Source organism: Rhizobium sp. RAF56 (genome assembly GCF_052113965.1).
Classification (GTDB): domain Bacteria; phylum Pseudomonadota; class Alphaproteobacteria; order Rhizobiales; family Rhizobiaceae; genus Rhizobium.
Genome location: NZ_JBFRDU010000007.1, coordinates 1 through 211,430, shown reverse-complemented (window position 1 = coordinate 211,430; position 211,430 = coordinate 1). Strand labels below are relative to the sequence as shown.

At 62.4% G+C, this 211,430-nt stretch carries 195 protein-coding genes, 2 pseudogenes and 1 riboswitch; of the genes and pseudogenes, 110 read left to right on the top strand and 87 right to left on the bottom strand.

All coding sequences use genetic code 11. From position 1 onward, the window contains the following. On the bottom strand, positions 1-2,912 hold a 2,912-nt coding region (locus tag AB4048_RS08430; RefSeq protein WP_442201479.1), incomplete at its 3' end, for a calcium-binding protein. Positions 2,913-3,238: 326 nt separating this feature from the next. Between AB4048_RS08430 and AB4048_RS08425 the strand changes: the two genes are divergently transcribed. Further along, positions 3,239-3,673: a DUF4174 domain-containing protein gene (locus tag AB4048_RS08425; RefSeq protein WP_442201478.1), complete on the top strand. Its 435-nt coding sequence runs from the start codon at positions 3,239-3,241 to the stop codon at positions 3,671-3,673. 105 nt (positions 3,674-3,778) lie between these two features. Beyond that, complete coding sequence (locus tag AB4048_RS08420) at positions 3,779-3,934, top strand: hypothetical protein (RefSeq protein ID WP_442201477.1); 156 nt, start codon at positions 3,779-3,781, stop codon at positions 3,932-3,934. A 54-nt stretch (positions 3,935-3,988) separates the two neighbouring features. On the opposite strand, the gene AB4048_RS08415 is transcribed toward AB4048_RS08420, so the two are convergent. Then, positions 3,989-4,870, bottom strand: coding sequence for a LysR family transcriptional regulator (locus AB4048_RS08415; protein WP_442201476.1), 882 nt, complete (start codon positions 4,868-4,870; stop codon positions 3,989-3,991). Between the two features lie 115 nt (positions 4,871-4,985). On the opposite strand from AB4048_RS08415, the gene AB4048_RS08410 reads away from it, so the two are divergent. From AB4048_RS08410 to rirA, 5 genes are all read left to right on the top strand, one after another. Then, positions 4,986-6,482, top strand: a complete 1,497-nt coding sequence (locus AB4048_RS08410) for a CoA-acylating methylmalonate-semialdehyde dehydrogenase (RefSeq protein WP_442201475.1) — start codon at positions 4,986-4,988, stop codon at positions 6,480-6,482. A 142-nt stretch (positions 6,483-6,624) separates the two neighbouring features. Continuing rightward, positions 6,625-6,972: a VOC family protein gene (locus tag AB4048_RS08405; protein ID WP_442201474.1), complete on the top strand. Its 348-nt coding sequence runs from the start codon at positions 6,625-6,627 to the stop codon at positions 6,970-6,972. A gap of 169 nt (positions 6,973-7,141) precedes the next feature. Further along, the gene (locus tag AB4048_RS08400; RefSeq protein WP_442201473.1) at positions 7,142-8,209 is read left to right on the top strand and encodes a YjgN family protein; all 1,068 of its coding nucleotides are present in this window, start codon (positions 7,142-7,144) and stop codon (positions 8,207-8,209) included. After that, positions 8,181-9,278 (top strand): M48 family metallopeptidase, encoded by a 1,098-nt coding sequence (locus tag AB4048_RS08395; protein ID WP_442201472.1) that lies wholly within the window; start codon positions 8,181-8,183, stop codon positions 9,276-9,278. The genes AB4048_RS08400 and AB4048_RS08395 overlap by 29 nt, the downstream gene beginning before the upstream one ends. A gap of 123 nt (positions 9,279-9,401) precedes the next feature. Continuing rightward, positions 9,402-9,890 carry an iron-responsive transcriptional regulator RirA gene (gene rirA, locus AB4048_RS08390; protein ID WP_442201471.1) on the top strand — a complete coding sequence of 163 codons (489 nt, stop codon included), beginning with the start codon at positions 9,402-9,404 and terminating at the stop codon, positions 9,888-9,890. Here rirA and AB4048_RS08385 read toward each other — a convergent pair. Beyond that, the gene (locus tag AB4048_RS08385) at positions 9,887-10,141 is read right to left on the bottom strand and encodes a hypothetical protein (RefSeq protein ID WP_442201470.1); all 255 of its coding nucleotides are present in this window, start codon (positions 10,139-10,141) and stop codon (positions 9,887-9,889) included. The genes rirA and AB4048_RS08385 overlap by 4 nt on opposite strands. Before the next feature lie 78 nt (positions 10,142-10,219). Between AB4048_RS08385 and AB4048_RS08380 the strand changes: the two genes are divergently transcribed. From AB4048_RS08380 to AB4048_RS08355, 6 genes are all read left to right on the top strand, one after another. Beyond that, entirely contained in the window at positions 10,220-11,815 is a 1,596-nt protein-coding gene (locus AB4048_RS08380; RefSeq protein WP_442201469.1) for an ABC transporter substrate-binding protein, read from the top strand. 90 nt (positions 11,816-11,905) lie between these two features. Next, positions 11,906-12,910, top strand: a complete 1,005-nt coding sequence (locus AB4048_RS08375) for an ABC transporter permease subunit (protein WP_442201468.1) — start codon at positions 11,906-11,908, stop codon at positions 12,908-12,910. A gap of 8 nt (positions 12,911-12,918) precedes the next feature. Beyond that, positions 12,919-13,809, top strand: coding sequence for an ABC transporter permease subunit (locus AB4048_RS08370; RefSeq protein ID WP_442201467.1), 891 nt, complete (start codon positions 12,919-12,921; stop codon positions 13,807-13,809). After that, positions 13,809-14,825, top strand: coding sequence for an ABC transporter ATP-binding protein (locus tag AB4048_RS08365; protein WP_442201466.1), 1,017 nt, complete (start codon positions 13,809-13,811; stop codon positions 14,823-14,825). The genes AB4048_RS08370 and AB4048_RS08365 overlap by 1 nt, the downstream gene beginning before the upstream one ends. Then, positions 14,822-15,781 carry a peptide ABC transporter ATP-binding protein gene (locus tag AB4048_RS08360; protein WP_442201465.1) on the top strand — a complete coding sequence of 320 codons (960 nt, stop codon included), beginning with the start codon at positions 14,822-14,824 and terminating at the stop codon, positions 15,779-15,781. Before AB4048_RS08365 ends, AB4048_RS08360 begins: the two co-directional genes overlap by 4 nt. Positions 15,782-15,884: 103 nt before the next feature. Further along, entirely contained in the window at positions 15,885-16,415 is a 531-nt protein-coding gene (locus AB4048_RS08355) for a gluconokinase (RefSeq protein ID WP_442201464.1), read from the top strand. A 37-nt stretch (positions 16,416-16,452) separates the two neighbouring features. On the opposite strand, the gene AB4048_RS08350 is transcribed toward AB4048_RS08355, so the two are convergent. The 3 genes from AB4048_RS08350 to AB4048_RS08340 form a co-directional block, all read right to left on the bottom strand. Further along, a complete protein-coding gene (locus tag AB4048_RS08350; RefSeq protein ID WP_442201463.1) occupies positions 16,453-17,700 on the bottom strand; it encodes an NAD(P)/FAD-dependent oxidoreductase in 1,248 nt (415 codons plus the stop codon). Between the two features lie 93 nt (positions 17,701-17,793). Further along, complete coding sequence (locus AB4048_RS08345; RefSeq protein ID WP_442201488.1) at positions 17,794-18,282, bottom strand: isoprenylcysteine carboxyl methyltransferase family protein; 489 nt, start codon at positions 18,280-18,282, stop codon at positions 17,794-17,796. Next, on the bottom strand, positions 18,282-19,337 hold the full coding sequence (locus AB4048_RS08340) for a type III polyketide synthase (protein WP_442201462.1): 1,056 nt from the start codon (positions 19,335-19,337) through the stop codon (positions 18,282-18,284). Before AB4048_RS08340 ends, AB4048_RS08345 begins: the two co-directional genes overlap by 1 nt. Positions 19,338-19,617: 280 nt before the next feature. Between AB4048_RS08340 and AB4048_RS08335 the strand changes: the two genes are divergently transcribed. The 6 genes from AB4048_RS08335 (at position 19,618) to AB4048_RS08310 (ending at position 24,569) form a co-directional block, all read left to right on the top strand. After that, on the top strand, positions 19,618-20,157 hold the full coding sequence (locus AB4048_RS08335; protein ID WP_442201461.1) for a tetratricopeptide repeat protein: 540 nt from the start codon (positions 19,618-19,620) through the stop codon (positions 20,155-20,157). Positions 20,158-20,226: 69 nt separating this feature from the next. Beyond that, the gene (locus AB4048_RS08330) at positions 20,227-20,856 is read left to right on the top strand and encodes an RNA polymerase sigma factor (protein WP_442201460.1); all 630 of its coding nucleotides are present in this window, start codon (positions 20,227-20,229) and stop codon (positions 20,854-20,856) included. Next, complete coding sequence (locus tag AB4048_RS08325; RefSeq protein ID WP_442201459.1) at positions 20,853-21,644, top strand: anti-sigma factor family protein; 792 nt, start codon at positions 20,853-20,855, stop codon at positions 21,642-21,644. Before AB4048_RS08330 ends, AB4048_RS08325 begins: the two co-directional genes overlap by 4 nt. Before the next feature lie 135 nt (positions 21,645-21,779). Next, positions 21,780-23,393, top strand: coding sequence for a Ppx/GppA phosphatase family protein (locus AB4048_RS08320; RefSeq protein WP_442201458.1), 1,614 nt, complete (start codon positions 21,780-21,782; stop codon positions 23,391-23,393). Positions 23,394-23,408: 15 nt separating this feature from the next. Beyond that, a complete protein-coding gene (locus AB4048_RS08315; RefSeq protein ID WP_442201457.1) occupies positions 23,409-24,128 on the top strand; it encodes an RlmE family RNA methyltransferase in 720 nt (239 codons plus the stop codon). Positions 24,129-24,185: 57 nt separating this feature from the next. Continuing rightward, positions 24,186-24,569: a VOC family protein gene (locus AB4048_RS08310; protein ID WP_442201456.1), complete on the top strand. Its 384-nt coding sequence runs from the start codon at positions 24,186-24,188 to the stop codon at positions 24,567-24,569. A gap of 7 nt (positions 24,570-24,576) precedes the next feature. Here the strand turns inward: AB4048_RS08310 and AB4048_RS08305 are convergent, their stop codons facing one another. After that, a complete protein-coding gene (locus tag AB4048_RS08305) occupies positions 24,577-26,001 on the bottom strand; it encodes an MFS transporter (RefSeq protein ID WP_442201455.1) in 1,425 nt (474 codons plus the stop codon). Positions 26,002-26,250: 249 nt separating this feature from the next. On the opposite strand from AB4048_RS08305, the gene AB4048_RS08300 reads away from it, so the two are divergent. Both AB4048_RS08300 and AB4048_RS08295 read left to right on the top strand, forming a co-directional pair. Further along, the gene (locus AB4048_RS08300; protein ID WP_442201454.1) at positions 26,251-27,183 is read left to right on the top strand and encodes an MBL fold metallo-hydrolase; all 933 of its coding nucleotides are present in this window, start codon (positions 26,251-26,253) and stop codon (positions 27,181-27,183) included. 90 nt (positions 27,184-27,273) lie between these two features. Continuing rightward, on the top strand, positions 27,274-28,374 hold the full coding sequence (locus tag AB4048_RS08295; protein ID WP_442201453.1) for a heparin lyase I family protein: 1,101 nt from the start codon (positions 27,274-27,276) through the stop codon (positions 28,372-28,374). 27 nt (positions 28,375-28,401) lie between these two features. Here AB4048_RS08295 and AB4048_RS08290 read toward each other — a convergent pair whose 3' ends face one another. Next, positions 28,402-28,830 carry an OsmC family protein gene (locus AB4048_RS08290; protein ID WP_442201452.1) on the bottom strand — a complete coding sequence of 143 codons (429 nt, stop codon included), beginning with the start codon at positions 28,828-28,830 and terminating at the stop codon, positions 28,402-28,404. Between the two features lie 188 nt (positions 28,831-29,018). Here AB4048_RS08290 and guaB point away from each other — a divergent pair, with 188 nt between their 5' ends. The 4 genes from guaB to AB4048_RS08270 all read left to right on the top strand — a co-directional run bounded on the left by guaB (position 29,019) and on the right by AB4048_RS08270 (position 32,520). After that, the gene (gene guaB / locus AB4048_RS08285) at positions 29,019-30,515 is read left to right on the top strand and encodes an IMP dehydrogenase (protein ID WP_442201451.1); all 1,497 of its coding nucleotides are present in this window, start codon (positions 29,019-29,021) and stop codon (positions 30,513-30,515) included. Further along, entirely contained in the window at positions 30,515-31,090 is a 576-nt protein-coding gene (locus AB4048_RS08280) for a hypothetical protein (protein WP_442201450.1), read from the top strand. Before guaB ends, AB4048_RS08280 begins: the two co-directional genes overlap by 1 nt. A 43-nt stretch (positions 31,091-31,133) precedes the next feature. Then, a complete protein-coding gene (locus AB4048_RS08275; RefSeq protein ID WP_442201449.1) occupies positions 31,134-31,550 on the top strand; it encodes an MAPEG family protein in 417 nt (138 codons plus the stop codon). A 94-nt stretch (positions 31,551-31,644) separates the two neighbouring features. Beyond that, positions 31,645-32,520, top strand: a complete 876-nt coding sequence (locus tag AB4048_RS08270; RefSeq protein ID WP_442201448.1) for a dienelactone hydrolase family protein — start codon at positions 31,645-31,647, stop codon at positions 32,518-32,520. Positions 32,521-32,538: 18 nt separating this feature from the next. On the opposite strand, the gene AB4048_RS08265 is transcribed toward AB4048_RS08270, so the two are convergent. Together AB4048_RS08265 and AB4048_RS08260 are read right to left on the bottom strand one after the other, a co-directional pair. Then, positions 32,539-33,438 (bottom strand): LysR substrate-binding domain-containing protein, encoded by a 900-nt coding sequence (locus tag AB4048_RS08265; RefSeq protein ID WP_442201447.1) that lies wholly within the window; start codon positions 33,436-33,438, stop codon positions 32,539-32,541. 71 nt (positions 33,439-33,509) lie between these two features. Then, positions 33,510-34,460: a LysR substrate-binding domain-containing protein gene (locus tag AB4048_RS08260; RefSeq protein WP_442201446.1), complete on the bottom strand. Its 951-nt coding sequence runs from the start codon at positions 34,458-34,460 to the stop codon at positions 33,510-33,512. 253 nt (positions 34,461-34,713) lie between these two features. Here AB4048_RS08260 and AB4048_RS08255 point away from each other — a divergent pair, with 253 nt between their 5' ends. After that, entirely contained in the window at positions 34,714-35,001 is a 288-nt protein-coding gene (locus tag AB4048_RS08255; protein WP_442201445.1) for a DUF1127 domain-containing protein, read from the top strand. Positions 35,002-35,109: 108 nt separating this feature from the next. Here the strand turns inward: AB4048_RS08255 and AB4048_RS08250 are convergent, their stop codons facing one another. From AB4048_RS08250 to AB4048_RS08230, 5 genes are all read right to left on the bottom strand, one after another. Further along, positions 35,110-35,982 (bottom strand): DUF937 domain-containing protein, encoded by an 873-nt coding sequence (locus tag AB4048_RS08250; protein WP_442201444.1) that lies wholly within the window; start codon positions 35,980-35,982, stop codon positions 35,110-35,112. Between the two features lie 119 nt (positions 35,983-36,101). Then, positions 36,102-37,475, bottom strand: a complete 1,374-nt coding sequence (locus AB4048_RS08245; protein WP_442201443.1) for a glutamate--cysteine ligase — start codon at positions 37,473-37,475, stop codon at positions 36,102-36,104. Between the two features lie 146 nt (positions 37,476-37,621). After that, a complete protein-coding gene (locus AB4048_RS08240; protein WP_442201442.1) occupies positions 37,622-38,359 on the bottom strand; it encodes a 16S rRNA (uracil(1498)-N(3))-methyltransferase in 738 nt (245 codons plus the stop codon). Positions 38,360-38,369: 10 nt separating this feature from the next. After that, the gene (locus AB4048_RS08235; protein WP_442201441.1) at positions 38,370-39,875 is read right to left on the bottom strand and encodes an inorganic phosphate transporter; all 1,506 of its coding nucleotides are present in this window, start codon (positions 39,873-39,875) and stop codon (positions 38,370-38,372) included. 192 nt (positions 39,876-40,067) lie between these two features. Continuing rightward, the gene (locus AB4048_RS08230) at positions 40,068-40,580 is read right to left on the bottom strand and encodes an NUDIX hydrolase (RefSeq protein ID WP_442201440.1); all 513 of its coding nucleotides are present in this window, start codon (positions 40,578-40,580) and stop codon (positions 40,068-40,070) included. Between the two features lie 310 nt (positions 40,581-40,890). On the opposite strand from AB4048_RS08230, the gene AB4048_RS08225 reads away from it, so the two are divergent. After that, a complete protein-coding gene (locus AB4048_RS08225; RefSeq protein WP_442201439.1) occupies positions 40,891-42,162 on the top strand; it encodes a DUF3422 family protein in 1,272 nt (423 codons plus the stop codon). Positions 42,163-42,271: 109 nt separating this feature from the next. On the opposite strand, the gene AB4048_RS08220 is transcribed toward AB4048_RS08225, so the two are convergent. After that, positions 42,272-43,168, bottom strand: coding sequence for a LysR family transcriptional regulator (locus AB4048_RS08220; protein ID WP_442201438.1), 897 nt, complete (start codon positions 43,166-43,168; stop codon positions 42,272-42,274). Between the two features lie 119 nt (positions 43,169-43,287). Between AB4048_RS08220 and AB4048_RS08215 the strand changes: the two genes are divergently transcribed. The 3 genes from AB4048_RS08215 (at position 43,288) to glcF (ending at position 47,428) form a co-directional block, all read left to right on the top strand. Further along, entirely contained in the window at positions 43,288-44,727 is a 1,440-nt protein-coding gene (locus tag AB4048_RS08215) for an FAD-linked oxidase C-terminal domain-containing protein (RefSeq protein ID WP_442201437.1), read from the top strand. Beyond that, positions 44,724-45,926: an FAD-binding protein gene (locus AB4048_RS08210; RefSeq protein WP_442201436.1), complete on the top strand. Its 1,203-nt coding sequence runs from the start codon at positions 44,724-44,726 to the stop codon at positions 45,924-45,926. Before AB4048_RS08215 ends, AB4048_RS08210 begins: the two co-directional genes overlap by 4 nt. A gap of 164 nt (positions 45,927-46,090) precedes the next feature. Continuing rightward, positions 46,091-47,428, top strand: a complete 1,338-nt coding sequence (glcF, locus tag AB4048_RS08205) for a glycolate oxidase subunit GlcF (protein ID WP_442201435.1) — start codon at positions 46,091-46,093, stop codon at positions 47,426-47,428. Between the two features lie 59 nt (positions 47,429-47,487). On the opposite strand, the gene AB4048_RS08200 is transcribed toward glcF, so the two are convergent. The 3 genes from AB4048_RS08200 to AB4048_RS08190 form a co-directional block, all read right to left on the bottom strand. Further along, positions 47,488-48,162, bottom strand: coding sequence for an outer membrane protein (locus tag AB4048_RS08200; RefSeq protein WP_442201434.1), 675 nt, complete (start codon positions 48,160-48,162; stop codon positions 47,488-47,490). A 207-nt stretch (positions 48,163-48,369) separates the two neighbouring features. Continuing rightward, positions 48,370-49,059 (bottom strand): L,D-transpeptidase, encoded by a 690-nt coding sequence (locus AB4048_RS08195; RefSeq protein ID WP_442201433.1) that lies wholly within the window; start codon positions 49,057-49,059, stop codon positions 48,370-48,372. Between the two features lie 140 nt (positions 49,060-49,199). Beyond that, the gene (locus AB4048_RS08190) at positions 49,200-49,925 is read right to left on the bottom strand and encodes a L,D-transpeptidase (RefSeq protein ID WP_442201487.1); all 726 of its coding nucleotides are present in this window, start codon (positions 49,923-49,925) and stop codon (positions 49,200-49,202) included. Positions 49,926-50,140: 215 nt separating this feature from the next. On the opposite strand from AB4048_RS08190, the gene AB4048_RS08185 reads away from it, so the two are divergent. Together AB4048_RS08185 and AB4048_RS08180 are read left to right on the top strand one after the other, a co-directional pair. Next, the gene (locus AB4048_RS08185) at positions 50,141-50,770 is read left to right on the top strand and encodes a DNA-3-methyladenine glycosylase I (protein ID WP_442201432.1); all 630 of its coding nucleotides are present in this window, start codon (positions 50,141-50,143) and stop codon (positions 50,768-50,770) included. A gap of 23 nt (positions 50,771-50,793) precedes the next feature. Beyond that, entirely contained in the window at positions 50,794-51,294 is a 501-nt protein-coding gene (locus AB4048_RS08180) for a hypothetical protein (protein WP_442201486.1), read from the top strand. A 42-nt stretch (positions 51,295-51,336) separates the two neighbouring features. On the opposite strand, the gene AB4048_RS08175 is transcribed toward AB4048_RS08180, so the two are convergent. Further along, the gene (locus AB4048_RS08175) at positions 51,337-52,041 is read right to left on the bottom strand and encodes an HAD family hydrolase (protein ID WP_442201431.1); all 705 of its coding nucleotides are present in this window, start codon (positions 52,039-52,041) and stop codon (positions 51,337-51,339) included. A gap of 211 nt (positions 52,042-52,252) precedes the next feature. Between AB4048_RS08175 and AB4048_RS08170 the strand changes: the two genes are divergently transcribed. Continuing rightward, positions 52,253-53,302, top strand: coding sequence for an aldo/keto reductase (locus tag AB4048_RS08170; RefSeq protein ID WP_442201430.1), 1,050 nt, complete (start codon positions 52,253-52,255; stop codon positions 53,300-53,302). A 96-nt stretch (positions 53,303-53,398) separates the two neighbouring features. On the opposite strand, the gene copM is transcribed toward AB4048_RS08170, so the two are convergent. Both copM and AB4048_RS08160 read right to left on the bottom strand, forming a co-directional pair. Continuing rightward, entirely contained in the window at positions 53,399-53,764 is a 366-nt protein-coding gene (gene copM, locus AB4048_RS08165) for a CopM family metallochaperone (RefSeq protein ID WP_442201429.1), read from the bottom strand. Positions 53,765-53,819: 55 nt separating this feature from the next. Beyond that, the gene (locus AB4048_RS08160) at positions 53,820-54,131 is read right to left on the bottom strand and encodes a BrnA antitoxin family protein (RefSeq protein ID WP_442201428.1); all 312 of its coding nucleotides are present in this window, start codon (positions 54,129-54,131) and stop codon (positions 53,820-53,822) included. A 126-nt stretch (positions 54,132-54,257) separates the two neighbouring features. Between AB4048_RS08160 and hisS the strand changes: the two genes are divergently transcribed. From hisS to hisG, 3 genes are all read left to right on the top strand, one after another. Further along, positions 54,258-55,778 (top strand): histidine--tRNA ligase, encoded by a 1,521-nt coding sequence (hisS, locus tag AB4048_RS08155; protein ID WP_442201427.1) that lies wholly within the window; start codon positions 54,258-54,260, stop codon positions 55,776-55,778. Positions 55,779-55,847: 69 nt separating this feature from the next. Further along, positions 55,848-56,966 carry an ATP phosphoribosyltransferase regulatory subunit gene (locus AB4048_RS08150; protein WP_442201485.1) on the top strand — a complete coding sequence of 373 codons (1,119 nt, stop codon included), beginning with the start codon at positions 55,848-55,850 and terminating at the stop codon, positions 56,964-56,966. Continuing rightward, positions 56,963-57,658 carry an ATP phosphoribosyltransferase gene (gene hisG / locus AB4048_RS08145; protein ID WP_442201426.1) on the top strand — a complete coding sequence of 232 codons (696 nt, stop codon included), beginning with the start codon at positions 56,963-56,965 and terminating at the stop codon, positions 57,656-57,658. Before AB4048_RS08150 ends, hisG begins: the two co-directional genes overlap by 4 nt. Positions 57,659-57,745: 87 nt before the next feature. On the opposite strand, the gene AB4048_RS08140 is transcribed toward hisG, so the two are convergent. Then, a complete protein-coding gene (locus AB4048_RS08140; RefSeq protein WP_442201425.1) occupies positions 57,746-58,159 on the bottom strand; it encodes a DoxX family protein in 414 nt (137 codons plus the stop codon). Between the two features lie 283 nt (positions 58,160-58,442). Between AB4048_RS08140 and AB4048_RS08135 the strand changes: the two genes are divergently transcribed. Then, the gene (locus AB4048_RS08135; RefSeq protein WP_442201424.1) at positions 58,443-59,150 is read left to right on the top strand and encodes a glutathione binding-like protein; all 708 of its coding nucleotides are present in this window, start codon (positions 58,443-58,445) and stop codon (positions 59,148-59,150) included. An 85-nt stretch (positions 59,151-59,235) separates the two neighbouring features. On the opposite strand, the gene AB4048_RS08130 is transcribed toward AB4048_RS08135, so the two are convergent. The 3 genes from AB4048_RS08130 to groES all read right to left on the bottom strand — a co-directional run bounded on the left by AB4048_RS08130 (position 59,236) and on the right by groES (position 62,247). Next, the gene (locus AB4048_RS08130) at positions 59,236-59,676 is read right to left on the bottom strand and encodes a hypothetical protein (RefSeq protein WP_442201423.1); all 441 of its coding nucleotides are present in this window, start codon (positions 59,674-59,676) and stop codon (positions 59,236-59,238) included. Positions 59,677-60,242: 566 nt separating this feature from the next. Continuing rightward, entirely contained in the window at positions 60,243-61,883 is a 1,641-nt protein-coding gene (gene groL, locus AB4048_RS08125; protein WP_442201422.1) for a chaperonin GroEL, read from the bottom strand. A gap of 67 nt (positions 61,884-61,950) precedes the next feature. Then, positions 61,951-62,247: a co-chaperone GroES gene (gene groES / locus AB4048_RS08120; protein ID WP_442201421.1), complete on the bottom strand. Its 297-nt coding sequence runs from the start codon at positions 62,245-62,247 to the stop codon at positions 61,951-61,953. 180 nt (positions 62,248-62,427) lie between these two features. Here groES and chrA point away from each other — a divergent pair, with 180 nt between their 5' ends. The 6 genes from chrA to mctP all read left to right on the top strand — a co-directional run bounded on the left by chrA (position 62,428) and on the right by mctP (position 68,520). Next, on the top strand, positions 62,428-63,837 hold the full coding sequence (gene chrA / locus AB4048_RS08115) for a chromate efflux transporter (RefSeq protein ID WP_442201420.1): 1,410 nt from the start codon (positions 62,428-62,430) through the stop codon (positions 63,835-63,837). 89 nt (positions 63,838-63,926) lie between these two features. Further along, positions 63,927-64,667, top strand: coding sequence for a histidine phosphatase family protein (locus AB4048_RS08110; RefSeq protein ID WP_442201419.1), 741 nt, complete (start codon positions 63,927-63,929; stop codon positions 64,665-64,667). A 179-nt stretch (positions 64,668-64,846) separates the two neighbouring features. Next, a complete protein-coding gene (locus AB4048_RS08105; protein WP_442201418.1) occupies positions 64,847-65,695 on the top strand; it encodes a TIGR01459 family HAD-type hydrolase in 849 nt (282 codons plus the stop codon). Between the two features lie 15 nt (positions 65,696-65,710). Then, the gene (locus AB4048_RS08100) at positions 65,711-66,697 is read left to right on the top strand and encodes a bifunctional riboflavin kinase/FAD synthetase (protein WP_442201417.1); all 987 of its coding nucleotides are present in this window, start codon (positions 65,711-65,713) and stop codon (positions 66,695-66,697) included. A gap of 160 nt (positions 66,698-66,857) precedes the next feature. Then, positions 66,858-67,055: a DUF3311 domain-containing protein gene (locus tag AB4048_RS08095; protein ID WP_442201416.1), complete on the top strand. Its 198-nt coding sequence runs from the start codon at positions 66,858-66,860 to the stop codon at positions 67,053-67,055. After that, complete coding sequence (gene mctP / locus AB4048_RS08090) at positions 67,045-68,520, top strand: monocarboxylate uptake permease MctP (RefSeq protein WP_442201415.1); 1,476 nt, start codon at positions 67,045-67,047, stop codon at positions 68,518-68,520. The genes AB4048_RS08095 and mctP overlap by 11 nt, the downstream gene beginning before the upstream one ends. A gap of 54 nt (positions 68,521-68,574) precedes the next feature. Here the strand turns inward: mctP and AB4048_RS08085 are convergent, their stop codons facing one another. After that, positions 68,575-69,033 carry a type II toxin-antitoxin system VapC family toxin gene (locus AB4048_RS08085; protein WP_442201414.1) on the bottom strand — a complete coding sequence of 153 codons (459 nt, stop codon included), beginning with the start codon at positions 69,031-69,033 and terminating at the stop codon, positions 68,575-68,577. Next, positions 69,030-69,320, bottom strand: coding sequence for a type II toxin-antitoxin system Phd/YefM family antitoxin (locus tag AB4048_RS08080; protein WP_442201413.1), 291 nt, complete (start codon positions 69,318-69,320; stop codon positions 69,030-69,032). The genes AB4048_RS08085 and AB4048_RS08080 overlap by 4 nt, the downstream gene beginning before the upstream one ends. Before the next feature lie 324 nt (positions 69,321-69,644). On the opposite strand from AB4048_RS08080, the gene ileS reads away from it, so the two are divergent. Together ileS and AB4048_RS08070 are read left to right on the top strand one after the other, a co-directional pair. After that, positions 69,645-72,569 (top strand): isoleucine--tRNA ligase, encoded by a 2,925-nt coding sequence (ileS, locus tag AB4048_RS08075; protein ID WP_442201412.1) that lies wholly within the window; start codon positions 69,645-69,647, stop codon positions 72,567-72,569. Between the two features lie 170 nt (positions 72,570-72,739). Next, positions 72,740-73,369, top strand: coding sequence for a hypothetical protein (locus AB4048_RS08070; RefSeq protein ID WP_442201484.1), 630 nt, complete (start codon positions 72,740-72,742; stop codon positions 73,367-73,369). A gap of 15 nt (positions 73,370-73,384) precedes the next feature. Here the strand turns inward: AB4048_RS08070 and AB4048_RS08065 are convergent, their stop codons facing one another. Next, complete coding sequence (locus AB4048_RS08065) at positions 73,385-73,843, bottom strand: nucleoside deaminase (RefSeq protein WP_442201411.1); 459 nt, start codon at positions 73,841-73,843, stop codon at positions 73,385-73,387. A gap of 72 nt (positions 73,844-73,915) precedes the next feature. On the opposite strand from AB4048_RS08065, the pseudogene AB4048_RS08060 reads away from it, so the two are divergent. From AB4048_RS08060 to AB4048_RS08050, 3 genes and pseudogenes are all read left to right on the top strand, one after another. Continuing rightward, positions 73,916-75,852: pseudogene (locus tag AB4048_RS08060) on the top strand (pseudouridine synthase). After that, complete coding sequence (rsmD, locus tag AB4048_RS08055) at positions 75,833-76,393, top strand: 16S rRNA (guanine(966)-N(2))-methyltransferase RsmD (protein WP_442201410.1); 561 nt, start codon at positions 75,833-75,835, stop codon at positions 76,391-76,393. Before AB4048_RS08060 ends, rsmD begins: the two are co-directional and overlap by 20 nt. Positions 76,394-76,419: 26 nt before the next feature. Then, the gene (locus AB4048_RS08050; RefSeq protein ID WP_442201409.1) at positions 76,420-77,283 is read left to right on the top strand and encodes a patatin-like phospholipase family protein; all 864 of its coding nucleotides are present in this window, start codon (positions 76,420-76,422) and stop codon (positions 77,281-77,283) included. 19 nt (positions 77,284-77,302) lie between these two features. Here the strand turns inward: AB4048_RS08050 and AB4048_RS08045 are convergent, their stop codons facing one another. Next, entirely contained in the window at positions 77,303-79,114 is a 1,812-nt protein-coding gene (locus AB4048_RS08045) for a monovalent cation:proton antiporter-2 (CPA2) family protein (RefSeq protein WP_442201408.1), read from the bottom strand. A gap of 113 nt (positions 79,115-79,227) precedes the next feature. Here AB4048_RS08045 and AB4048_RS08040 point away from each other — a divergent pair, with 113 nt between their 5' ends. The 6 genes from AB4048_RS08040 (at position 79,228) to lpxK (ending at position 85,202) form a co-directional block, all read left to right on the top strand. Beyond that, complete coding sequence (locus tag AB4048_RS08040) at positions 79,228-80,574, top strand: TldD/PmbA family protein (protein ID WP_442201407.1); 1,347 nt, start codon at positions 79,228-79,230, stop codon at positions 80,572-80,574. A gap of 20 nt (positions 80,575-80,594) precedes the next feature. After that, complete coding sequence (locus tag AB4048_RS08035) at positions 80,595-81,404, top strand: 3'(2'),5'-bisphosphate nucleotidase CysQ (protein WP_442201406.1); 810 nt, start codon at positions 80,595-80,597, stop codon at positions 81,402-81,404. Between the two features lie 61 nt (positions 81,405-81,465). Further along, positions 81,466-81,717, top strand: coding sequence for a DUF4170 domain-containing protein (locus tag AB4048_RS08030; protein WP_442201405.1), 252 nt, complete (start codon positions 81,466-81,468; stop codon positions 81,715-81,717). 266 nt (positions 81,718-81,983) lie between these two features. Next, a complete protein-coding gene (gene waaA, locus AB4048_RS08025) occupies positions 81,984-83,300 on the top strand; it encodes a lipid IV(A) 3-deoxy-D-manno-octulosonic acid transferase (protein ID WP_442201404.1) in 1,317 nt (438 codons plus the stop codon). A gap of 10 nt (positions 83,301-83,310) precedes the next feature. Next, positions 83,311-84,039: an HAD family hydrolase gene (locus AB4048_RS08020; RefSeq protein WP_442201403.1), complete on the top strand. Its 729-nt coding sequence runs from the start codon at positions 83,311-83,313 to the stop codon at positions 84,037-84,039. Positions 84,040-84,158: 119 nt separating this feature from the next. Then, the gene (gene lpxK, locus AB4048_RS08015) at positions 84,159-85,202 is read left to right on the top strand and encodes a tetraacyldisaccharide 4'-kinase (RefSeq protein ID WP_442201402.1); all 1,044 of its coding nucleotides are present in this window, start codon (positions 84,159-84,161) and stop codon (positions 85,200-85,202) included. Between the two features lie 260 nt (positions 85,203-85,462). Here the strand turns inward: lpxK and AB4048_RS08010 are convergent, their stop codons facing one another. Both AB4048_RS08010 and mutL read right to left on the bottom strand, forming a co-directional pair. Then, positions 85,463-85,693: a DUF2093 domain-containing protein gene (locus tag AB4048_RS08010; protein ID WP_442201401.1), complete on the bottom strand. Its 231-nt coding sequence runs from the start codon at positions 85,691-85,693 to the stop codon at positions 85,463-85,465. Positions 85,694-85,757: 64 nt separating this feature from the next. Then, positions 85,758-87,581 carry a DNA mismatch repair endonuclease MutL gene (gene mutL, locus AB4048_RS08005; protein ID WP_442201400.1) on the bottom strand — a complete coding sequence of 608 codons (1,824 nt, stop codon included), beginning with the start codon at positions 87,579-87,581 and terminating at the stop codon, positions 85,758-85,760. A 300-nt stretch (positions 87,582-87,881) separates the two neighbouring features. Between mutL and AB4048_RS08000 the strand changes: the two genes are divergently transcribed. The 3 genes from AB4048_RS08000 to AB4048_RS07990 all read left to right on the top strand — a co-directional run bounded on the left by AB4048_RS08000 (position 87,882) and on the right by AB4048_RS07990 (position 93,286). After that, a complete protein-coding gene (locus AB4048_RS08000; RefSeq protein ID WP_442201399.1) occupies positions 87,882-89,600 on the top strand; it encodes a response regulator in 1,719 nt (572 codons plus the stop codon). A gap of 122 nt (positions 89,601-89,722) precedes the next feature. Further along, positions 89,723-91,078, top strand: coding sequence for a putative bifunctional diguanylate cyclase/phosphodiesterase (locus AB4048_RS07995; protein WP_442201398.1), 1,356 nt, complete (start codon positions 89,723-89,725; stop codon positions 91,076-91,078). 162 nt (positions 91,079-91,240) lie between these two features. Continuing rightward, positions 91,241-93,286, top strand: coding sequence for an oxidoreductase (locus AB4048_RS07990; protein ID WP_442201397.1), 2,046 nt, complete (start codon positions 91,241-91,243; stop codon positions 93,284-93,286). A 119-nt stretch (positions 93,287-93,405) separates the two neighbouring features. Here the strand turns inward: AB4048_RS07990 and AB4048_RS07985 are convergent, their stop codons facing one another. The 5 genes from AB4048_RS07985 to AB4048_RS07965 all read right to left on the bottom strand — a co-directional run bounded on the left by AB4048_RS07985 (position 93,406) and on the right by AB4048_RS07965 (position 97,531). Then, on the bottom strand, positions 93,406-94,023 hold the full coding sequence (locus AB4048_RS07985; protein WP_442201396.1) for a PRC-barrel domain-containing protein: 618 nt from the start codon (positions 94,021-94,023) through the stop codon (positions 93,406-93,408). 280 nt (positions 94,024-94,303) lie between these two features. Then, positions 94,304-95,191 carry an SMP-30/gluconolactonase/LRE family protein gene (locus AB4048_RS07980; RefSeq protein ID WP_442201395.1) on the bottom strand — a complete coding sequence of 296 codons (888 nt, stop codon included), beginning with the start codon at positions 95,189-95,191 and terminating at the stop codon, positions 94,304-94,306. Between the two features lie 5 nt (positions 95,192-95,196). Continuing rightward, positions 95,197-95,829 carry a 2-dehydro-3-deoxy-6-phosphogalactonate aldolase gene (locus AB4048_RS07975; RefSeq protein ID WP_442201394.1) on the bottom strand — a complete coding sequence of 211 codons (633 nt, stop codon included), beginning with the start codon at positions 95,827-95,829 and terminating at the stop codon, positions 95,197-95,199. Continuing rightward, complete coding sequence (locus AB4048_RS07970) at positions 95,826-96,761, bottom strand: 2-dehydro-3-deoxygalactonokinase (protein ID WP_442201393.1); 936 nt, start codon at positions 96,759-96,761, stop codon at positions 95,826-95,828. Before AB4048_RS07970 ends, AB4048_RS07975 begins: the two co-directional genes overlap by 4 nt. Further along, positions 96,761-97,531, bottom strand: a complete 771-nt coding sequence (locus AB4048_RS07965) for an SDR family NAD(P)-dependent oxidoreductase (protein WP_442201392.1) — start codon at positions 97,529-97,531, stop codon at positions 96,761-96,763. The genes AB4048_RS07970 and AB4048_RS07965 overlap by 1 nt, the downstream gene beginning before the upstream one ends. Before the next feature lie 98 nt (positions 97,532-97,629). Between AB4048_RS07965 and AB4048_RS07960 the strand changes: the two genes are divergently transcribed. The 11 genes from AB4048_RS07960 to AB4048_RS07910 all read left to right on the top strand — a co-directional run bounded on the left by AB4048_RS07960 (position 97,630) and on the right by AB4048_RS07910 (position 108,880). Then, positions 97,630-98,433 carry an IclR family transcriptional regulator gene (locus AB4048_RS07960; protein ID WP_442201391.1) on the top strand — a complete coding sequence of 268 codons (804 nt, stop codon included), beginning with the start codon at positions 97,630-97,632 and terminating at the stop codon, positions 98,431-98,433. A gap of 202 nt (positions 98,434-98,635) precedes the next feature. Further along, positions 98,636-99,361 carry a helix-turn-helix transcriptional regulator gene (locus tag AB4048_RS07955; protein ID WP_442201390.1) on the top strand — a complete coding sequence of 242 codons (726 nt, stop codon included), beginning with the start codon at positions 98,636-98,638 and terminating at the stop codon, positions 99,359-99,361. A 727-nt stretch (positions 99,362-100,088) separates the two neighbouring features. Beyond that, on the top strand, positions 100,089-101,228 hold the full coding sequence (gene apbC / locus AB4048_RS07950; RefSeq protein WP_442201389.1) for an iron-sulfur cluster carrier protein ApbC: 1,140 nt from the start codon (positions 100,089-100,091) through the stop codon (positions 101,226-101,228). Positions 101,229-101,669: 441 nt separating this feature from the next. Beyond that, positions 101,670-102,647 carry a magnesium transporter CorA family protein gene (locus tag AB4048_RS07945; protein WP_442201388.1) on the top strand — a complete coding sequence of 326 codons (978 nt, stop codon included), beginning with the start codon at positions 101,670-101,672 and terminating at the stop codon, positions 102,645-102,647. A gap of 53 nt (positions 102,648-102,700) precedes the next feature. Next, positions 102,701-104,566 (top strand): potassium transporter Kup, encoded by a 1,866-nt coding sequence (locus AB4048_RS07940; RefSeq protein ID WP_442201387.1) that lies wholly within the window; start codon positions 102,701-102,703, stop codon positions 104,564-104,566. A gap of 158 nt (positions 104,567-104,724) precedes the next feature. Beyond that, positions 104,725-105,897 carry a cell wall hydrolase gene (locus AB4048_RS07935; RefSeq protein WP_442201386.1) on the top strand — a complete coding sequence of 391 codons (1,173 nt, stop codon included), beginning with the start codon at positions 104,725-104,727 and terminating at the stop codon, positions 105,895-105,897. Positions 105,898-106,202: 305 nt separating this feature from the next. Continuing rightward, complete coding sequence (locus tag AB4048_RS07930) at positions 106,203-106,547, top strand: AtpZ/AtpI family protein (RefSeq protein WP_442201385.1); 345 nt, start codon at positions 106,203-106,205, stop codon at positions 106,545-106,547. Positions 106,548-106,627: 80 nt separating this feature from the next. Next, entirely contained in the window at positions 106,628-107,380 is a 753-nt protein-coding gene (locus tag AB4048_RS07925) for a F0F1 ATP synthase subunit A (protein WP_442201384.1), read from the top strand. A 71-nt stretch (positions 107,381-107,451) separates the two neighbouring features. Beyond that, positions 107,452-107,679, top strand: coding sequence for a F0F1 ATP synthase subunit C (locus tag AB4048_RS07920; RefSeq protein WP_046796018.1), 228 nt, complete (start codon positions 107,452-107,454; stop codon positions 107,677-107,679). Between the two features lie 79 nt (positions 107,680-107,758). Beyond that, entirely contained in the window at positions 107,759-108,385 is a 627-nt protein-coding gene (locus AB4048_RS07915) for a F0F1 ATP synthase subunit B (RefSeq protein ID WP_442201383.1), read from the top strand. Between the two features lie 3 nt (positions 108,386-108,388). Further along, complete coding sequence (locus AB4048_RS07910) at positions 108,389-108,880, top strand: F0F1 ATP synthase subunit B (protein ID WP_442201382.1); 492 nt, start codon at positions 108,389-108,391, stop codon at positions 108,878-108,880. Between the two features lie 143 nt (positions 108,881-109,023). Here AB4048_RS07910 and AB4048_RS07905 read toward each other — a convergent pair whose 3' ends face one another. Together AB4048_RS07905 and AB4048_RS07900 are read right to left on the bottom strand one after the other, a co-directional pair. Further along, positions 109,024-109,710, bottom strand: a complete 687-nt coding sequence (locus AB4048_RS07905; RefSeq protein WP_442201381.1) for a ribonuclease HII — start codon at positions 109,708-109,710, stop codon at positions 109,024-109,026. 164 nt (positions 109,711-109,874) lie between these two features. Next, a complete protein-coding gene (locus tag AB4048_RS07900; protein WP_442201380.1) occupies positions 109,875-111,032 on the bottom strand; it encodes a PA0069 family radical SAM protein in 1,158 nt (385 codons plus the stop codon). Between the two features lie 229 nt (positions 111,033-111,261). On the opposite strand from AB4048_RS07900, the gene AB4048_RS07895 reads away from it, so the two are divergent. Next, positions 111,262-111,780: a glycosyl transferase gene (locus tag AB4048_RS07895; protein WP_442201379.1), complete on the top strand. Its 519-nt coding sequence runs from the start codon at positions 111,262-111,264 to the stop codon at positions 111,778-111,780. Positions 111,781-111,783: 3 nt separating this feature from the next. Here AB4048_RS07895 and moaB read toward each other — a convergent pair whose 3' ends face one another. The 4 genes from moaB to AB4048_RS07875 all read right to left on the bottom strand — a co-directional run bounded on the left by moaB (position 111,784) and on the right by AB4048_RS07875 (position 116,234). Then, positions 111,784-112,329, bottom strand: coding sequence for a molybdenum cofactor biosynthesis protein B (gene moaB, locus AB4048_RS07890; RefSeq protein ID WP_442201378.1), 546 nt, complete (start codon positions 112,327-112,329; stop codon positions 111,784-111,786). Next, entirely contained in the window at positions 112,329-113,246 is a 918-nt protein-coding gene (locus tag AB4048_RS07885) for a 4-(cytidine 5'-diphospho)-2-C-methyl-D-erythritol kinase (RefSeq protein ID WP_442201377.1), read from the bottom strand. The genes moaB and AB4048_RS07885 overlap by 1 nt, the downstream gene beginning before the upstream one ends. Before the next feature lie 6 nt (positions 113,247-113,252). Next, positions 113,253-115,097: a tetratricopeptide repeat protein gene (locus AB4048_RS07880; RefSeq protein ID WP_442201376.1), complete on the bottom strand. Its 1,845-nt coding sequence runs from the start codon at positions 115,095-115,097 to the stop codon at positions 113,253-113,255. A 120-nt stretch (positions 115,098-115,217) separates the two neighbouring features. Further along, positions 115,218-116,234 (bottom strand): polyprenyl synthetase family protein, encoded by a 1,017-nt coding sequence (locus tag AB4048_RS07875; RefSeq protein WP_442201375.1) that lies wholly within the window; start codon positions 116,232-116,234, stop codon positions 115,218-115,220. Between the two features lie 109 nt (positions 116,235-116,343). Between AB4048_RS07875 and AB4048_RS07870 the strand changes: the two genes are divergently transcribed. Together AB4048_RS07870 and AB4048_RS07865 are read left to right on the top strand one after the other, a co-directional pair. Then, entirely contained in the window at positions 116,344-116,574 is a 231-nt protein-coding gene (locus AB4048_RS07870) for a putative signal transducing protein (RefSeq protein WP_442201374.1), read from the top strand. Positions 116,575-116,582: 8 nt separating this feature from the next. Then, positions 116,583-117,356, top strand: a complete 774-nt coding sequence (locus tag AB4048_RS07865; RefSeq protein ID WP_442201373.1) for a tRNA1(Val) (adenine(37)-N6)-methyltransferase — start codon at positions 116,583-116,585, stop codon at positions 117,354-117,356. On the opposite strand, the gene AB4048_RS07860 is transcribed toward AB4048_RS07865, so the two are convergent. From AB4048_RS07860 to AB4048_RS07845, 4 genes are all read right to left on the bottom strand, one after another. Next, positions 117,322-118,260, bottom strand: a complete 939-nt coding sequence (locus tag AB4048_RS07860) for a DMT family transporter (RefSeq protein ID WP_442201372.1) — start codon at positions 118,258-118,260, stop codon at positions 117,322-117,324. The two genes, AB4048_RS07865 and AB4048_RS07860, sit on opposite strands and share 35 nt — an antisense overlap. 125 nt (positions 118,261-118,385) lie before the next feature. Next, positions 118,386-120,179, bottom strand: coding sequence for an adenylate/guanylate cyclase domain-containing protein (locus AB4048_RS07855; protein WP_442201371.1), 1,794 nt, complete (start codon positions 120,177-120,179; stop codon positions 118,386-118,388). Between the two features lie 126 nt (positions 120,180-120,305). Next, positions 120,306-121,646: an Nramp family divalent metal transporter gene (locus tag AB4048_RS07850; protein ID WP_442201370.1), complete on the bottom strand. Its 1,341-nt coding sequence runs from the start codon at positions 121,644-121,646 to the stop codon at positions 120,306-120,308. A gap of 268 nt (positions 121,647-121,914) precedes the next feature. After that, positions 121,915-122,664, bottom strand: coding sequence for an SDR family NAD(P)-dependent oxidoreductase (locus tag AB4048_RS07845; protein WP_442201369.1), 750 nt, complete (start codon positions 122,662-122,664; stop codon positions 121,915-121,917). Between the two features lie 58 nt (positions 122,665-122,722). Here AB4048_RS07845 and AB4048_RS07840 point away from each other — a divergent pair, with 58 nt between their 5' ends. Next, entirely contained in the window at positions 122,723-123,655 is a 933-nt protein-coding gene (locus AB4048_RS07840) for a LysR family transcriptional regulator (RefSeq protein ID WP_442201368.1), read from the top strand. 93 nt (positions 123,656-123,748) lie between these two features. Here the strand turns inward: AB4048_RS07840 and AB4048_RS07835 are convergent, their stop codons facing one another. From AB4048_RS07835 to AB4048_RS07805, 7 genes are all read right to left on the bottom strand, one after another. Continuing rightward, entirely contained in the window at positions 123,749-124,444 is a 696-nt protein-coding gene (locus tag AB4048_RS07835; RefSeq protein WP_442201367.1) for a response regulator transcription factor, read from the bottom strand. A 1-nt stretch (position 124,445) separates the two neighbouring features. Continuing rightward, positions 124,446-124,823, bottom strand: coding sequence for a response regulator (locus AB4048_RS07830; RefSeq protein WP_442201366.1), 378 nt, complete (start codon positions 124,821-124,823; stop codon positions 124,446-124,448). Between the two features lie 2 nt (positions 124,824-124,825). After that, the gene (locus AB4048_RS07825) at positions 124,826-125,467 is read right to left on the bottom strand and encodes a response regulator transcription factor (RefSeq protein ID WP_442201365.1); all 642 of its coding nucleotides are present in this window, start codon (positions 125,465-125,467) and stop codon (positions 124,826-124,828) included. After that, the gene (locus tag AB4048_RS07820) at positions 125,464-129,459 is read right to left on the bottom strand and encodes a PAS domain-containing protein (RefSeq protein WP_442201364.1); all 3,996 of its coding nucleotides are present in this window, start codon (positions 129,457-129,459) and stop codon (positions 125,464-125,466) included. The genes AB4048_RS07825 and AB4048_RS07820 overlap by 4 nt, the downstream gene beginning before the upstream one ends. Positions 129,460-129,813: 354 nt before the next feature. Then, on the bottom strand, positions 129,814-130,797 hold the full coding sequence (locus tag AB4048_RS07815; RefSeq protein WP_442201363.1) for an alpha/beta fold hydrolase: 984 nt from the start codon (positions 130,795-130,797) through the stop codon (positions 129,814-129,816). Positions 130,798-131,217: 420 nt separating this feature from the next. Beyond that, entirely contained in the window at positions 131,218-131,871 is a 654-nt protein-coding gene (locus AB4048_RS07810; protein ID WP_442201362.1) for a hypothetical protein, read from the bottom strand. A gap of 176 nt (positions 131,872-132,047) precedes the next feature. Beyond that, a complete protein-coding gene (locus tag AB4048_RS07805) occupies positions 132,048-132,803 on the bottom strand; it encodes an SDR family oxidoreductase (protein ID WP_442201361.1) in 756 nt (251 codons plus the stop codon). A gap of 313 nt (positions 132,804-133,116) precedes the next feature. Between AB4048_RS07805 and AB4048_RS07800 the strand changes: the two genes are divergently transcribed. From AB4048_RS07800 to AB4048_RS07770, 7 genes are all read left to right on the top strand, one after another. Next, complete coding sequence (locus AB4048_RS07800) at positions 133,117-133,572, top strand: carboxymuconolactone decarboxylase family protein (RefSeq protein ID WP_442201360.1); 456 nt, start codon at positions 133,117-133,119, stop codon at positions 133,570-133,572. Positions 133,573-133,868: 296 nt separating this feature from the next. After that, positions 133,869-134,822 (top strand): MBL fold metallo-hydrolase, encoded by a 954-nt coding sequence (locus tag AB4048_RS07795; protein ID WP_442201359.1) that lies wholly within the window; start codon positions 133,869-133,871, stop codon positions 134,820-134,822. Between the two features lie 81 nt (positions 134,823-134,903). Further along, positions 134,904-135,569: a nitroreductase gene (locus tag AB4048_RS07790; protein WP_442201358.1), complete on the top strand. Its 666-nt coding sequence runs from the start codon at positions 134,904-134,906 to the stop codon at positions 135,567-135,569. 91 nt (positions 135,570-135,660) lie between these two features. Next, positions 135,661-136,065: a cupin domain-containing protein gene (locus tag AB4048_RS07785; protein WP_442201357.1), complete on the top strand. Its 405-nt coding sequence runs from the start codon at positions 135,661-135,663 to the stop codon at positions 136,063-136,065. A 146-nt stretch (positions 136,066-136,211) separates the two neighbouring features. After that, positions 136,212-136,964, top strand: a complete 753-nt coding sequence (locus AB4048_RS07780) for an SDR family oxidoreductase (RefSeq protein ID WP_442201356.1) — start codon at positions 136,212-136,214, stop codon at positions 136,962-136,964. Positions 136,965-137,250: 286 nt separating this feature from the next. Then, the gene (locus AB4048_RS07775; RefSeq protein ID WP_442201355.1) at positions 137,251-138,741 is read left to right on the top strand and encodes a cyclic nucleotide-binding domain-containing protein; all 1,491 of its coding nucleotides are present in this window, start codon (positions 137,251-137,253) and stop codon (positions 138,739-138,741) included. Between the two features lie 191 nt (positions 138,742-138,932). Beyond that, positions 138,933-139,319 carry a hypothetical protein gene (locus tag AB4048_RS07770; protein ID WP_442201354.1) on the top strand — a complete coding sequence of 129 codons (387 nt, stop codon included), beginning with the start codon at positions 138,933-138,935 and terminating at the stop codon, positions 139,317-139,319. A 507-nt stretch (positions 139,320-139,826) separates the two neighbouring features. Here the strand turns inward: AB4048_RS07770 and AB4048_RS07765 are convergent. Continuing rightward, positions 139,827-140,273 (bottom strand): PRC-barrel domain-containing protein, encoded by a 447-nt coding sequence (locus AB4048_RS07765; protein ID WP_442201353.1) that lies wholly within the window; start codon positions 140,271-140,273, stop codon positions 139,827-139,829. 160 nt (positions 140,274-140,433) lie between these two features. Then, positions 140,434-141,243 (bottom strand): annotated as a pseudogene (locus AB4048_RS07760) (zinc-binding metallopeptidase family protein); the annotation flags it as partial. Between the two features lie 165 nt (positions 141,244-141,408). Between AB4048_RS07760 and AB4048_RS07755 the strand changes: the two are divergent. Continuing rightward, complete coding sequence (locus AB4048_RS07755) at positions 141,409-141,858, top strand: hypothetical protein (protein WP_442201352.1); 450 nt, start codon at positions 141,409-141,411, stop codon at positions 141,856-141,858. Between the two features lie 66 nt (positions 141,859-141,924). After that, positions 141,925-142,179, top strand: coding sequence for a hypothetical protein (locus AB4048_RS07750; RefSeq protein ID WP_442201351.1), 255 nt, complete (start codon positions 141,925-141,927; stop codon positions 142,177-142,179). A 13-nt stretch (positions 142,180-142,192) separates the two neighbouring features. Here the strand turns inward: AB4048_RS07750 and AB4048_RS07745 are convergent, their stop codons facing one another. Then, positions 142,193-142,897, bottom strand: a complete 705-nt coding sequence (locus tag AB4048_RS07745; protein ID WP_442201350.1) for a DUF899 family protein — start codon at positions 142,895-142,897, stop codon at positions 142,193-142,195. Between the two features lie 449 nt (positions 142,898-143,346). Here AB4048_RS07745 and AB4048_RS07740 point away from each other — a divergent pair, with 449 nt between their 5' ends. The 4 genes from AB4048_RS07740 (at position 143,347) to AB4048_RS07725 (ending at position 146,370) form a co-directional block, all read left to right on the top strand. Then, on the top strand, positions 143,347-144,678 hold the full coding sequence (locus AB4048_RS07740) for a TrkA C-terminal domain-containing protein (protein ID WP_442201349.1): 1,332 nt from the start codon (positions 143,347-143,349) through the stop codon (positions 144,676-144,678). Continuing rightward, positions 144,679-145,029, top strand: coding sequence for a hypothetical protein (locus AB4048_RS07735; protein ID WP_442201483.1), 351 nt, complete (start codon positions 144,679-144,681; stop codon positions 145,027-145,029). Between the two features lie 275 nt (positions 145,030-145,304). Then, complete coding sequence (locus AB4048_RS07730; RefSeq protein ID WP_442201348.1) at positions 145,305-146,162, top strand: S49 family peptidase; 858 nt, start codon at positions 145,305-145,307, stop codon at positions 146,160-146,162. Between the two features lie 16 nt (positions 146,163-146,178). After that, positions 146,179-146,370, top strand: coding sequence for a hypothetical protein (locus AB4048_RS07725; RefSeq protein ID WP_442201347.1), 192 nt, complete (start codon positions 146,179-146,181; stop codon positions 146,368-146,370). A gap of 356 nt (positions 146,371-146,726) precedes the next feature. Here AB4048_RS07725 and AB4048_RS07720 read toward each other — a convergent pair whose 3' ends face one another. Then, positions 146,727-147,002: a ribbon-helix-helix domain-containing protein gene (locus AB4048_RS07720; protein ID WP_442201346.1), complete on the bottom strand. Its 276-nt coding sequence runs from the start codon at positions 147,000-147,002 to the stop codon at positions 146,727-146,729. 199 nt (positions 147,003-147,201) lie between these two features. On the opposite strand from AB4048_RS07720, the gene AB4048_RS07715 reads away from it, so the two are divergent. From AB4048_RS07715 to glyS, 6 genes are all read left to right on the top strand, one after another. Continuing rightward, the gene (locus AB4048_RS07715; RefSeq protein WP_442201345.1) at positions 147,202-147,369 is read left to right on the top strand and encodes a hypothetical protein; all 168 of its coding nucleotides are present in this window, start codon (positions 147,202-147,204) and stop codon (positions 147,367-147,369) included. A gap of 120 nt (positions 147,370-147,489) precedes the next feature. After that, a complete protein-coding gene (locus AB4048_RS07710) occupies positions 147,490-148,452 on the top strand; it encodes a glycine--tRNA ligase subunit alpha (RefSeq protein WP_442201344.1) in 963 nt (320 codons plus the stop codon). Positions 148,453-148,545: 93 nt separating this feature from the next. Further along, a complete protein-coding gene (locus tag AB4048_RS07705) occupies positions 148,546-149,097 on the top strand; it encodes a LemA family protein (RefSeq protein ID WP_442201343.1) in 552 nt (183 codons plus the stop codon). Positions 149,098-149,183: 86 nt separating this feature from the next. Continuing rightward, the gene (locus AB4048_RS07700; protein ID WP_442201342.1) at positions 149,184-150,449 is read left to right on the top strand and encodes a 3-phosphoshikimate 1-carboxyvinyltransferase; all 1,266 of its coding nucleotides are present in this window, start codon (positions 149,184-149,186) and stop codon (positions 150,447-150,449) included. Positions 150,450-150,521: 72 nt separating this feature from the next. Next, positions 150,522-152,444, top strand: coding sequence for a DUF2207 domain-containing protein (locus tag AB4048_RS07695; RefSeq protein WP_442201341.1), 1,923 nt, complete (start codon positions 150,522-150,524; stop codon positions 152,442-152,444). A gap of 162 nt (positions 152,445-152,606) precedes the next feature. Next, positions 152,607-154,721 carry a glycine--tRNA ligase subunit beta gene (glyS, locus tag AB4048_RS07690; RefSeq protein ID WP_442201340.1) on the top strand — a complete coding sequence of 705 codons (2,115 nt, stop codon included), beginning with the start codon at positions 152,607-152,609 and terminating at the stop codon, positions 154,719-154,721. A gap of 91 nt (positions 154,722-154,812) precedes the next feature. Here the strand turns inward: glyS and AB4048_RS07685 are convergent, their stop codons facing one another. After that, on the bottom strand, positions 154,813-155,250 hold the full coding sequence (locus AB4048_RS07685; protein WP_442201339.1) for a plant virulence effector HPE1-like domain-containing protein: 438 nt from the start codon (positions 155,248-155,250) through the stop codon (positions 154,813-154,815). A 112-nt stretch (positions 155,251-155,362) separates the two neighbouring features. Then, positions 155,363-156,634 carry a phosphoribosylamine--glycine ligase gene (gene purD / locus AB4048_RS07680; RefSeq protein WP_442201338.1) on the bottom strand — a complete coding sequence of 424 codons (1,272 nt, stop codon included), beginning with the start codon at positions 156,632-156,634 and terminating at the stop codon, positions 155,363-155,365. A gap of 177 nt (positions 156,635-156,811) precedes the next feature. Here purD and AB4048_RS07675 point away from each other — a divergent pair, with 177 nt between their 5' ends. From AB4048_RS07675 to ubiA, 4 genes are all read left to right on the top strand, one after another. After that, on the top strand, positions 156,812-159,121 hold the full coding sequence (locus AB4048_RS07675; protein ID WP_442201337.1) for a Tex family protein: 2,310 nt from the start codon (positions 156,812-156,814) through the stop codon (positions 159,119-159,121). A gap of 132 nt (positions 159,122-159,253) precedes the next feature. Continuing rightward, positions 159,254-160,513: a class I SAM-dependent methyltransferase gene (locus AB4048_RS07670; protein WP_442201336.1), complete on the top strand. Its 1,260-nt coding sequence runs from the start codon at positions 159,254-159,256 to the stop codon at positions 160,511-160,513. A gap of 222 nt (positions 160,514-160,735) precedes the next feature. After that, positions 160,736-161,545 (top strand): MipA/OmpV family protein, encoded by an 810-nt coding sequence (locus tag AB4048_RS07665; RefSeq protein WP_442201335.1) that lies wholly within the window; start codon positions 160,736-160,738, stop codon positions 161,543-161,545. Between the two features lie 74 nt (positions 161,546-161,619). After that, the gene (ubiA, locus tag AB4048_RS07660) at positions 161,620-162,573 is read left to right on the top strand and encodes a 4-hydroxybenzoate octaprenyltransferase (protein WP_442201334.1); all 954 of its coding nucleotides are present in this window, start codon (positions 161,620-161,622) and stop codon (positions 162,571-162,573) included. Between the two features lie 71 nt (positions 162,574-162,644). Here the strand turns inward: ubiA and AB4048_RS07655 are convergent, their stop codons facing one another. Next, the gene (locus tag AB4048_RS07655) at positions 162,645-163,211 is read right to left on the bottom strand and encodes a DUF6101 family protein (RefSeq protein WP_442201333.1); all 567 of its coding nucleotides are present in this window, start codon (positions 163,209-163,211) and stop codon (positions 162,645-162,647) included. Between the two features lie 234 nt (positions 163,212-163,445). Between AB4048_RS07655 and AB4048_RS07650 the strand changes: the two genes are divergently transcribed. The 3 genes from AB4048_RS07650 to AB4048_RS07640 all read left to right on the top strand — a co-directional run bounded on the left by AB4048_RS07650 (position 163,446) and on the right by AB4048_RS07640 (position 173,125). Beyond that, entirely contained in the window at positions 163,446-167,672 is a 4,227-nt protein-coding gene (locus AB4048_RS07650; protein ID WP_442201332.1) for a DUF1217 domain-containing protein, read from the top strand. A gap of 189 nt (positions 167,673-167,861) precedes the next feature. Next, a complete protein-coding gene (locus tag AB4048_RS07645) occupies positions 167,862-170,087 on the top strand; it encodes a DUF1217 domain-containing protein (protein ID WP_442201331.1) in 2,226 nt (741 codons plus the stop codon). A 269-nt stretch (positions 170,088-170,356) separates the two neighbouring features. Continuing rightward, positions 170,357-173,125 carry a DNA translocase FtsK gene (locus AB4048_RS07640; RefSeq protein ID WP_442201330.1) on the top strand — a complete coding sequence of 923 codons (2,769 nt, stop codon included), beginning with the start codon at positions 170,357-170,359 and terminating at the stop codon, positions 173,123-173,125. A 68-nt stretch (positions 173,126-173,193) separates the two neighbouring features. Here AB4048_RS07640 and AB4048_RS07635 read toward each other — a convergent pair whose 3' ends face one another. From AB4048_RS07635 to AB4048_RS07605, 7 genes are all read right to left on the bottom strand, one after another. Then, entirely contained in the window at positions 173,194-173,898 is a 705-nt protein-coding gene (locus AB4048_RS07635; RefSeq protein ID WP_442201482.1) for an LssY C-terminal domain-containing protein, read from the bottom strand. Positions 173,899-174,017: 119 nt separating this feature from the next. After that, positions 174,018-175,445 carry an FAD-binding oxidoreductase gene (locus AB4048_RS07630; RefSeq protein ID WP_442201329.1) on the bottom strand — a complete coding sequence of 476 codons (1,428 nt, stop codon included), beginning with the start codon at positions 175,443-175,445 and terminating at the stop codon, positions 174,018-174,020. Positions 175,446-175,865: 420 nt separating this feature from the next. Continuing rightward, positions 175,866-176,513 carry a glutathione S-transferase family protein gene (locus AB4048_RS07625; RefSeq protein WP_442201328.1) on the bottom strand — a complete coding sequence of 216 codons (648 nt, stop codon included), beginning with the start codon at positions 176,511-176,513 and terminating at the stop codon, positions 175,866-175,868. A 35-nt stretch (positions 176,514-176,548) separates the two neighbouring features. Next, positions 176,549-176,968: an SRPBCC family protein gene (locus AB4048_RS07620; protein WP_442201327.1), complete on the bottom strand. Its 420-nt coding sequence runs from the start codon at positions 176,966-176,968 to the stop codon at positions 176,549-176,551. Further along, positions 176,965-177,327, bottom strand: coding sequence for an ArsR/SmtB family transcription factor (locus tag AB4048_RS07615; RefSeq protein WP_442201326.1), 363 nt, complete (start codon positions 177,325-177,327; stop codon positions 176,965-176,967). Before AB4048_RS07615 ends, AB4048_RS07620 begins: the two co-directional genes overlap by 4 nt. Positions 177,328-177,455: 128 nt before the next feature. Next, positions 177,456-178,430 carry an L-threonylcarbamoyladenylate synthase gene (locus AB4048_RS07610; RefSeq protein WP_442201325.1) on the bottom strand — a complete coding sequence of 325 codons (975 nt, stop codon included), beginning with the start codon at positions 178,428-178,430 and terminating at the stop codon, positions 177,456-177,458. A 94-nt stretch (positions 178,431-178,524) separates the two neighbouring features. Further along, entirely contained in the window at positions 178,525-179,136 is a 612-nt protein-coding gene (locus AB4048_RS07605) for a DUF6656 family protein (RefSeq protein ID WP_442201324.1), read from the bottom strand. Positions 179,137-179,445: 309 nt separating this feature from the next. Beyond that, positions 179,446-179,645, top strand: a riboswitch (cobalamin riboswitch). A 97-nt stretch (positions 179,646-179,742) separates the two neighbouring features. Here AB4048_RS07605 and AB4048_RS07600 point away from each other — a divergent pair. Both AB4048_RS07600 and AB4048_RS07595 read left to right on the top strand, forming a co-directional pair. Beyond that, positions 179,743-180,987 carry an aromatic ring-hydroxylating oxygenase subunit alpha gene (locus tag AB4048_RS07600; protein WP_442201323.1) on the top strand — a complete coding sequence of 415 codons (1,245 nt, stop codon included), beginning with the start codon at positions 179,743-179,745 and terminating at the stop codon, positions 180,985-180,987. A gap of 8 nt (positions 180,988-180,995) precedes the next feature. Beyond that, the gene (locus AB4048_RS07595; RefSeq protein ID WP_442201481.1) at positions 180,996-182,075 is read left to right on the top strand and encodes a 2Fe-2S iron-sulfur cluster-binding protein; all 1,080 of its coding nucleotides are present in this window, start codon (positions 180,996-180,998) and stop codon (positions 182,073-182,075) included. Between the two features lie 8 nt (positions 182,076-182,083). Here the strand turns inward: AB4048_RS07595 and AB4048_RS07590 are convergent, their stop codons facing one another. Together AB4048_RS07590 and AB4048_RS07585 are read right to left on the bottom strand one after the other, a co-directional pair. Then, entirely contained in the window at positions 182,084-182,386 is a 303-nt protein-coding gene (locus AB4048_RS07590; protein WP_442201322.1) for a helix-turn-helix domain-containing protein, read from the bottom strand. A gap of 82 nt (positions 182,387-182,468) precedes the next feature. Continuing rightward, positions 182,469-183,473, bottom strand: coding sequence for a glycoside hydrolase family 25 protein (locus AB4048_RS07585; RefSeq protein WP_442201321.1), 1,005 nt, complete (start codon positions 183,471-183,473; stop codon positions 182,469-182,471). 158 nt (positions 183,474-183,631) lie between these two features. Between AB4048_RS07585 and AB4048_RS07580 the strand changes: the two genes are divergently transcribed. Beyond that, the gene (locus tag AB4048_RS07580) at positions 183,632-184,192 is read left to right on the top strand and encodes a BA14K family protein (RefSeq protein WP_442201320.1); all 561 of its coding nucleotides are present in this window, start codon (positions 183,632-183,634) and stop codon (positions 184,190-184,192) included. Positions 184,193-184,256: 64 nt separating this feature from the next. Here the strand turns inward: AB4048_RS07580 and AB4048_RS07575 are convergent, their stop codons facing one another. Further along, positions 184,257-185,255, bottom strand: a complete 999-nt coding sequence (locus AB4048_RS07575; protein ID WP_442201319.1) for a transporter — start codon at positions 185,253-185,255, stop codon at positions 184,257-184,259. 224 nt (positions 185,256-185,479) lie between these two features. Between AB4048_RS07575 and AB4048_RS07570 the strand changes: the two genes are divergently transcribed. The 3 genes from AB4048_RS07570 to mcpU all read left to right on the top strand — a co-directional run bounded on the left by AB4048_RS07570 (position 185,480) and on the right by mcpU (position 190,391). Further along, entirely contained in the window at positions 185,480-187,258 is a 1,779-nt protein-coding gene (locus tag AB4048_RS07570; protein WP_442201318.1) for an acyl-CoA dehydrogenase, read from the top strand. A 10-nt stretch (positions 187,259-187,268) separates the two neighbouring features. Beyond that, entirely contained in the window at positions 187,269-188,021 is a 753-nt protein-coding gene (locus AB4048_RS07565) for a crotonase/enoyl-CoA hydratase family protein (RefSeq protein ID WP_442201317.1), read from the top strand. Positions 188,022-188,309: 288 nt separating this feature from the next. Then, positions 188,310-190,391: a methyl-accepting chemotaxis protein McpU gene (gene mcpU, locus AB4048_RS07560; RefSeq protein WP_442201316.1), complete on the top strand. Its 2,082-nt coding sequence runs from the start codon at positions 188,310-188,312 to the stop codon at positions 190,389-190,391. Positions 190,392-190,458: 67 nt separating this feature from the next. On the opposite strand, the gene AB4048_RS07555 is transcribed toward mcpU, so the two are convergent. The 6 genes from AB4048_RS07555 to AB4048_RS07530 form a co-directional block, all read right to left on the bottom strand. Continuing rightward, positions 190,459-191,709, bottom strand: coding sequence for a class I SAM-dependent RNA methyltransferase (locus AB4048_RS07555; protein ID WP_442201315.1), 1,251 nt, complete (start codon positions 191,707-191,709; stop codon positions 190,459-190,461). Further along, complete coding sequence (locus AB4048_RS07550; RefSeq protein ID WP_442201314.1) at positions 191,706-192,455, bottom strand: TlyA family RNA methyltransferase; 750 nt, start codon at positions 192,453-192,455, stop codon at positions 191,706-191,708. The genes AB4048_RS07555 and AB4048_RS07550 overlap by 4 nt, the downstream gene beginning before the upstream one ends. A 104-nt stretch (positions 192,456-192,559) precedes the next feature. Continuing rightward, positions 192,560-194,479 (bottom strand): 1-deoxy-D-xylulose-5-phosphate synthase, encoded by a 1,920-nt coding sequence (dxs, locus tag AB4048_RS07545; protein WP_442201313.1) that lies wholly within the window; start codon positions 194,477-194,479, stop codon positions 192,560-192,562. Positions 194,480-194,593: 114 nt separating this feature from the next. Beyond that, on the bottom strand, positions 194,594-195,517 hold the full coding sequence (locus tag AB4048_RS07540; RefSeq protein WP_442201312.1) for a pirin family protein: 924 nt from the start codon (positions 195,515-195,517) through the stop codon (positions 194,594-194,596). A 192-nt stretch (positions 195,518-195,709) separates the two neighbouring features. Beyond that, a complete protein-coding gene (locus AB4048_RS07535) occupies positions 195,710-195,961 on the bottom strand; it encodes an exodeoxyribonuclease VII small subunit (protein ID WP_442201311.1) in 252 nt (83 codons plus the stop codon). 2 nt (positions 195,962-195,963) lie between these two features. Further along, positions 195,964-196,899 (bottom strand): histone deacetylase family protein, encoded by a 936-nt coding sequence (locus tag AB4048_RS07530; protein ID WP_442201310.1) that lies wholly within the window; start codon positions 196,897-196,899, stop codon positions 195,964-195,966. 220 nt (positions 196,900-197,119) lie between these two features. Between AB4048_RS07530 and AB4048_RS07525 the strand changes: the two genes are divergently transcribed. Next, the gene (locus tag AB4048_RS07525) at positions 197,120-197,521 is read left to right on the top strand and encodes an acyl-CoA thioesterase (protein ID WP_442201309.1); all 402 of its coding nucleotides are present in this window, start codon (positions 197,120-197,122) and stop codon (positions 197,519-197,521) included. Positions 197,522-197,530: 9 nt separating this feature from the next. Here the strand turns inward: AB4048_RS07525 and AB4048_RS07520 are convergent, their stop codons facing one another. The 3 genes from AB4048_RS07520 to AB4048_RS07510 all read right to left on the bottom strand — a co-directional run bounded on the left by AB4048_RS07520 (position 197,531) and on the right by AB4048_RS07510 (position 199,594). Next, positions 197,531-198,094: a biotin transporter BioY gene (locus AB4048_RS07520; protein ID WP_442201308.1), complete on the bottom strand. Its 564-nt coding sequence runs from the start codon at positions 198,092-198,094 to the stop codon at positions 197,531-197,533. 196 nt (positions 198,095-198,290) lie between these two features. After that, on the bottom strand, positions 198,291-198,893 hold the full coding sequence (locus AB4048_RS07515; protein WP_442201307.1) for an energy-coupling factor transporter transmembrane component T family protein: 603 nt from the start codon (positions 198,891-198,893) through the stop codon (positions 198,291-198,293). Beyond that, complete coding sequence (locus AB4048_RS07510) at positions 198,893-199,594, bottom strand: energy-coupling factor ABC transporter ATP-binding protein (protein ID WP_442201306.1); 702 nt, start codon at positions 199,592-199,594, stop codon at positions 198,893-198,895. Before AB4048_RS07510 ends, AB4048_RS07515 begins: the two co-directional genes overlap by 1 nt. A 96-nt stretch (positions 199,595-199,690) precedes the next feature. On the opposite strand from AB4048_RS07510, the gene AB4048_RS07505 reads away from it, so the two are divergent. Next, positions 199,691-200,881 carry a winged helix-turn-helix domain-containing protein gene (locus tag AB4048_RS07505; RefSeq protein ID WP_442201305.1) on the top strand — a complete coding sequence of 397 codons (1,191 nt, stop codon included), beginning with the start codon at positions 199,691-199,693 and terminating at the stop codon, positions 200,879-200,881. A gap of 65 nt (positions 200,882-200,946) precedes the next feature. After that, the gene (locus AB4048_RS07500) at positions 200,947-201,297 is read left to right on the top strand and encodes a hypothetical protein (protein WP_442201304.1); all 351 of its coding nucleotides are present in this window, start codon (positions 200,947-200,949) and stop codon (positions 201,295-201,297) included. A 170-nt stretch (positions 201,298-201,467) separates the two neighbouring features. On the opposite strand, the gene ribB is transcribed toward AB4048_RS07500, so the two are convergent. Both ribB and aroC read right to left on the bottom strand, forming a co-directional pair. After that, positions 201,468-202,568, bottom strand: a complete 1,101-nt coding sequence (ribB, locus tag AB4048_RS07495) for a 3,4-dihydroxy-2-butanone-4-phosphate synthase (RefSeq protein ID WP_442201303.1) — start codon at positions 202,566-202,568, stop codon at positions 201,468-201,470. A gap of 11 nt (positions 202,569-202,579) precedes the next feature. Next, positions 202,580-203,677, bottom strand: coding sequence for a chorismate synthase (gene aroC / locus AB4048_RS07490; RefSeq protein ID WP_442201302.1), 1,098 nt, complete (start codon positions 203,675-203,677; stop codon positions 202,580-202,582). A 372-nt stretch (positions 203,678-204,049) separates the two neighbouring features. Between aroC and AB4048_RS07485 the strand changes: the two genes are divergently transcribed. Further along, positions 204,050-204,310 (top strand): DUF1344 domain-containing protein, encoded by a 261-nt coding sequence (locus AB4048_RS07485; protein ID WP_442201301.1) that lies wholly within the window; start codon positions 204,050-204,052, stop codon positions 204,308-204,310. Between the two features lie 9 nt (positions 204,311-204,319). Here the strand turns inward: AB4048_RS07485 and AB4048_RS07480 are convergent, their stop codons facing one another. The 4 genes from AB4048_RS07480 to AB4048_RS07465 form a co-directional block, all read right to left on the bottom strand. Continuing rightward, on the bottom strand, positions 204,320-204,913 hold the full coding sequence (locus AB4048_RS07480; RefSeq protein ID WP_442201300.1) for a histidine phosphatase family protein: 594 nt from the start codon (positions 204,911-204,913) through the stop codon (positions 204,320-204,322). Between the two features lie 76 nt (positions 204,914-204,989). Then, entirely contained in the window at positions 204,990-205,808 is an 819-nt protein-coding gene (gene fabI, locus AB4048_RS07475) for an enoyl-ACP reductase FabI (protein WP_442201299.1), read from the bottom strand. A 122-nt stretch (positions 205,809-205,930) separates the two neighbouring features. Beyond that, the gene (locus AB4048_RS07470; RefSeq protein WP_442201298.1) at positions 205,931-207,166 is read right to left on the bottom strand and encodes a DnaJ C-terminal domain-containing protein; all 1,236 of its coding nucleotides are present in this window, start codon (positions 207,164-207,166) and stop codon (positions 205,931-205,933) included. Between the two features lie 258 nt (positions 207,167-207,424). Continuing rightward, positions 207,425-207,874: an RT0821/Lpp0805 family surface protein gene (locus AB4048_RS07465; RefSeq protein ID WP_442201297.1), complete on the bottom strand. Its 450-nt coding sequence runs from the start codon at positions 207,872-207,874 to the stop codon at positions 207,425-207,427. Positions 207,875-207,934: 60 nt separating this feature from the next. Between AB4048_RS07465 and pdxH the strand changes: the two genes are divergently transcribed. After that, a complete protein-coding gene (gene pdxH / locus AB4048_RS07460) occupies positions 207,935-208,555 on the top strand; it encodes a pyridoxamine 5'-phosphate oxidase (protein WP_442201296.1) in 621 nt (206 codons plus the stop codon). A 9-nt stretch (positions 208,556-208,564) separates the two neighbouring features. Here the strand turns inward: pdxH and AB4048_RS07455 are convergent, their stop codons facing one another. Further along, complete coding sequence (locus AB4048_RS07455) at positions 208,565-209,614, bottom strand: polysaccharide deacetylase family protein (protein ID WP_442201480.1); 1,050 nt, start codon at positions 209,612-209,614, stop codon at positions 208,565-208,567. A 297-nt stretch (positions 209,615-209,911) separates the two neighbouring features. On the opposite strand from AB4048_RS07455, the gene AB4048_RS07450 reads away from it, so the two are divergent. Continuing rightward, the gene (locus tag AB4048_RS07450) at positions 209,912-211,168 is read left to right on the top strand and encodes a serine hydrolase (RefSeq protein WP_442201295.1); all 1,257 of its coding nucleotides are present in this window, start codon (positions 209,912-209,914) and stop codon (positions 211,166-211,168) included. Positions 211,169-211,430 lie beyond the last annotated feature (262 nt).

Here is a 211,430-nt window from a genome sequence, read left to right as displayed (position 1 = left end):
CCGTTGATGATGTCGTTGGTGTCGCCGCCGGTGAGTGGGTCGCCATCGGGCGTGCCTTCGATCGTACCACCGATCGGCGGTGCCAGGGCGGCGAGCGAGATGGTCTCGGTCGAGCCGTCGGGGTGAACGATCTGGATGTTCTCGACGCCCGTCAGGGTGTCGGTGCCGCCATCGGCCGTGGTGACCGTCACCGAGCCGTCCGGATTGCGGGTGGCCTTGATGTCGTCAGGACCGGTGCCGTTGTAGACCGCGGTATCGTTGCCGGCGCCGCCGGCGATGCTGTCGTTGCCAGCCCCGCCTTCGATGATGTCGTTGCCTTCGCCGCCATCGATGCTGTCGTTTCCGCCGCCGCCTGCGATGATGTCGTCACCGACGCCGCCGTTGATGGTGTCGTTGCCGTCGCCGTCGCCACCGTAGATGATGTCGTTGTCGGCTCCACCGTCGAGGCTGTCGTCGCCGGCGCCGCCGTCGAGCAAGTCGTCGCCGCCGCCGCCCGAGAGCGTGTCGTTGCCGTCGCCGTCGCCGCCGTAGATGATGTCGCTGCCGGTTCCACCGTCGAGGCTGTCGTCGCCGGCACCGCCGTCGAGGAAGTCGTCGCCGTCGCCGCCGTCAAGCGTGTCGTTGCCCGCACCGCCGGCAATTAAGTCGTCGCCGGCACCGCCGGCAAGCATATTGTCGCCGCTGTTGCCGCTGAGGATGTTGTCGGCATCGTTGCCGGTGGCATTGGTGTTTGCCGTGCCGATCAATACGATGTTCTCGACGTTATCAGGTGCTGTGTAGTCGATCGACGACTCCACCGTGTCGGTGCCTTCGCCCGGATTTTCGGTGACGATGTCGTCGGGGCTGTCGACCACATAGAAGTCGTTGCCGTCGCCGCCGGCCATCGTGTCGTTGCCGGTGCCGCCGTCGAGGAAGTCGTCGCCGACACCGCCATCGATGATGTCGTTGCCGACACCGCCATCGATGATGTCGTTGCCGTCGCCGCCGTTGATGGTGTCGCTGCCGGCACCGCCGTCAAGGAAGTCGTCGCCGATGCCGCCGTCGAGTGTGTCGTTGCCGTCGCCGCCGAGGATGCTGTCGTCGCCGGTACCGCCGTTGACGCTGTCGTTGCCGGTGCCGCCGTCGAGGAAGTCGTCGCCGACACCGCCATCGATGATGTCGTTGCCGTCGCCGCCGTCGACGCTGTCGTTGCCGGTGCCGCCGTTGATGGTGTCGTTGCCGTCGCCGGCGCCGCCGTAGATGATGTCGTTGCCGGCTCCACCGTCGAGGCTATCGTCGCCAATGCCACCGTCAAGCGTATTGTCGCCGCTGTTGCCGGTGAGCGTGTTGTCGGCATCGTTGCCTGTGGCATCGGTGTTTGCCGTGCCGGTCAATACGACGTTCTCGACGTTATCAGGTGCTGTGTAGTCGATCGACGACTGCACCGTGTCGATGCCTTCGCCCGGATTTTCCGTGACGATGTCGTCGGGGCTGTCGACCACATAGGTGTCGTTGCCGGTGCCGCCGGCCATCGTGTCGTTGCCGGTGCCGCCGTCGAGGAGATCGTCGCCGCCATTGCCGTTGATGGTGTCGTTGCCAGCTTCGCCGTAGAGCAGGTCGTTGCCTTCGCCGCCGTTCAGCGTGTCGTCGCCGTTGCCACCGTTGACGGTGTCATTACCCGTGCCGCCGGCCAACGTGTCGTTGCCCGCACCGCCATCGAGGAGATCGTCGCCGGCATTGCCGTTGACGGTATCGTTGCCGTCGCCGCCGGCCAGCATGTCATTACCGTCGCCGCCGTTGATCGTGTCGTTGCCCGTGCCGCCGTCGATGGTGTCGTTGCCGGCCCCGCCGTCGATGCTGTCGTCGCCGGCATTGCCGTTGACGGTGTCGTTGCCGTCGCCGCCGTTGAGCGTGTCATTGCCGTCGCCGCCGTTGATGGTGTCGTTGCCCGTGCCGCCGTCGATGGTGTCGTTGCCGGCCCCGCCGTCGATGCTGTCGTCGCCGGCATTGCCGTTGACGGTGTCGTTGCCGTCGCCGCCGGCAAGCGTGTCATTGCCGGCCCCGCCGTTGAGCGTGTCGTCGCCGGTGCCGCCGTCGACGATGTCGTTACCGGTAGCGCCGTCGATGATATCGTTGCCGGCTCCGCCGTTGACGGTGTCGTCGCCACCTTGGCCGTCAAGCGCGTCGTTGCCGTCGCCGCCGTTGATAAGGTCGTTGCCGTCGCCGCCCACGACGTTGTCGTTGCCGCCGATGCCGGAGATGGCGTCATCTCCAACGGTGCCGATCAACGTGTCGTCGCCGTCGGTGCCGACTATGTCGCCCAACGCACCGCGGCCGCCACGACCGCTTCCGGCGCCCGTGCGAAATGCGTCCGGCTCGGCGTCCAGAAGGCGCGTATCGGCCAGGAGGTCAGTCACAAACGCCGTCGGCGGCAGAAGCGAGCTGTCGAGCGCACCGGCAAAGCCCAGATCGTCGCTGAAATTGCCGCCGGCGCCCAAGGGCGAGACCGAATAGGTGCCATCCGGACCCGCGGCGACGTTGATATGATTTTCCTCGAGCGCGGCGATGACCGCCTGACGCGAAAGGGCAATGTCGCCGATCAGGAAGGTCGGTATATGCAGGGCGCCATCGACGATGACGATTTCCGTTCCGTCCGCCTGGACGAGAACCAGGTTCGAACCCTCGACGCGGATGTCGACGATCGAGGTGTTGGCGGCGAGATGCGCGACGTTGTTTTCATCGGGAACGACGTTGACGACGTGCGCCGCGGTCTCCGATCCGTCTGCGGGTTGCTGATTGCCAGTGGCCTGCGCTAGCTCCGTCGGGGGCGCTTCCGAAGCACGCGCATCAGCCTCTTCCTGGATCGGGGAAAGAAAGTTGCTGGAAGCATCTTCGTTGTCGACGGTCGAAATACGCAGATCATCGTTATTCATAGCAATCACCTTTTTGAAATAAGTATTACGTGTTTTAAGCAGTGCTACTTTTGGGAATAGTAATGCATTTTACAATAGTAATACTTTTTGAAACAATATATGACGCTATCAACGATGACTGCCGGTGTAATGCAATAGGGTGTTAACGGGCGTGATATAGCCGGTTATGCATCCGCCCAAAAATGTTCGACGCAGAGTTAATGCTTCGAAGTTTTTCCGCTAAAATTTTAGCGATTTACAGGGGTTTTCCCCAGGCATTGCGCAGATTGTTTGCCGGCGCGGAACCCGGTCGCCAGCTGTTCGTTCCCCTTCTAGGAGGGCAGTCGATGGCAAAGCCACTGATCTACGGTGCGACAAAGGTAGACGATAGCAATCCCGGTTACGCGGCAGTGGAAAGCCTGGAGCAGTTCCAGTGGAAAAGCCGCGTGCTGGTTATTTTTTCCGACAGCGGCAACGCCAAGGCATCGCGGCAGGAAAATATGTTGCTGGAAGCGCGAGACGGTCTGGCGGAGCGCGATCTGGTGATCTTGCGGCTGCATGCTGGCAAGGTCGCGCCGCTTTTCGGCTCCGGTGAACGCCTGAGCGCGGCGGCGATCGCAAAGGACGTGGAAGGCCCCAAGGCCGGAGAATTCGCCGCGGTTCTGGTCGGCAAGGACGGGACGGTGAAGCTGCGTGTCGCCGAGCCGATCTCGGCGGATGAGCTTTTCGCCATTCTCGACAGCATGCCGATGAGAGCGGCGCAGCCGGGGCCGCAGGACTGATTGTAGGCGTGAACAGCCGGGCCGGCGCTCTACTCATTATATATATGGTGCCAGGAAGGCCGACTTCTCGCTTTCCTGGATTGTTTTGCAGAAAGGTAAGATCGCGTGTCACAGCCGCATGAGCCTATCCCCGATCCGCCCCTTCCGCCACCGGGTTGGAAGCCGGTGCCGCCGATCAAGGAGCCGGAGCCGGATCGGCTGCCGGATGAGACGCCGCTGCCCAATCCAGACGAAAACGACGCGCCGCCTCAGCACGCCTAGCAGTTCCAGAAAAAGTGGGACCGGCTTTCCGTCCGGCACTGCGTAAAAACGAAGTCATAGAAACATCCGGCGTTCGGCGCTCACCAGTTCCTGCAGGAAGTCGACGACGGTACGCACGCGGACGAGGTCGCGGGCGCTTTCGTGATAGGTCGTCCAATAGGCGCGACGGATCGCGACATCAGGCAGAATGCGCAGGAGTTCCGGATATTGTCGGGCGATATAGTCGTGCAGGATGCCGATGCCGGCGCCGGAACGCACCGCCTCCGTCTGGCCGGTTGCGGTGGATATTTCGAAGGACGCGTCCCAGTTGCGCATGATCTCTCCCGTAAAGTCGAGCGAGGGGGTGAAGATCAGGTCTTCCACATAGCCGATGCGTGGATGGTCTCGAAGCGCCTCGACGGTTTCGGGTGCGCCGGCTGCCGCCATATAGGCTTTCGACGCGTAGAGGCCGAGCGTATACTCGGTGAGTTTCGAGGAGACCAGGCGGCCTTGCTCGGGCCGCTCCAGGGTGATGGCGATGTCGGCCTCGCGCTGAGAGAGCGAAAAGGAGCGTGGCACCGGCACGAGCTGGATGCGCAATTCCGGATGGCGGGCGATGAGACGGCCGAGGCGCGGCGCGAGGAAGGAGACGCCGAAGCCATCAGGGGCGCCGATACGCACGGTGCCGGCGATGGTGCTGTCGAGATGCCCGACGCTTTGCTGGGCGCGCAGCATCTCGGTTTCCATCCGCTCTGCCGCGTGCAGGAAGATTTCGCCTTCGGCCGTGAGATCGCAGCCGTTGGTGCGCCGCACGAGCAGCCGCGCCTTCAGCCGCTCTTCCAGCGTGGTGACGCGGCGGCTGAGCGTGGCGTGATTGACGCCGAGCCGCTTCGAGGCCCCGAGAATCTGGCCGGTGCGCGCAACGGCAAGGAACATGCGAACGTCGTCCCAATCCATGAAAGGCCTCGAACTATAATTTTTGCACAACGGTTGCTTAAATCAGTTCATTGATTTGTGCAAATTCAAGTGCGATGCTCTCAACAGTGAAAAAACCTTGAGGAGGAGATGATCCATGCGTGAGATCGGTCACTTTATTGGCGGTAAACATGTGGCAGGCACGAGCGGGCGCTCGAGCAACGTCTACAACCCCGCAACCGGCGAAGTGCAGGCGGCGCTGGCTCTGGCGAGCGTCGAGGAACTCCGCGCCGCCGTCGAGAACGCCAAGGCTGCCCAGCCGAAGTGGGCGGCGACCAACCCGCAGCGGCGCGCGCGCGTTTTCTTCAAGTTCGTAGAGCTTTTGAACAGCCACATGGACGAGCTTGCCGAGCTGCTTTCGAAGGAGCATGGCAAGACGATCGATGACGCCAAGGGCGATATCGTGCGCGGCCTCGAGGTCTGCGAGTTCGTCTGCGGCATCCCGCATCTGCAGAAGGGTGAGTTTACCGAAGGGGCAGGCCCCGCGATCGACATGTACTCGATGCGCCAGCCGGTCGGCATCGGCGCCGGCATCACGCCCTTCAACTTCCCCGCGATGATCCCGATGTGGATGTTCGCGCCTGCGATCGCCTGTGGCAACGCCTTCATCCTGAAGCCTTCGGAGCGCGACCCGTCCGTACCGCTGCGCCTTGCCGAACTGATGATCGAAGCCGGCCTGCCTGCCGGCATCCTCAACGTCGTCAACGGCGACAAGACCGCGGTCGATGCAATTCTCACCGACCCGGACATCGCCGCCGTCTCCTTTGTCGGCTCGACGCCGATTGCCCGTTATGTCTACGGGACCGCGGCGATGAACGGCAAGCGCGCCCAGTGCTTCGGCGGCGCGAAGAACCACATGATCATCATGCCGGACGCCGACATGGATCAGGCCGTCAACGCGCTGATGGGCGCGGGCTACGGCTCCGCCGGCGAGCGCTGCATGGCGGTTTCCGTGGCGGTGCCGGTCGGCGAGGATACGGCAAACCGTCTCGTTGCGGCGCTGGCACCCAAGGTGGAATCGCTGCGTATTGGCCCCTATACGGACGACAAGGCCGATCTTGGCCCGGTCGTCACAAAGGAGGCGCAGGCGCGCATCCGCGGCCTGATCGACAGCGGCGTGGAGCAGGGCGCCAAACTCGTCGTCGACGGCCGCGACTTCAAGCTCCAGGGCTATGAGGACGGCTATTTCGTCGGCGGTTGCCTCTTCGACCACGTGACGCCTGACATGGACATCTACAAGACCGAGATCTTCGGACCGGTGCTTTCGGTCGTTCGTGCCAACAACTACGAGGATGCGCTGGCGCTGCCGATGAAGCATGAATACGGCAACGGGGTCGCGATATACACCCGCGACGGTGACGCGGCGCGCGACTTCGCCAGCCGCATCAACATCGGCATGATCGGTATCAACGTTCCGATCCCGGTTCCGCTGGCCTACCATTCCTTCGGCGGCTGGAAGGCCTCGAGCTTCGGCGACCTCAATCAGCACGGCTCGGATTCGATCAGGTTCTGGACGCGCACCAAGACGGTTACGTCCCGCTGGCCGTCCGGCATCAAGGCCGGCGCTGAATTCGTCATGCCCACGATGAAGTAACTCTTAGGGCTTCCGAGGCTCTGCGCATTCCGCCCGCTCCTGCGGGCGGAATTTTCGTTTTTGGACTGGTCTTCGCAATTCGCGCTTGTCTCGGCGGGATGGGCGATGTAGAACAAAAAGAGAACGACGACAGGAGGAAGATATGCCGGCGACCTATCAGATCGACTATCTCGAATTCCCCTCGACCGACGGGTTGAAGACGAGGCGCTTCTTCGAGGAGGCGTTCGAATGGAGTTTCATCAGCTACGGCCCGAACTATCATGCCATCGAAGCCGCGGGGATAGACGCAGGCATTCAAGGCGATGCAGACGCCGCGACAGCCGCGCCGCTCGCCGTCATCCGCACCACCGATCTCGAAGCCGCGCAGCGCGCCGTCGAGCTCGCCGGCGGCGTCGTCGTGCGTCCACCCTTCGATTTTCCCGGCGGACGGCGCTTTCATTTTCGCGAGCCGGGCGGCAACGAGATGGCGGTCTGGGTCTCGGCGCCCTGAGTGCGCCAATTCGTGTTATCCCTGCAACGGTTGATCCCGGAGGCGAAACTCCCACCCTGTGAATTTATAAATTCAAGATTGAAAAAATGTCGTAGATGTTATCTGCTCAGTAGCTCTCGCCTGACCTGAACCGGTCAAGCGAAGAAGACCGTTTTGCTGGGGGGCAGATATGGTGGTTGCTGAAGTCACGCACGCCGATGGCGGCGCCAAACGTTTTGAGCGCGCTTCGTTTACCGGTAGTGCCAGAGAGTATTTCGGGATCTGGATCGTTAACGTCCTGCTGTCGATCCTAACGCTTGGTATATATTCGGCTTGGGCAAAGGTTAGGCGCAAGCGGTATTTCTATGGCAATACGATACTTCTTGATCATTCGTTCGAATATCATGCAAGGCCGATGAAAATATTGATCGGCAGGCTGATTGTATTAATTTTCGTTGCGCTGACGCAGATGGTGGCAAATGTCTTTCCGCCGGCGGCTCCGTTTATGTCGCTTGCCATCTTGCTTCTCCTTCCCTTTTTGCTCGTTAGGGGGTTGCGCTTTAATGCGCGTGTAACGAGTTATCGAAATGTGCGATTTGATTTCGTCGGCACTGTCGGCGGAGCGTTTGCGTGTTTTTGCTTTGGCGGCCTCATGGTCGTTTGTTCTCTAGGTCTGTTACTGCCTTATTCTACCCGTTGGTACCACCGCTATCTCTTTGATAATTTGCGCTACGGCGACAGAAAACTATCGACCAGGCCGCCGGTGGCGGATCTCTATGGGGCATACGGCATCGTTGTGGTATTTCTTATAGTGAGTTTTATGCTTGTATTTGCTGCTCTTCGCGGTGGTTATCTGTATTTGCCCGTACCTGGAACGCCGGGAGTTGATCCCGGAGGGGTATTGCTGATCGCTTTCGCTGTTCCTCTCGTTCTCTATCTCATTGGAGCGCAATATTATCGCGCGGCGGTGCGCAATATCGTCTGGTCGTCGGCTTCGGTTGATGGAAGGCACGATCTGAGGAGTGATTTGGATCGCATTCGATTCACATGGATCTTTATTTCAAATATTGTCGTTACACTGTGCACGCTTGGGCTTTTGCGACCCTGGGCGGCAGTCCGTCAGGCTCGCTACGTGATCGAGCATACCGCGATCCGTCTTGATGGCGATCCTGGAGTGGTGTTCGATCGGATTGGAGCCAGCGGGAGCGCGATTAGCGCAGAATATCTCGATGTCGATGGCTTCGACTTTGGCTTCTGATGCGGTAAAAATTGCGAGCGGCATCTGGCTCCCGCCTCATTCCAACCGAACGGTGGCAGCGCGGCTGGTGGTCGTTGATGACGCACTGGTGGCGCTAACCGAGGAAAATGACGAGGTCGGCGCCCGCCTTGTATGGGGTGTTAGGTCGGATGTCCGGATCAGCCCGCGCGTCGGCGCGGTTCCGCGACGCGTCGTCTTTGGCAACGGTTCTGTTTTCGAGACCCACGACAACGATGCTATCGACGCATATCTGAGCGACCGTGGCGAAGCCCGTGTCAGTCTCGCGCATCGATTGGAAGTTGTTCGCCCAAGGATGATTGCCTTTGCGATCGCCGCAATCGTGTTGGCCTCGACTGTCTATCGGTATGCGCTGCCGTTCCTCGTAGAGGTAGCAGTATGGGCGACGCCGCCGATGGTTCCCGAGATGATAGGAACCGGCACGCTTCAGGCGCTTGACGGGGCCGTTCTGAAGCCGAGCCAATTGTCAGCGGATATGCGGGCGCGGCTTGAGCAGAGCTTCGCAAGGATCAGCGCATATGCCGAGGGTGGCGCGGATCGCTACAAGCTGAATTTCCGCGACGGCGGCGCGATTGGCCCCAACGCTTTTGCGCTTCCTGACGGAAACCTTATTCTTACAGATCAGTTGGTGGCCCTTGTCGGCGACGATACGGAAATGATTGTCGCCGTCTTGGCACACGAGATCGGCCATGTGGAACACAAGCACAGTCTGCGGCAGCTCTATCGCGCCGCTGGCATGGCCGGTCTCGTCCTGGTGATCGCCGGCGATGTCGGGTCCGGGGTTGAGGATGTCATCACGCAAGGTGGTGGGCTTCTTGCGCTCTCCTATTCGCGGTCGGCTGAGGCCCAGGCGGACCGGCGCTCGGTCGAGTTGATGAGAGCGGCAGGCATGGACGAGACCGCGCTTTCCCGCTTCTTCGCCCTTCTTGAAACCCGGTTGAACGATCGGTCCGAGACCAGCATGCTGTCCACCCATCCCGGAACGCCGGAGCGAGAGCGGGCGATCCTCGACTATGCGAGGGAGCTCAGGGAAAAAGCGCGTTCGCAATAATCTGTGCACGCAACAGTGATTCTGGTTTATGAGAGCATCATGATGAATTTCCTCTTTTGGAATTGTTCAAAACTAGGAAAGCCCTTATATAGCTCATCATCGGCATGACTCACGGAGATCGGCATGCGCCTCACCAAGCAGACAAACTATGCAGTGCGCATGTTGATGTACTGTGCCGCGAATGACGGTCACTTGAGCCGCATCCCGGAAATCGCCAGGGCTTATGGCGTCTCTGAATTGTTTCTCTTCAAGATTTTGCAGCCGCTGACGAGGGCGGGTCTCGTCGAGACCACGCGTGGTAGAAACGGTGGCATTCGTCTCGGCAAGCCGGCCGAGAAGATCACCCTCTTCGACGTGGTCAAGGTCACCGAGGACAGTTTCGCCATGGCGGAGTGCTTCGAGGACGGCGTGGCCGAATGCCCGCTCATCGACAGCTGCGGCCTGAATTCGGCGCTGCGCAAGGCCCTCAACGCCTTTTTCGACGTGCTTGCGGAATATTCGATCGACGATCTGGTCAAGGCTCGCCCGGAGATCAATTTCCTGCTCGGCCTGACATTGGACGATCATCGCGCCGTGACGCGCAAGCAGACGGTGACAGCGCCGGCTGCCTAAGGCGATGCGACGCTGAAATTGCAGACGATGGCGACCGTTACTGACGGTCGCCATTTTTGTTTCCGGCGGATCGCGGCATCGGTCGACAGTGCCCGGATCGCTTCGCAAGCGGCAATAATTGTTTCGATTACGTCGAAATTGGCGCATTTTCGGTTCAAATATTTCCAAAAAGCCGCGAAGTTTGTCAGAAAATTTCCAAACTTTAACGATTGTGAAAATTTCCGGGCTTGCTTGTTGCTTTCATACTTCAAATATCGTTCCATCTGCCCACGATCCGGGCCGAACGTCCGTATCCGCTTCAAAAGAAGAACAAACCTGGGAAACTCATCATGAAAAAGTTCTCTGTCTTGCTGGCAGCGACCGCTGTGGCTTCGGTCATGGCGACGTCCGCGTGGTCCAAAACGCTGGTCTATTGCTCGGAAGGGTCGCCGGAAGGCTTTGACCCTGCAATCTATACTGCCGGGACGACGTTCGACGCCTCCTCGCGCACGGTCTACAGCCGCCTGGTCGAATTCAAGCACGGCAGCACCGAGGTTGAACCCGGTCTCGCCGAGAGCTGGACCGTATCTCCTGATGGCAAGGAATATACCTTCAAGCTGCGTCCCGGCGTGAAGTTCCAGACCACCGACTTCTTCACCCCGACCCGCGAGCTGAACGCCGACGACGTCGTCTTCTCCTTCGACCGTCAGTTGCGCCAGGATACGCCCTGGGCCAAGTACGTCGCGGGCGCTGCCTACGAATATGCCGCCGGCATGGGTTTCCCTGATCTCATCAAGTCCGTCGAGAAGGTCGACGACCTGACGGTCAAGTTCACGCTCAACAAGCCTGAAGCGCCGTTCATCGCCGACCTCGCCATGGACTTCGCTTCCGTCGTCTCGAAGGAATATGCAGATTCGCTGCAAAAGGCCGGCAAGATGGACCAGCTGAACCAGGCGCCGCTCGGCACCGGTCCATTCACCTTCGTTGCCTACCAGCCTGACGCCGTCATCCGCTACAAGGCCAACGAGACCTACTTCAAGGGCAAGGAAAAGATCGACGATCTCGTCTTCGCGATCACCAAGGACGCTTCTGTCCGCTCGCAGAAGCTCAAGGCCGGCGAATGCCACGTCATGCCTTATCCGAACGCCGCCGACATCAAGGACCTGAAGGCCGACAGCAACCTCAAGGTTCTCGAGCAGCCGGGCCTGAACGTCGCTTACCTCGCTTACAACACGCTGGTAGCGCCGTTCGACAAGCCGGAAGTGCGCCGCGCGCTGAACATGGCGATCAACAAGCAGGCGATCGTCGACGCCGTCTTCCAGGGTGCGGCAAGCGTTGCCAAGAACCCGATCCCGCCGACGATGTGGTCCTATAACGACGCCGTCGCTGACGACAAGTACGACGCCGACGCCGCCAAGAAGGCGCTGGCCGATGCCGGCGTCAAGGATCTGAAGATGAAGATCTGGGCGATGCCGGTTTCGCGCCCGTACATGCTGAACGCGCGCCGCGCCGCCGAGCTGATGCAGGCCGACCTTGCCAAGATTGGCGTTTCGGCTGAGATCGTCACGCACGAGTGGGCGGAATACCTCAAGCTGTCGAAGGAAAAGGATCGTGACGGCGCCGTCATCCTCGGCTGGACCGGCGACAACGGCGATCCGGACAACTTCCTCGACACGCTGCTCGGCTGCGATGCCGTCGGCGGCAACAACCGCGCTCAGTGGTGCAACGAGGAATTCAACGCCCTCGTGAAGAAGGCCAAGCAGACGGCTGACGTCGGGGAGCGCACCAAGCTCTACGAACAGGCTCAGGTCGTCTTCAAGCGCGAAGCCCCCTGGGCGACGATCGACCACTCGACCGAATTCGTTCCGATGAGCTCCAAGGTTTCCGGCTTCGTGCAGGATCCGGTCGGCGTTCACCGTTTCGACGGCGTCGATATCGCTGAATAACGAAAACTATGCAAAGATGCCCGGGTGACCGGGCTTAAGCCGGCGGTCAGGTGACGAACCTGACCGCCGGAAACTATTGGACATCCTGCCATGTTGCGATTTTTTCTCGGGCGCGTTGCCGTCCTGATCCCAACGTTCCTCGGCGTCTCGCTCATAGCCTTCTCCTTCATCCGTTTGCTTCCCGGCGATCCGGTGATGCTGATGTCGGGCGAACGCGTCATGGCGCCGGAACGGCATGCCGCGATCATGCATGATCTCGGCTTCGACCGCCCGGTCGCGGTGCAGTATCTGAGCTATCTCGGCAATGTGCTCAAGGGCGACCTCGGTACCTCGATCGTCACCAAGCGGCCGGTGCTGCAGGAGTTCGGGGCACTCTTCCCGGCAACGCTGGAACTCTCCATCTGCGCGATCATTCTCGCAGTCTGTCTTGGCGTGCCTGCCGGGGTGTTCGCGGCGGTCAAGCGCGGCACATGGTTCGACCAGTCGATCATGGGCGTCGCCCTCGTCGGGTATTCGATGCCGATCTTCTGGTGGGGCCTGCTCCTCATCATCTTCTTTTCCGGCTATCTGCACTGGACGCCCGTTTCCGGCCGCATATCGCTGATGTATTTCTTCAAGCCGGTGACCGGCTTCATGCTGATCGACAGCCTTTTGTCTGGCCAGAAGGGCGCGTTCGCCTCCGCCTTGAACTCGCTTATCTTGCCGACGATCGTGCTCGGCACGATCCCGCTGGCCGTCATCGCGCGCCAGACCCGCTCGGCGATGCTCGAGGTGCTGGGCGAGGACTACGTGCGCACCGCCCGCTCCAAGGGTCTGACGCCCTTCCGCATCATCGGCGTGCATGCGCTGCGAAACGCGTTGATCCCTGTCGTCACCACCATCGGCCTGCAGATCGGCGTGCTGATGGCGGGCGCCATTCTGACGGAAACCATTTTCTCATGGCCGGGCATCGGCAAGTGGATGGTGGATGCCGTCTTCAAGCGCGACTACACGGTCGTGCAGGGTGGCCTGCTTTTGATTTCGGCCATCATCATGTTCGTCAACCTGGTCGTCGATTTGATGTACGGCCTCGTCAACCCTCGTATTCGTCACTAGGAGCGGCCATGAGCTCGGCAACCGTAAAATCGGGCCAACCCTCCGCTCTCGCGGAGTTCTGGTACTATTTCTCGCGCAACAAGGGCGCCGTCATCGGTCTTGCGGTCTTCGTGATCGTGCTCTTGATGGCGATCTTCGCAAACATCATCTCTCCCCACGACCCCAACCTGCCTTACAGCACCATGCAGAAGGCGCCGCCATTCTGGATGGAGGGCGGCTCGGGGAGCTTCCCGCTCGGAACCGACGCCGTCGGCCGCGATATGCTCTCGCGCCTGATCTTCGGCACGCGCTTCTCGCTGTTCATCGGCCTCGTCGTCGTCACCCAGTCGGTCATTTCGGGCGTGCTGATCGGCCTTGTCGCCGGTTATGTGCGCGGCCGCACCGATACCGTCATCATGCGCTTTATGGACATCATCCTGGCGTTTCCGTCGCTGCTTCTGGCCCTCGTGCTGGTCGCCGTGCTCGGACCGGGGCTCACCAATGCGATGATCGCGATTTCCATCGTCAACCTGCCGCATTTCGTGCGCCTGACGCGCGCCTCGGTCATGACCGAGCGTGAGAAGGAATATGTGATCGCGTCGCGCGTCTCCGGTGCCGGCAATCTGCGTCTGATGTTCAAGACGATCCTGCCGAACTGTCTTGGGCCGCTGATCGTCCAGGCGACGCTTGCCTTCTCGGCGGCGATCCTCGACGCCGCCGCCCTCGGGTTCCTGGGCATGGGTGCTCAGCCACCAACGCCGGAATGGGGCACGATGCTTGCCGATTCCCGCGAATTCCTGCAGGCCGCTCCCTGGCTCGTGACATTCCCCGGTCTGTGCATCCTGATCACCGTTCTCGCCATCAATCTGATGGGCGATGGGCTTCGTGATGCGCTCGACCCGAAATTGAAGAGGTCGTGATGCCACTTCTCGATATTCAAAACCTCACCGTCGAGTTCCAGACCTCTTCCGGTCTCTTCCGGGCCGTCGATGGTGTTTCGCTCGCATGCGACAAGGGCGAAATCCTGTCGATCGTCGGGGAGTCCGGCTCCGGCAAGTCGGTGTCTATGCTTGCGCTGATGGGACTATTGCCCTGGACGGCGAAGATCACCGCCGATCGCATGCTGTTCGACGGCAAGGACCTCGCCGGCATCTCCGCACGTCAGCGCCGCAAGATCATCGGCAAGGATATGGCGATGATCTTCCAGGAGCCGATGTCGAGCCTCAACCCGTGCTTCACGGTCGGCTTCCAGCTCGGCGAAACGCTGCGCGTCCATATGGGCCTCGACCGCAAGCAGCGCCGCGCGCGCTCGATCGAGCTCTTGCAGCTGGTCGGCATTCCGGCGCCGGAGGATCGTCTCTCCAACTATCCGCACCAGATGTCGGGCGGCATGAGCCAGCGCGTGATGATCGCCATGGCGCTTGCCTGCAACCCCAAGCTGCTGATCGCCGACGAACCGACGACGGCGCTCGACGTGACCATCCAGGCGCAGATCCTCGATCTGCTCGCACGCCTGCAGAAGGAGCACGGGATGGCGTTGGTGCTCATCACCCACGACATGGGTGTGGTGGCCGAGACCGCAGAGCGCGTGCAGGTGCAGTATGCCGGCCAGAAGGTGGAAGAGCAGCCGGTCAAGGAGCTCTTCCGCGACCCGCATCATCCCTATACGGCGGCCCTCCTTTCGGCATTGCCCGAGCGGGCCGAGGTCGGCCAACGGCTGCCGTCGATCGCGGGCGTCGTGCCCGGCCAGCACGACCGCCCGACGGGCTGTCTGTTTGCGCCGCGCTGTTCCTTCGCAACGCCCGAATGCGATCGCGGCGTCAAGCGTCAGGGCGCCGATCTTGGGCTTGCGCTCTGTAACTATCCATTGAAGAGCGGCAAGCCTCTCGGCCATCCGGGCCTTGCCGTCGCCGCATCCGCAGGAGGCCTGGCATGACGGGCGCTGTTCTCGAAGGGCGCGATCTCGCCCGCTTCTACGCCGTCAAGCGCGGCATGTTCAAACCGGAGGCGACCGTCAAGGCGCTGAACGGCGTGAGCTTCAGCCTTTACTCCGGCAAGACGCTTGCAGTCGTCGGCGAATCCGGTTGTGGCAAGTCGACGCTCGCCCGTCTCGTCACCATGATCGAGGATCCGACCGCCGGCGAGCTTTTGATCGACGGCAAGCCGGCGCGCATCGGCGACCGGTCGCTACGCAGCAAGGTGCAGATCGTCTTCCAGAACCCCTACGGCTCGCTCAACCCGCGCCAGAAGGTCGGCTCCATCCTCGAAGAGCCGCTGAAGATCAACACCGACGACGATGCCCCGACCCGCCGCCGCAAGGCGGAGGAGATGATGGCGCGCGTCGGCTTGCGGCCCGAACACTACGGCCGCTACCCGCACATGTTCTCCGGCGGCCAGCGCCAGCGTATCGCGATCGCCCGCGCGCTGATGCTGAAGCCGAAGGTGCTGGTGCTTGACGAGCCGGTCTCCGCGCTCGACCTGTCGATCCAGGCGCAGGTGCTGAACCTGTTGATGGACCTGCAGAAGGAGATGGGTCTTGCCTACCTCTTCATCTCGCACGGCCTGTCCGTCGTCCATCACATCGCCGACGAGGTGATGGTGATGTATCTCGGCCGTCCGGTCGAAGCCGGGCCGGCGGCGGAAGTCTTTGCCAACCCGCGCCATCCGTACACCGCCGCCCTGCTGTCGGCCACGCCGATCGCGGATCCGGAACGCGAAAAGAACCGCATCCGCCTGCAAGGCGAACTGCCGTCGCCGTTGAAGCCGCCGACAGGCTGCCATTTCAATCCGCGCTGCTGGAAGGCGCAGGAGCATTGCCGCACGGTGACGCCCGAGCTCAGCGGCGAGGGCACGCATAAATACGCCTGCCACTACCCGCTGGACCGAGCGTAGCGGCGCTTGGCGTCGCGTCGGATTGCGCGCGGCGCCAGCAAGGCATCAAGCAGCCGTCCTCCGCGCGTGGCGCGCGCCGAGCGATGCGCACGGAGGCAGAGCCATGCCGCAGACCGGCGAGAAAGCCCATGCGATCATCGTCATGGGAGTAAGCGGCAGCGGCAAGACTACGGTCGGCGAGAAGGTGGCGGCAGCTCTTGGCCTGCCGTTCGTCGAGGGCGACAGGCTTCACCCCGCGTCGAATGTCGAGAAGATATCAAAGGGCATTCCGCTGACCGATGAGGATCGGATGCCCTGGCTGGATCTGATCGGGGAGACGATGAGGTCCTCGCTTGCGCGCCAGGAGGGCGTCGTCATCTCCTGCTCGGCGCTCAAGCGCGCTTATCGCGAGCGCCTGCGGCGTGCCGCCGGCGGAAATCTGTTCTTCATTTATTTGCAGGGATCCAAAGAGCTGCTCGCCAAACGCATAGGCGAGCGCAAGGGTCATTTTGCGCCGGCCTCGCTGCTCGAAAGCCAGCTCGCGACGGTCGAAGACCCGGTCGGAGAACCTGGTGTGGTGACGGTCGATATCGACGATACCGCCGAAGCGATTGCTGCAGCCGCGATCCTCGGGTTGTCGTCGCTAAGCCGCTAAGTTGTTGCACGCCGAGTGGTAGCCGTCCGCCCCCGCGTCAGGGATTGAACCGCTCAGGCCCATAGGCCGAGATATCGATCAGCGGCGTTTCGCCGGTCATGAGTTCGGCGAGCACGCGACCCGTGACGGGACCGAGCGTCAGGCCGTGATGGGCGTGGCCGAAGGCAAACCACAGGCCTTTGTGGCGCGGCGCCTTGCCGATGATGGGCATCATGTCGGGAGTGCAGGGGCGTGCGCCCATCCAGGGCTCGGGGTCGAGCCGCTCGCCGAGCGGGAAGGTCTCGCGGGCGACGGCTTCGGCGCGGTCGAGTTGCACCGGCGTCTTCGGTGCGTCGCGGGCTGCAAATTCGGCGCCCGTCGTCAAGCGGATGCCGCGCTTCATCGGCGCCAGGAAATAGCCGCGTTCGGCGTCGAGGGTCCAGTTGTTGAGGATAGCGTTGCCGGCAGGCGCGTAGTGCATGTGATAGCCGCGCTTGACGCCGAGCGGGAAGGCATAGCCGAGGCGGCGCGTTGCCTCCGAAGCCCATGGGCCAAGCGCGAGCACTGCCTCGTCCGCTTGCAGCGGGCCGTCGTCCGTCATCATCCGCCAGCCGGAACCGGCTTGCCCGAGCGTTGCCGCGTCGCCGGTCGCGAACCGCCCGCCAAGGCTCTCGAAGTAGCGGCGATAGGCGCTGGTCAGTCCGTGCGGATCGAGCACCGACCAGGGATCACGCCAGCGTAAGCCCCCTGAAAACGAGCCCTTGATGTGCGGCTCGAGCCGCGCGAGGTCGGCCGAGTTCAGCGCATCGAACGTCAGGCCGAATTCTCGCTTCAGGCGTTCGGCCTCGGCAAATTCCGCATCGCGCTTGGCGTTCGAGCGGAAGATTTCCATCCAGCCGTTCTTGCGGATCAGCTCCTCGGCGCCGGAAGCCTGGACGAGATCGTTATGTTCACTGATCGAATGTTGGATCAGTGGCGCATAGGCGCGCGCGATGATCTCATGCCGTTTGGTGTTGGAGTGCCACCAGTAGCGCGCGAGGAATGCGAGCTGTCCCGGCAGCGCGCGCAGGTGGTAGTGCGCATCGATGCGATTGTTGAAGGCGTAGCGGACAAGCACGCCGATCTGTTGCGGGAAGCCGTAGGGTACGACGCCCTCGCGCTGGATCAGGCCGGCATTGCCGAAGGAGGTTTCCTCACCGGGCAGTTTGCGGTCGACGAGGGTGACCTGGCGACCGCGCCGTTGAAGATGAATGGCCGTCGAGACGCCGACGATGCCGGCGCCGAGGACGATGACGTCTTTGGACATGCTTCTGCCTGGTGTGCACTTTTCGAAGGCCGGAAAATGCCCTTCAAATCTCTGGAATGCAAACGGGAAATGACTTTGTTCAGGCTTAAAGGACTATCGCGTCAAGGCGGCGTTCTCGGCACGGATGCGAACGTAAAGCACGATGGCGTTAAGCAGCGAAAAGGCGAGGGCGTAGAGCGGCAGCCCGAATGCTAACGGCAGGACGGCGATCTCGCCGATGACAATCGCATAGTTCGGGTGGCGCATGAAACGATAGGGGCCGGATAGGACGAGCGGCGCGCCGGGCAGGACGATGATGCGGGTCGTCCAGCGGCGCTTCAGCGTCGCCAGTACCCAGACGCGCAGGAGCTGCAACGCGACGAAGATGAGGCACCAGCCGAGGCTCACCGGCCGGCCGGGCGCCAACAGCCAGAGGCCCGCAAGCCAGATCGCGTGCAGCCCGACGACATACGGATAGTGGCTTGCGCCGGTCTCGTAAGCGCCGCGCGCCAGCAATGCCCGCGTATTGCGGCGCGCAAGCAACAATTCGCCGATCCGCTGCACCGTCACGAAAACAAGTACGGCAACGGCCGGGTCGAACATCATGCGGCCTTCTTCAGCGTAACGCAGCTCGCCGAGAAGCCCGGGCCGAGCGCGATCATCGCCGAGCGTGGGGGAAGGCCGGCCTGGATTGCGCGCTCCAGCACGAAAAGCACCGTCGGGGAGGACATGTTGCCATAGTCGGCGAGCACGCCTCGCTCGATGTCGAAGAAACCGGGCGCGAGCTCGAAGGCCGCCTCGAAGGCGGCAAGCACCTTCAATCCGCCGGGATGGCAGATGAAGCGATCGATATCGGTTATCCCAAGCCCGGCACGGTTGAGGATGGCGGTGATTGCCGGCTTGATGTTTTCCTGCGCGAAGGGCGGCAGGGACTGCTCGAGGATGATGCCGAAGCCGGTGTCGTCGATCTTCCATCCCATGATGCCGAGCGTATTTGGAAACAGGTGTTCGCCGGTCGATTCCACTTCCGCCAGGCCCTCGGCCCGGGTGCTGAGCACGCAGGCGCCAGCGCCGTCGCCGAAAAGCGCGGTGGCGATGATGTTCGGACGCGTCAGTTCGTCGAGCCGGAAGGCGAGCGAGCAAAGCTCGATCGACACGAAGAGCACGTTCGCTCCCGGGCGGCCGCGCGCCATGCGCGTGGCGATGCCGAAACCGGAAACGCCGGCAGCACAGCCTAGTCCGAAGACGGGCACGCGCTCGATGTCGGCGCGAAATCCCATGCGTTCGGCAAGGCGGGCATCGAGGCTCGGCGTCGTGATGCCGGTCGAGGAGACGGTGACGATGCAGTCGACGTCTCGGCCGGTCAGTCCGGCGCGGTCGAGCGCTGCCGATGCCGCCTCGACAAAAAGCGCGCTGGATACCTCGGCGTAGGCCTCCATGCGGTCCTGCCAACCGTGCGGTTCGGTGAACCAGGCAAGCGGACGGGCGGCATGGCGCTTGGTGATGCCGGCGTTCGCGAAGACGGACGCCAGATGCTTGAACTCGCGGTAGCGATGGGCAAAGAGCTTCGCTGCGGTCTCGCCGGCATCGGTTTGAAGGATGATATTCTCGGGCGTCGCCAGGGCGAGGCTCACGAGCTTGACGGTATCATTCGTCATGATTGTCCCTTGGAGAAAGATGCCGGGAAGGGGCGGCTATGAGCGGCATCGAGCTCTATTTCCTTGATTCTAGTACGGATTCGGATTTCAGCCGATCAGGCTCGAAATCTTCCGGCTCCAGGGCCTGATGACAGGCATCATGGCAAACACCTCGCCGACTGCGATTATTCGACGGAAGCCGGTCACGAAACGGTGATCGCGGCGGTGAGCCCGGCACCGAATAAATTCGTCGCCGGCGTGTTTTCTCCTCGCAACCATCCTTTGCGTAGGAGACATCGTCATGCCGATCCGCACTATCCGCTTTGCAACTTTCGCCCTCGGTGCCTGCCTGGTCGCCGCAACGACAGCTCCGGCCTTCGCGCTCGGCGGCAGCAGCGGCAGCGACAACGTGCCGACCTGCAAGAAAGGCGAGGTCTACGATCAGAAGTCGAAGAAATGCGTCAAGCAGCGCGGCGCCAGCATCTCGGACGAAAACCGCGCCGATTACGCCTACGCGCTTGCCAAGGCGCACCGCTATCAGGAAGCGCTCGACATGCTCGATACGATGACCAATCAAAACACCGCCGAGGCGTGGAACTATCGCGGCTACGCGACGCGCAAGCTCGGGCGAACGGATGAGGGCATTTCCTACTACCTGAAATCGGTCGATATGGATCCGAAATACGCGCGGGTGCGCGAATATCTCGGCGAGGCCTACGTCATCAAGGGCCAGATCGATCTCGCCAAGGAGCAACTGAACACGATCAAGTCGCTGTGCGGTACGACCTGCGAGGAATATCGCGACCTCAACGAGGCGATCGAAAATCCGTCGAAGATCTAGGGTGAGGCCAGGTCAGGCGCCGGCGGCATCAAGCCGGCGCCTTCGGATCAGCGTTGGAAAGGACGTCACGTGTCGGTCGCCCGTTTGACATTTACTGTCTATACTCGGGAGAAAGCGACAACGCCGGCGGTGCCGGCGCTGGATAGGCAGTCGATTGCCGCGGAGGGTGTCATCGCCAGCGAAGAGGATATCCGCAAAGGCCTGTCGCAACAGCTGGCACGGCTCTGGCGCTACGCCGTTGTCCTGTCGCGCCAGCGCGATGTCGCCGACGATCTGGTGCAGGCGACCTGCGTCAGGGCGTTGGAGCGCGCCGGGCAATATGAAGCCGGCACGAGGCTCGATCGCTGGCTGTTTTCCATCCTTCATTCAATCTGGCTGAACGAGGTCCGCTCGCGGCGGGTTCGCGAGGGACAAGGCTTCGTCGATGCCGACCAGACGCTGGTCGTCGACGGTGCCCGCCAGGCCGAGACGCACATCCTGGCTTCCCAGGTCCTCGAGCAGGTGCAGGCCTTGCCGGAAGCGCAGCGCAGCGCCGTTTTCCTCGCCTATGTCGAGGGGCTTTCCTATCGCGAGGTCGCCGCCGTGCTCGGCGTGCCGATCGGCACCGTCATGAGCCGGCTTGCGGCCGCCCGTGCAAAGCTGGCGGACGGAAGTGGGGCATCCGGTCACATGCGGCGCACGGATGGGGGGCAGACATGAGCGAGCGTGAGAACGACAAGCCTCTCAACGATGAAATGCTGGTCGCCTACATCGACGGCGAACTGAGCGACACCGAGCGTGCCGAGGTCGAAGCCGTGATCAATGGCGATAGGCGGGCCGCGGCGCGGCTCGATCATCTCGCCCGCAGCAGGCTGCCGTTCCGGGAGGCTTTCGAGCCGCTTCTTTCAGCGGCGCCCACCGAAAAGCTGGATCGGATGCTGTCTTCCATTCCGCCGGCAAGCGCTCCCAAAGCGGTCTTCGGACGGCGCGGTTTTCTCGCGGCCGCCGCCTTCGTGGTTGCGGGCATCGCGGTCGATCGCACCCTCATCGGTATTTCCAGCCGGCTCGCCAAACCGGACGAGAGCGCGGAGTGGCGCGCCGTGGTGGCGGAGTATCTCGCGCTTTATACGAGCGACACCTTGAGCGCGCCCGCCGGCGATCGAGCAGCGCAGGCGAAGGAGCTTTCGGTCGTCGGCGCGAAACTCGGCATGACGCTCACGCCCGAAACGGTCGCATTGCCGGGCGTCGATTTCCGGCGCGCGCAGGTGCTGCAGTATGACGGCAAGGCGCTCGCCCAGATCGTCTATCTCCACCCCGAAACCGGGCCGATGGCGCTTTGCATGGTCATGTCGGACGCGGGCGCCTCTCCTCCCGATGCGGAGCGGCGGCGCGGCATGAACGTCGTTTATTGGTCGAACGCGACCCATGCTTTCATGCTGATCGGCCATAGCCCCATTGACGAGTTGCAGACGCTCGCCGACCACGCTCGCGGTGTATTGCCGGCCTGAAATCACCTCAAGGTTGTTGACTTCAAAAAGAATTTGGCGAAAGCGCGTCATGCTGGTATCTTCGCGCCAACGGAAATCGAATGAGCGCCAGCAGCATGCCCTAGCGGCCTTGCGCGGCGTGATGGAAAAAGACACGTGGAAGACCCCGACAGCGGCGCCAAGCCGCAGACAGGCGGGGCGTCGGCGGCAGAGCGTGGGAAGGGAAAATCCTCCCGGCGTACAAGGCGTAAGCGTGGGGGCTCTTCCCGCGACATCGCCCATTCTGCGAGCCCGGGCCAGACCGGCAAGTCCGGTTCGGCTGTGCGCCCTCAGGAAAACGAAGCTGGCACGTCATCCGGCAAGCGAAAGCGTCGCCGGCGGTCCAACGCCGAGCGTGGTGTCCAGAAAATTCCCGGCCAACAGCCTTCGCAAAATCAGCCGCAGGCGGAATCCCAGGCTGCTGGAGACGGACGGCAGCAGGCCGGCTCGGGTGCGGCCAGGAGCGGCCGCAACCGCCGAAAGCACCGTGGTAAGCGCGGCTTGCAGGGGCGGCCTCTGGCGCACGAAAAGACGGTCCAGCTTCCGGCGGCGGCCGGACGGCCGTCCTCGGAACGCCCGGTTGCGGCTCCGGTCGACCAGCGCAGCGCGGAACGGCAACAGGGCGGCGAGCGCGGCCACGGCGCGCAGCGGAACGATCGCCCGTTTACTCCGTCGCAAAACAACGCTTCCCGCTTTGGGGCCTCTGAGCGCACCTATCCGCTCGACCTTTATGCGGCGCTCGATCTCGGCACGAACAATTGCCGCCTGCTGGTCGCGCAGCCGACACGGCCCGGCCAGTTCCGCGTCGTCGATGCCTTCTCGCGCATCGTTCGCCTCGGCGAGGGGCTCGGCGCAAACGGCAGGCTGTCGGACGAAGCGATGGATCGCGCCATCGAGGCGCTGCGGGTCTGCGCCGGCAAGCTCAAAAGCCGCGAGATCAGGCGCATGCGCCTGATTGCGACGGAGGCATGCCGAGCCGCCGAAAACGGCGAACATTTTCTGACCAGGGTGACGGCTGAAACGGGACTTGAGCTCGAGATCATCGACCGCGAGACGGAGGCAAGGCTTGCCGTGTCCGGTTGTTCGTCGCTCGTCGGTCCGGAAGCGCGCTCGGTCGTGCTTTTCGATATCGGCGGCGGCTCGTCCGAGATCGCGGTGATCCGCATCGGCGGCAATCGATCCAACCGTCTGGCCAATCATATCACCCACTGGACGTCGCTTCCGGTCGGCGTCGTCACGCTCTCGGAACGCCATGGCGGTCGCGACGTCAGCCCCGATGTCTTCGAGGCGATGATCTGCGAGGTGCAGGGCATGCTCGACCGCTTCGATTGCCCGCCGGTTGCCGCGAGCGAACCTGACAGCGACGATTTTCATCTGATCGGCACCTCGGGCACCGTCACCACCCTTGCCGGCGTCCATCTGGATCTGCCGCGCTATGATCGCCGCCGCGTCGACGGGGTGTGGCTGTCCGACGACGAGGTCAGCGCTATGCAGGCGAAGCTTCTGTCCTGGGATTTTGCCGGCCGGGCCGCAAACCCGTGTATCGGACCGGACCGAGCCGATCTGGTGCTGGCAGGCTGCGCCATCCTGGAGGCGATCCGCCGTCGCTGGCCGAGCCCGCGCATGCGCGTTGCCGACCGCGGCCTGCGCGAGGGGCTGCTGACCGACATGATGGCCGATGACGGCGTCTGGCGGCGAAACCGCTCGCGCCGCAACAATGTGCAGAAGTAAGCGAAGGGGCGCGAGATGACGAAACCGTCGATCGGGGGGAATCGCACCGGCCGCAAGCTAGGCCAGCGCGTCAAGAAGAAGAAGTTGAAAGCCTCCTCCAGACAGTGGCTCAACCGTCATATCAACGACCCCTATGTGCAGCGGGCGCAACTCGAGGGCTATAGGGCGCGTGCTGCCTTCAAGCTCCTGGAGATTGACGAGAAGCATCACATCCTGAAAGGCGCACGCCGCATCATCGATCTAGGCGCCGCTCCCGGCAGCTGGTCGCAAATTGCCGCCAAGGTTACCTCCTCCACGGAGGCGGACATCCGGGTCGCTGCCATCGACTTCCTGGAAATGGCGCCATTGCCCGGCGTGAAGATCCTCCAGCTCGACTTTCTTGAGCCGGAATCGCCCGGACGTCTGATGGAGGCAATCGGCGGCACGCCCGATCTCGTCTTATCGGACATGGCAGCCCCCACCACCGGCCACCATCGCACAGACCATCTGCGCACCATGCATCTCTGTGAAGTGGCCGCGCATTTTGCGATCGATGTGCTGGCAGAGGGTGGCCATTTCCTCGCCAAGACCTTCCAGGGTGGCACGGAAGCCGATCTGCTGACGCTGCTGAAGCAGAATTTCCGCCAGGTGGTGCATGTCAAGCCTGCCTCCTCGCGCGCCGAGTCGGTGGAAATGTTCTTGCTCGCCAAGGGCTTCAAAGGCCGTAAGACGGAAGTCGAAGCCTCCGAAGCTTGATTTGTCCGCTCATTCCGTCCGATGATGACGGGTCATCATCGGCTCGCGGCGTTTCCCATGCTCCTCTACATCACCCTCGGCACCAACGATCTTTTGCAGGCAGGGCGCTTTTACGACGCCGTCCTTCCGACGCTCGGCTATCGCCGGCAGCGCGAGGCGGAGGAGGAGATTGGCTACTCGGCGAATGGCGATACGCGTTGCCGCCTCTGGGTCGTGACGCCGGTCAACAAGCGCAGCGCGACGATCGGGAACGGCTCGATGGTGGCGCTTCAGGCCGAAAGCCGGGCGGATGTGGATGCATTCTACGCCGCCGCCCTTGCCAATGGTGGCACCGACGAAGGCGAGCCGGGCTTGCGCTCCTACCATGCCAGTTTCTACGCCGCCTATGTCCGCGATCCCGACGGCAACAAGATTTCCGCCGTCTGCGAGAAACCCGAATAGGGGCGGCCTATTCCGCTGCCGGTTCGCTCACTCCCTCGACCGATGCATCGCGCCTGCGCGGCCGGTGGCCGGAAACGACGGCACCGGCGTGGCGATCCATGCGGATGAAGGGGATGGTCGCGATGACCGTCAGCACCGAGATCACATAGAAGGCGATGTGGAAATCGACGACGCGGAGCTCCATGCCGCTGAAATAGGTCGAGGTTTCGAGAATGGCGGCTGCCACCGCGACACCGAGCGCCAGGCTGATCTGCTGCATGACGGAACTCATCGAGGTTGCCTGGCTCGCCTGACGGTCCTCGATGTCGGCGAAAGCGAGCGCGTTGACGCCGGTGAAGAAGAACGAGCGGGAGAAGCCGCCGATCAGAAGCACGCCGATGATGGCGAGATGAGGCGTCACTGGGGTAAAGAGGCCCGTGGTGATCGTTGTCAGCGTGGTCACCGCGGCAGCCGAAAGCAGCGCGGTCTTGAAGCCGACGGCGGCAAAGACGCGCTTGGCGATGAATTTGGTGGTGATGGCGCCGATCGCGCCGGCAAAGGTAATGAGGCCGGACTGGAACGGATTGAGCCCGAATCCGAGCTGCAGCATCAGCGGCGTGAGGAACGGCATGGCGCCGATGCAGATGCGAAACAGCGTGCCGCCGGTGACCGAGGCGCGAAAGGTCGGATTTTTAAGCAGCGTCAGATCGAGGATTGGCGCGGGATGGCGGCGCGCGTGGCGGACATAGGCGACGCCGCAGGCAACGCCGATCGCGACTGCGACGATACCGACCGCCGGTGGCAAAGCCGGCAGGCTGATCACCGACATGCCGAAGACGACGCCGGCCGCGGCAAAAGATGTCAGCAGGAAACCCGCGACATCGAGCTTTGGCGGCGCGGAGGCTTCCACCTCGGGCAGGAAGATTGTCGCGAGAGCCACCCCGGCAATGCCGACCGGGACGTTGATGAGAAAGATCCAGTGCCAGGAGAAATAGGTGGTGATGAAGCCGCCGAGCGGCGGACCGGCGAGCGGTCCGACGAGGGCAGGGATGCTCAGCAGCGCCATCGCCGAGACGAGATCGCTGCGCTTGGTGGTCCTGAGCAGGACTAGGCGTCCGACGGGGGTCATCATCGCGCCGCCCATGCCCTGCAGGAAGCGCGCGCCGACGAATTCAATAAGGCCGCCCGAGGCGGCGCACATGATCGAGCCTACGACGAAGACGCAGATCGCGAGCCGGAAGATCCGCTTGGCGCCGAAACGGTCCGCCATCCAGCCGCTGACGGGAATGAAGACCGCCAACGCCACCATATAGGCGGTCAGCGCCAGTTTCAGCGTGATCGGGCCGACATGAAGGTCGTTGGCGATGGCCGGCAACGCCGTCGCGATCACCGTCGAATCCATCTGCTCCATGAAGAGAGCGACGGCAAGAATGAGCGGAACAATGCGGTTCATCGGCGGGCCTTGGTGGATGCGAAGAAGAGGGCGCGGCGGCAATACCCGGTCTGTAGTCTTCAAATCCGCCGCTGCCAATCCCCGAAACAGGGTACAATCGCTTCCAGGATCACGTCTGCGTGAAACGGCGCGTCATCCGCTGCATCAGGCGATTTTGACATATGCTAAACGCATCTATCTGCTAAACGCATCGACCAGGATTCGCAGTCGCAAAGAGAAGATGGGGCGCTCCTCGTTCAGCGCCGGCATATGTTGATATTCCCGATACCGATCGGCTTTGCCGCCGTTGCCACGCTCAAGGAAAGTGAGACCATGACCACAGTGCTTCCCCAGATCAACCGTTTCAAGCTCGGTTCATACCAGTTCACCGTCGTTCGGGACGGCGCGAATGTTCTTGAAAAGCCGTGGGAGACCTTCGGTGTCGACCAGTCCCCGGAAACCGTGAAGGCTCGGCTTGCCGAGAATTTCCTGCCGACCGACCGGCTGGTCAACAGCTACTCGCCCGTGATCATCGAAACCGGGTCGGAGCTGATCGTCGTCGATGCGGGGATGGGTGCTCCCGGCCGCGAGCGGGGATCGGGGATGCTGATGGCGGGTCTCAAGGCCGCCGGCTACCAGCCGGATCGCGTGACCCTCGTGCTTCTGACGCATCTGCACCTCGACCATATCGGCGGCCTGATCGAAGATGGCGCGCCGGCCTTCCCGAACGCGCGTTACGCCACCGGCGAGGCCGAGTATGCCTTCTGGACCGACAAGGCCCGCGAGGGAACGCCGGCCGAGAGCGGTCACAAGCTGGTTCTTTCCAACGTTAAGCCTTTCGCGGAGCGGCTGACGCTTCTAAAGGACGGCGACCGCGCCACGGACGGCATCTCGGCGATTCTGGCGCCCGGCCACACGCCGGGACACATGGCCTTCCATGTTCGCTCGGGCGAAGCCCAGCTGATCATGACCGGCGACGCCTGCAATCACTACATACTTTCGCTCGAGGAGCCCGACTGGCAAGTGCGTTTCGATATGGACAAGGCCGCGGCGGCAAAGACCAGACGCATGCTTTTCGACAGGATCGCCACCGACCGCATCCCGTTCCTCGGATACCATATGCCCTTCCCGGCGGTGGGCTTCGTCGAGAAGAAGGGCGACGGCTTCCGCTACGTGCCGAAGACCTACCAGTTCGATCTCTAAGTCCGAGGCAGCCGGCCCTTGACAGAAAATCCGACGTCGACCTAGCGTTAAATATACGATGCCGGCTATCCGCTCCTCGGGAGCTTGAAAATGCGTGGAGTGGCCATTGCTATCGCGTTCACCTGCTGCGCCGCTCCGATCTCGGCGCAGACGCTCCACGACCGGTTCGACTCCGGCAGACTGAGCAAGTCGAAGTGGACGACGCAAGAGATCCTGCCGGGCCAGTTCGATTTCACCAAGCCCGGCCGTTGCGGCGCCTCGGCGATCGAGGTTGTGACGCGCGACGGAGACAACGGCGTCATGTGCGAGGACGACTGCCAGCGCGCCGAACTGCGAACCGCAAGAAAGACATGGCCGAGCTTCGGAGAGGAGATGTGGTACGCGTTCAGCTTCCGCATCTCAGGCGACGTGCCGTCCATGGGAAGCGGGCGCGCCGTCATCGGCCAGTGGAAGGGGCCGGGCGACCGTAGTCCGATGGTCGCCCAGCGCTTCGACAACGGGGTCTTTCACATAACAGTGCAGGACAACGACGTCAGACGCGTGGTTGCGACGGCCGATGGAGATCCCGACCGCGTCGTCTCGGCTCAGGACATGCTTTCGAAAATCAACCCCCATGACCAGCGTGCGGTCAGCGCCGTCAAGTCCCTGCAGGCGCTCGACATGATGACGAGGATGCAGCCTGGTCTTTCACGACAGTTTTTCAACCAGAAGCTCCTGGCGCTCCTGCAGCATGATCAGCAATCTGAAGAGACCAACAGCCTGTCGAGGGCGATGGGCGTCGAGAGCGTCCTGCTTGCCCACTTCGGCTCGCTGTACTTCCTCTCCGAGCCGGAAAAATATATCGGCGCGGCCGACATCGAAATCACGACGGAAAAGGACAATCGGCTCCCTGATCCGACCAAGGGGTGGGTCGACATGGTCTATCGCATCAAGCCCGGCCGCACCGACAACGAGTACGGTCCCCGCACGAAGGGCGAGGTCGATGTCTGGGCGAACGGACAGAAGATCGTATCCGTTCGCGGCAATATCGGCAGAACCCTGAGAAAGGACCGTCCGGTCGATCCGGTCGGACCATACTTCAAGTTCGGCACCTACAGGGTCCGTCTGCCCGGTACCTTCACGTTCCAATTCGACGAGTTTTCACAGGCGCCATCGCGGGAAGGGCTGGTGTCTTTTTGCCCCGTCCGTTGAGACGACATTCGGCGGCCGGTCGGCTTGTCAGCTTGCCGCGCCCGTCTCCACGACTTCGAAATCATGCGTGATCGTTGCGGTCTTGGCCATCATCGCCGATGCGGAGCAGTATTTCTCGAGCGACAAGGCGATGGCGCGMTCGACCTTCGCGATCGCCAGGTTATGCCCCTTGACCACGAAGTGCATGTGGATGCGCGTAAAGACCTTCGGGTCGCTTTCCGCGCGGTCCGCATCGAGTTCGACGACGCAGTCCTCGACCTTCTCGCGCCCCTTTTCCAGGATGTGAATGACGTCGAAGGCCGAGCAGCCTCCCGTGCCGATCAACACCAGTTCCATCGGGCTCGGCCCCGGCGAACGCCCGTCCGGCCCAAACGCTGTCCCGAGCACAACCTTGTGTCCGCTGCCGGACTCGCCGACGAAGGTCCTGTCCTCAACCCATTTGATGCGCGCTTTCATGAGATTCCGTCCTGTTGCTAGTCATTGGCGTTTTCGGTTCTTTCGCCGCGAACGCCGTCGCCACTTTTGCTATTCCCTTCCTGTCATAGACGTGTTACCAGCCCTCGCCAACTTCCTAGCAACTTTTGCAAGACCGCCCGGCGGATTCGTCCGGAGTGTTCCTGTTTTTTAAACCGAAGGAATTGGCGATGGCACGTATCATTGAGACGGCAACCGGGGCGGACGCCCTAACCTTCGACGACGTGCTCCTGCAGCCCGGGCACTCCGAAGTCATGCCCGGCCAGACGAATATCTCCACCCGCATCGCCCAGGACATCGAGCTCAACCTGCCGATCCTCTCCTCGGCCATGGATACGGTGACGGAAGGACGGCTCGCGATCGCCATGGCCCAGGCCGGCGGCCTCGGCGTCATTCATCGCAACCTTTCGCCGATCGAGCAGGCCGAGCAAGTTCATCAGGTCAAGAAGTTCGAAAGCGGCATGGTCGTCAACCCGGTAACGATCGGCCCCGAGGCCACGCTCGCAGACGCCCTCAGCCTCATGAAGCACTATTCCATCTCCGGTATTCCGGTGGTGGAGAACGGCGGCGGCCAGAAAAGCGGCCGCCTGGTCGGTATCCTCACCAACCGCGACGTACGCTTCGCCTCCGATCCGAACCAGAAGATCTACGAGCTGATGACGCGCGAAAACCTCGTCACGGTGAAGGAAAGCGTCGACCAGCAGGAAGCCAAGCGCCTGCTGCACACGCACCGCATCGAGAAGCTGCTGGTGGTCGACGGCGAGGGGCGCTGCGTCGGCCTGATCACCGTCAAGGACATCGAAAAGTCGCAGCTGAACCCGAACGCCTCGAAGGACGCGCAAGGCCGGCTTCGCGCAGCTGCCGCCATCAGCGTCGGTGACGACGGCTTCGAGCGTGCCGAGCGTCTCATCGCCGCCGGCGTCGACCTGCTGGTGGTCGACACCGCGCACGGCCATTCGCAGCGTGTGCTCGACGCCGTCACCCGCGTCAAGACGCTGTCGAACTCGGTGCGTATCATGGCCGGCAACGTCGCGACCGCCGACGGCACCAAGGCGTTGATCGACGCAGGCGCGGATGCCGTCAAGGTCGGCATCGGCCCCGGATCGATCTGCACGACGCGCATCGTCGCCGGCGTCGGGGTGCCGCAGCTCGCGGCGATCATGTCCGCGGTGGAAGCCGCCGAGAAGCAGAACATTCCGGTGATTGCCGATGGCGGTATCAAGTTCTCCGGCGATCTCGCGAAGGCGATCGCCGCCGGCGCCTCTGCCTGCATGATCGGCTCGTTGCTCGCGGGCACCGACGAGAGCCCGGGCGAGGTCTATCTCTACCAGGGGCGTTCCTTCAAGGCCTATCGGGGCATGGGCTCCGTCGGCGCCATGGCGCGCGGCTCCGCCGACCGCTATTTCCAGGCGGAAGTGCGCGATACGCTGAAGCTTGTGCCTGAGGGCATCGAGGGTCAGGTTCCCTATAAGGGTCCGGTCTCAGGCGTGCTGCACCAGCTTGGCGGTGGCCTCAAGGCGGCCATGGGCTATGTCGGCGGCAAGGACCTCAAGGAATTCCAGGAGCGCGCCACCTTCGTGCGCATCTCCGGCGCGGGCCTGCGCGAAAGCCACGCCCATGACGTCACCATCACCCGCGAAAGCCCGAACTATCCGGGCGGCGCGTAATGCATCGCGCCAGACCCTCGGCGGCCTTCGCCGTGGGTCTCGCACTCTTCTGCGCGGCGCTTTTCGCGTGGAGCTACATCGGTTTCGTCGTTCCGTTCCGCGCGGCAAGTGGCGGACGCGAGCTTTTGGATGCGCGGATGGCGGGCTATGACGCCAGCGACGTGATCGGCATGCTGCAATATCTGCGCGACCACCCCGATGCCGCCGCGATCCAGCGCGGCCTCTATCTCGGTCCCGAACTGATCCTGCCTGCAGCCGTCGCACTGCTTCTCATCGTGCTCTTGCGGTTTGTCGGTGTCGGGGGATCCGTCTTCGGCCGGCCGGTCCCGGCTATCGCGCTGGCCGCCATTTTCTTCCTGCCCGTGCTCTACGTCGTTGTCGACTACGCGGAGAATATTGCCGGGCTGATGCTCTTTCCGCCGGCGCTGCCTTCGGACGCCACGGTGTCGATGTTGGCGTCGGCGCTTCCCTTTCTGGTGCGGCTGAAGTTCGCAGCCTTGGCGATCACCGTCATTCTGCTGGTCCGTTCTCTGATTCTTCGCTACCTCTCCGGTCGCGGCGAACAGCCGCGCTGAGCGCTTCTCTTTCGCGCTCCGCCAAATCCAGGGAGTTTTCTGCGTGACCGGTTACGAAATGTTCTGGCCCATGGTGGCCCACGTGCTGCTTGTCTTCCTTCTTTACGGGCTGCTTGCGATGCGGCGCGCGGCAATCGTGAAGGCGGGCAAGGCGGATCGGTCGGTATTTCGCGAAAATCGAGACGAGCCCTCTGAAAGCCTGGTCGTGCGCAACAGCATCGCCAATCAGTTCGAGCTTCCGGTTCTCTTTTATGCCGTATCGATCGTGCTCTATGTCGCGCAAGCCGACAATCTGCTCGCCATGGTGCTCGCCTGGATCTTCGTCGCCTCTCGCTACGCCCATGCCTACGTGCATGTGACGATCAACCGGCTGAGCCTTCGCGGACCGCTGTTTCTCCTCGGCTTCCTGACGCTCGCGGCGATGTGGGCGTGGCTTGCCGTGTGGTTTGTTCTTTCCTGAGCCAGTCCGATCTTTCCCGGTAACAAAGTTGTGTTCATACGGTTGTGTTCGCTGACCTATCCTATTGTCGGGAGACCCGCAGAGGAGGCACGAGATGGACAAGCCCGCAATTACGCAAGCGATGATCGATGCTTATGACGAGTACACGCATCTGACCCTCGACCGGCGCGGTTTCATGGAAAAGCTGACGAAGCTCGCGGGTTCCGCGGGTGCGGCCGCCGCGATCGCGCCGCTGATCGGGGCCAGCAAGGCGAGCGCGGAAATGATCGCGGCCGACGACAAGCGGTTGAAAGCGGAGGTCGTTACCTATCCCGGCGGCGCCGGCGAAATGAAAGGCTATCTCGTGCGGCCGGTGGATGCGGCGGACAAGTTGCCGGCGGTCATCGTGGTCCACGAAAATCGCGGGCTGAATTCGCATATCCGCGATGTCGCCCGGCGGCTGGCGCTGGAGGGGTTCGTGGCCCTGGCGCCGGACTTTCTGTCGCCGCTCGGCGGCACCCCCGACGACGAGGACAAGGCGCGCGACCTGTTCAGCAAACTGGATGCGGCGGCGACTGTTGCCGATGCTCAGTCTAGTCTTGCCTATCTTTCAAAACTCGACGGTACGAATGGAAATGTCGGCATCATCGGCTTCTGCTGGGGTGGCGGTGTCGTCAATCGCTTTGCCACCAAATCCACGGACCTGAAGGCAGGCGTTGCCTACTACGGCGCCCAGCCGCCGCTGACCGACGTACCGGGCATCAAGGCCGCGTTGCTTCTGCACTACGCCGGGTTGGACGAGCGCATCAATGCCGGGATCGACGCCTATCGCGACGCTTTGGACGAAAACGACAAGACCTTCGAGATCTATGTCTATGACGGCGTCAATCACGCCTTCAACAACGATACGTCCGCCGCGCGCTACGACAAGAATGCGGCAGATCTCGCCTGGAAGCGCACGGTGGCGTTTCTGAAAAAATATCTGGCCTGAACGCCCCAATCGAGCGGGTCACGCCGCTGATGGCGCTTGGGCGACGGCGATGATCGCCTCGGCCAGCGCCTGCATGTCTCGGTCGCGCTGGCTGCTCCGCCGCCAGGCAAGCCCGATCCGGCGCGACGGCTGCGGGTCCGCGAAGGGCACGACGCGGATGGCGTTGCGGCTGGTTTCGCTGGCGATCGCCATTTCGGGAATGAGGGTCACGCCCATGTCGTGCGCGACCATCTGCAACAGCGTCGACATGGAGGTCGCCCCAAAATTGACGAGGCTGCGCTTGCCGGCGCCGCAGACCGCGAGTGCCTGGTCGCGCAGGCAATGGCCCTCTTCCAGGAGCAGCAGTCGGTCCAGATCCACTTCCATCTCCGTCATCGGCGAGGCGAGAATGTCGCCGTCGTTCTGCGCCGTTGCCATGAAGAAGCGGTCGGTGAAGAGCGTCCTTGTTTCCAGCCCTTCTGCGTCGAGCGGCAGGGCGGCAACGATAGCGTCGAGCCTTCCTTCGACGAGATCGGCCGTCAGCACGTCGGTCATCGCCTCCTTCAACTCGATCTCCATCGCAGGGTAGGATCGGCGCAGATGCGGAATGAGTTGGGGGACGAGGTAAGGGGCGACCGTCGGTATGATGCCGATCCGGACGAGACCCTCCAGCACGCTCCCGCCGCGGCGGGCGCTGCGCTCCAACCGCTCGACCTCTTCGAGCACGCGGCGGACATGCGCCAGCACCTCGGCGCCCTTCACCGTCAGAATGACGCCCGAGCGGCTACGCTCCACGAGTTTGGCGCCGAGGTAAGCTTCCATCTCCATGATCTGGGTCGACAGCGCCGGCTGGCTGATATGGGCAAGCTTGGCCGCGCGGCCGAAATGACGAGCGGAGGCGAGGGCCTCGAAGTAGCGCATCTGGCGAAGAGTGAGCATCGTGATTATTTTTTCCGAGCGAAATCCCGGGAAAATACGATCAGAAGTTATCGCCGGTCAATCGCGACAAATCACCAGCCAGGCATCACCTGACCCGCGCGCAACCTCGGATAGGTGCGGGCGAGGGTCTTTGCTTCCTGATCGAGATCATCGACGGCTGCCGGCGTGATATTGTCGAGGCAGGCGGTGATGTGGGCCGTGATGGCGTTCATCAGCGAAGCCGACACGCCCGGCCGACGCATGATCCCGATCTGCACCGGCGGCAGCGTCGGAAAACCGTCTGCCTTGCTCAAGACCTTCATCCCGGTGCGGAGCGCCGATTCGGGGACGACGGAGACTGCCATCCCTGCAAGGACGGCGGCCGCGACGACCGTGCATGACCAACTGGTGAAGAGGATCTGATATTCGCGGCCGACGGCGTCCAGCGCCGAACAGGCAAGCTGGCGCCATTGGCAGTCGCGCCGGCCCACGGCGAGCGGCACCGGTGCATCGTCGCGGATCGGATGGTTGGCCGACCCGACCCAGCACAGGGGCTCGGTGCGCACCACGTCGGAAATCCGCGCGCGCGGATTGTGTGTCACGAGCGCGATGTCGAGTTCGCCGCGATGCATGCGCTCGGCAAGGTCCACCGAGGGCTCGCAGACGATATAGAGTTCGACATTCGGGTGCGTCTTCGCAAACCGGCCGATGATTTCCGGCATGTAGCGGTCGGCATAGTCGTCGGGGGTACCGATGCGCAGCGTGCCTTCGAGGCGATTGTCGTCGAAGGCGGCAATCGCTTCGTTGTTGAGCCGGATGATGCGGCGCGCGTAGTTCAAAAGCTTTTCGCCCTCGGCGGTCAGCCGGTTGCCGCGTCCATCCTTGATGAAGAGCTGCTTTCCGACGCGTTCCTCGAGACGGCGCATCTGCATCGACACCGCCGATTGCGTCTTGAACACGCGGTCGGCCGCCTTGGTGAAGCTGCCGGAATCCACGATGGCGATGAAGGTCTGCAACTGGTCGATATCTAACGGCGCCGACATGGCATGCACCTATGAAAATGGTTGATGGTAAACATTAGAAACATTCGTTGGACTGATCAATAGCCCGTAGTAATCTTGGACCTGCAAATCAACGACAGCTCTTGGACAAACCCCCTGCTTGTCCGCCCCAGCGCTGCCGCGGTTCCTCCCAAGACCTCCCGGGGAGGGTGCGGTTTCCATGCGCGCGACGCCCTTGCTCCCGGATCGCCCCGTCCGGGAGAAGGCCGCGTCGTCTTGATGAAAGGATATCGCCATGAGCATGGCAGAACGGATATTCGGCATTTCATCGGCAACCTCGGCGTTGCCGTCGCGCCGTGAGCGCTTCTTCGCGGCCCTATCGTCGTTTCGGCGGGCCAGCTTCAATCGGCTCTCGATCAGCAGACTGCAGGATTGGGACGACGAGAGGCTGATGGACATCGGCTTGACGCGGTCCGACCTCGATACGGCATTCCGTACCTCGACCTTCTTCGAGGATCCCTCGTGCTACCTTTCCAACGCGGCCCGCAAGCGTGCGCGTCGCCTGAATTCGCTGCGGGACTGATCCCGCTCGCTACGTCTTTCCCCGCAGGGCGATAGCCAAAAACCCTGCCGCTTCCCGGTGTTCGGCTTGCCGACGCCGGGTTTTTTTTATGCAGCGGTCAATCGCCGCCTACTTCTTGGTCGGCGCCGCCGGTTTCGGGGGCGAAGCAGCGGGCTGCATATAGCTGTCGAAGATTGCTTCCATGTTCTTCTGGTAGTTCTTTTGCACCTCGAGGCCGCTGTCGAACATTGCGCTCATCATTTCGCTATAGGCGGTCATGTCGACGCCGGGGGTCGGTTTTTGCGCTTCCTCGACAGGCGGCTTGGCTTCGGCCGGCATCGGGAAGTTGCGCATCATGTCCTGGAATGCCTTCGCGAAAGGATTGTCCATGAAGGGATTGCCGGCCTGCTGGGTTTCGGCGGCCTTGCCGCCGAACATTTGGCCCATCGCCTGCGTGAACGGATTGTCGAAGAAGTTAGGCGTCTGCACCGGCTTCGGTGCAAAACCGATCGTTTCCAGCCAATTCTGCATCATGGCACCCATGGGGGTGCCGACAAACGGATTTGCGGCCGCCTTCATCTGCCCGGAAGTTTCCTTGAACAGCCCGCCCATCAGCGTGTCGGCCATGACCGGCAGCATCTGCTTGTAGATTTCCTGGCCGATGCCGGTCATCTGAGCGGCCTGCGCCGCTATCGCGCGGGAAACATCCTTGGAGCCGAACAGCTGCGCCAAGGCCTTGTTGCCGTCGGCGATGCCCTCGGGCGTAAACGCCTTCGTCATGTCTTCGAAATACTTGGCATAGGCGCCGGAGAAGATCGTCTGCATGACATTGGTGAACGCGCTCGGATCGGCAGCGCTGCGCTTGAAGGCGGAAGAGAAGGCCGGCATGAGGGCCGCCATCGCCTTGGTCGCCTGTTCCTGGGCCAGATTGAACTGCTTGGAGACCGCCTCCATCGCCGCACCGTTCTGCGCCTGCATCATCATGTCGAAGAGTGGCAGCATCGTAGTCCCTTTCCCGGAATGGCAAGCCGTATCGCTTCGCCACTATAGCCTGAAAAGGTCGCACGCAAACGGCTTTTTCATCGTTTCAATATGTTCGCGTGAACTAACCCATCGCGCGATCAGTATTGATATTCCTCGAAAACCGGCTCGACCGAGCCATTCCAGCGGCCGCGGTAAAGCATGAGCAGGTCGTCAGCGAGAGTGGCCTTCTTGGCCAGCACTTCTTCGAGCGGCGCAAGGAAGACGCTTTCGTCCTGGCCGTCGCCATTGAGGCGTCCGCGCGATTTCAATCCGTCGCGCGAAATGCCGACGACATCGCGGGCGATGTCCAGGAGCGGACGGCCCCGGAAATCCGCTTTCAGGCCTTCGACCGGCACTGCGTTTCTAAGCGTATCGACCTCGGCGAAGCCCCAATCCTTGGTCAGCCGGTCCGCGGCCTCGAGCGCCGCGTCGTCATAGAGAAGCCCCACCCAGAACGCCGGCAGCGCGCAGATACGCCGCCACGGACCGCCGTCGGCGCCGCGCATCTCGAGGAAGCGCTTCAGGCGCACGTCCGGAAAGAGCGTCGAGAGATGGTTGGTCCAGTCGCCCATGGTCGGCTCCCAGGCGGCAATCTCGCCCTTGAGCGCTCCGTTCATGAACTGGCGGAAGGTGACATGCGTACAGTCGTGATAGCGCCCGTCGCGCACGATGAAGTACATCGGCACGTCGAGCGCCCACGCGACATAGTCGCTGAAACCGAAATCTTCGCGGAAGGTGAAATCGAGAAGACCGGAACGGCGGTTGTCCGTGTCGCGCCAGATATCGCCACGCCAGGAGACAAGTCCGTTGGGCTTGCTTTCGGTGAAGGGCGAAGAGGCAAAGAGCGCGGTTGCGAGCGACTGCAGCTTCATCGACACCCGCATCTTGCGACGCATGTCGTCTTCCGAGGAGAAGTCGAGGTTCACCTGGATCGTGCAGGTGCGGTACATCATGTCGAGCCCCTTCGTGCCGACCTTCGGCATATAGCGGGTCATGATGTCGTAGCGCGACTTCGGCATGCGCGGCGTCTCGGCGAGCGTCCATTTCGGGCTGCCGCCGATGCCGAGGAAGCGGATACCCATCGGTTCGGCGATTTCACGCACGGTCGCGAGATGCTGGTTCGATTCCTTGCAGGTCTGATGGATGGTTTCGAGCGGCGCGCCCGAGAGCTCGAACTGACCGCCGGGCTCGATCGAGATGGCGCCCATGCCGGACGGCTCGGCAAGCCCGATGATGTGGCCGGCGTCGACGATTTCGTCCCAGCCGAGCTTGTCGCGCATGCCGGTCAAGAGAGCGGAGATGCTCGCATCGCCGAAATACGGCACGGGACTGTTGTCGGCGCGGAAGAACGCGAATTTCTCATGCTCGGTGCCGATGCGGAATCGCTCCGTCGGCTTGGCGCCTTCGGCGAGATAACCGGTCAGTTCCGAGACCGAAGAGAGCGGAGTCTGGTCGGTGGTGTCGCGCGCCATGGGAATACCTTAAATGCTAGGGACGGCCCGCGAAGATCGCAGCCCAACTGGTAGGGTGATTGACGCGGATTGAGGTACGGTGCAAGTGAATTTCTTTCAAGGGCGGTTCAAAAAAATAGGCCCTTGTGTGGCCTGATTGCCAGCCCTCAATTCCAGTCGCCGATTGCGGCCTGGATGATCGCCATCGCCGCGACCGCTGCCGTATCGGCGCGCAGGATGCGAGGGCCGAGCGGGATCGCGGTGACGAAATCGAGGCTTCGCAGCAGCTGGCGTTCGGCTTCCGAAAAACCGCCCTCCGGTCCGACCAGCAGTGCGAGCTTCCGCTCCTTGATGGTTTGCAAAATGGGCAGCGGGTTTTGTCCGGCGTCGCCCTCGTCGCAATAGATGATGTGGCGATCCCTGGGCCAGCGCTCGAGAAGATCGGCAAGCCTCTCGGGCTCGGCTACATCAGGAATGCTAAGAATGCCGCACTGCTCGGCCGCCTCGACGACATTTGACCTCAGCTTGTCGATATTGGTGATCTTGCCCTGCACGTGCTGCGTCATCACCGGCTGCAGAAGGCCGGCGCCCATCTCGACGGCCTTCTGCACCAGATAGTCGAGGCGGCCGACCTTGAGCGGGGCGAAGAGATAGTGAAGATCGGCCGGTGCTGGCTGGGGCCGCGTTTGTTCTGACGGCTTCAGCAGGATTCGCTTGCGGCTCGGAAAGGAGATGCTTGCCGCCCACTCGCCATCGCGGCCGTTGAAGACAAGGATGTCCGCGCCGTCGTCCAACCTGAGCACGTTGGCGAGATAGTTGAACTGGTCGGCATTAGCCTCGATGCCGACCCCGCCGACGATGTCGCTCGACACGAATAACCGCTGCATCCGGAAATTGGCGCGCATGCTCTACCCCTCACACAAAGAGCGCGACCATAGCCCAATAGACGATCGCCGCAAGCGTCGCCGAAACCGGCACCGTCACTATCCAGGCGGCGATGATGGTCATGAAATGCGAGCGCCGGACCAGCCGGCGGCGCCGGATCTCGTCGATGTTGCGCTCCTCCGGCTCCTCGATCTCCAGGTGCTCGGACTTGTGGCGCAGGTACGCAAGCCGTCGCTTTGAATGCGTGGTGTACCATTCACGGAAGAAGCCGACCCCGAAGACGGAGCCGACCGCCACATGCGTCGAGCTGACGGGCAGGCCGAGCGATGCGGCGACGATGACGGTCGAGGCCGCCGAGAGCGCCACGCAGTAGGCGCGCATGGGGTTGAGCTTGGTGATCTGCTCGCCGACGAGCCTGATCAGGCGCGGCCCGAAAAGTAGAAGGCCAACCGAGATGCCGCAAGCGCCAATCAACACCACCCACAAGGGAGCAGGGCCGCCCGGCGGCGCGACGAACTTCGATCCGCCGGCGCGCACGATCGCGGCCAGCGGACCGATGGCGTTTGCGACGTCGTTGGCACCGTGGGCGAACGAGAGGAGTGCCGCTGAACCGACCAGCGGCAGGCGAAAGAGCGTGCGCAGCGCGCTGTTCTTGTTGTCGAGACCCACCGATTGCCTGATGACCAGCGGCCGGGCGATCAGCCATGCCGCCAGCCCGACACCCAGGCCGATCAAGGCCTTGGCCGAGCCGGATAGGTTCTCCGCAGGCGTCGTCTGCACCAGAATATAGGTCGCGAAGATCCCGGCCATCACCCCCATCAGAACGGGAATCCAGTATTTGGCGCCGGCGATCTTGTCTTCGCGGTAGATGATGAAAGTCTTGATGAAGAAGAGGAAGAGCGCTGCCAGCGCGCCGGCGAGGATAGGCGTTACGACCCAGGCCGAGGAGATCGCCAGCATCACGTGCCAGTTCACGAGGCCCGGCCCTGAAGACGCGATCCCGGCTCCAACGACGGCGCCCACGATCGCATGCGTCGTCGAGACGGGAGCCTTCAGCCAAGTGGCAAGGTTGATCCAGATCGCGGCCGACAGCAACGCGGCCATCATCAGCCAGGTAAGCTTTCCGGTGTTGGCAGCCTCGGTGACGTCGACAATATGCGAGGAGACCGTGGCGATGACCGGCCCGCCGGCAATGGTGGCGCCGAGGATTTCGCAAATCGCGGCCATGACGAGGGCGCTTGGAATGGTGATCGCGCGGGCGCCGACGGCTGCGCCGACATTGTTGGCGACGTCCTTGGCGCCGATGTTGAGCGCCATATAGCCGGCGAGCGCCGTTGCGGCCACCGTCAGCGTCACGCGCGGGCGATCCAGCACGTAGAAGCCGGCGAAAAGCATGGCAAGCCCGAGGAAGATCAGGGCGATGCCGGGAGCGACGAGTGGGCGGGTGACATAGCGGATCGTGTCCTCGACATGGGTGAGCTTGTCGAGGTCCTTGTCGAGCGTAGGCTTCGTCAGTCGCGCCGGCCGATCAGGCATTCCATTCCTTCTGTCGCGAATCCCGCGCCCTCGCAGATCGAGCGGTGAGCGCGCTGCCGCACAATTCATTCTTAAATCAATTGCGCCGCCAAAGGCATAGGCCACGGTCTCGCCCGGGCGTTCATCCACAAGAGACGGGGTTTTATCGCGAAAGAAGAAGAATGGCGATGGCGTGTGCCATCGGCGTCGGGGTCATACTTCCTGCTGGACGTCTTTCCCGGCCCGAGCCGCGCGGTCGGCCATCCGGCGCGCGAAGGCGTCGATCATCTGGCGCAGCCCCGGTTCCTGCACGCGGGTCGCGGCTTCCGTCGGGGAGATCCATTCGAGCGTGCGTTCGCCCTTTTCCTTGAAGTTCTTGGCCTGGCCGGTGACCTCGAGAGCATAGACCTGAACCTGGCATTCGAGCTTGACGCCATTCTTCATCGTCTTGCCATAGCCGAAGGTGCCGAGAGGCTCGGCCTCGATCGTCCCGCGAACGCCGGCTTCCTCCAAGGCTTCCTGTGCGGCCACTTCGTGCGACAGCTTGCCCGGCATCGGCCAACCCTTGGGAATGACCCAGCGGCCGGTGTCGCGGCTGGTCATCAGCATCAGCTCCAATTCGCCCGTCTTCTTTTTGACCCGATAGCAGAGCGCGGCATACTGCTGTCGCGGCGGTCGCCGGAACATCAGCTGCACATCACTCGCCAAACGGGTAAGTAGGGTCAATCGGGCACCTGCGCATCTCTTCGAGAGAATCGCTCTCAATATATGTATTGTAATGGAAACTTGCGTCATTCTTGCGTGCGAAACAGCGCACAGGCACAATTTTGTATAATCGCTTGATAGGCACCAGTAGCGCCGATTTACGTCCGATTTGCGCCGTAGCTTACCTTATTTGCGACTTGGATTCACTTCCACCAATGGGCGAGGTACCGGCATGCGGCATATTGTTCTCACGATCCTTATTCCCTGACCGCGTTTCCTTCGCTAAGGATGGGGCTGACGTTCCACATGCGGGCTTGAGGGGACCAACTGCATGCCGAATGGGCATTTCGCTTTTCCGCCGGCGCCAGATCGGGCGCGGGCGCTCGGGGAGATCCATGCCAGGCCCTACGCGCTGGTGTCGTCTCCACGGGTTATTTTCCAGCTTGCCTTCATGATGGACGGCGGTTCTGCGGTGCACCACGCCGTGATATCGGAGCTGTCACGCGCGCGTGGCGTGGCGCCGCCGGAAAAAGACGCGCGCCATCACGCGATGCCGTGGGGGCAGGGCACGCTTCGGTGGGAACGGCATACGGAATTTTCGACGTGGTTCTGGGACGGGCCGCCGCCGGAGCATTTCGGCGACGAGGTGGCGGTGCATCCCTTCGGCGGCGGCTTTTCTCCGCCTGGCATGCTGGTTTCAGGCATTCGGCTGGAGATCCGCCCGGAAGGCAAGGCGCGCGACGAAGCCGTCGCCATCTTCGATCCGGCAAGCCTCTGTTGCAGCGACACCAAGAACGGGCAGGCGGCGATCCTCACCGATTTCCGCCAGAACGGCGACGGCCTCACGCAGATCCTTCTGATCGACCGGGGCCTGACCGAGGCGGGGCGCGGCGCTCTGGTCCAGCGCCTTCTCGATATCGAAACCTATCGCACGCTCGCCATGCTCGGGTTGCCGCTCGCCCAGACGCTCTCGCCGGAAATCCGGCGGATCGAGGACGGGTTGACGGCGATCACCCAGCGCATGCGCGACTATGCCCGCGACGAGGCCGACGAGATGCTCGGCGAGATCACGCGGCTTGCGGCGGAACTCGAGGCCAACGCCGCGCTCAGCCTCTATCGGTTCGGCGCCAGCCGCGCCTATGACGGCATCGTCAGCGAACGGGTCGCGATGCTCGCCGAGGCCGCCATGCCCGGCTACGAAACGCTTGGCTCCTTTCTGGAAAGGCGTTTGGCGCCTGCCATGCGCACCTGCCAATCCGTCGAGGAGCGTCAGGAGAACCTGTCGCGCAAGCTCACCCGTGCGACGAGCCTCGTGCGCAGCTGGATCGACGTCGAGCTGGAACGGCAGAATTCCGAGCTTCTCGCATCCATGGACCGCCGCGCCAATCTGCAGCTTCGCCTGCAGCAGACGGTGGAGGGCCTGTCGGTCGCCGCGATCTCCTACTATGTCATCGGCCTTCTGGCGCACGTTGCCGAAGGCATCGGCCACGACGTCATCCCCATAGAGCCGCCCGTTCTCACCGCCATGGCTGTTCCCTTGGTGGTGCTCACCGTCTGGCTGGTCATGCGCCGTATCCGCAAACGCCACGTCGAGGAGCACTAAGCAATTCCAGGAAAAGTGTGAAACGGTTTTCCGTCCGGAATTGCGTGAAAACAAAAAGGATAGAGCCGGTCTGCGATTCAAGGAAAAGCAGATGTGCTGTAGCTAATTCCTACCGCTCCCAGTAGGGAACGGGGCCGTAGAGATCCGTGAGATAGTCGATGAAGAGGCGTATCTTCGCCGGCAGGAACTGGCGGCTCGGGTAGACGGCCGAAAGCGCCACTCCCCGGGAGCCTTCATAAGCCGGCAGGACCTGCACGAGCTGCCCGGACTTGAGTTCCGGGCCAATGTCCCAGGTAGAGCGGAGCGCAATACCCTGGCCGGCAATCACCGCTTCGCGGATCACCTCGCTGGAATTGGTGACGAGACGGCCCATGGGCTTGATCGTCATTGCGCCGTTCGGCCCTTCCAGCCGCCAGACGTCGTTGTTGTGCGGCGGCAGGCAAATGTGGCGGCGCAGATCCTCGACGTCTTCAGGCGCGCCGTGGGCGGCGATATACTCCGGCGAGGCGCAGAGGATGCGGCGAACCGGCGCCAATCGTCGCGCCACGAGGCTCGAATCGGTGAGTTCCGCGATGCGGATGGCGAGATCGAAGCCGCCGCCGATGATATCGGTGAGCGCATCGCTCAGCACGAGATTGACGGAGAGATCCGGATGGGCGTCCATGAAGCTCTTCAAATGCGGGGCGACGTGCATGCGCCCGAAGGAGGTCGGCGCCGAGATTTTTAGCGTGCCCTGCATCTCGGTCGAGCGGCCGGCGATATAGGCTTCGGCCTCCTCAAGTCCTGCCAGAACGGCAAGCACGCGGTCGTAAAAGCCCTGGCCGGCCTCAGTCAGCGAGATCTGCCGCGTCGTGCGCTGCAAGAGGCGGGCGCCGAGGCGAACTTCAAGACGCTTGATGCGCTTGGAAATAACGGCCGGCGACAGGCCGAGCGCCCGGCCGGCAAGCGACATGCTGCCGGCGGATACGACGCTTGCGAATATTTCGAGATCGCCGAGGTTCGTCATGCGCTGCGTTTCACTTTTTCCCTTTAGGCATAAGTGCTTAGCATTTGCGCCCGTGAAGCGAAAGTGCTAGGCCTTGGGTAATGGGAAACTGCGCGGACGAGCCCGCCGAGGAGGACGCCATGGCCGAGGCCATACCGTTTCTGGCGCCGCGCGCCGAGGTGCTGGCGCGCCGGGCGGAGATCGTTGCCGATCTCATTGATCTGCTGCCGCCGGAATGTCTCGTGCACGAGCCGCGCGAACTTATGCCCTTCGAGACCGACGCTTTCGTTTCCTACCGGCGGCTGCCGCTTGCCGTCGCGCTGCCGCGCTCCACGGCCGAGGTCGCGGCAGTCATGAAATATTGCCATCGCTACGGCGTTCCCGTCGTGCCGCGCGGCGCCGGCACGTCGCTTTCGGGCGGCGCGATCCCTCAGGAGGATGCGGTCGTTCTCGGACTGTCCAAGATGAACCGTATTGTCGACATCGATCTTGCCAACCGCACCGTGACCGTCCAGGCGGGCGTGACCAATCTCTCCATTTCGGATGCCGTCTCGGCGGACGGTTTCTTCTATGCGCCCGATCCGAGCTCCCAGCTTGCCTGCACGATCGGGGGCAATATCGGCATGAATTCCGGGGGCGCGCACTGCCTGAAATACGGTGTAACCACGAACAATCTGCTCGGCGTGAAGATGGTGCTCGCCGACGGCGTCGTGATCGAGCTCGGCGGAAAGGCGCTCGATGCGGCGGGCTATGATTTGCTCGGCCTCGTCTGCGGCTCGGAAGGCCAGCTCGGTGTCGTCACCGAGGCCACCGTACGGCTCATCGCCAAGCCGGAAGGCGCGCGGCCGGTGCTCTTCGGCTTTGACACTTCGGAAGACGCCGGCGCCTGCGTCGCTGATGTAATTGCCGCCGGCATCATTCCCGTTGCGATCGAATTCATGGACAAGCCCGCGATCGAGATCTGCGAAGCCTTCGCCAAGGCCGGCTATCCGCTTGACGTCGGCGCGCTGTTGATCGTCGAGGTCGAGGGTTCCGAGAGCGAGATGGATGCGATGCTTGCCGACATCGTGGCGATCGCCCGCCGGCACGGTGTCAAAGTGGTGCGCGAATGCCAGTCGGCGACCGAAGCGGCGCTGATCTGGAAGGGCCGCAAATCCGCCTTCGGCGCGACGGGTCGCATCGCCGACTATATCTGCATGGACGGCACGGTGCCGCTCAGCCAGCTTTCGCATGTGTTGAAAAGGACCGCGGAGATTGTCGATCACTATGGCCTGAGGGTCGCCAACGTCTTTCACGCCGGGGACGGCAACATGCATCCGCTGATCTTGTTCAACGCCAACGATCCCACCGAATCGGCAAATGCGGAAGCTGCCGGCATGGATATCCTAAGGCTCTGCGTCGATGTCGGCGGCTGTCTCACTGGCGAGCACGGGGTTGGCATCGAGAAACGGGACCTGATGCGGCATCAATATGCCGACGTCGATCTCGCTCAGATGATGGCGGTGCGCGCGGCGTTCGATCCCGGCTGGATCCTCAATCCGTCCAAGGTGTTCCCGCTCGACGGGCGGAATGCCGCATGAGCGACTTCATACCGGCAACAGAGGCGGAGGCGGGCGCGATCGTGCGTGATCATGCCGCGCGTCGTGCGCCGCTTGCGGTTTTTGGCGGCAATACGCGGCGAGGCTTCGGCAATGCGGTCGCGGCGGAGGCGACGCTGCGCTCGACGGGGCTCTCCGGCATCGTCGCCTATAATCCCGGTGAGATGGTGATGACCGTCAAGGCCGGCACACCGGTCTCCGTGGTCGAGGCCGCACTTGGCGAAGGCGGGCAGATGATGGCGTTCGAACCCGCCGACCATCGCCCGCTGATGGCGACCGAGAGCGAGCCGACCATCGGCGGTGTCTTTGCAGCCAATGTTTCCGGCCCGCGTCGTTTCGTGGCGGGCGCTGCGCGCGACAGCCTGCTCGGCGTGCGCTTCGTCAACGGCCGAGGCGAGATCGTCAAGGCCGGCGGCCGCGTGATGAAGAACGTCACAGGCCTCGATCTCGCCAAGCTGATGGCGGGCTCGCACGGCACACTCGGGCTCATCACCGAAGTAACCTTTCGCGCGCCGCCGCGCCCGAAGACCGAGGAAACCGTGGTGGTCTCCGGCTTGAATGACGCCGAGGCCGCAGGGATCATGGCAGCAGTGATGGCGTTGCCGGTCGAGGTGTCTGGCGCGGCGCATCTGCCGCTGACGGTCGCCTGGAAATTCCTTGGCGGCAGTCTGCCCGAAGGTGAGGCGACCGTGCTTCGCATCGAAGGCTTGCCCGGCTCCGTCGAGGCGCGGGCGAAGAAGCTTTCCGACGCCATGGGGCGGATGGGCGGCGTAAACCGCTTGGACACGGACAGCAGCTCCCGTCTTTGGCGGGAAATCCGGGATGTTCTGCCCTTTGCCGATGGCACGGAGCGGCCGGTCTGGCGCGTCTCGATGGCGCCCGGCATAGCTCACCAGCTGGTCGCGGCGCTGAGGTTGGAAGTGGGCGTCGATGCCTTCTACGACTGGCAGGGCGGTCTCGTGTGGCTGCGAATGGAAGCCGAACCGGATGGCGATCTCGTGCGGCGCTTCATCCATGCGCTTGGCGGCGGCCACGCGACGCTGCTGCGAGCTTCTTCGACGGCCAGGGCGGCCAGCGCCTCCTTCCAGCCGCAGCCCGAGGCGGTGGCGCTTCTGTCCCGCCGGGTCAAGGAGAGCATCGATCCGGACGGCATCTTCAATCCGGGGAAGATGGGACCATGACGGATTTCGCAATGTGGTACCCCCCTCTGCCCTGCCGGGCATCTCCCCCTCAAGGGGAGAGATCGGCTGGAGGCCATGCCGACTTTCCAATCTCCCCCGTTGTGAGAAAGATGTCACGAAGGGACGGCGCGGGGTATGAACCCGCGCGGACGGAGCCCGCATAGATGCAGACCAATTTCACCCCCGAACAGCTTGCCGATCCGCATGTGGCGGAATCCGAAAAGATCCTGCGCCGCTGCGTGCATTGCGGCTTCTGCACCGCGACCTGTCCGACCTATGTGACGCTCGGCAACGAGCTCGATAGCCCGCGAGGGCGCATCTACCTCATCAAGGACATGCTGGAAAACGGCAGGCCGGCGGATGCCGAGGTCGTCACCCATATCGACCGCTGCCTGTCCTGCCTTGCCTGCGTCACCACCTGTCCGTCGGGCGTGGACTACATGCATCTGGTCGACCACGCCCGCGCCCATATCGAGCAAACATATCGGCGACCGGTGATGGACCGGCTGACGCGAAACCTGCTGGCGGCGGTGCTGCCCTATCCCGGCCGGTTTCGTCTGGCGCTGAAACTCGCAGCGCTTAGCCGGCCGTTCAGGGGGCTCGTCCGGCGCATACCGGCGCTGAAAGCATTTGCGGCAATGCTCGATCTTGCGCCGCGCACGCTGCCGCCGCGGTTGCCATTCTCACGCCCAGGCACGCATGCGCCGGAGATGGCCAAGCGTGGGCGCGTTGCGATCCTATCCGGCTGCGCGCAGCCGGTGCTCGACCCGGCGATCAACGCGGCGACGATCCGGCTGCTGACGCGGCTCGGCATCGAGGTCGTCGTGCCGGAAGGGGAGGTCTGCTGCGGCGCGCTCGTGCATCACATGGGTCGGGAGGAGCAGGCGCTCGCCAACGCGCGCATAAATGTGGACGTCTGGCTGCGCGAGATCGAGGCAGGCGGGCTCGATGCGATCATCATCACCGCGTCCGGCTGCGGCACGACGATCAAGGACTATGGCCATATGCTGCGGCTCGACCCGGCCTATGCGCAAAAGGCAGCGCGTGTCTCGTCGCTTACCAAGGATATTACGGAATATCTGGCAAGCCTCGACTTGCCGGCGCAAATGCCGAAGGGCATTGCCGTCGCCTATCATTCGGCATGCTCGATGCAGCATGGGCAGAAGATCGTTGCCGCGCCAAAGCAGCTCTTGAAGGCGGCGGGGTTCACCGTTCGCGACCCGGCCGAGGGACATCTCTGCTGCGGCTCCGCCGGCACCTACAACATCATGCAGCCAGAGATTTCCGCCGAGCTCAAGGCGCGCAAGGTGCGCAATATCGAGGCAACGAAAGCGGACGTGATCGCGACCGGCAACATCGGCTGCATCACGCAGATCGCCAACGGCACGACGCTGCCTATCCTACACACGGTCGAGCTCCTCGACTGGGCCTACGGCGGCAACGTCCCGGAAAAGTTGGGAAATATGTCTTCCGTCCAAAATCATGTAAAAACAAATAGATAGAGCGTTTTTGCGAAAAGCAGAAACGCTCTATCTGGTAGGCGCACCTTGGTGCGTTGTCGTCAGAAGTGGAACGAAACGCCGAAGTTGATGGCGTTGGTGAAGACGTTGGTCTTCAGGGACTGGCCGCTGTCGATCGGGACGTTGTCGACGAAGGAATAGTTGCCCTTATATTCGATGAACGACGACCAATGCTTGGTGAACTGGTAGCTGATGCCGGCCTGGGCCTGCAGCGTGGCGCCGCCGAACTCGTAGTCGAAGGTCGTGCCCGATGCGCGCGTCACCTCGACGTGCGGTATGTTGACGCCGACGCCGGCGCCGACATAGGGCGTCCACTTGCGGCTCGGATCCTGGAAGCGGTAAAGCGCGTTCAGGGTCACGAGATTGAGGCCGTCGGTAAATTCGAAATGCGTCCAATCCGGCGGCGTGTTGTCGAGATTGCCGTAGACTTTGGCGTGGGTGTAGTCGAGCGAGACGCCCCAGTTCGGCTGATTGAGTTCGTCAAGCCACCAGATGCCGCGGGCGCCCCAGTAAAGCGGGTTGCTGAACGACTTGCCGGACCAGTCCGGGTCGAAGGAGGTACCGTCCGAGATCTTCACGTCGTTGCCGGTCGCTTCCTGGGCGCCGCCGTAAATGGAAATCTGCATCTCAGCGGAGGCGCTGCCGGCCGCCAGTGCGAGGGCGGCGAAAGCCGTGCCAGCCAGGAGTGAACGAGAGGCGCGGAACATGGAATGCATAGTAGACCCCCAATGGCGATGGCATGTATTTTTGGATGGCTTTCGCGACGCCCTACTGCAAGGCGCATAAGCCATCTGACTCGGCCCCGTGATTCAGTACGAGCGATTCCTGACACGAAACTGAACGAGCCGGCCGCATGGCCGGCTCGTCAAATGGTTTCGCGACAGGTGTGGCGTATGTGCCATAGTTCGAATATCTAATGCAGATCAGCCGCCGAACATCGTACGCAAGAGGTCGATGCCGCGGTCCTCGTAGCTGATCTCTCCCTGCTTGTTGCCCGGACCAACGACGACGACCTTGGTGCCGACCGGGGCGCGGTCGTAGAGGTCGGTGACGTCCTGGTTCATCATGCGGATGCAGCCGGACGACATGTTCAGCCCGATGGTCCAGGGCTGATTGGTGCCGTGGATGCGGAACACCGTGTCGTGACCGTTCTGATAGAGATACATGGCGCGCGCGCCGAGCGGATTGTCCTCGCCGCCAGCCTGAGTGGGAGGCAGCTTGTGGCCAGCCTTCGCCTCGCGTGCCCGCATCTCCGGCGGCGGCGTCCAGACCGGCCATTCGGATTTGCGGCCGATCTTGACGATGCCCGACCAGCCGAAGCCCTCGCGGCCGACGCCGATGCCGTAGCGCGTGGCGCGGTCATCTCCTTCGACGTAGTAGAGATATTTGTGGTTCGTATCGACGATGATCGTGCCCGGTGCCTCGTCGGTCACCAGCTTGACGAGCCGGCGCTTGAATTGCGGTTTTATGATCGTGGTCCGGGATACGCCGCGCACCGCGTCGGTCGCGGTAGCCGGTCCGGAAGTGCCATTAACGGTGCTCGCCTCGGCGGCTGTCACCACAAAAGATATGGCGACGGCCGCCACGGCCGTCACCTTCAACAAAGAATGCATAAATGAGTCCCCTCAGAGCCTGAATGAGGACAGAGGCTAACGAAACTTTGCCCGCATTCAAGAGGAAGGTCGCCCGCTTACACATTTTTAATCGCGCAAGCGGTGCTAAATGAGATGATTGCTGCCTAAAGTTGATTAAATCACATCACGATGACGCGCGTTCCAACTTTCACGCGATCGAAGAGGTCGACAACATCCTCGTTGCGCATGCGGATGCAGCCCGAAGAAACCGCGTAGCCGATCGTCCAGGGTGCGTTGGTGCCATGGATACGGTAGAGCGTCGAGCCGAGATACATGGCGCGCGCGCCAAGCGGATTGTCCATACCGCCATTCATATGGGCCGGGAGATAGTGACCCCTGGCCGCCTCGCGGCTCAGCATTTCGCTGGGCGGGTTCCAATCCGGCCATTCCTGCTTGCGGGTGACGGAGTGGGCACCGGCCCATTCGAAGCCGGGCTTTCCAACCCCGACGCCGTAGCGGCGTGCCTTGCCGCCGTCCATTACGAGATAGAGCAGACGGTTGTTGGTGTCGATGACGATCGTGCCCGGCTTCTCCTTGGTCTGGTAGCTGACCATCTGGGGGAGGAATTGCGGATCGAGGGTGGAGCGAACGGCAGGGCGAACGACCGAGGCCGGCTGCAGGGCGCCACGCTCAAACAGTCCGCGCGGACGGGTGACGGTGCGCACTGCCGCGCCTGGATAGACGACCGGCTGCACGGTTCCCCCGAGCTGCATCACCCAGGGTGCGGTGAGGTCTGGGCTGATGACCACCGGCGGACGCGCCTGATAACGGTCGTTGCCGAGTGCAGCGCCGGCCGAAAGGCCAATGACGCCAACGGCAAGCAGGAAGCGAAGTTTCTTCATCAGGCGGACTCTCTACTATTGGCCGAAGAGGATGAGGAGGGCGAGCGCCACGGCTCGTCCCTTGGCGGCATGCTGCCAGCCCCAAGCCAGCGAAATCGTAAATGTCCGTTCATGAAAATGCCGCGAAACAGATAAAGTTTTCGGCAAGGTTATCGCCCGGTTTGGAAAGATGGTTGTCGAATGGTAAATGCTAGGGCACACGGGGGCGAATCGCGCACATGAGCGGCACAGGCATCATTACCGGCGACGACGGCAAGGATCGCTGCTTCTGGCACGCCAATCTGCCCGAGTATCGCCGCTATCACGACGAGGAGTGGGGGCGCCCGGTCACCGACGATATTCGCCTCTTCGAAAAGATCTGCCTGGAGGGCTTTCAGTCGGGGCTCTCCTGGCTGACCATCCTGCGCAAGCGCGACAATTTTCGCGCCGCTTTCGCGGGCTTCGATTTCGACAGAGTGGCCATCTTCGATGATGTCGACATAGAGCGATGCCTCAGCGATATCGGCATCGTGCGGCATCGCGGCAAGATCGTTTCCACCATCAACAACGCCCGCCGCGCGATAGAGATGAGGAGAGAGTTCGGCTCGCTGGCCCACTATTTCTGGGGCAACGAGCCGAAGCCGGATGAGCGACCGGTGCGCGTCGATTATCCGACGCTCGCCGCCAACCCCACGACGCCGGCTTCCGTGCGTATTTCCAAGGACTTGAAGAAGCGGGGATGGACTTTCGTCGGCCCGACCACCATCTACGCATTCATGCAGGCGATGGGGCTTGTCAACGACCATATCGAAGGCTGCTACTGCCGCGCGGATGTCGAGACGATGCGAAAGGCGCTGGTGCGGCCATGATGGCAACGACAATTCGGCTATCGATGCTGGCGGCGCTGCTGATCGGAGAGGCCGCGGTGGCTGAGGACGCGCAGCAACTTCAGATCCCGGAGCTCGACCGCGGAGAGACGTTGGAAAAGCTCGGCTTTCCGGCCGTTACCGAAAGGCTGACCGGCTGGACCAAGTTCGGCAAGGGCAAGGTCTACACGCTGCCCGTCAAGGCCGGCCAGCATGTCAAAATTACCTTCGGCTCCAAGAGCCCTTATGCCTTCATGGCAATTTTCGACCTCGCTTCCAGCGACGACGAGGCATTTTTCGGCACCGACGAGGATGGCCTGACCGCCGACGTGACCGTCGAGGCCGACACGACCTGGCTGATCAAGCCCTATTATTCACGGGTAACGCGCAGACGCGGGTTGGGTGCGCCTTACTCGATCCTGATCGAGCCGCAAGCCGCCGGACCGGTACAGTCGCAGCCGGCAACTCAGCCGCAACCGCAGAAGCCCTCGCTCTTCCCGCCCCGGACGCCCGCTGCCAAGCAGTAGCGGGCCTTGTTTAGTCAATTGGTTCCGAGCAGATCCTGCTGCTTATCGAAGGTTGTCGATCAGGCCGCGCAACTCGCCAAGGTGATCGATCTTGCGAAAGCGCGGCGCCTCGCGCGGCTCTTCGACGTGCTCGATCACCCAGGTAAGCTCATGTGGCACGAAGACGCCGTAGCTGCCCGCGGCAATGGCCGGCACGACATCGGACTTCAGGGAGTTGCCGACCATCATCGCGCGTTCGGGCCCGTCTCCCACCTTCGAGAAGATGCGTCGATAGGTGACGGCGGTCTTGTCGGATACGATTTCCACCGCATCGAAGAGATCGCCGAGGCCAGATTGCGCCAGTTTGCGCTCCTGGTCGAAGAGGTCGCCCTTGGTGATCATCACCAGCAGGTAGTTTCCTGTCAGCGCTTCCAGCGTCTCGCGCACGTGCGGCAGCGTTTCGACCGGGTGGGCGAGCAGCTCTCGTCCGACGTCGAGGATCCGGGAAATGGTCTTTGCGGGAACATGACCTTCCGTAATCTCGATTGCAGTCTCGATCATCGACAGCGTGAAGCCCTTTATGCCGAAGCCGTAATGCCCAAGGTTACGTTTTTCGGCTTCCAGCAGCCGCTCGGAGACATGATCGCCCTCGGCATAGTCGGCAAGCAGCGCGGTGAAATGCCTTTCCGTCAGCCGGTAGAACTGCTCGTTCTGCCAAAGCGTGTCGTCTGCATCGAAGCCGATTGTGGTGAGTGGCCGCAGCGACATGACATCATCCTCATCCTACATAAGCATGGAAGGCGGAATCTAACGATCTTCCGCTTCCAGGCAAGACCATTTGCTCAGTCACGGCTGCGTGAGGTGAGAGCCCGACAGCGTTGAAATCCTGAGACCGCGCCATATGTGCAGTTGCCTCCCCCCAAGCGCTCGCCCCTCGGCGCGTGCCTTCCGCACATTTCAAAGACAAGGACATTCCAGCATGCGTTACAATCAACTTGGCAATACCGGCATGTTCGTTTCCGAGCTGTGCCTGGGCACGATGACGTTTGGCGAGGCGGCCGCCGGCTCCATGTGGGGCAGCATCGCCGACGTCGACCAGGCGGGTGCCGACCGGATCGTCGAGCGGTCGCTTGCAGCCGGCGTCAACTTCATCGACACCGCCGACGTCTATTCCGGCGGCGCCTCGGAGAAGCTGCTGGGGCAGGCGCTGAAGAACGTCGGCGTGCCGCGCAAGGACGTCGTCGTCGCCACCAAGGTCTACGGCGTCGTCGGCGACAAGCCGAACGATCGCGGCGCCTCGCGCGGGCACATCATGGATTCGATCCAGATGAGCCTCGATCGGCTGCAGACGGACTACGTCGATCTTTACCAGATCCACGCGACCGACGCGATCACCCCGATCGACGAGACGCTGCGTGCCTTCGACGATCTCGTCTCGCGCGGGCTGGTGCGCTATGTCGGCGTATCCAACTGGCAGGCCTGGCGAATCGCCAAGGCGCTCGGTGTTTCCGAACGACGTGGCTTTGCCCGTTTCGAGACCGTACAGGCCTATTATTCGATCGCCGGACGCGATCTCGAACGGGACATCGTTCCGATGATGGCGGAGGAGAAGCTGGGGCTGATGGTCTGGTCGCCGCTTGCAGGAGGCTTGCTTTCCGGAAAATACGGACCGGGAGCACCGGGCAACGGCGAGGGCCGCCGCGCCAGTTTCGATTTCCCGCCGGTCGACAAGGATCGCGGCTGGGCTTGCGTCGCGGCGATGCGCGAGGTCGCGTCCAAGCATGGCGCGAGCGTTGCCGAAGTCGCGCTCGCCTGGATCCTCGCCAAGCCCTTCGTCACCAGCGTCATCATCGGCGCCAAGCGCATCGATCAACTCGATCAGAATCTGGCGGCGGTGAAGCTTAGGCTCGACGCCGAGGATATGGCGAAGCTGGACGATGTCAGCGCGCTTCCGCCGGAATATCCCGGGTGGATGCTGAGCCGGCAGGGTACCGCCCGCCGCCCGGAGCCGTTCGAGCCGAAGGGCTGAGCGGCCTAAGGCCGAGAGCTGCTGCGGCATCTCAAACTGCTGCAGCATCCTTCGCGTCTCCGAGGAGACGTACGGCGCAGCGGCTTTGGCCGCTCATCACTTGCCGTGCTTCTTCAACCAGGCGTTCATGTCCTTGATTTCGGCTTCCTGCGCTTTGATCACCGCCTCGGCGAGCTTGCGCATGGTGGGATCCTTGCCGTACTGCAGCTCGATCTTCGCCATGTCGATCGCGCCCTGATGATGAGCGATCATGCCACGGGCGAAATCGCTGTCCGCGTCGCCGCTGTAATGGATCATCATATTTTCGTGCATCGTCGCATTGGCCTTGGCGAACGCCTGGCTTGAAGGCCCCTGGTCGCCCATCGGCTTGCTCATATCCATGTCAGACATGTCTTCGGCAAGGGCGGGAACAGCGAGTGCTAGAGCAAGCGCGGCTACGGCAATTGTCAATCTTAGAAGCATGAGAATCCTTTCCACATGTAGCAATGCACGACGAGCAGGCTTCTGGTGACCGCTTTCAAAGCTTCGCCGCCTTGCGCAACGCATCGTTGATGCGGCCTTGCCAGCCTTTGCCGGTCGCCTTGAAAGCGTCGATGACGTCTGGATCCAGCCGCAAGGAGATCTGCCGTTTCGGCCTTTCGGCCGCCGGCCTGCCACGCGCGCGGCGTATGCTTTCGGCAAGCTCCGGAAAAACATCAGCAAAGGTCCGGGCATTCTTGAAGTCTTCTTCGGTCCATTCGGGATTATCGGAGACATCGCCCCAATCTTCCTTGGTGTAGCCGCGGCCCTCTTGAAACACAGTCCGAGCGTCAATTTTCTTTGTCGGCATTCAGCAGCCTCCGTTCCGTCCTGGAATATATCACCCCGCCTGTTGCCGCACTATCCTTCGCGCTTGCCGCTGCTTACCCGATCCGCTAGGAAACCCAGACATTTATTGAAGCGGACGCCAGACAAAATGAACGACAAGCCGAAGAAACCGCAAAAGCTCAGAGCCCGCCTGCCGCGCGGTTTCGTCGACCGGACGGCTGCCGATATCCGCGCCGCCAACGAGATGATCGAGACGATCCGGCGGGTCTACGAGCATTACGGCTTCGATCCCATCGAAACCCCGCTGTTCGAGTATACCGATGCGCTGGGGAAATTCCTGCCCGATGCCGACCGTCCGAACGAGGGCGTTTTCTCGCTGCAGGACGACGACGAGCAGTGGATGAGCCTGCGCTACGACCTGACCGCGCCGCTCGCCCGCCACGTCGCGGAGAATTTCAACGATATTCAGCTGCCTTACCGCACCTATCGCGCCGGTTACGTCTTTCGCAACGAGAAGCCGGGTCCGGGTCGCTTCCGCCAGTTCATGCAGTTCGATGCCGATACCGTCGGCGCACCGGGCGTCCAGGCGGATGCCGAGATGTGCATGATGATGGCCGACACGCTCGAAGCCCTTGGGATCGCGCGCGGCGACTACATCATTCGCGTCAACAACCGCAAAGTCCTCGACGGTGTTCTCGAAGCGATCGGGCTCGGGGGCGACGACAAGTCCGCACAGCGGCTGAACGTGTTGCGCGCCATCGACAAGCTCGACAAGTTCGGGCCGGAGGGCGTGGCGCTGCTGCTCGGCCCCGGCCGCAAGGACGAGTCGGGCGACTTCACCAAGGGTGCCGGCCTCGACCAGGCGCAGATCGACAAGGTGCTCTTCTTCGTCGGCATCAAAAACTATGCCGAGAGCGCCGGGCAGCTGGCCGACCTCGTCTCCGGAACGTCGCGGGGCGGCGAGGGCGTCGACGAGCTGAATTTCATCGGTGCGCTGGTCACGAGCGCCGGCTACGGCGCCGACCGCATCAACATCGACCCTTCGGTGGTGCGCGGTCTCGAATACTATACCGGCCCGGTCTATGAGGCCGAACTTCTGTTTGATGTCACCAACGAGAAGGGCGAGAAGGTCGTTTTCGGCTCCGTCGGTGGCGGCGGGCGCTACGATGGGCTCGTCTCGCGCTTCATGGGGCAGCCGGTGCCGGCGACCGGCTTCTCAATCGGCGTATCGCGGCTGATGACGGCGTTGAAGAACCTCGGCAAGCTCGGCCAGGACGAGGTGATCGAGCCTGTATTGGTGACGGTGATGGACGGTGATGTCGGGGCCATGGGCCGCTACCAGCGCTTCACGCAGGACCTGCGCGCTGCCGGCATTCGCGCCGAAATGTACCAGGGCAACTGGAAGAAGTTCGGCAACCAGCTGAAATATGCCGACCGTCGCGGTTGCCCGATCGCCATCATCCAGGGCGGCGACGAGCGCGCGGAAGGCGTCGTCCAGATCAAGGACCTGATCGAAGGCAAGCGCCTGTCCGGCGAGATCGAGGACAACACCGCCTGGCGCGAGGCGCGCGTGGCGCAGGACGTCGTGCAGGAAGCCGACCTTGTCGCCAAGGTGAAGGAAATTCTCGCAGCCCAGGCGGAGGATCGGGCGAGGGCGGCGAATGCTTGATAGCTGGCCCCTTCTGTCATGCCGGACGTCTCCCCCACAAGGGGAGAATTGCTCGAAGGGGCAACCCACATGCCGCTGATCGGCCTCCCGAATTTCGCCGAAGAGCTGCTCGCCGAATTTTCGGCGCGCAACACCACGCGCGTCGACACGCCGGTCATCCAGCCGGCGGAACCGTTTCTCGACATGGCCGGCGAAGACTTGCGCCGGCGCATCTTCATGACGGAGAGCGAGACGGGCGCCAGCCTCTGCCTCCGCCCGGAGTTCACCATCCCCGTCTGCCTGCGCCACATCGAGACCGCGACCGGTACGCCGAAGCGCTATTCCTATCTCGGCGAGGTTTTTCGCCAGCGCCGCGGCGGCGGCAATGAGTTCTATCAGGCAGGCATCGAGGATCTGGGCGAGACGGAAACGTCTGATGCCGACGCCCGCGCGATCGGCGACGCGATAGGCATTCTGAAACGGCTGCTGCCGGGCCGGACGCTGTCGGTAACGCTCGGCGACCAGGCGGTGTTCGAAGCCGTGGTGCAGGCGCTCGGCCTGCCGTCCGGCTGGCAGAAGCGGCTCGTCCATGCCTTCGGCGACATGAAGCATCTGGAAGCGCTCCTGAAGCGCCTGTCGAGCCCGCGCCCCGTCACCGGCCTCGACCCGCTCGTGCTCGAACTGGTTGCGCGCGGAGACGAGGCGGCACTCGTTGCCCATATCGACGTGACGATGGAGGCGACCGGCTATTCGACCAATGCCAGCCGCTCGCCGCTGGAGATCGCGCGACGGCTGCGCGAAAAGCTCGTGCTCTCCGCGACGCGGCTCGACGATGCCGCGATGCTGGTGCTGAAGGAATTTCTATCGCTGTCCGTCCCGCTTTCCGAGGCCTCATCCGCGCTCGGCGGCTTCGCGGATGCCGCGGGGCTGAAACTGCAGGCGGCATTGACGCGCTTCGATGCGCGGGTGACGGCTCTTGTCGCGGCTGGCGTCGATCCGGCAGCGATCAATTATCGGGCCGCCTTCGGCCGTCCGCTCGACTACTATACCGGGCTTGTCTTCGAGGTTTCGGATGTCGACGGTTCGGTGCTCGCCGGCGGCGGACGGTTCGATCGGCTGTTGACCTTGCTCGGTGCGAAGCATCATATCCCGGCAGTCGGCTTTTCGCTCTGGCTCGACCGCATCGAAACGGCGAGGGCCGAAGCATGACCATCACCATTGCGCTGCCCTCCAAGGGCCGTATGAAGGAGGATGCTTCCGCCGTATTCGAACGCGCCGGCTTCAAGATCGTCGCCGTCGGCAACGACCGCTCCTATCGCGGCCGCATCGAGGGTCTTGATGACGTCGAGGTCGCCTTCCTGTCGGCCTCGGAGATTTCCCGCGAACTCGGCAGCGGCACGATCGATTTCGGAGTGACCGGCGAGGACCTCGTGCGCGAGGGACTGGCGGAAGCCGACCAGCGCGTCGAATTCTGCACCCCGCTCGGCTTCGGCCACGCCGACGTCGTGGTGGCGGTGCCGGAAATCTGGCTCGACGTCGACACGATGGCCGACCTCGGCGACGTCGCGGCGGATTTTCGTGCGCGGCGCGGCCGGCGCCTGGCGATCGCAACCAAGTATTGGCGGCTGACGCAGCAGTTCTTCTCCAGCCAGCACGGCATCCAACTCTATCGCATCGTCGAGAGCCTGGGGGCGACCGAAGGGGCGCCTGCCTCCGGCTCCGCCGACATCATCGTGGATATCACCTCGACGGGCTCGACGCTGAAAGCCAATCACCTGAAGGTGCTGTCGGATGGCGTGATCCTCAGCTCGCAGGCCTGTCTGATGCGCGCCCGCAAGGATGCGCACGAGAGCGACCCGATGGTGAGCCGCATCATCGATGCCGTTCGCTCCGCCCTCTGATCGCGAACCTTGCTTTATCCTGAAGACATGAAAAAGCCCGCCGTCCAGTGAGACGGCGGGTTGGCAATGCTTGGGAAAATATCTCGATCAGGCCGTTGCGTAGGCGCCGCGACGTGCGTCCAGCGACAGCGCGCCGGGGCCGTAGGTGGCGAGCAGGATGTAGGCGCCGGCGAGCGTGATGTTCTTCATGACCATGATCTGGTTGAGGATGTTCACCAGTTCCGTGCCGCTTGCGTAGGGCAGGTGGAAGGCGAGGCCGGTGAACACGCAGAAGACCGCAAGAGCCCAGCCGGCGATACGGGTCTGAAAGCCGACGAGAACGGCAAGGCCGGCAAGCAGCTCGAACAGGCCGGCGACATAGGCAAGCAGGCTTGCAGCCGGAAGGCCGGCGCCTGCGATCATGCCGGCGGTGCCGGCCGGATCGCTAAGCTTGCCGAAGCCGGACAGGATGAACATGAAGGAAAGGAGAATGCGGGCGATGAGAATGATGACGTTTGACATGTGGCTCTCCGTTTTGGCGAAACGCTCGAGGCGACGGGCGTCTTCTTGACCTCAATGTCGTTGATTCTGCCTCCTTTGAAAAGATAAACAATTGCGGACGATTTGTTCACTAATGGTGAACGCTGCGGGGCCAACGGAACACTTTTCCGTTACGCCGCTTTTCTTAGGCGCGACCAATGTGCATCTATCTGTGCCGCTCTAAGGTTTTGATTTAGCGCGGATCTTGTCCGAAAACCAAGGATGCGCTCTAAGGTATCCCGACCCCAACGACCAAGGAAAACCCATGGCTGATCTCTCCGCATTCCCCATCACGAAGCGCTGGCCCGCCAGCAATCCGGATGTCATCCAGCTCTATTCCCTGCCGACGCCGAACGGCGTGAAGATCTCGATCGCCTTGGAGGAGGCCGGCCTCGCCTACGAGCCGCATCTCATATCGTTCAACACGAACGACCAGAAATCACCCGAGTTCCTGTCCCTCAATCCGAACGGCCGCATCCCCGCCATCATCGATCCGAATGGGCCTGACGGCAGACCGATCGGCCTCTTCGAGTCGGGCGCCATCCTCGTCTACCTCGCGGAAAAAACAGGCAAGCTTATACCCGCCGACGCGCGCGGTCGCTACGAGACGCTTTGCTGGGTAATGTTTCAGATGGGCGGAGTGGGGCCGATGTTCGGCCAGTTCGGCCACTTCTTCAAGTTCGCGGCCGACAAGGTAGCCAACAACGCCTATCCCGTGGAGCGCTATCGTGACGAAACGAAGAGATTGCTCGGCGTCTTGGAAGAGCGCCTGGAAGGGCGTCAGTGGCTCATGGGTGATGACTATACGATCGCCGACATAGCGACGTTCCCCTGGGTGCGAGGCGTTGACGTCTTCTACGGCGGCCGGGACGTTCTGGGACTTGCGAACTTCCCGCGGGTGATGGATTGGGTTGCCCGCGCCGCGGCTAGACCCGCAAGCGAAAAGGGGCTGCATATCCCGGCGCGTGATTGAACCGCCCCGGCCTAACCGGCCTTGGGGATGCTCATTGCCGCAAACCTCCGTCGCAGAGCGCCGCTCTGCGCCGGCCCAATGGCGATCAGTGGCTGCCCGCTGAGCTTCCGGCATCCAGGGTGAAGCGCGGAAACAAAAAGACGCCGGTCATGCTGCCGGAATGTTTCGCTTCCGTGCCCATCGACTCGCCGATGCAGAAAAGCGGCTGGCGCTGTCCGTTCGGCCGTACCACGGTCGTCGAGAAACAGAACGACGACGATGTCGTCGCGGCCTGTTCGAACAGCTCGAGAATGCGGGCGCGATCATAGGTGTCGTAGCACCTGAGCAGGTTAAGCAGGCCGCATTCCGGAGAGGGAAGGCCATGCAGCATGGTGCTCAGATGGCCGAGCTTGATCACGCCGTTGGAAAGGTCGCCGACCCAGCCTTCGGATACGCAGAATCGTGATGCTGCGTCCTCGTCGCTGCTGACCGGCGGTGCTCCCAAGGCAAAAGGTATGGCGACATGCCCCTTGGCGATCTTAAACAAGATGTACCCCATTCGGCACGGTTGTGTCCCGCGCGCTTAAGTTCATTTTTGACTTCGACGTCGTGACGGGGGTGGATTGGCAGCGCCAGCGGAAAATCAATCGGTAGCTTCGGCTCGTGCCGAGTTACCTGACCTCGCGCCATTGCAACCATCGACCCCGGCCGCATGTTGCGACGGACCAAGGCGCAGGCGCTTCACGAAAACCTCGAAAGGCAAACCGCAACCGCGAGCGTATCGGTCTGACAGCAAGAGCCTGACGTTTGCCGACAGTCTCTCACCTATCGCTGAGCTAGGATTTATATGTTTTTCCATGGAAACGGCAATAGGAGATGCAGCCCGAAATAGAGAAATATTTTGTTGCACTAAAGTAGAGATGGCACTTAAGCGCCGCGAAAACTTTCAACGAAACCAAGGGGATGATTTCCAGCGCAAATCAGTATCCGTGAGACCTCGCGCTTCGACTTGCATTGCAGATTCCGAACAAAAAAACAGGGCGACCCGCGAGCCGCCCTGTTCTTAGTTTCAATGCCGGATTGATCAGACGTCCGGATAAGGCTGACGCCTTATCACATCATGTCCATTCCACCCATGCCGCCCATGCCGCCAGGCATGCCACCAGGGGCATCCTTCTTCGGCAGTTCGGCGATCATGGCTTCGGTGGTGATCAGCAGCGAAGCAACCGAAGCCGCATCCTGCAGAGCCGTACGAACGACCTTGACCGGGTCGACGATACCCATGGCGAACATGTCGCCGTATACGCCGGTCTGAGCGTTGTAGCCGAAGTTGTCCTCGTTCTTTTCGAGGATCTTGCCGACAACGATCGAAGCTTCGTCACCAGCGTTCTCGACGATCTGGCGGGCCGGAGACTGCAGAGCGCGGCGAACGATGTTGATGCCGGCGTCCTGGTCGTCGTTTTCACCCTTGACGGTGATCTTGGCGGAGGAGCGCAGCAGAGCCACGCCGCCGCCCGGTACGATGCCTTCCTGAACGGCAGCGCGCGTCGCGTTGAGGGCGTCGTCGATGCGGTCCTTCTTTTCCTTCACTTCGACTTCAGTCGAACCGCCGACGCGGATGACGGCAACGCCGCCAGCGAGCTTGGCAAGGCGTTCCTGCAGCTTCTCGCGGTCGTAGTCGGAGGTGGTTTCTTCGATCTGAGCCTTGATCTGGGCAACGCGGCCTTCGATGTCGGACTTGGCGCCTGCGCCGTCGACGATCGTGGTGTTTTCCTTCGAGATCGAAACCTTCTTGGAACGGCCGAGCATGTCGAGGGTGACCGACTCGAGCTTGATGCCGAGGTCTTCGGAGATGACAGTGCCGCCAGTCAGGATGGCGATGTCTTCGAGCATGGCCTTGCGGCGATCGCCGAAGCCCGGAGCCTTGACGGCAGCGATCTTGAGGCCGCCGCGCAGCTTGTTGACGACGAGGGTAGCGAGAGCTTCGCCTTCGACGTCTTCAGCGATGATGAGGAGCGGCTTGCCGGTCTGAACGACGGCTTCGAGAACCGGGAGCATCGCCTGCAGGTTCGAAAGCTTCTTCTCGTGGAGGAGAATGAAAGCGTCTTCGAGGTCGGCGATCATCTTTTCCGGGTTGGTTACGAAGTAGGGGCTGAGGTAGCCGCGGTCGAACTGCATGCCTTCGACGACTTCGAGTTCGGTTTCGGCGGTCTTGGCTTCTTCTACCGTGATGACGCCTTCGTTGCCGACCTTCTGCATGGCTTCAGCAATATCGAGACCGATCTGCTTTTCGCCGTTGGCGGAGATCGTGCCGACCTGGGCGACTTCTTCCGAAGTGTTGATCTTCTTGGCCTTGGCCTGGAGATCCTTGACGACTTCAGCAACGGCGAGATCGATGCCGCGCTTCAGGTCCATCGGGTTCATGCCGGCTGCAACAGCCTTGGCGCCTTCGCGAACGATGGCCTGGGCAAGAACGGTTGCGGTCGTGGTGCCGTCCCCGGCGATGTCGTTGGTCTTCGAAGCAACTTCGCGGACCATCTGGGCGCCCATGTTCTCGAACTTGTCTTCCAGTTCGATTTCCTTGGCGACGGAAACGCCGTCCTTGGTGATGCGCGGTGCGCCGAAGGACTTGTCGATGATGACGTTACGACCCTTCGGGCCGAGCGTTACCTTGACGGCGTCAGCGAGGATGTCGACGCCGCGCAGCATCTTTTCGCGGGCGGTGCGGCCGAATTTAATCTCTTTAGCTGCCATATTTGAAGCTCCTGAATTCGAATTGCGAGGGCGAAAGCCCGTCAGCTATGGAAAGCAGACCGGCTGATCAGCCGATGATGCCCATGATGTCGGCTTCCTTCATGATGAGAAGGTCTTCGCCGTTGATCTTGACTTCGGTGCCGGACCACTTGCCGAACAGAACGCGGTCGCCGACCTTGACGTCGAGAGCAACGATCTTGCCGGCTTCATCGCGCGCGCCAGAACCGACGGCGACGATTTCGCCTTCCTGCGGCTTTTCCTTGGCGGTGTCCGGAATGATAATGCCGCCCTTGGTCTTCTCTTCGGATTCAACGCGACGTACGACGACGCGGTCGTGAAGCGGGCGGAAATTGGTGCTTGCCATTGTCTAATCCCTCGATCAAATGACATTCACGGATCAGCGAGGATCCGTATGGGTCTGTGTTAGCACTCAGCTTTGGTGAGTGCTAGCGAGGGTGATGTAGAGACGGGTGGGGACCGAGTCAAGAATGACGGTCGCAAAAGTTTGTGCCGAGAGTATGAAGGCACGCCCGGATTTTTCCGTTTGAACGAGCTTCCCCCACCGAGCTTCAAGGAAGCGACCCGCGTCTTTGCGCGGATCGGCGTCCTGAGCTTCGGCGGTCCCGCCGGGCAGATCGCCTTGATGCACAAGCTGCTGGTCGACGAGCGGCGGTGGATTTCCGAGGAGCGGTTTCTTCACGCGCTGAGCTATTGCATGCTGTTGCCCGGGCCGGAAGCGCAGCAGCTCGCGACCTATATTGGCTGGCTGATGTATGGCGTGCGCGGCGGCCTGATCGCCGGCCTCCTTTTTATCCTGCCCGGATTGGCGGTCATTGTTTGCCTGTCGGCGGCCTATGCGCTGCTGAAGGATGCCAGTCTGTTCGCGACGCTCTTCTTCGGGGTGAAGGCCGGGATGCTCGCGATCGTCCTGCAGGCGTTGACACGGCTCGCAAGGCGGGCGTTGAAAACCCGTTTTCACCTCGCGCTTTCGGCAATGACCTTTTTGCTCGTCTTCGCGTTCAAGGCTCCGTTTCCGATCGTGGTGATCGCAGCGGCGCTCGCGGGCGCGGCGCCGGTGCTCTACAGCCGGCATGCCAGTGGCGCGCCATCGTACCGATTGCGCCTTTCCTGGCCGAAATTTCGCGCGCACCTCGATCGCCTTCATCTGCCCCCGCTGGTCAAGACCGTCCTCTTGTGGATCGCGGTCTGGCAGGCGCCCCTTCTCATTATCGACCAGATCGATGCGCGGACCGATATCATCGCGGAAGTGTTGAGCGGCGAGGCAAATGTCTTCGGCGCGATCTTCGCCTTCTTTTCGCGGATGGCGCTGGTCGGCTTCGGCGGTGCCTATGCGGTGCTGGCCTATGTCGCGCAGACGGCGGTGGATCACTACGCCTGGCTGAGGCCCGGCGAGATGTTGGACGGGCTGGCGCTGGCCGAGGCGACGCCGGGGCCGCTGGTGCTGGTGCTTTCTTTTGTCGGGTTCATGGCGGGTTTTCGCAATCCGCTGTCTTTTCCGCCGTTGGCGGCTGGAGCGCTGGGTGCTCTGCTGGCCGCCTGGGCGACGTTCGCACCGAGCTTTCTCTTCATTTTTGCCGGCGCCCCTTATGTCGAGCGCCTGCGCTCCAACCGCACTCTGTCGGCCGCACTGGCAGGCATCACCGCGGCGGTCGTCGGCGTCATGGCCAATCTGGCGCTCTGGTTCGGCCTGCATGTACTGTTTTCGAGTATCGACCAACTGGTGCTCTGGACACGCCGGGTCAGCGCCCCCGGCAGCGATGTCGCCCACGTGCCGATCTTGACCTTGCCTTGGCCAGTCTGGACGACGCTCGACCTTTCGGCAGTCCTCGTCTTCCTGCTCGCCTGCGTGCTGGTCTATCGCCGCGGCGCAGGCGTCGGTCTGGTCATCGCGGTTTCCGCCGCAACGGGTGGATTGTTGCGGCTTGCCGGTTGATTGCCGCAATAGAGGACCGCGAGCGCGTTGCACGGAGTGCGCCGCCCCTTCATGATGGCCGCGACTCATACCGATAGTGCGGACTGCTGATGCGCATCTTTCTCGTTCGACACGGAGAATCCGTGGGCAATATCGATGACCGGGCCTATCGGCAGTTCGGTGATCATAATGTACCCCTGACACAGTGGGGCTATCGGCAGGCCCTGGAGGCTGGACGGGCGATCGCTTCCCACCTGGACGGACTGCCAGGCCTGGGGAAACTGAGCATCTGGTACTCGCCCTTTCTAAGGACGCGGCAGAGCAAGGATGCGCTGCTCGAAGCGCTGCCGGCCGAGTTGGTAGGAGATGTTCGAGAGGACTACCTGCTACGGGAACAGGATTTCGGCCTCTTCACCGAGATCTATGATCGTGCCGAGCAAAAACGAAAATTCCCTGACGAATTCGAAAAATGGGCCAGACTGCGCAACAGCAGCGGCAAGTTCTATGCACGGCCTCCGGATGGTGAGAGCAGGGCGGACGTGGCGCAGCGGGTTCGTCTGTTTCTCCAGACGGTCATGCGCACCGACGAAAACAGCGAAAGCATGATCGTCGTCGGCCACGGCGTCACCAACAGGGCGTTCGAAATGGGGTTTCTGCACCATTCCGTCGAATGGTTCCAGCGCTCGGACAACCCAGGAAATGCGGATGTGACGCTGATCGAAGGGACGGCCTCGGCAGGCTTCGGATCAATCCTGCTCCATAAGGCCGCCGACCGCGCAAAAGGACAGGAGAGTGAATTGCGCGATGCTCATGGTTCCGAGCTGACCATCACGTCTAAAACCGGCCAATAGCAATCTCTGCGAAAATCGATCTCGGGGTGCGGAGAACCGGCCGGACCGCAAGGCGCCGAAGCGCGTAGCCAGTTGGCGGTCACCGTCGAATGGAGCAAAAAGCGTGGCCTCGCTCTTGTAATCCGGCTGCTGGTTTGCGATGTCACCGCAAACCTTTTCTTCAGATGGAAACCACTGGCATGGCCAAGCGCATCGGCAGCTTTCGCGAGATCAGCACGAATTACGACGTCGTTCTGTGCGACGTGTGGGGTGTGCTGCACAATGGCGTCGCCGCCTATCCTGAGGCCTCCGTCGCGCTCGAAGCCGCGCGTGCCGAAGGGGTTTCCGTCGTTCTCATCACCAATTCGCCGCGACCGGCGCCGAGCGTCATCGAGCAGCTGGAGATGATCGGCGTTTCGAACGATTCCTACGACCGCATCGTCACCTCCGGCGACGTGACCCGCGCACTGATTGCAAAGGGACCGAAGAAGGTCTTCCTACTCGGGCCGGAGCGCGATCTGCCGCTGCTCGACGGTCTCGGCGTGGAGGCGGTCACGGCTGACGAGGCCGAGGTCATCGTCTGCACCGGCTTCTTTGACGATGAAACCGAGACGCCGGAAGACTATCGCGACATGCTGAAGGCTCTTGCGGCGCGCCGCGTGCAGATGATCTGCGCGAACCCCGATCTCGTCGTCGAGCGCGGGCACAAGATGATCCCCTGCGCCGGCGCCATGGCCGCCTATTACGACCGCATGGGCGGCGAGACGGCGGTAGCCGGCAAACCGCACACGCCGATCTACGATGCGACGCTTGCAGCCGCCCGCGACCTCAGGGGCGAATTCCCGCAGTCGCGGGTGATAGCCATCGGCGACGGAATGCCGACCGACGTGCGCGGAGCGCTCGACTACGGTCTCGACCTCCTCTACATCAGTCACGGCATCCATGCCCGCGAGTATGTCGTCGAGGGCCATACCGACGAGACGGCGCTCGGAGCGTTTCTTGCCCGCGAGCAAGCCTCGCCGCGCTATTGGATGCCGCGCCTTGTCTGACCGGAGTGCGAGCCGATGACCGTTTTTCATCGCAACGAGACCCGCGAGCCTCTCCCGGCCAACCTCAAGGGCGGGGTTATCGCGATCGGCAATTTCGACGGCGTGCATCGCGGTCATCAGTCGGTGCTGACGCGCGCACTGGAAATCGCCGAAAGCCGCGGCGTGCCGGCGCTGTTGCTGACCTTCGAACCGCACCCGCGCACCGTTTTCAACCCGGACCGCCCGGTGTTCCGCCTTACCCCAGCACCACTGAGAGCCCGCATCCTGGAGGCGCTCGGCTTCCGCGCCGTGATCGAATATCCGTTCGACCGCACCTTCTCTCAACGTTCCGCGGATGAATTCATCCACTCGATCCTTATCGACTGGCTGGGTGCCTCTGAGGTCGTCACCGGCGTCGATTTCCACTTCGGCCATGGGCGTGAGGGCGGTCCCGCCTTCCTGATGGCTGCAGGCGCCAAAAACGGCTTCGGCGTGACGCTGATGGACGCCTTTCGCGACGAGAACGCCGAGGTGGTTTCGTCGAGCCGCATTCGCGCGCTGCTCGCCGAAGGGGACGTTGCGCATGCCGCGGGGCTGCTCGGGTATCGCTACACGATCGAGGCCGAGGTGGTCGGCGGCGAGAAGCTTGGGCGTTCGCTCGGCTTTCCGACCGCGAACATGCGGCTGCCGCCGGAGGCCGAGCTGAAATCCGGTATCTATGCCGTCCGCTTCCGCACCGCCGATGGCAAGCTTCATGACGGCGTTGCGAGCTACGGCCGCCGCCCGACGGTCACCGAGGACGGCGCGCCGTTACTCGAAACCTATGTCTTCGACTTCAGCGGCGACCTCTACGGGCAGACCTGTGCGGTCTCGTTCTTTGGCTACCTGCGGCCGGAACTGAAGTTCGACGGCCTTGACGCACTGGTGGCGCAGATGCGCCAGGACGAGGCCGAAGCGCGGACGCTGCTCGCCGGCGTCCGTCCGATCAGCGAGATCGACGCATTTCTCTGCGGCGGGGCCTGAAGCTGAGGCGGGCGGAGCGCCGCCTCCGCTATTCATGGAACGGGCGATTGCAGCTATAGTCTCGCGCGCAACCCCTTGCTGAACCGATAAGCCTCCATCACTATTCCCCAGGGCTCGCGATATGAGTCGGGCCGCGCGACGCACGAGGAGGTGAATCGCAATGGACAAAGGCTCCGGAAAGGCGGTCTGCTGGCTGCTCATCCTTCCCTATATCGGTCTCCTTTGGGTACCATTCTACAACCATCACGACCCCGTCCTATTCGGGTTTCCCTTCTTCTACTGGTATCAGCTGCTCTGGGTTCCGATCACCGCCTTCCTGACGTGGATTGTCTACAGGAGCACGCAAAATGACGACTGAGATCGATGTCACGGCGCTCAGCGTCTTCATCTTCTTTTTCCTGCTCGTCACCGTGATGGGCTTCTTCGCGGCGCGCTGGCGCAAGCCGAAAACCCTCGCTCATATCGACGAATGGGGCCTTGGCGGGCGATCCTTCGGCGCCTGGATAACCTGGTTCCTGGTCGGCGGCGATTTCTATACCGCCTACACCGTGATCGCGGTGCCGGCGCTCGTTTACGCCGTCGGCGCCTACGGCTTCTTCGCGCTGCCTTACACGATCGTCGTCTATCCCTTCGTCTTCCTCGTCATGCCGGTGCTGTGGAAGCGCGCCGCGGACAACGGCTACGTGACGGCGGCCGACGTGGTGCACGGGCAATACAAGTCGCGCGGGCTGGAGCTTGCCGTTGCCCTCACCGGCGTGATCGCCACCATGCCCTATATCGCCCTGCAGCTGGTCGGTATGGCGACCGTTCTCAAGGCACTTGGCCTGCATGGCGAGCTGCCGCTCGCGGTCGCCTTCGTGGTGCTTGCGCTTTATACCTATTCCGCAGGTCTGCGCGCTCCCGCGCTGATCGCCTTCGTCAAGGACATCATGATCTATATCGTGGTGATTACGGCCGTAGCGTTGATCCCGCTCAAGCTCGGCGGCTATGGAAACGTCTTTGCCGCGGCTGACGCCGCGTTCCAGGCAAAGGGCTCCGGCGGGCTGCTGCTCGGTCCCCATCAGTATGTTGCATATGCGACCCTGGCGCTCGGCTCGGCGCTGGCCGCTTTCATGTATCCACACACGCTGACGGGCATCTTTGCGGCAAACAGCGGCAACACGATCCGTAAGAATGCGATCTTCCTGCCGGCCTACACGCTGTTGCTTGGCCTGCTGGCCCTGCTCGGCTACATGGGCCACGCCGCTGGCCTCAAGCTCGACACGCCGAACGACGTCGTGCCGGCGCTCTTCCAGACGTTGTTTCCGAGCTGGTTTGCGGGCTTTTCCTTTGCCGCCATCGCCATCGGCGCGCTGGTTCCAGCCGCCGTGATGAGCATCGGCGCCGCGAACCTCTTTACTCGCAACTTCTGGAAGGCCTACGTCAATCCAAATGTCAGCGATGCCGGTGAGGCGCAGGTGGCGAAGGTGACGTCGCTGGTCGTCAAGATCGGCGCGCTGCTCGTCATCATCTTCCTGCCGACGCAGTTTGCGCTCGATCTGCAGCTCATGGGCGGCATGTGGATCCTGCAGACGCTGCCGGCGCTGGTCTTCGGCCTCTACACGAAATGGTTCCGGGCGCCGGGCCTCATCGCCGGCTGGGCCGTCGGCTTTGTTGCCGGCACCTACATGGTGTGGATCAACGGGCTGAAGCCGTTGCAGCCGATGAGCCTCGGCGGGCAACCGTTCACCGTCTACATCGGCCTTCTGGCGCTCATCGCCAATATCGCCGTCGCCGTCATCGTGAACCTGGCAACGCCCGCACGCGAGACCGCGCGGGCATAAGCCGGCGCTCACTCAAGACAAAGCCGCGGCCGTAAACGTCCGCGGCTTTTTTCGTCATCGCCTGCTTACAGGAAAATCGCCGGGATCGTCCCGCCAGGGATCGAAGACGGCCGCTCCCGACGAACGCACGTCTTTGACATTGCGCGTGACGAGATAAAGATCATGCTCGACTGCCGTCGCAGCCAGCATCGTGTCGATGACCGACGGCGCATGGCTCGTCGACTGTTTCACCCGTCCCGATATTTTGCCCCAGCGGCGAACGCAGGCGTTGTCGAGCGGCAGCACGCGACCAAAAAACCTTTCCTCCAGGGCATCGCGGGCGGCCGCATAGCGGTAGCGATTGCGGTCGTCGGGCGGGAGATTTTCGATACCTTTGTCATACTTGGCAAGCGTGAGAATGCTGATGAACATCCGCTCTTCATCTTGGCCCACGGCCCAGTTTTTCACCGAGGGCGCGCCATTCTTGTTGATCAGAGCGGCAATGACATTGGTGTCGAGCAGCCAACCGATCACAAGGCGACATCCCGCCCGTAGTCGGCGTCGCGTTCGATATCGAGCCGGTCGAGCCCGAGACCCTCCATGAATTCGACGAGGGATTTTTTCGGCTCCGGCTTCGTGAGGCGTTCGAGTTCTTCGACGCTGATGACCACGACGCTGTCGCGACCGCGTACGGTTACGCGCTGCGGCCCGTCGCTATGCGCCCTTCGCACCACCTCGCTGAAACGCGCCTTTGCGTCTTCCAGCTTCCAGCTTTGTCCTGCCTTGGCCGTCTTTTTTGTCGGGCCGGTATCGCGGCGCATCGCCCTTGCTCCGTAACTAGTCAGATGGTCAGAATATAGCGCATCGGTGCGCACGCCGCCAGTGTGCCGATATGAAATCGCTTTTGGCACGCCCTCACTCGGCCAATTCTCCTCTTCCTTTTCCCGGTGAAAACGCCTATGAACCGGCGGCGATGACCCAATTTCGGCTGTCTATAGCAATACGAATTATTGGCCCGGCCTTCCGCGCGCAGTGATCTGCGGGAGGGTCCGGGTTTTTGGCGCTTTTTGAAGCGCCGCTCCGTCACCGAAAATCCCAAACTGGATGCGCCCGCCCGTGGGTGCCAAGAGACGATTGCCACGACAATGACCGACACCGCCGAAAAGATCGACTATTCGAAGACCCTCTATTTGCCCGAGACCGATTTCCCGATGCGCGCCGGCCTGCCGCAGAAGGAGCCCGAGACTGTTGCCCGCTGGCAGCGCATGGGTCTTTACAAACAACTCCGCGCCTCCGCCGCCGGCCGCGAAAAATTCGTCCTGCACGACGGCCCGCCCTATGCCAACGGCAATATCCACATCGGCCACGCGCTGAACAAGATCCTGAAAGACGTCATCACCCGTTCGTTCCAGATGCGCGGCTATGACGCGAACTACGTTCCGGGCTGGGACTGCCACGGTCTGCCGATCGAGTGGAAGATCGAGGAAAAGTATCGCGAGAAGGGCAAGAACAAGGACGAGGTTCCGGTCAACGAATTCCGCCAGGAATGCCGCGACTTCGCCGCCGGCTGGATCAAGATCCAGGCGGAGGAGTTCAAGCGCCTCGGCATCGAAGGCGACTTCGACAATCCCTACACGACCATGAATTTCCACGCCGAAGCGCGGATTGCCGGCGAGCTGTTGAAGATCGCCAGGTCCGGCCAGCTCTATCGTGGCTCGAAGCCGATCATGTGGTCGGTGGTCGAACGAACGGCACTGGCGGAAGCCGAAGTCGAATATGCCGACGTCGAGAGCGACATGATCTGGGTGAAGTTCCCGGTCACGCAGGGACCGGACGGGTTCGCCGGCCCCTTCGTCGTCATCTGGACCACTACGCCCTGGACGATCCCCGGCAATCGCGCGATTTCCTATTCGGCGCGCTATCCTTACGGGCTCTACGAGGTGGCGACGGCCGAGAACGATTTCGGCCCGCAACCCGGCGAGAAGCTGATCTTTGCCAAGCGCTTGGCCGAAGAGGCTGCCGCCAAGGCGAAACTCACCTTCACCTTCCTGCGTGATGTCTCGGCCGATGATCTGGCGGCCATCACCTGCGCTCATCCGCTGCACGGTCTCGGCGGCGGCTACGATTTCCAGGTGCCGCTGCTCGACGGCGATCACGTCACCGACGATGCCGGCACCGGCTTCGTACACACGGCGCCGAGCCACGGCCGCGAGGACTTCGACGCCTGGACGGACAAGGCGCGGGAACTCGAAGCGCGCGGCATTTCCTCCGCCATCCCGTTTCCCGTCGATGACGCCGGCTTCTACACGCACGACGCACCCGGCTTCGGTCCGGATGCCGAAGGCGGTGCTGCCCGCGTCATGGATGACAACGGCAAGAAGGGCGATGCCAACGACCGCGTCATCAAGGCGCTGATCGCGCGCCACGCGCTCTTTGCGCGCGGACGGCTGAAGCATTCCTATCCGCATTCCTGGCGTTCGAAGAAGCCGGTCATCTTCCGCAACACGCCGCAATGGTTCGTCCACATGGACAAGGATTTCGGCGACGGCTCGACGCTGCGCTCGCGTGCGCTTTCGGCGATCGACGACACGCGCTTCGTGCCCGCGGCCGGCCAGAACCGCCTGCGTGCCATGATCGAAGGCCGCCCCGACTGGGTGCTCTCGCGCCAGCGCGCCTGGGGCGTGCCGATCGCGATCTTCGCCGATGAGGACGGCAACGTGTTGGTCGACGAAGCGGTCAACGCACGCATTCTCGACGCCTTCGAGGCGGAAGGCGCAAACGCCTGGTTCGCCGTCGGCGCCAAGGACCGCTTCCTCGGCAATGATCACGACCACGCCCGCTGGCATCAGGTCATGGACATCCTCGACGTCTGGTTCGACAGCGGCTCGACCCACACCTTCACGCTGGAGGACCGTCCGGACCTGAAGTGGCCGGCCGACGTCTATCTCGAAGGCTCCGACCAGCATCGCGGCTGGTTCCACTCGTCGCTGCTCGAAAGCTGCGCGACACGCGGCCGCGCGCCCTATGACGCCGTCGTCACCCATGGTTTCACCATGGATGAGAAGGGCGAGAAGATGTCGAAGTCCAAGGGCAACGTCGTCGTGCCGCAGGACGTCATGAAGGACGCCGGCGCCGATATCCTTCGCCTTTGGGTGATGACGACGGACTATTGGGAAGACCAGCGCCTCGGCAAGACCATCATCCAGACCAATGTCGACGCCTATCGAAAACTGCGCAACACCATCCGCTGGATGCTCGGCACGCTGGCGCACGACAAGGGCGAGGTGATCGCTCTTGCCGATCTGCCCGAGCTCGAGCGTCTGATGCTGCACCGGCTCTCGGAACTCGACCAGATCGTCCGCGAGGGCTACGACGCGTTCGAGTTCAAGAAGATCGCCCGCGCGCTCATCGATTTCGCCAACGTGGAGCTCTCGGCCTTCTACTTCGATATCCGCAAGGACACGCTCTACTGCGACGCTCCGTCGAGCATGCGCCGACGTTCGGCGCTGCATGTCATCCGCGCGATTTTCGATTGCATGGTGACGTGGCTTGCCCCGATGCTTCCCTTCACCACCGAGGAAGCGTGGCTTTCACGCGACCCGTCTGCCGTCTCGGTGCATCTCGAGCAGTTTCCGAGCATTCCGGCGGAATGGCGCAACGAGGCGTTGGCCGAGAAATGGAAGAAGGTTCGCGCCATCCGCTCCGTCGTGACAGGCGCGTTGGAGATCGAGCGCAAGGACAAGCGCATCGGCTCGTCGCTCGAGGCCGCACCAGTCGTCCACGTCACCGATCCCGACCTCAGGGCGGCGCTCGAGGGACAGGATTTCGCGGAGATCTGCATCACCTCAGACATCGGCATCGATGGCGGCGAAGGTCCCGTAGAAGCCTTCCGCCTGCCCGAAGTTGCCGGCGTGTCGGTCGAGCCGAAACTCGCGGAAGGTCGCAAATGTGCCCGTTCGTGGCGAATCACCACCGACGTCGGTTCCGATCCGGACTATCCGGACGTATCCGCTCGTGATGCGGCGGCGCTGCGCGAGCTTGCCAGGAAAGAAGATTCTAATCTTTCGTGAGATCAAGCTAAATAAGACAAAGACGAACAAGTTCCTTGGGAAAGTTACCGGATGAATTGCACTTGCTGCGTTCATCCGGTAAAGCTGCCTGAAAATGGCCCGATTTTTAAGCCAGTTGGCTAAGATCGTGGCGGGTAACGAAATGCGCCGGCATGGCTGAAAAGGGTATTATGATAGCGATGCATAGGGTTCGCTGGGGTGTTTGCTTGACCGCGCTTGTGATGGGCTGCGGCGCGATCTCCGGCTGCATGAGCAGCCCGACCTACGGCACCAGCAAGACCTCCGGCGAACAGCTTTTCGACGACCTCAGCGATATCGCCTCGGTCTCGGCGATAACGCCGAAGGACAAGGCCGTGAAGTATCCGAACCGTCCGGGTCTCGTCGTTCCGGCTCAGGCAAACCGCGAGCAGCTCGCTCAGCCGCAGCAGTCTCTGGCCAGCAAGGACAACCCGAAGTGGGTCGAGTCTCCCGAGGACGCCCGCAAGCGGCTTGCCGAAGAGGCTAACGACAACAAGGACAATCTGAACTATCGTTCGCCGCTCGCTTCGGCTGATAGCAACCGCTCCAAGCTCACCGACGATCAGCAGCAGGCCGCCTATCGCGCCGCGCGCGATGGTCAGGACGGCACCTACACCGACCAGCGGCGCTACCTTGTCGATCCGCCGCAGCAGTATCGCCAGGTCACCGATGCCGCCGCGATCGACGATGTCGGCACGCCCGAGTTGAAGAAGGAAAAGAAGCGCAAGAAGGATGCCCAGGCCGCTCAGCAGAAGAGCAGCTGGTGGATGCCCTTCCAATAAGCCTCAGCGCTTCGTTCACGCTTCCGTTCGCTTGACCTGAAAGAAATCTCTCAAAATCTCGGCCGCGTCGCTTTCGGCAAGCCCCGAATAGACGTCCGGGGCGTGATGGCAGGTCGGCTGGCTGAAGAAGCGCACGCCGCTTTCCACGGCGCCGCCTTTCGGGTCCTGAGCGCCATAGTAGAGCCGGCGGATCCGTGCGAACGAGATCGCCGCCGCGCACATGGTGCAGGGCTCCAGCGTCACGTAGAGATCGGCACCTTTCAGGCGCTCGTTTCCGATGGCGGCCGCCGCCTCGCGGATAGCCGCGATCTCGGCGTGGGCCGTGACGTCGTTGAGTTCGCGGGTGCGATTGCCCGTCTGACTGATGACGGCGCCGTCCAGTACGACGATCGCGCCGATCGGGATTTCACCGCGGGCGCCGGCCGCGCGTGCTTCCGCAAGCGCCAATTCCATGAAGCGATTTGTCTTCACCATCGAAACGATTTCCACTTACCCCAAGGCCGTCAAACTGGTAGGACAGCCTTTAAAAACTCAGGCAAATAGCAAATGACAATGAATGACAAGCCCAGGCGGCCTGGCTCTAAATCCTTTTCGCCCGACAGGAAGGGCAAGCCCTTCGCAAAACGCGGCGACGAAAAGCCGTCAAGAGGCGGGCCCGAGAAGGCGCGTCCCTTGAAAGTCGGACCCGCGAAGGTCGAAACGGTCGAACCGCAGACCGGCGACAAGGCCGAGCGCATCTCGAAGGTCATGGCGCGCGCCGGCGTCGCCTCGCGCCGCGATATCGAGCGCATGATCATGGAAGGCCGCGTGAGACTGAACGGCGTCGTGCTCGACAGCCCTGTCGTGAACGTCACGCTCGCGGACAAAATAGAGGTGGACGGCACGCCGATGCGCGGCATCGAGCGCACGCGCCTCTGGCTCTATCACAAGCCTGAGGGGCTGGTGACCACCAATTCCGACCCGGAAGGCCGCCCGACCGTCTTCGACAACCTGCCGGAGGAACTGCCGCGCGTAATGTCGATCGGACGCCTTGATATCAACACGGAAGGCCTGTTGCTTCTGACGAACGACGGCGGTCTCGCCCGCGTTCTGGAACTTCCGGCCACCGGCTGGCTGCGCCGATACCGCGTGCGCGCCCATGGCGAAATCGGCCAGGAAGCGCTCGACAAGCTGAAGGAAGGCATTGCCGTCGACGGCGTGCTCTACGGCTCGATCGAGGCGACCCTTGACCGCACGCAGGGCTCGAATGTCTGGATCACAATGGCGCTGCGCGAAGGCAAGAACCGCGAGATCAAGAACGTGCTCGGCGCGCTCGGTCTCGACGTCAATCGCCTCATCCGCATCTCCTACGGTCCCTTCCAGCTCGGCGAGCTGCCGGAAGGCCGGGTGCTGGAGGTGCGCGGCCGCACGCTGCGCGACCAGCTCGGGCCGCGCCTCATCGACGAGGCGAAGGCGAATTTCGACGCGCCGCTTTATAACGCCCCCGCGATTGCCGCCGACGATGCCGACGAGGACGTCGCCGAGCATCGACCGGCAAAACCCGAACGCGCGCCGAAGGGCGAGCACAAAGGTTGGGAAAAGCCCGGCGACAAGCGCGAGCGTGCGCTGAGCCGCCTAGATACCAAGCGCGACGATCGCAGGGACGACCGCCGCGACGGTGGCCGCAAGGACGACGACCGACCAAAGCGTCCGGCTCTCGGGTCGCGGCGCAGCGCCAACGTCTGGATGGCCCCGGGCGCACGGCCGCTCGGCGAAAAGGCAGCCGCGAAAGCCGCCAAGAACGCGAAGACCGATACACGGCGTGGGCGCGATGAGCGGCCGCAGAGCGGCAACTTCGATCGCCCGCACGCAGCCCCGCGCCCGCAGGTCAATCGCGCCCGTGACGCAGAGGGCGAGTGGATCCGTTCGAGCGAAGAGGTCGTCCGCAAGCCGCGAGGCGAGGACGAAGGTTTCGAGCGCAAGCGCTCCTTCGGCGACCGTCCGGATCGAGGCGATCGCCCGAACCGGGGCGATCGTCCGCCGCGCGCCGAGCGTTCGTTCGGTGATCGTCCACGCAGTGATCGCGAGCCTCGCGAACAGGGCGACCGGCCGCGCGCAAAACCGTTCCGCAATGAAGGCCGTCCGCAGGAGCGCTCATTCGGCGACCGTCCCGATCGGGGTGATCGGCCGAACCGCGACGATCGTTCGCCACGCACCGAGCGTTCCTTCGGCGACCGTCCCCGCGCAAAATCCTTCGATGGCGAAAGCCGCAGCGAGCGGCCGCAAGGCGACCGTCCCTTCGCCAAGAAGCCGGCCGGCAAATCCTTCGGCGGCAAGCCGGGCGGTAAGCCGGGTGGCAAGCCGGGTGGCAAGTCGTTCGGCGGCAAGCCAGGCGGAAAGAGCTTTTCCGGACGACCCTCCGGCGGCGCGCCGCGCGGCGGTCCGAGGGGCGGCGGCGCCAAGGGCAAGCGGGGCTGACGCGTCGTGAGGATCGTCGGCGGTGAATTTCGGGGCCGCTCCCTAGCCGTTCCGAAGTCGAATGCGATCCGCCCGACGGCGGACCGCACGCGTGAGAGCCTGTTCAACATCCTCGCGCACGCATATCCAGAAACTATCGACGACTCCCGGATGATGGACGTGTTTGCCGGAACCGGTGCGGTCGGCCTGGAGGCCGCCTCGCGCGGCTGCCGACACGTCCTCTTCGTCGAAAACAGCGTCGAGGGTCGTGGGCTTCTGAGAGAAAACATCGAGTCGCTTGGCCTTACCGGCCGCACCCGCATCCTGCGCCGAGATGCCACCGATCTCGGTTCAGTCGGCAATCTGGAGCCGTTTCAATTTCTCTTCGCCGACCCGCCCTATGCGGAAGGGCTCGGCGAGAAGGCGTTCGCCGCCGCCGCCAAGGGTGGCTGGCTCACGCCCGGTGCGCTCGCTATCCTGGAAGAGCGCGCCGACGTCGTCGTCAACGTTCCCCTCGCATATGTCTTCGTCGAGCAACGGACGTTCGGCGACACCAAAATGCATTTCTTCCGCTATCAGCCGGAGTGAGCGCAAGGCGCCGAAGCGAGAAGGACATGGCCCACAAACCCGCTGCCGACGCCGCGTTGACCCGTGAAAAATCCGGCACCCCCTCGGTCGCCGTCGCCTTCGGATGTGGCGGGGCGCGGGGGCTCGCCCATATCCAGGTTATCGAAGCGCTCGATGAGCTCGGCATCCGGCCGGTTGCGATCGCCGGAGCCTCGTTCGGGGCGATCGTCGGTGCTGCGATGGCGGCGGGCATGTCCGGTGCCGAAATGCGCGACTACACCCTTGCAACAGTCGGTAACAGGACCGCGGTCCTGAACAAGCTCTGGGCGCTCCGGCCGCTCAGCGTCAGGGGTATCCGGCTTGGCCAGTTCAACCTCGAACGTATCCTGCGTGCCTTCCTGCCGCCGGCGTTCCCGGCCGAATTTTCAAGCCTGACGATCCCGCTGAAGGTGGTTGCCACCGATTATTACGGCCAGGCGGAAATCGTAACCGAGACCGGCGATCTCTTCGAGGCGCTCGCCGCATCCGCCGCCATTCCGGCCGTCTTCATGCCGGTCAAGGTCGGCGACCGCCTGATGATCGACGGCGGTATCATCAATCCCGTACCCTATGAGCACGTGATCGACCGGGCGGATATCATCGTTGCGGTCGATGTGGTTGGCGCCCCGGAGGCAGACGGCAGCCAGGTTCCAAACCGCATCGAAAGCATTTTCGGCGCGGGCCAGCTGATGATGCAGGCAAGCATCGCCTTGAAGCTCAAGCTGCAGGCGCCGACGATCTTCCTGCGGCCGAGCGTCGGGCGCACGGGCGTCCTCGATTTCCTGAAGGCGCGCGAGATTTTTGCCTCGTCTGAGGGCGTCAAGGACGAGCTGAAATTCGCACTGGACGCGGCTTTTCGCGCCAGAGCCTGAGCGAAGCTCGGGGCGTACTCTACGCGTTGGCGGTTTCCTCTGCGGGCATAGAGATATCCTCGTCGAAAAGTTCGGCCGTGCGTTTCGGCTTGACCAGAGGTTCCGGCTTCACAGGTTGCGAGAACAGCAGGCCGCGCCCCGCCTGGAGGCCTTCCGAGACCTGCAGCACCAGCCGCGCCTCGTCGCGCTTGCGGATGTCTTCTCCGATCTCATAGGCATCGCTTTCGCTGATCCCCAGCTCCTCCAGCGTGCGCCGACCGAACAGCAGGCCGGATTCCAGCGTCTCGCGCAGTTCGTAGTCGACGCCGCGGTTGCGCAGCGCGATCGAATGGATGCGGTCGTAGGAGCGCACGAAGATCCGTGCATGCGGATAATCCGCCTGCACGAGCTCCACGATCTTGTCGGTGATCTCGCGTGCATGGGTGCAGACAACGACCACCTTGGCGCGGTCGATGCCGGCGGCGCGCAGCACGTCCTTGCGCGTCCCGTCGCCGAAATAGATCCGGAATCCGAAGTTTGCCGCCTGGCGGATACGGTCGGCGGAAAAGTCGATCACGGTCACCTCTCGGCCGCCGGCGAGCAGAATTTGCGCGGCGATCTGGCCGAAGCGCGAAAAGCCGATCATCAAAACGTCGGCCCCCGCGCCCTCGAAGTCCTCGTCCAGTTCTTCGTGCTGGTCTTTCGATAGGAGACGCTTTGAAAGCGTGGCTCCGAGCGGCGTCAAAGCCATCGACAGGGTGACAATGGCGATCAACATCGAAGCGGTGCTCTCGGTAAGGAGGCCGGTGATGCTGGCGGCGCTGAAAAGCACGAAGCCGAATTCGCCGCCCTGCGGCAGCAGGAAGGCAATACGCACGGCATCGTCGTGGCCCGAACCGGTCGCGCGGCAGAGCGCGTAGAGGATGACGCCCTTGACGATCATCATGACCGGAACGGCAAGAACGATGAAGAGCGCATTGTCGAAGATGACCTGCAATTGCAGCGACAGGCCGACGGCGATGAAGAATATTGCCAGGAGGACGCCGCGGAACGGCTCGATGTCTGCCTCCAACTCGTGGCGATAGGAGGACTCGGCAAGCATCACGCCGGAGAGGAAGGCGCCCATGGCCATCGACAGGCCGGCAAGCTGCATCAGGGATGCGGCCCCGATGACGACGAAAAGGGCGGCCGCGATCATCGCCTCGCGTGCGCCGGTGCGGGCAATCACCTGAAAGAGCGGCGTCAGAAGATAACGGCCGGCGACGATCATCCCGCCGACGGCGCCAAAGGCGACGGCAAGGCTGACGAGCGGATTGCCGCTGTCTTCCGCATGACCGTTGAGCACCGACACGAGCGCCAGCAAGGGAACGATTGCAAGATCCTGGAAGAGCAGTATCGAAAAGGAGCGCTGGCCGTAGCGCGTGTTGACGTCGCCGTCCCCTTCGAGAATCTGCATGGCGAAGGCGGTGGAAGAGAGAGCCAGGCCGAAGCCCGCGACGATGCAGCCGCGCCAGCCGGCAATGCCGGCGACATAGGCGATCGCGGTCAGCGCAAGCCCGGTCAACACGACCTGGGCGGTGCCAAGCCCGAAAATGTCTTGCCGTATGGACCAGAGCCGGGAGGGCTTCAGCTCGAGCCCGATGATGAAGAGCAGGAAGACGACGCCGAGCTCCGCTACGCCGAAAACGGATTCCCCGTCGCCGATGCCGTGCAGCACCGGGCCGATGATGACGCCTGCCGCGAGATAGCCGAGCACGGTGCCAAGTCCGAGCTTCTTGAAGATCGGTGCGGTGACGACCGCGCCTCCGAGAAGCAGCAGGGTTTCCGTGAAGAACGCGTTTGGCGTTGTCATCAGCGATTTCTCTCATTTCGGTGGTGATAGGCAGGCGGGACAAGAATCGGTGCGGCCGCCCTTGATGCTTTCTCCAGTGCACAATAAATGGAGCGTGAAGGAAAGGCCAAATCATGACCTCAGAAATAGACTCTGCTCCTCTGCTTTCCCGTGCCTCCCAATTGATCGATCTAGCCCGCCAGGCCGGCGCCGATGCGGCCGACGCAGTCGTGGTGCGCTCCCGCTCGCAATCGGTCAGCGTCCGCCTCGGCAAGGTCGAGGAAACGGAATCGTCCGAGAGCGACGATTTTTCGCTTAGGGTCTTCGTCGGCAAGCGTGTTGCCAGCGTGTCGGCCAACCCCGGCTTTGACCTGAAGGCGCTCGCCGAACGCGCGGTCGCCATGGCGAAGGTCTCGCCCGAAGATCCCTATGCCTGCCTTGCGGACGGGTCGCGGCTCGCCAAGAGCTATCCCGATCTTGAGCTCTTCGATCCGACGACCGTGTCGGCAGACCAGCTGCGCGAGGCGGCGCTCTCGATGGAGGAGGCAGCCCTTGCCGTTTCAGGCGTTACCAATTCGTCGGGTGCTGGCGCCTCTGCGGGGTTCGGGGGGCTCGTGCTTGCCACGTCGCACGGCTTTGCCGGCAGCTATGTCGGCTCCCGCTTCGGACGCTCGGTCAGCGCCATTGCCGGCGAGGGCACCGGCATGGAACGCGACTACGATTTCGACAGCCGCCTCTATTTCGCGGATCTTGACGACCCGCGCGAGATCGGCCGCCGCGCCGGCGAGCGCGTGGTCAAGCGCCTGTCGCCGCGTCAGGTGCCGACGGGCAAGGATCTGACCGTCGTGTTCGATCCGCGCGTCGCGCGCGGCTTCGTCGGCCATATCGCTGGCGCCATCAACGGCGCTGCGGTTGCGCGCAAAACCAGCTTCCTGCGCGACCGGATGGGCCAGCAGGTGTTGAAGGCGGGTCTGTCGATAACCGACGATCCGCTGATCGTGCGCGGGCCATCGTCGCGGCCTTTCGACGGCGAGGGCGTGACCGGCGAGCGAATGGTGATGATCGAGGACGGCGTGCTGAAGCACTGGTTCCTGTCCACCTCGACGGGACGCGAAATCGGCATGGAAACCAACGGCCGCGGCGTGCGCGGCGGCACGACGGTGACGCCTTCTTCCACCAACCTTGCGCTGGAACCGGGCGACATCTCGCCGGAGGAACTGATCCGCGGCGTCGGCAATGGCTTCTACGTGACAGAGCTCATCGGGCAGGGGGTCAATATGCTCACCGGCGAATACAGCCGCGGCGCAACGGGCTTCTGGATCGAGAACGGCGAACTCACTTTCCCGGTTTCCGAAGTGACGATCGCATCCAATCTCAAGGAGATGTTCATGCGCGTGACGCAGGCGAACGATATCGATCGCAAGTATGGCGTTGCGGCTCCGACACTCGCCATCGAGGGCATGACGCTGGCCGGCCTCTGAGCCGAGACGGGATTTTTGGCATGAGCGGCTTGGCCGGGCAGGATTGGCAGCGCGATCTCGACTTGATTTCGCAAGCCGCACGCAAGGCGGGCGAAGTGGCACTTGCCTATTTTCGCCAGTCGCCGGAGGTGTGGTGGAAGAACGAGGGCCGCTCGCCGGTCAGCGCCGCCGACCTGGCCGCAAACGAGATGCTTGCCGAGCTGCTTCGATCCGCGCGGCCGTCCTATGGCTGGCTTTCGGAGGAGACGGACGACGATCTCGCGCGGCTTGCCTGCGAGACGCTGTTCGTGGTCGATCCGATCGACGGCACGCGCGGCTTCCTGCAGGGGCTGGAGAACTGGTGCGTCAGCGTGGCGGTCGTGAGGGGCGGTCGGCCGGTCGCGGGCGTGCTCTTTGCGCCGGCGCTCGGCGAGCTCTACACCGCTGTTGCCGGCGGTGCCGCGCTGAAGAACGGCGAGCCAATCCATGTTTCCGGTCCTGCTGGCGAGGATACACACAGGCTGGCGGTCAGCGAGGAGATGCTCGCGGGCTGCGAACCTGACTTTCGCGAGCGTGTGACACGCGTCAAGCATGTACCGTCGCTCGCATACCGGCTCGCCATGGTGGCCGACGGACGGCTGGAAGGCACGCTGGTCAAGCGCAACTCTCACGATTGGGACCTCGCAGCCGCCGATCTCATCCTCGAGCGCGCCGGCGGCACGCTCTCCGACCTCGAAGGCAAGCCGCTCACCTACAACCGCGCCGAGGTCGTCCACGGCGAGCTATGCGGGGCCGCACCTGTGCACCACAAGGCGCTTCTGCGACAGCTTGCGCATAGGCGCGACAGTTGACGTTTCCGTCAAAATCGCTCACATGATCAGGGTGGGAGGAGAGTTACGGAAAGAGACGACAATGACCGATTCCAGCGGCAAGAAGCAGCTTTTGCACCTCGTATTCGGCGGCGAACTTTCGAATTTGAGCGAAGTTCAATTCCGCGACCTGAAGGACCTCGATATTGTCGGAATTTTCCCCGACTATGCGTCCGCGTTGACGGCCTGGAAGGCCAAGGCGCAGCAGACGGTCGACAACGCCCACATGCGTTACTTCATCGTGCATATGCATCGCCTTCTGGATCCGCACGGCCAAGGCGAAAACCAAGGCTAGCGGACGACCCTCCAGATCGGTTCGATCTGGAGCACGGTCGATACGCAAAGGTCAAAGAGCTACGGGGTCCCTTGCGCGTCAGGCTTGACGCGCGGCGCTGTAGGGTCGGCTCGATCGATACTCAAAACCAACGTCTGGACGGGCGGCGGGCCTCGGTTTTCGCTTGTCTGCAACGTGATGCGGCTGCATCGAAGACCGGCCTCGGGCCGCAACTATAATTGGGAATCGGCTTTGAAAAAGACCGGAATGGATCGGAGGCGGCCAAGATGAGCAGCCTGACAGCGCGCATCGCGCTGGAAGCCTATCGGCTGGCCGGCATGATTGCCTATCCGCTGGTCAGCCCTTATCTCGCTTTCCGCGCCGCCAAGGGCAAGGAAGACCGTGCCCGTCGCGACGAGCGCTTCGGCTTTGCAAGCGCCAACCGGCCGCAGGGACCGCTCATCTGGTTCCACGCCGCAAGCGTCGGCGAGACCTCGGCGGTGATCCCGCTCATTCGCGAAATCCGCAGGCGCGGCATCCACGTGGTGCTGACGACGGGTACGATCACTTCGGCAAAGCTTGCCGCGACGCGTCTCGGCGACGAGGCGATCCACCAGTATGTGCCGCTGGATCTGAAACCGGCCATCCGGCGCTTCCTCGACTATTGGCAACCTGATTGCGCTGTCATGGCGGAATCGGAAATCTGGCCGATGACCATCATGGAATTGGGGCGGCAGGATATCCCTCAGATCCTCGTCAACGCGCGCATGTCGGACCGGTCCTTCGCCCGCTGGACCCGGCGGCCGGCGCTTGCCGAGGCGCTGTTCGAGAACTTCGCACTGGTCGTCGCGCAGTCCGACATCGACGCGCAGCGCTTCCGCGATCTCCAGGCCCGACAGGTCCTCCAGTCAGGCAATCTCAAGGTGGATACCGACGCGCCGCCTTACGATTCGGCAGTGTTCGCCCGCTACAAGAAGCAGCTGGGCGACCGCATGACCTGGGCGGCGGTCTCGACGTTCGAAGGCGAGGAAAGTGCCGCCGCCACCGTTCATCGCGCGCTGAAGGATCACAATCACCAGCTCACCATCATCGTGCCGCGCCATCCGGAGCGTTGCGACGACATCGAGGCGATGCTGGTGGCGCAGGGCCTGAAGGTCGCGCGCCGCACCCGCGACGATGCGTTGACCCCGGATGTCGATATTTTCCTCGGCGATACGATCGGCGAGATGGGGCTCTATCTTCGGCTGACGGAAGTCGCCTTCGTCGGGCGTTCGCTGTTTGCCGAAGGCGGGCAAAATCCGCTGGAGCCGGCGATGCTCGGCTGCGCCATCCTGTCGGGGGGGCAGGTGCAGAATTTCCGCGACGCCTATCAGGCGCTCGCGCGCAGCGGCAGCGCACGGATGGTGCGCGACACCGAGATGCTGGCCAAGGGCGTGCACTATCTTCTGACCAACGACGCTGCGCGTCGCAAGATGATCGATGCCGGCTTTGCCACCGTGCATGATATGCGCGGCGCGTTGGCGGCCACGATCAAGGGGCTCGAGCCCTATATCAATCCGCTGACGGTCAAGGCGAGGCTGTTGCCGAAGACGGCGCAGAGCTGAGGGGTAAGCTATGGCGGATGGCCGGCTGGGCGCGATCCGGGGCATTCTGTTCGACAAGGACGGGACGCTTCTCGACTATGATGAGAGCTGGCTGCCGGTGAACCGGGAACTCGCCGCGATCGCCGCAAAGGGCGATCCGGCGCTGGCCGACCATCTACTTAGCGCTTGTGGAATGGACCCGGTAACCGGCCATATCGTCCCCGACAGCCTGCTTGCCGCAGCCAACACGAGACAGATTTCGGCGGGCCTGGTTGCCGCCGGCTCGCCGATGAACGTCGACGAACTGACCGTGAGGCTGGACGAACTCTTTTCGCATTCGGCGGATTTCTCTGTTCCCGTGACCGATCTTGCGGCCTATTTCAAACGCATGCGCGCTCGCGGCTACCGGCTTGGCGTCGCCTCCAGCGACAATGAGCGCTCCATCCGGCAGACGGCTATTCGCTTCGGCTTCCTCGATTGCCTCGATTATATCGCCGGCTATGACAGCGGCTTCGGGTCCAAGCCGGAAGCGGGGATGGTTCTCGGCTTTTGCCAGAGGGCCGGCCTTCAGCCGGAACAAGTCGCTGTGGTCGGCGACAACAATCACGACCTGCATATGGGTGAGAACGCCGGGGCGGGACTGAAGGTCGCGGTGCTCACCGGCACCGGATCGCGGGAATCGCTGGCACGCGCGTCGGACTACATGTTCGACGATATCACCGGGCTTGAGGACCTCCTGCCGGCTTTGCAGCCGGTTTGAGAACCCTCGATTTTCGGCCGCACTTGCTTTTTCCGTTGATCTGCCTTTTCTTTCCCCAAAACTAATGAATGGCCGCAGGTCCGCAACCATCACCGGACCGCGAGGAGGGTCGCGGACGCATGGTATCGGAAGCACCGCCTTTTTGGTGGACGAAGCCCGATTGGCGGGCATGGCTGCTGTCGCCCGTTTCCTTCATCTACGGTCGGATTGCCGGCTATCGCATGGCACACGCCAAGCGCGCCCCCATTCCAATCCCGGTCATCTGCGTCGGCAATTTCACGGTCGGCGGCGCCGGCAAGACGCCGACGGCGCTGACGCTTGCGCGCGCCGCCAAGGCAAAGGGGTTGAAGCCCGGTTTCTTGAGCCGCGGCTACAGCGGCACGCTGGACGTGACGATGGTCGTGGATCCCGCGCATCATCTTGCCGGCGCGGTCGGCGACGAGCCGCTGCTCTTGGCACAGGAGGCCTTGACGGTGATCTCCCGCCGCAGGGTGGAGGGCGCGGAGCGGCTGGCCAAGGAGGGCGTCGATCTCATCATCATGGATGACGGGTTCCAAAGCGCCCGCCTCGTCATCGACTACGCACTCGTCGTCATCGATACGGTTCGCGGTGTCGGCAACGGACATATCGTGCCCGGAGGTCCGGTCCGCGCCCCCATCCGCCGTCAATTGCGCCACGCTTCCGCGCTGCTGAAGGTCGGGAACGGCGATGCCGCCGACACGATCGTCCGTATGGCGGCGCGTGCCGGAAAGCCGTTCTTCCAGGCATCGCTTGCGGTATCGGGCCACCACGAGGATCTGGCGGGCAAAAGGGTGCTGGCCTTTGCGGGCATTGCCGACCCGAACAAATTCTACCGCACCGTGGAATCGCTCGGCGCGATCATCGCCGCATCGCGCGCCTTCGGCGACCACCAGCACCTGAGCGATGACGAGGTTGACGAAATTCTCGACGTGGCGACCGCCGAGGGCCTGGAGATCGTCACGACCTCCAAGGATTTCGTCCGCCTCGTCGGCGGCCACGGCCGGGCGGAGGAGCTTTCGCGCCGCTGCCGTGTCATCGAGGTAAACATGGCCTTCGCCGACCCACAGGCGCCGCATCTGATCATCGAGCGCGCGATCGCGGCCTGCCGGGAGCGGCGACTGAAGTCGAACAGTGGCGCTTGAGGTTCTATCGACGGCCGAACGAGCGTCTTTCCGGATTGAAGAAAAACGGAAACGGTCTGAAGCAATTCCAGGAAAAGTGTGACGCGGTTTTCCGTCTGGGATTGCGTAGAAGCCAACAGCTAGAATGTTTGCGTGTTTCGAAGAAAAACGAAAACGGTCTGGAGCAATTCCAGGAAAAGTGTGACGCGGTTTTCCGTCCGGGATTGCGTAGAAACAAACAGCTGGAGCGTTTGCGTGTTTCGAAAAAAAACGGAAACGGTCTAGCGCGACTGATTGGGTAGAACGCCCGCACGCTTGTCGGCCTCGAAGGCTGAGGTGACGCTGGCATAGGGCTCCTGGCGTGCGACGCTCCAGTAGCGCAGCTCGTCGAGCGGAATCTGCGCGCCGGTCATGGCGCAGATGACATAGGAACCCGGCATGAGGATCTGGAAGTCGCCGTCGAGATAGCGAACTTTCGCCTCGCGGTTTCCATGTCCCTCGAACAGATTCATCACACGTCTCCCAGTGGCTTTTCTGGACTGCCATACTCCCGCAGGGCCGACATTTCCAGTTTTTTTAGCTCCGGCCGAACAGGCGTTCGATATCGGAGAGCTTCAATTCTATATAGGTCGGCCGACCGTGATTGCACTGGCCGGAGCCGGGCGTTGCCTCCATCTGGCGTAAAAGCGCGTTCATTTCCTCTGGCCGCAGCCGGCGGCCCGAACGCACCGAGCCATGGCAGGCCATGGTCGCGGCGACATATTCCAGCTTTGCCGCGAGGCCGGCGGCCGTGTCCCACTCGGCGATCTCGTCCGCAAGCTGCCGGATCAGGCCCGGCGCATCCATTTCGCCCAACATCGCCGGCGTTTCGCGCACCGCGATTGCCCCGGGGCCGAAGCGCTCGATCGCGAGGCCGAGGTTGCCGAGCCCTTCCGCATGCGCCATCAACCGGTCGCAGTCTTCCTCGGGCAGATCGACGATTTCGGGAATGAGCAGCACCTGCGAGGGCATCCGTTTCGCGTGCAGCGCCTTGCGCATCGCCTCGAAGACGAGGCGCTCATGCGCCGCATGCTGGTCGACGATGACGAGGCCGTCCTCGGTCTGCGCGACGATATAGTTCTCGTGCAGTTGCGCGCGGGCGGCGCCAAGCGGAAAGCGTGTCGGCGGCTCGTCGGGGCGCGGCGCTTCGCGGGTCGCGTTCGCGTCGGCACGCGCGGTAGGAGTGGAAAACGCTTCGAAGGCCGCCTGCGGTGGTTCCGCAAACGCGACATCGCCGCCCGGATCAACGGAATAGGGCCGCGAAGGCGAGGCCTCGGCCGTCCAGGTCGGCGGGGCGGGCGAGGGGCGCCAGCCCGGCTGGAAGCCGGGGCGGAAGGAGCGCAGCATGTCGCTGGCGCCGGTCGTTGCCGCCCTGTCACCGCCGCGCGCCAAGGCCTCGCGCACCGCGCCGACGATGAGCCCCCGCACGAGGCCGGGATCGCGGAAGCGCACGTCCGACTTCGCCGGATGAACATTGACGTCGACCAGCGCCGGGTCGAGCGTCAGCGCGAGCACCGCAACCGGGAAACGCCCTGCCGGAATGGTCTCCGCGTAGGCCCCGCGGATAGCCGAAAGGATCTGCTTGTCCTGCACCGGACGACCGTTGACGAAGGCGTATTGGTGCGCCGAGTTGCCGCGGTTGAAGGTCGGCACGCCGGCAAAGCCGGTGAGCGTCACCTCCTCGCGTTCGGCGTCAAGCTCGATCGCATTTTCCTTGAACTCCCGGCCGAGCACCTGCGCCATGCGGGCAAGATGGTCGTCGCCGGTGGCAGGAAATTCGAGCGTGGTCCGGTCGCTGCCGGAGAGCACGAAGCGCACCCGGGGGAAGGCGATTGCCATGCGCTTGACCACTTCGGTGATCGCGGCGGCCTCGGCTTTTTCGGTCTTCAGGAATTTCAGCCGCGCCGGCGTGGCGAAGAAGAGATCGCGCACCTCCACGATCGTGCCGGGGTTGGCTGCAGCGGGGCGCTGATGCACGACCCGGCCGCCTGCGACCGCGATCTCCGCGCCCTCCGCGCTGCCTGCTTTCCGGCTGGCGATTGAAAGCCGCGCCACCGAGCCGATCGATGGCAGCGCCTCGCCGCGAAAACCGAGCGTTCGGATATCGTCCAGCGTCTCGGAGATTTTCGACGTAAAATGCCGGCGGACCGCGAGTTCGATATCCGCCGCGTCCATGCCCGAGCCGTTGTCGCTGACCCGCAACAATGCCTTGCCGCCGCCGGCTGTCGCGATCTCGATGCGGGTTGCGCCCGCGTCGAGAGCGTTTTCGATCAGTTCCTTGGCGGCGCTCGCGGGTCGCTCAATGACTTCGCCGGCGGCAATCTGGTTGATCAGGGTTTCGGAGAGCTGTCGAATGGCCATGGCGCATTGTCGGGGATTCGTGCGCCCGAGAAAAGGGCAAAGCGCTTTTGCACCGCAATATTAGCAGTTATCGCAAATATTAATCGCGGCTTAAGACAAAGCCCATAATTTGACCGAGCATGACGCAAAGGCCCTGTTCAGCAGGACGCGTTCCGCGATGTTGCGGCCAGTGGTGGGGCGCCGAACCCCTCACAAGATGGCCGCTGCGGTCTCGTCAGGGTTTCGTCTCGGCATGATGTTGCTTGCTCCCCTTAAGCGTACCGCTCGGGATGATATTGGACATATGCGGGAATCGGACACATGAACGCCGGGATCGGCAACGCGGCCTTCGCAGCGACCGGCGATGCGGCTGGGCCTGAAGCGAGCCTTCAGGCAGCGCTGTTCGACGCTGTGTGCGATGGGCTGGCGGCGGCATTCCTGATCTACGACAGGAACGACCTGATCCTGTTTGCAAGCCGCCACGTCCTGAATTTCTTTCCGATCGACCCGAAATTCCTTGAGCCGTCCACCCGGCTGCGAGACCTGCTCGCAGCGGTCTTCGACACGTCCGTCCGGCCGAGCGAGCCCGAGACAAAGACGATCGCCAGCCTCACACGCGAAGACTGGGTGTCACAAAAGATCGCGACCCATTGGCGCGAGCGCCATGAGAGCACCGAGCGATATGCCGGCGACCGCTGGATTCGCATCACCAAGCGACGGTTGCCGAACGGCTACGGCATCTGCGCCGTCTTCGATACGACCGAGGACCGAAACCGCGAGCAGCAGTGGCGTGTCGATCTCGAGCGCGTGCAGCTGACCGAGGATATTCTCGACAACCTGCCGTTTCCGCTTTTCGTGAAAGACCGCGACATGACCTATGTGGCGGTCAACAAGGCTTTTTGCGACAAGTACCAGACGAGCCGGGACGAGGTGCTTGGCCGCAAGGGCTGGGATCTCTTCTCCGCGGACATCGCGGAACGTTTCGAGGAAAGCGACCGCCACGTGCTGGACACCGGCGAAATGGAGGTCTCCCGCCAACGGCAGATCACTCGCGACGGCATGGAGCGCGATATCGTCACCCGCAAGCAGCGGATCGGCAAGCCGGGCCGCCACTTCATCGTCGGCACGATGCACTACCTCCCGCGCGAGGACGGGGAACTCGAAGATTTCTCGCAGGCCACGTCCGTGACGACCGCGGTGGACGGTTCCCACAAGCGCGGTTTCGTGCCCGCGTCCGAGCGCAAGTCGTCGGCGATGGAAACCTTCGTTCCGGAGAAATTTTCAGGGCGCAAGGTTCTCGTCGTCACAAACGATCTCGCCGCCGAATCCGCCGCCCTGAAGATGCTGGCGAAATATGGCTTCGAGGCCTGCTCGGTTTGCGACGAAAACGAGGAAGCCGCCTTTCTCGACGTGGCCAGCACCCACGGCGTGCGGATCGATCTCGTCGTCATCGACAATCAGCTTGGGCTGAAAGCCTTGGAGCATGCCGCGCGCTATCACATCCCCGCGCTCGAGGTGGACGGCTACCAACTCGCCAACGAGCTGATCTTCCTGATCACCCGCCATTTCAACCGCAAAATCCGGCACACGGCTTCCGATCTCGTCGCCGAGGACGACTGGCAGATCAGCACCGGCGACGGGAGCGACGATCTCGACATCCTCGTGGCCGAGGATAACGACATCAACCAGATCGTGTTCTCGCAGATCCTCGAAGGGCTGGGTTACCGCTATCGCATCGCCGCCAGTGGCGACGAAGCAGTCCGCATGTGGAACGACCGCAGGCCGGCAATCATTCTCATGGACGTTTCGCTGCCCGGTCTCGACGGTTTCGAGGCCACGCGGCTCATCCGCGAAATGGAAGAAGGCACCGGCTTCTCCACGCCGATCATCGGCGTGCTCACCCAGGCATTCGAGGGCGACCGGGCCGCATGCATGCAATCGGGCATGAACGACGTCATCATGAAGCCGGTGAGCCCGGACACGCTGGAAACCGTCTTCCAGGCTTTCATTTCGACCGTCGGAAGCCGGGCGGCAGGATAGTGGTCACTCCGAACCCCGCCTTGTCCGAAAGCCAAGGCGGCTCTTGGCGAAGCAACCGCTAGCTGTTTCTTAAGACTTCACGGCCATGCTCGGCTCTCCACGTAGGATAGCTTGAGATAGCGATGTCATCGTCTGAAATGCAGCGCTTGCAGGCAAGCCAAAACGAGTTGCAAGCGATGTCCTATTCCGATCCGCTGACCGGATTGGGCAGTCGCTATCGGATGCGGGATCGCGTGCGGATACTGGCGGCCGAGCGCGCGAGCGACCCCGCGCCGTTCACGATCGGCATTGCCAATCTCGATGCCTTCAAACCGATCAACGATCTTTTCGGCGCAACCGCCGGCGATGAAATCCTCTGTCAGGTCGCGCATCGGCTGAAGGCCTGCATCCCCGACGGCGCCGTCGTGACGCGACATGGCGGCGATGAGTTCGCCTTCGTGTTGCCGCTCGTTTTCGAGCGCGTGGGCGCGGAAAAATTCGGCCAGATGATCCGCGAAGTGCTGTCGGCGCCCTACGATCTCGGCGACCGCAACGTGCGCCTTTCGGCTTCCTTCGGTTTTGCAATCTATCCTTTCGCAGGCGGCGAATTCGAAGATCTGCTGAAGAGCGCCGAAACGGCGCTCTACCGCTCGAAGCGGCGCGGCCGCGGGCAGATAACGGTCTATTCGCAAGAGATCGTCCGGGAGATGCGCCGCGCGACGCAGCTCGAACAGGCGCTGCGCAATGCCATCATATCGGACGCCATCGACGTCCATTTCCAGCCGATCGTATCGCTCGCCAACAATCATGTCGTCGGCTTCGAAGCGTTGGCCCGCTGGCAGGACCCTGATCTGGGTTTCGTCTCGCCGGCCGTCTTCGTTCCTCTCGCCGAGGATCGCGGCTTCATCGATGCGCTCTCGGATACGCTTCTGCGCAAGGCGACGGAGGCAGCGCTGTCCTGGCCGCGCGAGCTCTTCCTGTCGGTCAATCTGTCCTCGGCGCAACTGATGGACCCCGGCACGAGCAGCAGCATTCTTGCCATTCTCGGCCGCGTGGGTTTCGACCCGCACCGCCTTGAGCTTGAAATCACCGAGACCGCGGTGATGACGTCGGCGGATACGGCGCACCGCATCATCGACGATCTCAAGGCCGCCGGCGTGCGCATCTCGCTCGACGATTTCGGCACCGGACAATCGAGCCTCGGCAGGCTGCGTGACTTCCTCTTCGACAAGGTGAAAATCGACCGGGCCTTTGTCTCGAGGATCAATTCGGATCGGGCCTCGGCACACATCATCAAGGCGATCGTGGCGCTGTGCGAGGGGCTCGATCTGACAGTGGTGGCCGAGGGCATAGAGGATGCCGCCGAGGCGGCCAAGCTGCGCGCGCTCGGCTGCACCATGGGGCAGGGCTATTTCTACGGAAAGCCTGCCGACGCCGCGGCGACGCTGCGATTTCTCAACGAAACCCACGCAAGCTTCGCCGACTACGCGACCGCCTGACGGGCAATGCCTGCCAGGCGCGGGCCTTGAGGCGCACGGTGACCAGCGGGCGACGCCAATAAGCCTCGCATTCGCTCGCCCGCTCGGCAATGATGCCTACTGCTTGAGTACTGCGGCGTCCTTGGCGCCGTAGTCACGTGCCGCGATTGTGAGAAGGCGAAAATGGCAAGCTCCAGAGATCCACTGCTGCAGCCCTACCAGCTGAAGCACCTGACGTTGAAAAACCGCATCATGTCCACGGCGCACGAGCCGGCCTATTCCGAAGACGGGATGCCGAAGGATCGCTACCGACTCTATCACGTCGAAAAAGCCAAGGGCGGCATCGCGCTCACCATGACGGCGGGCTCCGCCGTGGTATCGGCGGACTCGCCGCCCTCCTTCGGCAATCTGCACGCCTATCGCGACGAGATCGTGCCGTGGCTGACGCGGCTCGCGGAGGACTGTCACGAGCACGGCGCGGCCGTGATGATCCAGCTGACGCATCTCGGCCGTCGAACGGGCTGGAACCGCGGCGACTGGCTGCCGGTGCTCGCACCCTCGCCGATCCGCGAACCTGCGCATCGCGCCTTTCCGAAGGAGGCGGAAGACTGGGACATCGAGCGCATCGTCGCGGACTATGCCGCCGCCGCTCAGCGCATGCAGGCGGCGGGGCTCGACGGGGTCGAATTCGAGGCCTACGGCCATCTGATGGACGGCTTCTGGTCACCCGCCACCAACCGTCGCGAAGACGAGTACGGCGGTTCGCTGGAAAACCGCATGCGCTTCTCGACCATGGTGACGGAGGCGGTGCGCAAGGCCGTCGGACCGGATTTCATCGTCGGCATCCGCCTGGTGGCCGACGAGGACTGGGAGAAAGGGCTTTCGCGCGAGGAAGGCGTCGAGATAGCGAGCCTCCTTGCCCGTTCCGGGAGCATCGATTTCCTGAACATCATTCGCGGCCATATCGATCACGATGCGCCGCTCGCCAAGGTGATCCCAATTCAGGGCATGGCATCCGCGCCGCATCTCGATTTTGCCGGCGAGGTGCGTGCCATCACGAAGTTTCCGGTTTTCCACGCCGCCCGTATCGCCGACATAGCGACCGCCCGTCATGCAATCGCCGAAGGCAAGCTCGATATGGTCGGCATGACCCGTGCCCATATCGCCGACCCGCATATCGTGAAAAAGATCATGGCCGGCGAGGAGATGCGTATCCGCCCCTGCGTCGGCGCGACCTACTGCCTCGATCGCATCTATGAGGGCGGGGAGGCGCTCTGTATCCACAATGCCGCGACCAGCCGCGAGGCTGAAATTCCGCACGACGTTGAAAAGGCGGCCGTTTCCCGCCGTGCCGTCGTGGTCGGCGCTGGCCCGGCGGGGCTCGAGGCGGCCCGCGTGCTCGCCGAGCGCGGCCACAGCGTTACCGTGCTGGAAGCGACGGGCAGGGCGGGGGGGCAGGTGAACCTCCTTATCCGCAATCCGCGACGCAGGGAGATGATCGGGATCATCGACTGGCGCGTCGCCGAGTTGGATAGACTGGGAGTCGCGATAAACTACGATGTCTTTGCGGGCGTGGACGAGGTGCTTGCGGAAGCCCCGGACCTTGTCGTCATCGCCACCGGTGGGATTGCGCAATCGCCGGAGCTGGATGCCGGCGAGGAACTCGTCACCTCCAGCTGGGACATTCTGGCCGGTGCCGTCAAACCCGAAGGCCCGGTCCTGCTCTTCGACGACAATGGCGGACATCCGGGCATGTCAGCCGCCGAGGTGATCGCCGAAACCGGCGCTGAACTGGAACTGGTGTCGCCCGAGCGCTTCTTCGCGCCCGAAATGGGCGGCCTCAACCACGTCCCATACGCCAAGGTTTTTGCCGACAAGCATGTTCGCGTCACCATCAATACGCGCCTCAAGTCGGTACGGCGCGACGGCAATGCTCTGGTGGCGGTGCTCGGATCGGATTTTTCAGAGAGCGCCGTGGTGGAGCGGCGTGTCGCGCAGGTCGTGGTGGAGCACGGCACGATGGCCAATGCCGATCTTTATCTCGAACTGAAGCCGCTTTCGCGCAATCTCGGAGCAGTCGACTATGGCGCGCTGCTGAGGCGCGAGACGCCACTTCCCGAGCGCAATGCGGACGGCGGTTTCGATCTCATCCGCATCGGCGACGCAGTCTCCAGCCGAAACATCCATGCGGCGATATATGACGCCTTGCGCTACTGTACGTTGCTGTAGCCAGAGCGGATCTGTTTGTCACGCAATTGCGGACGGAAAGCCATTTCACACTTTTTTCCTGGAATTGCTCCAAACAAAACGACGGCGCTTGCGCGCCGCCGTCTCGATAGGCTGGCTGCTTACTTGGTGGACGACGTTGAGGTCGTGTCCATCGGCGTCGTGCCGGCCGGGGCCGGGGCCTTTTCGGCAGCCTGCATCGCAAGCGTCTTGAACTCCGGAGCGGCCTTCAGGGATTCGGCCGTTTCCGTCGTCGTCAGCTTGACGGTGCCGTCCTCAGCGTTCTGCGCCACATTGATGTTGTGGATCGGAACCGCGACATCCTTCTGACCGATGCCGAGGAACCCGCCGACGCCGACGACTGCGGCAACGAGGCCGCCTTCCTTCTGCATCAGCAAGTCGGTGACCTTACCGACGCTCTCGTTATTGGCGTTATAGACCGACTGGCCGATATAGGTGTTGGCGCTGACCTGATCCGCTTCCTGCTGGGTCAGGTATGTGCCGGCATCGGCAGTCGTGGTTGCCGGAGCGGGGGCTGCGGCAGGGGTCTCGGCGGTCGTCGCCGGCATTGCCGGCTTTGCAACGTCAGGCGTTGCAGGGGTGGCCGGAGCCGTCTGTGCCGCCGGGGCGTTTGCGTCTGCGGGCTGGGTTGCGGCCTGGGCAAAGGCGCCCGTCGCAAACACGGAGGATGCCGCAAAGATTGCCGCCGAAGCTACGGATGTAAGAAGTTTGCCGGTCATCGTGAACCTACCTTTCATTCTGATCGCTCTCTTGCCCCAGCACGGGCGGCGCCATGTCTTGGCTGACCATCAACGTGCCGGTTCAAGAGGGGAATGACTGACGTTACGATTGGTTCCGGCAAAAAAACCGAAAAAATTCAATCACGGAAAGGAACTTTTCGTGAGAATAGAGGCGACGGAACTCTCATGAAACGGCGTTGCAAACGGCGCTGAGCGCCGGCTGCTGGCCATTTGCGAGGCGTGGTTTAGGGAGGGACGCAGGCTGCCTACTGCCTCCGGATCACATCCTGTATGGCGGGTCGAAGCTGCCCTGGACCGCAATCGCAAGTTCCAACAGCGCTCCCGACGACGGCTGCGATGTCAGTGTGGCCTCGTCCAGACCTTCGCGAGCGCTCGTGAATGCGAGGCGATCGGCGTTGCGGCCGATGAAGACCGGGCACGTGGGTTGCGCGACGGGCACACGATAGCGCTCGATGCGCTGCCCATCGGGAGCGTAGTGGTCGACGAAGCCGGAACCCCAGCGGGCGTTCCAGATATGGCCGTTGACATCGCAGACCGAGCCGTCGATGTCGCCGCTCTCATCGGAGCTGTCAACAAGGACCGTCGCCTCGCCAGAGGGCAGACCGCTTGCGGGATCGACGGGCACGCGCATCAGCAGGCCAGCCTTCGAGTCGACGTAGTAGCCGATCGTTCCGTCCGGCGAAAAGCAGATCGAGTTCGGGATGCTGACCTTGTCGAAGAGCTTGGTAACCTTGCCTGCGGCCACGTGATAGATGGCGCCCGCGCCGGTTTCAGCGCGTTTGCCCATCGTGCCGATCCAGAGCGCGCCGGAAACATGCGTGCGGCCGTCGTTGGAACGGTTTCCCGTCTGTCCGGGCTCAAGCAGGGCATGAAGGGTGAGTGCGCCCGTGCCCACGTCGCGCAGAAAGAGGCCTTCCTCGGTCGCGATCAGCTGGCGCCCGGCATCGACGCGCGCCAGAACGCTTGCCATCATCGGCAGGTCATGAACCTGCTTGCGACCGGTGGAAAGGTTGAGTTCGTGAAGCTCCTTGCCGAGAATGTTGAACCACCAGACCGTGTCCGTGTCGGGATCGTAGGTCGGGCCTTCGCCGAGGAGCGAGTTTGTGCCGGAGAGAACCTTGCCGCGAAAGTCGTGCGTGTAGGTCATCCGCTTCAGGCTCCCGTCGCCAAATCGTAGGCTTGAACCGTGACCTTGGCGCGCTCCGTGACCTCGGCAGCCGTCATGCCCGGCTTGTAAAGGCTGGTGCCGAGGCCGAAGGCGAGAATGCCGGCCTTGGTATAGTCGGCAAAATTCTTGTCCGAAACGCCGCCGACAGCCGCGATGACCAACTCGGGCGGCAGCACCGCTCTGATGGCGTTGATGCCGGAGGCGCCGAGCGCGCTTGCGGGAAAAAACTTCAGTCCCGTCGCGCCGGCGCGGGCGGCCTGAAGCGCTTCCGTCGCCGTAAAGACGCCGGGCATGCTGACCATGCCCTTCTCATAGGCGCGGCCGATGACGGCGGTATCGACATTCGGTGTCACCAGCAGCCGGCCGCCGGCGGCATCGAGCCGATCGACGTCCTCGACGGTCAGCACCGTGCCGGCCCCGATCAGGCAATGGTCGGGTGCCATCTTCGCGGCGGTCTCGATCGAGCGGAAAGGATCGGGCGAATTCAGCGGGATCTCGATGGCGGTAATGCCGTTGTCGATCAGCGCGCCGAGGACGCTTTCGACCTCGGCAGGCTTGATGCCGCGCAGGATGGCGATCAGCGGGCGCTTTATCTGAGGGAAGGGGATGCGGTTCATGCGCTTCTTCTTTCATTGTCTGGCCAGATTGCCCTTGCCGCGGCGGAAAGCCCGCGGCGGACGGCGGCGTCGGCGTCGATGGTGCGATAGGTGAGGGCAAGCCGGTCGAAGGCGCGTTCATAAAGCGCCCGAAGCCGTCCCGAGGCAACCAGCGTGATCGTGGCGCCGCTGCCGGCTTCAGCAAGCCCGCCGGCGATTTCCGCTCCGATCAGCGTGCCGGAGATCCGCGCCTGCGCGCCCGCGGCCGTCAGCCCGTGCAGCAGCTGCCCGGCGCGCGCGCCGAAGATCAGGTTGGTGGCGAGCGCCGGCTGCCGATAGGCGGCCTGGATGGCGGCCGCAAAGGCGTTGTCGTCGGCAGGCATGTCCGCCGCACCCGCAACCGCATGGGCAAGAATGCTGTGCTTGCTGATGACATCGAACAGTTCACCCGTCATGAAGGTCGAAAATCCGGTGACGACGCCATCGGCGACGTGGACCCATTTCGAATGCGTGCCGGGCATGCAGACTACGTGCTCCCCAGAAGCCTGCCCTTCGAGCGCGCCGAGCAACTGCGTTTCCTCGCCGCGCATGACGTCGGGCGCATCGGCGAGCCGCTGGGCAAGCCCCGGCAGAATGCGCACGTCACGGGGCTGGCCGGGAACGGCCACGGCAGCGGTTAGGATCGTCTTGAGGGGCGCCGGCGTATCGATATAGCCGGCTTCGAACCATCCTTGCCGCGCGCCGGCCATGCCGCAAACGATGACGGGCAACCCTTCGGGCGCCGCGAGCGCTGTCAAATGAGCTTGCAGAACCTCGGCAAAGCCAGTGCGGGCGGCCGTGGTCATGCCTTCGTCGCTGCGCCGTTCGCCGAGAACGCCGCCTTCAGCGCCCATCAACCAGAGCCTGAAGCTGCTGGTGCCCCAATCCACCGCAACATAGGCGGGTCTTTCCATTAGAGTATGCCTCCATCAACGATGATCGACTGCGCGGTGATGCTTGCCGAGCAGTCGGATGCGAGAAACAGGGTGGGGCCGACAAGATCCTCCGCGGTCAGAACATGCTTGAGGCATTGACGGGCGACCATGGCGGCCATGCTCTCGTCGGTCAGCCAGAGTGCCCTTTGCCGTTCGGTGGCGATCATGCCCGGCATGACGGCGTTGACGCGCACCTTCTCCGGGCCGAGCCGCGCGGCGAGGTTCTTGGTCATGCCGATTATGCCGGCCTTCGCCGTGGCGTAGACCGGTATATCCGGAATATTGAGCATGAAGGCCATCGAAGAGAAATTGATGATCGATCCGCCGCCGGCCGACCGCATCAACGGCGCGACGGCCTGCGCCACAAAAAACATCTGCTTGAGATTGATCGCCTGGCTGTCGTCCCAATCGCTCTCCGTCACCGTGTCGAATTCGTGGCGGTTGTCCCAGCCGGCATTGTTGACGAGGACACGGACGGCGCCGAAGTCGGATTCGATGGCCGCGACCGTGCTCTTGACGTTGCCGACGTCCCGCAGGTCGGTGTGATAGAAGGCGACCGCGTGGGCACTGGTTGCCGATATCCGTTCGGCAAGATCGCGGCTCGCCGCCTCGGCGATGTCGATGAAGGAGACGCGCGCGCCTTGCGCGGCGAACCCTTCCACCAAAGCCGCGCCGATGCCCGAACCGCCGCCGGTAACCAGCACCGGACGATCCCTAAGATCGGGAAATTGCGCTGTCGTCGCTGCCACGTCTCTCTCCCATGTATTCCATTATGTGGAACTTGATTTGACTATCTGGAAATATCGGCCTAGCGTCGAGGTCTTGTCAAGCTGGAGTGAATGCAGAGATGGACGAAGATGCGCCGGCGGCAAGGGCAGGCGGCGGTCGGGATACCGGAACGCTCGGCAAGCTGATGTCTCTCGTGGAATGCGTGGCCGCGGCCGACGCGCCGATGCGGTTCACCGACATCCTGTCGCGGGCCGATCAGCCGCGCGGCACGGTGCACCGGCAACTCACCCATCTCGTCGAGGAAGGATTGCTGGAGATGACCGATGACGGGCGCTATCTGCCCGGACTTAGGCTCTTGAGCCTCGCATCGCGGAGCTGGGCGCGCAACGAGTTCCGGTTGGTTGCCGAACCGCATCTGCGCCGGCTGCAGGAGAGAACCGGCGAGACAGTCCATCTCGGCGTCCTTCGCGGCACCGAGGTCATCTATCTCGACAAGGTGGAGGGTCGCCAGTCGGTTCGGATGTATTCGCAAGTCGGCAATGCCTCGCCAGCCTATTGCACCGGCGTCGGCAAGGCGGCGTTGTCGACGCTTGACCAAGAGGCCCTCGCCAGGCTGGTCGGCGAGATGCGCTTCCATCCTTTCACCGAGCGCACCCATCTAAGTGCGGCAGCGCTGCTTGCCGATGTCGAGAAGATCACTGCCGATGGCCACGCTATCGACAATGAGGAACACGAGGCGGGCATCTGCTGCGTGGCCGCGCCCATCCATGCCGAGGGCCATGATCTGAGGGCCGGAGTGTCGGTGACCGGTCCGGCATACCGTGTTACGCCTGAGCAACTGATGGCGTGGGCGCCGCAGGTGCGCGCGACGGCCGCCGATATCGTGCGGGACATCAAGAACCGTCTCGGTCCGCGCCGCTAGAGTATCCGTCTTGTTCGGACGGAAAAACCGCATCACATTTTTCCTGGAATTGCCGCTAGTTTTCCACTCGTTTCACGAGAATTCCTCCTTTTTGATTGACCGTTCATAAGTATGACTTATCTTTGACCGCGAAATGCGAGTCGAAGAGCGTCCCCTGGACAATGGAATCCTGCGCGGCGCGACTCGAGGGAAGTGAAGACTGATGACTACGGCGGCGTTGCACGGCGAGGATTACCTGGCCGAAATTATCGGCTTGCGGACACATTTCGATGTCTTCCGCTTCATGAAACAGCTGACCGAAACCGTTCGCGCGCGTGCATTCATGGTTCTCAGCATGCCGCCCGCGACGTCCGTCGATCTGCAGAGCAGCTCGATCCTCTCCAACTGGCCCGCCGAGCTGATCTCGCTCTACGATCGGGAGCGGCTGATCGTCAAAAGCCCGATGGTGCGGCGCCTGCGAAATTCGGCCGTCCCCTTCGTCCATGACATGGGCGACAAGGCCGCGGAGCGCGAGGACGGCAGAACGGGCCTTGCCAAGTCGCTCTTCGAGCGCTTCGGAATGCCGCGTTGGGGTGTCTTTCCCACCCACGACGCGACGGGCCTGAGGGGCGTCATTTCCTTCGCCGGCGACCGCGAAGCGTTCACGCCGCAGGAAATGAAGGAACTGAGCTTCGTCTCCATCCATGTCTTTAGCCGGTTGGGTGAGCTTCGACAGGACGACTGCCGCGTTGGCGGCGGTATCTCGGAGCGCGAGCTCGACTGCCTGAACTGGACCGCCGCCGGCAAGACCAGCCTGGAGATCGCCGAGATCCTCGGCCTGTCGGAGCACACGATCAACCACTACCTGAACCGCGCGGCAAAGAAGCTCGACACAGTCAATCGGACGCAGGCGGTTGCCAAGGCGCTGCGGATGGGTCTCATCCGCTAGTGAGCATCGTGCGCAAAATCCGGGCAGTTTGCGTCGAGATTGATCGCACGGCCGCCCCGGTATTCGCAGCTCTCCCGACGAAAAGGCGCTCAATCGACCCAAAACGGCACAACTTCAGTTGGCATATTTCATGCTTCTAGTAGTCAGAAGTCCAGAGGGGACTTTGACAACAGCGCCGGCCAACGGCGCGGAATGAAGGGACGCCACCGAGCCTGGCTACCATCACAGGGGATCAGGTCACGGGGCGTTCCTTGCTTTTGTGGTGGTCGGGACTTTGTACCCGGCTACCACATTTTTTTCTCCGCCTACCATTTTCTTTCTCACCCACGCCCTATGTCCGGCGGTATTGTTTAGAGAACCGTTGCGGTCGGAGGGCGCAAGCCCGGCGGACCACCGGCTGCAACGGGCCGCCGCCGTTTTGATCGCGCATGACCCTCCTTGTGATCGCTTTCGATTGAGGGGTCATGTGCCAGGCGGCGCAAAGCGTCGCCTGCTGAAAGCTGCCGTTGCAGCATGTCGGGGGGCAGGCGGCGTTCGCGGCTGAAAGCCGAAACCGCACCACGGGGCCTATTCACCTCAGGACGCGCGAAGCGTGCTCAAACGCTGCCACGGCTCATAAGACGCTGGCCATAACCGCCGAGAATTATTAAGAAGAGAAGCTTCGTGACCAGCCGGCGATTTTCACCGGCTGGGTCGCGGCGGGACTGGCAAGGGAGCAGGCACGGGTATGGCCGAGATTACCAAGGAACAGGTTCTGGAGACGCTTAGGACGGTGCGTGGTCCTGATCTCGAGCACAACATCGTCGAGCTCGGCATGGTCTCCGACGTCTTCATCTCCGATGCCAAGGTGTATTTCTCGATCACGGTTCCGGCCGAGCTGGCACAGGAGCTGGAGCCGCTGAGGCTGGCGGCCGAACGCGTCATCAAGGAAATGCCCGGCGTCAAGGGCGCGCTCGTGGCGCTGACCGCTGACAAGAAGATCGGTGCCGCGCCCGCCGCGCCGCCGCCGCAGGGACATGGCCACGCGCACCCCCATCCTCAGGGCCATCAGGCGCGCGCCGGCAAGATCGGCGTTCCCGGCATCAAGTCGATCATCGCGGTTGCCTCCGGCAAGGGTGGCGTCGGCAAGTCGACCACCGCCGTCAACCTGGCGCTTGGGCTCCTCGCCAACGGCCTTCGGGTCGGCATTCTCGATGCTGACATCTACGGCCCTTCGATGCCGCGGCTGTTGAAAATTTCAGGCCGGCCGACGCAGATCGACGGCCGGATCATCAAACCGATGGAAAATTACGGCCTGAAGGTGATGTCGATGGGCTTCCTCGTCGACGAGGAGACCGCGATGATCTGGCGCGGCCCGATGGTCCAGTCGGCGCTGATGCAGATGCTGCGCGAAGTGGCCTGGGGCGAGCTCGACGTGCTTGTCGTCGACATGCCGCCCGGCACCGGCGATGCACAACTGACGATGGCCCAGCAGGTGCCGCTCGCGGGCGCAGTCATCGTGTCCACGCCGCAGGATCTTGCGCTGATCGATGCGCGCAAGGGTCTCAACATGTTCCGCAAGGTGGAAGTGCCGGTGCTCGGTATCGTCGAGAACATGAGCTATTTCATCGCCCCCGACACCGGCACCCGCTACGACATTTTCGGCCATGGCGGAGCGCGCAGGGAGGCCGAGCGGATCGGCGTGCCGTTCCTGGGCGAAGTGCCGCTCACGATGGGCATCCGCGAAACCTCCGATGCCGGCACGCCGGTCGTGGTCTCCGAGCCGGACAGCATCATTGCCGGCGTCTATCGCGACATCGCCGCCAAGGTGTGGGCCGAGCTTAACGGCACGCCACAGCGGGCGGCCCCGGCAATCGTTTTCGAGTGATGTTGCGGCACCTCGCCCGATTGTGTTGATCGCGGCTTGTGCTATGACTTTGCTGCATCCCCGATTCTGCGACGAAAGCGCGTGCGAATGAGGACAGGCTTGATTCTTTATTCGCTTTGCTGCATATGCGCCGCCGGAGTGAACGCGGCCGGACATATGTCGTGACGGCGGGCCACTCCATGGAAACTTCGGCTCGCCAGCCTCTATGGAAAGTGACGTCAGCCGAAGTATGGAAAATACAGCACATCGGAGCATGGACAACGTATGCCCGGCCGAAGCGGCGGGCGGCGTCCGGAGTTTTATGAGCTTCTTTTTTTCGCCCTTTCGATCCAAGCGAAATCGCCCAACGCGCCGCGGCGTAGCAGGCGTGAGCGTTGTGCTGTCGGTGACGGCTCTTCGCGCCTCAGCGGCCGCGGGGCATGGCATGCCGGGAGCGACCCGGTGATCACCGCCTACCGCTCCAACTGCAAATCGATCGAGATCACCGATCTCTCGGGCGCGACCAGCGTTCCTGACGATATCGTGTGGATCGATATGGTCGAGCCGGGGCGCGAGGAAGAGGCCTTCATCGAAGGCCTGCTCGGCGTCGATCTGCCGACGCGCGAGGATCTGAAGGATATCGAGCCCTCGAGCCGCCTCTACGTCGAGAACGGAGCCGCCTTCATGACGGCATCGCTCGTCTGCAAGGCCGAGACCCAGGTGCCCGCGCTGACGGATGTCGGCTTCGTGCTTGTGAAAAACCGCCTCGTCACCGTGCGTTACGCGCAGCCGAAATCCTTCGGGCTATTCATCGCGGCACTCCATCGCATTCCCGATGAAATGCGCAGCGGCGCTTCTTTGCTCGCCAAGCTTCTCGAAACCATCGTCGACCGTACCGCCGAGATCATCGAGCAGTCCGTCAGCCGCATCGACATTCTCTCGACGCATGTTTTCGGCGAGCGGGCGAAGAAGATGCGGCGCTCGTCGGATTTCCTCGAGGAGAAGCTGCGCGACATTGCCGGCTACCACCGCATCATCAGCAAGGTGCGGGACAGCCTGATGTCGCTGTCGCGCGTGCTCACCTTCGTCCAGACGCTGCCGGCACTGCATGAAGACCGGCAGGCAAAGGAACTTTGCCGCAATGTCCAGCGCGACGTCCAGTCGCTGTCGGAACACGCGTCCTTCATCGCCGGCAACGTCACGTTCCTCCTCGATGCCTCGCTCGGCCTCATCAACATCGAACAGAACGCCATCATCAAAATATTCTCGATCGCCTCGGTCGTCTTCTTGCCGCCGACGCTTGTCGCATCGATATATGGCATGAATTTCGAGCACATGCCGGAGCTGCATCTCATTCTCGGCTATCCGGCCTCGCTGCTCTTCATGGTGGTTTCCGCCGTCGTCCCCTTCTTGTTTTTTCGCTGGAAAGGCTGGCTCTAAGAGCCTAGTGATCCTGAATGTCCCATGACCAACACCATTCTCCCGATGGGAAAATGAAACCGCGCAACCTCTTCGGCCTCGTGCTGGGATCGATCGGGGTCGTCTACGGCGACATCGGCACTAGCCCCCTCTACGCGTTTCGCGAGGCGTTGAAACCGGTGGCGGCGGACGGTCTGACCCGCGGCGAGGTGATCAGCCTCGTGTCGCTGATGTTCTGGACGCTGACCATCATCGTGACCTTCAAATACGTGCTGTTCCTGCTTCGAGCAGACAACGACGGCGAAGGCGGCACGCTGTCGCTGCTGGCCCTGCTGATGAAGACCGCGAATGGCCACGCCGCGGTGCTGACGTTGCTCGGCCTCGTGGGTGCCGCCCTTTTCCTCGGCGATTCGATGATCACGCCGGCGCTGTCGGTTCTCTCGGCGGTCGAAGGCATCAAGCTGGTGACGCCGTCGCTATCACCCTACATCGTGCCCATATCCGTCGTCATTCTGGCGATGCTCTTTGCCATCCAAAGCCATGGCACGGGCGCGGTCGCGCGCTTTTTCGGGCCGATCATGGCGCTGTGGTTCCTCGTGATGGGAGTGGCGGGTCTTTCGCATATCGCCGACGACCTCTCGATTCTCGCCGCCTTCAATCCCTGGTATGCGATCACCTTCCTGATGCATGAGGGCTTTTTCGGCGTGATCGTGCTCGGCGCCGTCTTCCTGACGGTGACCGGGGCAGAGGCGCTCTACGCCGATCTCGGGCATTTTGGCCGTTCGCCGATCCAGACCGCATGGTTCGCGCTGGTGTTTCCGTCGCTGACGCTGTGCTATCTCGGCCAGGGCGCGCTGGTATTGAGCGAGCCGCTGACCATGTCGAACCCGTTCTACCTGCTGTTTCCGCAATGGGCCCTCTTGCCGGCCGTCCTGCTGGCGACCGCGGCCACCATCATCGCCAGCCAGTCGGTCATCACCGGCGCGTTCTCGCTGACGCGACAGGCGATCCACCTCGGCTTCCTGCCGCGCATGGAGATCCTCTTCACCTCGGAGACCAATACCGGCCAGATCTTCCTGCCGTCGGTCAACACGGTGCTGTTCTTCGGCGTCATCTTCCTCGTCATAAGCTTCCAGACGTCGGATGCGCTGGCGATCGCCTACGGCATCTCGGTGACCGGCGCCATGGTCGTCACCTCCATCATGGCCTTCGAGTTCGTCCGCGCCCGCTGGAACTGGTCGCTGCCGGCCGCAATCGCCGTGCTCACTCCGCTGGTGGCGCTCGAGCTCGTCTTCCTGGGCGCGAACCTCGTGAAAATCCACGACGGTGGCTACGTCCCGATCCTGATCGCCACGGCATTCACGCTGATCATGTGGACCTGGCGTCGCGGCACCCGTATCCTGACCGAGAAGACGCGCCACACGGACATCCCGCTCCAGGCCTTCGTCAGTTCGATCGAGCGCAAGAGCGAGCACTCGCCGGCCTCCGTGCCGGGGACCGCGATCTTCCTTACCAGCGATCCTGAATCGGCTCCGGCGGCGCTGCTGCACAATCTGAAGCACAACCACGTCCTGCACGACAAGAACGTCATCCTGACGATCCGCACCACCAACAAGCCGCGCGTCTCCCAGGAGCATCGCTACACGGTGGAGAAGATTTCCGACCGGTTTTCGCGTGTCGAGCTGCGTTTCGGCTTCATGGAGGCGCAGAATGTTTCGCAGGCGCTGGCGGCGCTGCGCAAAACCGGCCTGAAGTTCGACATCATGTCGACCTCCTTCTATCTCGGGCGGCGCAAGCTGGTGCCGGACGCCAAATCGGGCATGCCGCAATGGCAGGACCGGTTGTTCATCGCGCTCGCCAATGCCGCCGCCGACCCTTCCGACTACTTCCGCCTGCCGGCGAACCGCGTCGTCGAACTCGGCTCGCACGTCATCATCTGACGGAATTGGATTTCCCCTTCGAAAGGCTCGGCGCTCGCCGGGCCTTTTCTTTTGGCCGCCGAGCCAGCCCGCGCCGAAAGCGTCTGCCGGGATTAACCATCCATCAAGGTTAATGGGTGATTATCGCCTGACGTTACGTATTTCCGTGGAGTCCGGTGTTGCGTCTCTTGAGTAACCCCCATCGCAAATTCGGCTTTTTGCCGCAGAATTGCACCTCGCCGGCCGTCTTCGGGCTCGTCGCTTGGCTCGTTTTTCCCTCTGCGGCCGCACATGCCGATCTCGCCGGGCTTCTGGCGGGCCTCGATCGCGGCACCAGCTGGCGCATGGTGCTGACCGATTCGCCCGCGGGCTCCGTTCAGCAGGCCGAACTCGCCTTTGGCCACGCCGATGGGGAGGGGAACTTGATCGACGGCGGAATGCTGCTGCCGGACGGCCGACGTGTCGCGTTTATCTCGGGCAAGAAGGGGAGCGATCCACGGCCCGACGAAGACCGCATCGACCGCTCCAAGAAGAAGGGTCGGGTCGTGGCCGTCGAGCCGATGCAGCCGCCCAAGGATTTTTCGGCCGGTTCCGTCGTCCATCGCGAAAGCCGCCTTCTGCAGCCGAAGCTCGAACTCGACGACCGCAGCGCCTTCCTGAAACCGAAAATCCGCGGCAAGGAAATCGAAATCGCAACGGCCTTTTATCGCAAGGGGCCTCAGAAGCCGGACAGTGCGGTGCCGCCGATGCTCGCGAGCCTCGTGACCAGCAGCGACGGCGACAGCCTGGCGACGGCTTACGCCGCAACGCCTGACTACGCCCGCGTCTCGCCGTTTGATTCCATTCTTGCGAAGGATCAGGACAGCGAGGGCCGCTTCGTGCCGCAGATCGGGCCGCAGGACCACGCCTGGGCCGCGAGCGTCTTGCCACCGGCGGTCTTCTCGTCGGACGAGCAGCAGTGCCTCGCGACCGGCATCTATTTCGAGGCGCGCGGCGAGTCGGTAAAGGGGCAGGCCGCGGTGGCTCAGGTGATCCTCAATCGCGTGCGCAATCCGGCCTATCCGAAAACGATCTGCGGCGTCGTCTATCAGAATGAAAACTGGCGCAACGCCTGCCAGTTCTCGTTTGCCTGCGACAACGTTAAGGACCGTGTGAACTCCGCCTATCATTGGCGTGTCGCCCGGCAGGTTGCCATGGCCGTGACGGCCGGCAAGATCTGGCTGCCCGAAGTGGGATCGGCGACGCACTATCACGCGGTTTACGTCCGCCCCAGATGGGCGGCTGAAATGGCCAAGGTCGGTCGGATCGGCATGCATATCTTTTACCGGACCTACGGCGGCGGCTGGAGCTAGCCTTTCGGAGCGGAAAAGAGGCTCCGTCAGCGGCAAAATCCATGGAATCCCATCGCTGAAGCGGCGATGGGTAACGGATTCTTGCCCGCAGTTTTGCGCTGCCGCCTCTATTTTGCCGTAAGTCAATGATTCTTCTTCTATATTTTATGGCTGGACATCAACAGTCGACGCCTTGACTATGCTTTTCCCTAAAACTATGTTGCGCGCGACTTCAGAACGGGCCGAAGGGTGATGAAACCTGTCGTTCGTTTGCGCATATCGCCGGGGTAGCGACTGCGAGCAACGAGACGAAAAGGGAGATCGCCATGACGGAGGACCGCGACGAAGGTCTTGAAAAGCGCCGGGCGCAGCTGGGGGCCGAATTGGCAAACAAGCGCTCCGAGGTGGGGGGTGAAGACGCGAGCGATGTTCGCGCTGAGGTGAGCCGCAAGGGCTTCGCTCAGGCGATCAAGCTTTCGAGCGAATTCGTAGCCGCCATTATCGTTGGTGCTGTTCTGGGCTATATCGTCGACCGTTTTGTCGGCACGGCGCCGTGGGGCATGATCATCTTGCTGCTACTCGGTTTCGCTGCCGGTGTGTTAAACGTCATGCGCTCCGCGGGGATGGTGGCAACGCCCTCCGAAACGGACCGCAAAGGCGGAAAAGATTAATAACGGATCGGCGCCGGCGGCGTTGTTCCATCAAGACCGATTTCCGCCTCCGGGCGGGCCAAAATGAGAGAGAGCAAGCGGTGTCCAGCGATCCGACCCATCAGTTTGTGATTCAGAAGATTGTGCCGATCGAAATCGGCGGGCTCGATCTCTCGTTTACCAATGCGTCGCTGTTCATGGTCGCCTCTGTAGCCCTCGCTGCCGGGTTCCTATATTTCGCAACCTCGAACCGCAGCTTGATTCCGAGCCGTTCGCAGTCGCTTGCGGAAATGTCCTACGAGTTCATCGCCACGATGCTGAAAGAGGGGGCCGGCACCCAGGGGATGAAGTTCTTCCCCATGGTCTTTTCGCTCTTCATGTTCGTGCTGACGGCCAACCTTCTGGGCATGGTTCCCTATTTCTATACGGTTACCAGCCAGATCATCGTCACTTTCGCGCTGGCGCTGTTCGTCATCGGCACCGTCATCGTCTATGGCTTCTATAAGCATGGTTTCGGCTTCCTGAACCTCTTCGTGCCGCATGGCGTGCCTGGCGCGCTGCTGCCGCTGGTCGTGGTGATCGAAATCATCTCGTTCCTGTCCCGGCCGATCTCACTTTCGGTTCGTCTTTTCGCCAACATGCTGGCCGGCCACATCACGCTTAAGGTGTTCGCGGGCTTCGTCGCCTCGCTTGGAGCGCTGGGCGCGCTCGGCATCGGCGGCTCCATCCTTCCCCTCATCATGACCGTCGCCCTGACCGGTCTCGAGTTCCTCGTCGCCTTCCTCCAGGCTTACGTCTTTGCGGTGCTGACTTGCATGTACCTCAACGACGCGATCCATCCGGGTGGTCACTAAGGATACCGACATTGACGTCTGCAGGGCGTCAGTCATTCGCCGCAACAACCCATTTCTAAAAGGAGTTCAACATGGAAGCGGAAGCAGCAAAGTTCATCGGTGCAGGCCTGGCTTGCTTTGGTATGGCCGGCACGGCTCTCGGCCTCGGCAACATCTTCGGCAACTACCTGTCCGGCGCTCTGCGCAACCCGTCTGCTGCTGACAGCCAGTTCGGCCGTCTCGTATTCGGCTTCGCCGTGACGGAAGCTCTGGGCATCTTCTCGCTGCTCATCGCTCTCCTCCTGCTCTTCGCCGTCTGATTTCGACGGGTTGATGGATCACGGCTTGCCTGGTGCCAGCCGTGATCTTTCGCATTTGAGAGTACACCTGGAGGTGAGCATGTTTGTGACCCCGGCTTACGCGGAAGACGCTGCGGCGGCGACCGAGACAGGTCAGGCGGCCGCGCCCGCAGCAGGCGAATTGAATACGGAAACCGGCGTGCCTCAGGAAGGTCACGGCGGTCACAAGGTATTCCCGCCATTCGACCACACGACTTTCGCCTCGCAGTTGCTGTGGCTGGTCATTACCTTTGGCGTGTTCTTCTTGCTCATGCAAAAGGTCCTCGTGCCCCGCGTCGGCGGCATCCTGGAAAGCCGCCATCAGCGCCTCTCGCAGGATATCGACGAAGCCGCCCGTCTGAAGGCTGAGGCCGATGCCGCGGTTGCGACCTACGAAGGCGAACTTGCCGCCGCGCGCACCAAGGCCAACGCCATCGGCACGGCCGCCCGCGAAAGCGCCAAGGCAAAGGCGGAAACCGAGCGTCTAGCGATTGAGGCAAGCCTGGCCGAAAAGCTGAAGGCTGCCGAAGCGCGCATCGCCGGCATCAAGGAAAAAGCATTCGCCGATGTCGGCACGATTGCTGAAGAGACTGCCGCTGCGGTGGTCGATCAGCTGGTCGGCGGAACGGTCGCAAAGACCGACGTCGCAGCGGCCGTTGCCGCGGCAACCGCAAAGCGGGAGGCTTGATCCATGGAATTCCATCTGGACCAAACATTCTTTGCGTTCGTCGGTCTGATCATCTTCCTCGCGCTCGTCGTCTATCTGAAGGTGCCGGGAATGATGGCGAAGTCGCTCGACGACCGCGCCGATCAGATCCGCAACGAGCTGGCTGAAGCCAAGCGTCTTCGCGAAGAGGCCCAGCATTTGCTGGCCGAATATCAGCGCAAGCGCAAGGAAGCCGAAGCGGAAGCCGCCCACATCGTGGCCGCCGCCGGTCGCGAAGCCGAAATGCTCACCGCCGAGGCAAAGAAGAAGACGGAAGAATTCGTCGAAAACCGCACGGCGCTATCCGAACAGAAGATCAAGCAGGCGGAAGTCGAGGCGATGAAGGCGGTTCGTTCCGCAGCCGTCGATCTCGCGATCGCTGCCGCCGAAACGGTTCTGGCCAAGAAGGCCGACGCCAAAGTCCAGTCGGAGCTCTTCAAGAGCGCCGTCGGCGACGTCAAGGCTCGGCTCAATTAACGCAAGTATGCAGACGGAGGATTTTCCCTCGTCTTGAAGCTAGTCGCTTCTGAAGTTTGAAAACCGCTCGCAGCAGAACGCTGCGGGCGGTTTTTCTTTTGAGAAGGGTCTCGCAGGGCCGTTGCAGCGTGCAAAAGAGGCTATCAATCCAGACGCTCTTCCTCGCACGGCATGACGCTGTCCTTGCGCAACGGGCGGAATGTCATGCGGTGGAGGCTGCAGGGACCGTTGGCGGCGATGCCGGCGCGGTGTACAGCCGTCGCATAGCCGACGTGGTCGGCAAATCCATAGGCCGGGAACGTCAGATGCGCACGCGTCATCATCCGGTCACGGGTCACCTTGGCGACGATCGAGGCCGCGGCGATAGAGAGCGACCGCGCATCGCCTTTGACCACCGCCTGTCCGTGACAGGGGAGCCCCATCGGCACGTCCAGACCGTCGGTGAGTACGTAGGCCGCGGGGATCGCGAGACCGAGGACGGCGCGGCGCATGGCATCGAGGCTGGCCTTGCGGATATCGGTACCGTCGATACGGGTGGAACTCGACGACGCGATGGCGATGGTCGCCGTGGCGAGGATCGCTTCGAAAAGCTGTTCACGGCGTGCCGCCGAAAGCTGCTTGGAATCGTTGAGGCCATCTGGGATGCGTTCAGGGTCGAGGATCACGGCTGCCGCGACCACCGGTCCCGCGAGCGGCCCTCTGCCCGCTTCATCCGCGCCGGCCACTGGCCAGTGCCCGGCCTTGCGCGCCGAAAGTTCCAGCCTGAAATCGGGCACGATCGGAACATCTTCGAACAGCAGAGGAGAATCGGGTGGCGTGCGGCGTGTCATGCGGCAGACACTCGCACGCCAACCCGATTTCCTGCAAGCCCCCGGTGTCAGGCGGCGGCGGCTCCGGGGGCGATCCGGCGGACAGGGACAGGGTGTAGTCCGCGGGATTCAGTCTGGAATATCCGGACACAAACGCGCATCGACGCGCTTGCGTCAGGCATTTCTCAAAGCAAAGACAGCTGGACGCCGCTGCCGTCCGGCGGCACGAAGAGCGCGTCGGTGAGCTGAATGCTACGGCGCGTCAGCCCAAGCCGCTTCGTCGCCATCTCGAAACGGCGGCTGATCTGCCACGCATAGGGGCCGGCGCCCTTCATCCGTTTGCCGAACTCGGCGTCATAGTCCTTGCCTCCACGCATCGAGCGCACCAGCGACATGACGTGCCGATAGCGGTCAGGGTAGTTCTGCAGCAGCCAGTCGCGGAAGAGCGGGCTCACCTCGAGCGGCAGTCGCAGGATGACGTAGCCGGCCTCCCGCGCGCCGGCGGCTTTTCCCGCTTCGAGGATACGTTCGATCTCGTGGTCGTTGAGCGCGGGAATGATCGGCGCCACCATGATGGAGGTCGGAATACCGGCGTCACTCAGCGCCTTGATCGCCTCCAGCCGTCGCGTCGGCGTTGCCGCGCGCGGCTCCATGCTGCGCGCGAGCTTGCGGTCGAGCGTCGTGACCGACAGCGAGACGCGCACCAGATTTCTGGAGGCAAGCTCGGAAAGTATGTCGATGTCACGCATCACCATCGCCGACTTGGTGACGATGGACACGGGGTGGTGAGCCTTGTTCAGCACTTCGAGGATCTGGCGCATAATCCGCCATTCCTTCTCGATCGGCTGATAGGGGTCGGTATTGGTGCCGATCGCGATGACGCGCGGCTTATAGCCGGGCTTGGCGAGTTCGCGCTCCAGAAGCTTCGCCGCATCCGGCTTGGCAAACAGCTTCGCCTCGAAATCCAGCCCCGCCGAAAGCCCCATATAGGCGTGCGTCGGGCGCGCGAAGCAGTAGATGCAGCCGTGCTCGCAACCGCGATAGGGGTTGATCGAGCGGTCGAAAGGGATGTCCGGCGAGGTGTTGCGGGTGATCGCGGTTCGCGGCCTTTCCACCTGAACCTCGGTTTTGAACGGCGGCAAATCTTCCAGCGTTTCCCAGCCGTCGTCGACGAGCTCGCGGCTGAGGGGCTCGAATCGGCCGGTCGGGTTGAGGCCGGCACCACGGCCGCGACGGCGGTCGATCTCTATTCTCAGACCTGAAGCGACGACCAGCGCGTCGGCAATATCCGCCGTATTGGCAGGCGCAAACGCTGCCTGCCCTGCAAGGGACTGCTCGTTCATCGAAATCTCCCTGAGCCGGTCGGCATGCATCCTGCCGGTTTCCGTCTCTTCGGCGGACGTTGCCGTCCGCGTTGACCTTGATTAAATTCCTAGGGGACAAATGAGAACAATGCAAGAACAAAATGCGTTACCCACGCGCCGACAGCGCTCCATCCACAGCCGGGGTGGTACGATCATGCGACTTTTGGCCCCTTCACAGGTTTCCGCCTCATGGGCTATAAGCGCAGGCATGTTGACGGTAATTATTGAATGTCAGGATCAGGAATCGGAACTGGCGCAGACCCTTGCGGTTCTGGTGTCGGGCGCGGTCGAGGGGCTTGTCTGCGACGTCGTCGTGCTCGATCGCGGTTCTGGCGACGGCACGTCCCGCGTCGCCGATGCGGCGGGCTGCCGCTTTTATTCCCAGTGGGATGTGAAGGATATTCTTGATTCGGTGCGCGGCGACTGGCTGCTCTTCGTCGAGCCCGGCGCGCGCCCGCAGGCCGGCTGGATCGACGAGATCGCCGAGTATGTGGCGCTGAACAAGATGCCTGCGCGGTTCACCGCCTCGCGCGGCTACCGCCGTCCCTTGTTGCAGCGGCTGCGGCGCCGGTTGCCTCCGCTCGAACTCGGGCTTCTGGTGTCCAAGCGGCAGGCGGTGGCGAGCGCTCGCAGCGGCATGGAGCTTTCGGAATTCGCGATAGGCCGCAAGACGCGTCGGCTCGCCTGCGAGATCATTCCGTCGTGGGTCGCGCGCGCGGCGCGCTGACCTTCATTTGCCGCGCTTCAGATGCTCGTCGAGCCGGGGCATGATCTCCACGAAATTGCAGGGCATATGGCGATAGTCGAGCTGTGCCTTCAGTATGCCGTCCCAGGCATCCTTGCAGGCGCCGGGCGAGCCGGGCAGCACGAAGATGAAGGTGGCGTTGGCCAGCCCGGCGGTCGCGCGCGATTGGATCGTCGCCGTCCCGATCTTTTCAAACGAGATGTGATGGAAGATCGCCGAAAATCCGTCCATGCGCTTTTCAAACAGCGGCTCGAGCGCATCCGGGGTCACGTCGCGACCGGTAAAGCCGGTGCCGCCTGACGTGATGACGACGTCGACGGCCTCGTCAAGCGTCCAGGCCTCGACCGTCGCGCGGATGCGCTCCCTGTCGTCCGGAACGATGGCGCGGGCGATAAGCCGGTGGCCCGCTTCGGCAATGCGCGCGGCAAGCGTGTCGCCGGATTTGTCGTCGGCAAGCGTGCGGGTGTCGGAGACGGTCAGCACGGCGATGCCGACCGGAATGAAAGGACGCGCTTCGCCAGAATGTGCCATCAGCCGGCTCCCGCCATGGTCTCGATTGCCTGGAAATACCAGTCTGGCCGGGCCCTGTGAAGCGCTGCGGCGGCTTGACCGGCAGCGCCAGCGTCGTCGAATAGGGCAAAGCAGGTGGCGCCGGAGCCGGACATGCGCACAAGACGAGCGCCGGGCTGTTGCTCCATCAGTTCTAAGAGCGTGAAGATCTCGCCGCAGATCGCCCGTGCCGGCGGCTCCAGATCGTTGCGCAGGCCGCGCATGACGGCAAGCCACTCGTCGCGGCTGCGCGGCGCGCCTGTCTCAAAACTGAAGCCAGGATTGTCCTTTTTTTCAAGCCTGCCGAACACCTCGGGCGTCGAAACTCCCTTGAGCGGATTGCCGAGCACCACGGAAAAGGAGGGTAGATGCGGGAGCGGGCGGATTTCCTCGCCGATCCCGCAGGCGATCAGAGGCCGGCTTGCAAGGCACATCGGCACGTCGGCGCCGAGCTTGAGTGCGATTTCCTGGACGGTGGCAGGCGGTAGGGTAACCCGCCAGACGCGGGATAAGCCGCGCAAAACCGCCGCAGCATCAGCCGATCCTCCGCCGATCCCCGAAGCGATCGGCAGGTTCTTTCGCAGATGGATATGGACCGGGGGGGAGGGATGGCCGATTGAGGCCGCCGCCTCGCGCATCAGATCGCGCGCCCGCTCGACGAGATTGGGTGCGGCCCCCGCGTCTTCCCGAAGGCGATCGGCAAAGCGACCGGCGAGACTGAATGCGTCCTTAGGCGACAGCCGGAAGCCCAACCTGTCGCCATGGTCGGCAAAGGTGACCAGCATGTCGAGGAGATGATAGCCGTCAGGCCGACGGCCCGTCACGTGCAGCGCCAGATTGATCTTGGCGGGCGCATCCTCGATGAGATCGAAGTCGCCCGCCTCCGGAAGCCGCGGCATGACGGCTTACGATTTCTTGTCGGTCGCCTGCGCGGGCTCGGCCGGCGCCGGATTGGGCTCCGGGTTCTTGGACTTGTCCGCCGCCTTCGGGTCGCCGACGTCAGGCAAGCCGTGCGCGACCTTGTCCTTGATCCGCGGAATGTCAGCCTCTTCCGGCTGCGACGTCAGCGCGCGGTTCCACTGGTAGACCGCTTCGAGCTTGCGCCCGACGCGCCAGTAGGCGTCGCCCAGATGGTCGTTGATGGTCGCGTCGCTCGCCTTCAGCTGCGCTGCCTTCTCCAGTTCGTTGACGGCGTCGTCGAACCGGTTGAGGCGGAAATAGGCCCAGCCGAGCGAATCGACGATATAGCCGTCGTCCGGCCTCAGATCGACCGCCCGCTTGATCATGTCCAGCCCGGCGTCGAGGTTCCGGTTCATGTCGACCCAGGAATAGCCGAGGTAGTTGAGCACCTGCGGCTGGTCGGGGTTGAGCTCCAGCGCCTTCTTGAAGTTCGGCTCGGCCTGATCCCACTTCTTCAGTCGCTCATAGGCAATGCCGCGCTGGAAGAAGACCGACCAGTCCTTGCGGCTCGGCACCGCGCCGATGACCTCGACCGCCTTGTCGTAGTTCTCGGCCATCGCCTGGAAGTCCTTGGCGTCGGAGAGAACGCTGCCGTAGGCGAGGTAGCTGCGAACATCGCTGGGGTCGGAATCGATCAGCGCCTTCAGATGCTTGCGGGCGTCGTCGATCTTGCCGCCTTGCGCCAGTGCCAGCCCGAGCTGCAGCTCGGAGATGCGCGCCATCGGCGAATCCTTGGGCACCTGCTTGTAGAAGGAGATGGCGCGGTTCATCTGCTCCTGCTTCTCGGCGATGCCGCCGAGCAGGACCAGCGTATCTGGGCTCTTCGGGTCGAGGGTATTGGCTGTTTGCAGGTAGAGCGCGACAACGTCTTCGGCGCCGTCACGGTTGAGCGCGGCGCCGACGGAGAAGAGCACGGAAGCCGCACCCTGCACCGCGTCGGTGACCTGCTGTGCCGGCTTATCACCCTTTTCGATGCTGGCGCGCAGCGCATTCAGCGGCGCGTAGTTGCTGATCATGTTGTCGCCGACCGAGATCGCATCCAGCGCCTGCTGCCTGTTGCCGGCATTGGCTTCCAGGCGGGCGAGCGCCATGACGGCGCGCATGAAGGTATCCGGTGCCGTCGCGCCGCCGTCCTTGTCGGTGACGGCATCGTTGAGGTTGCTGCGCGCGGCCTTCGTATCGCCGATGACAAGCGCGATCGCGCCGGCATTGTAGCTCTTGAAGATGCTGAACCAGGCTGGTCCCTTCATCTTCTGGACCATGGCCAGCGCTTCCTTGCCGCGACCGGCGCCGACACGGGCCCAGGCGAGCAGAAGATCGTTCATCAACCGGTCGAGATCGTTCGGGCCGCTGTATTTGAGCAAGCCTTCCGCGACCTTGTAGTCATGGCGGCGGATGGCATCCATGCCACGAACGATCGTCGTGACGCGCTCGACGGTCGGATCGTTCTTGAGTTCGGAGGCGTATTTGACGCCCTCGGCGATGTTGCCGTTCAGAAGCAGCGAGATCATCAGGCGCTGGCGGATTTCCGGATTGCCCGGCTCGATCATCAGGGCCTTCTTGTAGAGGGCGATCGCCGTCTCGTAGTCGTGATCGACATCGGCGGTGCGCGCGGCAAGAAACGCGCCAGCAAAGCTGTCGGCGGTATCGGGATCGAACGACGTCGTCGCTTCAGTCCCGGCCGCCGGCTTGGCGGCATCCTCGGCATGGCTCGCTTGAACCGTCGAAAAAGTAAGCACCGCCGTCAGCGCTGCACTGGACAGGAGACGGATGGCAAGTCTTTGCCGCATTACAAAACCTTTCTTCGAGGGCGACTCTCGTAGATCGCCTCAGCATGTATTCATGCAACTCATTCACGTGCAGGATGGCTTTTTTGAAGCAGCCCTGCAAGAATTTCGGCAGTGCAGCGATCAGCTGACGCGTTCGATGCAGAAGTCGATGACTTCCATCAGCGCCGACTTGCACGGCGTATCGGGCACCGGAGCCAGCGCATCGCGCGCGATCGTGCCATAGTGGATTGCCCGGCCGATCGTGTCGTTGAGGGCGCCATACTTCGTGATCAGCCCCATCGCCTTCTCAAGATTGGCGTCGTTGCTGTTGCCGTTCTCGATCGCGTCGCGCCAGAAGGCGCGCTCGTCTTCGGTGCCGCGGCGGTAGGAGAGGATGACCGGCAAGGTGATCTTGCCCTCGCGGAAGTCGTCGCCGACATTCTTGCCGAGATCGACAGCCTTGCCGCCGTAGTCGAGCACGTCGTCGACAAGCTGGAAGGCAAGTCCAAGGTTGGTGCCGTAGGATTTCAGCGCGTTGCGGTCGGCCTTGCTCGCATTGGCGACGATCGGACCGACTTCGGCCGCGGCCGCGAATAGCGCCGCGGTCTTTGCCCGGATGACGGAGAGGTAGTCGTCCTCGGTAGTTTCCATGTTCTTGGCGACGGAAAGCTGCAGCACCTCGCCCTCGGCGATGACGCAGGCAGCCGACGACAGCACGTCGAGCGCCTCCAGCGAACCGACCTCGACCATCAGGCGGAAGGCCTGGCCGAGCAGGAAGTCGCCGACCAATACGCTCGCCTGGTTGCCCCAGATCATGCGGGCGGTGGATTTGCCGCGGCGCAGGTCGCTTTCGTCGACCACGTCGTCGTGCAGAAGCGTCGCCGTGTGCATGAATTCGACGCTGGTCGCAAGTTTGATGTGGTTGTCGCCCTTGTAGCCGAAGAGGGAGGCCGCGGCGATCGTCAGCATCGGCCGCAACCGCTTTCCGCCCGAGGAGATCAGGTGTTCCGCCACTTCGGGAATCATCTGGACGTCGGAGCCTGCTTTCGACAGGATCAATTGGTTGACGCGTTCCATGTCCGCTTTGGTCAGATCCACCAAGGGCTTGACGGATGCCGATTTGTTTTTGCTCTCTTCAAGCGGTATCACAACGCCCAATGACCCGGACTCCTGTTCATTTTTCGCAAAGGACAATAGAAAGGGGCAGGGGACGCGGCAAGTGGCGATTTGTCTCGTCGCGCAAAATTGACAAGGAATCACAGGCCTTATGCACGAATTGATCCGCACCAACGACCCGGTACTTCTTTCCTTCGCCGAAAGCCTGATGAGGGACGCTGGCATCCATTGCATGATTGCGGACCAGGCCATGAGCATTCTCGAAGGCTCGCTCGGCATGCTGCCGCGCCGTTTTCTGGTCGAAGAGGATCGCGCCCAGCAGGCACGCCGGATCCTGACCGACGCGGGCCTCGGCGGCGAACTGCGCGCCGAGGCGGGCTGAAGCGCCTTATGACCAAGCAGGCGGAAACGGTTGACGCATTCCATCGCGGCGCCTTCCACGTGGTGCAGCCGAAGGGAAGAGGACACCGCTCGGGGATGGACGCGATGCTGCTCGCGGCGCTGGTCGCCGACGAACGGCCGATCCGCGTTGCCGATCTCGGCGCAGGCGCGGGCGCGGCCGGCATGGCGGTCGCAAGCCGCCTCGTCAGTGCGGAAGTCGTGCTTTTCGAGCGTTCTGCCGACATGGCGGATTTCGCCCGAAAGGGGCTGGCACTTCCGCAAAACGCCAGCTTTGCCGCCCGCGTCAGCGTGATCGAGGCCGATGTGACGCTCGCCGGCAAGGCGCGCAACGCGGCGGGCCTCGTCGACGACAGCTTTCACCACGTCATCATGAACCCGCCCTTCAACGACGGCAGCGACCGCCGGACGCCGGACGCGCTGAAGGCCGAGGCGCATGCCATGACCGACGGGCTCTTCGAAGCCTGGGTGCGCACCGCCGGCGCGATCATGATCCCCGGCGGGCAGCTCTCGCTGATCGCCCGGCCGGAATCGATCGCCGAGATCATCGACGCCTGCGGCAAGCGCTTCGGCGGCATCGAGATCACGCCGATCCATCCGCGCGAAGGCGAAAACGCCGTGCGTATCCTGATGACCGCGATCAAGGGATCGCGGGCACGCCTCGCCCTGAGGGCGCCGCTCGTCATGCACGACGAGGGAACGCACAAGTTCTCGACCTTCGTGGACGACCTCAACAACGGTCGCGCCGCCTATTTGCGACGGTAGGCCGAGCGACCGGATGCCGGTCGCGGACTGGAATGGCCATGGCGGCGACGCCGGCGATGACACAGACGAGGCCCAGCCAACTGGTCGACGACACGCTCTCCCCGAGGAACAGCACCCCGATCGCCACGCCGATCGGCACGCGCAGATAGGCTTGCGCCGTGGTGGCGACCGATCCAAGCGTCTGCACAAGACGGAAATAGATGACGAAGGCAAGTGCGGTCGAAAATAGTGAGAGTGCGAGGAGCGCCGATATCGACCGTGCGGAAGGAGCAAGCGTCCATGGCCGATCGATCGCGAAGCTGAGCGGAATGAGGATAGCCGCCCCGCAAATCAATGACCCCGTCGCCGGCATCATCGGGTCGAGACCCCTGAAGCTCTTTCCGAAAATCGCCGCTCCTGCATAGCAGACCGTGGCGGCAACGATGGCGAGCTGTGCCCAGAGTTGATGCCCCAGGCCGCCGAGCGCCTGCACGCCAACGATGAGGCAGGTCCCGAAAAGCCCCGCAGCAACGCCGAACAACTTGCGGTCGGTCACGGGCTCATGGCGCGAAATGAGCATCGTGAGCATGAAGGCGAAGACCGGAGAGGTCGAATTCAGGATGGTCGCGAGCCCGGCGTCTGTCGTCTGCTCGGCCCACGCGATCAGCGTGAACGGAACGACGCTATTGAGGCAAGCCTGAAACAGGAACCTTTGCCACATACGCGCATCCCTTGGCAGGCTCAGCCCGCGCCAACGGATGACGGAAGCGAGGATCGCGCCGGCGATGAGCGTACGCGCGGCTATCAGCGTCAGAGGCGGGATGGTTTCGACGCCCAGTTTGATGAAGGTGTAGGAAGCGCCCCATAAAGCGGAGAGCGCCAGAAGAAGAGCGAGTTCCTTCGCCACGTTCGGCCTGTGCGTCATCGTCCTTCCCGTTCTCGATCTCGGTCTTCCTCCTTCCTACCCTCACATCGTACTTTGATGTTTCGATCGCGGTCGAACTATTGCTCGCCGACCGCGCCCCGCCGAGCGTCTTTTCAAGGACGCGGTCATGCCGGCAGCCCAGCGAGACGCAAACCCTCCCGCAGTCGCTCGACATCTTTCGGCTCCCGCAGATACGAAACATCGACAAGCCAGTCCACGTACTCGGCTGGACCCGCGGCCGGATCGCCGTGCCAGAGATCGCGCATGGCCTGGAGAAACATCGCGCCGCATTGATGCGCCTCTTCTGACCGGCCGAGATGGCCGTATGCAGCCGTGCGCCAGGCGACGTCTCGCGGGTGTCGAGCCGGATTGGCAAACGTTAGCTGTTCGAGAAGGGCAGCAGCCTCGCCGTAGCGCTCGAGTTGGAAGAGGATCCGGGAAAGATAATAGTTGTACCAGCTCGGGTACTTCGGGTTGAGCCGGCAGGCGAGCTGGATCGCAGCCAGCGCGCGTTCCGCTCTCCCCAACGTCCCTTGCACCGAGGCCCAGATGATCTGGATTAATGGATCGTTCGGGTTCATGGAGCGGGCCAAGTCCAAGTGTCGTTCGGCCCTGTCGAAGTCGCGCCAGGTGCAACACATAAATCCGAGCGTACAATGCACCCTTGGGTCGTTTGGATCGAGCGCGAGCGCCCTCTCGGCAAGCCTGAGCGCCTGCACCCTGTTTTCGTCTCTTTGCCGCGACACCCCCACGGCCGTGTCAGTCGCCCGAGTGAGAACAATATAGGCAAGGCCGGTATAGGCGCGTGCAAACGTCGGGTCGATCTCGATGGCGCGCTCAAAGAGCGCAGCGGCGCGGTCCTGGGTGCCGGGGGTAAAGTCGTCGGAAAGGCGGTTACCCTGAAGAAAGAGGTCATAGGCGAGCATGTCTTCCGGCCGCCGCCGCCGTGCCGCGACCTCCCTGTCGTCCCGCACGCGCTGGGCGACGGTCGCGACGATATGCTGCGAAATCTCTTCCTGGATTGCGAAGACGTCTTCGAGCGCTCTGTCATAGCGTTCGGCCCAGAGATGCGTCCCGCTTTCGGCCTCGACCAACTGCGCGGTAATGCGCACCCGATTGCCTGCCCGGCGAACGCTTCCCTCGACGATATATCCCGCCCCGAGCTTGCGGCCGATCTCGCGCAGGTCGGTGCCTTGCCCGCGAAACGCAAAGGAGGAATTGCGGGCGATCACCATCAGTTCGCCGAACCGCGACAGCTCCGTGATGATGTCTTCCGTGATGCCGTCGCTGAAATATGCCTGCTCCGCGTCGACGCTCATATTGTCGAATGGCAGGATCGCAATCGAAGGCTTGTCGGACCGGGCATTCATCGGGAGCGCGAAAGGAGAACCCGCAACATTCATTCGGTAGGTTTTCACCGGCCGCGCGATATTCTTGAGGTGCTGCTCGCCGGCGAAATCGAATGGAATATCGAGCTTGCCCGACAGGTGCTCGTAAGCGCTCCCAGAGATCAGCACGCTTCCGGGCGGGCATAGCTGCTCCAACCGGGCGGCGACATTCACGCCTTCTCCAAGCAGATCGTCGCCCTCGACCACGAGGTCGCCGAGGTTGACTCCGATACGGAGCAAGATGCGGGGCTCGCCAGCGATTTCCTGCTGTCGATCCGCGAGCCGTTGCTGCACGGCCGCAGCGCAGCCGACGGCGCCGACCACCGATCCGAATTCGGCCATGACACCATCGCCCATGAATTTGACGATGCGCCCGCGATGCTCGGCGACCAGAGGCTCGACCGTGGCACGCCACAGCTCCTTCACGGCAGCAAGCGCGCTTGCCTCGTCGGTCTCGACAAGCCGCGAATACCCGACGACATCGGCAACCAGTATTGCTGCCAGCGTTCGCTCAACCTGAGGCTGCGTCATCCTGTCCTCCGCTGCCGCGGATCGCCTCTCCGCCATCGCGGAAAGGTCTCGCATCATGCAAACGTGGCTAGACGCCCAGCATACGCTGCGGGGCGCCCGATCACAATCTGACGGGAAATTCGCTCTCTACGAGGCGAACGCGTCGTAGATCAGCTTCACGTTCAATCCCGCGATGACGATTGCGATGGCATAGGCGATCGCCGTCAGCCAGCGCGGCGCGACGAGGGCGCCCATCTTGCGGCGGTCGGCGGTGAAGATGACGAGCGGGAAGACAGCGAAAGACAGCTGCAGGCTGAGCACGACCTGGGTCAAGATCAGAAGCTGCGACGTACCCCTGTCGCCGAACCAGATGGTCACGGCCGCCGCCGGCACGATGGCGATCGCCCGCGTGAAAAGGCGGCGCATCCAGGGCTTCATCTTCATCTGCAGGAAGCCTTCCATGACGATCTGGCCGGCAAGGGTCGCAGTCACCGTGGAATTGAGGCCGCAGCAAAGAAGCGCAATCCCGAAGAGCGTCGGCGCGATCGCCACGCCGAGCAGGGGTGCCAGTAGCGAATGGGCTTCGCCCAGTTCCACCACGTTCGTCTGGCCGCCAGCATGGAAGGTGGCGGCGGCGAGAATGAGGATCGAGGCGTTGATGAGCAGCGCGAAGGTCAGCGCCACGGTGGAATCGAGCGTCGCGAAGGTGATCGCCTCGCGCTTTTCCGGCAAGGTGTGGCCGTAGGCACGGGTCTGCACGATGCCGGAATGCAGATAGAGATTGTGAGGCATCACCGTCGCGCCGAGAATACCGAGCGAAAGGTAGAGCATCTCGGGGTTCCTGACGATATCCGTCGTCGGCACGAAGCCGCGCAGCACGCTGCCCCAGGCGGGATCGGCAAGCACGATCTGCACGCCGAAGCAAAGCGCGATGATGCCGAGCAGAGTGATGACGAAGGCTTCGATCCAGCGGAAGCCGAGCTTCTGCAGGTAGAGGATCACGAACACGTCGAGCGCCGTCAAAAGCACGCCGATCTGCAGCGGCAGGCCGAAGATCAGGTTGAGGCCGATCGCGGTGCCGATCACTTCGGCGATGTCGGTGGCGATGATGGCGATTTCGGCAAGTGCCCAGAGCGGCACCGAGATATAGCGGGGAAACGCATCGCGACAGGCCTGCGCCAGATCGCGGCCGCTGGCGATCGCAAGCCGGGCACAGAGCGCCTGTAGGACGATGGCCATCAGGTTGGATAGAAGTGCGACCGTCAGCAGTGCGTAGCCGAATTTCGAACCGCCTGCGAGAGACGTCGCCCAGTTGCCCGGATCCATGTAGCCGACGGCGACCAGATAGCCGGGTCCGGCAAATGCGGCCATGCGCCGCCACTTCGATCCGCCCCGGTGCGTATCGACCGAGCGATAGACATCGGACAGCGAAGCTTCCTGGCGCTCACTGCGCCAGCCGCCAACAAAATCGGTATTCCTCGCGTCCATGGAGCGTCCCTAAGGTTTCACAGATTTACAAGGTAACAGTTTAGAATGATAATGCAAGTCATTCGCAACAAGCGTTTGTGAGAAGGCTTTCCGCCATTTGACCGGGCTTGCCATGAAAACCAAACGCAGGGGAAGTGGACGTGTCCAAATCCTTTCTGGCTAGAGCGGCGGTAAGCGTCCGCTGCGAAACAGCCCGACGAGGTATCTCCCGCCCGGCTGTCTCGGCAAAGAGGACTCCAACAGTCCCCCTAGCAGTTTCCCGGTATCGTCAAACCAACGTCATGCCGCCATCGGCATGAAGTTCGATCCCATTGACGAAGCTTGCCGCATCGGAGGCGAGAAAGAGTGCGGCGTGGGCCAGTTCCTCCGGGCGACCCAAACGGCCAGCGGGGATCAGAGATGCCATGTGATCTTCGAATGCAGGGCGTTCGGCTTCCGACACACCGAGTTTTGCGAGAATTTCGGTCTCGACCGGACCAGGGCTCAGGATGTTGACGCGAATACGTCGCGACCTGAATTCGATCGCCCAGTTCTTTGCAAAGGCGGCGACGGCGGCCTTTGACCCGGCGTAGACCGTATGGTCCGGCAGGACCTTCGTGGCTGCGAGCGAACTCGTAACGATGATGCTGCCCCCATTGCGGATCAGCGGTGCGATCGTCTGCACACCGAAGAATACGCCACGGGTATTGATGGCGAAGTGCCGGTCATAGTCTTCCGGCGCCACATTGGAGGACGCGGTAAGATTGATGATACCGGCATTGGCCATATAGATGTCGAGCCCACCAAAGCGGCTCTTCACGGTGTCTGCCAGCTTGTGATGATCCTCGAGATTGGCGACGTCGCCTACGAAACCAATGGCTGAATGGCCAATTTCGCGCACGGCTTGATTGACGACATCCTGCCGCCGGCCGGTGATGATAACCTGCGCTCCCTCTTCCGCGAACAGTTGGGCAGTCGCCTTCCCGATACCGCTATTGCCACCGGTGATAACGGCGACCTTGTCTTTCAGTTGCTGCATTGTTTATCTCCTTTCAGCTAGAGAAGAGATAGATGCCGTCGGTCCGCCTCGTTAGATCATGGGCGGGCACATGAATTGTGCCGTGGAGTTGCAAATGCCGAACCTGTTGAACGAGACGGCGGGATTGACGGCTTTCGTGCGTACGGTGGAGGCGGGCTCGTTCAGCGCAGCCGCGCGGGATCTGAACACGACGCCTTCCGCAGTCTCGAAGAGCGTGGCGCGGTTGGAAAAGAAAATCGGCGTCCGCCTTTTCCTGCGCTCCACCCGCGCCCTCACGCTCACCCAGGACGGTCAGGCCTTCTTCGGACGGGTTGCGCCGCTGTTGCGCGACCTGGATTCAAGCGACGAAGCGATCGGCGCAGACATCGCGCCTTCCGGCCGCCTCCGCATCAGCATGCCCAATGAGCTGGCTCCGCTGCTGCTCCCGCGACTGTTTGCCAGCTTTGCGACCGACTACCCAAACCTGCATCTCGATATCGGTCTTACCGACCGGTTCGTCGATCTGATCAGGGAGGACTACGATGTCGCGTTGCGCGTAGGCAATCCCGCGCAAGGGGATCTCATGGTTCGCCATCTGGCGGACCTGCCGATGACGATCGTCGCGTCGCCGGATTTTGTAAGAACAGGGGGCAATCCAACGACCGCCGAAGCCTTGGTGGCTCTGCCCTTTGCCCGCTATGCGTTGGGCGGAATAACACAGCCCTTGCGCCTGGCGGACGGGAGCGGCTTTCTTCCCTCAGGGCGCGTCGATTGCGACTCCGGAGCCGCTCTCATTCAGGCCGCGCTCGCCGGGCTAGGTGCTGCCTATCTTCTGCGATGCCTGGTCGCTAAAGAACTGGAAGGCGGCACGCTTGTCGCGCTCGCCCCGGAGATTGCGCTTCCCAAGCTGCCTTTTAACGCCCTGCACGCGTTTGGCCGTACGCCGCCCTTGCGCGTAAAGCTGTTCTGCGACTTCATAGCCCGCGAGGCAAAGATCATCGAAGCGATCTGATGAGCGCATGTGATCGCGAACTCGGGCATTTGGCTCGGTTCGGATAGCGCCAGAGGTCTAGCTCCGCCTCGTTTGCATGCCGGATCCGTTGTTTCAAGATCCGGGCCCCTCGGCCGCGCGCATCGCGGGGGGAAGCGTCTCCCATGCCCTGATCAGTTCGCCGATGGAGCCGGCTTCCATCTTGCGCATGACGTTTGCTCGATGCAGCTTGACAGTGACTTCGCTTATACTGAAATCGAATGCGATTTGTTTGTTGAGGCGCCCGCGTGCAACCTCACGCAGGATCGCGCGCTCACGATTTGTCAGCGTCTCAAGCCGCGCCAGATTGCGTTTGACCACCAGAGCCTCGGCCCGTCGCGCAGCGTCGAGCTCAATCCCGGCAATCACGGCGTCAAGCAGCGTCTGGTCACGCACCGGCTTGGTGAGGAAATCGACGGCGCCCGCCTTCATCGCCTGGACCGTCATGGGAATATCGCCATGTCCGGTCAGGAAGATGATCGGCTTGGCATTGCCGCTCTCCGCCAGATGGTGCTGTAGATGAAGCCCGTTCGCCCCCGGCATGCGCACGTCCAGGATCAGGCAGCCCGGGCGGTCCAATATGTCGGCATCGAGCACTTCGCGCGTCGAGGCGAAGCAGACGGGCTGGAACCCCGCCGAGAGGATCAGCTCCGACAAAGCCTCTCGTACGGCCTCATCGTCGTCGACGATGATCACGACGGGGTCGCTCGCGTCATGTTGGTGCTGTTGTAAAAACGGTGCCGATTTACGGAACGGCTGGTCAAGTCTCATATCACCCTCCATTTGTCGATTCTTGCAAAGCCTCTGCTATGGCGACGAGCAGGGCAGGGGCATTGAACGGCTTGCGAAAAAAGCCGCTGATGCCCTGGGCGCGGCTTTGGTCAGCGATTTCGTGGCGGCCGGTGATCAGGAAAACCGGCAGGTCGGGACGCGCCTTCTTCACGATGTCACGAAGTTCAAAGCCGTTCGTGTCGGGCATGCCGATGTCGGTTATGAGCACATCCAGATCCGCCAGTCCGCGAACGAGCAATTGTCCGGCCGACCGGAAGCAGCATGCCGCATAGCCGGCCGATTCCAGGAGTTCCTCTAGCGACTCGAGCAGCCTTGGATCATCATCGACAACCGCGACGATCGGTCTTGTGTTGTCCATGGCTAATTTCCTCCCGCTCGCCGCGAGTGGGTGATCGGTATCTCCAGTCTCTCGGCGATGCGCACGAGGTCGGCTAGAGACGCTGTTCCCATTTTCTGCATCACATTCCTTCGATGAATCTGTAGCGTGACTTCGCTGATCCCCAGTTCGGACGCCGCCTGCTTGTTGAGGAGGCCACTGACCACGAGCGGCAGCACCTCGCGCTCCCGTGGCGTAAGTTCCAGATATCGCTGTCTCAGTTGGCTCAATTCAGCGCGTTCCAAGCGCGTTTTTCGATCTTCGGAAATCGCCGTGTTGACCGCGGCCATGAGGTCCGCATCGCTGAATGGCTTGGTGAGGAAATCGACCGCGCCATGCCTGATCGCCCGTACCGAGGACGGAATATCACCGTGTCCGGTGATGAAAACGATTGGCGGGTGATCACCCTCGGCGATCTGCCGCTGCAGTTCCAGGCCGTTGATATCGGGCAATTCGATGTCGAGGATCAGGCACGCCGGTACATCCGGCTTCTCGGCGTTCACATATTCGCCGGCCGAGCCGAAGGCGATGGCGCGGATACCGTGGGCCTCCAGCAGTTCGCCGAGCGCCTCCCGGATACGTCCATCGTCGTCCACGATGAAAACAACATGGTCAGCCGTCGTCATGGCGCCTCTTTCGTTGCAATTGGTAAGGTGAAAATGAATCGCGCGCCGTGCGGTTCATTGTTCTCAGCCCATAAACGCCCGCCATGCGCCTCGACGATCGACCGGCAGATGGCGAGACCCATGCCCATGCCATTTTCCTTCGTTGTGAAAAAGGGTTCGAAAATCCGGTCGGGAGATTCGATACCACGCCCCCGATCGCTGATTTCGGTCTGGACCTCGCTCCCCAGGCGATGAACGTGCAGCTTGAGAACCTTGTCTCCTGCTGCACAATCCATCGCATCCATGCCGTTGTGGATGAGATTGATCAGCACCTGCTGAATCTGCACGGAATCCAGCGTGACGGGTGGAAGGTCCCTTTCGACGGAAATCTCCATGCGAACGCGGCGCCGAATCCCCTCCTGGGCGACCAGGCCGCCCGCCTCGCTAACGATGCTCGCGAGCGTCGCGGTGTTCCTCGTCTCAGTGGATTGCCTGAAAAGGGCGCGGATGCGGCTGACGATATCGGCCGCGCCGTTCGCATCCCGGATCATACGCTCGGCGACAGTCTTTGCGCGGTCTACGTTCGGGGGCTCGACCGACAGCCAGCGATGGCATGCATGCGAGTTGGCGACGATGGCGGCCAGCGGCTGGTTCACCTCATGGGCGATCGATGCCGAGAGCTCCGCGAGACTTGCCGCCTGAGATGCGACCGCCAATCTCTCCTGCGTCCGGCGCAATTCGTCCTGTGTGCGTACGTCGTCGTCGATGTCGAAACTCACGCCGTACCATTGCAGGATGCTGCCGTCGGCATCGCGCAGCGGTTCGGCGCGGCCGATGATCCAACGGTAAGCTCCATCGGCTCGACGCTGCCGATATTTCATTGTGAAGGTTTCGCCTGTCGTGAACGAGTGAGCGAGCGCCTGACCGACGGAGGCGACATCTTCTGGATGGACGGAGTTTTGGATTGCCATCTGCAAGCGGGTGGTATCGGGCGCTTCGAGATCGACCAGCGTCAGGCCGACATATTCCGCGAGCCGCCTGTTCAGATAGGTTGGCTCTCCGTCCGCGGCGGCGGCCCAGATTAGCGTCGGCAATGCATCGACAAGCCGCCGCAGTTGCTTCTCGCTTTCCCGAACAGCTTCCTGCGCGCGCATCTCGTCTTCGATATCGATCGAAACCTGGTACCATTGTACGATTGCACCAGACGCATCGCGCAACGGCTGCGCGCGCGCCTCTATCCAGGGATAGCCGCCGTCCCTGTCGCGCCGCCGAAAGCGACTGACGAACGGCGTTCCGGTCGCAAAGCCATCCAGCGCTCTCCGCAGCATTTCCGGAAGGTCGTCGGGGTGAGCCAGGTGCCGCGCCAGCGCCTCGAAATCCTTGACGTGATCCGGAGGCACCCCGACAGTTTCGAGATATCGCTTGCTTGTCGAGGTGACCCTACCCACGGGATCGTAACTCAGGATGTTGATGGGCACAGCGTCGATCATCTGCTCGAGTTGCTGCTTGCTGTTTCGTAGCGCCTCTTCACTCTGCAACTGATCGTCTATGTCGTGGCAGAGACCGTACCACTGAGCGATGCGACCGTCCTGGTCTCGCATCGCTTCGGCGCTTGCCGCCATCCACCGATACATGCCATCAGTTCGACGCATCCGCCATTTCATGGAGAGGTGCTCACCGCTGGCCAACGAGCGCCCGAACGCTTCCGCAACCCCGAGGGCGTCATCTGGATGAATAACGGTCTCAATGAATGCGGCGAGCCGGCTCATGTCCGGCTTGTCCATACCTGTGACGTCTAAGCCCAGGAAATCGATGAGCCTTTTGTTGAAAAAGACAGGTACGCCCTCGGACGAGAACCGCCAGAGGTAACTCGGGACCATATCCACGAGTAGCGACAGCTCGCGCTCCCGGCTGCGCAATGCAGCTTCTGCACGCTTCTGTTCTGTCAAATCGAGAATGTATGCGACCCCTTGCCGAGACTGCCCCTCGAAGCAGGCAGCCCCGATCAATACGGGCACGCGACTACCATCCTTCCTGAAATACTCCTTCTCACGGGCTTGCATCTTGCCCGTCGCTGCGAGTTCTTCCGCCTCTTCGCGGGCATGCATATCTTGCCAGTTGGGAGGCGTCATATCGAGCCATCGAAGCCCGGCTTGCACATCCTCCCGTTCGTACTGGACCATCCGGAGAAATGCGTCATTGGCGTCAATAAGCGTTCCGTCCAGATCCCATATGACGATCCCGATGATGTCAGAATCTATCAGCCGTCGGATCCTGGCTTCGCGCTCGGCAATGTCGCTATAAAGACGCGTCTGATCGTCGATGTCGTGACTGAAGCCGAACCATTGGACGATGCCGCCCCGGTCGTCCCGCATCGGCTCGGCGCCGGTGTCCACCCATCGATAGACCCCGTCGGCGCGGCGCAAGCGATATTTCATTGAGAAGCGTTGGCCAGTCGCGAATGCATGCGCGAAACCAGTGGCGAAAGCGGCCGCGTCATCGGGATGAATGGCAGCTTCGATATAGGCTGCCATGCGACTCGACTGCGGCCGATCCAAAGCCGATACATCGAAACCGAGAAATTCGATCACACGCCGGTTGAAGAAGTTTGGCTCTCCATCCGCAGTCAACCGCCATAGAAAACTCGGGACCATGTCAATGAGCTGCGACAGCTCCCGCTCCCGGTCGCGCAATGCCTCCTGCGCCCGGACCTCGTCATCGATGTCGATGGAGATGGCGAACCATTGGATTATGGCCCCGTCTTCGCCGCGTAGCGGTTCAGCCCGGCCATCGACCCAGCGATATACGCCGTCAGCGCGGCGCATGCGATACTTCATCGAATAGGGTACGCCGGTGGCGACGGATTGACGGACCGTTTGCAGTAGGACGGGTGCGTCGTCCGCGTGGACAAGGGTTTCTATGTTCGCCGCCAGCCGGCTCACGCCAGGCTTGTTCAACTGTTCCAGGTCTAGCCCGAAAAAATCCGTCAAGCGTTTATTGAAAAAGGTCGGCTCACCGTCTGGCGTTAGCCGCCTGATATGGACCGGAACCATGTTGACGATTTGCTCCAGCTCCCGCTCGCGGTCACGCAAGGCTTCGACACTCTGGCGCAACGTAACCAGCGCGAGCTGATGCTGGCGGGATATGGCGGCCACGATGAGAGCCGAAAACGCTGAGATCGCCAGGAAGAGCTGCAGCATGATCTGTCTATGGCGCTGGGTCTCGGCATCGCCGACGAATTGGCTTGCGCCAGATATCGTGAATATCGCCGTTATGAGTGCGAGGAGGGCAAGGGTGATGGCCGCGCCCTTGAACTCGAAACGCACGGCGGCCCAGAGCAGCGGCGGCATGATGATGTAGGCAAAGGGCAGGTAGCCGCTGAGCGAGAGAGCCGCGACGCCAAGGAAGATGAGCCCGAGGACAGCGGCCTCCGCCCATCTCGCCGCGGAAAGTTCCGCCTTGCCATGCCAACTCTGGAACACCACCAACGCGAGGGGTGCCACGATCAGAACGCCGGTGGCATCCCCGATCCACCAGAGGGGCCAGGCGCCCAAGAAGGTCTGCGAAAATATCCCGAACCAGGCAAGCGTCGCACTTCCCACGGTTGCGCTCACCATTGGCGCAATTCCGCCACACACGAGTATAAAGACGACAACTTCCTGCAAGGTTTCCAGCCGCACCGGCCGCTTCAGCGTCCGGCTGATGAGCGATGCGCCGACCAGCGCTCCAAGTGCGTTGCCGGCATACATGAGGACGGCGGCAGGGAGCGGACTATGGAACCACAGGACATTGCCCGACAGCTCGGCGAGACAGCCCGACAACACCCACCACGCCCAGCTTCCGACGGGCGCGATGACCAGGGTGGCGATAAAAAGCCCGCCCGGAGGCCAGATTGAAATGCCTGTTCCAGGCACGATTGCAAGCGCCTGGGCGAAGCCACATCCGAGGACATAGGCCACAAAAAACAGGCTCAGATGCAGGAGTTCGGGACGGTGGGACCAGAGGCGCGTCATCGGCTGCTCCTGAAGGGCAGAGAAAATCTGGGTCGCCAGCCTACGCGTTGGATTTGTTGTCAAATCTCGGTGCTGACGAACCTGTTCCTCACCCTAGTCGAGCCATCGCACGGCATCAACTTATGGAAATCCATGTAGTAGCGGCGGCGCCGCCGCCGTTTTCGCTAAAGAGATAAAGCTCCTCCAGCACGGCGACGAACGACCCGAGGTCAAGGGTGAAAGCAGGGGAACTCAGGGCGCGAGAGAATCGCCGCGTCGATAGCCATGTCATCGTTCCCGTTCTCTGGTTGGTGGTCCAGGTACCGGACGCTGAAACGCGGAGCGGGGCTGGCCGCTCCGCAAACGGCGGCAGGCTCAGCCCTTGATGAATGCGAGCAGGTCGGCGTTGACCTGGTCCTGATGCGTGGCGGTGATGCCGTGCGGCGCGCCGGGATAGTAGATGTCCTTGGCGCCCTTGATCAGTCGGGCGGACTTAACGGCGGAATCCTTGATCGGAACGATCTGGTCGTCCTCCCCGTGCAGGACGAGGGTCGGGACATCGAATTTCTTCAAGTCTTCCGTGAAATCGGTTTCGGAGAATGCCTTGACGCATTCGTAGGCGTTCAGCAGGCCAGCCTGCATGCTCCAAAGCCAGAATTGGTCGAGCGTGCCCTGAGAGACATTTGAGCCCGGCCGGTTGGCGCCGTAGAAGAGCGGGGCGAGATCGCGGTAGAACTGCGAGCGATCCTTGACCAGCCCGGCGCGGATCGCATCGAACGCGTCGATCGGCAGGCCTTCGGGATTGGTCGCCGATTTTACCATGATCGGCGGTACCGCGGCTATGAGGACGGCCTTGGCGACACGCTTCGTGCCGTGACGGCCGATATAGCGGGCGACTTCGCCGCCGCCGGTGGAGTGGCCGACCAGCGTCGCGTCCCTAAGGTCGAGCGCTTCGATGACGGCGGCCAGGTCGTCGGCGTATCCATTCATGTCGTTTCCTGATGTCGCCTGGCTAGAGCGTCCATGGCCGCGCCGATCATGCGCCACGACACGGAAACCGTTCTGGGCGAGGAACAGCATCTGGCCGTCCCAGGCGTCGGAGCTCAGCGGCCATCCGTGCGAGAAAGTGATGACCGGGCCAGAGCCCCAATCCTTGTAATAAATTTCTGTACCGTCCTTGGTGGTGATCGTGCTCATTGTGTGCTTTCCGTGGTTGAGGGTCGTGGGCAGGGGTTTCGTCTCTGCCGCCTTGGCCGTCGCGACGGCGGGAGACGCCGCTGCAATTCCGGCGGCAACGCCCCAGAGGAGGGCGTCGCGGCGTGAGACGCTGGGGATCGATGGAATTGAAATATCTTGCATTTTTCATCCTTCGTGGTGGGGTTGACCATGCGGAAGAAGGATGACGGCCGTCGACGCGGAAAACTATTGGGCGGAAGCATCGGCGGACTGTGCGAACGTTTAGGTGACTGCATCGAATGATTAGATTGCTTGTTGCCGCAGATCGCGACTTTCAGACCCCGGTACGATCTTTGGAGACCGGACCTGTGGTGCTCGGTCATCAAAACGCAAAACGCGCGCTAGCGAAGCGCGCGTTTTCTTGCCGCCCATGTATGGCGTCGGCTACCGATAACCGATGCCGGCGATGTAGTTGGCAGCATATGTTCCTGGAGCTCCTCCTGCTCGAACAGCACCTTCATCGCATCCCGGATGTCGAGGATACGGAGCGGCTTCCTGTCTGCGCCGAGCACGGGCATATTCTGAAGACGGCGCGTGGCCCATTCATTCGTCGAAGGGGGCGTTTGCCACTAGATCCACCGATGAAGCCGCTACCTTGTAGCCTGGCACCAGGCGCTCTCCGAAATCGCGCACAAAGTTGTCGTGGGTAGTTTCTGGCTGTGTCGCGGCGATGTGGCAGAAGCACATGGTCATCTTCCGCTTCATTCCAAGTCGCGGAAATTCCGTGAGGATTGCCTTCATTTCCGACGAGGGAATGGAGCTATATTGCAGGCCGACCACGTCGAGGCAGATGCCGATCGTGCAGAGAGAAACTTCAGCTTCCTTGTAAAGGCCGATCGACGGCGTCGAATTGAGGGCAACGCAGTCCCAGACCTGTTGGGCGCGAAGTTTGTCGACGCCTGCTTCCGTCGCAAAGCCGCGCGCCAAGTCCGCGGCCTCCACTTCGAAGCGACGTGGTCCCGCGAAGCGTTCGTTGAGCGTTATATCATGCAGCAGCGTGCCGACGGCCAGCACTTCCGCGTCGTGCTCGATCGCCTGGAGTTGCCCGATCCGCTCGGCAAACAGCCAGGACCGAACGACATGGTTGAACAGGTATGGCTCGCATCTTTCATGGGCATAGTCCAAGGCGCGCTCAACGAGCGGTGTCCGAGGGACAGAAATTCCGGCAAGTGTTCGCGTTGCTGAAGTCGTGTGCATGGCGTCAACCTAGTTGGGAACATGCCCGGCGTGGCCGGTCATCTTTCGGTGTACGGACGATGAGGGCTGCCAAGGTGGCTGCTGCGAGATTGGCCCGGAACATGTTGGTTCTCCCGTTTGAGTGTATACGGACGGGCCGGCCTCGGCCTATGCGCTGGCCGGCCCGTCCGAGGCGATTACGTTCTGGGCTGGTAGTGGCTGCGCCAGTCTTCGAAGCCGACGTGCCCGAGCCGGGCGTTGCCGACAGGCACGAGCGAGCCGTCGAGCAGTTCGGTGCCGAAATAGAGTGCGTGCGGATCGGCGACGACCTGACGGGGGTCGTTCATCGATTTCAGGAACCGAGCCGCGATATCGCTGAGGCGAACCTTTTCCGGACCGGCAATCTCGATAATGCCGTTGAGTGGCTTACCCAACGCTACATCAGCCATGGCATCGGCAACATCCTCCGAAGAGATCGGTTGCACATAGGCGGATGACAGGTGGATCGTCTGGTCGACCGCGCCGGACTGGACGATGCCGGGAAGGAATTCGAAGAATTGCGTCGAGTGTACGATCGTGTAAGGAATGCCCGAGGCCCTGATCAACTCTTCCTGGGCCAATTTGGCGCGCATATAGCCGCTGCGCGGCAGTTTCTCCACGCCGACGATAGAGAGCGCAATGTGATGTTCCACCCCTGCGGCGGCGCAGGCCTTGAGCAGGTTGCGTCCCGCGGTCTGGAAGAAGTCCATCACCGCCTTGTCCTCGAACGAAGGCGAATTGGCGAGGTCGATCACAACCTTCGCGTCGGCCAGAGCTTCGTCGAGGCCCTTGCCGGTGAGGGTGTCGACGCCCGAGTTCGGGGATGCTGCGAGGACGTCGTGTCCTTTGTTCCGCAGGCGCTCGACGGTCTTCGAACCGATAAGCCCAGTGCCCCCAATGACAACGATCTTCATGCCTAAATCTCCTTCTCGGGTTACTTGCCTGATCGTGATTGAGAGCCAGGCGCGGCGGTTGCCGATGGCGGGAGAATGCGTCGGCTGGCGGTCCCAGACTATTCTACGGGGGAAGCGTTCCTCCTCTGCGGAAGTATAGGGAAGGGTATCCAGAACGAGGGGGTGTCCGACCAATCCGCGAGGCCCCGCTCGTCCGGGCGCTAGCTGCATGCACCACCTGGGCCAGATGGATGGTCCGTCCTATCGGGAATAGATCATGCTCCGGGCGAACCTTTCGGTGTCGACCCGATCACCACCATTCACGGAGAGCATGATGACCAAGCGTCTGAACCTACTGGCCAGGAAAAACGGCGGCATCGACGGTCTCGTCGCCGTCGAGGCCTGGATTGCAACGAGCTTCGATCCCAAGCTGATGGAACTCGTCAAGGTGCGCGTCTCGCAGATGAACGGATGCGCCCATTGCCTGCACATGCATCGACAGGACGCGCTTAAGCAGGGCGAGACGGAAGAGCGGATGCTCTTGCTGAGCGCCTGGCATGAATCGCAGCTCTATACGGACCGCGAACGCGCTGCACTCTCATGGGCCGAGTCGCTGACCAATATTGCACAGAGCCATGCGCCGGACTCGGATTATGAGGCGGCACGCACCGTTTTTTCAGAGGATGAACTCGTGGCGCTTTCGATCGGCGTTGCCATGATCAATGCCTGGAACAGGCTGGCGATCGGTTTCCGGTTGCAGCATCCAGCGGATCGCAGGATTGCCGCGTAGCATTGACACGAAAGCTCGCCGGACGAACGGAATCGTCCGGCGAGCTTTCATTTCCGACGAGCGTCCGTGAGGAAAGGCTTCGCTCAATGCCGTTCGGCGGGCGAAAGCGTCTACTGCTTCATCCCAGCCTCTTCACTACCAAATCTGCACTGCGGTCCACGGAAAGCACAGGCTGCCCTGTTCTCAGGGATAGTCTTCCCTCTCCCTTGACCTGATCGACGACCAACAGCGCTTCAACCTAGGCTCTGCGACATGGCTCGTGACCGACGGGCCCCGAACTCAACAAGGAGACCATCATGTCGCAGGCAGTATCGACCCCCCGTACGACTGGTCAGCGCGAGACAACCATGACTTTGGAAAACACCGCTCACCCCGACGAGCTGGTTCCGTCGCGCTATGCTGTTCAGATCGGCGAGATCGAGGTGATGGTGGTCAGCGATGGCGTGCTACCGCTCCCAACCGCGATGTTGGGACACAACGCCGACCCGTCCGTCCGGGCGGCCTGGCTTAAGGACATGTTTCTGCCGCAGGACGCTTTTGACTGGGCTCTAAACGTGGTCGTGGTGCGTAGCGGTCAGCAGACCATACTCATCGATGCTGGGCTGGGATTGGACCCGGACTTGAACTTGCCGCGGGCCGGGCAGTTGATCAAGCGATTGGCGGCAGCCGGCATCGATCTTGGATCCGTGACCGACGTGGTGCTTACGCACATGCACATGGACCACGTTGGCGGGCTGCTCGTCGAGGGGGTGAAGGAACGGCTGCGTCCGGACCTCAGGATCCACGTGGCGGCCGCCGAAGTGAAATTCTGGGAGTCGCCCGATTTCTCCCACGTCTCAATGCCGCCGGGCTTCCCGGACGCGCTCAGGGCGACTGCCACGCGGTTCAGCAAAGAGTACCGCAGCCACCTGCGGCTGTTCGATGAGGAGTATCAGGTCGCGCCGGGCGTGGTCGTCACGCGCACCGGCGGCCACACCCCTGGGCACAGCGTGGTCCGCGTGGCGTCGGGTAACGACCGGCTGATGTTCGCCGGCGACGCAGTGTTCGCGGTCGGGTTCGAACACCCCGACTGGTTTAACGGTTTCGAACACGACCCCGAGGAAGCGGCCCGCATTCGGGTCCGACTTCTGCGGGAGTTGGCGGAGACCGGCGAACTGCTGGTGGCCACTCATCTGCCGTTCCCCTCCGTCGGCCATGTGGCGGTCGATGGCGACGACTTTCGTTGGGTGCCGGTCTTCTGGGACTACTGACCGCTTGGTCGCTCAGGTTCGAACCAGATGACCGCATGGCCTTTGAACGAAGCGGATGGCGGCGGTAGAGAGGCGATTGCAATGGACGTATATGAGGCAGTCACAAGCCGACGGGCGGTGCGCGGGTTCAAAGACCAGCCTGTGTCGAGGGAGGTGCTTGAGCGCGTGCTGTCCGCCGCAGCTTGGGCGCCGTCCGGTTCGAACATTCAGCCGTGGAACACCTACGTGCTGACCGGCGCGCCGCTGGCCGAGCTCAAGACGGTCGCCGTCGAGCGCGTGGCTCACGGCGACCCCTGGGACGAGCGGCAATACGAGATGTATCCGTCCGTGCTGAAGTCCCCGTATGGGGAGCGCCGATCCGCCTTCGGCAAGGAGCGCTACAGCGCGCTTGGTATTGCGCGCGAGGACTGGGAGGCGCGCCAACGGGCAGCCATCGCCAACTGGAACTGTTTCGGCGCGCCCGCCGCGCTGTTCTGCTACATCGACCGCGACCTGGGCCGGCCCCAATGGGCCGACGTCGGCATGTATCTGCAGACCGTCATGCTGCTGCTCCGCGACGAAGGGCTTCACAGTTGCACGCAGATGGCGTGGTCCCAGGTTCGCGAGACGGTCGCGGAGGTCCTGTCACCCCCGGAAGGGCTCATCCTCTTCTGCGGCATGTCGATCGGGTACGAGGACCCCACGGTAAGCTACGCCCGCAGGGGCCGCGCCCCGCTCAACGAGACGGTCACGTTCGTCGGCGGCTAGTCACCGATGCCGCCCCGGTCACAGCGTGGAAGGCTAGAATTTTTCGACCTATGCAAACGCAAATCTAATCAACAACGAAGGGACTACGACAATGAACCCAGTTCTAAAAACGCTGTTTGTGACAGCTACACTCAGCCTCCTCGGCACTTTCGCGGTCGCCGCTGACAACGAGGCAAAGGTCACATCGCTCATGAGCAAGGACCTTCCCAACTATCCGGGTAAGGAGGGTCTCATGATATCCGTCGAGTATGGGCCAGGTGGGGCCAATCCCATTCACAAGCATGACGCAAATGCGTTCGTCTACGTCCTCGAAGGCTCGATCGTGATGCAGCTCAAAGGGGAAAAGGAAGTCACCTTGTCTCCGGGAGACACGTTCTACGAAGGTCCCTCCGACATTCACCTGATCAGCCGCAACGCGAGCAAGACGAAACCTGCGAAGTTCATCGTCGTGCTGCTCAAGAAGAAGGGCGCTCCGGCGGTGATGCCTGTGAAGTGATGCCCGGCCTTGGTCGCCAAGCGCCGATGTGACTGGTGCCAAAGGCGGATCTTGGAATATATTGGGGTGCCGGCCGAACGCAGCAACGACACAAGGCTTTTGACGTTGCGCCGCAATGCGTCGCAACGTCCGGAGGGAGCGGCTCGATGAAAGTAACAGTCATGGGAGCGAGCGGGCGGATCGGAACGCGGCTCGTCGAAAGCCTTCGGCAGGCGGGGTCCGAAGTCGTCCTTGCATCCCCCACTTTCGGAGTGAACAGCGTCACGAGGGAAGGCCTTAGGGCTTCCTTGACGGGAGCAGACGTCGTCATCGACGTCACCAACGCGGCGTCGTTTGGAGACAACTCCGCTTTGGAGTTCTTCAAGACGTCCACCCGAAATCTATTGGCCGCGTCCGCGGACGCAGGCGTCGACCATTATCTCGCTCTGTCAATCGTCGGGACGCCTCGCCTTGTCGAAAGCGACTACTTCCGCGCAAAAATGGTGCAGGAGAACCTGATCAGAGCGGCACGGCGGCCTTATACGATCCTCCATTCAACGCAATTCTTCGAGTTCCTGAGCGGCGTGATCGACATGGCGGCAGATGGCGACGGCATCCGGCTTCCTTGCGCATCCGTGCGGCCCGTCGCCGCCGACGACGTGGCGGAGGTGCTCACCGAGTTGGCGTTGGACACCCCGTTGAACGATACGGTGGAACTTGCCGGGCCGGAGAAGTTCGCCTTCGACGAACTCGCGCGCATGTTCATCGCAGCAAACGAAGACCCGCGCCAGGTGATTACGGACGACCGCGCGCGATATTATGGCGTCGAACTGAACGACGACACATTGCTGCCCCACAACCTCGCCCACGTTGGCCCCATGCGGTTCGTAGACTGGTTGAACCTATCAATGGCCGGTTAGGGGATGTCGAGGCCTCGGGTTCCAGAATGGAGCATCGGCTTTCTTCAGCAAGCCGCTCAACAGCGAATAGCTATCTGGCTGTCGGCAGTCCCTCACCGCCCGAAAACCATCGTTTGATAGCCAGCCCGACGCCTCTGCGGTATCGTTCGCTTGCGCCCGAGCCCAGCGATCATCACGTTTGGCAGCCTGAATCAGATCCACATTTTCGGCCAAGCATCATGACGTCATCGTGACGCCGCTTTATTGGCGAGATCGAGTGCACGTTTCGGATTTCCGGGAGATCGATATGGGCCAGGACGTACAACTACTGCCGCTTCTCATCAGCGTTCTCGGGATCGCTGGAATTGTCGTTTGGCATTTGCAGGGTCCGGGCCGTCCGACCGCCCGCCTGATCGTCCAGATCGGCTTCTTTCTGGCCATGACTGCCGTGCTCGCCACTGCGCGCATTGTTCCCTTCCGTTTCGATCCAGGGGATCTCAGCGGTGCGAATGCTTTGTTCGTATCAGCGAAGATACTTTGGTGGGTCCATTTGTCGTGGGCCGTGATCGGCTTCGTTCGCATCTATATCGTCCTCGACCATCGTCCGAGAGAGGCGAGGCTCATTCAGGACCTGATCGTCGCCGCCGTCTATCTCGGCGTCTTGCTTTCGATCCTGGCTTTCGTGTTCGGCGTTCCGATCGGGACTTTGCTTGCCACATCAGGGGTCATTGCGATCATCCTCGGTCTTGCGCTTCAGAACACGCTGAGCGACCTGTTCTCGGGCATCGCTTTGACGCTCGGTCGCCCATATGTCATTGGCGACTGGATCCTTCTCAGCGACGGCACGGAGGGCAGGGTCGTAGCTTCGAACTGGCGTTCGACGTATCTGCTCACCGGCGCTCACAACATCGTCGTATTGCCAAACAGCGTGCTGGCGAAACAGGGGCTTACGAACGTCAGCCGACCCGACGAGAACCATCAGATTGCTCTATCCGTTCGCGTGGCGCCGACCGTTATGCCGCGATCGATCGTCGAGGTCATGCATGCCGTTCTCGATAGCTGCAATGTCATCGCAAAGGAGCCCGCGCCGACCGTCGGTCTCGTCGGCATCGACGCAAGCGCCGTCACCGTCGAACTCTCATTTCGTGTTTCCAGCCCGGCCCAGCGCGGCGCCGCGCGCAACGAAGTCATCGACCTCGTGTACCGGCATTGCAAGGCGAGCGGGTTGCACCTGGCGATGCCTCCGGAGAGTCCCATCGCCGTCGGAGAGGTTTCGCGACATGTCTCAGGTCGCCCGACGCCGATGGCACAAAGCCTCATCGACGCGATCCCGATATTCTCGGTCCTGAGCCAGGATGAACGCGATGCGCTAGCAGGCTCGGCCACGAAACGCGATTTTGGCGCCGCGGCGGAGATTGTGAGCGAAGGGGACTCCCTTAGCAGTCTGATGATCGTGAGATCCGGCATCGTGATCATGAAGAAAGGCGATGACGAGATTGCACGCCTGGCACCCGGAGACTTCTTCGGCGAGGAGGGCTTCCTTGCCGGTACGAAAGAGAAGCATGGGCTGCAAGCGCTGACACGCGTAACTGTATTCGAAATCGATCAGACCGCGTTTGCACCGCTGTTGCGGGAGCGCTCGGAACTCGCTGAAGATCTGGCGCTGCACCTGGCGAACCGGGAAGCGATCGGCGAGAACTCGGGGGTACCAACAATCCAACACGAGCGGCGAAGGCTAGACCTTCTCGACGCAATACGATCGATATTCCGGATGCATCGGGAATACTCGAAGCCTTAGCACCTGAGGCATCCCGCTCTTGGCGTCGCGGCATACGAATGTCCTAAAACGATGCATATATGACGTTTGAGACTCAGCCTTGCAATCCCATATTGCTACCATTGGATCAAACGTCCCGCTACGCAGCGGTCGAAAGTTCCGAAGAGCACATCAACATAGCGTCGCCTTTGGCTGCGCAAAGCGAGGAAGTTATGAAAACGCTTCTAAAATCCATGGCCTATGCTGCCATCCTCATCCCCGCCCTGGCTACGATCGTCCCCCAGCAGGCGATAGCGGCAGGCCAGATAGTCAGAGAAGGAGAAGGGATCGTTACGCAGCTCGGCGCGCACGTCTCTGCAGTGACCTACTGGGTCGCCGGACCAAAAAGCTGGGACGTCGTCACGACGATCGATCCTCTGGTCGGCGACGAGGCAGTAAATGACGGTCGCGCCATACTCCGTTTCTCTTCGCAACTGTTGCCCGGACAGTCGCAGACAATTTCAATTCCCGCTGTTAAGGGCGCCCAACTTCCGCTTCTTCTGATCCGACGCGTCACCGACAGCATCGAGGTGGAGACGGCGCCGACCTTGTCGGATTGACGTGTGGTGCCTGAAGGTTGCGGGACCGATCGGACCCCTGTTGCCGCTGTAAAACGTTAGCGCAATGTGAATCAGCGTCGACCGCTGACCCAGAGCCGACTGTGATTAAGTGCATGAGATGTTTAGAAAGTATAGGTAGGCGAGGGGTCTCTATCGGCGTCGATCGTGACCCCGCTCAGTTTGGTGTCAATCCAGGCGGCAAAGTGGTGGAACTCAGAAAGAAAGAGCGAGCCGCGGGTGACGAACTCGCCCTTCAAGGTGCGTCCACAGGTCCGGTGTGTGACGTGGGAGTTGAGAGGTACAAGTAGGGGGGACACCTCTCCTGGAACGTCCGGCCTCGTCCAATAGCGCGGCCAAAATTTAGCAGCGCCATAGTTAACGAAAACTATCAAGTGGAGCGAAGATGCGCCGCTAGAACCTACCTCTTTGGACGTAGGCGAGCCTGTTTTGTAGGCCTTTTGTTCTTTAGGCAAAGGGAGGCCGGCGTCGCAGCCGCCCCCTCGAAGATTATTTCTTCAGCTTCGAATAATCGAGCTTCGGTGCGTTCGACAGGTCGTCTTTGGTCGTATCGACGAACCCTTTCCAAGTCCCGTCCTGATCGGCCAGCGCAATTGATGCCGGATCGATGACGACGTAGCTTTCGCCAAGTCCAAGGAAGCCGCCTACACTGGCGACAATGCCAATGACCGATTTTCCGTCGCCGATTACGATGTCGGAGACTTCGCCGATTTTCTCGTTCTGCTTGTTGTAAAGATCGACGCCGACGAGCTTCGACGTAACGAGGTCGGTGTCCTGGATATTGACGTACTTCAGCGGCATCGTGGCGGACGTACCCATCGCGATTCCTGGACCAGCCAGTATCGCGTCGGATCCTGTCGCGGCGGTAGATTGTGCGAAGGCGGCTCCGCTCAGCATCGTAAGGGTCAGGGCGGCGACAATCGGACGAAAATTCATAGGCAATCTCCTGTATCTACCCGATGAAGAGGCGTCTTCAGCGTGGCGGGAGATAACTGCGAGCCTTATCGTTTGTTCCCAAGTATTTGATATTTGTTGGAAAGTCGTTAGCCAGCAGGTGCTAGCGCGTGTTCGGTCTCACTTGTCAGCCGCATCGCCGCTACATATCGCTGGAATTCGCCTTGGCTTCGCCGGTCATCAGCTTGTTTATGAAATCGAGCTTAGCGACGACCGGTGGCGACAAAATGAACGGATAAGTGTCCGGCTGACCCATGCTTCGCTGGATCGCGTTGATCGCAACGCTCAACGGAATCCAGGCATCCATCAGTTGCTGTGCGCTCGGGGCGTTGTAGGGGTCGAAGTTTACGTCCGCCGCCAATTCCTTGTATCCGTGGGGATTGATCACCATTCCGAACGCGCGCGCGGTTTCTAGTGTGTCAACGGCGTGCAGCAAGTGGGCAAAGCACTCAGCGAAATCCTCCCAAGGATGGGCGCTTGCGTAAGCCGAGACAAAGCTCTCCGTCCAGCCCGGCGTCGGACCCGCCTCGTAATGGCGCTGGAGCGCGGCATTGTAGTCCGCGCGCTCGTCTCCGAAAACGGCCCTGAATTCCTCGAATGCTCCACGGTCGCGAATAAGCTTGTTCCAAACGAAGTGACCCGTCTCGTGCCGGAAGTGGCCGAGAAGCGTACGGTAGTGCTCGTGCATGTACGAACGGGCGAGTTCCCGTGTCACGTCGTCGGCTTCCGCCGCGCGTATCGAGATAGCGCCCTCGTCGTGGCCCGTCATTGCAGCGACGATGCTTCCATCCGCTGCGATCGTGTCCTCCACAAAGTCGAAAACCAACCCACCTGCCGGATCCTCGTTGCGGTCAGGATGAGGAATGCTCCAACGGAGCAGCGAGTAGAACAGATGTCTTTGCGCCTGATTGATACCATGTAAAGGCCTCGAACCTGAACCAAGTTCCGAGTTGTGAGTTACCATCGGCGGCAAGCGGGTTCACTGGCCGCGGACCTAGTCAATGATGAAATGTCGTCGCATTAAGCCGTATTCGCATATCTGAGCACTTGTAATCGAAACCGGTTCGGCGTTCCGAGCATACGCACGCCGCGCGCCGGGTTTTAATCGGAGACTCGAATGTTCCAGGCATCGTCCAATCTGAAAGTCCTGCGCGAAGTCCTCTGCGACCATCTCGAGCTTCCGGACCACTTTCTCGGCGTTCATGCGTTTTTCGACGGAGACACAATCTTCGCGCGCGACGTCGTCCAGGTGAATTACGAACTGATACCGTTTCCAGTCGATTTCGAGAGGGTCTGGGACTGGTTCAAGGAGCAACTGCGCGGCCCTCCTGAGCAGGAGACCTTCGTCTACGAACTTGGTTTCGGCATCGAGCACGAAGAAGACCCCGTCAGAGATAGACTGGTCGAAATCACGCGCGGATCGGGAATGACTGTCTGGATGATGGATTTCGCGCACCAGACTCCGACCGACGGCAGGCGGTTCGTCGTCGTCACAATCCCGGACAAGAAGCGCGTGCGGGAGTTTCGCGAAACCCTGCACGGAAGACATATCGGAGCGGAAACGTGAGGGCGTCGGGCGTCCGCCTTTTTCCTGCCGGACTCTCTCGCAATGAATGTTCGCAGGAGGCCTGCGATGCTGGATGGAGACGAAGCAAGTTACGTTGAACTGACAACACGCCTGCGGTCCGTGGAATCCTTCTGCGACTTCCTAGCTCACGGCGGAAGAGTGCGCATTGCCGCGACCGAAGGCGCGCCATTCGCCGACGTCACCCCGGAAATCCTGCTTCGCCAGAGGCGCGAGGCCGACAAGCTCAGACGGACGCGGCGCCACTTGTTCCCAGAACGTGCCGATGAAGACTTTCAGGTGGCCCTATACAGCAGTCACTAGCACTAACGCATCGCTAGTAGGTCAGCTTGGGATACCAGTCCGTTCCACGTCCTTCCGGTGTCATATCCAAAATATTCCACAGCGGTGCAATGTCCACCGCACCGCGGGGATCCTGTCCCGGATCGGCTGCTTCGGCAGGCATTTCACCATTGTAGAAAACACGTATTTCGCCGCCGTTCCTCCGATACACGGTGAAGCCTGGATACTCGTTGCCTTCATTGTCGAGCAGGCCCAAGTCCCGCGCATAGTCATCGCCAATCGTCTGCACGAAGTCGAGATCACGCCAGCCACGTTCCATCGCGAACGCCCTTTGGCGCTCGACCGGGCTGCGCCCGAGCACCTTGAACGCAACGCGCTGCTTGACGTCGGCGCCGTTTCCATTCGCGCCGCCAAGAAAGTTTGTGCACATCGGGCAGGGTCTCTCACGTTGAGGACCGTACATCCAAAAATAGGTAACGAGCGTGTCGTGAGCACCGAACAGGCCGACCAGACCGACCTCGCTCCCGTTTTCATCCCTGAAGCGATAGTCCTTTTCAACGACCGGTCCGGGAGGCAATTCGCGGCGTTGTTGGGCAAGCCGCGTAAGATGGCGACGCGCTTCGATCTCCTCGGCAAGCAGAGCTGCACGGGCGTTTGCGTATTCACCGCTTTCATTCGCAAACCGGGACCTTCGTTTTGCTGCAAGGTCTTTGGCAGGTATCAAGTTTTCGGATTCCATTACGTCGCTCCCTTTTCGTCGGTTGCCGGCAGCCGAGCGTGCCGCCGAGTCCATTTGCCGACAACGAATGAAGGCCGAATTTGTTCTTGGCCATCGGAATGAGATTGCCGCGATAGCTAAGCCAGGCTGTTCGTACCGAGTGAAATCTCACTTGAGGCTAACGCGCCCTCCAGCCACGGCAATGGGCGCCATTCATCTTCTCGCGAATGAGCTTCTGCTCGCTGGTCGTTTTAGTCGTGGTGGAGGCCTGGATTTGGTCAAGCAACCGATGCTGAACACTCTTCACCTCGCCGGCGATCAACTGTTCCTGCGTGGACGTAGAGGGCGCGGCTCACGTCGCAGGGTAAGGCCTCGGTCTAATCTGAGACCCCCCGCTATCGGCGCGGTGCACTTGCCTCAGGGCGCCCGTTAGGCGACGATCCGGACCAACGCAAAACTGGGGCTCCCTAATGCAGCCGCTTTCTAACGTCCTCATCGCCCATCCCGAACTAGCACTCTTCCTTGCCTTGGCTATCGGCTATTTAATCGGCAAGCTCAGGTTCAGGAGCTTTACCCTCGGCTCTGTTACCGGCTGCCTGATCGCCGGGGTCCTCATCGGCCAGACAGGCGTGGTCATTTCTGCTGACGTCAAGCAGGCCTTCTTTCTTCTCTTTCTTTTCGCGATCGGTTACCGGACCGGTCCACAATTCTTCCAGAGCCTGACCGCTGATGCCTTGCCGCAGATTGCGGTCACGGTGACCTTCTGCGTTGTGGCGCTTGCTATTGTGCTGGTGTCTTCTGTACTTTTTGGTCTCGATGTCGGCACGGCGGCCGGTCTGCTCGCCGGAGGCGCAACGGAATCCGCCACGGTCGGCGTTGCGATCGACACGTTTCAGAAGACCGGAGCGGAAGAGGCGGTGCGTCGCGCTTTCGAGGCGAACGTCGCAACCGCCTTCGCGGTCTCCTATTTGGTCGGCGTGATCTCGGCGATCGTGATGCTGTCGCAGGTAGCGCCGCGTTTGCTACGCCGCCCGCTCACGGAAGCCTGTGCGGAACTCGAGAGCAAGCTGAACGCGCCCTCGGACGGGCAGACGACTGGGCAGTCGGCTCGGCGCGCGGTCGAGGCCCGAGCGTTCCGCATCAATGAGCGCTGGGTCGGCATGACCGTGGCCGACGCCGAGCGTAAGATTCCGCCCGACGTTAAGGCTTTTGTCGGACAGGTTCGCCGCGGCGACGAAATCATCATGGCGACGCCCAATTTGAAGCTCGAGGAGGGGGATGTCGTCTCCATAGCCGGTCTGCGTGGCTATATCGTGGAGCATGCGAAGGACATCGGCGAAGAGGTCGACGACAAGGATCTGCTCGACGTGCCTGTCGACATCGCCGATATCGTCGTCAGCCGGCGCGAGATTGCCGGCAAGACGATCTTCGAGCTCAACCGCCTGCCTGCGGCGCGAACTGTCTTCCTGCGCCGCTTCAGTCGCTCGGGCGCAGAGATGCCGGTATATGGTGGCCTGAAGGTTGAGCGTGGGGACGTCTTGACCATGGTCGGCACGCCAAAGCATATCGCCGACGCCGCGGCGGTGCTCGGTTATGTCGACCGACCGACGACCGAAACGGACATGGTCTATGTCGGCGTCTTCATCTTCCTAGGCGGGTTGATGGGCATTCCTGCGCTGAGGTTGGGCGCACTCGAGCTTGGCCTCGGCGTGGCGGTCGGCACTTTGGTCGGCGGGTTGATTGCAGGCTGGCTGCGTTCGCGGGTGCGCTATTTCGGCTTTGTACCGGCAGCGACGCTCTAGCTGTTCGATTCGCTGGGTCTTTCGGCTTTCATTGCCTGCGTCGGCATCTCGGCGGGGCCGAGATTCCTGGCCGGCCTTATCGAATCAGGGCCGGCATTGGTTCTTGTACCGATCGTTGTCGTCGTACTCTCGCACGGGGCCGCCGTTCTGGTCGGCAGCCGCATCTTCAAGATGAACGAAGGCGTGCTTCTTGGCACTTGTGCCGGCGCCGGCACCTCGGCTCCCGCGTTGGCCGCCATCCAGGACGTGGCCAAGAGCCAGGTGCCGACGCTCGGCTACGGGCTTGGCTATGCCATCGGCAACATGCTGCTCGCTCTGTGGGGCGCAATCATAGTCACCGCGCTAGGGTGAGGCGGGGCGGTGCGAAAGTTGCCGACACGGCCTCTCGTTGTACTGAAGCTCGGTCCGAACGGGGCGCTAGTTCGCGGCTCATGAACCTTGGCCTCAGCGCGGACCTAAATCTGCGATTTTAGCTCAAAATGAATCGCAAACTTCTGGCGCGCTTTGTGAAAACAACAGCCTAGCTGAATCGCTCTTGATTGGTCTTCATGCTTGGCATTGCGTTTGACGCCGCAGTGCTTACATGCAACGGAAAGCGGGAATGAAAGTGAAACAAGGGTTTGACGATGGCCGGGCTGTTGAAGAAGCTGATGCCGAAATGGTTGCGCAAGAAGGGGATCGTGATCCCCGTCGTGCGCATGAGCGGGGTTATCATGGCCGGCGGCAGCGCGTTTCGGCCAGCGCTTAACCTTTCCGGCGTCTCTCAAGCGCTCGAAAAGGCCTTCGCCATGAAGGACGCGCCCGCGGTCGTCATCGCCATCAACTCGCCCGGCGGCTCGCCCGTGCAGTCGCGGATGATCTATAGCCGCATTCGCGAGCTGGCGCGCGAGAAGCAGAAGAAGGTGCTGGTGTTCGTCGAGGATGTGGCGGCATCGGGCGGCTATATGATCGCCCTTGCGGGCGACGAGATCATCGCCGACGCCACCTCCATCGTCGGCTCGATCGGCGTCGTCTCGGGCGGCTTCGGCTTCCCGGAACTCCTCAAGAAGCTCGGCGTCGAACGTCGCGTCTACACCGCCGGCGACAACAAGGTCATCCTCGACCCCTTCCAGCCGGAGAAGGAAAAGGACATCGAATATCTGAAGGGCCTGCAACTCGAAATCCATCAGGTATTCATCGACATGGTGCGGGAACGCCGCGCCGCGAAACTCAGAGCCGATGACGGCACCGTGTTTTCCGGTCTCTTCTGGAGCGGGACGCGCGGGCTCGCGCTCGGCCTGATCGACGGGCTCGGCGACATGCGCCAGGAGTTGAAGAAGCGCTACGGCGCAAAGACGAAGCTGGAACTCATCACGACCCCGCGCAGCCTGCTCGGCCGCAAGGCGCCGGGCATAGTTTCGCTGGACGGGATCGGCGCCGAGCTCGTATCGGGCCTTGCGGAAGCGGCGGAAGAAAAGGCATTATGGTCCCGCTACGGACTGTAACTGAAAGACCCGAGGCATGCCGCAACTCATCTTCCTCCTGATCGCCATCGCTGCCTGCTGGCTGTTTTTCCGCCGCTTCACCCAGGATGCCCAGCGCCTGTCGAGAAAGGCGCACCGCCGCCAGCGCGAACGCCGCACCGGCGCCATGGGCACATTGGTGAAAGACCCGAAGACGGGAGAGTATCGCGTCAAGCGCGAAGATGAATGAGCAATCCCGCAGGGTAAGCGGTAGACGGCTGCGATTTCCCTATTGCCGTTCTCTGATCCGAGCCATCCAGTCGCTTCCGGCGTAGCTCACGCAGAGGACGAAGATCGTTTGGGGCTCCTCGCTGACCGTGAAGCAAATGACGCCTTTCTCAGCGGCAGGAATTGCGCGTAGGTTGTCGTTAAACGCGGCGCGAGCTGTTCCGACATACGGAAAATCGCAGAGATTGCGCATCACGAGTTCGATTTCGCTTAGCTTTCTGTGAGCGACATCAGATCCCGCATAATCTTCTATGAGTAGGAAAATCTTAAAGAGATCGTCCGCTACGTGCGGGTGATACTGAAGTCGATATCGCGCCATTATTTCTGCGATCGAGCTTGGATGCGAGACCGCACACGCTCGAAAACGTTGTCCTCGTCCATCGATACCCACTGATCCCTAGGCAGTTTCATCCGCTCGCGGATTTCATCCTCCATTCCCGAAAGGGCGTCGGTCGTTAACCGCTCGTCATGCATCATCTGCTCTATGCCTGCCTCGATAACGTTCGATATGGACGGATATCCACCACTCTTGACCATTTTCTCGGCAAATTCCATGTGCCGGGCGGAAAGCGTAATCGTCGTTTTCACGGTCATCGTCCGGTCTCCTTTTCAGACGTGACGGTAACACCGGACTTGCGCGCGGACAATCAAGACAAGATGCGCAGCACAAACGCCGCGCCAGCGCCATGGGCACACTGGTGAATACCGCGTCAAGAGCGAGGACGAGTAGCGGAAATTGCCCCCCTCGTGTCTCCATGACATACTTTGTCCAAGATATATTATGGAGGGTCGAATGCCGGTTGCGAAGTTGGATGACGTCGTGATCCATGTGGCCGAGGGACCGGCCTTAGAAATCCAGCGAAACGACACCAGGCGCGCGGCGCTTGAGCGGATCAGGGCGTTCAGGCTGAAACTCCCGGTGGATTGGAAGTTCGATCGCGATGAAGCGAACGAGCGATGAACGACTGCCTGATCCCAAGCGAAAAGCTCAACCTCTTTTGCCTTTTTGCAAAAGTCTTGACCCTTGTCCGCCGCCATGGCACCTGTCGCGCTCGTTTTTCGAGAACTCGGACCCGATCCCATGACCGCTGCTTCCATCCCCGATCATATGAACCCAAAGCGCTCGTTCCAGGCCCTGATCCTGACGCTGCACAACTATTGGGCCGACAAGGGATGCGCGGTTCTTCAGCCTTATGACATGGAAGTAGGCGCCGGCACCTTCCATCCGGCAACCACGCTGCGCGCGCTTGGCCCAAAGCCCTGGAAGGCCGCCTATGTGCAGCCGTCACGACGTCCCTCCGACGGCCGCTACGGTGAAAATCCGAACCGTCTGCAGCATTACTACCAGTACCAGGTCATCCTGAAGCCGAACCCGCCGAACCTGCAGGAGCTCTACCTCGGTTCGCTGGCCGCAATCGGCCTCGATCCGCTGCTGCACGACATCCGTTTCGTCGAGGACGATTGGGAGAGCCCGACGCTCGGCGCATGGGGCCTCGGTTGGGAGTGCTGGTGCGACGGCATGGAAGTGTCGCAGTTCACCTATTTCCAGCAGGTCTGCGGCATCGAATGCTCGCCCGTCGCCGGCGAACTGACCTATGGGCTGGAGCGGCTCGCCATGTACGTCCAGGGCGTGGACAACGTCTACGACCTGAACTTCAACGGCCGCGACGGCGACGAAAAGATCAGCTATGGCGATGTCTTCCTGCAGGCAGAGCAGGAGTATTCGCGCCACAATTTCGAATATGCCAACACCGAGATGTTGCATCGGCATTTCATCGATGCCGAGAAGGAATGCCAGGCGCTGCTCGCCGCCGGCGCGCCGGGCGATAGCGCCAACCAGCGCCTGCACAAGTGCGTCTTCCCGGCCTACGACCAGTGCATCAAGGCGTCCCACGTGTTCAACCTGCTCGACGCACGCGGCGTGATCTCCGTGACCGAGCGCCAGAGCTACATTCTGCGCGTGCGCACGCTGGCGAAGGCCTGCGGGGAGGCATTCCTGCTGACGGATGCCGGCGGTGCCAACTGGAAGGCCGAAGCGGCCTAAGCCTTTGAACTTCGCCAGGCGCTTGGTGCTTCCAAAAAGTTGCAAAGCCGCTTAGTCTCCGGGCGATTTTACAATCGTCCGGGGGATTTAAGTATGTATATCATTCTCGCGATCATCGTCGTCGCGGCGCTTTACGGCATCATGGTCTATAACGGCCTGGTCCGCGCCAGGCAGATGGCGGAAGAGGCATGGTCGGGCATCGACGTGCAGTTGAAGCGCCGCGCCGATCTGATTCCGAACCTGATCGAGACGGTCAAGGGCTATGCCGGCCACGAAAAGACGACGCTCGAAGAGGTGGTGAAACTTCGCAACCAGGCGCAGGCGGTGCCCGCTGGCGATGTCGCCGCGCGCGGGCAGGCGGAAGGTCTGCTCGGCGCCGCGCTCGGTCGCGTCATCGCCCTTGCCGAAGCCTATCCGGACCTGAAGGCCAACCAGAATTTCGTGGAACTGCAGCGCTCGCTCGAAACGATCGAGGGCGAAATCCAGATGTCGCGGCGCTATTACAATGGCGCCGCCCGCGACCTGAACGTCAAGGTCGAGAGCTTCCCGTCCAATCTCGTCGCCGGCCAGTTCGGCTTTGCCAAGCGCGAATATTTCGAAATCACCAACGAGGCTGATCGCGCCGTTCCGACGGTCAAGTTCTGACTTTCGGATTCGGCTTTGACAGCGTAAAGGGAGGCGATTGCGGGCCGCGGCAGCGGTCCGGCGCAACCTGCCGATTGAAGAGAATGATGATGGCCAGATCCGAACTGAGGATTATCCCCCCGGGCAAGCCGCTTTCCGGCCGCGCCATGCCGCCCGGTTCGAAGTCGATCACCAACCGCGCCCTGCTGCTCGCGGGTCTCGCTGAAGGCAGAAGCGTGCTCACCGGCGCGCTGAAGAGCGACGACACGCTCTATATGGCCGAGGCGCTTCGCGCCATGGGCGTGACGATCGAGGAGCCGGATCACACGACCTTCATCGTCACGAGCAGCGGCAAATTGCAGCCTCCGGCAAAGCCGTTGTTTCTCGGCAATGCCGGCACGGCGACGCGCTTCCTGACGGCCGCGGCCGCGCTCGTCGACGGCACCGTGGTTGTCGATGGCGATGCGCATATGCGCAAGCGTCCGATTGGTGCGCTGGTGGATGCGCTGCGCTCGCTCGGCATCGAGGCGGTGGCCGAGACCGGTTGTCCGCCCGTTACCATCAAAGGTACCGGCCGCTTCGGGGCGGATCGCATCCGCATCGACGGCGGCCTGTCGAGCCAGTACGTGTCGGCGCTTCTGATGATGGCGGCCGGCGGCGAGCGGCCGGTCGACGTGGAACTGACCGGCGAGGATATCGGCGCGCTCGGCTACATCGACCTGACGACGACGGCCATGCGGGCCTTCGGCGCGAGCGTGGAGCGTACGAGCCCCGTCACCTGGCGCGTCGAGCCGACCGGCTATCGCGCCACCGATTTCCTGATCGAACCCGACGCATCGGCGGCGACCTACCTCTGGGCGGCGGAAGTGCTGACCGGTGGCGCGATCGATCTCGGCACGCCCGCGACCGAATTTTCCCAGCCCGACGCCCGCGCCTATGAGCTGATCTCGAAATTTCCGCATCTGCCGCCGGTCATCGACGGATCCCAGATGCAGGATGCCGTGCCGACGCTTGCCGTGCTCGCAGCCTTCAACAAGACGCCGGTGCGCTTTACCGGCATCGCCAACCTGCGCGTAAAGGAGTGCGATCGGGTACGGGCGCTTTCCACGGGCCTGTCCGGGATCCGGTCGGGGCTTGGAACGGAAGAGGGCGACGACCTGATCGTCGCCTCCGATCCGACGCTTGCCGGCCAGAACCTTTCGGCGCGTATCGACACATTCGCCGATCACCGCATCGCCATGAGCTTTGCGCTTGCCGGGCTGAAGGTCAGCGGCATCACCATTCTCGATCCGGATTGCGTCGCCAAGACCTTCCCGGCCTATTGGCGGGTGCTGGCTTCGCTGGGGGTAACCTATGCGGACGACGGAGACTGACGACACTCGGTCCCCTCTGCCGTGTACGCGGTGAGGGGTGTCCATACAAATGCGGCGGAGGACGATCTATCGATGCGGTGGCTATCCGGGCTTGTTCTTGCCCTCTTCGTCTTCCTCGTGGCAGGAGCGGCCACAGCCGCCGAAGTCATCAGCGCTTTCGACCAGGCGATCACGCTTGATCGCACCGGTTCGATGCTGGTCACCGAAACGATTGCGGTCAACGCCGAGGGCCGCAATATCCGGCATGGCATCTTCCGCGACTTCCCGCTGACCTTCACGGATGCTTCCGGCCGCACGGCCAGCGTGGAGTTCGAGGTCCAGAGCGTGGAGCGCGACGGACAGGCAGAGGCTTGGCGCAGCGAAAGCGTCAGCGGCGGCATCCGCATCTATATCGGTTCGTCGGACGCCTACGTCGCGCAGGGGCCGCATACTTACCGGCTCACCTATCGGACCGACCGGCAGATCCGCTATTTCGACGATCACGACGAGCTTTACTGGAATGTCACCGGCAACGGCTGGCTGTTCCCGATACTGCGGGCGACGGCGGCCGTCAGCCTGCCGCCTGGGGTCGAACCTCAAGAGATCGCCTTCTTCACGGGACCTATCGGGGCCAAAGGCAAGGACGCACGCGCGAGCCGTGAGGCAGACAGGGTCGTCTTTGCGACCACCCGGCCGCTTGCGCCCGGCGAGGGGCTGACGATTGCGCTGAAGCTACCGAAAGGCGCGATCGCCGCGCCGAGTGCTTCCCAGGAGCGGCTGTGGTTCCTGAAGGACAATCTCGGCGTCATCATCGGCTTCGGCGGCTTGATCCTCGTCTTCGCCTACTATCTGCGCAGCTGGGTGGCGGTCGGGCGCGATCCGGCGCGCGGTGTCATGGTGCCGCGCTGGGATGCGCCGGACGGTATCTCGCCGGCGCTCGTCAACTACGTCGACAACAAGGGCTTTTCCGGCGCCGGCTGGACCGCGCTTTCGGCGACGGCCCTCGATCTCGCGGTCAAGGGCTATGTCGTCCTCGAGGATCTGCAGAGCCGCATCATCATCCGCCGCACCGGAAAGGCTCCGGTCGCAAAGCTTGAAAGCGGCGAGAAGGCGCTTCTCGACACGCTCGGGGCCGAAGGTTCGACGCTTGCGATCGACAAGTCCAACGGCGAGAAGGTGCAGCGCGTCGGGCAGACCTTTCGCAGCGCCATCGAACGAGAGCATCGCGGACAATACTATCGCGCCAACACGCTCTATGTGGTGGGCGGCGTCCTGCTTTCGATCGCAACCTTCGCCGGCATCATCCTCTTCGGCCGGCTGCATGAGGACGCCCTGCCGCTGATCGTGGTGCCGGCTTTCCTTTCGATCTTCGCCACGGTGATCGCAAGCTCGCTGGGCCGGGCCTTTCGCCGCGGCGGCAGCCTCGCCTCGCGTATCTTCTCGGTGATCGTCTTTGCCTTTATCGGCTTCGTCGCGGTCTCGATCTTCGCCGGCGTCACGGCCGGGATAGCAACGACCTCGGCGGGACGCGAAGAGCTGCCGCTGCTGGTCGCCATCGTCGGCATCTTCGCCCTCAATTTCGTCTTCTATTTCCTGATGGGTGCGCCGACGCCGATCGGCACGAAGCTGATGGACGGCATCGATGGGCTGAGGCAATATCTGACGCTGGCCGAACGCGACCGTATGAACATGGCCGGCGCGCCGACGATGTCGCCGCAGCACTTCGAAAAGCTGCTCCCCTATGCCGTGGCGCTAGGCGTCGAAAAGCCCTGGTCACGCGCCTTCGAGACATGGCTCGCGGCCGCCGCCGGCGGGGTAGCCGCCGCCTACGCGCCCGGCTGGTACGTCGGAAATTTCGGCCATTTCTCCGATCGCATCGGCGGCTTCTCCTCGTCCATGGCCTCGACAATCGCCTCCACCATTCCCGCACCGGTATCGAGTTCCTCATCGGGCTTTTCCGGCGGCGGCGGATCTTCAGGCGGCGGCGGAGGTGGCGGCGGCGGGGGAGGGTGGTAGGGTTTACCTCCGTCGGAAGGATGGAAGAACCGGATGCCGTCCTCGACACGATATTTGCGGTTGTGCAGCAGCGCCAAATTTTGCTAGCAGAAGCCGACCGTTTTCAGCCCAACCCGGCACAGCGTGCCGGCCCTCCTAGAAGGGAGGGTGAGGAACCATGATATGCCCGATCTCCTTCTTGAACTTCGCTCCGAGGAAATCCCCGCACGCATGCAGCGCAAGGCTGCGGGCGATCTGCGCAAGCTCGTCACCGACGCGCTGGTGGAGGCTGGGCTGTCCTATGAGGGAGCGCGGGAGTATTGGACGCCGCGCCGCCTGACGCTCGACATCCGCGGCCTTTCGGCGCGCTCCGCCGATGTCCGCGAGGAACGCAAGGGACCCCGCACCGACGCGCCGGAAAAGGCGATCGAAGGGTTCTTGCGCGGCGCCGGGCTCTCCTCGATTGCCGAGGCGCAGGTGCAGAGCGACCCGAAGAAGGGGGATTTCTATGTCGCCGTGGTTTCGAAGCCGGGGCGCGGCGCCGAGGAGATCGTCGCCGACGTCATGCCCGGTATCATCCGCGATTTCCCCTGGCCGAAATCCATGCGCTGGGGTGGGGCGTCGGCAAGGACCGGCGCGCTGCGGTGGGTCCGCCCGCTGCAGTCGATCGTCTGCACCTTCGGTACGGAACATGAGGAAACGGCGGTCATTCCCTTCGAGATCGACGGCATCACCGCCTCGAACATCACCTACGGCCATCGCTTCCATGCGCCGGAGGCGATCGTCGTCAAGCGGTTCGACGACTATGCGGCGAGCCTCGAAAAGGCCTTCGTCATTCTCGACGCCGAGCGGCGCAAGGACATCATCCTGCACGACGCCCGCGACATCGCCTTTGCCAACGGCCTGGAACTGGTCGAGGACGAGGGATTGTTGGAGGAAGTCTCCGGTCTCGTCGAATGGCCGCAGGTGCTGATCGGCACCTTCGAGGAAGACTATCTGACGATCCCGTCAGAGATCATCCGTCTGACGATCAAGACGAACCAGAAGTGCTTTGTCACGCGTCGCCAAGGCGGCGAGACGCTGTCCAACCGGTTCATCCTCGTCTCGAACATTCGCTCCAGCGATGGCGGCAAGGAAATCGTCCACGGCAACGGCAAGGTCGTGCGCGCCCGCTTGTCCGACGCGCTGCATTTCTGGAAACGCGACCAGGGTGACCTGCCGGATCTCGATACACTTGGCGCTTCGGCCGCCAAATTCGGCCTCAGTCTCAAGAAGCCGCTGGACCAGCGCATGGCGAAGCTCGACGCGCTGAACGTGACCTTCCATGCCAAGCTCGGCAGTCAGGGCGAGCGCGTCCAGCGCATCCGCACCTTGGTTGCGGAACTGGCGAAGATCAGCGGCGCCGACGCCACGCTCGCCGATCGCGCCGCGGTTCTCGCGAAGGCCGATCTGCGCACGGAAGCGGTCGGCGAGTTCCCCGAACTGCAGGGCTTGATGGGCCGCAAGTATGCGGCGCTGCAGGGCGAGGATGCGTCTGTCGCAACAGCGATCGAAGACCACTACAAGCCGCAAGGCCCCTCCGACCGCGTGCCCGACGACAAGGTGGCGATCACGGTGGCGCTCGCCGACAAGCTCGACACGCTGATCGGCTTCTGGGCGATCGACGAGAAGCCGACGGGATCCAAGGATCCGTTCGCCCTGAGACGGGCGGCACTGGGCGTGGTCAGGATCCTCTTGGAGCGCCGCATCCGCTTGCCGCTTCTGGCGGTGACGAAGGATGCCGACCTGCTCGCCTTCTTCCATGACCGCCTGAAAGTCTATCTGCGCGATCAGGGCGCGCGCTACGACCTGATCGACGCCGTGCTGACATCCGAGGCAGACGACCTCTTGATGGTTGCGCGCCGCGTCGAGGCGCTGACGGCGTTCATCACCTCGGAAGACGGCAAGAACCTGCTTGCCGGTACCAAGCGCGCGACCCAGCTTCTTGCCGCCGAAGAGAAGAAGGGCACGGCAATCGCCGACGGCGTTTCCGAGGCGTTGCTGAGACTTGATGCCGAGAAGGGCATGTATGCCGCCATCGTGAAGGCATCCGCCGAGGCTTCCGATGCCATCGCGAAGGAAGATTTCCGCTCGGCGATGGAAGCGCTGTCGAAGCTGCGTGCCCCCGTCGACCGTTTTTTTGAGGAAGTGCTCGTCAACGACGAGGACGCCGCCATCCGTGCCAATCGCCTGGCGTTGCTGCGCTTGATTCGCGAGGCGACCGGAACGGTTGCCGACTTCTCGAAGATCGCGGGATAGAGGGACCGATGACCGGGGAAATCCTGGTCGGGACCGAGCGTTTGGCTCCGGCGGTTCGATCGTAGCTTTGCTTTGGCTCAATGCAAACCGGTCAGGGCCGCAGCTCGAGGCCGCTGAGATCGAATGTCTTCGGCGTGGCGGCGGTTGCTGCGTGCGCGGGCGCGGGCGAGATTGCCATCGTTGACGATGGATCGATTTCATCGCCTGCAAGGCCGGCCGCGGCCAGCGTCTCCGGCGTCGGCTTCGAGATCATGACGACCGGGGAGCCGCCCATCCAGGCTTCGGTGCGCGCGATCTTCTTCTCGCCGTTGATGTCGCGGAGCTCCACCCTCTGCGTGCCCCGGGGTAGTTCCGGCACGACATAGAGCCTCTTCACGATGGGCACCACAAGCGGCGGGCAGTCGCTGCAGGACTTGGTGACGATGCTGTCCGCGCCGACGCCCTTCATCTGCGTGATCGGTTCAATGGACGACGCAACGGCCGATTGACCAGCCATGATCACGGCAAGGCCCAGAATGATGCGGCGCATGAAAATCCTCCGAACTCGGTTTCGAAGGGAGAATATCCAAGCTTTATTGCCACTCCGTCAGGAGAATTGGTAAATTTTTATCGTATAATTCACGGATCGATATCGATCGACGTCAGCCGTTCTCGCGTTCGATCGCCCGCCAGCCGATGTCGCGGCGGCAAAAGCCGTTTGCCCACTCCACCTTGTCGGCAAGGGCATAGGCGCGGCTCTGCGCCTGACCGACACTCTTTCCAAGAGCCGTGACGTTGAGAACGCGGCCACCGGTCGCGACAAGCTGGCCGTCCTTCACGGCCGTCCCGGCATGGAACACCTTTGCGCCGTCGCTGTCCGCCGGCAGGGCCGCGATCGCGGTGTTCTTCTCGTAGGCACCGGGATAGCCCTTGGATGCCATGACGACGGTCAATGCCGCATCGTCATGCCATTCGACGCTTGCCTCACCGAGCGTGCCCTTGGCGCAGGCGTAAAGCAGCGGCAGCAGATCGCTCTTCATCCGCATCATCAGCACCTGGCACTCCGGGTCGCCGAAGCGGACGTTGTATTCGATGAGTTCGGGGCCCTTCGCCGTGATCATCAGGCCGGCAAAGAAGACGCCCGAGAACGGATGGCCGCTTTCGGCCATGCCGCGCATCGTCGGCTCGATGATGTCCTTCATGGTCCGCTCGACCATCTCGGGCGTCATCACCGGCGCCGGCGAATAGGCGCCCATCCCGCCGGTGTTGGGGCCGGTGTCGCCGTCGCCGACGCGTTTGTGATCCTGCGCGGTCGCGAGCGCCAGAACGTGACTGCCGTCGCAGAGGCAGAAGAAGCTTGCTTCCTCGCCATCGAGGAAGGCTTCGATCACCACTTCCGCGCCGGCCTCACCGAAGGCGCCTTCGAAACAGTCGTCGACAGCGGCCAGCGCCTCATCGACGGTCATGGCGACGGTTACGCCCTTGCCGGCGGCAAGCCCGTCGGCCTTGACGACGATCGGCGCGCCCTCCGCGCGGATATAGGCCTTTGCCTTCGGCGCGTTGTTGAAGCGCTGATAGGCGCCAGTCGGAATGCCGTAGCGGGCACAGATATCCTTGGTGAAGCCCTTCGAGCCCTCGAGCTGGGCGGCCGCGGCCGAAGGGCCGAAGACGGCAATGCCAGCCTCGCGCAGGCGATCTGCAAGGCCCGCCACCAGCGGCGCCTCGGGGCCAACGACGACGAAGTCGATTGCCTTGTCGCGGCAGAAAGCGATGACGTCCGGGTGACTTTCGGTATCGATGGCGACGAGCGTCGCGTGCTCGGCGATGCCGGGATTGCCCGGTGCGGCGAAGAGTTCGGTGAGGAGAGGCGATTGCGCCAGTTTCCAGGCCAGCGCGTGTTCGCGTCCGCCGGATCCGATCAACAGAAGTCTCATGGGTCTGCCCTCTCTCTACGCGGCACTTCAGCGCCTCGTCTGGCGGTTAAGGAGCGGGGCTTGAAAGGTCAAGGGCAAATCCTGTGGAACCGGCGCTTGGCCGTTCGCGAAATCCATTGCCTTGCCTTCTTGTCCGACTATGGTGCGCCTTTTATGTAAAAAGAAACGAGATTCATAATGGCCGCTGATATTCGCTCCCTCTCCGCAACCATCGCCGCCGAAATCAATGCGAGACCGGCGCAGGCGGTGGCCGCGATCGAGCTTCTCGATGAAGGCGCAACGGTTCCTTTCATCGCGCGCTATCGCAAAGAGGTCACCGGCGGCTTGGATGACGGTCAGTTGCGCACGCTGGCGGAACGGTTGGTCTATCTGCGCGACCTGGAAGCGCGCCGCTCCACCATCGTCGACTCGATCACCGGCCAGGGGAAGATGACCGACGAGCTGATGGGCAAGATTTCCGCGGCGGTCACCAAGGCGGAACTCGAAGATCTCTACCTGCCCTATAAGCCGAAGCGCCGCACGCGCGCCGAGATCGCCCGCGAACGCGGTCTTGGACCGCTCGCCGAGGCGATCCTTGGCAACCGCGCCGCCGATCCGACGGTGCTTGCCGCAGCTTACCTCACGGCCGAGGTCGCCGACGTCAAGGCGGCGCTCGAAGGCGCGCGCGACATCGTCGCCGAAGGCATCACCGAGAACGCCGATCTTCTCGGCAAGCTTCGCGCTCACATGAAGCAGAACGCCATGCTCAGGGCGCGCGTCGTCGACGGCAAGCAGGAGGCGGGCGCCAAGTTCTCCGACTATTTCGAGCACAACGAGCGCTGGGCGACGGCACCCGGCCACCGCGCGCTTGCGATGCTGCGTGGCTGGAACGAGGAAATGCTGACGCTGACGATCGACGTCGACACCGACGTTTCCTCCCCGGCAAAGCCGGTCGAGCGGATGATCGCGACAAGCCTGGAGATCGGGGCGCAAAAACCCGGCGACCGCTGGCTGATGGAGGTCGCAAGCTGGACCTGGCGCGTGAAACTCTCCATGTCGCTCTCGCTCGACCTGACGCGCGAGCTGCGCGAACGGGCGGAGGAAGAGGCGATCCACGTTTTCGCGCGTAACCTCAAGGACCTGCTTTTGGCGGCGCCCGCGGGTTCGCGGGCCACGATGGGCCTCGATCCCGGCATCCGCACCGGCGTCAAGGTGGCGATCGTCGACGGCACCGGTAAGGTTCTCGAGACCACGACCGTCTATCCCTTTCCGCCGAGGAACGACGTGCGCGGCACCCAGGCGACGCTTGCTGCCCTCACGCGCAAGCATAAGGTGGAGCTGATCTCCATCGGCAACGGGACGGGAAGCCGGGAGACGGAAAAGCTCGTCGCCGACATGCTGGCCGATCTTCCCGCGCCGAAGCCGACCAAGGTTATCGTGTCGGAAGCGGGCGCTTCGATCTATTCGGCCTCAGAGACGGCCGCGCTGGAGTTCCCCGACCTCGATGTGACGCTGCGCGGCGCCGTCTCGATCGCGCGGCGTCTGCAGGATCCGCTGGCGGAGCTCGTCAAGATCGAGCCGAAGTCGATCGGCGTCGGCCAGTACCAGCATGACGTAGATCAGCAAAAGCTCTCGCGCTCGCTCGATGCCGTCGTTGAGGACGCCGTCAACGCCGTGGGCGTCGATCTCAATACGGCATCCGCACCGCTGCTCGCGCGCGTGTCCGGTCTCGGGCCGTCGATCGCCGATGCGATCGTGCGCCACCGCGACGAGGAGGGGCGTTTCGAGACCCGGCGCGATCTCCTGAAAGTCGCGCGTCTCGGCAACCGCACCTTCGAGCAATGCGCCGGCTTCCTGCGCATTCCGAACGGCAAGGAGCCGCTCGATGCCTCCTCGGTGCACCCGGAAGCCTACGGCGTCGCCAAGAAGATCGTCGCCGCTTGCGGCCGCGACCTGCGCACCCTGATGGGCGACAGTGCCGCATTGAAGGACGTCGATCCGCGCGCCTTCGTCGACGAGCGCTTCGGCCTGCCGACGGTGCGCGATATCCTGGCCGAGCTCGAGAAGCCCGGCCGCGACCCGCGCCCGAGCTTCAAGACCGCCACCTTTGCCGAGGGCGTCAATGAAATCACCGACCTTCTGCCCGGAATGATGTTGGAAGGAACCGTCACCAATGTCGCCGCGTTCGGCGCGTTCGTCGATATCGGTGTTCATCAGGACGGCCTGGTTCACGTCTCCCAGCTTGCCGATCGTTTTGTCAAAGATCCTCACGAAATTGTGAAAGCTGGCGACGTGGTGAAGGTGCGGGTCGTCGAGATCGACGTGAAGCGCAAGCGCATAAGCCTCACCATGCGCAAGGATGGGGGCACTGAGGCCGCCGCGCCTTCGCGCAGCGGGCGCGAAGCCAGCGCGCCCAGCGTTCAGGCAAAGCGCGGCGATGTGCGTCCGCAAGCGACACAGCAAGGCAGTTTCGGCGCGGCGCTGGCTGACGCGTTCAAGCGAAAATAACGGCTTAGCGGAAGGTATTGCAAGAATGTAACACTCTGGCAACGTTGTTGACGGAGTGCTAATCCATGAACTTGAAAGCGATCGAGGAGACGCTAAACTTCACTTATCGTCGTCACAATATCCGAGGCACCCATGGCGTCGGCACTCCTTTTGCTCATTCAGAAAATCGTCCGTGAAGGCTCGCTGAAGCTGACACTTTCTTCCGGCGAGACGCATATACTTGGCGATGGCTCGGACGACCCGGTGGCCATCCGCTTCATCGACCAGGAGGCGGAAGACGCGGTGGCCCGCGACCCGACCTTGAAGCTCGGCGAGATGTACATGCAAGGCCGCTTCGTCATGGAGCAGGGGGATATCTACGACTTCCTCTCGGTGGTGAAGAAAAATACCACCAACGAGATCTTCGATTTCCGCATGGCGATGTTGCTTATGGGCCGCGTCGTCCTCCAGCAGCTGAAAAGCCGGTTGCCGATCAACCGCAACAAGCACAACGTCGCGCACCATTACGATCTGTCGGCCAAGCTCTTCGACCTTTTCCTCGACGAGGATTGGCAATATTCCTGCGCCTATTTCGAGCCGCACGGCATCAGTCTGGACGAGGCGCAGCTTGCCAAGAAGCGCCATATCGCCGCCAAGCTCCTGATCGGATCCGGCCAGCGCATTCTCGAAATCGGCTCCGGCTGGGGCGGCATGGGCATGTATCTCGCCGAGGCCGCGGAAGGGATCGATTTTACCGGCATAACGCTCAGCGAAGAGCAGCTGAAGGTGTCACGCGGGCGCGCGGCCAAGCGCGGCCTTTCCGAGCGCGTCCGCTTCGAGCTTCAGGACTACCGCTACATGGGCGGCAAGAAGTTCGATCGCATCGTCTCGGTCGGCATGTTCGAGCATGTAGGCATCGGCAACTACGGCAAATTCTTCCACAAGGTCTCCGAGTTGCTGGACAACAACGGTGTCATGGTGCTGCACACCATCGCCCGGCCGAAACCGTCGTTCGCCACCAACGCCTTCATCGAGAAGTATATTTTCCCGGGCGGCTATATCCCGTCCGTCGGTGAAGTCACGCCGCCGCTCGAAAAGGCGGGGCTCCTGATCAAGGATATCGAAATCCTGCCGATGCACTACGCCTACACGCTTCGCCACTGGCGAAACCGCTTCGTGGCGCGCAAGGCCGAAGCCGTCGCCCTCTATGACGAGCGGTTCTTCCGCATGTGGGAGTTCTATCTCGCCGGCTCGGAAATGGGCTTCCGCTGGGACGACCTCTTCATCCTGCAGGTTCAGATCGCCAAGAACCAGTTTGCAGTGCCGGACAACCGCAACTACATTGCCGAGCAAGAAGCGAAACTGAAGGAATTCGAGGCACGCCGCGCGCCGCTGGAGAAGGTGGTCTTCTAGCTTGAGGGCTGAGGCACGGGGCGGGTTACGGGCAAGAAGTTCTTGCCCGCAAATCCCTCCGCTGCTTCTTAATGATTTGTTGGCTAATTTCGAAGAATTTGATCCATATCTTCAAATTTTCCGCGCAATGGCCGATGAATATAATTCTGGGTTGCTGCGGCGAAGGTGGAATGTTCCGGGCTGCCCTCGCAGCCCTTTGTTTTGCGTTTTGCGGGGTCGGTTATGATTTTGAAATCCAAATTCCTTTTGCCTTCGGCACTCCTTCTGCTGTCGGCTGGCCTTGCCGACGCGCAGGAGCGCCGTGCCTGGTGGTCCGGCGACTGGTATGTCAGCCTCGGCGCTTCCGTTTTCTCCGCCCCGAAATACGAGGGCGGTTCGAGCAACAAGCTGCAATGGTCTCCGCAGATCTCGTTCGGCAAGCAAGGGCCCGAGACGCGCTTTTCCTCGCGCAACGATAGCGCCTCCTTCTCGCTTTACGACCAGGGCGCTTTCCGGGCCGGCCTCACAGGGCGCTTCATTCCGAAGCGTGACGCGGACACCGACAGCGACCTTCGCGGCCTGAAGCCGGTCAAATGGGGCGTGGAAGTCGGCGCCTTTGGGGAAGTCTATCCCACCGACTGGCTGCGTGCGCGCGCCGAACTGCGCCAAGGCATTCGTGCGCATGCAGGCCTCGTCGCCGACACCGCCGTTGACGCCTATGTCGATATCCTGCCTGAGCTCAGGCTTTCCGGCGGACCGCGCGCCACCTGGGCGACGGAGGATTATTTCGAGACATACTACGGCGTGGACCAGAGCGAGTCGGCGGCAAGCGGGCTCAGCACATACAATCCGGGCGGGGGTCTGAAGTCCGTCGGCGCAGGAGCCGCTCTCACCTGGCAGGCGACGCCAAACATAACCGCGAGTTCGTTCGTGGAATACAAGCGCCTGCAAGGCCCGGCCGCCGACAGCAGTCTGGTGCGCGAACGCGGCGATCCGAACCAATGGATGATCGGCGTCACGGCGAGCTACAGGTTCAATTTCACATTGAACTAGGAGCAAACAGCCAAGGGCTGCGCGCGCCAACACGCGCAGCTTGACCGCCGCCCCTCGGTCTCGATACTTAGCGCATGCAAAACACGGGCGATATTCACGGGCGCGTCGCGGATGCGCCTTCCGGCAACTGGGTCTACCGCGCGCTTCCTTCCGCGCTCTGGCCCTATGCGCAGCTGGCGCGCTGGGACAGGCCGATCGGCTGGCAGCTTCTGATGTGGCCGTGCTTCTGGTCGGCGACGCTCGCAGCCCAGGCTGCAACCGAAACGGGGCAGTTTTCGAGGCTTCAGCTGGTCTGGCACCTCCTGCTTTATTTCGTCGGTTCCGTGGCGATGCGCGGGGCCGGATGCACCTATAACGATCTCGTCGATCACGACATCGACATGGCGGTGGCGCGCACGCGCTCGCGGCCGCTGCCCTCCGGGCGGGTCAGCCGCCTGCAGGCCAAGGCCTTCATTGCCCTTCAAGCGCTGGTCGGGCTCTTGGTTCTGTTGCAGTTCAACGGGTTCGCCATTGTGCTCGGCGTGCTTTCGCTGGCGATCGTCGCCCTTTATCCCTTCGCCAAGCGCTTTACCGATTGGCCGCAGTTCTTTCTGGGGCTCGCGTTTTCCTGGGGCGCGCTGATGGGGTGGGCCGGCATTTTCGGCAGCCTCTCCGTTGCCGCCGTCCTGCTTTATGCCGCCTCGATCGTCTGGACGATCGGTTACGATACGATCTACGCCCATCAGGACAAGGAAGACGACGCGCTGATCGGCGTGCGCTCGACGGCGCGGCTCTTCGGCGAGCGCACGCGGCTTTGGCTCTCCGGCCTCTACGGTGCGGCCCTCGTCTTGATGTTTCTATCGTTTGCCGTGGTCGGCGCCGGCACGCTCGCCTATCTGGGGCTTCTCATCGCCGGCGGCATGTTCGCCTACCAGATTGCGGTTCTCAACATCGACAATGCCGATCAATGCCTGGCGCTGTTCAAATCCAACGGCAAGGTCGGCGCCATCATCTTCGCCGGGCTTTTCCTTTCCCTGCCGCTGATCTGACGGGTCAATCCGCAAACGCAAACACCCGGCGCCGAAACGCCGGGTGTTTTTGCAGGTGGAGGTTCGGGCGCTCAGCTGCGCGCGATGATCTCGCGGCCTTCGATCTTCATGGTAACGCCGAGCTTGCCAGTGGTGCGGCGCACGAGGAAGCGCGGGCGGCGGCTTGCGAAATAGGAGTGGCGCCGGCGCGGCTGCAGCGCGTTGGTCTTGACGCCGCCGAGATGCTCTTCGAGCGGCCGGGCGACGCCGTCGGCTTCCACCATCAGCATCGGGATGCGGAAAGCTTCCGACCAGGAACGCCAGTCGGCGGCGATGTCGCTGAGATCGTGCGCCACCAGAAGCGGAATGCACAGGTCCGGATCCTCGTGATGCAGTTCGAGCGTGACGGTGACTTCGCCGTCGCCGTGGTCGATCGCTCGCGCCGCCACGCCCATGAACGCCCGCTTTGGCAGGGCGATGGAAAGCGGCAGTCCGCTCGAGGGCAGGATCTTGCGCAACACTGCGCCACGCTCGTCGATCGTGATCGTGACGTCGCAGGATGATCCGCGCATCGCGTAGCTGACCTGCTGGGGGAAACGTGCCGGATCCAGCCGCAAGGTCGTACCTGCCCATGCAGGCTTCATGACGGATTTGCTCATCGATTTTTCTTACCCTTGTTTTACGCACGGGGGCCGGTTACCGGCCTTCTTTTGAGGACTTTTGTCCCTTGATGCCGTGAAGGTAGGCGGCCGATATTCCGGACAGCTTAAAAATCGCGGTTAAGAAAATTTTGCGTCGGCTGATGGTTAGCGAAATCAAATCCATCAAGGTTTCCGCGAAGTGAACGGATCTGGAGAAAACCATTCCGTTTTGACCGCCATCCGAGGGGTGCCGTGTCAGTCTCGCGTAAGCTCTGGCTGCAACAATATCGCGGGGTTTCGCTTGTTGTTTCCGACCTGACGCGTGGGGGCGTTCCGATGATTTCGACCTTTCTCGGATATTCGATGAGTTCGCGCGACATGGTGACGACGCTGACGCGGGTTTCCGCGCAGGCGCAGACCAAACGGGAGGTCGACTACTACAAGGCCAATATCGGCAAGGTCAAAACGGCCGACGATTTTCTTGGCGACTACCGGCTTTACTCCTACGCCATGAAGGCCTTCGGCCTTGAGGACATGGTCTATGCCAAGGGCATGATGAAGAAGGTGCTCGAGAGCGATCTCAGCGATACCAAGAGCTTTGCCAACAAGCTGACCGATACCCGCTACAAGCAGTTCGCGGCCGCCTTCAATTTCGGCGTGTCGGCCAATAGCGGGCAGACGGACACCCAGCAGGAAGACATGCTTGGTCTCTACACGCAGTCCTTCGCCAACGAGGAATCGTCCATCAAGACCGAGAGCGACTACTTCAGCGCGCGTATCAACAACATCACCAATGTCATGCAGCTGGTCGCCGATCCCAGGATGAAGAACTACCTGCTGAAGGCCTATGGCCTCGATCCCACCTATGTCAGGAACGGCTTCCTGGCCTCGGTGCTGACCAGCGACGTCAACGATCCGAACAGCTTCGTCAATCTGAACGGCGGCACGGCATTCAAGGCGATGGCCAAGCAGTTCAGCTTCAACGCGGACGGCACGGTGCCGACGTTGAGCGCTGCCCAGCTTGCCGAAGAGGCGGCGGTCAAGGCGGAAAGCGACTACTATGGCCAAACGATCGGCTCCGTCACGTCGGTGGACGGGTTGCTCGGCGATAGCCGCCTGACCGCCTTTATGCTGAAGGGCTACGGTATCGATCCCGCGTCCGTGTCGACAGGCGATCTCCGGTCGATGCTGACGAGCGACATCAGCGATCCCGCGAGCTTCGTGAACCAGAATGGAACGGCGGCAGAAAAGAAGCTTATCGCGCAGTTCAATTTTGCCGCGGATGGAACGCTTGCGCTCGATGCCAACGGGGTGACGAAGCCGGTGCAGACGGCCGCTCAGAAGGCGGCTGTGATGGACGAATACAACATCACGGTGCCAAGCTTCGTAACCGACGCCGGCGCCGCCGCGCTGGATTCCTACTACAAAGCCAACATCACCAATGTGAAATCCATTGCCGATCTCGTGGCCGATCCCCGGCTCGACGCGTACGTGAGATCTGCCTTCCGCATCGATCCCAGCGTCACGGATGCGGATATGGTCGCTGCCGCGAAGGATCCGCGGATCGCGGATGCCAAGAGGCTGACCAATCTTTTCATTCAGTTCAACTTCAGCACCGGCACCGCCAACGAGGATGCCTACTACGACGCCCATATCGGCACGATCGACAACATCACCGAGTTGACGTCCGACACGCGCATGATGGCCTATTTGAAGCTCGCCTACGGCATCGATCCGAGCATGTCCGCCGATCTCTTCAGGCAAGCCTATGCCGATCCGGCCATTGCCGCCGCCAACGGGCTTACGGATTTCTTTGCGCAGTTCAATTTTCAGGATCATCAGGCCGCGCAATCGGCCGCCACCTACTATTCGAGCAACATCGGCAACATCAAGACCGCGAGCGACCTCACCGGAGATGCCGCTCTCTTCTCTTTCGTCAAAGCGGCATACGGCATCGATCCGAGCGTGAGCGCGACCGATTTCGAGGCCGCGGTCGAGGATCCGGCGCTTGCCGCGAGCCTGGGCCTCACCGACGCGCTTGCGCAGTTCGGGTTCCAGGCAAGGGCGAACGCGGTGACGGAGGACGACTACTACAAGGCGACGATCGGCTCGATCACCTCGGTCGACGATCTGGTCGCCGACCCGCGCCTGTTCGACTACATCAAGACCGCCTTCAACATGACCTCCGTCACTCCGGCCGATTTCGCCGCCGCCGCGAAAGATCCGGCCCTGGCGCAAGCGAAAGGCCTGACGGCGATCCTCGGTCAGTTCAGCTTCGAGGCGGATGGAACAGTCACCCCAGGTGACGCGGCGCAATCGGCCGCGCAGATCAGCCTGATATCGACGGTCTATATTGCTCAGTTTCCGGGGCAGACCGACGAGCAGGCAAGCGCAACCGCCATGGCCTATCTGGCGCTCCATCCGGCTCAAACGCAGTCACAGGGCGAGACCGTCGCAAACGCTTATCACACGGCAAGCGACGCCCTGAAGGCGGATGCGCTCACCAATACCGCCTATTACCAGGCACATATCGGCACCGTCACCTCGGCCGACGATCTGAGTGCGGATACGCAGCTCTTCAACTACCTGAAAATTGCCTATGGGCTCGATCTGTCCATGACGGCCGCCGAGTTCAGCGCCGCCGCGAAGGATGCGAACCAAGCGATCGCGCTTGGGCTCGTGAAGGTTTTCGCGGATTTCAATTTCGGCGCCGACGGCACGGTCCTGGCCGGCAACCAGGCCCAGAGTGCCGCGCAGATCGCCAAGACGACGCAAGCCTATACGGCCAACTTCGCAACCGACGGAACAGTCACTGCCAACGGGCAGGCGCAGACCTCCGCGCAAATCAAGTACGTCTCCACGGCGTTCATGACCAATTACAGGCAGCGTGCCCAGACTGCCGAGCAAAAGAGTGCGGTCATGGACGCATACAGCGTTCAGGTGTCGACGTTCGTCACCAACGCCAAGGCGGCGGCCTCCGACAGCTACTACAAGAGCCACATCGGTTCCATCACGTCAGCTGCCGAGCTCGTCAACGATCCGATGCTCTTCGACTATGTGGTGATGGCCTTCGGGATTGCCGACCGGGAAGCGGCGAACACCTCGGACGCCGTCCTGAAGTTCGATTTCAAGACGGCGGCGGCGGATCCCGATTATGCCAAGCTCGTCGGCTTCACGGACATCATCGCGACGTTCAATTTCCTGCCGCCGGACGGAAAGGTGGCCGCCGGCAAGAAGGCGCAGACGGCCGATCAGATCGCCTCGACGTCGCAGATGTATTTCGACAAGGCCAATACGGCGCGAACGGCAATGCAGACCGACGCAGCGGCGAACTACAAGAAGCGAATGCCGGACGTTAAGAATATCAAGGATTTCTTCGTCACCAACGACGCCGATACGCTGAAGGACAACGACAAGCAGCCAGATCTGCCGCAGATCTACGAGGTGGCCTTGAGAGCATACGGCATCCAGCCGAGCGAGATGTCGCCGACGCGGATGAAGCTGATCCTGGAGAGCGACCCCTACGATCCGAAGAGCTACGTCAATTCCTTGAAGGACGACCGCTTCGTCAATCTGGCCAAGGCATTCAATTTCGACAGCAAGGGAGATCCCGAGCCGGCGGTCCAGGCGCTGTCGCAGCAGCAGATCAACAGCTACGTCTCGGCCTATTCCAAGCGAGCCTCCCTCGGGCTGACTGGCAGCGCGGCGAAGAAGGCGCTGGACGACGCCAAGACCGCGGCCACCTATTTCGCGACCAACATCCTCAAGATCAAAACCCTGCCGGACTTCCTCGCAGACAAGAAGCTCACCGATTTTACGCTGGCGGCGAACGGGATCGATCCGAAGACGGTTACCGCCGCGACCTTGAAGAGTGCCTTCGAAGCGGATCCGGACGACCCCAAGAGCTTCCTCAACACGACCGCCGGCGCACAGTTCAAGAAGATCGTCAGCACCTTTAATTTCGAGACGAAGGCGGCATCGTCCTCGCATCTCGACGACCTCACCAGCAAGCATGTGCTCGGATTGACCAACACCAAGCTGGGCACCATACAGGACAAGGGTGCCTTCGAGCAGACGAACGACTCCTACCTGCATCAGGCGCTCGAAACGCAGCAAGGCGAGACCAACGATGGCGTGCGCCTGGCTCTCTATTTCCAACGCAAGGCGCCCGACATCCTGTCGATCTACGACCTCATGTCCGACAAGGCGATCTATCAGTTCATCACCACGACCTTCCAGCTGCCGGACGCGATCGCCAACATGGATGTCCAAAAGCAGGCCGACTATCTGCAAAAGCTCGTCAGCCTCAAGGACCTGCAGGATCCGAAGAAGGTCAGCCAACTGGTGAAGCGCTTCACCGCCATGTACGACATGAAGAACAGTTCGAGTTCCTCGCCTGCGGCCAGCATATTGCAGGGATCGAGCGGCGGCATCAGCGCGGACACGCTGCTGTCGATCGCCCAGCTCCGGGCCGGATAAGGCGCGGGGAGGCGGCAAACCCGATTGCTTGCATCGAAGGGGAGCGCCGGGATCGCGGTAGCGGCTATTCACTCAAAGGTGAATCCCGTTTTCACGGCGTTAACGAATTTTTAGCGCGTTCTAACCTATCCAATAGTCATACATAACGCCGCTGCCGGTCCTTCGGCACTCGCGGTGGAGGACCTTTGGATGCTCTCGACCTATCTTGGCTATTCGATTGCCACGAGGGACATGACGTCGACCTTGAGCCGAATTGCCTCCCAATCACAGACGAAGCGCGCGCAGGCCTATTACGACGCCAATATCGGCAAGGTCAAAACCGTCGATGACTTCGTCAACAACTACCAGCTCTTCAGCTATGCCATGGACGCTTACGGTCTTAGCGACATGACCTACGGCAAGGCCTTCATGAAGAAGGTCCTGACGAGCGATCTCAGCGACAGCAACAGCTTCGCGAACCGCCTGAACGATCCCCGCTACAAGGCGATCGCGGCGGCATACAATTTCGGGACGTCTTCAAGTTCCTCCGGGACGGCAGGTGTTTCCTCCGCCAATGCGGCGCAATCCTCGACGCAGACCGATGGCACGATCGATCTCTATGAGCAGTCCTTCGCCGACGAGTCCGATAACGCCAAGGCGGAGACCGACTATTACAGCGCCAAGATCGCCAACGTCACCAATGTCGACCAGATCCTCGGCGACGACAGGCTGAAGGATTACGTCCTCAAGGCAAACGGCATCGATCCGACCTATATCTCCAACAGCTACCTGCGCTCGGTGCTGACCAGTGACGTCAGCGATCCCTCTAGCTTCGTCAACCAGAACAGCGGCGCCGCCTTCAAGGCGCTTGCCGCGGAATTCAGCTTCAACGCCGACGGAACGAGCACTGGCGCAAGCGCGCAGACGGCCGCCCAGGCGACGGAGATCGAGGGTCTCTACAACGCAACGGTCCCGTCCTACACGACCTATGCCGGGGCGACCGCCAACGACACCTACTACAAGGACACGATCGGCACGATCACCTCGGTCGGTGAGTTGACGTCGAACACGCGCCTCTTCAGCTACGTCAAGAATGCCTTGGGGCTAAATACGGATTTGACGGCGTACGAGTTCAATACCGCGGCTGGGGACCCGAGCTTTGCCGCGACCTTCGGATTGACCTCCGCTATCGCCAGTTTCAACTTCCAGCCGGATGGAACGGTCGCCGCCGGCGAGCAGGCGCAGAGCGCCGATCAGATCGCCGCCACCTCGTCCGCCTACATGAAGAGCTATGATACGTCGCAGTCGTCGCTCGTCACCGATGCCGAAAAGAACTACCGCACCAAGATCGCGGCCGTGACGAAGATCGACGATCTCTTCGCCAGCAACCAGACCGATAGCGACACCACGAACGACGATCTTCCCGATGCCTACCAGGTGGCGCTGCGCGCCTATGGCATCGACCCCGGCTCGGTGACGAAGAGCCAGATCAAGAAGGTGCTCGAAAGCGATCCTTACGATTCCAAGAGCTACGTCAACTCGCTGAAGGACGATCGGTTCGTCAATCTCGCCAAGGCTTTCAATTTCGACAGCAGCGGCAATCTGCGAGCGCCCGTCCAGGCGCTGTCGCAGGGTCAGATCAACTCCTACATTTCCCAATATACCAGCAAGGCGAAGATCGGCCTGAAGGGGGCGCAGGCGACCCAGGCCACCGACGACGCCAAGGATGCCGGAACCTATTTCGCGACCAACATCGTCAAGATCACTGATGTCACCGATCTTTTGGCCGACACGAAGCTCACCGACTTCATCCTGAAGGCAAGCGGCATCGACCCCAAGACCGTGACGACGGACACCCTGAAGAAGGCCTTCGCCTCCGATCCCACCGATCCCAAGAGCTTCGTCAACACCAACGATGGCGCCAAGTTCGCCAACATCGTTTCGGCGTTCAATTTCGGAACGGACGGCAACCTCACAAATTCCAAGCTCGGTGCGGTTCAGAACGAAGGCGCGCGGCTGGCGACGGACAGCCTCTACCTGCGCCAGACGCTTGAGGATCAACAGGGCGACACGAACCCCGGCGTGCGTCTCGCCCTCTATTTCCAGCGCAATGCATCGAACATTACGTCTGTCTACGACATCATGGGCGATCAGGCGCTCTACAGCGTCATCCAGACGACTTTCAACCTGCCGTCATCCATGTCGGCGATGGATGTCGACCAGCAGGCTTCGCTCATCGGCAAGTCTGTCAACGTGGCGGACTTCCAGGACCCCAGCAAGGTGGACAAGCTGCTCAAGCGATTCTCGGCAATGTACGACATGCAGAATAGTACCAGCTCGTCGCCGGGGCTCAGCATCCTCCAGGGTTCCAGCAGCAGCTATGGAATAAGCGCCGACATGATGCTGTCGCTAGCCCAACTGAAACTCGGCGGCTAACCCGCCCGCCGACTAAGGCTTCGCCCGCCCGTCACCCGACGAGGCGGGCGTTTTCCGTTCTGGCGCGGCCTTGCCGACGTGTCGCAAGACCGGCCCCGGCGCGATACGTCCGAAAAAATAAAAATCCCATAAAAATCAACGGGTAATACCCGGGGCTGGCGGAAAAATGCGATGGATTGGAGGGGGCCTGGAAAGAACTTGTTAACCGTCCCTGGCCTATTCGATGAGGGTTAGCGGTGTTCATTATCACTCACTGGATTGCAGGTACCATGCGTTTTCCCAGAACGAATCTTTCCAATGCAGCAGAGGGCGTTTCGAAGGGCGAGGGCGAGGATGCCATGGCTGCCGCCGAGCACGACGAGGGTGCCGCGAAACGCCGCGCCTATCTGGAGCGCAAGCTCCTTGAGTCGCGCGAGGCGAGGCGCCGTGCCGAAATCGCGCGCGCCGAGGAGGCAAAGGCCCAAGCCGCGTTAGCGGCCTCGGTCACGCCCGCCGTCGATGCCGTCGTCACAGCGCCGCCCGCGTCGGTTACCCAGCCTTCGGCTTCGGCGGACGCAGCCGAATCGCAGGTCTGGCAGTCGGCCTTTTCTCTCGCTCCGAACGTTCGCTTCACGCGCACCCCAGAAAGTCAGATCCGCCGGCAGGCTCCGGAGGATGCCCCGATTGCAGCGGCACCCACGTCGTCGGCAACCGAACCCTCGGCAACTGACCTCTCGGCCCATAGGCCCGCGCCGCCACCCGCTGTCGCCCGATCGCAGGCGGCCGTGCTCTCGGCCCAACCGAAGGCATCGGCGCCACAGCCCACCGCGCAAGTGCCGGCAATGCCGGCGCCGGTACCGAGTTCGGGGCTGCCGGTCAGGGTCGCCCAGCGATTGATCGAGGAGATCTTCATTCCCGCCGCCGCCTATGTGCCGCCGTCGGCGATATCTGCAGCAATGCCAAAGCCCCAGCCCACGGCGTCGGCGCCGCCGGTTCCCTCCCGGCTTGCCAATCTCTCCGACTTCGCCTTCTGGGATGCCATGCCGTTCGAAGAGAGCGATATGCCGGCCGTCGCTGCGGTCGCCATCTCCGTTCTGCCGCAGATCGAAACGCCTGCGGGCGGCGTCGTTTCGCGATACCGCATCATCGAGTGGCGCCACGGCAGGTCGGCGGAGGCGCAGCAGTCGGTGGCGGTCGCCCCGCTTGCCGTGACCGCACCAGTCAGCGAACCGGTGGCGCCGATCGCCGCGCCCATGCCGCAGTTCGCTCCGCCCACGGCACCGGCCGCTATCTCCTCTAGAATCGCCATCGAAACCGCTCTTGCCGTCGTCGCGGTGCCCGAGCCCGTGGTTCCGGTCGTGGCCTTACCAGCAGTCGACGCGCCAACCGTTGCGCCGGTCGAGGCAAGCCCCGCGCGCGCTGCCGCAACCCGGCTGCAGGTGACGCCGCTGCGCGACCGGCCCGCAAGCCCGGCCCTGATGGAGTGGCGCGCCGCCCCACCCGCCGACGGCGAGTATCAGCTGCCGCCGCGCGAACTTTTGCAGGAGCCGGTTGCCCGCACCGGCGTGATCATGACGCAGGAGACGCTGGAGCGGAATGCCGGGCTTCTGGAAAGCGTATTGGAGGATTTCGGCGTCAAGGGCGAGATCATCCATGTCCGTCCGGGTCCCGTCGTGACTCTCTACGAATTCGAGCCGGCGCCGGGCGTCAAATCCTCGCGCGTCATCGGCCTTGCCGACGATATCGCCCGTTCGATGTCGGCGCTCTCGGCCCGCGTCGCCGTGGTGCCCGGCCGCAACGTCATCGGCATCGAGTTGCCGAACGCGTCGCGCGAGACGGTCTATTTCCGCGAAATGATCGACTCCGACGATTTCACGAGAAGCGGTTTCAAGCTGGCGCTCGGCCTCGGCAAGACCATCGGCGGCGAGCCTGTCATCGCCGAGCTTGCCAAGATGCCGCATCTGCTCGTCGCCGGCACCACCGGCTCGGGCAAGTCTGTCGCCATCAACACGATGATCCTGTCCTTGCTCTACCGCATGACGCCGCAGGAATGCCGGTTGATCATGGTCGATCCGAAGATGCTCGAGCTCTCCATCTATGACGGCATTCCGCACCTTTTGACCCCTGTCGTCACCGACCCGAAGAAGGCGGTCATGGCGCTCAAATGGGCCGTGCGGGAAATGGAGGAGCGCTACAGGAAGATGTCCCGCCTCGGCGTACGCAACATCGACGGCTACAACGCCCGCGTCGCGACCGCGAACGAAAAGGGCGAGACCATCCACGTCATGGTCCAGACCGGCTTCGACAAAGGGACGGGCGCGCCGATCGAGGAAAGCCAGGAGATGGACCTGACGCCGATGCCCTACATCGTCGTCATCGTCGACGAAATGGCCGACCTGATGATGGTCGCGGGCAAGGATATCGAAGGCGCGATCCAGCGTCTGGCGCAGATGGCGCGCGCCGCCGGTATCCACCTGATCATGGCGACCCAGCGCCCCTCGGTCGACGTCATCACCGGCACGATCAAGGCGAACTTCCCGACCCGCATCTCTTTCCAGGTAACGTCCAAGATCGACAGCCGCACCATTCTGGGCGAGCAGGGAGCCGAACAGTTGCTCGGCCAGGGCGACATGCTGCACATGCAGGGCGGCGGCCGCATCGCCCGCGTGCACGGCCCCTTCGTCTCCGACGAGGAAGTCGAAAAGGTCGTCGCGCACCTGAAGATGCAGGGCCGGCCCGAATACCTCGACACGGTCACGGCCGACGAGGACGAGGAAGAGGACGACGAAGAAGAAAGCGCCGTCTTCGACAAATCCGCAATGGGCGCGGAAGACGGCGACGACCTCTACGAGAAGGCGGTCAAGGTGATCATGCGCGACAAGAAGTGCTCGACCTCCTACATCCAGCGTCGCCTTGGCATCGGCTACAACCGCGCCGCCTCGCTGGTCGAGCGCATGGAAAAGGAAGGTCTCGTGGGTGCGGCAAACCATGTCGGCAAGCGCGAGATCATCTCCGGAAACCGCGATGCCGCGCCGATGCGAAACGAGGAGATGGAGTAGGGACGATCTGCGGCTGGGCGCTTTCGCTATTTCGCGGGAGCGGTCGGCCGGCCACTTTGGTCACTCGACTATCGGGCCTTAAGCACGCCGATCATGGCCTTTCCGTCGGTGAAATAGGGATCGCCGCCGCCATTGCGGCCGGTTTTGGTCGCTCCGATGCCCTCGATCTCATAGCTCGAAGAAAGCTGTCCGGACTTCAGCAGATCCGCAATGATCAGGTCTCGCTCGGCGTCGACATCCGGGCCGATGTGATGGGTAATTTGCCCGGTGTCGTGGCTGAAACCGACACCACGATCGAAGCTTGCCGAACCGAGCCAAAGCGGGCGGTCGTCCGGGCCGGTCTGCTTCGTCAACCAGAAACGGACGTGGTTGCGTTCGTCGGCGCTTTTTCCGACGGGCTTTTCGAAGGCCAGATCCTGCTTCCTGCCCTCAAAAAGCAGCGGACTGACCGGCGCGTCGAGGTCTGGCCGATCAAGCACCACGCTCAATCCGATATCGATGGATGACCGCAGGGTAATCTTGTCGGCGGGATCCCATCCGGCTGCAGCGAACGCGCGGATCACTTCTTCCTTGGAACCGACAAGACCGACATTGATCGGGTCGCCCGGAATATCCTGCTCGGTTGTCGTGACCATGCTGCCGATCTTCGCAACGCGGCCGGCATCATGAAAAATCCAAATCTCGGGAATGACGAAATAGGCAACCAGCAAATAGATGAACAGCGAGACCAAGACGGCGCTGGTCGCTATCCGGGTCTTCGTGCGATGACGCATCATCATTGGCCCCACCTTGGAAATCGCAAGGCGATCATACGCTTGAACATGCAGCGGAGACATCGCGAATTTGAGCACTGGGCATCACGGCCAAGCGTCCGACTTTTCCTGGAATAGCCCTAAACGGCGACCACTTTTCCAGGATTCATCACCCCCGCCGGATCGAACGCCCGCTTGATCCGCCGCATCAGGTCCATCTCGATCTGCGGCCTGATCGACGCCAGTTCGTCGCGCTTCAGCTGGCCAATGCCATGCTCGGCCGATATCGAGCCGCCGTGCTGCAAGACAAGTCCGTGGACGATCTTGTTCATCTCCCGCCAGCGGGCGATGAAGGCGGCCTTGTCGGCGCCGACCGGCTGGGAAATGTTGTAGTGGATGTTGCCGTCGCCCATGTGGCCGAAGGCGCAGATGCGGGCGCCGGGCAGGGCGGCCATGATCGCATTCTCCGCCTCGTGCATGAAGGCGGGAATGGAGGCCACCGGCACGGAAACATCGTGTTTGATCGACCCACCCTCCGGCTTCTGCGCGTCCGACATGCTTTCGCGCATATGCCACAGCGCCTTCTGCTGCGCCTCGGATGCCGCGACCGTCGCATCCTTTATGAGCCCGGCCTCATAGCCCTGTTCGAGCAGCGCCGTCATCATCCGCCCGGCGGTCTCGGCGGAATCGGAGGTCGAGATGTCGATCAGCACATACCAGGGATGCGGCGAGGAAAGCGGATCGCGCACGCCGGGAATGTGGCGGCTCGTAAATTCGACGCCGATGCGCGGCATCAGCTCGAAGCCGGTCAGCGCCGGACCGCAGCGGCTCGACGCGTCCTTGAAGAGCGTGAGCGCATCCTCGACCGAGGCTATGCCGGCGAAGGCCACCTGGTGGCCCAGCGGTTGCGGAAAGAGTTTCAGCACCGCGCCGGTGATGATGCCGAGCGTGCCTTCGGCGCCGATGAAGAGGTCGCGCAGGTCATAGCCGGTGTTGTCCTTCTTCAGCCGCCTCAGCCCGTCCCATATCTCCCCGGTCGGCAGCACCACTTCGAGCCCCAGGCAGAGCTGGCGCATGTTGCCATATGCAAGCACGGCGGTCCCGCCGGCATTGGTGGAAAGGTTGCCGCCGATGCGGCAGGAGCCCTCCGAGCCGAGCGACAGGGGAAACATGCGGCCATGCTCCTCGGCCGCCTTCTGCACCTCGGCAAGGATGCAGCCGGCATCGACCACCATGGTGTTGCCGACCGGATCGACGTCGCGGATCCTCGTCATGCGCTCCAGCGAGACGAGAATGTCCGCACTGCCCTCACGCGGCGTCTGGCCGCCGACAAGGCCGGTATTGCCGGTCTGGGGGACGATTGCCGTGCCGGTCTCGGACGCAAGCTTCAGAATGGCCGAGACTTCGGCAACGGAACCGGGCTTCAGCACCATCGGCGAGGCGCCATGGTAGAGGCCGCGATTTTCGACGAGGTGCGGCGCAATGTCGGCCGCCGCCCGAAGCACATGCCCTTCACCTACGATGGATGCGAAACGGTCGAGAAGGGCAGGAGAGACGGTCTGGGTCATGGTCGGATGCTTTCCCTGTCGGCGCGGATCGAGAAGGGAAAGCATGGGAAACAGGCTGGATTGTCAAGCCCGTTGCTGGGCGGTTGCGCGCTGGCCCCTCATCCGCCTGCCGGCACCTTCTCCCCACCTGGCGGGGAGAGATCAGTTTGCTGCCAAAGCAGTCCTTTTTGCGATCGCGTCCGTTTCTCCGTCTTCCCGGCCTTGAGCCGGGATCCAGCCGCGCCGCGTCGGCGGCGCGAAAGAGTCTTTTGCGCGCAAGGACTTGCGCGCGCTGTACCCCGGATCGGGTCCGGGGAGACGGCGGATAGCGGCGCAGTCCTGGTAAGCCGTTAGAGTTTGTCAGCAGTCTGCCCTCTCCACCGCCGAGCGGGGAGAGGGTTAGGGTGAGGGGGCAGTGCTGCGGACGTTTGGGCGACGCCGCTATTGCGCCGCGGTGCGAACCGTAAAGCCTTCCCAGATCGGCAGGAACTCCTTCATGACCTTTGCGTAGGACGGCCGCTTTTGCGCCCGCTCCCAGTAGCGTTGAAGGTTCGGGCGATCGCTGAAGGGGGCGATCATCTGTGCATAGAAGAGCGGCGGGATGGTTGCGCAATCGGCCATCGAGAACGTGCCGCAGACCCATTCCTGGTTTGCCAGCCGCTTGTCGAAGTGTTCGTACATGCCTTGAATGTAGCGGTTGGCACGCTGCGCCTCGTTTTCGTTCTCGGGCTTGAAGCCGTGCTTCTGGAACATGAGTTCGCGCGTCGGGTCGTTGAGGTAGAGATCCGCCATGCGGTCCATGAGCCGCACCTGCCGGGCGGCATCCCCGCCGCCGGCGGGGATCATCCGTGGGGTGTCCGGGAATTTGTCGTCGAGATATTCGATGATGGTGGTCGATTCCGGAACGCTCCAGTCGTCGCTGGGTTTGAAGAGGGGCACCTTGCCGAGCGGATGGATCTTCTCGTAGGCCTCCCGCGCCTCGGGCGACATCAGGTCGACGAGTTCGGGCTCGTATTCGATCCCCTTCTCGTTGAAGGCGATCATCGCCTTCTGGGAGTAGCTGGACATCGGATTGTAATAGAGTTTCATGCTCTTTCCTCCTGATGGAACCTGACAAGGGATCATTAAACTTCGAGGTAGCGGCGCAGCTTGGCGAGGCCTCCGGTCCAGCCCTTGTTATGGGCTTCGCGGGCATTCTCGCTGTCGAAGTCGCTGTGGATCAGCGTCAGCTCGGTGCGGCGCTCGTCGAGCGGCCGGAACACGATGAGCACTTCCGTCGGGCGCTCGCCCGCATGCTGCCAGCTGAAGCGCAGCCGCTCGTTGGTCACGACCTCGCGATATTCGCCATTGACGACGAACTGCGTACCGTCGCTGCGCTGCATGACGATGCGATAGAGGCCGCCGGGGCGGGGATCGATGCTTGCCTGCGGGGTGGTCATCTCGCCCGGCGCGAACCACTGGCTCAATTGGCGCGCGTCGCACCAGGCGGCAAAAACGCGCTCGACCGGCGCATCGAAGATCTCGCTAAGCCTCAGCTGTATCATGCTTTCTCCTCCGGCTTGCCCTTGTCATCGGCAAGAAATTCGGCAAGACGTCCCAACCGCTCTTTCCAGAACTGCTGGTAGAAGGCGATCCATGCCGAGGCGTCCCTGAGCGTCTCGGGCTGCAGCGAACAGAAATGCGTGCGCCCGTCGATCCGTCGGCGCATCAGCCCCGCCCGTTCCAGCACGACGAGGTGCTTGGAGACGGCAGGCAACGACATCGAAAACGGTTCCGCCAACTCGGAGACCGTTGCCTCGCCGTCCGCCAGCCGCGCCATGATCCTGCGCCGTGTCGGATCCGAAAGCGCATGAAACACCGCGTCCAGCTGCTGCTCACCTAAGCTTTCAAGGGCTGGCGACATGCAGGGAGCCTCAGATATTTAACCATTTCGTTTTATATTCTCTAGTCCTCAATCGCGCGGGCGTCAAGCCCCGATCGAGACGCGCCCATGGCGTCCTCGAAACGGGAATTTCAGTCGATATGGAAAGGTTACGAGCGCGGTGCCGCGGCGCGGCGCAAGCGATCGTTGATGGCCTCGCCGAGCCCCTCGTCGGGGATGGTGGTAAAGGCGATGCTGGCGGCGCCGCTCGCATCCGCGCGCTTCATGAAGGCAAAGAGATTTGCGGCAGCCTCCGAGAGATCGCCGCCGGGGCTGAGGTTAAGCACGATCGCGGCCTCTTTTTCGCCGGCAACCGGGTGCTGTCCAAAACGGATAAGCGCCTCGCCGGCGGCAACATCCGTCGCGTCGAGCCGAACGGAGGCACCGGGCGCATAATGGGAGGCCAGCATGCCTGGCGCCTCGATCGCGGCGGATGCCGCGCGCTTGCGCTTCAGGCGCTGGCCGGCCACGCGCTCGATATCGGCGGCCGCAAGCCCGCCGGGGCGCAGCAGTCGCATTTCGCCGTTCTCGACCTTGACGATGGTCGATTCCACGCCGACATCCGAAGGACCGGCGTCCAGGATCAGCCTGATCCGGTTTCCGAGATCCGCTTCCACATGATCGGCGTCGGTGGCGCTGATCTTGCCTGACGTGTTGGCACTCGGAGCCGCAAGCGGCCGTCCGAAGGCGCGGATGAGATCGCCGGCGAAACCCTTCGGTACGCGAATGCCGACGGTATCGAGACCGGCCGTTGCGAGCGGATGAATGTCGCTCCCGGGCCTCAGCGGCAGCACGAGCGTCAGCGGTCCCGGCCAGAAGGCTTCCGCAAGCCGCCGCGACACAGGATCGAAAACGGCGTAGCGCTCCGCCATGGCGAGATCGCTCATATGGCAGATCAGAGGGTTGAAGCGCGGCCGGCCCTTGGCCTCGTAGATGCGGGTGATGGCGGCGGCGGCCGTCGCGTCGGCGGCAAGGCCGTAGACGGTCTCCGTCGGCAGCGCCACGGGCTCGGCCGAGGCAAGCACGTCGACGGCTTGCCGGATTGCGCCTTCGGCGTCCTGTCTGATGTCGATCCGTAGTGCCATTGCCTGACCGGTTTTGTCCTTGCTTCGGCGCTTCCTTAGGCTTTTCGCGGCACAGGATCAATGCGCGGCGGCGCGGGGCTGCCCAGCAAGTCCGTCAAAGCTGGCGGATGATGTCGCGAAGCTGCTCGCTGCGAGCGCCGAGCAAAAGCACGTTGCGGATCGCGACCTGCGGGTCGTGGGTGCGGAAGAGCACGCCGTTGCCGCGCACATTGCGGTTGATCGTCAGCTTCTTCTCCGTCGCATCGTGATCGGAGCGAACGGCGATGGCGAAATACATCCGCTTGTAGCAAGGGTCGATCTTGACGAAGGCGTCGCCTTCTTCGCCGATCTCAGCGAAGAAATTGGCGATGTAGAATGCCCAGCTGACATTTTCGTAGCGGGCGAACCGCGTGCGGGACGCCGTGACGTGGCAATAGCCGAGGTGCGGGGTCTCGGCGAGCGTGCGGTGAAAGACAAGCTTCGGAAACTGGATGGATTTGTGAAAGCTGTTGAGCTTGTCGTGGGTGCGCTCGCCGGCCGCCTGCAGGCGCTCGGCGGTCTGCTCGGCCACGTCCTCGTAGCTGAGATAACGGCGGCTATTCGTGACGATGCCGGTTTTCGCGCGGCTGATACGGCCGGTGCGCAGAAACTCGCTGTGATCGGTAGTGGTCGGCGATGTCTGCGGCACGTAGCGCGTGGTCGCGTCGTAGTATCTGAGTTTTGCCATGGACGCTCGCTCCGGGATCGGCCTCGGAGACTAAGGCGTCATGCTTAATGGGCGCTTAATTGCGCCAACGCAGTTAGGACGCCGGCCATAAGCGGCGATAGGCGCCTCGCTCGCATGTATGTCGTATAGGGGATAGCGACGGACATACGCGCCAGGGGGCCGACGAGGGTAATAGCTTCTACATATCTGCCTGGTGATAAAAATGCACGATATCAATTGGATAGAGAATAATTCGCCTTGATTTGGCCGCCGTCGTCAATGCGGATGCCGATGTCGCTTTGTGAACAAGGCGCGACACGGCACGATGATTATATTCCTTCATCCTGAGGTGCCGCTGGATAGGGACGGCGGATAATTGGGAAGTCGGTCGAAATCCGGCGCTGCCCCCGCAACGGTGGTGGAGAGGTCATGGCAATACAGCCACTGGGCGCAAGCTTGGGAAGGCGTCATGGGGTTCGAGGATCGAACCGCTCCAGAGCCCGGAAACCAGCCTTGAGACGATTTCGAACTGGCCGCGGCGGGCGGCTGGAGGCAAAAGGGTGTCGGTCCGTGACCGGCGGCTCCTATCCTCCGTCGTGCCGCCCACTATGCGAGGATAGCTGAAAAATGGACATCCGCACCAACGTTTTGCGGCAATTGAAGAACCGTCGCGAAGGGTTCAGCCTGGAGCAGGCTTTCTACACGTCGCCCGACTATTTCAAGCTCGACATGGAGATGATCTACTATCGCGACTGGCTGTTCATCGGCCATGACTGCGAAGTTCCGCGCGCCGGCAACTACTTCACCGTCCAGATCGGCGACTATCCCGTCGTTATCGTGCGTGGCCGCGACAACGTCATCCGCGCCTTCCACAACAGTTGCCGTCACCGCGGTTCACGTGTCTGCAACACCGAGCGCGGCTCTTCGGCAAAGCTCGTCTGCCCCTACCACCAGTGGACCTACGAACTCGACGGGTCTCTGCTTTTCGCGCGCCAGATGGCCGAGGATTTCGACAAGAGCCAGTTCGGCCTGAAGCCGGTGCATTGCGAGAGCGTCGGCGGTTACATTTTCATCTGTCTGGCCAAGACCGCGCCAGATTTCGCACCGGTTCGCGACGCCATCACGCCCTACATCGCGCCACATCGCCTGGGGGAGGCGAAGATCGCCTTCCAGAGCACGATCATCGAGAAGGGCAACTGGAAGCTCGTCTGGGAAAACAATCGCGAATGCTACCACTGCAGCGCCAATCACCCTGAACTCTGCCGCACCTTCCCGGAAGCTCCGACCGTCAGCGGCGTGCAGGGGGCAATGAGCGATCCGGTGATCGTCTCGCACTGGGACCGTTGCGAGGCAGCCGGCCTGCCGAGCACGTTCCAGCTTTCCGCCGACGGCCAGTACCGCACGGCGCGCATGCCGCTGATCGAGGGCGTCGAGAGCTACACGATGTCGGGCCGCAACGCCGTGAGGCGGCCGCTGTCGTCCGACGTGACCATCGACAACATCGGCACGATGCTGCTTTTCCACTACCCCTCCACCTGGAACCACATGCTCGGCGATCACGCGATCTCCTTCCGCGTGCTGCCGATCAGCGCCGAGGAGACGGCGGTCACGACCAAATGGCTGGTGCACAAGGATGCGGTCGAGGGCGTCGACTACGATCTCGAGGAACTGACCCACGTCTGGACCGAAACCAACGATCAGGACCGCCGCATCGTCGAGGAAAACGCCTTCGGTATCCGCTCGCCGGCCTACGAGCCCGGTCCCTATTCCGAACTGCACGAGGGCGGCGTCATGCAGTTCGTCGAATGGTACTCGAACTTCATGGTCAATCGCCTGCAGGGCGAGCAGGCAAAGCTTTCGGTGGTCGCATGAGCATCAATATGACGATTGCGCCCCGCCACCAGCATCTGGACCAGATGCAGCCCTGGAGCGACCGGCATCAGCTCCTCGAATGCCTGTCAGCCACGCCCGAGGCGCCCGACGTGATGACCTTCACGTTCCGCTCAGACAAGGACAACTGGTTTCGCTATCTGCCAGGCCAGTTCGTCACGCTGGAGCTGCCCGTGGGGCCGGAACCCGTGATGCGCACCTACACGCTGTCGTCCACGCCGTCGCGGCCGTTTTCAATCGCCGTGACGGTCAAGGCGCAGAAGGACAGCGTCGGCACGCGCTGGATGTTCGAAAAGCTGAAGCCGGGCGTGCGCATCCGCGCGCTCGGGCCGCTTGGCGACTTCACCCATATACGCCATCCCGGCGAGAAATATCTCTTCATCTCGGCGGGCTCCGGCATCACCCCGATGATGTCGATGACGCGCTACATGGCCGACGTCGCGCCGCTGTCCGACATCACCTTCATCAACTGTTCGCGTGGTCCCTCGGAGATCATCTTTCGCTCCGAACTCGAATATCTCGCGCGCTTCATGCCCAACCTCAACCTCGGCTTCATCGTCGAGCAATGCGGCGGCACGGAACTGTGGTCGGGATTGAAAGGCCGGATCGACAAAGCCAAGATCGGCCTTCTGGCGCATGATTTCCTCGACCGCACGGTGTTCTGCTGCGGCCCCGACGTCTTCATGGATTTCGTCCGCACGACACTGGAGGCCGCCGGGTTCGACATGGCCCGCTACCATCAGGAAAGCTTTCGCCCCGCCTCGCTGGATCTCGCCCCGGCGCCCGTCGAAGGCGAGGAAGGCGAAGTCCGCACCTCGATCCGCTTCACCATGGCCGGCAAGGACGTCAGCTGCGCCCCCGGCCAGACCATCCTGCAGGCGGCGCGCGGCGCCGGCGTGCGCATCGGCGCTGCCTGCGAATCGGGCCTGTGCGGCACATGCCGGGTGATGAAGCTCTCCGGCGAGGTCGAGATGGCCCACAACGGCGGCATTCTCGATGACGAAATCGACGAGGGCTACGTGCTCGCCTGCTGCTCGCGCCCGAAAACCGACGTGCAGATCGAGGCGTGAGGCGCCGATCAAGCCGCTCGCGCTGCCTTCTCCACGGCTTCCGGCGTCTCTTCGATGACCTTGAGCAAGAGGCGGGCGGCCGGGTCGGGCTTGCGGCGACCTTGCTCCCAGTTGTTCATCGTTGACGCGGGAATACCGAAGCGCCTTTCGAATTCCTTTGTCGATTTCGCATACCGCTTGCGGATCTCCTTGATTCTCGAAGCGGGCATGGGGTCGATGTGCACGGTCTCAAGCGCCAGTTCGCCCTTCTTCCAGGCGAGGGCTTCCTTCAGGCCATCGAGAATGCCATCCGCGATGTCATGATCAGCCATCTTAGGATTGCCTTCTTTTAGTCCGGCAACAACTCTTCCCGTTCGTGAAATAACGCAGCTGGGAGTTTCGCTCGGAACGAGTCTAAAAATTCTGATAGTTAAGTTCGTCGATCACGGCGGGCGCTCGAGGCGTAATCGAAGCGGTCAGGATTGGTGACAGGTTGATCGGCGAGGGCGATTGCGGCGAGGTGCAGATGCCGCCTTTCGCGATCAGGATCGGTTCCGGTTCGGGTTCCGGTTTCGCCGGAACGAGTGCTCCCTGCGGCCAGACCTTGGCGAGTTCTGCTTTCGTCATCATGGCGATGTCGACGTCGATGTCGTCAAGCGTGCCCGGCACGCGATAGGGGCAATCGCGTTCGGAACAATTGGTGCCGGAGGAGAACTGCCACAGGTGATAGCGTTCCCAATTGCCCATCGGGAACGTACCGACCATTTCGGGGCGGTAGCGGGCATACCAGAGCGGCAGGCGCGAGAGGACCTTGTAGTTGTCGCGGTGGTCGGCGATGTACTGTGCCACCGTATGGTTGGTGTAGAGGATCGGATAGCGGCCGGTGCGCGTCTTGATATGGCCGACGAAGATCTGGGCGTCGTCCAGCGACATGAATTGCTTGGTATCGAGACCGTCGATGTCGATCACCATCAATTCGTCGGGGGAAGGCTTGGCATAGTCGAGGAAGTGGTTTGCCTGGTCGACCGGATTGCCGGGCCTTGCCATGTGATAGGCGCCCCATAGGAGCCCCTTGGATTTGGCGACCAGGCGGCGCGTCTGGAAGAGTTCGCGGCTGACCGCGTATTTGCGCCACATGGTCTTGCAGTGGGCGTATGTGTCGCCGGCGTGGTCGCCGGTGCAGGAGAAGCTTTCGGGCAGCCCGTCGGAGGCTTTCGAGATGAAGCCCGCGATCCGCTTGTCGGTCAGCATCTCATCCCAATCGACGGCGTTGAGTTCGTAGGCGTCGACGATGAGGGCGTTTTCAGGATTGTTCCAGGGAGGACTTTCGCCGGCCGAAACCCGCTTCGCCAGGCCCGGCAGCGCCAGGGTCAGGAGGAGGAAGCATGTCAGAGCGCGAACCCGGCAATATCCCTTCATGGACCGATCATCGGTAGGTGTGGTTAATATCCCGTTAAGGTGAGACCCTCTAAAACGTCTAAGGCTTTGCTGCCGGCAGCGTTTCCCTCTCAGGAACTTTCCGCTGCTGGGGCGGTCATTTTTTGTAACACAAGATAAGTCAGGGAATGGAGGCATAAATGCGGAAGCTCAGCATGAAGATCGCGACGATCGGCATTTCGGTCACAGTCGCGTTCGCAGATGTCGCGACCTCCCAGGCGATGCAGATGCCGAGCGCGCCGACTGTCGCCGAGCGCCAAGTGACCTCTTCGAACGTTCAGCCCGATCTCCAGCAGGTCCAGTGGCGCGGCTATGGCGGCGGCGGCTACTATCGCGGCGGCTATGGCGGAGGTTACTATCGTGGCGGCGGATACTACGGTCGCGGCGGCTACTACGGCGGCGGCGGCGGCTACTACGGCGGCGGCGGATACTACCGCGGCTATCGCGGCTACCCCTACTATCGCAGCGGCTATCGCTACTATGACAACTATTGGTATCCGCTGGCCGCCTTCGGTGCCGGCGCCCTGATCGGCGGCGCAATTGCCAGCCAGCCACGCTACTACGCGGCACCCGCCCAAGCCGGAATCAACCCGCGACACTACGAGTGGTGCGCCAGCCGCTACCGGTCCTATCGCGGCTACGACAACACCTTCCAGCCGAACTACGGCCCGCGCCGTGAGTGCCTGTCGCCCTATTATTGATCAGCGTACGAGGGATGACCTAATCCTTTCGCCCGCCGTCCGGCGGGCGATTTACGTTTGGGCCTCAGAGGATGTCTACGCGCCTCAGCAGCCACCAGGCGGCGGCGACCGACAAGATGATTAGCGCGATCGCATAGCCGGTGCCGGTGCTGCCGCTTGCAAAGGGCAGGCCTGAGGTATTCATGCCGAAAAAGCCGGTGACAAGCGTCGGCGGCAGCAGGAAGGCGGTCATGATCGACAGCAGGTAAAGGTGACGGTTGATCTGCGAGGAAAGCTTGGAATCGATTTCCTCGTGCAGCAGCCTCGCACGCTCCTGCAGGGCGTAGATGTCGTGGTCGACCGATTCGAGGCGGCCGGTCAGCCGGCTTGCCACTTCCTCGAAGCCGAACGGCATCTCCTCTTCCTCGGATGCGGCAGCCCGGCGCATCAACGACAGCAGCGTGCGAAGATGCCGGTGCACGCGCACGATCGTGCGGCGCACGGGCGGCAAGCGCCGCCGCTCGTCGCGCGGCGCGTTGTCGTAGACGAAGTCCTCGATGAGGTTCATCTCCTCCGTCATCTCGATGACCAGCGAAATCAGCGTGCGCTGGAATTCGATTACCAGCAATTCGAAGATATCGAGCGGGGTTTCGATCTTCGAACAGTTTTTCTCGACCGCCCCGCGCGCGCGGTCGACGCTGCGCAGCGGCTGCAGCCAGGTGGTAATGATGATGCGGTCGCTGATGGCGAAATGCAGCCAGCCGAGGTCCATCGTGTCGCGATCGAATTCGCGCTGGCAGTCGACCAGCGTCCCGAATACCATGTTCTCGTCGACGGTGATGGTCGCATGCGTATCATGGGTGATGAGCGCGCCGCGCGCCTCGTCGGTGAGACCGGGAAAAGCCTCGAGAAAAGCCGCGACGCGGGCGTCCACGAGGTTGAGATGCAACCAGATGAAGCCGTCGTCACGGGCAAGTTCCGCCCGATCGGTGGGCGAAAGCGGCTCAGGCTTGTTCGCGCCCGGGCGAAAACGATACGCCCAGACGAAGCCCGGTATTGTGGCGGCGGCAGACACCTGGTTCATGGTCGTTCGTCCAGTAGGCAAGAGAGTTGCCATAGTCGTAAACTATGACAGTTGCGTTACAGGATGATGCGGGGATGCGACATATTTACCTGGTCTGGCCCTTCGTCGGTCGTCGAAATCACCGATGAAGAAATTGACGTTTACGTAAAAATCAAATAATTATCCCTCAAAAATCGTCTCGCGCTTTAGGGAGCTGGGCGAGAGCAATGCGGAGGAACTGCACGATGTACAAGGCGCCGGTTGACGAAATCGCGTTCACTCTCAAGCACGTCGCGGGGATGGGAGAGGCGATCGGGCAGGGGGTCTTGGGCGACCTTAGCGAGGATCTCGTCGACGCCATCCTGTCCGAGGCCGGCCGCTTCGCCACCGAGGAGGTGGCGCCGGTCGCTGAAGTCGGCGACCGGCAGGGCGCGCGTCTCGAAAATGGCAAGGTCATCCTTCCCGACGGCTGGGAAGAGCTTTACCGCAGCCTCACCGCCGGCGGCTGGAACGGATTGACGGCGCCCGAAGCCTATGGCGGCCAGAACCTGCCGCATATGCTGAACGTGGCGACGCTCGAAATGTGGAACTCGGGCGCCATGGCCTTCGGGCTCGCGCCGACGCTTACGATGGGAACGATCGAAGCGCTCGACAAACACGCGACCGACGAGATCAAGGACCTCTATCTCCACAAGCTTGTATCCGGCGAGTGGTCGGGCACGATGAACCTGACCGAACCGCATGCCGGCACTGACCTCGGCGCGTTGAAGACCCGCGCCGAACGCCGCGACGACGGCAGCTATCGCATCTTCGGCCAGAAGATCTTCATCACCTGGGGCGAACACGAAGCCTCGGAAAACATCGTCCATATGGTCCTCGCGCGCCTTTCCGACGCGCCGTCGGGTACGCGCGGCATTTCGCTCTTTCTGGTTCCGAAATACCTTGTGAATACCGACGGCAGCCTCGGCGCGCGCAACGACCTTTTCTGCCACTCGCTCGAACACAAGCTCGGCATCCACGGCTCGCCGACCTGCACGATGATCTACGGCGACGGCCGCTTCGGCGACGAAAAGGGCGCGGTCGCCTGGCTGATCGGTGAGGAGAACAAGGGGCTGGCCTGCATGTTCACAATGATGAACAATGCCCGCCTTGCCGTCGGTATCCAGGGCGTCGGCATCTGCGAGGCCGCAACCCAAAAGGCGATCCAGTACGCCAACGAGCGCACGCAGGGCCGTGCCCCCGGCGCGACCGGCTCCGGCATGAGCCCGATCATCGAGCATCCGGATATCGCCCGAATGCTTCTGACGATGAAGGCGCTGACCCAAGGGGCGCGCGCGATTGCCTATTCCTGTGCGCACGCCATCGACATGTCGCATCGCGCAAGCGGCGACCGCGAGCATTGGCAGGAGCGCGCCGCGCTGCTCACGCCGATTGCCAAATCCTTTCCGACCGACGCCGGCGTCGATGTCGCCTCGCTCGGTATCCAGGTGCACGGCGGCATGGGCTTCATCGAGGAGACGGGGGCCGCGCGCCTGCTGCGCGACGCCCGGATCGCGCCGATCTACGAAGGCACGAACGGCGTGCAGGCGATCGACCTCGTCACCCGCAAGCTGCCGCTTTCGAATGGCGCGCATGTTCGCGGCTTTATTGCTGAGCTGAAGGCGATTGCTGAGGCCACGCGGGCGTCGAACAGCGACGGTTTCGGCGAAACGGCCGATCGGCTGACGGAAGCGCTTGGCCATCTCGAAACCGCAACCGAATGGCTGCTGGCCGAGCAGGCGGCGGGTCATATGGCCGAGGCGCTCGCCGGCGCCACGCCCTACCAGCGGCTGTTCGGCTTGACGCTGACCGGCGCCTACCTCGCCAAGGGGGCGCTCGCGCCGGTGGCGGATGGCGCGACGGACAAACGTATCGCGCTTTGCCGCTTCGCGGCGGAAAACATGCTTGCCGAATCCGCCGCTCTGGCCGACCGCGTCGTCAAGGGCGCGGAGAGCCTCAAAGCCGCGCGTTCCGCACTTGCTTGAGGAGAATAGAGTGACTGACGACATCCTGATCGAACGGCCCGATGCCGCCCCGCACGTGCAGGTCATCCGCTTCAACCGGCCGGCAAAGAAGAATGCCATTACGCGAGTAATGTATGCGCGCATGACCGAGGCGTTGAAGACCGCCAATGACGATCCGTCGATCCGGGTCAGCGCCTTCCTCGGCACGGAGGGTTGCTTCTCGGCCGGCAACGACATGGCTGATTTTCTCGCTTTCGCGATGGGCGGCAGCCTCGGCGCGGAAGTGCTGGATTTCCTGCAGGCGCTTGCAACCGCGCGGAAGCCGCTGGTTTCCGGCGTTGACGGTCTTGCGATCGGCATCGGCACGACGATCCACATGCACTGCGACCTGACGATCGCCTCGGACCGCAGCGTGTTCAAGACGCCCTTTGTCGATCTGGCGCTCGTGCCGGAAGCAGCCTCTACCCTGATCGCACCCCGTATCATGGGCCATCAGCGCGCCTTCGCGCTATTGGCTGCCGGCGAAGCCTTCAGCGCCGAGGAGGCGAGGGAGGCCGGACTGATCTGGCGTGTTACCACGCCGGCCGAAGTGGAGGCCGAAACGCTGGCGCTTGCTGCAAAGCTCGCCGCCAAGCCGCCGGAGGCGTTGAAGATCGCGCGCGATCTCATGCGCGGCTCGCAAGAGGAGATTCTCGGCCGCATCGCCAGGGAAGCCGGCCATTTCGCAACGCAGCTGAAAAGCGTAGAGGCCCGCACGGCGTTCGAGGCCTTCATGCGGCGCTGAAACCATGCTCCCCGCGCTACCCGCACGGGGCGCCCCCGCCCTTCGCCCGCTTCGGTAAGGGAGAGCGGCGAAACCATCGATTTCGACGCTTCTCATCGCAGTATTTTTTAAAGCTGTTTTAACCGCGCTCCGCCATAAGGGAGCTGACGGTGGTCTGCCGCGTAGCGTATGCGCATGATGCGCTCTTCCCAATTTTGATCCCACGGCGTTGCAACGCCAAGCGACACGTCCGGCGTTTTTCCGGACGGCACGATCGCGTGCGGCGCGTGGGTCGCGAAAGGAATTTCCGTGCCGAAGAAAACGAACCTGATGACGCGCATATTGCTTGCCGCATCGATCGTCGTACTGGTGGCCTTCGCCGCCTTTTCCGCCTACATCTACAATGTCCAGCGCACGGTGACGACCGCTGCCATCGAGGACAGCATCGCATCATCAGGCAAACAGGCCGCCAACAGCCTCGCAAACTGGATGAACGGCCGCGTCACGCTGACCGCTGCCGTCGCCAACGGGATCTCGCACACGACCGATCAGGCGAGCGTTGTCGGCGTGCTGACCAACGACGTGCTTGCCAAGGAATTCGTCAGCACCTATTTCGGCGACGAGCAGGGCAAGATGACGTCGTTCCCCGATATCCCGCTGCCCTCCGACTATGACCCGCGCAAACGGCCGTGGTATCAGGACGCGGTGAAGGCCGGCGCACCTATCCTGACGGATCCCTACGTCGACGCCTCCTCGGGCGACCTGATCGTCAGTGCCGCGGTTCCGGTTCAGCACAGTGGCAAGCTCAGCGGCGTTGTAGCCAGCGACTTCTCGCTGCAGACCATGGTCGCCATGATCAAGTCGATCGATCTCGGCGGCCGCGGCACCGCATTCCTCGTCAACAAGAGCGGCACGATCGTCATCCATCCCGACGCCAAGCTGGTGACCAAGACGCTCGCCGATGCCTTCCCTCAGGCGACGCCGACGATCGGCGGTGGCCTGACCGCGACGGAGTTCGGCGGTCAGCCGGTTCTCGTGAGCTTCGTTCCGGTCTCGGGGCTGCCCTCGGTCGACTGGTATCTCGGCTTCGTCGTCGACAGCAACAAGGCGTTTGCCTCGCTCGGCGAATTCCGCGTGGCGGCAATCGTTGCGACGCTTCTCGCTGTTGCCCTGATGATCGGCGCAATGGCATGGCTGCTGCATAGTCTCGTCATCCGCCCCGTCACCGACATGACGGCCGCGATGCAGACCATTGCTTCAGGCAATCTCAATACCAAGATCCCCGGGCAGGAGCGCACCGACCAGATCGGCTCCATGGCCGCTGCGGTCGCCGTCTTCCGCAGCAACGCGATCGAGCGTGAGCGTCTCGAGGGCGAGGCTGAAAGTGGCCGCGCGATGAGCGAAAAGGATCGCCGCGAGCGCGAGGCGCAGAAGGCCCGCGAGGCGGGCGAAACCCAGCAGGCAGTCGAAGATCTGGCTGGCGCGCTTGGCTCTCTGGCTGAAGGCGACCTCAGCCATCGCCTCGACCGTCCCTTCGCCGCGCATCTCGATCGCCTGCGCGTAGACTACAACGCCGCCGTGGCGCGCCTGCATGCCGCGCTCGCCGCAGTCGGTACCAACGCCCATACGATCGATGCCGGTGCCAGCGAAATCCGCAATGCCGCGGACGGCCTTGCCCGCCGCACCGAGCAGCAGGCAGCTTCGGTCGAGGAAACCGCGGCCGCCCTCGAGGAGATCACCACGACGGTCAAGGATACCGCGCGCCGCGCCGAAGAGGTCGGTGGGCTCGTGTCGCGCGCCCGCTCCGGCGCTGAAGAGTCCGGCAACATCGTCGGCAAGGCGGTGAGCGCAATGACCGAAATCCAGCAGTCGTCGGAAAAGATCTCGGACATCATCGGCGTCATCGACGACATCGCCTTCCAGACCAACTTGCTGGCGCTGAATGCCGGCGTCGAGGCGGCGCGTGCGGGCGAGGCAGGCAAGGGCTTTGCGGTCGTCGCACAGGAAGTCCGCGAGCTTGCGCAGCGTTCCGCCAAGGCCGCCAAGGAGATCGAGGCGCTGATCACCGCGTCGAACACCCAGGTACGCAGCGGCGTCGCCCTCGTCGGCGATACCGGCAAGGCGTTGCAGGCCATCGCCACCCAGGTGCAGGAGATCGCAAGCCACGTCGGCGCCATCGTGACGGCCACGCGCGAGCAGTCCACAGGCCTCAACGAGATCAACACCGCGGTCAACGCCATGGATCAGGGCACGCAGCAGAATGCCGCGATGGTCGAGGAACAGACGGCAGCCAGCCACGGTCTCGCCGTCGAGGCTGAAAAGCTCATGCAGCTTCTCGCCCAGTTCAAGCTGGCCGACGACCGCACCACCCGCGAACGCCGCGCCGCCTGAGCAAAAAGCGATAGCAACAGAATGCCCGCGCTCGCCGCGGGCATTCTTTGTCAGATAAACCGCTGCGTTATTTCTGCAGCGCCACCACCACTTCAACATGGGAGGTCCAGAGGAATTGGTCGATCGGCGTGACCTTGCCGATGCTGTAGCCGGCTTCCACCAGAATGGCGAGATCGCGGGCAAGCGTCAGCGGGTTGCAGGACACCGCCACGATCTTCTTCACGCTCGATCGCGCCAGTTCCTTGCACTGGAATTCGGCGCCCGCGCGCGGCGGATCGAACACCACGGCATCGAAGGCTTTCAACTCTTGCGCCATCAACGGTCTGCGGAAAAGATCGCGCCGCTCGACCGTGACCGGCTTCAGGCCCTGCGTCATACGCGCGGCGTGATCAAGCGCCTGCAGCGCCTTCTCCTCTGCCTCGACCGCGTGCACTCGACCGGTGCGCGCCAGTCTGAGCGAAAAGGTGCCGGCACCCGCGAACAGGTCGGCGATGCGCTTGGCATTGCCGACATGCTCCGTCACGAGCGCTGCCATCGCATCTTCTGCCTGCTTCGTCGCCTGGGTGAACGCGCCTGGCGGAGGAGATACCTGAATTCCGCCGAAATCGATGATCGGCTTTTGGTGCTCGACCAGGATCTCGCCGTTCAGCGCGACACGTGCGATGCCTTTCGTGCCGAGCACGGTTTCCACCGTGCGTCGGCGCTGGGCGTCGGTCAGGCTCTTGATACCGTCGGCGGCAAGGTCGAGCCCCGCAGCCGTTTCGATGACGGTCAGGCGAAAGGGCTCGGCACTGGTCGCCAGCGCCTGCGCCACCGCCTTGATCGCCGGCAGGCGCGCAAGAATTGCCGCCGAGGCGATGGGACATTCCTCGATGTCGACGATGTGGTGGCTTTCGGCCTGGTTGAAGCCGATCAGCATATCCTTCTCGGTCCTGCGCGCTGCAAACACCACCCTCCGTCGCTCGCCGGGAGCGGCCGGAATGATGTCATCTACCTCAGGCGTCAGGCCCTTTGATCGCAGCGCGTCGATGACGAGCTGGCGCTTGAAGGCGCGATAGGGCGCATCCGCATAATGCTGCAGCGTGCAGCCGCCGCAGGTGCCGTTGAGGCCATCAGGGCCGAAATGGCGACAGGCGGGCGCCTGCCGGTCCCGCGACGGAGCCGTGATCGACATCAGCGTGCCATGGTTTTTCACCCGCGCCACGGCGACCGTTTCGCCAGGCAGCGCGAATGGAACGTAGACAGGTCCGCCGGCACTGTCGGCGACGCCGTCGCCCTGCGCGCCGAGCCTGCTGATGGTGATGGTTTCCGTGCTCATGGCTTGGTTCCTGCGAGAAGATATTCCTGATTGCCGTCGCCGCCGGCGATCGGCGAAGGGATGAGGCCAAGGCTGTGCCAGCCCATGTCCTCGACCAGCCAGCGCTCCAGCTCAGCCGCGACCGAAGGGGCGCTTGCCGGATCCTTGAGCAGTCCGGATTTGGCAATCGCCTCGCGGCCCGCCTCGAACTGCGGCTTGACCAGAAGCACGCAGCGAGCGGCTCGCTCGGCAAGTCTCAGCGCTGGCGCCAATGCGAGCTTCAGCGAAATGAAAGAGACGTCCGAAACGAGAAAAGTGAAGGGCTGGCCGATGTCGGCCTCCGTCAGGTTGCGCGCGTTCAACCCTTCGATGTTGGTGATGCGCGGATCGGCGGCGATGCGCGGATGCATCTGGTCGTGGCCCACGTCGATCGAGGTCACATGGCTCGCACCTCGCTGCAGCAGAACCTCCGTGAAGCCGCCGGTCGAGGCGCCGACGTCGAGACAGTGTTGTCCCGCCGGATCGAGCTCGAAATGGTCGAGAGCCGCCACGAGTTTCAGCGCCGCGCGCGAGACGTAGTCCTGCGCCGGGTCGTCAATCGTGATCGCGGCGTCTTCAGGAAATGCGGCGCTCGGCTTGGTGACGATACGGCCGTTGACCGTCACGGTCCCGCGCTGGACGGCGTCGCGTGCGCGAGAGCGGCTGGCGACGAGACCGCGGTTGAGAAGCAACTGGTCAAGCCTGTGGCTGGGTTTGGGAGTGGACATGAGCCCGTCATGGCCGTTTGCGGCGGTCGTGGCAAGGCTCTTTGCGAAGCAGGCGTCAAATATCGCCCCGCAGGGCAAGGCGAGGGGTGGCGCTCGGCCGAATGTCAGCCGGCCGCGCCGAGCCCGATCTGTTTCTGGCCGAGGGCGCGGAAGACAGTCGATACGATGCCGGCGCGGTCGAGACCTGCCCTCGCATTCATCGCTTCGGGCTTGGCCTGCTCCATCCAGATATCAGGCATGACCAACGAGCGGATCTTCAATCCGTTGTCGAGCAGGCCTTCGGTGGCGAGGAACTGCAGCACGTGGCTGCCGAAGCCGCCGACAGCACCTTCCTCGATGGTAATCAGTACCTCGTGATGGCGGGCAAGCTGCCGGATCAACGCATGATCGAGGGGCTTGGCAAACCGCGCGTCGGCGACGGTGGTCGAAAGGCCGGCGGCATCGAGTTCCTCTGCCGCAGCCAGGCTGTCGGCAAGGCGCGAGCCGAACGAGAGCAGCGCCACCTTGGAGCCCTGCTTGACGATGCGGCCCTTGCCGATCTCTAGGATTTCGCCGCGCTCCGGCAAATCCACGCCAACCCCTTCACCGCGCGGGTAGCGGAAGGAGATGGGGCCGGCATCATAGGCGGCGGCCGTGCGCACCATGTGTTTGAGTTCCGCCTCGTCGGCGGCGGCCATGACCACGAAGCCCGGAAGCGTGGCGAGGAACGTCGTGTCGAAGGAGCCTGCATGCGTCGGCCCGTCGGCACCGACAAAGCCGGCGCGGTCGATCGGAAAGCGCACCGGCAATCCCTGGATCGCGACGTCGTGCACCACCTGGTCGTAGGCCCGCTGCAGGAAGGTCGAGTAGATGGCGGCGAATGGCTTGTAGCCTTCCGCGGCAAGCCCGGCGGCGAAGGTCACGGCATGCTGCTCGGCAATACCCACGTCGAAGCAGCGTGACGGAAATACCTGTTGCAGCTTATCGAGGCCGGTGCCGTTCGGCATGGCTGCGGTGATGCCGACGATCTTGTCGTCGAGGCTCGCCTCCTGCACGAGGGCGTCGGCAAAGACGCTGGTATAGCTCGGCGCATTCGGCTTCACCTTCGCCTGCGCGCCGGTAATGACGTCGAACTTGTTGACGCCGTGATACTTGTCGGCGGCCGCCTCGGCAGGTGGGTAGCCTTTACCCTTCTGCGTCACCACGTGGATCAGCACCGGGCCGCGGGCATTGTCGCGAACATTGCGCAGCACCGGCAGTAGGTGCTCGAAGGAATGACCGTCGATCGGGCCGATATGATAGAAGCCCATTTCCTCGAACATCGTCCCGCCGGTCACGTAGCCGCGCGCGTGCTCCACGGCACGGGTGATGGCGCGATCGACATTCTTGCCGAGATAGGCGGTCAGCTTCTTGCCGAAGTCGCGGAAGCCCATGTAGGTGCGGCCGGAGGCGAGGCGGGCGAGATAGGCGCTCATGGCGCCCGTCGGCGGCGCGATCGACATGTCGTTGTCGTTGAGGATGACGATCAGGCGGGCGTCGAGCGCGCCGGCATTGTTCAGCGCTTCGTAGGCCATGCCGGCCGACAACGCGCCGTCGCCGATGACGGCGATCACCTTGCGGTCGTTCTTTGCGAGATCGGCGGCAACGGCCATGCCGAGACCCGCGGAAATAGAGGTGGAGGAGTGGGCCGCCCCAAAGGGGTCGTACTCGCTCTCGGCGCGGCGCGTGAAGCCGGAAAGCCCGTCCTCCTGGCGCAGCGTGCGGATGCGGTCGCGGCGGCCGGTCAGGATCTTGTGCGGGTAACACTGGTGGCCGACATCGAAGATCAGCCGGTCATCCGGCGTGTCGAATACCTTGTGAATGGCAATCGTAAGCTCGACGACACCAAGGCCCGCGCCGAGATGCCCACCGGTGCGCGACACCGCATCGATCATCTCGTCGCGCAATTCGCGGGCGAGCCGCGGCAGCTCGCGATCCTCCAGCTTTCGCAGGTCGGACGGAACGTGGACCTGGTCCAGCAGGGGCGTCTCGGGCAATGGTGTCACGGGCTGGAGCCTCTTTCTTGCTGTTCTTGGGCGGGCCGCCCGCCTTTACCGCAAAATAGATTGCGACGAAAGAAGACGAATTCAAGTTCGCGGGCGCGCTATCCTAAAACAACTTCAATCCGCGGGCAAAGGAATGAACTCCTCCTCGTCGCCGGGGACGATGTCGAAACGGCCGGTGCGCCACTCCTCCTTGGCCTGCTCGATGCGTTCCTTGGAGGAGGAAACGAAGTTCCACCATATGTACCGCTTGGAGCCGAGCGCCGCGCCTCCGAAGAGCATCACGTGGCAGCCTTCGGGCCCGCCCTCAAGCGTGATCGCATCGCCCGGACGGAAAACCAGGAGCTGGTCGGCGGCAAAATGATCGCCCGCGACAATCAGCGAGCCGGAAAGAATGTAGAGCGCGCGCTCTTCATGCCCGGCGCCGAAGGGAAACGTTCTCATCGGTTCGAGGCTCAGATCGACATAGAGCGTGTCGGAAAAGACTTTGACGGGCGAGGTCAGGCCTTCGAAGCTGCCGATGACGACGCGACCCTTCGCGCCGTCGATATCGATCAGAGGCATCTCGCTTTTCTCGGTATGGGCAAAGGCCGGATCGATTTCTTCCTTCGCGTCGGGCAGCGCCAGCCACGTCTGAAGGCCGGACATGGCGAGTGGATGCCCGCGCAGATTTTCCGGTGTACGTTCCGAATGAACGATGCCGCGCCCCGCCGTCATCAGGTTGACGTCGCCGGGGCGGATGACTTTTTCCGTGCCGAGGCTGTCGAGGTGGCGGATCTCACCGTCGAAAAGATAGGTGACGGTGGAAAGGCCGATATGCGGATGCGGCCTGACGTCCACCGCCTGATCGGCGCGCAGCACCGCCGGCCCCATGCGATCGAAGAAGATGAAGGGACCGACAAGCCGCCGCCTGCTCGAAGGCAGCGCGCGCCGCACGAAAAACCCACCGAGATCGGCGGTGCGCGGAACGATCAGGTGCTCGATGGCGTCGCAGGCGAAAGCGTCGCCAGGCATGGGGTCTTTTCCGGGAAAGAAGGACATGGACGGTTCTCCTCAGTCGGCACAAATTCAGGAACAACTCAGAGCTGGGCAAGAAGAACAGGAATGGCGTCTGAGCTTAAGCGGAATCTTCGCCGTGTGCGAACCTTAACCGAGTGCGGCGCAAAATTCACGACAGGTGGGGCGGGGAAGCCTACGTCCTTGGAAAATAACGCGCACGAATGCCGCGACGGCCTATTGCCCGTCCAGCGGCTCGGCGCCCTGCGGCTTGCCGGCGCGGTCCAGCCGGATCTTTTCGATGCGGTTTTCGGCGGCGGAGAGCAGCGCTTCGCAATGCTTTTTCAGTGCCTCGCCGCGCTCGTAGATCTCGATGGATTCGTCGAGCGCCACATCGCCGCGCTCCAGCCGCGCCACGATGCTTTCGAGTTCGGCGACCGCCTTTTCGAAGGAGTAGCCGGATACGTCAGGACGGGCAGCCTCGCTCATCGTCAACCTTTCATCATGCGCAGAATATGAAGCCCCGCCGATTCGGCCAGGCCCTCGAGATCATAGCCGCCTTCGAGCAGGCTGACGACCCGGTTGTTGGCGCTGCGGTCGGCCGCTTCCAGAATTCGCCCCGTTGCCCAGTCGAAATCCTCGCCGACCAGGTTGATCTGCGCCAACGGATCGCGGTGGTGCGCGTCGAAACCCGCCGAAATGATGATGAGGTCGGGCCGGAAATCGGCAAGCCGAGGCAGCACGCGCGACTTGATGGCCTCGCGGAAATGATCGCTGCCGCTGTTGGGGGAGAGGGGGGCGTTGACGATGTTGTTGCGCGTTCCGGTCTCGTCCTTGGCGCCTGTGCCGGGATAAAGCGGCATCTGGTGTGTCGAGCAGAAGAGGACAGAGGGATCGTCCCAGAATATGTCCTGCGTGCCGTTTCCGTGATGGACATCCCAGTCGACGATGGCAATGCGCTCGGCGCCGTATTTCCGCTGGGCGTGGCGGGCGGCGATCGCGGCATTGTTGAAGAAGCAAAAGCCCATGGCGGTGGCTTTTTCCGCATGGTGACCGGGCGGGCGGGAGGCAACGAAGACGTTTTCCGCAGCACCTGAAAAGACGTCGTCCACGGCGGCAATCGCGCCGCCGACGCCGGTGAGCGCCGCCTGCAGCGACTTTACGCTTGCATAGGTGTCGGCCTCGAGCTGGTTGATGACGCCTTCTTCCTCGGGGATCGAGCGCATGACGTGCCGCAGGTGCTCCTCCGGGTGCGCGAGCAGCAAGGCATCCTCGCTTGCCTGGGGTGCTTCGCGCCGATCGAGCCCATGGAAATTCGGATGTTCGAGCGCGATGTTCAGCGATCGCAGCCGATCCGGCCGCTCGGGGTGGCCGGCAGGCGTGATATGCTCAAGGAAGATCGGGTGTTCGTAGAGACGCGTTCGCATGCGGGCGGCCTATCGATGCGCAGATTTGAAGGTGCTACCGCGTCTGTCGCGAAAACGATGACGCACGGCAGGCGGTATCTCTCGATCAATCGCACATGGGGCATGACACTACAATGTCAATCGTCCACTCTTAACCACAACCGCAGGCTTTCGGTTTACTTCCCGGAAGGCAGTGCTTAAGCTTTTGTTAAGTTACGGCATTCATGGCCGGAGTAGTGAAATGAGTGATGTTGATAGAGCAGACGTAACGGCTGTCCGGGTTCCGCCTCGTGATATCGACCGGCATGGGCAGATGTTTCTAGCCTCGTACTTCGCCGAAGCGGAGACGGCGCTGGCGAACTTCTGGCGAAGCCGACCATTCGTCGAGGAAGAGCCTGCCTATGTCGCCAGCAAGGCGTCCTGCTCCCTGCATCGGCCCCTGCGTCTCGATGATCTCGCCACCTTCACCGTCAGCATCAACAAGATCGGCGGCAAGTCGGTCGGCTTCATCGTCGAGGTGGAGACCGCCAACGAATTGGCGGCCGAGGTTGAGATCGTCTGGCAGGCCGTCCACGGCGACGAGCATGAGCCGGTGGCACTTCCCGAAGATACCCGCGACTGGCTCTACACCTACCTGGAATGAGGAAATGTTCTAGCCGCGCTGCGGCAGGAGCGGATAGCCTACCATCACCGCGCGGCCGACGAGCGCGGCGATCACCGCCTTGATGACGTCTCCGGGAATGAAGGCAAGCGATCCGACAAAAGCCTGTTCCAAGCTGATGTTGGCCGCAAACGCCAGATAGGCGATGCCGAAGGCGTAGAGAACGACGATACCGCCGATGGCGGCGGAGAGGAAAAAGCTAACCCCTTGGACAAGGCCGGATTGTTCCTGGCCGACCAGGCGTTCGGAGAGAAAGCCCGTCGCAAAGGCGGCGAAAACCCAGCCGATCAGGAAGCCGGCCGTCGGACCTACGAAGACGGCGAGACCGCCGCGTCCACCCGACAGGACCGGCAGGCCGATCGCCACGAGCGCGATGACGATCAAGGCAGCAATTGCCCCGCGACGCGCGCCAAGCACCACGCCTGCCAACATAACGCCGAGCGACTGCGCCGTGATCGGTACCGGAATGATGCCAAGGGTGATCGGTGGCAGAAGGCCCAGCGCCACGATGATTGCCGCAAAGAGCGATGAGAGAACGAGGTCGCGGGTGGTCATGCCATGCTGCTCCTGATGTTCGATTGGTCTACTTGCCGCGGCCGTGGCCGCCCTTGCCGCCAGAGCAATCCGTCGGCGGTGGCTGCGCTGTCCTCCACGACGGTATCGGGCCGATAGCCTTCCTCCCTCGGGTCGCGCTGGCCAGGTGTGACTGCCCGCGAGCCCTCGAATCGTTAAATGCGAATGATTCTCATGTTCAATGACGCCGAATTCCGCGGGCGTCAATTGCCGTTGCGATATCGTCGGCATCGCGAAGGGTCAGGATGACGAGCGGCACCAGCGTCGTCGTCCAGCGCAGTTTCAGACCGCGCGCCTCGTGTGCCTCGCGGATCGCGCGGTGGCGATTTAGAATTTCGGGAACGAAGCGGATGACGAGACCAACGGCAAGGCCGATATCGGCGGCGCGAAGCAGGCCCAGTTTTTCGAGCGGCCGGGCCAGCGCCGTCGTCTCGTCGATGAAGGCCGCGATCGTCGTCGTCGCCGTGACGCTTGCTGCAAACAAAACGAGCGCGGTCAGCCTCAGAACCGCAACGGCCGCGATATGCGGCGGATTGAACACGAGGCTGAAGAGCGCCACGACGACGATGGTCAGGAAGACCGGTCGCAAACGCCGATGGATCTCCCCCAGCGAAAGTCCGGTACGCACAAGGAGGAAGGCCGATGCGGCAGCCGCAAGCGCGAGAAACGGAATGCTGCCGGTGAGGAAAAGTGCCACGCTTAAAACGGCAAGCGCCAAGAGCTTGGCGCGCGTCGGCAGCCGATGCATCCAGCTGTTGCCCTCGACATGAAGCGTGCGCATCAGGCCGCAATCTCCCGGTAGCGAGAGATTGCTTCGGCCGCAGGCGCATCGGCTGCGAGCCGGCCGCGATCGAAGACCAGCACGCGCTCGTAACCCTCGATCAGCTCGAGATCGTGGCTGATGACGATGACGCTCTCCGTGAGGCCGGCGATCGTCCGCTCCACCAGCGCCCGGTTCTTCAAGTCGAGTTGGTTGGTGGGCTCGTCGAGAATGAGGACTTTCGGAGAGGTGACGAGCACCGAGCACAGAGCGGCCAGCTGCAGTTCGCCGCCGGAGAGCTCATGGGCGCGGCGGCTGCCGAGGTCGCGGACATCGAAGCGGTCGAGAATGCCGTCGACTGCAGCGTCGATCGCGGCCTTGCCAAGCCCGCGGTTCTTCAATCCGAAGGCGATGTCGTCGCGCACGATCGGCAGAATGATCTGGTTTTGCGGCGATTGGAAAATGAAACCGACGGTGCCGAGCACGGACTTCTGCTCGGTCGCGGTATCGAGACCGTCGACGACGACGCGGCCCACGGTGGGCTTGGTCAAACCGTTGATCAGCCGCGCGAAGGTTGTCTTGCCGGAACCGTTGAGGCCGATGACAGCGACGCGCCGCTCTTCAAGCGTGAGGCTCAACGGATGCAGCGCGACCCGCGGCCCGAAGCTTACGCCGGCATTCTCGAAGCGGATATTCAATTCAAGCCTCTGTAGGTCAAGCATTCGAACGCTCAGCCGTCCTATAGACGCTAACGCCGGCGAGGGAAATGCGAATGGAGTGGATTTGAAACGCTGGGAATAAAAGCCTATGTTGATGCCATGACCTATCTGCTTTCGAATCGCGACGCCCGCCGTGTCTTCCTCTCAAGGCAGGGGCTTGCAGGCCCTCCAAACCGCGCCCTGACCAAGGCGGGGCTGCTCAAGCTCATTCACGACATCGGTTTCGTCCAGGTCGACAGCATCCAGGTGGTGGAGCGTGCACACCATCAAATCCTGTTTTCCCGCAACCAGACCTATCGCCGCGAACATCTGACCGAGCTTCTCGAGAAGGACGGGACGCTGTTCGAACACTGGACGCATGACGCGGCCATCCTGCCGAGCGCCTTCTTCATTTATTGGAAGCACAAATTCCGCCGCGAAGAGGAGGCCATCCTCGAGCGCTGGCGGAAATGGCACGGCGAGGATTTCCATTCCGGCTTCGAGGAAACCTTTGAGCGCGTCGCGCGCGACGGCGCGATCATGGCCCGCGAAGTGAAGATGGACGGACATGTCTCCGGCGGCTGGTGGAACTGGCATCCGAACAAGACGGCGCTCGAATATTTCTGGCGGACAGGCAAGTTCGCGATCGCGCGCCGCATGAATTTCCAGAAGGTCTACGATCTTGCCGAGCGTGTGCTGCCGGCCGAGTTCCGCGCCGGCGAGGTCGATCACGCAAGTTTCGTCGATTGGGCCTGCCGCAGCGCGCTGGAGCGGCTGGGCTTTGCGACCTCGGGCGAGATCGCCGCCTTCTGGGATCTCGTCAGCCCTCAGGAGGCGAAAGCCTGGGTCGAGGCGCATCGTGGCGAACTGCGCGACGTCTTGGTCGAGCCGGTCGGCGCGGGCAAGCCGCGCGCCTCGGTCGCCTTTGCCGACTTTCCCTCGACGCTTGACGACCATCCCGAGGCGCCGGGGCGTCTGAGAGTCTTGAGCCCGTTCGACCCGACGCTGCGCGACCGCAACCGCACCGAACGGCTCTTCGGCTTTGTCTATCGCATCGAGGTCTTCGTGCCCGAGCCCAAGCGGGAATACGGCTACTATGTCTTCCCGCTGCTAGAAGGGGACCAACTCGTCGGCCGCATCGACATGAAGGCCAATCGCAAGGCCGGAACGCTTGACGTCAGGCGGTTGTGGCTGGAGCCGGGCGTACGCGCCTCGGCCGGACGATTGGAGAAGCTGGAAGCGGAGCTGGATCGCGTCGCGCGCTTCTCAGGCGTCGAACGGGTCGTCTTTCTCGACGGATGGCGCAACTAGTCTTTGTGTTGAATTGGTTGCAATCGTTGTGATATCACAACGCCCGCGCTGCGTTGGGGATCGGAATGAACAGATTTTGGGGCTGGCTCAAGGAGACTTGGGTTACTAAATCTAGGATGATCTGGAACTACCTCGATGAATACTGGATCTATCCATGGACAGAAGAAAAGCCTAATTCTGTCCGGAACGAATTGAAAAAGCTGCAAGCGGCCTCGCTGGATCGACTTTCCACCGCCTGCTTCACATTCGGCGTTTTGGGTGCGATCGGTCCCAGCCTCAGCGTCTTTTTTAACATGGCGCCGGCTTCGGCCCCTCACGATATACCATGGTTGGGGCTATCGTTCTGGACATGGATGGGTGTCTTCCTACATATTGTAGCAGAGTTGACGATCCTGGATATGAAAGACAAGACATGAGTTTCATCGATGCATACACGTGGATCGGCGGCATTCTCTGCCTAGTCGCTCTTGGTGTTCTTGTCCTAAAGCTTCGCTCCGGCCGTCATATTCATGGGGGCAAGGCGCGTTAGTTGATAACGCAAAGGCGCCGGTGCGGCGCCTTTGAATTCCAGTGCGGGTTCCGTGACCTAGCAGAGTTCCGTCTTCGCGATCTTGATGCCAAACCCTTCCAGGCCGACATAGTGGCGCTCGCGCGTCGTCAGGAGCTTGATCGAGCTGACGCCGAGATCCTTTAGGATTTGCGCGCCAAGGCCGATTTCCAGCCATTCGTTCTCGCGGCTCTGCGCCTCTGCGTGGCTTTCGCGGTCCTGGCGGATCTTGCGGCCGTTGTCGTGATGACCGACACCCACCGAGCCTTCGCGCAGATAGATGATGACGCCGCGGCCTTCCTCGGCGATCTTGGCCATGTAGCGCTCGACCGGGCGGCGCTTGCCGAAGAGATCGTCGGCGACGTTTTCCGGGTGCAGACGCACAGGAACATTCGCGCCGTCGCGAATGTCGCCGAAGACGACGGCCAGATGCTGCATCGGATCCCAGGGGAGGGAGTAGGTGTGGGCGCGCGCTTTGCCGAAGGCCGTTTCGATGTCGAAGCTTGAAACCAGTTCGATCAGCGTTTCCTTGCGCTGGCGGTAGGCGATGAGGTCGGCGACGGAGACCGACTTCAGCCCGTGCGCCTCGGCAAAGGCGGTAACCTGCGGTCCGCGCGTGACGGTACCATCGTCATTGACGAGTTCGCAGATCACGCCGATCGGCGGCAGGCCGGCGAGGCGGCAGAGATCGACGGCCGCTTCCGTATGGCCCGAGCGCATCAGGACGCCGCCCTCGCGCGCCACCAGCGGGAAGATGTGGCCGGGGCGGACGAAATCATGCGGACCGACGTTCGGGTTTGCCAGATTGCGCACCGTCAGCGTCCGGTCGTCCGCCGAAATGCCTGTTGTCGTGCCGTGCTTGAAGTCGACGGAGACGGTAAACGCGGTCGTGTGGGCGCTGTCGTTTTCCGCAACCATCGCGTTGAGGTTCAGACGCTTTGCCTCTTCGCGCGGCATCGGCGCGCAAACGATGCCGGAGGTGTGGCGCACGATGAAGGCCATCTTTTCCGGCGTGCAATGAACGGCGGCGACGATAAGGTCGCCCTCGTTCTCGCGGTCGTCATCGTCCATGACAACGACGATCTCGCCGGCTTCGAAAGCGCGGATGGCATCGACGACGCGTATTTGATCATAGGGCATGGAGGCAGTCCTTATTTCAGCCGGCCGGTCTGGCCGCGGTCTCGAAGATAGTGATCGGCAATCGCGCAGGCGACCATCGCCTCGCCGATGGGCACGGCGCGGATGCCGACGCAAGGGTCGTGCCGACCCTTGGTGCGCACATCGACATTGTTGCCGTCGGCGTCGATGGAGCGGCGTTCGGTCAGGATCGATGAGGTCGGCTTGATGGCAAAGCGCGCCACCACCGGTTCCCCGGTCGAAATGCCGCCGAGGATGCCGCCGGCATGGTTGGAAAGGAAGATCGGCTTGCCGTCGTTGCCCATGCGCATCTCGTCGGCATTTTCTTCGCCGCTGATCTCGGCGGCGCCGAAGCCGTTGCCGATTTCCACGCCCTTGACGGCGTTGATCGACATCAGGAAGGAGGCGATGTCCTGGTCCAGCTTGCCGTAGATCGGTGCGCCGATCCCGGCCGGAACACCCTCTGCGACGACCTCGATCACCGCTCCGATCGAGGAGCCCGCCTTGCGAATGCCGTCGAGATATTCCTCCCACACCGGCACGATATCAGCGTCGGGCGAGAAGAAGGGGTTTTCGTTGACCTGGGCCCAGTCCCAATTGGCGCGGTTGATCTTGTGCTTGCCGATCTGGACGAGCGCGCCGCGGACGGTCAAGCCGGGGACAACGAGACGGGCAATGCCGCCGGCCGCCACGCGCGCCGCCGTCTCGCGGGCCGAGGAGCGGCCGCCGCCGCGATAGTCGCGGATTCCATATTTGACGTCATAGGTGAAGTCGGCATGCCCGGGTCGGTAGCGCCGGGCGATTTCGCCATAGTCCTTCGAGCGCTGGTCGGTGTTTTCGATCATCATCGAAATCGGTGTGCCGGTCGTGATCATCGTCACGCCGTCCTCGTCGAGCATGACGCCGGAGAGCACCTTGACCAGGTCGTCCTCGCGTCGTTGCGTGACGAAACGCGACTGGCCGGGTTTGCGCTTGTCGAGCCAGGCCTGGATCTCGTCCAGACGAAAGCGCAGGCCCGGGGGGCAGCCGTCGACGACGCAGCCGAGCGCCGGCCCGTGGCTTTCGCCCCAGGTGGTGACGCGGAAAAGGTGACCGAAGCTGTTATGCGACATGGAACCGACCGGATTACTGCGGCCCGGCCTCTAATTTAGGCGACCGCGCCTTCGTCTCGAAATTCGGCACACTCATAGGCCAAAACCCATGTCCGATGAAAGCGTTTCTTTCATCCGGGGTCGTGGCGGACGGCGGATGCCTGCCATGCAACGCACAAGGAAGCGAGCCGTCAGGCCGAGCATGGGGAAATAGAGTACCACGAGCGAGATCCGCGGCAATCCGCGCACCTGGCAGTAACGGCTTGATCACGCGTAAACAAACGTTCATCAATTGGGCGGGAAAAACCATTGTTGCGGGCAATTTCCGCCATATTCACGGAGTTATCTATGCCCTGGGAGACATTGTTATATAAGCAAAAAAGGGTTTTTCCGATGCGGTTCTTCGTCGCCACTCTTCTGGCTGCTGCAAGCATCCTTGCGCCCGTCGCGGGCTTTGCCGAGAGCGCTGACGTCGAGGCCACCATCAAGAAGGTGGATACGAAAAGCCTGAGCATCACGCTGGACGACGGCAAGACTTATCAGACGCCGGAGGATTTCGATTTCAACGGGCTTGAGGTCGGTGTGAAGGTCCTGGTTTTCTACACGGAAGTGGACGGCAAGCGCGTCATCAACGATCTCGACATCGTCCAGTGATATCAGGTCCTATTCGACCCAGCCGACGACCTTTTGCTTCAGGTCGATTTTCAGGATCCGGTCCTGCCGGATCTCGATCTCCGCCGCCTCTTCCTTCGAGACATCGGCGATAAGCCTGAAGAAGGCGCGTATGACGCCGCCGTGCGTGACACAGACGGTTGGACGGTCGAGCGATTGCAGCCACGAGCCGACGCGCCAGGACAGGATCTCATAGCTTTCGGCAAAGTCACCGGGCGGAATGAAGTCCCATTTCGACCGCTTTCGTTCGTCGATTCGCTCCCTCTGCGTGGCCTTCAGTTCTCTCAGAGTGTGGCCTTCCCAGCTGCCGAAGGAAACCTCGACCAGTCGCTCGTCGGTGCGATATCCGTCGCGGGGCAAGCCCATGGCTGCCCGAACGAGCTCCATGGTCTCGCGCGTGCGGGCAAGCGGACTGGCGACGAAATCGAAGTCTTCAGGATGAGCGCCAAGGATTGCCGCAAGCTGTGCGCCGTTGCCGCGCGCCTGGGCCCGGCCGATATCGTTGATGTCGACGTCCTTCTGCCCCTGCAGCCGGCGCTCGGCATTCCAGTCGGTCTGTCCGTGACGAATCGCAAAGAGAAGCACGGATCACAATTCCTCAGGCATCGTGCCGAGAAGGGCTGAGCGGCCACGGCACGATGCGATAACGAAGATGGCGGCGTCAGTCCTTGAGGACGGAGATATCGGGCGCGTCGACCGCCTTCATACCGACGGTATGATAACCCGAATCGACGTGGTGAATCTCACCGGTAACGGCCGTCGATAGGTCGGAGAGCAGGTAGAGTGCGGAATTGCCGACTTCATCGATGGTAACGGTGCGCTTCAGCGGCGCATTGTACTCGTTCCACTTCAGAATGTAGCGGAAATCGCCGATGCCGGAGGCGGCCAGCGTCTTGATCGGGCCGGCGGAAATGGCGTTGACGCGGATGCCGCGGCTGCCGAGATCGACGGCGAGATAGCGCACGCTCGCTTCGAGGGCTGCCTTGGCGACACCCATGACGTTGTAGTGTGGCATGACCTTCTCCGCACCGTAGTAGGTCAGCGTGATCATCGAGCCGCCGTCGTTCATGATGCGCTCGGCGCGCTGGGCAAGCGCGGTGAAGGAATAGACGGAAATGTCCATGGTGCGCGCGAAGTTATCGCGGCTGGTTTCGAGGTAGCGTCCGGTCAGTTCGTCCTTGTCGGAGAAGGCGATCGCGTGCACCACGAAGTCGATCTTGCCCCACTTGGCCTCGAGCGCGTTGATGACATCGTCGATCGTCGAAGGATCGGTAACGTCGCAATGGCCGGCCATGAAGGCGCCGAGTTCCTGGGCGAGGGGTTCGACACGCTTCTTCAGCGCATCCCCTTGCCACGTCAACGCGATTTCGGCGCCGGCTTCCGAACAGGCTTTGGCAATGCCCCACGCGATGGAACGATTGTTTGCAACGCCGAATATAACGCCGCGCTTGCCTGCCATGAGGCCTGTAGCTTGAGCCATGTGCTGTATCCTTGGACTTTCGAACGATCCTGCCTATGGCATAGGCCGAACAACCGTTCAAGCATGGCACAGATCATCAACTGTTAGGGAACGTAATAAAGGGTGCGCGTGTCACCAAAATTTCACAGAAACAGGCCGTTCTTCATGCTGCGCATGAGATCGGTTACCTTGTCGTCCGGCTTTTCCCAAAGCATCAGCCTCAGTTCGACGATGAGATCGCCCTTGGCGCCGCCAAGATCCGCAAGGCCCGCGCCCTCGATGCGGATGGAATGATCGGATCCCGACCAGGCAGGCACGGTGATCTCGATCTCGCCGTTCGGTCCTTCGACCGACGCCGTGCAGCCAAGCACGGCGTTTTCGATCGTCAGCGGCAAGACGGTATGGACGTCGAGACCCTTCACCCTGAAGCGGCTCTCGGCTTCGACGTGAACCGTGATCGCCACGTCGCCGCGTTGTAAACCTTGCAGTTTAAGGCCCTGGCCCTTGAGCCGAACCACCTGGCCGTCGCTGATGCCGGGTGCTGCCTGGAAGCGCACCTCGCGCCCGTCGGAGAGCGTTACGGAAATCCAGTTGCCCTTGAGAATGTCGTCGATCGCAAGCGTGGCTTCGGCGGCAATATCCGGTGCCTTGTCGAGTGATGGCGCCTGGCCGGTCAAACGGCGCACCAGCGAACTCAGCATCGCAAGGGGAGGGCGCCCGATGATCGCGCCGATGCCGCCGGCGGCAAGAACCGCTTCGGTTTCGCCGACCTCTTCCTGCTGCTCGACTGCTTCGGCATATTGCCGTGGGGTTTCCTGGCGCTTTTCCGCAGTTGCCGTTGCCGTTGCCACCGTCTCTGCCGCGGCGTTCGGCTTGGCGCCGAATATACGCTCGACCATATCCTCGGCTGATTCGCGCGCACCGGCCGCCTGAGGCGCGCCTGCCTGCACTCCCGGCTGGACGGTTCCAGCGCTCGGGCCGGCGGCTGCGCGAGGCTCGGCCGCGCGTTCGGCAGCGGCCGCGGCCGCGGCCTTCTGTGCCGTCGCCCGGGCAAGTTCTTCCATGACTTTTTCGGCGCGGGCGACCTTATCGCGCGCGGCGGCCTCTGCCGCCTGTCGTTGCTGCATGATCGTCTGGTTTCCCGCCCTTGCCGCATTCTTCGCCTCGGCCATTCTGGCCAACTGGTCGAAGCGGCTGCGCTTTTTCGGGTCCTTCAGCGTCTCGTAGGCACGGCCGATTTCTGCGAAGCGCGCGGTTGCCGTCGGGTCGTCCGGATTGTGATCCGGATGGGCGGACTTGGCCTTGCTGCGCCAGGCGGCCTTGATCTGGTCCGCTCCCGCATCACGCGGCACGCCGAGTATCTTATAGGGATCGCGCATGGTCGATGGCTGCCTGTCTCTTGGTGCGCAACGTCTGTCTCCTCAGCCCGTCCGCGAAATGATGGACGCGCCGAACACTGCCACCGGCAGCAAGGGACGCGTAGGACCGCAATCTTGGGAAGCAGTTGCTAACCAGTTCTTACGGTGGCGCGGCAACCGGCGAGGATGGTTATCCAATCGCTAAAATTTGAGGAGGTGAAGGCCGATGGCGTTAACCGTCTGACCACGAGCGCTGGCTGGCGGCGCTGGGAAGCATGCTTAGCCGTTTTGCTGGAAGCTCAGGAGTTGCCAGTTGCTGCCGTTCACCAGGCAGGTCTTGCCGGAGAACGTGGCAATGCCGTCATAGGCATGCCGGGACGTGCGAAACTGCCGGCAGACTGCGCCGGTCTCGGAATTTTCGACGATGGTGTCGATGACCCCGGCGCTGCCGGTGGAGGCGTTGGCCCAGGGAAGCGGCTGGCCGTTGAGCTTGCTGAGGTCCGCCGACGTGACGGCGTTTCTGACGGTCGCCTCGTCCGATACCTCGGTGGGCGGAGCCGCCGCGGCAACCGTTCCTGTCGACAGGCTGTTGTCCACCTTCGAGCCGCCAAAAAGATCCATGGTCATGCAGCCGGTCAGCGAGAAAAGAGCAAGCCCGGCAATAGCCGCAAGCGCGCTCTTTTCACGGAGGCCCTTTGTATGAAAGATCGACTTTGCTATGACATCCACCGTCTATTTCGTTTGGTTGAAAAACTGAACAAATTTCAAATGCGGGGCTTTTGAACCACTATGTCGGAAAACGAGTTAACAAGCGGTGACTTCACCGAAGAGAGCCAACCCTTCGCACTTTTTGCGTCCTGGCTCAAGGACGCAGAGGCGTCGGAACCGAACGATCCGAATGCGGTTGCGCTGGCAACGGTGGACGAAGATGGCTTACCGAACGTCCGCATGGTCCTCCTCAAGGGGTTCGATCAGGCTGGTTTCGTGTTCTATACCAATTTCGAAAGCCAGAAAGGCCGCGAGCTCCTTTCCCACAAGAAAGCCGCCATGTGCTTCCACTGGAAGTCGCTGCGCCGGCAGGTTCGGCTGCGCGGTCCCGTCGAGATTGTCAGCGACGCCGAGGCGGACGAATACTTCAAGTCGCGGCCGCGCGGCAGCCGCATCGGCGCATGGGCCTCGACGCAGTCGCGCCCCCTGGAAAGCCGCTTTGCCTTGGAAAAGGCGGTCGCCGAATATACCGCGCGGTTTGCCATCGGCGACATTCCGCGTCCGGGCCACTGGTCTGGTTTTCGCATCCGGCCGCTTTCGATCGAATTCTGGCATGACCGCAAGTTCCGCCTGCACGACCGCATCGAGTTTCGCCGCGCGACGCCCGACGGTGCCTGGGAAAAGGTGCGGATGTATCCTTGAAGGCGGCGGTCAGGCGCCGCGGCGCATCAGCCGCGTCGCGATGCCGGAGCCGAGCGCTGCGACGTAGCGCGGCTTCTGGTAGTGACCGTTGAGCGACAGCCGCGGCAGCAGCGTCAGGTTGGACTGATCGGCGGGCGCGATCACGCCGGGCCTGGTGGTGACGGCGAGATCGAAACCGAGATCGGCGGCCAGCTCGGCCTCTCGCCGGGCAGCGGCCTCGGGGGTGCCGTAGGGATAGCAGATGCTCGTCGGGCGCTTGCCTGCGACCCCCGCCACATAATCGGCGGACTCCGCCATCTCGGCGACCGCCTTGCCGATATCCAGGCGTGAGAGAGCCTGATGCGTCACGCCGTGTGCGCCGAGCGAAGCCAGCGGATGTGCGGCAAGCGCCTGAAGCTCGGTGCGGTCCATGACGAGCGCCTCCACGATTTCGAGCGGCTCGATCCCATGCCTTCGCGCCAGAGCATCGATATGGGAAACCGCCTGGGTCTCTTCCGTTCCGTGGACGAAGGCGGCGAACAGTTTGAAGGCGCGCTGCTTGCGATCCGCGGTTGATAGGTCGATCTTTTCCTCGCCCCGGCCAAAGTCGAAGCTCAGGCGCCGGACGTGGCCGAAGAGGTCACCGAGCGTTTGCCACCAGAGACTGTGCGTGCGCTCGCAAAAACCTTTCGTCACATAGACGGTGAACGGGACGCCGTGGCGGGCGAAAACCGGCAGCGCGTATTTGAGATTGTCGCGATAGCCGTCATCCAGTGTGAAAGCGGCGAAGCGCTCTCCTGTCTTCGCGGCGATCCGCTCCGGCAGGGTATGGAGCGCGGCGAACACATAACCCTCTTCCTTCAGCCGCAGGATAGCACGCTCGAGAAACTCAGGCGTGATCTCGAGATGCCGGTTCGGCTCGAACGGGCGCGGTGCGTAGGGCCTGACGTGGTGAAGCGTGAAAATCGCGCCGCATCCGCCGGCCCTTCGCATCAGCCCGAAGGACGACAGGAGCGAGGCTGCTTCCAGCCCGCCGGAAATGGCGGTGCGTCTGATGCGATTGCGCAATTCGCTTCTGATCGTCCCCTCCCTGGTAGTCTCCAATCGGCCGCCTCCCTTGTAGCAAAGGGATGCCGGCTCCGTCATCTCGTTCGAGTGCAATGAGAGAAAAATCGTGAAGCGGAGGATAGTGCCAGGCCGTTCAACTCCTGTTAAAAGGGGGTGAAGGTTCCCGCGTTAGTGGTTCCTTTACCAGCAATGGCAAAATTAAGAACCTATCGAGGCGGTGCCTCAAGATTGCGCTAAAAACGGGCTCTGTTGCAAAGACGCACAAGACGTCGCAACGAATTATGCATTTTACTACGGTTGGGGACAGATATGAGAAAAATCCTGGTGGCTCTTTCCGCCGCTGTCGTGCTGCTTGGCTCGTCCGCCGCGACCCTGGCCGGCAGTGCCTATCTGATCCTGGACGCCAAAAGTGGCCGGGTTCTGGCCGCCGATGACGCTGATACGCTCAATCATCCTGCGTCTCTGACCAAGATGATGACGCTCTATATGACGTTCGAAGCCATCCACCGCGGAAAGCTCGGTTGGAATTCGAATATCCCGGTTTCGGCTCATGCAGCCTCGATGAAGCCGACCAAGCTCGGACTGCGCCCCGGTAGCAGCGTCACCGTGCGCGATGCCGTCAACGGCATGATCGTCAAGTCCGCCAACGATGCCGCGGCCGCGATGGCCGAGGCGCTCGGCGGCAGCGAAGAGAATTTTGGCCGCATGATGACGCAACGGGCGCGACAGCTCGGCATGAACCGCACCGTCTTCGTCAACGCCTCCGGCCTGCCCGACGATCGCCAGATCACGACGGCGCGGGACATGTCGACGCTCGGCATCGCGCTGATCAACGACTTTCCCGGCGAATACCGTCTGTTCTCGCAGCGCAACTTTACCTATGCGGGCCGTTCCGTGCGCGGTCATAACAATCTGATGTATCGCTTCCGCGGCATGGACGGCATCAAGACCGGCTATACCAACGCCTCCGGCTTCAACATCGTCAGTGCGGTGAGGGACGGCAACCGCCGCCTCGTCGGCGTCGTCATGGGCGGCCGCACGGCGCGCTCGCGCGACAACCAGATGGCATCTCTTCTCACCCGCTACATCAAGGATGCCTCGTCATCGGGCGACCAGTCGCTGGTCGCCAGCGACGGCGCCCGAGCAAAGGCGAAGACCGTCGAGGTCGCCTCCGTCGGCCAAACGAATATCCCGGTGCCGGCGCCGCGTCACGACGATATCGCGCAGGCGATCGTCTCGGCCTCCGCCACGTCAGCGCCGCTCGACCTTCCGGGTGTCCAGAACGAAATCCAAAACGCCGGCCAGCCGGATGCAGGCCGCTGGCAGCTGCAGATCGCGGCGACCCCGAGCGCGAAGACCGCAAAGGAGATACTCGCCAAGGCACAGTCGCAGATGGGTGCGGCCCTTCTCAACGCATCGCCCTATACCGAGGTCGTCGGCAAGGGACGCTCGAAAGTCTACCGCGCCCGCTTCATCGGCTTCGATAGCCGCGAATCGGCAACGTCCGCCTGCAACGCGCTGAAGAAGCAGGATTTCCAATGCCTGATGCTGCCGGGGCAGGGGTGAGAGTAAAGACGGCTTGTCCCGGTCGGGCCGCCACAGAGCCCGAGCAGTTGGATGTTCCGAGGGTGAGAACGAAACGGCGCCGTCAGTTTTGACGAAACCCTCTCTGCAAGCGTCGTCATCCTCGGCCTTGTGCCACTGCTGTCCGGTTTAATTTGTGTAGACATGGTGCACGGTGTTGATTCTACTCGTGTTCGAGCGTTTGGCGACGATCTCGGACACGAAGGAGGATCAACCCCGTGCGGCACAACAATAGCGTCTTTCA

What these genes read in the sequence shown, in the direction of transcription:
- AB4048_RS08425 (WP_442201478.1), top strand. Translation starts at nt 3,239, where the DNA reads ATGGCAAAGCCACTGATCTACGGTGCGACAAAGGTAGACGATAGCAAT.
- AB4048_RS08415 (WP_442201476.1), bottom strand. Translation starts at nt 4,870, where the DNA reads ATGGATTGGGACGACGTTCGCATGTTCCTTGCCGTTGCGCGCACCGGC.
- AB4048_RS08410 (WP_442201475.1), top strand. Translation starts at nt 4,986, where the DNA reads ATGCGTGAGATCGGTCACTTTATTGGCGGTAAACATGTGGCAGGCACG.
- AB4048_RS08405 (WP_442201474.1), top strand. Translation starts at nt 6,625, where the DNA reads ATGCCGGCGACCTATCAGATCGACTATCTCGAATTCCCCTCGACCGAC.
- AB4048_RS08400 (WP_442201473.1), top strand. Translation starts at nt 7,142, where the DNA reads ATGGTGGTTGCTGAAGTCACGCACGCCGATGGCGGCGCCAAACGTTTT.
- AB4048_RS08395 (WP_442201472.1), top strand. Translation starts at nt 8,181, where the DNA reads ATGTCGATGGCTTCGACTTTGGCTTCTGATGCGGTAAAAATTGCGAGC.
- rirA (WP_442201471.1), top strand. Translation starts at nt 9,402, where the DNA reads ATGCGCCTCACCAAGCAGACAAACTATGCAGTGCGCATGTTGATGTAC.
- AB4048_RS08380 (WP_442201469.1), top strand. Translation starts at nt 10,220, where the DNA reads ATGAAAAAGTTCTCTGTCTTGCTGGCAGCGACCGCTGTGGCTTCGGTC.
- AB4048_RS08375 (WP_442201468.1), top strand. Translation starts at nt 11,906, where the DNA reads ATGTTGCGATTTTTTCTCGGGCGCGTTGCCGTCCTGATCCCAACGTTC.
- AB4048_RS08370 (WP_442201467.1), top strand. Translation starts at nt 12,919, where the DNA reads ATGAGCTCGGCAACCGTAAAATCGGGCCAACCCTCCGCTCTCGCGGAG.
- AB4048_RS08365 (WP_442201466.1), top strand. Translation starts at nt 13,809, where the DNA reads ATGCCACTTCTCGATATTCAAAACCTCACCGTCGAGTTCCAGACCTCT.
- AB4048_RS08360 (WP_442201465.1), top strand. Translation starts at nt 14,822, where the DNA reads ATGACGGGCGCTGTTCTCGAAGGGCGCGATCTCGCCCGCTTCTACGCC.
- AB4048_RS08355 (WP_442201464.1), top strand. Translation starts at nt 15,885, where the DNA reads ATGCCGCAGACCGGCGAGAAAGCCCATGCGATCATCGTCATGGGAGTA.
- AB4048_RS08350 (WP_442201463.1), bottom strand. Translation starts at nt 17,700, where the DNA reads ATGTCCAAAGACGTCATCGTCCTCGGCGCCGGCATCGTCGGCGTCTCG.
- AB4048_RS08345 (WP_442201488.1), bottom strand. Translation starts at nt 18,282, where the DNA reads ATGTTCGACCCGGCCGTTGCCGTACTTGTTTTCGTGACGGTGCAGCGG.
- AB4048_RS08340 (WP_442201462.1), bottom strand. Translation starts at nt 19,337, where the DNA reads ATGACGAATGATACCGTCAAGCTCGTGAGCCTCGCCCTGGCGACGCCC.
- AB4048_RS08335 (WP_442201461.1), top strand. Translation starts at nt 19,618, where the DNA reads ATGCCGATCCGCACTATCCGCTTTGCAACTTTCGCCCTCGGTGCCTGC.
- AB4048_RS08325 (WP_442201459.1), top strand. Translation starts at nt 20,853, where the DNA reads ATGAGCGAGCGTGAGAACGACAAGCCTCTCAACGATGAAATGCTGGTC.
- AB4048_RS08315 (WP_442201457.1), top strand. Translation starts at nt 23,409, where the DNA reads ATGACGAAACCGTCGATCGGGGGGAATCGCACCGGCCGCAAGCTAGGC.
- AB4048_RS08310 (WP_442201456.1), top strand. Translation starts at nt 24,186, where the DNA reads ATGCTCCTCTACATCACCCTCGGCACCAACGATCTTTTGCAGGCAGGG.
- AB4048_RS08305 (WP_442201455.1), bottom strand. Translation starts at nt 26,001, where the DNA reads ATGAACCGCATTGTTCCGCTCATTCTTGCCGTCGCTCTCTTCATGGAG.
- AB4048_RS08300 (WP_442201454.1), top strand. Translation starts at nt 26,251, where the DNA reads ATGTTGATATTCCCGATACCGATCGGCTTTGCCGCCGTTGCCACGCTC.
- AB4048_RS08295 (WP_442201453.1), top strand. Translation starts at nt 27,274, where the DNA reads ATGCGTGGAGTGGCCATTGCTATCGCGTTCACCTGCTGCGCCGCTCCG.
- guaB (WP_442201451.1), top strand. Translation starts at nt 29,019, where the DNA reads ATGGCACGTATCATTGAGACGGCAACCGGGGCGGACGCCCTAACCTTC.
- AB4048_RS08280 (WP_442201450.1), top strand. Translation starts at nt 30,515, where the DNA reads ATGCATCGCGCCAGACCCTCGGCGGCCTTCGCCGTGGGTCTCGCACTC.
- AB4048_RS08270 (WP_442201448.1), top strand. Translation starts at nt 31,645, where the DNA reads ATGGACAAGCCCGCAATTACGCAAGCGATGATCGATGCTTATGACGAG.
- AB4048_RS08265 (WP_442201447.1), bottom strand. Translation starts at nt 33,438, where the DNA reads ATGCTCACTCTTCGCCAGATGCGCTACTTCGAGGCCCTCGCCTCCGCT.
- AB4048_RS08260 (WP_442201446.1), bottom strand. Translation starts at nt 34,460, where the DNA reads ATGTCGGCGCCGTTAGATATCGACCAGTTGCAGACCTTCATCGCCATC.
- AB4048_RS08255 (WP_442201445.1), top strand. Translation starts at nt 34,714, where the DNA reads ATGAGCATGGCAGAACGGATATTCGGCATTTCATCGGCAACCTCGGCG.
- AB4048_RS08250 (WP_442201444.1), bottom strand. Translation starts at nt 35,982, where the DNA reads ATGCTGCCACTCTTCGACATGATGATGCAGGCGCAGAACGGTGCGGCG.
- AB4048_RS08245 (WP_442201443.1), bottom strand. Translation starts at nt 37,475, where the DNA reads ATGGCGCGCGACACCACCGACCAGACTCCGCTCTCTTCGGTCTCGGAA.
- AB4048_RS08240 (WP_442201442.1), bottom strand. Translation starts at nt 38,359, where the DNA reads ATGCGCGCCAATTTCCGGATGCAGCGGTTATTCGTGTCGAGCGACATC.
- AB4048_RS08235 (WP_442201441.1), bottom strand. Translation starts at nt 39,875, where the DNA reads ATGCCTGATCGGCCGGCGCGACTGACGAAGCCTACGCTCGACAAGGAC.
- AB4048_RS08225 (WP_442201439.1), top strand. Translation starts at nt 40,891, where the DNA reads ATGCCGAATGGGCATTTCGCTTTTCCGCCGGCGCCAGATCGGGCGCGG.
- AB4048_RS08220 (WP_442201438.1), bottom strand. Translation starts at nt 43,168, where the DNA reads ATGACGAACCTCGGCGATCTCGAAATATTCGCAAGCGTCGTATCCGCC.
- AB4048_RS08215 (WP_442201437.1), top strand. Translation starts at nt 43,288, where the DNA reads ATGGCCGAGGCCATACCGTTTCTGGCGCCGCGCGCCGAGGTGCTGGCG.
- AB4048_RS08210 (WP_442201436.1), top strand. Translation starts at nt 44,724, where the DNA reads ATGAGCGACTTCATACCGGCAACAGAGGCGGAGGCGGGCGCGATCGTG.
- glcF (WP_442201435.1), top strand. Translation starts at nt 46,091, where the DNA reads ATGCAGACCAATTTCACCCCCGAACAGCTTGCCGATCCGCATGTGGCG.
- AB4048_RS08200 (WP_442201434.1), bottom strand. Translation starts at nt 48,162, where the DNA reads ATGCATTCCATGTTCCGCGCCTCTCGTTCACTCCTGGCTGGCACGGCT.
- AB4048_RS08195 (WP_442201433.1), bottom strand. Translation starts at nt 49,059, where the DNA reads ATGCATTCTTTGTTGAAGGTGACGGCCGTGGCGGCCGTCGCCATATCT.
- AB4048_RS08185 (WP_442201432.1), top strand. Translation starts at nt 50,141, where the DNA reads ATGAGCGGCACAGGCATCATTACCGGCGACGACGGCAAGGATCGCTGC.
- AB4048_RS08180 (WP_442201486.1), top strand. Translation starts at nt 50,794, where the DNA reads ATGCTGGCGGCGCTGCTGATCGGAGAGGCCGCGGTGGCTGAGGACGCG.
- AB4048_RS08175 (WP_442201431.1), bottom strand. Translation starts at nt 52,041, where the DNA reads ATGTCGCTGCGGCCACTCACCACAATCGGCTTCGATGCAGACGACACG.
- AB4048_RS08170 (WP_442201430.1), top strand. Translation starts at nt 52,253, where the DNA reads ATGCGTTACAATCAACTTGGCAATACCGGCATGTTCGTTTCCGAGCTG.
- copM (WP_442201429.1), bottom strand. Translation starts at nt 53,764, where the DNA reads ATGCTTCTAAGATTGACAATTGCCGTAGCCGCGCTTGCTCTAGCACTC.
- AB4048_RS08160 (WP_442201428.1), bottom strand. Translation starts at nt 54,131, where the DNA reads ATGCCGACAAAGAAAATTGACGCTCGGACTGTGTTTCAAGAGGGCCGC.
- hisS (WP_442201427.1), top strand. Translation starts at nt 54,258, where the DNA reads ATGAACGACAAGCCGAAGAAACCGCAAAAGCTCAGAGCCCGCCTGCCG.
- AB4048_RS08150 (WP_442201485.1), top strand. Translation starts at nt 55,848, where the DNA reads ATGCCGCTGATCGGCCTCCCGAATTTCGCCGAAGAGCTGCTCGCCGAA.
- hisG (WP_442201426.1), top strand. Translation starts at nt 56,963, where the DNA reads ATGACCATCACCATTGCGCTGCCCTCCAAGGGCCGTATGAAGGAGGAT.
- AB4048_RS08140 (WP_442201425.1), bottom strand. Translation starts at nt 58,159, where the DNA reads ATGTCAAACGTCATCATTCTCATCGCCCGCATTCTCCTTTCCTTCATG.
- AB4048_RS08135 (WP_442201424.1), top strand. Translation starts at nt 58,443, where the DNA reads ATGGCTGATCTCTCCGCATTCCCCATCACGAAGCGCTGGCCCGCCAGC.
- groL (WP_442201422.1), bottom strand. Translation starts at nt 61,883, where the DNA reads ATGGCAGCTAAAGAGATTAAATTCGGCCGCACCGCCCGCGAAAAGATG.
- groES (WP_442201421.1), bottom strand. Translation starts at nt 62,247, where the DNA reads ATGGCAAGCACCAATTTCCGCCCGCTTCACGACCGCGTCGTCGTACGT.
- AB4048_RS08110 (WP_442201419.1), top strand. Translation starts at nt 63,927, where the DNA reads ATGCGCATCTTTCTCGTTCGACACGGAGAATCCGTGGGCAATATCGAT.
- AB4048_RS08105 (WP_442201418.1), top strand. Translation starts at nt 64,847, where the DNA reads ATGGCCAAGCGCATCGGCAGCTTTCGCGAGATCAGCACGAATTACGAC.
- AB4048_RS08100 (WP_442201417.1), top strand. Translation starts at nt 65,711, where the DNA reads ATGACCGTTTTTCATCGCAACGAGACCCGCGAGCCTCTCCCGGCCAAC.
- AB4048_RS08095 (WP_442201416.1), top strand. Translation starts at nt 66,858, where the DNA reads ATGGACAAAGGCTCCGGAAAGGCGGTCTGCTGGCTGCTCATCCTTCCC.
- mctP (WP_442201415.1), top strand. Translation starts at nt 67,045, where the DNA reads ATGACGACTGAGATCGATGTCACGGCGCTCAGCGTCTTCATCTTCTTT.
- AB4048_RS08080 (WP_442201413.1), bottom strand. Translation starts at nt 69,320, where the DNA reads ATGCGCCGCGATACCGGCCCGACAAAAAAGACGGCCAAGGCAGGACAA.
- ileS (WP_442201412.1), top strand. Translation starts at nt 69,645, where the DNA reads ATGACCGACACCGCCGAAAAGATCGACTATTCGAAGACCCTCTATTTG.
- AB4048_RS08070 (WP_442201484.1), top strand. Translation starts at nt 72,740, where the DNA reads ATGATAGCGATGCATAGGGTTCGCTGGGGTGTTTGCTTGACCGCGCTT.
- AB4048_RS08065 (WP_442201411.1), bottom strand. Translation starts at nt 73,843, where the DNA reads ATGGTGAAGACAAATCGCTTCATGGAATTGGCGCTTGCGGAAGCACGC.
- AB4048_RS08050 (WP_442201409.1), top strand. Translation starts at nt 76,420, where the DNA reads ATGGCCCACAAACCCGCTGCCGACGCCGCGTTGACCCGTGAAAAATCC.
- AB4048_RS08045 (WP_442201408.1), bottom strand. Translation starts at nt 79,114, where the DNA reads ATGACAACGCCAAACGCGTTCTTCACGGAAACCCTGCTGCTTCTCGGA.
- AB4048_RS08040 (WP_442201407.1), top strand. Translation starts at nt 79,228, where the DNA reads ATGACCTCAGAAATAGACTCTGCTCCTCTGCTTTCCCGTGCCTCCCAA.
- AB4048_RS08035 (WP_442201406.1), top strand. Translation starts at nt 80,595, where the DNA reads ATGAGCGGCTTGGCCGGGCAGGATTGGCAGCGCGATCTCGACTTGATT.
- AB4048_RS08030 (WP_442201405.1), top strand. Translation starts at nt 81,466, where the DNA reads ATGACCGATTCCAGCGGCAAGAAGCAGCTTTTGCACCTCGTATTCGGC.
- waaA (WP_442201404.1), top strand. Translation starts at nt 81,984, where the DNA reads ATGAGCAGCCTGACAGCGCGCATCGCGCTGGAAGCCTATCGGCTGGCC.
- AB4048_RS08020 (WP_442201403.1), top strand. Translation starts at nt 83,311, where the DNA reads ATGGCGGATGGCCGGCTGGGCGCGATCCGGGGCATTCTGTTCGACAAG.
- lpxK (WP_442201402.1), top strand. Translation starts at nt 84,159, where the DNA reads ATGGTATCGGAAGCACCGCCTTTTTGGTGGACGAAGCCCGATTGGCGG.
- AB4048_RS08010 (WP_442201401.1), bottom strand. Translation starts at nt 85,693, where the DNA reads ATGAATCTGTTCGAGGGACATGGAAACCGCGAGGCGAAAGTTCGCTAT.
- mutL (WP_442201400.1), bottom strand. Translation starts at nt 87,581, where the DNA reads ATGGCCATTCGACAGCTCTCCGAAACCCTGATCAACCAGATTGCCGCC.
- AB4048_RS08000 (WP_442201399.1), top strand. Translation starts at nt 87,882, where the DNA reads ATGAACGCCGGGATCGGCAACGCGGCCTTCGCAGCGACCGGCGATGCG.
- AB4048_RS07995 (WP_442201398.1), top strand. Translation starts at nt 89,723, where the DNA reads ATGTCATCGTCTGAAATGCAGCGCTTGCAGGCAAGCCAAAACGAGTTG.
- AB4048_RS07990 (WP_442201397.1), top strand. Translation starts at nt 91,241, where the DNA reads ATGGCAAGCTCCAGAGATCCACTGCTGCAGCCCTACCAGCTGAAGCAC.
- AB4048_RS07985 (WP_442201396.1), bottom strand. Translation starts at nt 94,023, where the DNA reads ATGACCGGCAAACTTCTTACATCCGTAGCTTCGGCGGCAATCTTTGCG.
- AB4048_RS07980 (WP_442201395.1), bottom strand. Translation starts at nt 95,191, where the DNA reads ATGACCTACACGCACGACTTTCGCGGCAAGGTTCTCTCCGGCACAAAC.
- AB4048_RS07975 (WP_442201394.1), bottom strand. Translation starts at nt 95,829, where the DNA reads ATGAACCGCATCCCCTTCCCTCAGATAAAGCGCCCGCTGATCGCCATC.
- AB4048_RS07970 (WP_442201393.1), bottom strand. Translation starts at nt 96,761, where the DNA reads ATGGAAAGACCCGCCTATGTTGCGGTGGATTGGGGCACCAGCAGCTTC.
- AB4048_RS07960 (WP_442201391.1), top strand. Translation starts at nt 97,630, where the DNA reads ATGGACGAAGATGCGCCGGCGGCAAGGGCAGGCGGCGGTCGGGATACC.
- AB4048_RS07955 (WP_442201390.1), top strand. Translation starts at nt 98,636, where the DNA reads ATGACTACGGCGGCGTTGCACGGCGAGGATTACCTGGCCGAAATTATC.
- apbC (WP_442201389.1), top strand. Translation starts at nt 100,089, where the DNA reads ATGGCCGAGATTACCAAGGAACAGGTTCTGGAGACGCTTAGGACGGTG.
- AB4048_RS07940 (WP_442201387.1), top strand. Translation starts at nt 102,701, where the DNA reads ATGAAACCGCGCAACCTCTTCGGCCTCGTGCTGGGATCGATCGGGGTC.
- AB4048_RS07930 (WP_442201385.1), top strand. Translation starts at nt 106,203, where the DNA reads ATGACGGAGGACCGCGACGAAGGTCTTGAAAAGCGCCGGGCGCAGCTG.
- AB4048_RS07920 (WP_046796018.1), top strand. Translation starts at nt 107,452, where the DNA reads ATGGAAGCGGAAGCAGCAAAGTTCATCGGTGCAGGCCTGGCTTGCTTT.
- AB4048_RS07915 (WP_442201383.1), top strand. Translation starts at nt 107,759, where the DNA reads ATGTTTGTGACCCCGGCTTACGCGGAAGACGCTGCGGCGGCGACCGAG.
- AB4048_RS07910 (WP_442201382.1), top strand. Translation starts at nt 108,389, where the DNA reads ATGGAATTCCATCTGGACCAAACATTCTTTGCGTTCGTCGGTCTGATC.
- AB4048_RS07905 (WP_442201381.1), bottom strand. Translation starts at nt 109,710, where the DNA reads ATGACACGCCGCACGCCACCCGATTCTCCTCTGCTGTTCGAAGATGTT.
- AB4048_RS07900 (WP_442201380.1), bottom strand. Translation starts at nt 111,032, where the DNA reads ATGAACGAGCAGTCCCTTGCAGGGCAGGCAGCGTTTGCGCCTGCCAAT.
- AB4048_RS07895 (WP_442201379.1), top strand. Translation starts at nt 111,262, where the DNA reads ATGTTGACGGTAATTATTGAATGTCAGGATCAGGAATCGGAACTGGCG.
- moaB (WP_442201378.1), bottom strand. Translation starts at nt 112,329, where the DNA reads ATGGCACATTCTGGCGAAGCGCGTCCTTTCATTCCGGTCGGCATCGCC.
- AB4048_RS07885 (WP_442201377.1), bottom strand. Translation starts at nt 113,246, where the DNA reads ATGCCGCGGCTTCCGGAGGCGGGCGACTTCGATCTCATCGAGGATGCG.
- AB4048_RS07880 (WP_442201376.1), bottom strand. Translation starts at nt 115,097, where the DNA reads ATGCGGCAAAGACTTGCCATCCGTCTCCTGTCCAGTGCAGCGCTGACG.
- AB4048_RS07870 (WP_442201374.1), top strand. Translation starts at nt 116,344, where the DNA reads ATGCACGAATTGATCCGCACCAACGACCCGGTACTTCTTTCCTTCGCC.
- AB4048_RS07865 (WP_442201373.1), top strand. Translation starts at nt 116,583, where the DNA reads ATGACCAAGCAGGCGGAAACGGTTGACGCATTCCATCGCGGCGCCTTC.
- AB4048_RS07860 (WP_442201372.1), bottom strand. Translation starts at nt 118,260, where the DNA reads ATGACGCACAGGCCGAACGTGGCGAAGGAACTCGCTCTTCTTCTGGCG.
- AB4048_RS07855 (WP_442201371.1), bottom strand. Translation starts at nt 120,179, where the DNA reads ATGACGCAGCCTCAGGTTGAGCGAACGCTGGCAGCAATACTGGTTGCC.
- AB4048_RS07850 (WP_442201370.1), bottom strand. Translation starts at nt 121,646, where the DNA reads ATGGACGCGAGGAATACCGATTTTGTTGGCGGCTGGCGCAGTGAGCGC.
- AB4048_RS07845 (WP_442201369.1), bottom strand. Translation starts at nt 122,664, where the DNA reads ATGCAGCAACTGAAAGACAAGGTCGCCGTTATCACCGGTGGCAATAGC.
- AB4048_RS07840 (WP_442201368.1), top strand. Translation starts at nt 122,723, where the DNA reads ATGGGCGGGCACATGAATTGTGCCGTGGAGTTGCAAATGCCGAACCTG.
- AB4048_RS07835 (WP_442201367.1), bottom strand. Translation starts at nt 124,444, where the DNA reads ATGAGACTTGACCAGCCGTTCCGTAAATCGGCACCGTTTTTACAACAG.
- AB4048_RS07830 (WP_442201366.1), bottom strand. Translation starts at nt 124,823, where the DNA reads ATGGACAACACAAGACCGATCGTCGCGGTTGTCGATGATGATCCAAGG.
- AB4048_RS07825 (WP_442201365.1), bottom strand. Translation starts at nt 125,467, where the DNA reads ATGACGACGGCTGACCATGTTGTTTTCATCGTGGACGACGATGGACGT.
- AB4048_RS07820 (WP_442201364.1), bottom strand. Translation starts at nt 129,459, where the DNA reads ATGACGCGCCTCTGGTCCCACCGTCCCGAACTCCTGCATCTGAGCCTG.
- AB4048_RS07815 (WP_442201363.1), bottom strand. Translation starts at nt 130,797, where the DNA reads ATGCAAGATATTTCAATTCCATCGATCCCCAGCGTCTCACGCCGCGAC.
- AB4048_RS07810 (WP_442201362.1), bottom strand. Translation starts at nt 131,871, where the DNA reads ATGCACACGACTTCAGCAACGCGAACACTTGCCGGAATTTCTGTCCCT.
- AB4048_RS07805 (WP_442201361.1), bottom strand. Translation starts at nt 132,803, where the DNA reads ATGAAGATCGTTGTCATTGGGGGCACTGGGCTTATCGGTTCGAAGACC.
- AB4048_RS07800 (WP_442201360.1), top strand. Translation starts at nt 133,117, where the DNA reads ATGACCAAGCGTCTGAACCTACTGGCCAGGAAAAACGGCGGCATCGAC.
- AB4048_RS07795 (WP_442201359.1), top strand. Translation starts at nt 133,869, where the DNA reads ATGTCGCAGGCAGTATCGACCCCCCGTACGACTGGTCAGCGCGAGACA.
- AB4048_RS07790 (WP_442201358.1), top strand. Translation starts at nt 134,904, where the DNA reads ATGGACGTATATGAGGCAGTCACAAGCCGACGGGCGGTGCGCGGGTTC.
- AB4048_RS07785 (WP_442201357.1), top strand. Translation starts at nt 135,661, where the DNA reads ATGAACCCAGTTCTAAAAACGCTGTTTGTGACAGCTACACTCAGCCTC.
- AB4048_RS07780 (WP_442201356.1), top strand. Translation starts at nt 136,212, where the DNA reads ATGAAAGTAACAGTCATGGGAGCGAGCGGGCGGATCGGAACGCGGCTC.
- AB4048_RS07775 (WP_442201355.1), top strand. Translation starts at nt 137,251, where the DNA reads ATGGGCCAGGACGTACAACTACTGCCGCTTCTCATCAGCGTTCTCGGG.
- AB4048_RS07770 (WP_442201354.1), top strand. Translation starts at nt 138,933, where the DNA reads ATGAAAACGCTTCTAAAATCCATGGCCTATGCTGCCATCCTCATCCCC.
- AB4048_RS07765 (WP_442201353.1), bottom strand. Translation starts at nt 140,273, where the DNA reads ATGAATTTTCGTCCGATTGTCGCCGCCCTGACCCTTACGATGCTGAGC.
- AB4048_RS07755 (WP_442201352.1), top strand. Translation starts at nt 141,409, where the DNA reads ATGTTCCAGGCATCGTCCAATCTGAAAGTCCTGCGCGAAGTCCTCTGC.
- AB4048_RS07750 (WP_442201351.1), top strand. Translation starts at nt 141,925, where the DNA reads ATGCTGGATGGAGACGAAGCAAGTTACGTTGAACTGACAACACGCCTG.
- AB4048_RS07745 (WP_442201350.1), bottom strand. Translation starts at nt 142,897, where the DNA reads ATGGAATCCGAAAACTTGATACCTGCCAAAGACCTTGCAGCAAAACGA.
- AB4048_RS07740 (WP_442201349.1), top strand. Translation starts at nt 143,347, where the DNA reads ATGCAGCCGCTTTCTAACGTCCTCATCGCCCATCCCGAACTAGCACTC.
- AB4048_RS07730 (WP_442201348.1), top strand. Translation starts at nt 145,305, where the DNA reads ATGGCCGGGCTGTTGAAGAAGCTGATGCCGAAATGGTTGCGCAAGAAG.
- AB4048_RS07725 (WP_442201347.1), top strand. Translation starts at nt 146,179, where the DNA reads ATGCCGCAACTCATCTTCCTCCTGATCGCCATCGCTGCCTGCTGGCTG.
- AB4048_RS07720 (WP_442201346.1), bottom strand. Translation starts at nt 147,002, where the DNA reads ATGACCGTGAAAACGACGATTACGCTTTCCGCCCGGCACATGGAATTT.
- AB4048_RS07715 (WP_442201345.1), top strand. Translation starts at nt 147,202, where the DNA reads ATGCCGGTTGCGAAGTTGGATGACGTCGTGATCCATGTGGCCGAGGGA.
- AB4048_RS07710 (WP_442201344.1), top strand. Translation starts at nt 147,490, where the DNA reads ATGACCGCTGCTTCCATCCCCGATCATATGAACCCAAAGCGCTCGTTC.
- AB4048_RS07705 (WP_442201343.1), top strand. Translation starts at nt 148,546, where the DNA reads ATGTATATCATTCTCGCGATCATCGTCGTCGCGGCGCTTTACGGCATC.
- AB4048_RS07700 (WP_442201342.1), top strand. Translation starts at nt 149,184, where the DNA reads ATGATGGCCAGATCCGAACTGAGGATTATCCCCCCGGGCAAGCCGCTT.
- AB4048_RS07695 (WP_442201341.1), top strand. Translation starts at nt 150,522, where the DNA reads ATGCGGTGGCTATCCGGGCTTGTTCTTGCCCTCTTCGTCTTCCTCGTG.
- glyS (WP_442201340.1), top strand. Translation starts at nt 152,607, where the DNA reads ATGCCCGATCTCCTTCTTGAACTTCGCTCCGAGGAAATCCCCGCACGC.
- AB4048_RS07685 (WP_442201339.1), bottom strand. Translation starts at nt 155,250, where the DNA reads ATGCGCCGCATCATTCTGGGCCTTGCCGTGATCATGGCTGGTCAATCG.
- purD (WP_442201338.1), bottom strand. Translation starts at nt 156,634, where the DNA reads ATGAGACTTCTGTTGATCGGATCCGGCGGACGCGAACACGCGCTGGCC.
- AB4048_RS07675 (WP_442201337.1), top strand. Translation starts at nt 156,812, where the DNA reads ATGGCCGCTGATATTCGCTCCCTCTCCGCAACCATCGCCGCCGAAATC.
- AB4048_RS07670 (WP_442201336.1), top strand. Translation starts at nt 159,254, where the DNA reads ATGGCGTCGGCACTCCTTTTGCTCATTCAGAAAATCGTCCGTGAAGGC.
- AB4048_RS07665 (WP_442201335.1), top strand. Translation starts at nt 160,736, where the DNA reads ATGATTTTGAAATCCAAATTCCTTTTGCCTTCGGCACTCCTTCTGCTG.
- ubiA (WP_442201334.1), top strand. Translation starts at nt 161,620, where the DNA reads ATGCAAAACACGGGCGATATTCACGGGCGCGTCGCGGATGCGCCTTCC.
- AB4048_RS07655 (WP_442201333.1), bottom strand. Translation starts at nt 163,211, where the DNA reads ATGAGCAAATCCGTCATGAAGCCTGCATGGGCAGGTACGACCTTGCGG.
- AB4048_RS07645 (WP_442201331.1), top strand. Translation starts at nt 167,862, where the DNA reads ATGCTCTCGACCTATCTTGGCTATTCGATTGCCACGAGGGACATGACG.
- AB4048_RS07640 (WP_442201330.1), top strand. Translation starts at nt 170,357, where the DNA reads ATGCGTTTTCCCAGAACGAATCTTTCCAATGCAGCAGAGGGCGTTTCG.
- AB4048_RS07635 (WP_442201482.1), bottom strand. Translation starts at nt 173,898, where the DNA reads ATGCGTCATCGCACGAAGACCCGGATAGCGACCAGCGCCGTCTTGGTC.
- AB4048_RS07630 (WP_442201329.1), bottom strand. Translation starts at nt 175,445, where the DNA reads ATGACCCAGACCGTCTCTCCTGCCCTTCTCGACCGTTTCGCATCCATC.
- AB4048_RS07625 (WP_442201328.1), bottom strand. Translation starts at nt 176,513, where the DNA reads ATGAAACTCTATTACAATCCGATGTCCAGCTACTCCCAGAAGGCGATG.
- AB4048_RS07620 (WP_442201327.1), bottom strand. Translation starts at nt 176,968, where the DNA reads ATGATACAGCTGAGGCTTAGCGAGATCTTCGATGCGCCGGTCGAGCGC.
- AB4048_RS07615 (WP_442201326.1), bottom strand. Translation starts at nt 177,327, where the DNA reads ATGTCGCCAGCCCTTGAAAGCTTAGGTGAGCAGCAGCTGGACGCGGTG.
- AB4048_RS07610 (WP_442201325.1), bottom strand. Translation starts at nt 178,430, where the DNA reads ATGGCACTACGGATCGACATCAGACAGGACGCCGAAGGCGCAATCCGG.
- AB4048_RS07605 (WP_442201324.1), bottom strand. Translation starts at nt 179,136, where the DNA reads ATGGCAAAACTCAGATACTACGACGCGACCACGCGCTACGTGCCGCAG.
- AB4048_RS07600 (WP_442201323.1), top strand. Translation starts at nt 179,743, where the DNA reads ATGGACATCCGCACCAACGTTTTGCGGCAATTGAAGAACCGTCGCGAA.
- AB4048_RS07595 (WP_442201481.1), top strand. Translation starts at nt 180,996, where the DNA reads ATGACGATTGCGCCCCGCCACCAGCATCTGGACCAGATGCAGCCCTGG.
- AB4048_RS07590 (WP_442201322.1), bottom strand. Translation starts at nt 182,386, where the DNA reads ATGGCTGATCATGACATCGCGGATGGCATTCTCGATGGCCTGAAGGAA.
- AB4048_RS07585 (WP_442201321.1), bottom strand. Translation starts at nt 183,473, where the DNA reads ATGAAGGGATATTGCCGGGTTCGCGCTCTGACATGCTTCCTCCTCCTG.
- AB4048_RS07580 (WP_442201320.1), top strand. Translation starts at nt 183,632, where the DNA reads ATGCGGAAGCTCAGCATGAAGATCGCGACGATCGGCATTTCGGTCACA.
- AB4048_RS07575 (WP_442201319.1), bottom strand. Translation starts at nt 185,255, where the DNA reads ATGAACCAGGTGTCTGCCGCCGCCACAATACCGGGCTTCGTCTGGGCG.
- AB4048_RS07570 (WP_442201318.1), top strand. Translation starts at nt 185,480, where the DNA reads ATGTACAAGGCGCCGGTTGACGAAATCGCGTTCACTCTCAAGCACGTC.
- AB4048_RS07555 (WP_442201315.1), bottom strand. Translation starts at nt 191,709, where the DNA reads ATGAGCACGGAAACCATCACCATCAGCAGGCTCGGCGCGCAGGGCGAC.
- AB4048_RS07550 (WP_442201314.1), bottom strand. Translation starts at nt 192,455, where the DNA reads ATGTCCACTCCCAAACCCAGCCACAGGCTTGACCAGTTGCTTCTCAAC.
- AB4048_RS07540 (WP_442201312.1), bottom strand. Translation starts at nt 195,517, where the DNA reads ATGTCCTTCTTTCCCGGAAAAGACCCCATGCCTGGCGACGCTTTCGCC.
- AB4048_RS07535 (WP_442201311.1), bottom strand. Translation starts at nt 195,961, where the DNA reads ATGAGCGAGGCTGCCCGTCCTGACGTATCCGGCTACTCCTTCGAAAAG.
- AB4048_RS07530 (WP_442201310.1), bottom strand. Translation starts at nt 196,899, where the DNA reads ATGCGAACGCGTCTCTACGAACACCCGATCTTCCTTGAGCATATCACG.
- AB4048_RS07525 (WP_442201309.1), top strand. Translation starts at nt 197,120, where the DNA reads ATGAGTGATGTTGATAGAGCAGACGTAACGGCTGTCCGGGTTCCGCCT.
- AB4048_RS07520 (WP_442201308.1), bottom strand. Translation starts at nt 198,094, where the DNA reads ATGACCACCCGCGACCTCGTTCTCTCATCGCTCTTTGCGGCAATCATC.
- AB4048_RS07515 (WP_442201307.1), bottom strand. Translation starts at nt 198,893, where the DNA reads ATGCGCACGCTTCATGTCGAGGGCAACAGCTGGATGCATCGGCTGCCG.
- AB4048_RS07510 (WP_442201306.1), bottom strand. Translation starts at nt 199,594, where the DNA reads ATGCTTGACCTACAGAGGCTTGAATTGAATATCCGCTTCGAGAATGCC.
- AB4048_RS07505 (WP_442201305.1), top strand. Translation starts at nt 199,691, where the DNA reads ATGACCTATCTGCTTTCGAATCGCGACGCCCGCCGTGTCTTCCTCTCA.
- AB4048_RS07500 (WP_442201304.1), top strand. Translation starts at nt 200,947, where the DNA reads ATGAACAGATTTTGGGGCTGGCTCAAGGAGACTTGGGTTACTAAATCT.
- ribB (WP_442201303.1), bottom strand. Translation starts at nt 202,568, where the DNA reads ATGCCCTATGATCAAATACGCGTCGTCGATGCCATCCGCGCTTTCGAA.
- aroC (WP_442201302.1), bottom strand. Translation starts at nt 203,677, where the DNA reads ATGTCGCATAACAGCTTCGGTCACCTTTTCCGCGTCACCACCTGGGGC.
- AB4048_RS07485 (WP_442201301.1), top strand. Translation starts at nt 204,050, where the DNA reads ATGCGGTTCTTCGTCGCCACTCTTCTGGCTGCTGCAAGCATCCTTGCG.
- fabI (WP_442201299.1), bottom strand. Translation starts at nt 205,808, where the DNA reads ATGGCTCAAGCTACAGGCCTCATGGCAGGCAAGCGCGGCGTTATATTC.
- AB4048_RS07470 (WP_442201298.1), bottom strand. Translation starts at nt 207,166, where the DNA reads ATGCGCGATCCCTATAAGATACTCGGCGTGCCGCGTGATGCGGGAGCG.
- pdxH (WP_442201296.1), top strand. Translation starts at nt 207,935, where the DNA reads ATGTCGGAAAACGAGTTAACAAGCGGTGACTTCACCGAAGAGAGCCAA.
- AB4048_RS07450 (WP_442201295.1), top strand. Translation starts at nt 209,912, where the DNA reads ATGAGAAAAATCCTGGTGGCTCTTTCCGCCGCTGTCGTGCTGCTTGGC.